Raw genomic sequence first — 230,686 nt, forward strand, 5'->3', positions numbered from 1 at the left:
CGACATCCCCGCTTTTTTCAAGGCTGATAAGAGTAAATATTGCGAACTAGTTCCTTTAGTGTAAGCAACGCGTTTTCCTTTCAGTTCTTTCACTGATTTAATATTTGAAGTAGCCGGAATCAAAATTCCCGTTCCTTTTTCCTTAGAGGCTCCAGCAGCAATGTACGTTAGTTTTACGCCTGAAGTTTGAGCAGTGATGGGCGGTGTATCACCTAAACGCGCATAATTGATACTGCCACTCTTTAAAGCTGTCATCAAAGCCGAACCATCTTGAAATTCTTTAAAAACAACTTGATAACCCTTGGCCTTCATTTTCTTTACTAAAACGCCTCGAGTTCTAGAAATATCGGCCGGATCGCCTTTTTGATACCCAACCACAATTTTTTTTCAAACTAGTATCACTACCGCTTACCTGTTGATGCCCGTAGTAAGCCACACCAATCCCAATTAGGACTACAAACAGTAAAATAAATCTTTTCCACTTCTTCTTCATTGATTTCCTCCAACCATGGTTGCCAGCAACTCATCTCGAAGTTTTGGCCGAACAACTTTACCGGTTGTGTTCCGCGGAAATTTGTCTACAAAAAGGATTTTAGTTGGCCGTTCAAATTTGGCTAATTTATGTTCGGTATAATTTAAGACCTCTTCTTTTACTAACCGTTTGCTACTTTTGGGCTCCTTCAAAACAATAACCGCGGTAACTTCTTCACCATACAAGTCATCTGGCAAGCCAATCACAGCCACTTGTTCAACAAATGGTAATTCATTTAAAACATTTTCAACCTTCGCCGGTGCCACCTTTTCACCACCACGACTAATCATTTCTTTTCGACGGCCCTTTACAAATAAATACCCGTCTTCATCAAGATAGCCTAAATCACCAGTTAAAAACCAACCATTAGTGAAGGAATCTGCATGAGGTTCTAAATAGTCTGCGATGACATGATCACCACGAACGGCAATTTCACCGACCACATTAGCTTCATCCGTCAATTTACCGTCCGCCACCAGTTTTAGTTCAGTAGCAAATGGTTTCCCCGCCGACCCAATTTTAGGCGCTTCAATTGGATTGATCGTACATTGGCTCGCCGTTTCTATCATCCCATAGCCTTCCAATATTTGCGTATTAAATTGCTTCTCAAAATCCGTCAACTTTTTTAAAGGGAGCGCAAAAGATGAACTCCGTAAAAAACGTAGATGAATTTGACTTTTGTATTCTTGATACTGAGCAATCGCATTTTCGTTCAAAAGCAAGATTGAAATAATTGTTGGCACAACTGATACCCAAGTGACCCTACCAATTGCCACTTGCTGCCAAAAATGACTGGCACTAAATTTCTTGGCAATCACCACTTTACCGCCGGACAACCGCATCTGAAACAAGGTCATCACTTGCGCATTAACATGAAACATTGGCATTAGAATCAAGGCAGTATCATTAGCAGTCATCTGATGACTATCACGATCGTGAATGGCGCCATTATAGAGTAATTCTTGGGTAAGTCCGACACTCTTAGGTTTACCCGTTGTTCCTGAAGTATGCAAAATCATGGCTAAATCAGTTTCCTTTATCGGCACTTGAATTGCCTGATTTCGTACTTGCAGTAACTGATCGTTTACCAAGAATGTAATTTCCTCGATCGTATTTAAAGCAATATACTCTTTTTTTATTTCCAAGTCCTGACTTAAATCACTCACAAACTTATTTTGGACAAAAATCGCTGAATATTGATTTGTGGCAATTTGCCTTCTTAGTTCATCTCCAGGGGTCGTATCGGCAATCGGCATGGCAATGGCTCCCAATTCCCAGATAGTTTGCATCAAAGCTGGATAAAAAATCGAATTTTCTAGGGCAATCAACACCCGATCGCCATTACCAATCTTGTTTTCAATCAATCGTTGTTTCAAACGTGCGACGTCTTCTTCCACTTGACCACGGGTCACCCAGTCACCAGTTTCTGCGTCTTGAAAAATCGGTTTAATCTGATCTTGCATCAACTCACTTTTAAGTGCTGAAATTAATTTTGTCATCCGATCGCTTCCTTTTCTTATTTTGTTTCGTTTAAGTTAATTACCTTTTCAGATTGCCGCTTGACTTTGCTAACAGTTTTAGAAACTGGTTTGCGACACCAATTCGGTCGTCCTATTAAAAATCCAAACGGTGGTACTTTGTAACAAAAATACGCAATTAGAAATGAGCACCCAACTACAAAAATGTAACCGAGGGGCAAAGCCAATAACATTGCCCAAGTTGGAATAAATGAAAGTTTTGCCAACCAATTATCTAAAATTAAAATTGGAATTGTTTGTGATAAGTAGATTCCGAAAGATACCTTAGATCCTGTGGCAACAAATTTTTCGATCAAAGGATTCAATCCGTGCGTACGTTTATAGGCGTAACGTTTCCCTAGATAGAAAACAAATGCCACCATTACCAGCGCGTAAATCATGATGTAAGGCTGGTGCACAATTTGAATGCTTGAATAAGGTAATTTCAAAAGGTAAGTATTGCCATAATACAAGCCGACGGTCCCCAACGCTAAGATCCCAGCACTAATTCCGATAGCTTTGGCATGCGTCATAATAAAACTTGTAACTTTTTGATAATGAATTGCCGCATAGGCTCCGGCCATGAAATAAACTTGGTACACAAGAATATTCATCCCGTATGACCGAAAGATGTACCACCAGGAATCCGTATTAACATGGGGCAACCAATATTTGATGGCAATTAGCAACATCAATTGCGCCAAAATACTAACTAGCATCATAAACTCGTGATTCTTGGGAAATCGTTTAAACAGCGCTACGATCAACGGAAAGATAAGATACAATTGAAAAATCACAAATACATAGTATAAATAAAAATTACTCCCGTGGGTCACACCATAAACAAAATCTGACCAGAATTTCTGTCCATTTAGTGCCGTCCCGGTAATCAAGCTGGTCGCCACTAACAAAATTGCGTTCCATGCCAAGTAAGGAATTCCAGTACTCTTGTATCGCTTTTTCCAGAAGGTTCCCCAATGATGTTCCCGATTATAGTAGTTTAAAAATAAAACAAGTCCCGTCATGAACATAAAACCCATTCGGGTAAAATGCAGTGACAAGTGAGTTGCGTGTAAGAAATTTTTGCTTACACTGTCTGCCATTGCCATTGAAAATGCTGTCGTTGTATGATTTAAAAGCACTCCAAAGATAAATATTACGCGCATCAGGTCAACCTCAAATAAGTAAGGCCTCCCGTGCCTCGTTTTCTTATTTTCAGCCATTAATTGTCTCCTCATCCATAATGTCATGTAATACTCTTTCAGCAGCTACAGCCACCTTAGTCGGATCGTCTTTACTAACACCGGCTTCTTCGTAACGATTAGTTCCATTTCGAATGACCACCACCCGATCAGCCATGCGCACCGCCTCATTTACGTCATGGGTAACTAAAACAGTTGTCAATTTCTGTTCCTGACAGATTTTTAAAATTAAATCCTGCATTTGGCGTCGGGTCAAAGCATCCAAAGCGCCTAAAGGTTCGTCTAACAAAAGAAGTTGTGGATGAGCCATTAATGCTCGGGCTAAGGCGACCCGTTGCTTTTGTCCACCAGACAGTTGCCTAGGATATTGACTAGCCAACGTTTCTAGACCAACTAGTTCTAACATTTTAGCAGCTTCTGTTTGTTGCTCTTTTTGATTACTTTGAAAAGATACATTTTCTAAAACAGTCATCCAAGGTAACAGGCGATCATTTTGAAACATGACTCGGATCACAGGGTTGTCATTGGCAAATTTAATTTCCCCAGCACTAGGCTGTTCTAACCCAGCAATTAAACGAAGTAACGTACTTTTTCCACCACCACTCATTCCTACTAAAGCGAGGAACTCCTGATCAGCAATCGTTAAATCAATATCATGTAAAATTTGTTTAGAACCATAGCTTTTTTGAACATCAGTAATTTCAACAAACTGTTTAGTCATTCATTTCTCTTCCTTTAGCATTGCGCCAATCCAGCATGTAGCTTTCCAAACCTTTGGCAATCAAATCTGATAGTTTTCCTAACAAAGCATAAATAAAAATGCATAATAGGATCGTTTTCATATCCATAAACTCTTCGGCGTTAGTTGACATGTATCCAATTCCTGAATCCGATGCAATCGTTTCAGCCACAATTAAAGTTGTCCACATAACACCAAGTGCATATCGAACACCCATTAAAATGGTGGGCATTGCACCAGGCAAGATGATTTTTTTGAGTAATTGGAAGCGAGATAATCCATACGATTTTCCCATCTCAATTAGTTCAGGATCAACTGATCGAATGCCATGCAATGTATTAATATAAATCGGGAACATAACTCCGATAGCAACTAATGAGATTTTTGCTGACTCACCAATGCCAATCACAATAATCACCAACGGAATCAAGGACAGATGCGGAATATTTCGTAACATTTGAACCGTCGTGTCCGTTAAACTTCGAGAAATTTTTGACACACCATTAATAAATCCTAAGAGAAATCCTGCTGTACCACCAATTGCAAAGCCCACTATGGCTCGATACAAACTAATGCTGATATTTTTTTGTAGTTCTCCCGTTTGGCTAAGCGCAATGCCATCTTGAATGACGGCAACAGGAGATGGCAAGGTATCACTTGATAGCCAACCTATCGAACTAGCTAATTGCCAAATTCCAATTAAACCAACAGGAATCAACCATGGCAAAAATTGTTGCCAAGGAAATTTTCTTTTCTTTTTCTCTATTAGTAATGGTTGCGTTTTTGAAATACTTTCCATGTGCACATCAGCTTCTTTCTTTTTTGTGTTCTTATGCAATGAATTAAGCTTACTGACTATTTATGCATTTTTTGGGGTGATAAAAGTTGTCATTTTGTGAAACTTTTATCACCAATAATCAAGCAAATCTTAAGATTCATAGACAAAAAAAGAAGCAAATCATGCTTTGCAACAGGGTTTCTGGCCTTATTTCAAAGTAAAGATTTGCTTCACAATCTGTTCAAACACATAAAATGAAAATTAAATTTTTTGAATATATTAACTAATTCGCGATATTAACTAATTACATTTATTTAAAACTATCTAATCGTTTTACATTATCTTGATTATTCTTCTGTCCAGCGTTTTGCCAGCTCATGATCTTCTAGCGATCTTTGTTGCCGTTTAAGAAAATCGGCCGCAATTTGTTTTTCTTCGTCAGTCTCTGGAACAACTTCTGGTAAACGATAATCCTTTTTCAACACAATATAGGTAAAAAATGCATAAGCAATCAGCTCATGGCTTGAATTGTAGGCTCTGCCAAACACTTCAGCGACCCGCTCATCGGTTCCGGAAACGGTCGACACAATCGTAATCGTATCGCCTAGTTTCCCAGGTCGCAGAAATCTAACCTTATCCACACTGCCAGTTACGGCATTTTCATTCGTTAACTTCCGGATTGCATTGGCAAAGTTCAGATCCATTTCTGCAACCGTCTTGCCACCAAATAAAATTCCTAAATAGTTTAAGTCTTTTTTAGTTACCAAAAATTTATTTTCATACCGTGTTTCACTAGTTTTCATCAAGTTTACCACCTTGTTTAAGTCTGAATCTCATTGTAAAGCAATGGATAGTAGCTTGTCCAACACACTTATTGGCAAAATAAAAAGATTGATTCAAGCAGGATTTTTAGTCATGACTAAAAATCGAACTCGTTTCAATCCTTTAAAATACTAGTCTTTAAATCGGTTAATTAAATCAACAAAGGTGTCCATCGCGCTTTGCAAAAACTTAATTGTGCCTTCATTTGTAATCTTCAAGTTATCATCAAGAATATTTGTGACATTTCCTAAATAAACCTCTGGTTGTTGAACAACTGGCATATTCAAGAATACTAATGATTGCCGCAAGTGATGGTTCGCACCAAAGCCACTGATGGCACCAGGGGAAACACTCAAAATAATAGCTGGTTTTTTATCCCAAACACTGGCACCATAAGGTCGTGAGCCAACATCGATGGCGTTTTTCAAAACACCGGGAACGGAACGGTTGTACTCTGGTGTTGCAAAAATCACAGCATCAACCGTCTGCATTTCTTCACGGAATTTCTTCCAGCTTTCGGGTACACGGTTTTCATCATCAAAATCTTGGTTATAAAGATCAAGATCCCCAATATTAATTTGTTTTACGACATAATCCTTTGGTAACAATGCCGCCGTTTGCTCGGCAACTGCTCTGGTGTATGACCCTTTTCTTAAACTTCCAACAATTAATCCAACTGTAGTTGACATATATAAATACCTCACTTTTCATTTACTATTAGTAAGTATACAATCATCAGATTTAAAACGCCACTATTTATACTCTGCCTATTTCAAAAAATGCCTTCATTTAAAAAAACTAGCTTTTGTTAGTCCTTTCCTTTGCACAATTATAACGGTCGTGCTAGCTTTAAGGTAAATTTCTTATCTATAAAATAAATCATTTAAGGAGCTGGTATCTATGTTCGATGTTTTATTTATTGGTAGTGGTCAAGGAGCCTGGAACGGCGCCATTCCTATGAGTCAGGCCGGTTTAAAAGTTGCCGTAATTGAAGAAGGCTTGTTTGGCGGAGTTTGTACCAATCGTGGTTGTAATGCAAAAATCGCATTGGATAAGCCCGTTGAGTTGGTTCAGACCATTGAACAGTTACAAGGACGCGGATTTGACAGTGTTCCGAAGATTAACTGGCCAGATTTAATGGCCCATAAACATGAAGTGATTGGCAAACTAGCCGAAAGTAATAAACAAAAATTAATTGATGGTGGCGTAAAAGTCATTGTGGGCCACGGCACCTTAGTGGATGCCAATACGGTTCAAGTTGGCGAGTCGACCTACCAATCCAAAAAGATTGTGTTAGTTTTAGGCCAGCATTCCCACCGGTTGGATATCCCTGGCAAAGAATATTTACATGACAGCACCGATTTCTTGTCGATTCCTCAGATGCCAAACCGGCTCACTATTATTGGCGCTGGTTACGTCGGAATGGAATTTGCTTCGATTGCCAACGCAGTGGGAGCTTCGGTAAACGTCATCTTAAACAGTCATACACCGTTGCGCAGTTTCTACCAGCCGTATGTCCAGCGTCTTGTGAAAAGTCTTAGAGCGCGCGGCGTTAAGTTCTTTTATGACCAAGAAATTACTAAGGTGGTCAAAACAGAAACCGGTTTGCGTTTACAAGGACCTGATCAGTTCGAACTAACCAGTGATTACATTGTGGATGCAAGCGGTCGAATTCCAAGCTTGACAAATAGTGGTTTGGAAAAATTAGGCATTGCTACAAATAAAAATGGTATTGAAGTCGATGATCACTTACAAACCAACATTCCCGGAATTTATGCAACGGGTGATGTGGTAGACAAAACGCAACCGAAAATCACCCCAACAGCCATTTTTGAATCCCAGTATTTAGCGCAATTATTTACTGGTAAAAGCACTGCTGCCATTAGCTATCCCACCATTGCAACCACGGTCTTCTCTACGCCCCGAATTTCACAAGCTGGTGTTAATCCTGATGTGGCGGCTAAATCGCCTGATAAGTACACCATCGAACATTTTGAGTACGCCGATGATTGGTTCAAACAAGTACAAAATGAAATTGACGGTGGGCTGACCTTAGTGTTTGATCAAGAACACATTCTGGTGGGTGCCGTTGAATATAGTAATGAAGCGGTTGATGCAATTAATGGCTTGTTAGATATTATTGAATTGCGGCTGACTCATGAACAGGTCCAACGATTCATTTACACATTTCCAAGTATTCAGCATAGTTATTTCCGGAAAATTTAATTTGAAACTAAAATGCGTCACAAGCCTAAATCTAGCTTGTGACGCATTTTTATTCTATAGATCTACAGGTTTAAAGTACAAAGTCTCACCTAATTACCTGGTACAAAGGGATTAACAACAATGCTATTAGTTTAGATGACGTCTTCCAGCAAATTCGGACCGGAACGTAGTGCGACTTCTTGCGGCTATCCTTGCCACAAGAACTCGCACCCCGTTCCAGGCCAATTAAGCCGGAGAACGGCAATTAATCTGATTTTGGTAGAGTAAACTGCTTTATAACAGTAACTGAAATCATTTTTGTACTTTCAACCTTTAGCTATAGATCTAACTCCAAAACTGCATTAAATACTTCTTGCGGTAAATCACTAGTATTTTTAGCAGATTTACGTTTGTTAACTCCCTGACGGTGAAGCAATGCCTGTTTCTTAGCAGCGCCCTTTTTCCCACCAGAAGTGGCACCTTTTCTTAGCGGTGGAATGTCAACTCTGGCAACGGCCTTACCTTCCACCACCGCCTGCACAGGGGTAGGATAAAGGCGTCGTGGTACCGCAACCTTTAATTTCTTAACCAATTCCTGAGTTAGTTTATCAGCGTCCTGACGGTGAACTACAAAAGATAAAGCATCAACGGTCGCATAGTTAATATCAACTTCAACTTTGACCAGATCAGCAACCTCATAGTCGAGCGCCGTCGTATCCAAAGTGGCATACCCGTGTGACACGGATTTTAACTGATTGAAAAACTCATAAGCCACTTCCGAAGTCGGCATTTTATACGTTAAGACAATCAAATCTGCCTGATTATCCATGTCTAATAACGTACTTTTGTGCTTTTCCGCCAGTTTCATAACTTCGCTCAATAAGTCATTCGGCGTGGTGATCTCCGCCTTAACAAATGGTTCTTCGACATAGGAAATTTTTGAGAATTCTGGAAAATTAATTGGATTGTTCACAATCATCGGTTCTGTTTTCCCGTTTAAATACACATGATAGGTAACGTTTGGTGCAGTCGTGAGAACCTCCAAACCATATTCATCCTGCAAACGTTCACGAATAATCTGCAAATGCAGCATCCCTAGAAAGCCACAGCGAAATCCAGCCCCAAGTGCTTCCGAGTTTTCAAGTGTGTAGTGAAACGAAGAATCATTTAAAGATAACTTTTCAATTGCTAATTTCAATTCATTATAATTATTGTCTTTCGGATAGAAACCGGCAAATACCATCGATTTAGCCGGTTCATAGCCAGCCAGTGGTTGTTTAGTTGTATTGGTAACCGAAGTCATGGTATCTCCAACTCGGACTAATTGTGGATCTTTCAAACCCGTGACCACGTAACCAACATCCCCCGCGTTTAACTCATCAATAGGTGTCATATTTGGCGCAAAGTAGCCCAGTGAATTAGCAGAAACCTTTGTTTGTTTGGCCATTAATAACAAGTCGTCATCTGCTTTTATCGAGCCATCAATCAACCGGACATACGCGATAATCCCCTTAAAAGCATCATACATATAGTCGAATACCAGCGCTTTTAGCGGTGCATGCTTGTCTCCGGTTGGTGCCGGGATCGTGGTTCGAATGGCCTCTAAAACTTCGTGAACGCCCATCCCCGTCTTAGCAGAGATTTTCAGCATGTCTAAATTTTCAAAACTGGAATCCAATTTTTGAATTTGAGCTTCCGTTCTTGGCACATCTGCAGCGTCACTATCAACCTTGTTAATCACTGGAATAATCACTAAATGATTCTGTTTGGCAAGTCGTAAATTGGCTACCGTTTGCGCCTGGACACCCTGAGTGGCATCAACCAACAGAATGGCACCATCACTCGCTGCTAAGCTTTTGGAAACTTCATAAGAAAAATCCACATGTCCGGGGGTATCAATAAAGTTATATTCATACGTTTGCCCATCATCAGCTTCATAATGATTCCGCACTGTTCTCGATTTGACGGTAATTCCATGAGCCTGTTCAACTTCCATGTCATCCAATAACTGGGCCTTTGTGTCCCGCTCACTAACGGTATGGGTTTGTTCCATGATGCGATCGGCCAAGGTCGACTTACCGTGATCAATATGGGCAATGATTGAGAAGTTCCGAATGTTTGCTTGCTTCATTTTTTATTTATCTACTTTCTTTTTTAATTGCTGATCGGTATAAACTGATTTGTCGTCTGCTTAATTATTTACATTTTACTAGCTTGTTTTTCTTCTTTAACATACTGTCTCGCTTGATTAATCGTTTCAACGGCCTCCGGAGATTGATAGATATTTAATTTGTAATCAATTTCCTTTAAATTTTCGGTTAATTGTTGCTGCTTGGCCAAAACTTTCGCTCGTTGCGCCGAAAGTAATTTGATCCTTTTCCCAATTGTCGCCGATCCGGCCATCACGTAATCCACATACTGACGAATATCACTAATTTTCATATCCGTATTTTTAAGGCAACAAATCGTATGAATGATGCTCAGATCGGATTCCGTAAACGTTCGATAACCCGCCTCGTTTCGCATCACAAAGGGCAACAAGCCTTGTTTATCATAAAAACGGAGTGTGTAAATCGACAAGCCTGTCTTTTGGGCAACCTCTTTAATCGTATAAGTCATATTTTATCTCTTTTCGTAAATTAAGTCTTGCCCTAGAGTTATGTCGAGGGTTTATGGTTATCATCATAAACAATAACTAACAAACATTCAACTACATGGAGGTAATTATGAAAAAAACTGTTTTAGTAACTGGTGGTAATGGCTTTTTGAGCATGCAACTGATTTTGGAGCTTTTAAAACAAGGATACACGGTCCGAACTACTTTACGATTGCTTCAAAAAAAATCTGGTGTCTTGGCGACCCTCAAGGCCAATCATGCAGTCAATCTTGGAAACTTAAATTTCGTCGTCGCTGATTTAACCAGTGATACTGGTTGGCAAGATGCCATGCAGGGAATGACCTACGTTTTAAGTGTCGCTGCACCCATGTTTTCAACCGATAAAGCTCATATAAATGATGCCAAGGATGGTATTTTACGCATTCTTAAACAGGCCCAATTAGCTCAGGTAAAACGCGTGGTGATGACCGCCAATTTTGGCGCCATCGGTTTTAGTAATAAGGATAAACATTCGGTAACGACCGAAACAGACTGGACTAATTTTGATGAAAAAGGTTTCTCTTTATATGAAAAATCAAAAGCAATCGCCGAAAAAGCTGCCTGGCAATTTATGGATAAATCATCCAGCAATTTAGAATTTACCACTATTAATCCAGTGGCAATTCTTGGGACCTCCCTCAACGAACATGTTTCTGGGAGCTTTGGGTTAATCAAAAGTTTGATTGACGGCTCGCTCAAAATGATTCCTAATATTCCCTTAAACGTGGTCGATGTGCGTGACGTCGTTGATTTACACATTCGGGCCATGACAAATCCAAAGGCGAATGGCGAGCGTTTCATTGCCAGTGAGGATGGTCAAATTTCACTGCCAGAAATTGCTGCCTTAATCAGGAAAGCTCGTCCTCAGCTTAGTGATCAAATTCCGACAAAAATTATGCCAAACTGGATAATGCGAGTTGGTGCTCCGTTTAGTAAGCAAGCTCAAGAAGGTAAGTTACTCTTGGATATCAACCGCAACGTTAGCAATCAAAAGGCTAAACAGGTGTTGGGATGGCAACCGCTGAGTAACAATGAAGAAACTGTTCTGGGTGCCGTTGATTCTTTGGTTAAATATGATCTGCTGAAAAAATAAGCATAAGGAGTCAATCTACTGCACACGTAGATTGACTTTTTTGTTTTATTTTTTTGGATTAATCCTTATGTTGATCAAAGAATCCCGAAGCTAATGAAATTAAAAATTGATCAACTATTTATGCGTATTTAAAATTAGAGAAATTAATAAGCAGTTTTTTATAAGTATGATGTGTATAGATTGAAAATACACAAGTATGTATTATATAATTTAAGGAGTGCTTTAGATTGCCCATAAAAACTAGAAAATTTGAGAATATCTTACGCAAAAATGGCTTTGAAGCTATTCGTCAAACAGGTTCTCATCGAACTTATTACAACCCTGATACGCACAAGCAACTGGTCGTTCCAATTCATGCCCGAGAAATACCAAAAGGACTCTTGAATAAAATGATGAAACAGGCCGGTCTAAAATAAAAATTTGTCGGTTTAGTCCACAGCCAACCACTAGAAAGGAACTATTATGAAAAAAGCCAACATCGTGACATATCCAGCATTAATCACACCAGATGAACACAACACTTATGATATTGAATTCGTGGATATTCCAGAAGCCTTGTCATTTGGAAATTCGATTAACGATGCCGTCATTCATGGTCAAGAAGCACTTGGCCTAGCTTTATACAGTCGCAAGCCATTACCTGCGGCAACTGCCATTGAGAATATTAACAAAGAAGATAACCAGATGATTGTCATTGTCTCCGTTGATTTGAACATTATTAAATCACAGGTTAAAGAACCAACTATCCATAAAAATGTAACTGTACCCGCAGATCTAGCAGAGCAAGCCCAACAACAGGGCATTAATTTTTCGGCAACTTTGTCAGATGCACTTAGAGAAAAACTTGATATTTAACTTCAATATTTAGAAAGGATCGATATTTATGTCTGTTAAAAATAGAGAATATATTTATCCAGTAATTATTACACCAGAATCATCCGAACCACATACATTTACAGTTGAAATTCCGGATATTGATGGCATGACAGAAGGAAACAGTGTGAGCGACGCATTAGATATGGCGGTTGATTATGTTGGCGCGTACAGTCTAGATAATGAATTACCACCATCGAATACTAATTTACCCAAACAACATGGAAATCAAATTATTTCGCTCATTCAAGTTCACCCTGATGAATATCGGCGGAAACATGACAACAAAGTTATCAAAAAAACATTATCCATTCCAAACTATCTAAACGAACTAGGGAAAGAACAAAACATCAATTTTTCAGAAGTCCTCACTGAATCACTCAAAGAAAGACTTAAAATCTAAATAACTGTTTTGTTTCCTTCAACTTTCAGATAATCCAACAGTAAAATGCATTTCAAACTATCAAAACAGTTTGAAATGCATTTTTGATTTAATCCTAATTCAGTTCTTTACTTTCTTTGCAAATGCAATTCCGCCAATTGGTCATAATGGTTTACTCCTATCAATTTCAACCGTGTAGCGTAGTCCCCGTCAGGAAAAAGACGAATCCCTCTCCCTAATAAAACAGGGGCAATTTGAATCCACCACTCATCAATCAAATCTTCGGCCACCAAATCGGTAACAATCTGACCACCACCCACGATCCAAATATTACCGCCAGGCTGTTTCAGTAGTTGTTGAACCAAATTTACAGGTGCAACGGATTTATAAATGGCATCCTCTTCTTTCCCCTGTCGAGTTCTTGAAAGAACATAATTAGTTTTATCCGGAAAAAGTGGCTCATCATGCATTGCCTTTTTCGTTACTTCATAAGTCTTCCGTCCCATAATCGTGGTATCAACTTGGTTTAAAAATTGATCGGTATTAGCTTTGTCGCCACCAGCAGTATCAAACAACCATTGCAAATCATGTTGTGGGGTTGCTAAATAACCATCTAAAGATATGGCACCATAAAATTGAACTTTTCGCATTAACGCATTACTCCTTTTTTACTAATTCCATGTTTCCAATTTTAAAAGATCTCATAGTCACTTTCATCTTTATTGTTTAAAATTTTATGAACGAAAAGATTACTTACATTTTCCTGATGAACAAATCTTTTTATTTAGCACGTGCTAAATACGTGTTAATATAATATTATGCAAGTATGTTTTAAAAAGTAGAAACCACTAGATAATATTTGGAAACAAGCAGGTCTCAAATAAGGCCAGAGTTATATTGAAGGGAGTAATGTTTATTATGAAATATCTGTATTTTGCCGTACTCAGCGCTACTGAAGACAAAACCAAAATGGAAGTCTCTTTTCCTGACTTAAGACCCCACGCAGCAACATTTGGTAACGATTTACCTGACGCTTTGCATATGGCACATGATGCTCTGGAAGGATATTTACTCACTGCAGAGGATTTTAAAGAAAAATTACCTACCCCGACTTCCTATGAAAATTTATCTATTAGCAAAGGGGAGTTACTGGTTCCTATTGAAGTAGATACAACACTGGCTCGTGAACGTGAACAAAACCAAATAGTAAAAAAGACATTGACGATTCCCAAATACCTAAATGACTTAGGAAATGCAAATAAAATCAATTTTTCAGCTACATTAACTAATGCATTAAAAGAAAAACTTGATGTTTAAAATTTAAATTCACTCATCAATAGACATTCGAGCTGGAATTGCTTGTGCAAAACTATTAGTCCATAAAAAAATCGCTCATTCGTTTTGAATGGGTGATTTTATGTTTCCTAAACCATTTAGTTTTTAACCTGCAAATTGATTTTCCACATATTCATGATAGATTGGTAATTTATCAATCAATTCATGATGCGTCCCATGACCACTCACTTTACCATCTTCAATAAAGTAAATTTGGTTGGCATTTACAATTGTGCTCAAACGATGGGCACTGACCAAGGTGGTCCGATTGTGCATCAATTTTTCCAATGCTTTTTGAACCATCTTTTCTGATTCTGAATCCAAACTTGCAGTTGCTTCATCAAGAATTAAAATCTTCGGATCACGGAGAAATGCGCGTGCAATGGCAATTCTTTGCCGTTGACCACCAGATAATTTCACACCTCGTTCGCCAACCGTTGTATCAAGTCCATCATCCATTTTTTCGACAAATTCCTTTGCATAAGCCATTTCCAGCACATGCCAAAGCTGTTCATCAGAATACTCTTTCTTCAAACCATAGGTCAAGTTGTAACGAATTGTGCCACTCATTACAGCGGCTTCTTGCCCAACAATACCAATCTGTTGACGCCAATTCGTTAAGTTCAAGTCTTCAATGTTGGTATTGCCAATCGTAATTTTACCACTAGTTGGTTTGTAGTAACGTTCTAACAAACTAAAGATAGTTGTTTTCCCACCGCCGGAAGGGCCAGCAAATGCGATCACTGTATTTGGCTTTGCAGTAAAGGAAACATCCTGCAAAATTGGTTTGCCATCTTCATACGAAAAGTCAACATGTTTAACTGCCAAGGTTTGTCCTTGCGCAACAACTGTTTTCCCTTGATCCTGAACTTCTTCATCGACAGAAAGGAGTTCTTGAATCCGAGCGGTTGAGCCACTCGCTTTTGCCATTGCTGTGAAGAACTGACCCAGCATAGTGAATGGCCCAATCATTTGAACAAGATACATCAAAAATGAAATCAATGTTCCAAAGGTCATTGACCCATTAGCTACTCGACTTGCGCCATAAATTAACATCCCGATCATCATCCCCATCATGACCATCTGCATAACGGGTCCGGCAACAGAATCATAAACTGCTTCTTTAAGGCCAATTTGATAAAGTTTGTTAATGTCTTCATGACCAGATTTGCGTTCCGCATCCTCGGCAGTAGAAGATTTCACTAACCGGATTTCACCTAATGTTTCGCTGGCTTCACCATTAAATTTTGCCAAGGCGTCTTGACGCGTATGCGCAATTTTACGTGATAATGAAGTGATGGGGATAATACATAAGGTAACTAATGGCACACTGATAAACATCAACAAGGTCATTTTCCAATCCATCGACAACATAAATGCCAGTGCTCCAACCAACTGAAGAATTGAAGTTACCATTGAAGGCATTGAATTGGCAAGTAAATCTTTCACTTGCGAAGTATCGTTAACCAGTCGCGAAGTGATTTCACCAGATTTAGTATCATCAAAATAACTAACTGGTAACCGCAAAATTTTATCCCAAAGGAATTTACGCAACTTACTGACCACATCTTCACCAAAAAATCCCAATGCAGATCCTGATGCTGCATTAACTATGGCGCCAACAACAAATAGCCCAATAACCAAAACCACAAGCTTAACATCGACAGTATGACCCAACTGGTTGACCAACTTTTGAGCAACCTTGGGCACAATTAAGTTGGCACCAGTGGCAATTAACCCTAACAACAGCCCCACAGTAAGCAACCAAAAATGAGGCTTTACTTTTCCGATTAACCGAGCAAAATCTTTAAAACTAAATTTTTGTTGCTTAAATTGTGGAGCCTGTTGCCCACTTTGTACTTCTTGTCTATTTTGCATGTTTCTTTATCTCCAATTATTTATAATTATGTTATTTACGAAAATTGAAACCGTTGGGAACCCCACCGAAATTTGGAGAATTAAATCTCCCATCAGCAGAATTGCCTTTCCAACCTCGTGGTCCATCCCATTTTGGTGATTTTTTTTCTAAATCTGCATTGAGTTTCGTTAGGATTTCAGTAAGTTGCTTTTGTTCCTCATCGGATAAAGCATCGAACATTGAATCCGATAAATCATCGTTAAACTGACGGGCTTTGGTGATTGCCTGACGTCCTTGTTCAGTCAAAGAGATGAATGTGACCCGTTTATCATCAGGGGACTCCGTTTTTTTAACTAAACCGTTATCCTCAAGTTTTCCAACCAAAACACTGGCGGAGCTTGGCCGAATATCTAACTCTTCAACAATTTGTGAATTCGTCAATGAGTCTTTATCAAATAACAAACGGAGGACACGTTGCTGGCCACGCTCATTACCACGCACATCATTTTCACTTTGCGTGCTTTTGATTGCTGCAAAAACAAATGCTTTCTGTTGAAATAACTTGCCGAATTGATTCATAGGTTCTTTAATATCATTTGTCATAATTGAATTCCTCTTTTTTTCTTTTTTTAGTTAGTTAGTTTCTAAATACTTTAACTAACAAAAATGATTATAAAACGTTAGTTAGTTAAAGTCAACGTAAAACTAACTATTTTTTAAATAAAAAAAAGAGTTTCTAAAATTGAACCAAAAGTTCAACCTTAAAAACTCGCTTACTGTTTATTTTTTTATTTAATAACCTTAGCTACTGCCTCATTGACACTAGCCTTTTGTGCTTCAATCAAGTCGACGCGACCTTCAATCACTTTGGTATCCATTGTGATTTCCCGTGTTAGGCCTGGTGTATTCAGCTTAGGTTCAAAGAATGCTTTGAACTCTGCCAGTCGTTCTGGGGTTCGGAAAATTCCTGCGATTACGGTGATATATGTGGTAAATTCCATATCACCACCAACCGTATCTTCTAACCATTGCCAATCATTACGAATCCAGTCCCAAGCTGCTTGTTGGCCCTTTTCGTTAGCCAACACACCGCGGAACCAAGCCCGTAAATCTTGTGGTTTAATCGTATCTGTGTCTTCAAATTTCTCGATCAACCGGGCAATTAGATCAGCATCCGGCGTACTCGTCAATGCGGAGCAAATGTCTTCTTTGTAATTGCCATCAGCTGTTTGATGATGAGCAGCAAATAATTTATCAAATAGTGCGGTACTACCGAAATTTTTAACTTCATTTCTTAAAATAAATACCCGTGTATCAGCTGGTAAAGTCTCTAATTTGTCTGCATTAGCTGTGAAGATCTTATGAGCTGCTGCAATTGCATCAGCATTTTTTGCGTACAAAGCTGCACTCAAGACATATGGCCGCGTCAATTGATCATCATTTGATTCCCCTGCTTTTGGCGTCCATCCCAAACGAGCAACTTGCGCTTTACTTAACTGGTTATATAAAGTTTGTAATTGCGCTTCTTCATCAGAATTTGGTGTGACAAATTTCTTCAGATTATTGGCGACAACATATAAAGCTGCATTGACAACGTTTGAAGTGCTATCCGCAAAGTCCTTCAACAATGGCACAACTTCAGCATAAGAGATTTGGCGACCCTCCGCCAACAAGCGCAAGTCCTGTAAAACTTGTAATTGGGAAATAGAGTCCAATGACTTCACATTATCCAAAATGTCTTTTAATAATTCACGATCATATTTAACGATGAAATGTGAGTCATTGCCCACATTCAAACGGAACGGTTTGCCATTAGCTTTCCGTAATTTAGCATAGTCACCCAGCGTGATGCTCCTTTCAGACATAATAGTTGGGGCAACGTCGTAATTACTATTCAAAGGAATCTGCCATTGACGGCCAACTTCTTTACCTTTACCACTAAAGAATTGTTTTTGTGACAAAGTAAGTTTGCCATCAACTACTGCCGCAGTTACCACTGGATATCCAGGTTGTTCCAACCATGAATTCATGATTGCGCCAATATCGAGATCGGAAGCAGTTCCTAAAGCAGCCCATAAATCTGCACCGGTAGCATTGCCATACTTATGGGTAGCAAAGTACTTCTTTAAACCAGCCCGTAAGGCGTCATCGCCAAGTAACGCGCGGACCATGACTAACATCCGTGAACCCTTAGCATAAACGATAGCACCATCGAACAACGAGTCAATTTCTGCTGGATTTTCCACCTGCACATGAACAGACTGCACACCATCAATAGCATCCCGTTGTAAGGCTGATGGCGCTTCTGAAGTTTGGAACATTTCCCAAATATGCCAGTCAGGTTCAAGCGCATCAATGGCCACATATTCCATCATATTGGCAAAACTTTCGTTTAACCAGAGATCATCCCACCACTTCATTGTGACAAGATCACCGAACCACTGGTGAGCCAACTCATGTGCAATTACGGTTGCCACAAGTTGTTTGGTTTCAAGAGCCGTGTTGTCAGGATCGAGGACTAAGTATGCTTCACGATAAGTGACAAGCCCCCAGTTTTCCATTGCGCCAGCCGAGAAATCTGGTAAGGCCAGCTGCCATGAATGTGGCAATGGATACGGTGTTTGGTAAAAGTCTTCATAGAATTCAATTGAACGTTTAGCAATGTCCAGAGGAAAATCGAGTTCGTTAGCCTTATGGGCCTTCGTTGCAAACACACCAACTTTTACACCACTCTTCGTCGTTGTCTGCTTACTTTGGAGATCACCAAATGCAAAGGCAACCAAATAAGTAGACATCCGCACGGTCGTATCAAAGTAATGCACGCCATCTTCAGTGCGCACTTCTGGCATATTACTGATAATTGTTTCCCCAGGTTGTTCATCAAACTTAATTGATAAAGCAAATGTCGCCTTTGCTTCCGGCTCATCCACACAAGGGAATGCTTGCCGAGCAAAGTTCGTTTCAAACTGAGTCCCAATAATTTGTTTTTTGACACCACCGACTTCGTAATATGAAGGATAAATTCCCATCATACTGTCAGTGAGTTTTGCCGTATAAGTAATTGCAATTGTAGTTTCGCCAGTTTTTGGTAAATCAATTTGAATCGCATCAGTATCGTTATCAGTGGTAAATGGCACGTCATTCCCATCAGCTTGCACAGAAGCCACGACCAATCCGTTTTGGTGAATGGCAATTTCTTGGGCCTTCGCCTCACCGGTAATGGTTGTTTGGCCGTTAAAACGTTTTGTTTCGCGATTGATATCTAAGTAGACATCATAGTGACTTGGTTGAAATTTCTCATAGAAACGTTTGAATTCTGTCATGAAATTCTCCTTATTTTTTTAGAATACTGCCATTATACGACTTTTAGAGGGAAAAGCCTATATTGGAATCCTCTAGATAAATGTCCTAATCACTTGTTTTGCAAACGAGCAACCAAGAAATCATGGAAACTTATTCGATCTGCTTCACTTAAATGCCCAAAAGAATTCCCTACCATCTTTGTAGGAAATTCCAAAGGTTGTGAGTTTGTGTCAATCCAGGACGGCTTTTTAAGCCCTGTTTGTTGCCAGTCTGTTATTTTAAAGTAATTTTGTCTAATTTGCTGAGATTTATTTTTAAATTGAGAAGTAATTTTAAACGCTAATACAAAATCATCCTTAATTTTGACAATTAAAATTGGTCGGCGTTTCCCCTGGTCAATATTAATATAACGAACAAATGCAGTTGCAACATCATTAATCTTCACGCAACCATTCCTCAACTTCCTTAGCATTTGTCGTCTTCTTGTGTAGCATTGCATCAGACATTTCGCCAATTTCATGATCAATTTGTTGCATATAATCTCCCTTTAACCTTTGATATTCAGCATAATCTTGGGCACTTATCACAAATAAATCCTGATTGGGTCCTTCACCTTTGTTAGGTAAAGTTACCCGAATCGGAGAATTATTGTTGGCCACCTGTTTCAATAACTTTGATTGTTGTTTCCGAAAATTTGATGGTGTGTACGTTGGTGTCAACTTATTTTTCGTATCCATGATTTCATCTCCTAGTATTTGTACATTATTATACCTAAATTTTGTACATAATACCAACAAACCAATTTAACCAATTAATTTTAAATACGCATAAAATCTAAATTTACATGATTAAATAGACTTAACTTGCATAAAACCAGTTAATAAAAGCCCTCAAAACCGAATCTTATCGAATTTGAGGACTTTTTTGAATTATCTTATAAGCGTGCATAGACATCGCGGGCTATCATCAATTCTTCGTTGGTAGGAACAACCATCGTCTTTACCCTTGCATCCGAAGCACTGATATCACGTTCTTTGTCGCCAGACTCATTTTTAGCTTGATCAATTGTCGCTCCCACATAGCTGAAAGAAGCCATAATTTGAGCTCGCATTTCAAAGCTATTCTCTCCGACACCGCCGGTAAAAATCAATGCATCAACCCCATTCATCAAAGCAATATAACTACCCACAAATTTAATCACTCGATTGGCATACATATCAAGCGCCAACTGAGCTCTTGGTTGAGTTGTTGCTAATTTTTTTAATTCTCGTTGGTCATCAGAAAGACCTGAAACACCCAATAATCCAGATTTATTATTTAAAATATTTAACATCTCATCTGAATCTTTCAGTTTTAATTTTTGGGCAAGATACAACACCAGTGACGCATCAATTTGGCCGCTACGCGTATTCATCATCACGCCATCAAGCGGTGTGAATCCCATTGATGTATCCAGCGACTTTCCATGACTAACCGCAGTGATACTCGAGCCTGCCCCTAAATGCATGACAATTAATCGTAAATCTTTTAGGGGTCGCTTCAAAAATTTGGCTGTCCGTTTAGACACATAGCGGACACTGGTTCCATGGGCGCCGTACTTACGAGCCCCATATTTTTTGTAATAGTCATAAGGAATGCCATACAAATAGTTTTCTGCAGACATAGTTTGATGAAATGCAGAATCAAAAACGGCCACCAGGGTCGTCCACGGCATCAATTGCCTAAAAAGTTCAATCCCACCCACTTCACGATGATTATGGAGGGGCGCGAAAACGCCCAAATCATCAATCTGCTGCAAAACATCTTTCGTAATCACTACAGATTCTTTGTACACTTCGCCACCGGCAACCACACGATGGCCAATTCCCACAATTTCATGCAGATGCTCAACCAATTTTAGTCTTTTCAATTCATCCATTAACACCATAATGGCATCTTTAAGACTTAATTCTTTGTCAAAACTCTTATTTCGTTGTTGATCTCCAAATTTAACCGTAATTTCAGCCTTAGAGTTATCAAAAAAATCAACTAATCCTGACGCAATCTGCTTTTCATCAGGCATTTCAAATAAACGCCATTTTAAAGTAGAGCTACCCAAATTTACCGACAAAATTTTGGCCATGTTTCCACCCCTCGTGTTAATTATTTACTTTGTATATTAAGCTAATTACAAAGAATAATCACGAAGGAGGCTCACTAAATTTTAGGTTAACAGCATTCTAAAATTTACTTAAAAAATTATTTCAATAAGTTAATCCAGTATCGTTTTAATTGATAGCCAGTTGCCTTCTCAACCAAAGTATTTTCATAAACACCGCCAGCAGATTCAATAATTTTTTGACTCGCTACATTCCAGTCTTCAGCAGTAATCAACACCTTCTCAATCTGTCGTTGCCGAAATAAGTTTAAAGCTTGCTGCATCATTTCATTGGCAATCCCTTGTTTGCGGTAATCAGGTGCCACACCATAACCAATATTGCCACCAAAATTCAACAAATAATCATTTAATTCCCAGCGACAAGAAATACCACCTTTAATAATATTATCTTCAATATAAAAATACTTGGTAGCAGGAACTCTTGGTGGCTCTGGATGACTACTGTTTATTCCGAGTTGCGTTATAAATTCTACAAAACTAGTTTTTAAAGGTTGCGAAACCGATACCTGGGTCGGTTCATTTTGCCAGGCAACAAGCCACTTTTGATAAATTTCTTCATCCTCAAGGGTTAACTCCCTTATCTTAGGCATTTTGGATACCTTCTTTCAGGCTAATCGTTTAGATCGATTAACTTATGAATATCTTTAGCATTCTTTAATTTTGCGCGGTACTGATCGTGAGTCGTTGGATCCACAAAATTAGTTCCCGGCGTAAAGTGAATTGTTTCCGTACCAGCTTCCACAGAGGTTTTGTAATACCACTTTTTGAATCTTAAGAAATCTAATTGATCCTGCATTTCTTGGACTTTTCCTTCTAAAACACTCTCTTCTTTGTCTAAATAATCATAGCGTTCTTGCAAAGTTCCATCACCTTGTAAACACAGATTAATAAATTTACTAATGTCTTTGATCGGAACGCCACTTTTTTTCAAACAATTAATAACTTTTAGAAAATTAAAATCATTATCTTTAAATTTACGTCGTCCAGCAGCATCGCGATCAACGAAAGGTAACAATCCTTTTTTATCATAATACCGTAGCGTTGAGGTATTGGTCCCCATTTTTTCTGCAACTTCACCAATTGAATAATTCATTTTATTATCTCCATTTGTTGTTTGACTTAAACCCGGGTCCAAGTCGTATGATAACAAAGAATCAAGTAAATATAAATATGAGGAGGAAATAATTCATGAAAAGATTAACCGGAAAAGTCGCCATTATTACGGGTGCTAGTTCTGGATTCGGCCGTGGAACCGCTCTTGCCTTTGCAGCTGAAGGTTGTAACTTGGTTCTCACTGCCCGTAGAAAGCAAAGATTGCGAGAAGTAGTTACCCAATGTGAAAAATTAGGAGTCGAAGCAATATATTTTGCGGACGATGCTCAAGAAGAAAACACCGCCCTTGAAACAGTCAAATTGGCTATTAAGACCTTTGGAAAAATCGATATTTTGATCAATAATGCAGGGATTGGTCGAACACTTTCCCTAACTGACACATCGATGTCTGATTATGATTTGATCATGAATACAAATGTGCGCAGCGCTTTTGCGTTTACAAAGGCTGCTGTTCCAAATATGCTTGAAAGACACGACGGACAAATTATTTTAGTTTCGTCAGTAACAGGAATTGTTGGCCATGCAAACGAAACAGCTTATACAGCCAGCAAATTTGCTTTACGTGGATTGGGTCAAGCTCTAGACAAAGAATTGCTTGATCAAGGCATTCGCACCTGTGTTTTCTGTCCACATGCAGGAGCAACTGAATTTAAAGTTGGCCATGGACGAACCACGGAAGGCGTTGCAGCATCGGGCTTCTTAACACCAAAAGATGTTGGTCAGGCTCTTTTAAGTGTCTGTGTACAGCCTAAGAATTCTCGTATCGTTGAATTACGATTGGCTTCCAATAACGTTAAGTACTAACCTAAAAAATAAGACTCAAAAAGAAGTTTCTAACATTTCTTTTTGAGTCTTATTTTTTAGATTATTGGGAAAGTTTCCTATTATGAATAGGAATTCCAACTACAAAGATTTAATTTTACGAGCAGGAACACCCCCGACCAAAGCATTATCGGCAACGTCTTTGGTTACAACTGCCCCGGCAGCGATCACCACATTATTACCAATCGTGACCCCGGGCATAATCGAGACTTTGCCACCGATCCAAACATCATTGCCAATTGTAACTGGGGATGCTTGGGCCAAATACTTTCTTCGCCCTTCTGCAGTCATCGGATGATTTACCGTATAAATATCAACGTTCGGCCCAATCATGACATGACTCCCAATGTTGACCGGTGCGATGTCTAAAATCGTTAAATTATAATTACTTAAAAAATCTTCGCCAACATGAATGTTCTTTCCATAATCACAATTAAATGTTGCTTGAACTGAAACTCGTTCACCAGTGGAACCAAATATTTCTTTGATTTTTTGCGTTTGAGCTGTCGGATCAGTCGCAGAAATTTCATTAAACTCCTGACACAATTTAGCAGCTCGTGCTTTTCGCTTCGCAACCTCTTCATCTAAAAAGTAATATTCTTCACCAGCTGTTAATTTTTCTAACTCAGTCATTCTTATCACCTCAAGGTTCAGATTACCACTTAAACTAGGGTTCAAGTCCAGAGTTTAGTGCTAGCTTTTTGATTCGTTGCTCAATTTCATCACAGACATCCCTAAAAACCTGCAAAACTTCAGCTTCTGTCCCGTGTGCTTGGGCTGGATCTGGTAACGGCCAATGTAACTTTTTTACGGTAGCAGGGGTTACCGGACAGCGATCACGGGCATCACCACACAGTGTTACCACCAAATCACTACTATTCAGATAATTTGAATCAATTAACTTTGACTTATTTTTAGAAATATCAATCCCTTTTTCTGCCATCACTTTGACAGCTTTCGCATTTAACCCATGGGATTCAATCCCCGCACTAGCTACTCGCCATTGATCACCAAGAATTTTTTTGGCAAAGCCTTCCGACATTTGGCTTCGACAGGAATTACCTGTACAAAAAAAATAAATTTGCTTCATATTTAAAACCCTCCATAGATGTTTACCATAAGAATCACAATTCTTCTACCTGCAGCAACTTCCTACCCAGTCCAAACCAGTATACAAATATTTCAGTTAATCGCAAAACAAAAATTGGTAAAAATACCAACAAAATCTTTACCTTTTCCAGTATAGTTAGTACACTAACTATATGTAAAGGAGTTTACTTATATGAACAATACTGGATACTTACTAATGAATATTTCAAAAAAGTTAAAATATAATTTGAATAGCGCATTAGCTGACTTGGATATTACTGCTCAACAATGGTCAATTATTCAACAGTTACACCATTTTAATGACGCAAAACTTCAAGTAACTGCTAACCAATTAGCCACCATTCTTGATATGGATAAACCGACAATATCCGCGATCATCAAGCGTCTTACCATTAAAAAAATTATTTACAAAAAAAAAAATAATCAAGACAGTCGTGCGTTTGATCTATCTCTAAGCCAAAAAGGTACTGAAATATACACAAAAGCCGTTATCATTAGTGACAAAGTTTTAACCCAATTTATGAAACAACTTACACAAGCTGAAAAACACGATTTAAATCAGATCCTACAGAAACTTAATCGAGAGAAATAAACATAATGGAAAAAATATTAGTCCTTGGTGGAACCGGAAATATCGGCTTTCCACTAATCAAAGAACTTTCAAAAAATAACAACGTTGAAATTATTGCCGGCGTTCATCACCCGGAAACCGAAACAAGCCAATTTGAAAATATGCAAAATGTTACGGCGGTTAAGTTTGATTTCTTGGATTCAACCACATTTGCCAATGCATTAGCAGCCGTTGATCGTGTCTTTTTTGTGCGCCCACCACAACTATCAAAACCCAAGGAGGACATGTTTCCATTCTTAGATCAGGTTAAAGCACATAAAGTTAAGCAACTCGTTTTTGTATCGTTAATTGGGGTTGAAAAAAATCCAATGACTCCTCATCACAAAATTGAGAAACGCATTCTTGAATTGAAAATTCCACACACATTTATTCGGCCAAGCTTTTTCATGCAGAATTTAAATACAACCCATTTAGCCGATATCCGTGATCATCATACATTATACATTCCAGCCGGTCATTCGAAGACTAGTTTTATCGACACACGAGATATTGCAGCGGTCGGAGCTAAATGTTTGTTATCTGATAAATATCTTAATCAGGATCTTGAAATCACCGGAGACAAGGCCTTGTCATATGATGAAATAGCTGTCATTATGTCAAAAATTCTCAAAACAACTATTACATATAGTAAACCTAGCTTATTAGCATTCCGGAAAACCATGTTAGCTCGAGGGGTAAAAAAAGACTATGTTAACGTCATGGTGATGCTTTATCTAATCACTCAGCTTGGTAATACCAACAAAACAACTTCGACCATTGAAAAAGTTCTGGGCCGAAAAGCTACCTCCTTTGAACAGTATGTTAAGGATTATCAAGATGTATTCTTAAAAATTAATCATTAAGCTACTCTAAGACCTCCAGATGCATCAAAAGAAACCAATTCAAATGTGTATTACTGCACATTTGAGTTGGTTTCTTTTTTAAACTACTTTATTTTTTTATTTGGTCCAGGGATTTCATTTACTAATCCTCTTCTGACTTAGATTCATCGCCATACTTAAAGTCCTGCAATTGCATAGCAACCGCTTTGTTTGGATAAGCATTCAAGGTAAACCAAGCCCCAGCACCTCCGGCTGTCATCATCACCGGAATTTGGCAACCATCATAATAATGATAACGCACATATTCATACGTACCATCGCCAGCTGTCTGATGTGCGCCCCGAACATCAAGCCACTTAATATTTTGAATTTTGAGATACGTAAGCTTAACGTCGCTAATCTTTGATTCTGGTTGACTATCAACTTTTTTATCAGAGGTATCATAATAATACCAAGTTCCTTGATACGCGTTTGGCCAACGTTGTGGGGAAACCTTCACAGAACTGCTAACATCCGTATTTAATGAAGCATCCGTCAATACTGCTGGCCTTGTTCCTGTAACAATTCCAGCAAATCCGGCTTGAAGATCTCCATTTTGAGTATCTTGAACTTCTAAAGTATTGCCATTAGTTGTTTGCGTCATCAAAACAACTGGTCGTTTATTGTGAATACAGAATAAATAACTGGTTGGAAAATTAGTTCCCGGTTTACCACCCGTTGCCACTGCGACAATTTGAAATTCATTTCCATTTTCTCCATTTGTAGACCAGGTTAGATTAATTTTGCGACTTCCCCATTTAACCTTGCCATCTAATTGACCATTCTTAATTACATCAGGAAATACATACCCTAAATGATTGGGTTTCTCACCATTATATGTTCCCTTATAGGTTTGGCCCATTTCTGATTGCCATGTCTGCATAAATTTGGCAAGCTTTTGTTCCTTAGTCTTATTCCAAATTGTTGTAGATACCGGTTTAGATTGTGCAACAACTTTTTTCTCACTGCTACTACTTTCACTGACCTGTGAACTCACTTTATTAGTCTTTTTCGTTACCACCGATGACCGAGACTCCTTGGAACTCGGCTTGCGTGAGTGGCTAGCTGCATTCGTTGAACAGCCACCCAATAGCAAAACGCCAATTAACATACTCCACCATATTTTTTTCATACCTTTTTGAATGAACCTGTTTTTCATTCTGCCAAATTCATTCATCCTCCTATTCTTTTGATGATTTCTTGCCTACTACTTTAATGATTCGAAACTCACGTGGTATAAAAATTATGTAATGAACTGATACCGTATAAATTATAGCATAAAAAAGCCCTTACATAGTAAGGACTCTAAGGCTTTATCTATTTGATTCAATCTTGTTGAACGTTTTTACCCCAGTGGCGAACCAGATAAATCAGAGTCGCTACAATTAAGACTGCCGCGCCCACAAATACCGAAATTCTGGTATCAGGGTTAACAAACATAAAGGCCACAATGACGGTTAACATCACCAGCGCAAAGTAATTTGAATATGGGTAAAATGGTAGTTTAAACGGATGCGTCATCATGATTTCAGAATTGTTTTTTCTAAATCGAAGTTCTGCCAAAAGAATCACGAACCAGGGCACCATTCCAGGCAAAACTGAGGAACTGAAAACAACCACAAACAGATTTGAAGTCGACTTACTGTAGATTGTGGCCACTGTATCAATAACAAACCCAATCAATATCCCGCCCGAAATGCCGAGAATGGCTATATTAGGCACAATTCGTTTCGATAACTTTCCAAAAAAACTTGGGGCATCCCCTTCATGCGCCAGTTTAAAAAGCATCCGACTAGATGAATAAATCCCAGAATTGGCTCCCGATAAAGCAGCCGTTAAGACAACAAAATTAATTACCGAGGCCGCCGAAGTGATTCCCACTTTGGCAAACGTAGAGACAAAAGGTGACCCCACTGAACTAAGCTGATTCCAAGGATAAATGGTCACAATCACGAAAATTGCCCCAACATAAAAAATTAAAATTCGCCATAACACGGATTTGACCGATTTCACAATGGCCTCTTGCGGGTTGGCAACTTCTCCCGCCGAAATTCCCAGCAATTCGATGCCTTGATAGGAACCCACAATGATTGACATGGAAAAGAAAAAGCCTTTAAATCCGCCCGTAAAAAAACCGCCATGGCTCCAAAGATTACTAAAACCAACGGGATGACCGCCGTTTCCAAAGCCAAAGAAAATGATCATAAAACCTAACAGAATCATCATAATGATTGTAATCACTTTGATCATCGCAAACCAAAACTCCAGCGACCCATATGCCTTGGCACTAGCCAGGTTGGCAAGAACCAGAAATAAGATTATGCATATTCCCGCTATAAACGGGTTAATTTTTGGCCACCAATACTTAAGATACTCAGTTGCAGCCACAACTTCTGACATTCCCACCACTATGTATTCAAAAACATTGGCCCACTTAGCGAGGTACCCCGCAATGGGATGGACATACTCAGTCGCATAATCGGCAAACGAACCCGTCCCAGGATTAACATAAACCATTTCACCAAGCGCTCGCATGACAATGTACAAAATCAAGCCTACAAACATGTAAGCTAAAAGAACTGATGGCCCGGTCCATTTAATTGTTGAGGCGGATCCCATAAACAGCCCAACACCGATCGCGCCTCCCAATGAGATCATTTCCATCTGGCCAGCCGTCATTGAACGCTGTAACTTTGGTGCTTGATTTGCTTTTTGTTTCATAATTTCCTCCAAAGTTAAAAAGTGGTTTTAGCCTATGTAAATTTAACTAATCCGCTTATTCAATAACGCTAATATTAATATAGTAAGATATAATCTAGTTTCAATCAAACTGAATTGGTCTTTTAAAATCAAAAAAAGCCCTTCAAAAAGAAGGACTTCTCATACACTCCAATTCTATTTTCAACATGCGGCCAACTTTTTATTTCTTTTCGTCAACCAATACAGTTCCTTGATCTGGATTATGATCACCCGCACCCACAATTTCGTGGGGAACGTACAACTCTTCCAAATAGTTAATATCATCTTGGGTAAGATGAATCGACAAGGCTTTAACTGCATCATCCAAATGGTTAGCCTTGGTAGAACCAACGATTGGCGCCGTAACCCCTTTTGCCCATTGCCAAGCTAAGGCAATTTGGCTCATCGAAACGCCGTACTTTTTTGCCAGTTCATCCACACGCTTAACAATTCCTAAATCTTCACTTTCAGCACGATCATATTTGCCCATCGCGACTCGGTCCGTTTGACTACGCAACGTGTTTACTTGCCATTCACGATGACTTAAGTGCCCAGCAGCTAACGGACTGTACGGCATAAGGGAAACACCCCATTGCTTACAAATCGGAATTAATTCTCGTTCATCTTCGCGATATAACAAATTATAGTGATTCTCCATTGTCTGAAATTGAGCCCAGCCATGATCTTTAGCAACTTGCTGCATGTTATGAAACTGATAACCATACATTGCCGAAGCACCAATTGCCCGTACTTTACCAGATTGAATTAAATCATTGAGTGCCGACATTGTTTCTTCAATTGGGGTGTCATAATCGAACCGATGAATAATATACAAATCTAAATAATCGGTTCCTAATCGCTTTAAAGAGCCCTCAACTTCACGATGAATGGCCTCATTAGAAAGCCGACCAGGATTGAAATAAACTTTCGAAGCCAAAACAACTTTGTCACGGGCCACTTGATTTTCTTTTAATGCCCTACCTAAATATTCTTCGCTCGTTCCTTTTGAATAAACATTAGCCGTATCAAAAAAATTGATTCCTAGGTTTAAGGCATGTTTGATAATCTTTTCACTGTCTGGATAGTCAAGACTCCAATCGTGCATGGTTCCAGGCTTGCCAAAACTCATCGCTCCGATACATATCTTGGAAACCTGAATATCCGTTTTTCCTAGTTTTGCGTACTGCATATCCGTATTCGCCATTCTAAATTCTCCAATCTAGTTTTTATCCAACTTAACCACTTTTAAATTCTGGTCAATCAATGCTAATAAAGCGTTTTCTTAGTTTCACAGTAGATTCTACTCCTTGAAGTACACTTCAAGTCAAGTAATCCACAATTATAAAAAAATTACCTCGAAAGTTTCACAGTAACTTTCGGGGTATAGGTATTTTTTTATAAAATTTTAAAAGCAGTAACTCACTTATAAATCAGCAATGAATTACCAAGGTAACTTTCCGTCTTCTTCAGTAAATGTGCCATTAAGATCATTTTTAGGATCACTCGCAAGTTCAACTGCGCGTTTGGCACCTTGCTCTACACCCTGAGCGCCATTAGCCTGGAACGCCTTTTTATTAATTAAATCAGTCGCTGTCATCCCAGGATTAATTGAATTTATCGTCACATTTGTATCCTTTAATTCTTTGCTGTACGCAATTGTCATAGAATTAACGGCTGTTTTTGAAGCTGGATAAGCAAACGCATCAAATTTGTATAACATCGAGGATGGATCCGAAGCCAGTGTGAGAGAACCCATGTCACTGGCCACGTTGATGATTTTACCAAACGGAGCCTTTTTTAATAAAGGCAGCGCAGCATTTGTCATTGCAACTGTCCCAAAAAAGTTAGTATCAAAAACTTTGTGTAAGGCGGCCGAAGTTGTTTCACTTGGCTTACTTTGAGGACCACCAAGCCCCGCATTATTAATTAAAATATTTAAATAACCGTATTTTTGATCAATCGTTTTGATTGCCAGATCAATACTTTCTTGTGAGGTGACATCACAATTAACCAAATCAGCATCAACACCCTGATCTTTTAAATCAGCGATTGCTTTTTTCCCTAATTTCATATCGTAGGCGCCAATAAAAATATGTTGCCCACGTTTGCCTAATTGCTTCGCATATTCAAATCCTAATCCACGTTCTGCACCTGTAATTAAAGTGATAATTTGTGTTTGACTACTCATAAACATTTGCCTCCAAATTTAATTTATTATTCAAAGTCCTTATTCCAACTTTATTTTAAGTGTCTGGCTATTCTTTGTTAATTTAATTGTGAAACATTTGTCTTTCCTATGTTACATAAGAATTTTAAATTAATTGTTCTTCATTTGAATCAAAAAAATGACCGCAAATTCTTTACAAGTTCACCAAAAAATTTGAGTCATTTATTAAGATTCAGGGAAAACGCCTTAATCATTGAATTTATCACCAAAAACTAATCGTAAAATTTGTGATCCTGTCACGTCTTCTCTCCGATAGCGTTTTTGAAAAATATTATTACCATTCCTCCGCGCCACTGCAAAAATCGATGCAATGTAGAGACTGGCATCGATTTTTGGTAGTACCCCAGTATCAATAGCCGTTTGAAATAACTGCACAACAGGATTTTTCGGATCATTTAACCCATCACCATCAAAATCTGGCAAAAACTTAATTTGCTCAATAATCCCCAAACTGTCTGGATTGGCCACGGCAAATTCAGTTAACACTTGGACATAATGAATTAATCGTGTTTTCACTGACAATTCAGTATCGATGACACCTGCTTCAACAATCAATTTTTCTAATTTTTGTTGTTCACGATTAAACACGGCCATTAATAAAGCCTGTTTACTGGCAAAATATGTGTACAAAGAAGATTGCCCAATCCCAACCCTTTTTGCCACTTTTGTTGTGGACACTGCGGCCGCTCCTTCGTGAGTGATGATAGCCGCTGTTTCTGCTAATATTTGTTGTCGCTTATTTTCGTTTTTAATTTTCATATGTTTAGCATACACGAAAAAAATTGCGTGTTCAATCTTGACAACCGATAAATCTATCGGTTATAATCTTCTTTGTTATAAACGATAAATCTATCGGTAAAGGAGATCTTTCATTTTGAAAATTACACTTTTAGGTTCTGTCGGAAATATTAATCAGTACACAATTCCTGTCTTAGTCAATGCAGGGCATGCTGTCACCGTTATCACGCATTCTGAGAAGCGAACAGCTGCAATTAAAGCATTAGGCGCCATTCCGGCCGTTGGTTCAATGACTGATGAAGCATTTTTAACCTCACAATTCACTGACGCAGATGCTATTTATTTAATGCTGAGTGGTGGAGCTAACAACGACGCCTTGCAGGCTGCAAAGACCCAAGGACAAATATTTTACAATGCGGTCAAGACAGCCAACGTCAAGAATATTGTTGATCTCAGTAGTATCGGTGCCGATTCGACTTATGAAAAAGTTGGCGCCCTATCTTACTACCATTTTATTGAAGATGCTTTGAATCAATTAACAGATGTCAACATTGCCTTCCTTCGTCCAGTCGGTTTTTATTCTAATTTATACAGTAATATTGCAACAATTAGACAGGATCAGCAAATTGTTTCCACAGTTCCAATTAATATCAAACGTGTTTTTGCTGCTCCAAAGGATATTGCGACCAAAATAGTCGCTTTGTTACAAGCAACACCCAAAGGTCACACCATTAATTATGTTATCAGTGATGAAATTACCGGCCAACAGATGCTATCAACATTTCGGGATGTTCTCAATATGCCCCAGCTAAAATACGTTACAATCAGTGATGAACAATTACAAGCGGGAATGATCAAACAGGGCGTCCCAAAAAATGTTGCTGAAGCACTGACAATCATGAATCGTGCCCAACGAAATCCCGAAAAATTCTATACCGATTTGCGTGCCCACCAACCTGAATTCGGACAAGTTAAATTTACAGATTTTGCAAAAGAATTTGCGGATGTTTACAACGGTACGGCACAGGGAAAATCAAATACATTGGCAGATCATTAATAGTTGTTACACACATTGCTTGTCTTCCACAGACAATCGTTTAATCTTTCATGACTTAAAACCTTTTATAAAGGAATGAAAAAATTCGTTTTCACAACTTATTTGTAATATTCTCTCCAGATAAAATAGTATTTTTAGTAATTTTAAATTTAAATTCTTAACGTAAGGAACATAAAAGTTTAAAATAAACCTGTTACTATTTTTAAATGGAGGGAAAAATTGTGTTAGAAAAAACAGTTTATAAGAAATTATTGAGTCATGCGTTTGATTTTCCAGTGACCGTAAAGTATTGGGATGGCAAATCCGAAACTTATGGTGAAGGTACGCCTCAAGCTGAAATTGACATTAACAAAGAACTTTCAATGAAGGAAGTTGCTAAACATGCAACTTTAACTTTGGGTGAAGCTTATATGAATGGTGACATTGATATTAAAGGCTCAATCCAACAGGTTGTTGCTTCAGCCTACCGCCAATCTGGCAGTTTTATGCACGATAAGAGCTTTCTGAAGTTTATCCCCAAACAAGGACATTCAGAAAAAGAAAACACAAAAGATATTCAGAGCCATTATGATATCGGTAATGATTTCTATAAATTATGGCTAGACCCAACCCTAACCTATTCATGCGCCTACTTTGAACACGACGATGATACCTTAGAGCAAGCACAGTTAAAAAAAATTAACCACATTTTGAAAAAGTTAAAACCAGAACGTGGTAAAACTTTACTTGATATTGGTTCTGGTTGGGGAACCCTCCTCTACATTGCGGCCGAAGATTATGGCCTTCATGCTACTGGTGTCACGCTTAGCGAGGAACAATATAAATATACGAAGGACCAAATCCAAAAACGCGGTCTGGAAGATTTAGTTGATGTTAAATTAGAAGACTACCGTGAAACCACCGGCCAGTTCGACTACATCACCAGTGTCGGGATGTTCGAACATGTTGGCAAAGATAACCTCCCTGGCTACTTTAAAAAAGTTAACGAGCTCTTAAAACCAGGTGCTCGTGCTCTGATTCATGGCATTACTGGCCAACATAATGGTGCCGGAGTTGATCCATGGTTAACCAAGTATATTTTCCCTGGCGGCTACATTCCCAGTGTTTCTAAAAATCTTGATTACATGATTGAAGCAAATCTTCAAATTGATGATTTGGAACCCCTTCGTCGTCATTATCAAAAGACCCTTGAAATTTGGGATCACAACTTTAACGGGGTCCGTGATCAGGTCCGTGATATGTTTGACGAACGTTTCTGCCGGATGTGGGACCTTTATCTCCAAGCTGCTGCTGCTTCATTTGAAGCTGGTAACATTGATGTGATGCAGTTCTTACTAACCAAAGCCCCAAGTGGTGAAGGTTTGCCAATGACCCGTGATTATATGTACACAGAAAAATAATTAGCTACAAAAAGAAGCAGAATAATTCTATTCTGCTTCTTTTTTCGTGGTTATCTTTTAGCTAACCTTGTTTACTAATTTCGATTAAATTTTATAGGTTTTAACACATATATCAAAAAGATTGCTAACATCAATAAAAAGCCACTTAATACTCCATCAATCCGGTCATTTCTTTCTGAAGTTTGTGGTAAAACACTAGATTTAGATACCGTCCGCGAATTATTAGTAACCACTGAACTCTGTGGTTGACTATTACTGCTGCTTACTGTTTTGATTGAATTTGCATTACTTGTATTTCGGTCATTTTCTTTAGTAGCCTGCACGTTCTTAGATTGTGCTTGCGTACCGGATATTTTACTAGTTTCCTTATATGCAGTTGTCCTTTTTGCACTAATTTCATAAGGTACAGAGGACATTTTGCTGGATCTTTGGCTGGAACTATTTTCACTTGAATTCATCGTTATATGTGGCCTGCTGGTTTCGAATGGTACAGATTGCGCTCCAGACGTTAAACTAGATTCCTCACTGGAATCAAGCTCGGCACTATTCCCATTAGCATTCGTACTAGCATTCGCAACCCCTACAGAACCACCTACTCCAATTAAACATACCAATGTGGCAAAGATTAAAGAATTTTTCTTGATTTTTCGCATAACAAACTCCCCCAAAATTTATTGGAATCAACACCAATTCAGATGGCAATTTCACCTACATGTTAACACTAATTCAATTAAGCATCCGTTCAATTTTAAATCAACTAGAGATTCATTGGATGCTCGAACTTGACATTATTCCAAAAAAGATATTTAATGGACAAGTCCACTAGTTTTGAAAACATAACTATTTAACTCAAAAAATTGGAGGAAAACTCATGGAACTATTTGAATTTAGTAAATACATTTCGTCAGTTTATCGACAATCTAAAAATGACTTCAAACAAAAAATTACCGAACTAGATGTCCGAGCCACTCAAAGCGATTTACTGATGTTTATTCATGATCATCCCGGCTTGACCCAACGTCAAATTGCCGGTGACATGACGCTTGATGCAAGCTTAGTAACTAAAGATATCAAATTACTAATCGATAAAGGTTGGGTACAAAGAAAAGTTGATGCCAACGACCGGCGAGCTCGCGTAATCACGTTGACTGAAACTGGCGCAGAATTGGCTCAACAATTACAAAAGACAATGGGCGATTGGTGGGCTGATTTATTTCAACGGAATCCAGAAATTGATAGTGACGTCTTAGGCCATCAATTGGTGTTAGTTCGGAAAGCATTGGAGGAAAAACAAAATGAATAAAGAATGGGGAATTACAGGAATCATAAAACATTTTGCCTGCTTAATATTTGGCATTGGCCTAATGTCTGCAAGTGTAGCATTATCTAAAATTGCGTTGTTGGGAACATCACCAATATCCAGTATTCCAAACGTGCTCAGTGAATTAACTTCACTGACAATTGGGCAATGGACAATCTTATTCATGATTATTTTAATCGGGCTGGAATGGGTCGCCTTACGAAAAGATTTTGGATGGCAAAACGTTATCCAGATAATTCCGTCCTTGTTTTTTGGAGTAATGATCGATTGGTTTGTAAAGTTTTTCAGTTTTATTAAACTACCAAACTACGGGGCTCAACTTATACTCACCCTCATCAGCATTTTATTGCTGGCCTTCGGTGTTTATTTCGAGGTTAATTCTCGCACACTAACAATGGCTGGTGAAGGAATCAGCGTTGCATTTGCACTTGCCAAGAAAACACCATTTACCCAGATGAAAGTTCGCGTTGATCTTACAATGGTAATTGTGGCACTTGTTCTCAGTCTTGTTTTTACTCACCAATTAATTGGTATCCGCGAAGGAACTGTGTTGTCAGCGCTTCTTGCGGGTCGAATTGTTGGTCTGATTGAGGCACATTTCCCTAAAATGACAGCCTGGGTACGCGGCACAGATGAACACCATAATCCGAAAACTGAACAAGCCTACCAAAACTAATCACTAGTAAGCAAAAAACGACCTGCAAGTTATTCTTGCGGGTCATTTTTTACATTCTACCTACTCAATGGAAATTCCTTATCCAAATTAAGCTAGACACACCATTGAACAGTATTATTAAATTTATTTGAGTCAATAACTCACATTCACAAATTCAAGTAACTTAATGATTAGTAGCCGCATTCGCAATTTTTGCGAAGCCATTTTGCAGATCCTGATTGCGTGAACTAGTAAAGTTATGAACATCACTATCAGTATCCTGTGAAACCAAAACATCCGGTTCATCATTATGAAAGACATACAGATAGGCAATCGTTTGTTCTTCACCATCTTTTTCATGGTCATAAACGGCCGCCGCCACAACTTGATATTTATCATCCGTATTCGCTTTTGACGTCCATTTTAGCGTGACTTCATTATTATCAACGGTCACTTCACTTTTGTAGCTACCATTTTTAATGTCCTCTGGGAAACTGACGCCATCATCATCCACGCTTTGGCCATCATAAGTTCCGATATAAGATTGGTTCATTGTATCTTGCCAGGAGGACATAAATGAAGACAAATCAGCTGTCTTAGCGGTTGACCAAAGAGCGGCTTTAGTTGGTGCCTCACTGGTGGCTTTACTAGTGGATTTTGTTGCCGCCTGGCTATTAGCTGTTTGACTATTAGCTTTCTTCTTGGGAGCTGCTGTAGCCGTTACATTACTCTTTTGACTTTGACGATAGAAATAATATCCCCCACCGGCCGCAATCACTACAACCGCGATCACAATGGCAATTATGATTCCGTTACGCCTTGACGATGCCGGCTTATTTGCAGTTTGTGTTGCCCGCGTGGCAGAGAATTGTTCAGATGAAATGGGACGTTGATTTGCGATTGGCGTTTTTCTAGTTGCGGTAGGCGTTACTTCTAGTCGGGTGCCACAGTTTTTACAAAATACCGCATGTTCATCATTTTTAGTTCCACAATTTGGACAAAACATAAGTTTTCCTCCAATTCTTAATCGCGTTATCCAATTTATTTGGCAACCGCATAAATTTGCTGTGCCAGCTTAGCAATTTGAGCATCACTCCAGCCATCCGTCATGATCGTTAGTGCAAACTGATGGCGACTGACAACAATCGCAGTATCATTATTAGCTGCGCCATTAATCCCAATTTTATGGGCTACTGTAACTGGCAACGTTCCAATCTTATCGTGCTTCCAATTAGTCTGTTCAAGCCACGTTGACGCCTTTTGTTTTTGCTGCCAAACCGCTATGATTACGCGATTCACTTGCATAGCGTTCATCGTTTTACTGTATGTTTTACTACCAATTGTGGACTGTAAATATTGTTTGAAATCTTGTTCATTGGCATGTGCCACATGATACAGTAATTGATTGCTGGCCTGATTATCGGACTGCTCAATAGCACGTTGCGTTAAATCCATAACCGTATATGATTTTCCTTGGTGATTTTCATTTTGAAGTGTACCCGTTCCACCGCTAATCATGGCATTCGGCAATGCGTTTGCTGCATCTGCATATGTAAATTTAGTCGTCCAACTGATTTTGCCAGTCACAATGGCATGTTGAACGTAAGCAACCACTGGCAGTTTAGCAACACTTGCGGCATAGAACATTCGATCACCGTTAATTGTAGCCGTTTTACCCGTTTTCAAATCAGTATAAACAACACCCACATTCTTCTGATTACGATATTGATTCAAAACGGACTGAACGGCTTGAGCACGATGATTTCCCGCAGTTTGCGTTGATTTAGATTTAATCGGATTCGTTTTTTTACTAGAAGTTGCTGAAGACTGCTTAGTTGTTGACTTTTTCCGGACAGTTTTTACCGCTGGCACTGCATCAGATTGGTGTCGTTGATATCCGTTATACACTCCTACCATGGCAACAAGAAAAATCACTCCAATTATTGACACTTTTTTCCAATTCATTAACTAATTACCATCCGATCAAAAATAAAATATCTGTGCTAAAACATTGATGAAAATTGACTGATTAAGCTTTGACCGAAAATTGAAATCAGGATAATTAAAGCTAACTCAAGAGCAATCATAGCGACCACAGTGAGATAAACACTATCAAACCCGATGCGCTGCTTTGGCACAATGATCGATTGCATAAAACCAATCACAAAAATGCTAGCTCCGAGCATAATCACTATCATAGATAATAACTGTACCAAACCACCCATTAAACTAAAAATCATGAAACAAAATACTAAAATTATGTTTAAATTGCATCGATGCATGAGATCAGTTGTGTATTCAAGATAACTAATTGTTTCGTGTTGAGCCCACTTACGAAACAAAAATCCAACCAGCCCAAAGGCTAACATACCAATCATTAATAGTAAGAAAAATTTAAAATAAACAATTATTGCATTAGACTGAACCGCGCTATTAACTGAATCGGTTGTACTATCATCGCCACCCAATAGGCTAGAAATAGAACTACCGGCATTTTCCACGGTACTGACACCAGCTTGGGCGGCACGGCCAACCGCAATACTTCCCATCAAAGCCCACAATGCCATCGAAATAACACCAAACCATTGGTTAAATTGTTTAGCAACAATCTGAGATGGCTTTTTCCAGGAATCAACTAAATAGTTCCAATAACCACGGCTAGATTGCTTAAATTGAGCCATCTGTTCTGCTCGAATTCGTGCTTGTACTTGCCGTTGTCGTTCCATTTCGGCCTTCATTTCTGGATCATCCTGGGGCTGAGAATCAGCTTTTGGTTGGTCCTCTGGTTGTTCTTTGGCACCAGTTAAATCTGTAGGGTCAGTAGTTTGATCCTTAAGTGGCTTTCCACATGTCGTACAGAATTTGGCACCAACGGAATTGGTTGCACCACAGTTTGGACAAGTTTGCATAATTAAGTCTCCTTCAATTGATCATTCATATGATCAATAATCATTTTTTATGGCTGTTTGTATGAGGTCAATTTTTCCATTCGGTTAACGGCCTAACTAAGTTTTATGAATCAGGATTATTCATCCCTAATCTCAGATAAAATGTAGCCTCATATCAGCATACCTAATTCTATTATAATAATTTGCATGTCATAATATGTCGTTTTTGATTATTAAATTAAAAAAGTTTTGAAAAGTTTTTTCTAAATGATCCTAAACATTTTGTTCAAATGGTTGACAGATTCTTGCTAATTATTGCGTACAAAGGTGTCAATTAACGCATACACCTTCGTTGGATTCTCAAAAAATGCAATATGTCCAGCATTCGGAATGGTTTCAAATCTTGCATTGGGAAGAGCGTCTGCCACTTTTTTTCCTTCCACGGGTTGATTTAAACCATCGTACTCACCCGTTAAGACAAGCACTGGAATTGTAACTTTATTGGCATCCGTAATCAGATCAAAGTCTTGAAGCGAGTTTGTAATGGCAGCTTGTTGCGTGCCGGTCAGCACAGCTTTTGATGCAATCTTCTTATCAAAACTAGCAATTTTTTCAGCCGTAGTTTGTGGTGCAAAAATCTTTTGCATCATTGTTTGAGCCATTTGTGCTTTAGAAAGGCCGTTTAGCTGTCCCTCTTTGGCTACTTTTTCTGTGGAAGAAGTTGTTCCGCCACCCTTGGTACCAATCAAGACGATCTTTGAAAAAAGATTCGGATACTTTTCTGCCGTCTTAAGCGCAATGTACGATCCCATCGAGAAACCAACGACAATTGGTTTTCCCAAATTATAGTTAGCAATAATTTCAGCGAGGTCGTCGACATGATCATCCAGAGTAAAAGATTTAGGTTTATCACTTTCTCCATGACCACGCGCATCATAACTGACCACATGATAAGCATCCCTATAATGTTCAAACATGGGATCCATATTTTCTTTTGAATACCCACGCCCGTGAAGAAAGATCATGGTTTGCCCACTTCCGGCTTCTTTCACAGTAATATTAATGCCATTGATTTTTTTTACTTCTTCATGTGCTTTCATTGGATTCACCTTTCACAAATCATTTAACGTAGTAACTATCTCGTTACCGCCTCATAACATATCTTATTTTAGATCATTCAAGGACTGTAAACACCAAAAAATCCCTCGATTTTATTTTGGAATGAAATAAAATTGAAGGACTTCCAGTAAAAGTATTAAGATTATTCAACTACCAAGACACTATCTTCTAACAATCAGCCAATTAATCCTGATTATAAGCCTAAAAATTACGGAAAATTGGTTGCCATTCGTTAATTGTATAGGAATCTACCAGCCCTTGTATCCAGTATGGATCTTCTTTAATCACATCCATTAAAGATTCCTCATTATCCGCTACCATAACCAGCATAGCTTCTTTTCTATCTTCTGTTCCTGTTTCAAGTGGTCCTGAGACAATCAGATCCCCCTTTTTTAGATGCGCCATTAAATATTCAGCATGTGGCATCAAAAATTTCTTCCATCCTTCAAGATCTGTATGCACATACTTAACCACGAAAAATTTCTTGCCATCTTTCGTAGCTTTTTTAGCCATTTCAGCTTGTACTTTTTGTAACTGTTCTTTTGTATATTCCATGTCGTACCTCCGTAATTTCTGAATTAATGCTAATATATTTGTACGATTTAGTTTAACGGATCGTGTAATTCATTTCACTAAAAATGAATTACACAAAAACACCCTAAAGCCAGCTCAAAACAACTAACTCTAAGATGTCTTATTTTTGTTAATTTATCAATACACTATCAATCGGATACTGCTTCTAGCTGCTTCAAAATTATTCCGGCAACCTTTTCTGGTCGATCTATCCATGGCATATGTCCTGCTCCTTGTATTTCATGCAACTTTCCCTGTGGTGAAGCTTGTGCAATTTTTTCTCCTAATGCAGGCTTCTCGAAAGTATCATTACTTCCCCATAGCAAGGTCATCGGAACCTTCATAGTAGCAAGTTGTTCAGCAGTAATTCCGTTATGCTTCTTGGGATCATTCATAGCCTGCAGTAAACTGATTGTGGATAAACTGTAGTTTGGCAACTGATCAAAAGCAAAGGTAGCTTCAGCAAATGAATGTGGCAATCTTGCGACAGCATCCGGATCCGTCCCCATCACTTTCTGATTACGTAAGGCATGGTCGGCATCTTTAGGAACAACGATTTTTCCTGCCACTTTTGATACACCTGGTAATGCCATCGCTTTCAAAAATCCTGGTGTCTTTTCCATTAAAATACGACCAGGATTACCAGTAGTAATCACTTGTGTAACCCGCTCTGGATGAGCCAACGCATACCAAGTACTCCAATGAGCGCCCATTGAGTGCGAAAGGATTGGTACTCGTTTCAAATTCAATTGGTCCAAGACACTTGTAAATAATTTAATGGCAAAATCATGCACATCCACTTGATTGTGATCAAAGCCATCACTTAGCCCACCACCTGGTCGAGCCATTATGTAAAACTTATAGCCAGGTAGTTTATCAAGGAGCGGGATCCATGGATATGGGTCGCCAGTGTTCCCAGGAACTATTAAAACTGGCTTTCCTTCACCAACCGTGAGAACCCGAACCTGAAGCCCCTGAAATGTTAACCAGTGACTTTCACCCGTCAGCCCGTAATCTTTAAGTAAATTTGTTTCTGCTGCTCCAGCTTGATTAAAAACTTTACTTTCATGATCCAGAATTGGTTGTGTCATGTTAATAACCCCCATTTATTTATTTACAAATTTCGCATAGTCTTTTCCTAATTCAAAATGAATAACCTGCTCAATTTTAAATTAGATAGTAGAAATACCTTCTACATTTGCCAAAGAATCGTAAACTATAACCTTACAGTATTATTATACATTAGAAAACTAATTTCAAATAAAAGAACCTACTCCTGTTTTCTTTGTTTTCGATGAAATTCGAAAATCACTACCACTAATCTACAATTCCCCTAATAAGTCATCCATTGATTCAACGCCACCGTAAAGATCAAAAGACTGATTGAACGCCCTAGCATCAGCAATTGACAGCACCACCATATTTGCCACGTCAGCCCGCGAAACAACATCATTATTTCCCGTTTTGTGAAATGACCCTTTGCCAGTTAGAGACCCATCAGACAAAATTGGTGGACGCACGACCGTATAGATTAATCCACTGTGCTTAAGCTCTTTTTCCGCATAATATTTAGCAATGTAATATTCAGGAATATCATAAATGTTCCACGTTGCCCGGTCCGCTGCACCAGCGGCCGAAACCATCAAGTAGCGTTTGATGCCAACTCTTTTGGCTGCATCCATCAACTTAACCGCACCATCTAAATCCAACCACTCAGCTTGCTCTGGATGAGATTGACTAGCACCTGCCGCAAAGATAACCACATCAACATTGCCCAGTTTACTAGCAATTTCAGCCACATTTTCTTTTATCAAATCAAATTTACGAACACTTACATCTAATTTGGATAACTTTATATTACCGTTTCCGCTATGGTTTCCTACGATAACGTTCTTGTTTTCGTTTACTAATTGTTTTACAATTTGAAAACCCGTTCTTCCTGTTCCACCTATTACTAAAACTGTCATAATTAGTCTCCTATTTTTCAAAAAATGTTGGCGAATCAATTTCGTCATCAATCACACTCAAGGCATCCCTCAATTGGTCCATATCAGCTAAAATTTTGTTTTTCTGTCGTAAAAGTAACTCTTGTCTTTTAATACGAGCGCTTTTGTCTTGATCTGAAATACAAACATATTGCGCTAACGTTCCTAACGTTAACCCACTAGCATGTAACTTCTTCAATTTCTTTAACCACACAACGTCTTCTTCACTAAATTCTCGTTGTTGCTGTTGATTGCGTTGCACCGAACATAGCAACCCCAAATCATCATAATATCGAATAGTAGAAATCGGTGTACCGGTTAATTTGGCAATTTCAGATATCTTCACGATAAACGCCCTCCTTGACTAAATATTTTACTACCTCAAGTATACTTGAGCACAAGTACTTTTTTAATGCCATTAGTTAGTTGTCAAATAATTATTTTTAATTTAGTTTTAAGTCGCTTGTATCACTCATTAACTCCGATATATTCCTGTTTTCATATCTATGCATTTAAACAAAAATTTTATTCACTAAATTTCGGCGACAATCTGGCACCCAATGGCAACACATTGGTGTACTTTAGGAATGATTTAAGTTATACTATATCTAGTAAGGGGGTCTATAATTATGAACACAAAATCTAAAGATACCCGCCTCAGTATTCGTATCGAACCGGAACTTAAATCTGCCGGACAAGATGTTGCAAAAGATATGGGGATGGATTTAACAACTGCTGTTAAAATGTTTATTACTGCTATGGTCAAAGAACAACGTTTACCTTTTGAACCAACCAGTCTTCCGGTAGAAACATTACAAGCTTTACGTGAATCTGAACACCATAATGATTATAAAACCTATAGTAGCGCAAAAGAAATGTGGTCCGATTTAAATGTATAAAGCAAATCCTTTACCCACATTCAGGCGGGATGTCAAACATCTGGTAAAAAAACACTATCCAATTGAAGATTTAAAACATGTTGTTGATCTACTTTTAGAAGGTACCCATCAAGATGAACTACGCCTTAAATTTGACGATCATCAGCTGGTATCTAACAGTGCATGGAAAGGTCATCGTGAGTTACACATCAATAAAAGCTACAACAATAATTGGTTACTAATTTATCGTATTGACAAAGAAGACCTAGTTCTCGAATTAGTTCGGTCAGGATCGCATAAAGATTTACTTGGTAAATAATCAGAAACTCAATATGCTAACATGCAAGTGTCACTAATAGTCGGCTCCTTTCTGAATTCTTACCATCCTCATGGCAATATTTTAACCACATTGTAAAAATATCAAATAGCCTGTTAATCAAGTTTAGTTAATGATTAACAGGCTATTTATTGTCTTATTAAGACAAATTATTTTTATCGAAAATTAAATCATTCGCAAAGATTGTTTGGAAACTGGCGCTGGAAACTCTAAGTCGATTTCTTTCATTTCTTCAGCAGACAATGTAATGCTACCAGCCTCAATGTTTTGTTTCATATGATCAATATTACTTGTTTGGGGAATCGCCAGGATATCTTTAGCTTGAATTGTCCATGCAAGTAAAATTTGCATGGCCGTTACCTGGTGATTATGGGAGATTTGTTGAATAATGGCATTCTGCGTAAGTTCTTGTCCACGGGAATCACCCTGATCAATTGGCGCATAAGCGATCAATGGCAATTGATGGTCACGTTGCCATGGTAATAAGTCATACTCAATCCCGCGATTAGCAAGATTGTACAAGTCTTCATTGGCAAAAACTTGATCACCTTGTGGCAAATTATAAAGGCCTTCCAAATCTGCCGTATCAAAATTTGAAACACCCCAATGCCGAATTTTACCTTCTTTTTGCAGTTCAATTAGCCCAGCAACTGTCTCTGATAACAGCACTGGACCTCGCCAATGAAGCAAATACAGGTCGAGATAATCTGTTTTTAGCCGTTTGAGACTACTACTTAATGCCTGTTTCATTTTCTCTTTAGTCGCATTTTGTGGATAAAATTTACTGATCAAAAAAACTTTTTGCCGATCAACTTCCTGTAAAACATCACCCACTAATTTTTCTGCATTTCCTGCACCATACATTTCGGCAGTATCAATAACTGTAGCGCCGTGGTTTAGTCCATAAAGAATGGTCGCTTTCTCCTGCGCATAAGTTTGTGGATTATCACCCATGTGCCAAGTACCAATGCCAATTGCGGGTAAATTAACACCTTTAAAATTTAATTGTTTCATATCGTATAATCCCCCTTTGACCACTTCATTTTACGCTCTCCAATCGTTCGTTCAAAACTTTTACTACCGTAACGTTTCATAAATAAAATTTGTGCCTCAAAGTTCTTCAATTTTATAATTCTAGCTCGATTGACTTCCCTAATTTCTGTAGTCTACAATGAAGTTATGAAAAAAGACGCTATCTTACGCTATGCATGCGCATGGCAAACAAAATGGAAAATCCAGTTTAATAAACTAAATTTGTTAAGCATAATTTTAAACTGGAGGATTAATAATGGGATATTTATATTTAGGAATTGCGGTAATTGGCGAACTTTTAGGCACAAACTTATTGAAGGCTTCAAATGGATTTACAAGAATTGGCTTTTCAATTGGCTCGCTACTTGCCTACGCCTTGTGCTTTTACTTCTTATCAATCGCGATGAGAACAATCAACCTCAGCATTGCTTATGCAATATGGGCAGGGGTTGGAATTGTCGCTACGACGGTTCTTTCTGTGCTGATTTGGCATGAACAAATCAATCTAACTATTATTCTAGGGATAATTTTAATCGTAGTTGGCTCAATTTTGTTAAATCTACATGTTGAGTAACACAAACTAGATTAACCCAGATAATTTCATACTAAAATCTAACCACCCACATCCTTGGGTGGTTTTTCAAATACTGACCAAACAATAACTTCTTCAAAATAGCCACAAGGCTTACCTCAGACCAGTGGATTCACCCGATACCAACCCAGTTTTATCCCCGACGTTGATAAACCAAAACTGTTAACGGCATAAATATTAAAACAGTGATACCATCTTAAGCTAGAATTTCAGAAGCTGTTTGCCAATCAGTATTTAAAACAGTTTAAAAAATAGCTATCATTCACACTTTAATTTGCAAATGATAGTTTTAAATTGAAACGGCTCTTGATATTTACTTATAAGTTATAAAACTGGCTTGTGTTCCACTTTATAAAATAATCTAATCTGATCAGCAAGATAAAAAGACACGACCGCATAACGATCAATGGCTTCGATGTTTGTTAACGAACGATTTTTAATGGTTAGCCCTTTCGTCCTTATTAGTTCTAAACTCTCTTTTCATTTTCAAACTCTTTAAGGTAGCTGCACTCCTTGGACGCCAACTTCATAGGTCCATTTTTTAATGGCACCCATATCATTTGAACGGTAATAATCCGCAATTAATTCGTTCCACTTTTCCCAATGATTGAGCGGGATATTAATAAGGCCCACCCCATTATCAATCATCAATTTATTAGCAACTAACGTGGCTGTCCTTTTATTGCCATCCCAAAAAATCTGGTTTCGCATGCTATGATACATTAGAGTCATAGCTTTGTCAGTTATACTAATAGCAGAATTAGCCAATAATTCAGTTAAAAACTTTTGCTCTTTTTTTTCGTTTACCGGATCTGGCACAAAATCTTCATCACTTCCAATTTGTACCAAACCGCCACCAGTACGTAACTCTCCCGGTGCCAATGAGTCTTGTGCCGCGACAACTGCATTAATTTTTTTCATATAATTTAATGTTAGCGCTTCTTTTTGTGGTTGCACAACCATTTCCCAGCCACGCTTCAAGTTCACAATTGTATTCATATCCTTTACACTGACACCAGAAACACCCATCCCATCCATAATTGTCTGAGTTTGAGGCAAAGTCGTACTAACCCCTTCAAATCGGGAATTGGTGTGCACTAACCTTGTGAAATTTTTTTTTGCAAATCTAATATTTTGTTCACGAGTTAAACTGTATTTATCAGCGTATTGCATAGCTTTTAGGGCTCCCATCGTTTTGTGACAACTCGAACTTGAGTTTTCTTTAACCACATTATACAACAAAGCCTATTGGACTATTGTTAAACATCTACTTTACATTGTATCTATTCACTAAAAAAATCTAAAAAAAAGACGTTTTAGCGTCTTATATTTCTTCATTTAATGTGTAACACATTGTCATGACATAATTCTAAATTGATATATCCACTTAACTGTAACCCTTAATTTGCCGTAGCCTATCAACTTATTTATCAAGACTATCATTGTAGCTACTTTCTGGCTTGATTGCATCTAGGTATGTTCGAATCTTAGCCTTTTGCGATTGCGTACTGTAATAATCATTTTTAAGTCTGGTTAACGTGACCGTTTTGGTTCTAAAATAGCCATCCGCAACTGATTTACGTGGTATCCATTCTTTATAAGTTACGATATTACCATTTGTTTTGTAGTAAATAAAGCTAGTTGGATCGCCATTAGCTGTCATATAACTATAGCCATCAACTTTACTACCATGACCGTCATAATTGGTTCCATACCACATTGTTCCATCAACGTACTCTTTAAACCACTTTGGATCTGTCATCAAGGACACAAGTACACCAATTGTTTTATCATTGATTTTTGACGTTGTAACCGAGCTATTACTTGCACTTGACTCAGTCGAACTAACTTGCGTACCACCTGCAATTTTGGCAAAGTTTGATTTAACGGCTGTATTTTGAGTTTCTCCTAAATCAGGAGTTCCATCTCTACTCTGATCTACCAACACAACGGGCTCACCATCATGAAAGGCAAAAAAGTATGTAATATGATTTGGTAGTGGCGGCTCTGTCCCATTGTAATTGTATATGGCAACCACGTTATATGAATTACTCCCTTTGCCGTTCTTACTCCAGCCAATTGAAGTTTTTGCACCATTCACGGTTACCTTGGTCAAATTATCAGGATAAACAGTTCCTACTGAAGTTTTTATCGAATGCTCACCGTCATACTTAACATAACTTTGTTTCATTGTTGGTGCCCATTTATCAATGAACGTTTTTAGTTGTGCATCTTTCGTACTATCCCATAAAGTATCTGCTTGTTTTTGGCTTGAAGAGCTAGTCACTTTACTTGAAGCTTCCTTACTGGTATTACGCTTACTACTGTTACTTTTTACCGAACTAGAAGTCGTTTTTTGACTTGCTACCTTACTTGTTTTGGCCTGCGTTCCACATCCGGTTAAGATTAACGCTCCAGCAACTAATGCCGTTGCCAATTTAATTTTGTTATTTTTCATAATATTTCTTCCTATTCCCTATTTACTGCTAATATCTTTCATGCCAGTCATTTTTATTCGTATGCCCGGAATTTATTTTCTATACTCCATGAAACAGCTTCTTCTGCACATTTAAACAATATCGAATCAAAAATGTAGAAATAAACAAAATAAACCCCCGCCAAGACTTATCCTGACAGAGGTTTATTAAAGAAAATGATGGGAAACCAGATTATTCTAATAATGAAGAAACATTATTTTATTGATGTTTCTCTTCCATAACACACTGGTTTTTATTCCCATTCTACCGTTGCCGGGGGCTTGCTCGTGATGTCATACACGATTCGATTAACATGATCAACTTCGTTTACAATGCGCACAGAAATCTTCTGAAGCACATCCCACGGAATGCGGGCAAAGTCTGCCGTCATCCCATCAACGGAATTAACCGCCCGAATTCCAACCGTATAATCATATGTCCGGCCATCACCCATGACACCAACACTCTTAATGCCAGGCAAAACAGTAAAGTACTGCCAGATATCACGATCTAAGCCAGCTTTTTTAATTTCATCACGCAAAATCCAATCACTATCGCGTACAATGTTTAATTTATCTTCAGTAATTTCACCAAGAACTCGAATTCCCAAACCAGGACCTGGGAATGGTTGTCGCCAAACTAAATCGGAAGGCATCCCTAGTTTCTCGCCTAAATCACGTGCTTCATCTTTAAATAAAGTCCGTAACGGTTCGATCAACGTAAAATGCATGTCCTTTGGTAAACCACCCACGTTATGATGAGATTTAATCGTTTGCGCTGTATCAGTTCCACTTTCAATCACATCAGTATACAAAGTGCCTTGTGCTAAGAAATCAATGCCATGTAATTTTTGAGCTTCATCATTAAATACTTGAATAAACTCATTGCCGATAATCTTGCGTTTCTTTTCAGGATCAGAAACACCGACCAATTTGTCCATGAATCGTTTTTGAGCATCCACTTTAACAACGTTCAGACCAAACTTACCTTCAAGACTGTCCATTACTTGTTTAGCTTCGCCCTTACGCAACAGACCGTGGTCAACAAAAATACTGGTTAATTGATTTCCAATGGCTTTATGCAATAAAACACCAACAACACTGGAATCCACTCCACCAGAAAGACCAAGTAAGACTTTACGATCGCCAACTTCTTCACGAATCTTTTTGATTTGCAAGTCAATGAAATCATCCATCGACCAGTTTGCACTCGCTTCACAGACATCAAATGCAAAATGTTTCAGAATCTCATTTCCATACTGGGTATTACGAACCTCAGCATGAAATTGAATTCCGTAAAATTTACGTTTTGGATCTTCAATTGAAGCAATGGGACAGTTCTTGCTGGTTGCCACAGAAGTAAAACCTTCGGGCACCTGTTTAACTAAATCACCATGACTCATCCAGACTGTTTGATGACTTGGTAAGCCTTTAAACAAAGGTGTTTGTGCATCTGTCACATCAATATCAGCATGACCGTATTCACGATTATCTGCTGATTCAACTTTTCCACCTAAGTTATAGGCCATCAACTGCATCCCATAACAGATTCCTAAAATTGGAATGCCCAACTTATAAATTTCTGGATCAACCCGAAAAGCATCCTCATCATAGACACTGTTGGGTCCACCAGAAAACACGATTCCTTTCGGATTGAGTTTTCGAATTTCATCTGCTGAAATCTTGTGTGACATCAATTCCGAATAAACGCCAAATTCGCGAATTCTTCGTGTGATTAGTTGGTTATACTGACTTCCAAAATCCAAAACAATGATTTTATCAAATTGCGATAAATCTACATTCGCCAAGCCTTTCACCTCATTAATATTAGTTTGAGTAATAAAAACATTCTGGTTTAATTCTATCTATTATAAAGCTTAAAGTAAAGCCAGTTTGAAACATGATTTGTCCCAAACTGGCTTATTTAATATAATTATCAAGTTAAACTTAGTATTTTCGTAAATACACCTTATCCATGGCGTGGTGTTCAATCTTATGCAAAATCAAATTGGCTCGGGAACGGGTTGGTAAAATAAACTCATTCAAGTTAGGCAAATCAACAGTTTTCCAAACCTTTTTGGCTTCCGCAAAGGCTTTTTCACGTGGCCATTGAGCGTATTCGTAATAGTAATCGTCTGGATTATGAAAGGCCGTATCTAGCAAAATACCAAAGCGTTCTAAAAACCACTTCTCAATCAATTCAGGATCTGCATCAACATATACAGACCAATCGAAAAAGTCACTAATGTAAATGTTTTGATTGGAAGGTAACTGTAAAACGTTAATTCCTTCAACAATCAAAATGTCAGGATTATTAACCGTTTCAAACTGATCGGGCAAAACATCATAGCTTTGATGCGAATACAGTGGTACCTGGATCTTTTTTTGACCATTTTTAACCGAACCCATAAAATCCAGAAGGCTTTCCATATCATAGCTTTCTGGAAACCCTTTGCGAGCTAAAATACCTCTTTTTTCAAGTTCCGCGTTTGAATACAAAAAGCCATCGGTTGTAATTAGTTGTGACTTTAATTTAGGAAAGAAATTTGTCAGTAGGACCTGTAGCAATCTGGCGGTCGTACTTTTACCAACTGCCACACTACCGGAAATGCCAATCACAAACGGCACCTTTTTTTCTGGCAAACTCAAAAAATTTGTTTTTGTAGCTTGCCAGTCTTGAAAACTGCAAAATTTCTTAATCAGCAGGTGAACAAGCGGGACATAGATATCCTGAACATCCTGTAAGGAAATTCGGTCATTTAAGGCCTTGATTGCCTTTAATTGTTGCCCAGATAATGGCAATTTGGCTTCTGGAGCAAGCTTTTTCCAATCATCCTTTAAAAATCGATAGTAACTACGATCTTCTTCTACCATTTCATTTCTCCACTAAAACTTAATCCAGTTTATACAAACTTGAATCAATCCGATCCAACAAGCGTGACATTTTTTCAGTCGCAACAATTGTCAACCGGTGCATGGCTCGCGAACAAATTGTATAAAGTAACTGACGTTCATCTTCATCGTGATACATAGCATCGGAAGCATCCCAGACAATCACATCATCAAATTCAAGTCCCTTGGCCAAGTATGAAGGAACAACCACAACCCCTTCGGCAAGCCGTTGGTTCTCTGTTTTAATTAACGTCACGCGTTCGCCCTGGTTACGCAGGCCCTCGGTAATCTTTTGACACTCGGCCACAGATTTACCAATGATTGCCGTAGATTCGCCATCTTTTTGATTTTGGGACATTTGCGCTTGGACGCGTTTGACAGCCAAATCAAAACTAGGTTTCACGCTGACAACTGGCAAGTCGCCTTCTCGATGAAAGGCCTCAATCGCCTCACCATTTTTCAAAATTTCTTTTGTAAAATCGGTAATTTGCTGTGTAGATCGATAAGATTTTTCAAGTTGAATAACTCGCGTCTTCTCTTTATCAAACATAGTGGATAACTCAGCCAACAACGTAGAGGTACTTTCGTTACTATAAATGGACTGATTCAAATCACCCAATAAAGTAAACTTAGCGCGTGGATAATTGTACTTTAGGTAAGCTAATTGAAAGGCTGTGTAATCTTGAATTTCATCAATAAAGACATAGCGCATATCCCGTTCGCCCTTTTTCCCAACAATTAAATCATAGAGGTACAGGTAGGCAGAAGTATTATTCAAAGAGATCGCATGGTTCTTCAAACTGGCGACAACCTCTTCCACATAGGTCTGCCAATCAGCCTGTGTTAAACCAGCCTTCTCCAAATTAATCAAATGTGGCACACTTCTTAAAAAGTGGACATACTGTGCATTGATGTTTAGGAACCGATTATGCACAATCGCGTTTCTTACAGGTTGCAGAGCTTGAATAACCAGTTTACGTGCCAAAAATTTAAATTCTTTGTCACTATCATCAAACTCTTTAGGTTCACCACCGTAAAGTTTCTCAAGATCTTCATGGTTCAACGATTGAACAGCTTGTTCGGCCCATTTAGAGCGAACTTCACTACCAATTCGTGAATTCAACGATTTTAGCAACGCTTCTTTCGTCGCATCCAACCGATTCCCCAAACGATAGTTTTCATTATAACCGTAATAGATTCCTTGAATTTTTTCCTGACTGGCAAATGGCTTGTCATGGAACATCAAATTACGGAACTTCATATCAGCCGAGCCGAGATGTTCAGCATATTTAGTCACAGCATCAAAATAAACCAAACTATTTTCTAAGGTTCGAATCTTTTTGGAAACTGAATCTGTCCGACTCTCAAAACGTTGTTGCAACGTTTCGACTTCCATATTAGGAATGCGACGTTTGGTAAATTGATAGTAGGTCATTTGAACCATGTTATGTTCGCCAAGTTCGGGTAACACTTGATCGACGTAATCATTAAAAATTTGGTTTGGCGAAAACATGATTACTTGACTAGCCGTTAAATTTCCCCGATAACGATACAAAAGATAGGCCACTCGCTGCAAAATTGCGGCCGTTTTACCAGATCCGGCAGCTCCTTGCACAAACAAAAGATCCGAATGCGTATCCCGAATAATCTTGTTTTGTTCTTTTTGAATGGTTGAAACAATACTCTTCATCTTAGTATCAGAAGAGTTTCCAAGTGCCTTAAGCAGCATTTGATCGCCAATGGTTTCATTCGTATCAAACACCGTGACGATTTTGCCGTCTTCAATGGTAAATTGACGTTTAAGCTTTACGTCAACTTCTTGTGTGCCATCGGGCGTTTCGTAGGAAACATTTCCTAATTCGCCATCATAATAAACGCTTGAAATTGGTGCCCGCCAATCATAAATCAGAAAATGATCTGGCGTATCTGAAAATGATCCGAGCCCAATATAGATAGTCTCGTCACTTTTTTCACCGGCCTCATGAAAATCAATGCGCGCAAAATAAGGCCGTTTTTCAAGTCGTTTTAAGACGTTTAATTGTTGACTTGCGTGTTGCCAACTATTTTGACGCTCTGATAGTAATTGTTGCTGCTGACGGACCGAAATCGCCGTATCCATCATTCCAGAATATGTGCTTGTATTTATACGAACTTCATTTGAAAAATTCTTATCAATAGATTTAGAGTCTGTTTCTGCTTTTTTAGCGTCTTTACTGGATTTTGCAATTGCCTCTTGAACCTTGGTGATCACACCATCGAGATGCTTTTGTTCATACTTTTGAATTGAATCTGTCATGAAACCCCTCCAAATTGCTTGTTGTGACGATAAGTGACACAAAAATCGGAAACTTCATGCGCGTAAACTTGCCGCAAAAAATTCTAATAAATTAAGTAAATATGATACCACTCTTTTGCCGACAACTCAACGATTGTCCTTCCTATACTATAAGGAGATTTCCATTCCTAATGAATTGCAGAGAAAGAATTTGAGTTCGCCGCCCCATTCATCAATTCGATACTGTCTTTATATTTAATCCTAAAACTTGAAAGTGTACAGCTCCACTTAATTATCCAGTACAAAAAGTTTAAAAAAATCAAATTAGTTAGGATGTCGTCTTCCAGAAAATTTTGGTTGTAACGTAGTAGGCACGACTGCTTTCAGACTGATTCAAAATTATATTTAACGAAAAGTTTATTATGACAACGTTCATACGAGCTATCTAAAGACAACAGCTTCCCTAGTTCGGAGGCGTTTTGGCCTCAGGGGTGAAATTTATCTTAGCGATTTTCGCTTAGATAAAGGTCGAGTTTGAAGACAAGTGATTTTCTTGGCTTCAAATCGTGCCACCCCGTTCCAGGCCAGGTGAGCCGGAGAACGGCAATTAACCTGATTTTGCTGGACTAAACCGTTTAATAATAATAATTGGAGCATTTTTCCATCTTTAGTTAATTTATTTGCAAACTTTTTCAACATTTTTAGCAAAATTACTTGTACTATTTTGATTCCCTATTTATGATGGTGCGGGAGGAACTTATTATGAATCAAGTCTCATTACTTATTATGTTATTTGCAGCGCTAATCACACCCATGTTGATGGCGCGTTTTAAAATCAACTTTTTACCAACGGCCGTTGTTGAGATTATCCTTGGTATCATTCTAGGACCAAGTTTGCTTAACATTGTCCATCCGACCGCCATTTTAAAACAACTGTCCGACATCGGTGTGATTATCCTCTTATTTTTAAGTGGGATGGAAATCAACTTCGATTTATTTAAGAAACCCCAAACAGAGCTTTCGCCACTTGCTAAAAAGAATGCGGCCCAGGATTCAAAATGGTCACCGGTTGTATTGGCCTGTCTGTCCTACCTGACCGTAATTGTTATCTCATTAGGTCTGGCTGGAATCTTTAAATGGGCCCATCTTTTTTCTGATTTTTGGTTGGCAGCTATTTTATTTGCAACTATTTCCCTTGGGATTGTGATTGCTACTTTAAAGGAAAACGAATTACTAAGTAAAGCTTTTGGACAAACAGTGCTCCTAATTGCCGTTTTAGGTGAAGTGGTGCCCATGCTAGGCTTAACTTTTTATGCTTCATTCTTTGGTAGTGGCAGTAAAAGTCTTTGGTTACTGCTTTTAATTATTGTCGTAGCCGTTTTCCTCCTTCGCCGCTTTAAATTATTCTTTAACTTCTTTGAACAAATTAATAAATCAACCACGCAACTTGATATCCGGTTGGCGTTCTTTCTAATTGTCGCAATGGTCACCGTTGCTTCTTCAGTCGGTGCAGAAAATATTTTGGGTGCCTTCATCGCCGGAATCATCCTCAAACTTTTACGACCCAGTGAAAGCACTAAGGATAAACTAGATTCCATTGGTTATGGCTTCTTCATCCCAATTTTCTTCATGATGAGTGGTATTGGTCTGAATTTGCGAACCCTATTAAGTGATCCACAGGCTGTGACTTTGATTCCTTTATTTTTTATTGCTTATATTATTGCCAAACTGGCTGTCTATCCAATCTTAAAATTACGCTTTAAAAACATGAATGCCATTGCCGGAACCAGTTTATCAACTGCCACCATTACGATGGTTGTGGCCATTTTGCAGGTTGCTAAAAACATGCATACCATCAATAGTCACCAATCTGGCGCCTTTTTACTGGCCGCCATTTTGACTTGTATCGTAGCACCTCTGATTTTTAACAAGGCCTATAAACCGGAACCGGAAGATCTCAAGAAACAAATCGTCCATTTCATTGGTACAAATATTTTCACCGTGCCTGTTGCTCAGCAGCTCACTCAAGGTTGGTATGATATTCAGATGTACACTGATAATGAAAAGAATTTTCACACCTATAATAGTGAAGTCCAAACCCACCTGGTGGCCAATCTGGACGCTGATGAGTTAATTAAACAGGGCGTGTTTGATACTGACATTTTGGTTGTGGGTCATTTCCGCGCGCAAGAAAATTATGAATTAGCAAAGGCGGCTAAAGCTTACGGAGTGCGCCGTGTCATTGTGCGTTTTGAAGATCGTAATATTCTGAGCGCCCATGAAAAAGAATTGCAAGAGCTCGGAATTGAGGTTTACAACACGCCTGCTGTAAACATTGCCATGCTCCGAGGACTGATTGAAACACCGTCAACCTTGCTTCTCTTGAATGATACTAAAAACGCAATTTTTGAAGTTCAAGTTCGTAACCGTAAATACACAGGGACTGAAATCAAAAATCTACCGTTTATTAATAAAATTACAATCAGTCAAATCTTTCGTAACCGCCACGTAATCCGACCAGCCGGTTCGACCCAACTAGAATTAAATGATCGCATTATTTTTACTGGCAACAAAGAAGATACAGAAGAAATTCGTCAAGAACTCGGTAAACTAAACTAATTTTCCAAAACAAGTAATTCGTTGGTTGATAACCGATGGATTACTTGTTTTTTGTAAGCGATATCTTTTAATTTAGATTAATTAAAACCAAAATAAGGCTACAACTACAGTCATGGCCTGTGATACAATAACTTTCGGACATTAAACGGAAAGGAGTAATTTTATGAAAACATTTGAAGTTTATTTTGTGTGTCACGGGCAAACCTTTTTCAACCGATATAATCGGATGCAAGGTTGGTCTGATTCGCCCCTAACTAAAAAGGGCTGGCACGATGCAGAAGTTGCAGGTCAACGCTTAGCAAATGTTCCGTTCACCGCTGCCTACTCTAGTGATACCACGCGCGCGTTTAATACCGCCAACACCATCGTCCATAGTAATAAATCGCCGGGACTCACTGTCAAACAATTAGCAGAGTTTCGAGAAGAATTCTATGGTTATTTTGAAGGTGCTGACTCCGCGCAAACTTGGTTCCAAGTTTTGCAGCCCATTAGTTCCGTACGCACCTTTCACGAATTTTTGATTGATCATGATATTAGTGAATCAAAAAACGCCGTTAAAGCTGCTGATCCTTTTCATGAGGCCGAAGATCATCAAGATTTTTGGCAACGGTTAGATAAGGGTTTTAATTACCTAATTGATCACAGTCAAGACCGCGATAAAATTTTGGTTGTCTCGCATGGCACCACAATTCGCAGTATTGTGGGCCGCTACGCACCGGACATGGATATTACAACCAGTCCCAGTAACGGCAGCGTTACAAAATTAACCATTCAGGATTCTCAAATTTCTGTTAATTACTTTAATCAGATAGATAAACTAATTAATTAAAATAGGAGAATTTAAAAATGAAAGACTCACCCTTAGATACCAATAAGCATTACATAAGCTGGCCCGTGGTTGCTTTAATGGATTTTGTAACTGTCATTGGTTTTGATGATTTAATCTACAATTTCCATAATCAAGGTTTAGCGATTGTTACCACTTGGATCATCATGTTGATCCTCTTCGTTTGGCCTTACGAAATGATGGTCGGCCAGTTAGGTTCCACTTTTCAAAACGAAGGTGGCGGTTTATCATCATGGATTCGTTCCACCAACGGCGATTTAGCTGGTTACATGGTGGCTTTCCTGTACTGGATTGCCGGTCTTCCTTACGTCGTTGATGTCGCCAATTCGGTGGTTGTGTCCATCAGTTGGTTGGTTAAAGGAAATGGTGATCTCAATAAATACATGTCGACTTTCATGTTTGCCATTTTCACGGCCATTATTTTTATCGGCTTTATCTGGTTCCAGCATTTATTCAAGAATAGATCCCTAGAAATTATGAGTACTGTCGGTGGCGCCGCCATGTTTATCATGACAATCCTGTTTGTGGTTATGACCGTGGCCGCTTTAATGCATGGCCGCCACATCGAAACGCAACCATTTAACTTACAGGCCTTTATTCCAAAAATCGATGGTCATTTCTTATCTACGTTTGGTTTGTTAATTTTTGCCATTAATGGTGCCGAATTAGCCGGCCCTTACGTTAAAGAAATGAAACATGGTAATCGCGATTTTCCTAAAGCGATGATGATGCTCTTAGTAATGACCGGTTTTCTAACCGTCTTTGGCTCATTCTCACTGGGTGCCTTCTTTAACGCTCATCATCTGCCTTATGACTTAAAAATGAATGGTTCCTACTATGCCTTTCAAGCGCTTGGCAAACAATTCGGCATGGGTAACACCTTGATGTACATCTTTGCCGTTGCCCAATTCGTTTATATGTGTGCGCAACTGGCTGTTATTTTGGATGCCAGCACCCGAATCTTTATTTCAGATGTTTCTAAAAAGTATCTGCCAAAACGCCTCACAAAATTAAACAGTGATGGTTTGCCAATTAATGGGTACTGGCTGACAACTGCCATCGTTTCGCTGGTATTGTTCTTAAGTAACTGGCTTCCAAGTATCAATGATATGTTCAACTGGTTATTAAATATCAACGGAATTGTGTCCCCATTTGTCACAAGTTTCGTGTTCTATGCCTTCATGCGGATTCGCGCAAAAAGCAAAGATTATCCGTCAGAATACAAGTTTATTAAAAGTGATCGCTTTGCTTGGTTAGTCGGACTTTGGTGTTTATTGATTACGTTGATCTTCTCAATTATGGGAATTCGACCAACTGATGCCAACCCTGGTACCGTGCTCTACACCAAAGAATTAACTTTAAACATTGTGATTCCACTTATCTTTATTGCGCTTTCTGCGGTCTTGCCTTACATGGCAAAAATTGGCCGTGAGCATCTCACCAAACAAGCTTGGCAGTCAACACCTTTAGCTTTAATCGTATTTGCAATTGCCGGCTACATGCTTACCCAACATTTGACTGGGGCTGGAATTGCCACAATGATTCTTAGCTGGGCTTTAGATGTGCTCTTGTTTATCATTATTTGTCAAATTACCTTTAAACTAATTACCCGTAATCATTCGGTGAATAACTAAAAACTCAATTTGTTTTAGGTATCACAAAAGAGACCAAGCAAACCTATAATCTTAGGTAAGCTTGATCTCTTTTTTTATTCTGGCATTAAAGCCTGCACGTCTTTAATTTTAGCTTTTAAATGTTGCATAGATTGATCTAATTGGGCTGCCTTCACCTCTGACTGACCTAGCTGTTTTTGTAAAATAGATAATCGTTCGGCCACCGTTTCATCACCCTGCTGATAAATCTCAAGAAAATGTTTTATTTGGCCGAGCGTCATGCCACATTCTTTCACACATAAAATAAAATCAATCCGTTTGAGATCGGCTGATTGAAAATTGCGAATCCCGTTTACTCGTTTTATTGGCCCTAACAAATTTTCTCGTTCATAATACCGAAGCGTTGCTGTAGAAATATGAAACTGTTTTGCTACTGCATCAATTTTCAAGATCTTCACCTCTTGACTTGAAGTATACTTCAAGGAGTAGTATTTAAATAGAGGGTAACGCTAAGAAACCTCAATTTTATTAAGCAGGTGAAACTAATGAAAACTTTATACCTTGTTCGTCATGGTGAAACACTTTTTAATGTGGAACATAAAATTCAGGGCTGGTGTGATTCACCGCTGACCCAAAATGGCATTAACCAAGCAACCCAATTAGGTGAATTCTTTAAAAAGATCCACCTTGATCACGCTTATAGTTCAACTTCAGAACGTTGTTGTGATACAACAGAATTGATCTTACAAAATTGCATGCCCTACACGCGCTTAAAAGATCTGAAAGAACAAAATTTTGGTGCCTTTGAAGGAGAAAGTGAAGATCTAAATCCTCAAACTCCAAAAGATTACGAAACATTTTTCTTGCCTTATGGTGGTGAATCATCAAATACCGTTGGAAAACGAATGCTTACGTGTCTCACCTCAATTATGACAAAACCAGATAATGGCCAAGTGTTGGCCGTTTCTCATAGTGGCGCCTGTTTTAATTTTTTACGCATGCTACAGGATCCCACAGAAGAACTGCAAAAAGGCTTTTCCAACGGAACCATTTTTGTTTATCACTTTGACCAAAATCAGTTTCAATTGGCAAAGGTAATTCGAAATTTTAAATAAATCTATCTAATTATTACAAATAATCATGCGGTAATCAACATAATTTCGTTAGGCTAAACTGCTTAATGGCAGCACCTGAAGTCATTTTTGTACTTTCAACCTTTAAAATTAAAATAAGATCATTTCACAAATGCTTTTTTGGCATCCAGAAATGATCTTATTTTTTCGTAAATAGAAATCACGAGGCAAATATTTCTATTTTAATCCAGCCACATCGCGCTGTTTACGATTTGCCTCTTGTGTTACATAATGAAGAACCGTTTTGTATTCTTTACGTGTAGCATCTTTTGAAAAAGTTCCAAAATTACGATCATACTTTTGCATGATTTTTTCAGCATTTTCTTTATCAGTCATCTAACAGTTTCTCCAATTTTGGTTCATTGTACGTCTCGGGTAAAACCAGTCGTACATTTATTACATCGTCAATACCATCTATACAATTATTAATTCCATCGCGTATCTTTGAAAAAGGTACGAATATGATTTTTTTCAGCATCCAGTAATCCAACTGATGTATAAAAAACCTTTGTTGCGTCCTCATCATCCGTAATCAAAACTGTCTGACCAACAGGGTAGGCTCGCGCTAATTTAGTTATTAAGTTGCTTCCAATCCCTTGCCGTTGATAATCAGGCAATACTAAAACATCTTGAATAAACAAAATAGTTTGCTTATCTGTTATTCCTCTTGATAAACCCACTAGCTTTTCATTCGACCATGCAGTGATAGCTACCGAATTTTGAAATGCACTTTCTAAATTTTCTTTGTTTTGTGTATATGCAACCCAACCAACGGCAGCATATAAACTAACTAATTGATCTTGATTTGGTATTTGTTTTGAGTATTTAATCATAATGATGCCTGCACTTTCTTTGATCACAATAACAAAGCAATTATTTAGTGCAGTAAAACTCACAATCCAATTTTAGCCATTTGATTTCCTCACAACTCTTTTAACTAGCCAATTTAAACATATTTTCAGTTTCTAAACAGTATGAATTTTGATTAACGTGATTTTTGATTTATTTACCCTTCGCTAATGACCAACAAGGACTTAATAGCAGTTCGTTTGTCCATTGCTTCATAAGCATCTTCAATATGATCCAAATCAAATCGTTTTGTGAATACTTTTCCAGGATTAATCTTGCCAGCCAAAACAGCATCCAATAAAATTTCTTTATCATACGTTGTCACAGCTGCAATTCCACCACGTAAACCAATATTCCGGAAGAAAAGATTATTCGTATTCATATCTGCTTTTTGAGGAATCCCCACTCGACCAACAACTGCACCGGGACGACCAACCTTTACAGCCGTATCAACGGATTGTTCCATGCCCACACACTCAAGCACAGCATCTGCACCGGTACCAGTTAATTCCATCACGTGTTTTACAGCTTCATCCCCACGTTCTGGAACAATATCGGTTGCGCCAAACTCAAGTGCCAACTTTTGCCGATCTTCGTGCCGACTCATCGCAATGATACGTTTGGCACCACGTAGTTTAGAAGCAATGACGCCGCACAAACCAACCGCACCATCACCCATCACAACTACTGTATCGCCTTTTTTAACTTCAGCAGTTGCGGCTGCATGATAGCCAGTTGCCATGACATCTGACAAGGTTAAAAGTGAATTTAATTGTGCATCAGAATAATCCTTGGGGTTGACCAGGAATCTTTACTAATCCCCAGTTAGCGTTTGTATATCGTAAATATTCAGCTTGATAGCCACCCTTAGTCCCAGATACCGGATTCAAACAATCACCATCAAAACCTGCTAAACATGCAGCACAATGACCACATCCATGGGTAAATGGTGCGACAACAAAGTCTCCGGGTTTGATATCCGTAACTTCAGACCCAACTTCTTCTACAACCCCGATTGCTTCATGACCAACTGTGACGTTCGTGTCTCGTTTTGAAATGCCACGATACCACCATAAATCAGACCCACACACGCAGGCTCTCACAATTTTAATCAGTGTATCAGTTGGTTTTTCAATTTGTGGCTTTTCTACTTCATGAACTTCCATTTTTCCTGGTCCCATAAATACTGCTGCTTTCATAAAGACATCTCCCAAATAAATTTTAAGTCCTTTACCTAACATTCTACAGTATTTATCATAAACCTTAAAGTTCACTTCACGGCAAGTACTTTTTTAGTTTTTTGATATCAAAAATGGCCATTACGTTTGCTTTTTCAATCGAAAGCACGTAATGACCATTTTAATTTTCTATAGTTTGAATAGTTTTTCTGCTGTTCCATGGGCAAACTGTTCACGTTGCTCGTCACTAAGATCAGCTTCAGTAATGAACTTCTTAACGCTATCTTTTCGTTCAATATAAGGATAATCCTCTGAATACATTAAGTGATCGGCACCCATTTCGGTAAGAACCATCTGCAATTGAGGATCCGTGAACATGCCAGATGGGGTGACATACACGTTCCGTTTATAGTAATACTCAAATGAATGAGGCAAATCAAGACCTGAGAATGGCAAAAACTCCGATAGTCGTTCCAAGAACATTGGGACAAATTCACCCCAGTGACCGGAAACTAATTTAAGGTTTGGATACTTTTCCATTAAGCCCGAAATAATTAAACGAACCATCTGAACACCTTGCTCCATGTGCCAGCCCCATGCAGCACCGCCCATAAACGTAGCCAATGCTGGTGAATAAGCCTTACTGTCATATAAAATGGCCTTCTGCTCATCTTTAATAACCCCAGGGTGCAAATACAAAGGCACATCCAACTTAGCAGCCATGGCAAAGATTGGTTCGAATTTCGGATCATCTAGGAATTGCCCATCAATCGTACCACTAATGATAGCTCCCTTTAATCCAAGCGTTTTAACCGCTCTTTCGAGTTCCTTCGCAGCCTCTTCTGGTTTGTTAACCGGTAAGGCAGCTAGACCAGCCAAGCGATCTGAACGTGCAGAAACGGCTTCTGCCAACGTATCATTCTGGGCACGACAAGCATCAACAATATATTCATCAGGTAATACTTGTGGCGAATTACCAGCATCAGAAATTACCTGCATATCGATTCCATACTTATCCATATATTCAATCCGTTTATCGAAATTAGTTAAAGTCTTCCCCAAAATTTCTTGGTGAGGATTATTGTTTTTCACTTTAGAATAGGCGTTAAACTGCTTAATGTTTGCTGGTGTATCAAAATGCTCTTCAACGGTAATAATTTTCATAATTTTTCTCCTTAATTTTCATCTGAATTATCATGGATATGACTCATTGTTCGTAAGGCATTAACAAAACTTTTTTGATCGAAATTTGAATCTTGTGCTTTGATACCTGTGATTAACTTAGCTTCTTCAGCATCAAGAATCTGCAGGATTTGTGGATAAACTGTTGTCCCCTTGTCAGTTAAAACAAGTTGATAAGCCCGTTTGTCTTGCGGATGCGGATGACGTTTTACAAAACCTTGCGTAATCAATTGTTTAACTGCTCTAGTGACATTACTTGGATCAATAAATTCAGTTTCTCCCAACTTTTTTTGGGTAAGACCAGGGTTATCATGAATTTTTAAAATATAAAAATACTGACTGGCGCTCAATCCAATTTCTGCAAGCTGCTGATCAAGACTCTGACTGACTTGCCGACTAGCAATCATTAACCATTTGTGAATCGAATTATCGCGAGACTCTGTCAAAACTATCACCTCTTGATTTCATATTATATGTCTATATAGTTGCGTACGCAACTAATTTGCCCTCAAAAAAATTGCTAAGATTCAGTTCTCTCAACAAAACCAACCTTAGCAACTTTTTTTATATTACTCATTTTTAGCGAAATATGTTTTCAAGAAATCAGCAACCCCGTCATGATTATTATCCAAAACAGTCACATGATTGGCAGTCTTTTTGGCTTCCGGTGTCCCGTTTGCCATTGACACCCCAACACCGGCACTAGCCAACATTTCCAAATCATTTTCGGCATCCCCGAACGTCATCAAATTTTCTCTCGTCCAGCCCAAATGGTCCAATAACACATCCAGAGCTGAGCCCTTATCAATTCCGGGCTTTAAGAATTCGAGAATCATTGGCTGCGAACGCACAATGTGAAACTCCTTGCTTAATTGCGCTGGCATTTCGGCCACAATTTTATCTAACGTTGCCGGTTCGGTACAGATAACTGCCTTGCTGTAGTCGACATCCGGAATTTTAGCGAAGGGCACGTGCAAAAAGTGCATATTGCCCCCCAACCGTTTTTCATAGCCCGAAAGTGGTAAGTCGTTGATTGGATAAACGCCGTTAAAATCAAGAATATCTAACGGATAGTTATGTGCCTCACAGAACTCATGTAAATGCGTAAAGTGATCCCGTTTCATTCCTTTTTCCATCAATGGTTTTTTATCCACATTATGAATTACGAGCGACCCGTTAAAATTAACAGAATAATCTTTTTCGTTCATTAGCCCTAATTGTTTAAGCCAATCCCAAATTGCATTAATCGGGCGACCTGTACATAATACAACGGCTTTACCTGCCTTATGTAGCTTTTTTAATGCCGCAGTGTTAGCTTCACTAATCTTTTTGTCCGAATTAAGTAATGTATTATCTAAATCTAGTGCTATCATTTTGATCAAAATTCAGTACCTCCACCTTTGTTGCCTTTAATTAGAATTTTTTCTTAAGTTTTCTGAAATAGTTTGAAAGATTTCTAAAGTTCTCAAATTTCATCAGAGAAAGCCTTTACATTAATTGTCAACTGTTCCATCATATACCTGTACCCAATAAATTGAAAAGAGGCAATATGAATGATTACAATTAAAAACAGTAAACTAGAAGTTGAAATTGATCAACTTGGTGCGCAAATCACTCATGTGACAGATGTTAAAGGACAGTTTGATTACATTTGGAATGGAAAAGCATGGAAACGTCATGCCCCGATTCTTTTCCCATCAATTGGGAGATCAAATGATGATCACTATGTGGTTGATGGTCAAACTTATCCAATGCCTCAACACGGTTTCGCCCGTGATTTACAATGGGAGAATGTTCGTAAAGCCGACGATCAAGTTTTGCTTCAATTAAAAGCTAGTCCGAAAACTAAGGAATATTATCCATTTGATTTCACTTTACAAGTTGATTATAAACTAGTTGGCAAACAATGACAAACAAACAATGCCATAGTATGTGTCAAGTTTTCCTAGGTGCCTTATAATCAACCAAATATTTATACACAATAATTAGTTTGAAAATATTTTTGCCATTGCTCCGATAGGGCTACTTGTTGGGGCATCAACTGGTATTTTACCTGAAAGAACTCCAATATGCTTAGAATGGTGCTTGTTGCTCAGCTGAGCTGGACTCAACGTCTTCAATGATTCCGTAGCGATCTCAATCGTTAGCTCTTGTAACTTTCTTAAACCACCACGTAAGTATTTATCTAGCTTACCGTTTACCCGAGCTTCAATTAATTTCAACATAGCCTCAAGGCCCTTTTCGGACCATACTTTGCCTTGCTTTTTCATTCGATACGTGTACGCTCTGTGTGAGCTTTCAACGGATCCCAATTTGCCGACCCTCATGAAGCCACGATCGTGTGGAGACTTTATAAACTGCCAATTTCTTGCCAAATATTGTCTTAGGACCCTTAGGCTCTCAAGTTCCTTATCAGTTTTAATTTGCGACTCAAATGTATCTAAAATAACGTTTAACTGATTCTGATCATACAGGCTAACGCTCTTAACGGCCTTATCAACCAATGGATTAAATAAACCAAAGGTTTGTTTAATCTTTTTGACAAAGTGATACCGATCGATAGTAAATTCAACTCTTTGAGCACTCGGAACTATTTCTCGCATACTTTTCGGGTTATACCCTGGGCCACCATCACTTGCTGTAAACACGGTCATTTCACTGATTTTATAATACTTCTCAATGTAGTCAGTTACTCGTTTTTGAACCTTTTTTTGATTGATACCAACAAACTCAACTTTGTTTGATCTTGTTCCATCTAATCCTGATTCAAAAACAATGTAATGGTGGACGTCTTGTCTTCGTCGATTAATTTTGTGTATCTCAAAGGCATCGCCTTCAACCACTAAGTTTTCAACTTTTCGTTTCTTAACTAGTTTCTCTTCGGACGATTTTTCTTCTGTCTTCACGGTATCTGCCATGTCTCTGATAATTCGGTCTACTGACCAGGCACTAATATCCGTCTGACTTGCCAGATTGATCATTGCGGCCGTATTTCTCATCGTTGTCGTTTGCCCAATTTTGGCAACGACACTTTTAAAATAAGGTGAAATTCTTTTTCTTTCTTCCAACTGAAGTTGTTCATCCAACGGGAAGTAATAACTTCCATTGGGTCGAAGATAACATCTTCTTTCAAAATTCACGGCGCCAAACATAAACTCAATTGTTCTGGCCTGTCGATTAATGAATGTATTTTCTGCCGGAATTGATGGAACGAGTGTTTCATCTAATTGCCTCAGATATTCAGCTACAACCAGCTGGAATGACTTCCTAAGATGAAGAATTACCTGCTCCTCTAAATCAAATAAACTGTCTAAATTTCCCAATGATTCAATAAAATCTGCTAAAATATACATGAAAGACCTGTATCCTTTCCTTTAATCTTCGTCGATTAAAAGGCTACAGGTCTTTTTCTATATATTCAACTCAAAATGAATATTCCTAGAATTTTATTGACCATCTAGGAAAACCTTACACTAACATGCCATATGCCTTGGGATCTCATCCTGGCCTTAACATCCCTATCGATGATGACGGTGTTTTTGAAGACTATCGCTTAACATTCGGTCCTCATCCAAAGGAAATTCAAAAATTAGGCATTAATCCAGCACCTTTCCGTGATGGCACAAAGGCTCCATTTGAAGCTCTTGATGGTAATGTTTTGAAATTAGATCATAGCACATTTGATGATGGTTTAATTATCCTGGATGCCAAAAAGATTGAAACAGTCACGGTTAGCTCCGATCAGACTGCCCATCAAATTAAATTAAACATCAAGCATTTCCCATACGTCACGCTTTGGACCATGGAAAATGCCACTGAACCTTATCTTTGCATTGAACCCTTTGCTGGTTTGCCAGATCAAGCTAGTGATCATCCAACTGATTGGGCTAACAAAAAGGGTAATAATTTTGCTGAACCAGGCGAAACCCAATCCTTTGAATATGGAATTGAATTTTCATAAACCGATTTTTACTAATTAAAAATGTTAAAATGAGAACAGTGCAAAATTGCACTGTTCTTTTATCTTATTAATTATCGAGAGTGTTTTTACTCTTATATGGTAAAAACGCGTTCAAAAGGCAACTTTTGAACCCTCTCAGAATGGAAGGATTCTTATCAAAAAATTTACCGTTTATCTCGTTCGTCATGGTGAAACTTATCTTAATAAATATGACCGGATGCAAGGCTGGGCCGATGCACCACTCACACCACAGGGCATTCAAGATGCTCATGATGCAGCTAAAAAATTGCAGGGAATCCACTTTACACAGGCTTTCTCTAGTGACCTCACCCGTGCAGTTGATACCGCCCACTTCATTTTAGAAGATACTAAAAACACTGATTTACCTGTAACGCAATTAACTAATTTGCGGGAAGCTTTCTTTGGTTACTTTGAAGGTGCTAATGGTCCTGAAACCTGGGATACAATCTGTCGCCCACTTGGATACGATGGTGTCGACTCCTTTTTAGAAGATCATTCTTTTTATGAAGCCCGTGATGCAATGCACAATGCCGATCCTTTTAAAGACGCTGAAGATAGTCAAACCTTTAAGAAGAGAATTCTTGCCGGGATCGACCAACTTGTCAAAAACGCCAACAATGGCGATACTTTACTCGTTGTTTCCCATAGTGATGCGATGAGAAGCCTCATTCAATTACTGGATCCAACCATCGATGTCCATTTACCAATTAAAAATGGCAGTGTTAATATTTTAGAATTTACCGATGCGACGGCTAAAGTGACAACTTATAATGAATAACTAAAGCTTGAAGGCACAAAAATAACTTCAGTTACTGTTATAAAGCATTTTAGTCCACCAAAGTTAGGTTAATTGTCGTTTTCCGGCTCACTTGGCCTGGAACGGGGTGGGTACGATTTGAAGCCAAGCAGTTCACTTGTCTTCAAAATCGACCTTTATCTAAGCGGAAAACCGCTAAGATAAATTTCACCCCTGAGGCCAAAACGCCTCCAAACTGGTAAAGCTTTGTACTTTCAACCTTTAGTGAATAAGCTTATCAGCAAGCAGTTTATTTCTGTTTTGCCTCCCAGCATGAGAAAATGAAGTAACTCAAGAAAGCAGGTGGCAAAATGAGTGATAAAAAACAAACTGACATGCCAGCATGTTTAATTGAACCTACTGGTAAAGATAAAATTACACAAGATAAGTTAAATCGAATTCACGATGAGTTGGTTAATCGTCAACTTGTCGAATTAGGAATTACCCCTCGTAAATTAGATAAAATAAAGTAATCAAAAAATGGTGCTACCTTTAATAGGTAGCACCATTTTTTATCTTCAACTATTACGCTTTGGTAATTGGAAACTCAGCAATTTGTTCTTTGATCTTTGATTGCTGTAATGTTTCTACGGTATCAATTTCATTTTTTTCTTCTGTTGATAATGTTTTCTTTTCTGTGTCAGCCATTTCGATCTACCTCTTTATTTTTGAATTGGCTTAATGTCGATTAATTTGCCTTTGACACCAGGTAAGATTCCCTGTGCAATCTTGTCAGTTCTAACGGCATGCGCCATCTGGAACTTATTTTTTTTGACAATCATTTTATTGGTTGTTTTAAAACCTGCTGGTAATGGTTGATTGGTTCCTTCCAATACCATGACAATTGCTTTAAAACCACTATTATCCACCTTGCATGGACTGTAATGTAACGTGTCACTGTACATTTCAAATACTGTGCCACGTGGTACAAAGAAGAGTCTAGCATTTTCTTCAGCATTGTACTCATAATCATGAATGTCTTGGCGTTTACCTAAGACCATTACAACATCGGTGAAAGTAATATTAACTTCACTCCCCTGATGAAATTCAATTGCTGAAAACGAAGTGCTCTGCCCCATACAAGGACCTGCTGAAATTGGCATTCCAGCATAAACATCAGTCGCAATTTGTTGAATTGTAGCATCATCTTCAATTGCCTTATCATCTGGAATATAATCGTTATGATCACTTGGAATCTTGATTTGAGAATCCATGTAATCTGTTACTTTACTTAGATCATACTGCTTATAGACTAGGCCATAATTGGCAAATGCATCACTATTAATATCATAAATAGTTTTATCTGGATTGGCCTTTTTAATTGCATCAAAATTACTCATAAATTATCTCCATTTTTAGAAAAAGAGTTGCACCAACTTGGCACAACTCTTAAGGTTAAAAGCAATTATTTTTGAACTTTGTCGAACCATGAAGTTGCTGTATCAGCTAAGACTTTGTTCAAATCTTCAATGTTCTTACGGCCTTGTGTTTGTAACCACTTATGACCGGCTTCTTCGCTTTCACCAGCAAATGGTTCAACTGAATGACGCCATGTTGCACGGCCACAAAGGACACCGTTAAATGTTGAGCCTGCTTCTTTAGCAAACTTCAATTCTGCTTGGAATAATTCAGCTGAAACACCAGCACTCAAGAAGATGAATGGTAAGTCAGTTGCATCGCTTTGTTCCTTATAGTACTTAGCAGCATCTGCTTTACTATAAACAACATCAGAACTGTCTTTAGCAAATCCTTCAACGTATGCTTGGTTAACTGGAACTTCAAGCTTCAAGACATCAACACCATATTGTGGCTTTGAAAATTCTTTAGTCATTTCAATAACCTTATGTGGCTTTACTTTAGCGAATTCCTTGCCAGTTGCATCGTCGTTGTTAGCATCATATGATACTAATTCCAAGAATAATGGCATATCTTCGCCTTTGCATTCACTGCCTAAACGTTCGATAAAGACTTGTTTGCGATGATTAATATCTCCGCCTTCATCTGGATCGTAGTAAAGCAAGAACTTGATGGCATCAGCGCCTTGTTCCTTCAAACGACGAACTGACCAGTCATCCAAAATGTCTGGGAAACGGCCAGGCTCAGTAGCGTCATAACCAGTGCGTTCGTATGCAAGCAATAAGCCAGCACCATCTGCACGAGCCTTTGAAGCTGGAAGTCCGTATTGAGGATCCAACAAAATACCTGTTGCATATTGTGTTAATTCACTTGATACAGCAACTTTAAAGTCTTCGATTTCTTTTTGTGATGCTTCTTTGCCACTTGCAGCACCAATCATTTTTTTGAGTGAGCCACGTTGGTCAATTGCTAAAGCATCAATAACGCCATCTTTATTAGATAAAGCTTTGATTCCTTTTTCCTTGCCTGGTGTTAATTTCAACATAAAATAATTACCCCTTTTTTGTTTTTTCATGATTACTTATGAATTATTTAACGGTTTCATTATAGGTCGCTTGTTACATTTTTTCAATAAGACAGCATTTCAAGTATGTGTCAAGTTTTAGTAGGTTGTACTTCTAATTAGATTTTATTTAAGCTTTTACCTGCTTTTTGTTCCGTTCCGGCGCTGATGTGGGGCCGTGTGGGTCGCTTGCGAGCTAACTTCTGTCCCTCATCAGGCCAGAAGTGGATCTCTCCAGTCTTCCCATGTCTCTAAGCGATAAATCGCCAAGTGACATCGACACACTCTTTCATCAACGCCTCCACTACACCTATTATTCAGGTTTTACGAAATAATCTTCACCAAATTACCCATAGCACTACTGGTTGCTGCATCTAGGTGAAGACTACCATGCTTGATTCCTTGATGTTGCGTAAAGGGTTGCTTAAGAAAATGACTTGCAGATATGTTAACTGGTTTGACGTTTATTGGTGAGGCGGCGGGGACATTTAACATTGCCGCTTCCAGTTGACCATTAATTTCACTCGTAATCACATTGACCATTGCTTTTAAGCCAGGTATACTCCAAGAACGACCTTGATGCTTTAATCGGTACGTAAAACGACGATGGTTACTTTCACAACCACCCAAGCACACATTTTCAGCCGTTAAGCTGCGCTCAACAGCTGGTTTTAAGTAATTCCAATTACGCTTCAAATAACGCCGTAAAAGTTGAATTGACTCAAGACTATCTGTATCGCTAGCTATTGATTCACAAGTATCAAGAATAACCTGAATTTGGTCACTATCCCAATTATGAACAGCCTGAAATAACATATTTTGTAGTTTCTTAGGCATCATGCTTAATCGCTTACGAATTTTTCGATTCAAGTGATAACAATCTAAAAAATGTTCATGTTTTTTTGCCCCAATTGCTAATTCATCAAAGCAGGATGGTTCATAACCACTGCCATTATCGCTACCGGTGATCACCGTAGTGTGTTGTAAATCATAGTTTTGACTTAAATAATCTTGTGCTTGCTTAAAAACTACTCGGCGGTTTAATCCTGTAAACACATGCCGGTTTAGCGTCTGTCGGCGCTGGCCATTTTGGGTAATGCCTTCCGTTAATTGAAGTCGGTGCACGAAGATATTCTTATGGTGGTGTTTAGCCTTTATGGCGACACAAAAGGCATCACCTTCTAGATATAAATAAGGAACTTGACGTTTCTTTGCTACAGTTACTAACGTGGTTTCTTCACGCTGCTTTTCACATTGCGTACCTGCTGTTTGATAAAGTTGACCAACTTTCTGATGACTGATAGAAAGTGGGGTTAAAAGGTTAACAGCCAAAGCTGTTGTCCGTAAAACACTATGTGAAGCTAGCTTGGCAACCTTTTCGACCATTAAGGGTGAAAATCTACTTCGTGGAATTAACTGCAAATAACGATCTAAAGGAAATACATATTTTTTATCAGTTAGTTTCACTAACCGGCGTTTGAAAGTCACGGCCCCACACATAAAATTCAAAGTTCTTTCGCGCTTGCCCACAATTTCTTGGTATTCTGTTTTGCCAATTAGAAGATCATCAAGATCTTCTAACGCCTGGCCTAAGGCAGTGGCAATCAACGTCTGACACTGCATCATTAAATTTTGTTCCGCATCAAATAAATTATTACTATCCTTTAAAACTGTCATGATTTCTGTTAATATTTGAGACATGAAGACCGTTACCTCCTAATTTTTGGCTGCTATACCTAATTAGAAGATTAACGGTCTTCTCTTGTTTTGAAAAGACTTTTTTTCACTTTCCTACTAAAACTTTACACTAACGCATTTCAAAAAAATGATTGCTCTTACTGAGACTAATGCTCAAAAGTTATTCACCTTTTGAAAGCACTCTCTAGTCGTGATAAACGCCTTCAGCCCATTTTTCATTTTCTTCATCAAAGAAGTGTGGGTTATCTTTTTGATCTGGGTTTGGTTTCGCAATATGGTCGATTTTATCGATAATCTTCTTGTTTTCTGGTGTTTCTTTATATTCAGAGTTCAAGAATACCGAAATAATATCTTCACAAAGATGTTCACCAACTGTTGCGCCACCAAAACCAATGATATTAGCATTCAATTCTTCTTTAGCATAACGTGCAGTAAGCAAGTTAGGTGTTAAAGCAGCACGGATTCCTTCGTTTTTGTTGGCTGCAGTATTGATACCAATCCCAGTACCACAAAGAACAACACCCAAATCAGCCCGGCCATCAGCAACATCTTCAGCAACTCGTTTGCCATAAATTGGGTAATGGGTCCGAGTTGTATCGTAAGTTCCTTCATCGATAACCGTGTATCCTTCGGACTTCAAGAAATTTGAAAGCTTAATTTTAACATCTGTAACAATATGGTCATTACCAATAGAAATAATCATGTGATTTTCCTCCTCAAAATTAATGTTTATTTTCGGGACGGATGTCCATCTGAACTACGCTGCTAAAGCATCTAGTTAGACTGGCTCCTCCTCGTATTTTATGTTTACTTGTTTTTAAAACGGTTTCAATTTTTGATATGACATTCTGTTCACTTTAATCTAGAACTGCTCGGTGAATAAACGTCCTTCTTCACACACTTTAGATCGGCTTCAAAGAGCATTTGCCTCCGCTGAGTTACACATAACGAACGATCCTAAAACCCGGATCATTCGCCATGCTAGACTCTGCTCAGCAAATAACCGCTCTTTTCAGCACACTTTAGATCATCTTATTCAGCATATCCAAACGAACTTGATGACGACCGCCAGCATACTCTGTATCCAAATAATATTGAACAATGTTATATGCTAACTTCTCACCAACAACGCCACTACCAAGTGAAATCGCCTTTGCACCATTATGCATCGCTGTCATATGTGCTGTATTCTCTTCAACCACATTAGCAGTAACCATTCCTTTAACCTTGTTACTTGCCATGGCAGAACCTACACCATATTCATCAAACATAACCGCTTTGTCAGCATTACCATTTAAAACTTCTTTGGTAACAGCAAGTGAAGAATCTACGAAGTCTTCTGCAGGCTTTTCACTAACATCAATTACTTCGTAGCTGTGATCCAACAAATACTTCTTAACTTGTTCCTTTAAATTAAATCCTTTTTTGTCTGAACCAATTACGACTTTCATGCAAATCTCTCCTTTTGTTTTTGTTTTAAGCAAGCTTGCAAATGTTTTTATTTGTTTGTTTGTGTTTACTAACAATCTATCATATTTTTTTTTAATAGTCAATCATAAATCAATCAAATACTATTGAATGTTCTTCATAAATTCTTATGTTTTTACTATATATAGAAACATTTCTGCAAGAAAACTCTAAATTTAGTTTTGAGTCTTCTGTTTGAATTAAACTAATAAAAGAAAATTTCAAAAATAGTCTTGATAAATGAAAGCGCTTTGCTATCATTAGCTTGTAAACAGAAACGCATCAATAAATGAATTATTTTGTTTATAAATGTTAGTTTCTTATTTTATTTTAAATCAATGGATAAGGAGGTGAACAAATATGGCCGCAGACATTTTATTAACTAGAATTGATAATCGATTGGTTCATGGACAAGTTGGAGTTACTTGGACCCGTGCCTTGAATGCAAACTTAATTTTGGTTGCCAATGACTTAGCCGCAAAAGATCCTTTACAGCAAAAGCTGATGTCCACAACAGCCGATTCATCTGGTGCCGATATTCGTTTCTTCACTCTTGAAAAAACGATTGACATCATTGATAGGGCTGCTGATCGACAAAAGATTTTCATTGTCGTTAAAACACCTGCAGACGCAAGAACTTTAGTAGAAGGAAATGTACCTATTAAAGCGATTAACGTTGGAAACATGCATTTTGCTCAGGGCAAAACGGAAATCACAAAGAAAGTTTATGTTGATGCCAAAGATAAAGAAGATCTTCTCTATCTTGCAGGTACAGGAGTCAAAATTTATATACAGGATTATCCTGGTGATAAAGAATCTGAAGTAAATGACCAGTTATTGAAGAATGTCTGATTATTGATCCTTGGATTTTTCACAGTTGTTTATATTTTATTTTGGAGGTGAAGCATAATGTCTATTACTATGGGACAAGGTATTTTAATTGCAATTTGGGCCATGATCGCCGGACTAGATTGTTGGTTACAAGCTTTCTTTATTTTTAGACCTATTATTGTTTGTACAATTACAGGACTAATCTTGGGTGACCTACAGTTAGGTGTTATTGCTGGAGGACTTACTGAACTTGCATTTGCAGGTTTAACTCTAGCCGGCGGTACACAACCACCTAACACAGTGCTTTGTGGGATTATGACAGTTGTTATTGCTAAAGCAAACGGAACTGCCCCTGCAACAGCGATTGGTCTTTCATTACCATTTGCTATGTTAATGCAATACATTTTGTTACTGTTCTACTCATCATTCTCTTTATTCATGAGTAAATTTGATAAATATGCAGCAGAAGGTAACGCTAAAGCATTTAAGCGCTTAAACTTCGTTCCGCTCACAATTGTTACATTGTCATTCGGAATTGTTGCTTTCTTAAGTGCTTATGCTGCTCAAGGTCCAATGCACACTTTGTTACATCAATGCCACAATGGCTAACGCACGGCTTTGAAATAGCCGGTAGCATTCTTCCAGCTGTTGGTTTTGCGATGTTACTTAAAGTAATGTTGAAGCCACAATATTTCCCTTATCTACTACTTGGATTTGTTATGTCAAGTATGATTCCATTCTCAAATGTTCTCCCTGTAGCTTTGGTTGGTGCAGTGTTTGCAATGATCGAGTACTTCAGAACTAGTGAGACTAATGAATTAAGAACTGAAATTAAAGGCTTAAAGGATTCATCTAATAGCGGAGGAGGTTATAACGATGGCATCTAATAATACTGTAGAAAAAAAGAATACTGGAAAAAGAAAAAGTCTTTTTACTAATCATGAAATATCGATGTTAGGTATTCGTTCTAACCTCGTTCAAGCTTCGTTTAGTTATGAACGAATGCATGCGCCAGGTTGGACATGGGCTCAATTACCCTACTGGGAGAAAATTTATAAAGGTGATAAGGATGGATTAAAACGTGTTATGACAGATAACATGGAATTCATTAATAGTTCACCACCCTTGTATCCTATCCTAATGGGCTTGCTTCTCACAATGGAAGAAGATCACGTTGATCCTACTACTATTAAAGGTTTAAAGAATGCCTTATTTGGTCCTATGGCAGGTATCGGTGATGCTATTTTCTGGTTTACCATTATGCCTATTGTTGGTGGTATTTCTGCTTCGATTGCCAAAAATGGTAATGTTTTCGGACCAATCTTGTTCTTCCTTGTTTATTTGTTCCTTTTCTGGTCAAGAATACCTTTAGCACATTTAGGCTATAACTTAGGTACAAGAGCTATCGATGTTATTGAAGACAATTCTAAGGTTATTTCACATGTTGCTTCAATTCTTGGCCTAACAGTTATTGGTGGTTTGATTGCTTCTTACGTCACCATGAAATTAACCATTACGATTGGTGCAGGTGGTAATTCTGCCATTAGTTTACAGAAAGATCTTTTTGATAAGATCTTCCCAAACATCCTCCCATTTGCCTTTGTATTCTTCCTATACTGGTTATTAAAGAAGAATATTAATCCTCTTTGGTTAATTGTAATTACTTTTGTTCTCGCAATTGGAATGTCCTTTATTGGTTGGATGTAAAAGATTATTAAGTTGGAGGTTTTTAAATGAACGACAAAATTAACGTTATTGTAAGTGGCCATGGAAAATTTGCTACAGGAATGCAAGGTGCCCTTCACCTATTGACCAAAATTCCAGATACCTTCCAGTTTGTGGATTTTGAAGAGGGTTTGTCAGATGATGACTTAAGAAAGAAATTTCAAGCTATTCTGAATGAGCATGCAGGAGAACAAATCTTGTTCTTTACTGACCTTCTGGGTGGTACACCCTACAAAGTTGCAGCAGAATTTGCAGTTAAAAGCGATAATACTGAATTAGTTGCTGGTTGTAATCTTGGTTCTTTGCTTGAAACAATTTACATGCAATTTGATTCAGCTAGTGCTTTAGCAGATGCACTTGTTACATACACAAAGAGTGGTATTGACAAGTTTAGTATGGATACTGCCACTACTAGTGACAACAACACTAATGACTTTGCAGATGGCATTTAAAAATCTTTATCCCAAATAATTTCTACAACGTGTTAAAAAATAAAAACTTCGATCATTCACAGTATGAGCTTACCGCGATGTTCGAAGTTTTTTTGTATCTCTTTTTTATAACCATTCGTAGTATCATACCTCAAAACTAAAGTTAAATACCCCTTTCTCTTTCACCACTAAATTCGCCACAAAAAATACTTGTGCGTCTTCAAAACAGCATCAGTCACTCATTTCCTGTGGTCATTTAGTTTTAATATGGACAGAGGTACATAGGATCTCAGTCAATAGCCCTTGACTACATTAATCTATTTAAAGGTTCTAGCAATCGAGTAGGAGGTAGTTGATTAATTCAACTACCGACCGCTCACACCACCGTACGTACGGATCCGTATACGGCGGTTCAGTAATTTAAGCATTCTGAATAGACTGGAGGGTCTTGGTTAGGTTCATCAAACCAAGACCCTCCAGTTTTTCATTTGTCAGGATATACAATACTGTTTTGCTATGTGCCGTACGCCAGTACCCCTTACGGGTATTAGCTGACTTAATCGCATCGCTATTGGATAGCCCTAATCGTTTCAAGTTAGTTATCTTCGTTTTGATTTTCTTCCACTGTTTCCAAATATACTGACGAATCCGAGACCTTAACCACTGGTCCAACGCGTGAGTGAAACTCGTCATTTTACCAACAGAAAAATGCTGTAACCATCCGAGCATCTTTTGACGAATTTCAACGAACATTTTGACCGTTGATACTCCTCGGCTACGCTTAGTAATATGCTTAAGTTCTTGCCTAATTCTCATCTTGGATTCTGTTGCCGGTCGCGCATAGGCGCCACCACGTCCAACTCCCAACGAGAAGCCTAAGAACTTTAGCCGTAAAGGAGAACCAACTCGCGTCTTCTTTTGGTTGACCGTTACTTTCAACCGACTTTCCAGAAAATTCGAAATACTCTTGAGGACTCGCTGTCCGGCTCGCTGGCTTTTAACGTAAATGTTACAGTCATCGGCATACCGGACGAATTTATGTCCTCGCTTCGTCAATTCTTTATCAAGCTCGTTCAAGTATTCTTCAATAAACTTAATCAGTAAATCATGGTTCACAGTATCAAAGTACGCTTTTAGGTCTAGGTCAACCACTTGGTGATATATCCTCCATTGTAAAATGAAGTAACCTGTTTAATGGCCTGCTGCGCACTCCTTCCAGGACGAAAACCAAAACTACTATTCGAGAACACTTGCTCAAACACTGGGCTCATAACTTGGGCTACCGCCTGTTGGACCATACGGTCAACAACTGTCGGAATTCCTAATTTACGGGTACCTCCGTTGGGCTTGGGAATCTCTACTCGTTTAACCGGCGCTGGTTTATAAGTGCCATTTACTAGTTGTTCAAGTAGCTCTTTCCGGTGTTCTTTCAGGTATGGCAAAAGGTCTTTAACGGTCATGCCGTCTAAACCAGCTGCTCCTTTATTCTTGGTCACCCGTTGATAGGCTAAATTCAGATTATTTCGGGCTAAAATCAAGTCTTGAAACTTAATGCCACTCATGCTTGTATTTTCACCAGAGGCAGTGCTACGCGCCCCGATATGCGCTTGGCCTTCCAGGCCTGCCATCCATCGGTGGTCAGCTATTTGTTCTGTCTTCTGCGATTTTCGCACTGCTTCCACCTCCAATATCAATTACGAGTTATTACTGTTCAGTCCTTCGTTCACTTCGTGGACTACTATGACCTCGGCTGACTCCTGCATTACTCAACATTCCATCACTGAAGTGCTTGTCTCTGTGGAACATAACGTTCCTCTTGTCGGAAACGTGTAATACAGGTCTCCCCGGGTAAGAACGCTAACTTTCGTACCATCTCACCGTTGGCTTTACCGTCATGACTTCGAGTAGTATCGGACTTCAGTTTGTTGAGCAACCTTATCCTGTCATTTCGGCCTTGTAGCCACTTCTTGTTCATCGGTGCAGTACTTTGCCTGCGGCTTCCTTCAGATTCCACTTCACAATGGACACCCTTGCCATTGGCTCATGGTTCCGACTACTACGGCCCATAGCGGACTTTCACCGCCTAGTTGTCCATGCCGGGCGTACTCAAAAAAATAGTTAACAGTCTATTAAGACTGCTAACTATTAACAACTAATTTTAATTATTTCTTTTTGCTTTTCGGATTCAAAACTGTTTTAACATTCGGTATTTTTGTACTCTTAATATGTCGCATTTCAAATTTACTGCCATCAATAATCAGATTTACCTTTCGATCTTCTAATTCTAAGTTGAAGTTTCCAACGGATAATTTATTAACATCAATTTCACCAGTTTTAGAAGCTTTATTTTGTACCATATTTTCTAAGGAGAAGAATTCAGATTCTACAGCCCTTTTGGGTGCTAAATTCAGTTTAGATTTTTTCTTTTTAAATGAGCCTTCAAGAATTCCAAATTTATATCCTTTATTTTTCTCACCTTTTAAAGGGATCATTGTATACTCATATTGAAACGTTCCATTCGCATTTAAATTGACTATATTGTTAATACCACCATTATGTTCAATCTCATTGTAAAAGCTTCCTACAAAATAATATCTGACTTTATTAATCAAAATTGAAATAATAAGTAACGCAATAATAAAAATCATAGCCCATATTATAAAATCTTTCGAGTGTTTAAATAATTATGTGTAAATGATTCATTGAAAAAGGGAAGCCTCTCCCTTATGATAGTTAGCGTCTAAACAAACATCACAGGAGGCTTCCCCATGAATCAGTTTACCAAAGAAATCGTCACAGCACTAGCGCAGCGTCAGGATCTAGATATTATTTTCAAAGATCAACTAGAAACGGCCGTTAATGAGCTATTACAAAATGAACTTTCTGCATTTTTAGGTTATGAGCCCTATGATAGGAATGGCTTCAATTCAGGAAATTCTCGTAATGGCCACTACACGAGAACCTTTAATACAAAATATGGCGAATTGAATCTTACGATTCCCCGTGATCGAAACGGAGAATTTGTTAACCACACATTACCAGCCTATCAACGACGAACAGACCAGTTAGAACAAACCATCATTCAGCTTTATCAAAAGGGAATTACCACTCATGAGATCGCCGATCTGATGGAAAAAATGTATGGTTCCTATTACACGCCACAGACAGTTTCCAATCTAACTAAGGTAGTTAACGAACAAGTTGAAGCTTTCAAGAATCGAACGTTATCAGAACGGTACGCTGTCGTTTATTTAGATGCCACATATCTTCCCTTGCGACGTGACACAGTTGCCAAAGAAGCAGTTCATATTGCGATTGGCATTCAACCTAATGGTCATAAGGAAGTGCTGTCTTACAAGATAGCTCCGACAGAATCTAGTTCTGTGTGGTCTGAAGTATTAGCTGATTTGAAGGATCGTGGCGTACAACAAACCTTACTTTTTGTGGCCGATGGATTGGTTGGCCTCGAAACTGCCGTTGGTAAATATTATCCAAACGCCGTTATTCAGCAATGCCTAGTTCATGTAAGTCGTAATATTTCGCATCATGTACGGGTTCATGACCGTAAAGCTGTGTTAAATGATTTTAAGTTAATTCATCAAGCAACCAATAAACGAATGGCTGAGCACAGCTTAGCCAACTTTGTTGACCATTGGCGCAAAAGATATCCCAAAGTTACGCAAGCTTTATTAAAGAACCAGAAATTACTGGTATTTTTTAATTTTCCACCGGCTATCCGGTCTAGTATTTATAGTACCAATCTTATCGAATCATTTAACAAAAAATTTAAGCGACAAACAAAGAAACGTGAACAATTTCCCAACGAAGAATCTTTGGAAAGAACCTTAATGACTGTAATTCTTGATTACAATGACAAATTTGGGCGACGAACACATAAAGGGTTCAACCTAGTTCAAGACACTTTAGAATCAATGTTTTAGTTCAAAAGTGAGAGGTTTTTTCATTTACACATAAAATTTGACACTCTCAATCTTTCATTATTCTTCCTCCACATATCTAATATATTGTTGTAAACGTCGCATATTGATCAAGTACTAGCTTATTAACTTTAGAATCTGTGATCAATCCATCAATCTGATTTAATGAATAAAAATCATAAAAATCAGGAGCATTTAGCTTTGAGTGATCCGCGACAATAAAACGTTGCTTTGAATGATCTAGCGCAGCCGTCTGAGTTTGCCCTTCTTCAGGGTTTGCATTCATTAATTTATCATTCATTATGCCATTTACACTTACAAATGCTTTCGACATATTCAGCCGAGCCAAAAATTCATTAGTTAGCGCCCCAACTAATGCACCGCTTCTAGGCCTGTAAGTACCACCAATAAGAGTTAAGTCATAATCTTTATTAGTGGCTAAAAATGCTTGAAATATCGGAATACTATTGGTTACCACTCTCAAATGATCAAGGGTTAAATAATTGACTATAAACTCATTTGTTGACCCAGGTCCGATAAACACCGTTTCTCCAGGTTCAATCATACTCGCAACTTTTTTAGCTATTTCTTTTTTTAAGGCCACATTCACATTACGTTTTTGCAAATAACTCAACTCGTCAGTAGAAATCTCTTTTAATCGCTGAGCTCCTCCATGAACTCTCCTAATCTTATCATTATCTGCCAATTCGTCTAAATCTCTTCTGATTGTCATACTCGATACTTTCAAGCTATCAACTAAATCGTGTACTGTCACTGATCCTCTTTGATTTATCATGTCTAATACTTTACTTAATCGTTCATTTTTTAACAATTTTATCACCTTTTTATGTTCGTTTTTGTTTGCTTATGTTCATTAAACATTAAAAAGGAAGCAAAGTCAATAGTCTAAAAAGCCTTTTACTACAGCTAATTTAACAAATTATGTATGTTCAATTTATATGAACAAACTTTATCTATTTCAATTAATAGAGCATTTATATTGTTTGTTTTGTTAACCACCATATTGCCTGCAATTAACTCTAAATAAAATTTATTTTTTTCATGCTTTTCTCCACTTAAATAAAAAAATATCAATAAATTCTTCACATTTACTATTTTTATCAGTAAAGATCTTCCTTAGTTGGCAAACCCATGTCACCAATATTCGTAAATTTAGGATGTACTTTACAGCGATATTGAAATGGCGTTGAATTTAAATATTTTTTAAACAATCGAAAAAGTGAAGTAACATTTTTATATCCAATTAATTCGCAAATATCAGAACTGGACAAATCAGTTTTAATTATTAAATTTTCTGCCACCGATAATCTTCGCCGATCGACTAGCTCTTGAAAATTTTTACCAGTAGCATGCTTCAACTTATTACTTAAATAATTCCCATTATATCCAAAATGATGACTGGCAGTAGCAAGGCTAGTAGTCGCATAATTAGCATTAACATAACGAATAATTGGTAACACCCCTTCCATATCACTATCACTAAAATTAATTTCACTTTTTACAATCGCCGTTTTAAGTTCAATTATAAGTGCTGACATCAGTAATTCCATTGATTGATTACGCTGTGGTGAGGCGTTTTTTGTAAGTCCCTTTTCAATCAACGCATCAATCAAACTAAGTGCTATATCATTTGGCAAGAGATCAAATAATATGAAATTATTATGTAGTGAATTCTTATTTGCAATATTATAAATTAAACGGGAAACAATATTGAGCGATTCAGGAATTAGATGAAATAGTGCCGAAATATCTGCATCACTTTTAATCAAAATATTAACTAAAATATCATCACGCCCAGTATAATCAATTCGTTGAACAATATCTTTATCAAGCAAAAGCAAATTACCTTGGCGAAGCACAATCTTTTCATCATTAATATATTGTATACAGCTACCAGCATACATATAGTTTAATTCCATAAAACTATGTGTATGCGCAGGAACATATGAGAAACGATTACTTTTGGTGACCGCAATACTACCTTTTTTAAAAAAGTCCCATGCTGGCATCCGAGGAATCGGATTGTTTATAAAATCAAGATCCATGTAATTATAATTTTCGCCATTAGTTAGTTGACTTTTTTCGACATTATTAAGTGCAAAGAGCGTATGATCTAGTCTAATTGTCGACATAGTAATGCCTTCTTTCAGAAATAATTAGTTTAAGTATACGATTTCTATCTGTGAATATGCAATAAAAATAGTGTGTATACGATATTGTAAGCGTTTCATTTCATTGCTACTATAAGGGCATTAAAGAAGGAGGAGTTATTTATGAAAGAAGTTTCTAGTTTTAAAAAATATCAGCCACTTGCCATTGCAGCAGGTATTGGTTCTATTCTAGGTTCAGGTATTATTGTTGGTTTATCAGCAACTATCACCGTTTGGCAACGTGGGTTAGGTCTCACTAATGGCCAAGTCGGCATCATTTCAGGGGCCTTAACATTTGCAATTGCTGCTGGATCTTTGCTATCTGGTCAAATCACGAAACGAATCGGCCTTATTCGTTCCTTTAATTGGTTAAATCTGTTTTACGCGATTGGCGCTTTGATTTGTGTATTTTCCGAAAGCTACACGTTATTGTTAGCTGGCGTTATCATCACCAGATTTGCATCAGGCGCAGATTTGCCAATCAGTCTTACAGTAATTTCACATGATTCCCCTGACAAAAATACTTCTGCACGTTTAGTTTCTTCAACACAAATTTTTTGGCAGGTTGGTGTCCTAAGTTCTTATATTGCCGCCTTTGTTGTTTCAAAAATTGCTGGTGCAACTGGTGCACGTATTGTTTTTTCAATTTTGGCAGCAGTTGCAATAATTGCTTGGCTCTGGCGAACAACTTCATCTAAATTTCGAGCTTTCCATGAAGAAGGAGAAAAACGACATCTGAACTCAGAGACAAGAAAAGAACAAGAAACCCATATTACTGTTAAAAGTGTATTCACTGGTGAAGGTGCTGGTAAATACATTGGTTTCTTTACTTGTATCATGGTGTTCTACCTTGCTTGGAACCTTCTTGCAAATACCTTTGGTCAATTTCAGACTTTTACATTAGTTCAAGCACATGCAAGCCAAAGTTTTGCTACAGGTGCGGGAATCGTACTTAATATAGTTGGACTAATCACTACAACTATTTTCGCTTCCCTATCTGGTGGTAAATTGCGTAACAAGCTTTTCGTTATTGCTCAATTAATTCAGATATTCTCAATGCTAGGATTAGCATTAAGCAGTCACGCTTTATGGCCAATTGTTATTGCAATTGGCTGCTATAACATTGGAAACAACCTTGCTGGTGAAGCAATGTACAAAGTTTGGACTCAAGAATCTTTTCCAGTCGAAATTCGTGCTTCGGTTCAAGGCTTCATTAATGGTTTTTCTCGGTTATGTTGTGGTTTGTTTGCGCTAATCACTCCTGCACTGGTTATCCCATCCGCAATTCGTACCACCATGTTTGGCTTTGCTATCTTGCTTACAATTGGATTTATTGGCGGTCTAACAATGATGGCATTACAGAAAAAGTACAACGTTCGAAAATTCGACTAAGAAAGGAATAAACATAATGGCATTTACATTTCAAATTAATAATAATGTTGAATTTACTCATGATGAAAAGTTGCTAAAAAAGGCTAAGGCGTTCAAGCCTGTCTTACAACATACCACCATTACATCTCATAAAATCGTTAAAGTCACTAAAAATGCGGATGAGTTAGGAGGCTATGGTGTAATCCCAATAGCCAAATTTAATACATCTAGTAAACCTTTAAAGAAGGGTGAATCAATTATTTTGGATTTTGGAGATCACCATGTTGGTCATTTCTCCATCCATATTGATTCCGTTGGCTCACCAATGGACGCTCCGTTAACTTTACGCATTAAGTTTGCTGAAATGCCAATTGAATTAACCCAAAACAGTACAGATTATAAAGGTTGGTTAAGCAGTTCTTGGATTCAGGAAGAATTAATTCACTTAGATGTACTACCATTTGAACTAAAGTTACCAAGACGATACAGTTTTCGTTACGTTGAATTAACTGTTGTAGATACCTCACCAAAATGGCAGGCAGTTTTCAGTGCACCAAAACTCGAAACAGAAACATCTGTTAATACAAAAAATTTAAAATCAGTAAAAATTACTGATCCTCAACTTAAAAAAATTTATAATGTCGGATTAAAAACCTTACAAGACTGCATGCAAACAGTATTTGAGGATGGTCCTAAACGTGATCGACGCCTATGGATTGGGGATTTACGTTTACAAGCTTTAGCTGACTACGCTACTTTTAAAGATACGACATTAGTTAAACGCTGCCTATATCTGTTTGGTGCAATGGCCTCAAAAGATGGTAGAATCCCAGCGAACGTTTTCACAAGGCCCGAAAATACTCCTGATGATACATTCCTGTTTGATTATAGTTTATTCTTCATTTCAATTTTGAATGATCTAATGGATTTTGAGCCAGATTACAAAGTATTAAATGATCTTTATCCCGTTGCCAAAAAGCAAATTGATTTTGCATTAACAAAAGTAAGTCCTTATGGAGAACTAAAATTAGATGATAATTATCCAGTTTTTATCGACTGGTCAAACGATTTTGACAAAACAACAGCAGGCCAAGCAATCTTGATTTACGTTTTAAAACAGTTTATTAATTTAACCAATCAAATTGGTGATGATTCCACAAAATATCAAAGTGCACTTGATGTTATCAGTGCATTTGCAAAACATGATTTATTCAATCAAGATGCAAAATTATTTATTTCTGGCCCAAAACAAGAATTTAACATTGCTAGCCAAGTTTGGATGGTACTAGCACAAGTTATGAGTGAAAAAGAAAACAAAGTCATCATGCAAACTACCGTTTCTAAACTGTTTCCAGTTAAGAATATAGCAACGCCGTATATGTACCATCACATTGTCGAAGCATTATTTGTCAGCGGCTTAAAGGACCAAGGCACCAAGTTACTGAAACAATATTGGGGAAAAATGATTTCTTTGGGAGCAGACACTTTTTGGGAATCCTTTGATCCTGATAAACCTAATTACTCTCCATACGGTAGTACCTTATTAAATAGCTATTGTCATGCCTGGAGTTGCACACCGGTATATTTAATACAACGATATTTACTAGCGGAGGAATAATATGGTAACCTCAGCAAAAAAACTAACCCGTGATAATGTACTATTAATTATAGTAGCAGGCATTGCATCCTATCTTGATGCAGCTCTTTTAGTTAGCCTTGGTGTAGCATTACCCATCTGGTTGAAGACAATGCAACTAAATAGTTGGGAAATTGGCTTTATCAGTACTTTACTTACTTTATCTGTTGCTGCAGGTTCATTTATTGGTGGCTGGTTATCAGATAAATTTGGTCGAATTACAGTTTTCAATTTTGATATATTTTTCGTAGCAGTTGGTGCATTAATTATTGCAACTGCAACTCGGTTTGCTGTTTTACTTATCGGAGTTACTATCGCAGGTTTGGCCTCTGGTGCAGATTTGCCAACCTCTTTAGCTGTAATTTCTGAACGTATGTCAAAAAAAGCGTATGGTCGTGCAATTTCCTCCACCCAAATCTTTTGGACAATGGGAATTCTCTTATCTCAATTTATCGGCTTCATCACTGCCAGTGCTAAACAAGGAAGTGTGCTTATATTATTCAGTTGGATTGCATTGGTCGCTTTTATTGATTGGTGTGTACGTGTTTTTTCTCATAAAATAAAAAACATAGAAGCAGTCACAGTTGATCCGAACCCCACTACAAAAAAAACATTGTTAAAAAAACAAAGTCTTAAATCAATGCTTGGTCAACGCACCACTCTTTTACCATTATTTCTATTAACTGTGTTTTATTTATTTTGGAACTTACCCGCCAATACCTGGGGCTCATTTGTAAATTACTTTTTAGTTACCATAGATAATCAAAGTCAAGCCTTTTCTACTGCCATTGCAATTGCTGCAAACCTCTTTTGTTTATTATTGAATGTACTTTATGTTAAAGTTGCAGACACTAAATACCGGTACAAGGTGATGTATGTTGGAATTGCAGTAGCATTTATTTCATTCGTTGTTGCTGGTACATTTAGCGCTTATTGGCAAGCATTTACGGTTGCATATATCTGTTATTCTGGCAGCACTGTGCTTTGTGGTGAGGCTCTATATAAAATCTGGAATCAATCATTTTATCCAATATCAGTTCGTGCAACAATGACAGGATTCTCGTATGGAATTGTTCGTGCATTTACTGCGCTATTTTCACTAATTACACCAACACTAATGGGCTATTCACCTAAGTTACTATTATGGCTTTTGGTAGGATGTACATTAATCTTTGGTATTACAGCAATCGTTATTGTCCACCTCTTAAAACGATTTAATATTCAAGATGCCGGATCGATAAATTAGCACTATCTATCACCCATTACATGATCAAAAAAACACATTCACTCAAAGTGAATGTGTTTTTTGTTAGTTACAGTTATCTAGAATTCTGATTCAATCTACTATGTTCATCCATCAATAAAACTAAATAAATCCTAGTTCTCGTTAAACCATTCAATTAACTGATCAAGGTTATTCATTTCCCGATACTGCAATTTATCAGCCAGTCTTAACAACTTTCTATCGAAAACAAGCTTGGTAAATTCTTCGGCATTTTTAACTTCCCACATCGTTTTTAATTGTTTATTATGTGCTTGAACAGATTTTAAGCTTTTCTCATTACTAACCCAAACATGTACCCCATATAGCACGTTTAGACTGTGTTCAGGCAGTGTTTGTGCTAATGCATCTCTTTGATAAAGAACCTTGTTAGCCTCTTTAGACGCGTAATGATACACGTAGCTGCGCTCTTTAATTTGTGTGGTTGCAATCAAATGCTTATACATAATTTCATGCCTCCAATTACTTTGCCTACCCGTTAGCCTTCAGTCATATTATGGCAGGAAGCGGTTTCTATTGTCAATAAATGCAACTTTAATTTCTCACTTAACTAAAAAAGCACGTTAATCATTGTTTCAAGCTATTGCCTGAATCTACTGATTAATGTGCCATTCATTTCCAATCTTTATGCTTGGTAGCGTGATTTGCCATCCAAGTACGTTTCTTCAAGGTCCATATCATGATCCCAAATCAGGAAATCAGCATCACGGCCAGGAAGAATGCTTCCACACTGATCACCAATGTGGCTGCTAACGGCTGCTGTCTTGCTGGCCATTTGAACTGCTTGTTCTGGAGTGGAAATATTCCAATCCACAACATTCTTAACGGCTTCTTTCAACTGAAGAATGCTGCCAGCTAAACTACCACCGTCTTTCAAACGTGCCATCCCATCAGCCACATACACTGGAAATTCACCAAGAACATGATGTCCATCACAAATCAATTCATCGATAACATTATGCATACTCATTGCTGCACCAACCATCCCTGGTTTACGGTGATTCAAACCACTCATCCCATTAAACGTATGTGTAAAGACTGTAGCACCAGTCTCCACCGCATCACGTGCTTGTTCAAACGTGGCATCACTGTGCCCTAGCGCAACACTTACGCCCATTCGACTGACTGCTTTGGTGAACTCAACCACTCCGTCACGCTCAGGAGCAATCGCAATCTTCTTTATCAGGCCTTTTGCCGATTTTTGCCATCGTTCAAAAGTTTCAACACTTGGATCACCAAAATATTTAGGATTTTGTGCACCCTTGTGTTCCACCGTAAAGAAAGGCCCTTCAAAGTAAATCCCCTGAATTTTAGCACCAGTTGCCTTCCTGTAATTAGCACCAATCGTCTGACAAACAGCATCTAATTGATCAGCCGAAGCTGTTAAAGTCGTTGGTAACCAAGAAGTTACACCGGCCTGCAACAGCCCTTCAGACATTTCCTGGATTTTATCCCAATCATTATCCATAACATCATGACCTAAAAGTCCATGAATATGGGTATCGACTAGGCCTGGTGATACGTAACGCCCAGAATAATCCACAATTTTACCAGTTGGTTTCACACTTGTATAAGTACCAAATTTACCATCGTCCGTAATTTCTAAATAACCGCCATTTTCCGTTGTATTATCAAGAAAAAATTTATCAGCATGAATATAATAGCTCATTATGATTTTCCTCCCCTAATCCAACGAATGAATCGTGACGCCTTTAACAACCCGGTTAACGGTTCCAGTAGCCGAAGGGGTGTCTGGTGTGTTTCCTACTTTGACAGAAGTCATCAAGGCCAGTGTCTGAGCAAACATAATGTCTGGAAATGCCATGTAGCCATCAGGAAGCTGATCATTACCGTTAGTAAATGTAAATCCTTGGCCATCAAAATTCTGTTTGCTTGGCACACCAATCCCAAACACAACCGGAGCAATGTGATCGCCCTGCACTTCATTCAAAATGTCCACATCGTACTGACGAGTATAGGCATCATTACTAATGAAATCGAAGACAAGTGCCTTGTCATTTACAAAAGATTTAGGTCCGTGCCGGAATCCCATTGAAGAATCAAACATGGTGGCCTTTTGACCAGCAGTTAATTCCAACACTTTTAATTGGGCTTCACGAGTGAGCCCAGTTAAACCACCTGAACCTAAATAGATAATGCGCTCAAAGTCTGTATCGACAACCTTTTTAACTTCTGCTTCACGGTCGATAACTTCAGAACCCATCTTCGTAATCTGATCTACATAAATCGCTTTTTGATGATCCGTATGTTTTGCGTCAAAAACAAACAATGAAGTTAACATCATGCAGCTAAAGCTCCCAGTCATCGCAAAGCCTTTATCGTTGGAACGAGCTGGCTGCAACAGAACCAAGTTATTGGCATCATCTTCAGCATGTTTAGCTAATTTGCCTTCCGGAGCACAAGTAATGGTTAACTGCCAGAGATGCTTAACTAATTTTTCTGCTAAATCAACGGTTGCAACACTTTCGGGACTATTACCACTCCGCGCAAAGGAAACTAATAAAGTGGGCGTATCAGCTTCTAGATAATCATGCGGAGTCGACACAATCTTAGTTGTATCAATTGCTTCAAAACGGAACTGGTGGCGATTACCATTAGCCTGCAAATAAGGAACCAATGTATCTCCAACGTATGCTGAAGACCCAGCACCAACGAAAACAACCCGAACTGCCTCTTTTGTCTGGCTAGCAATTCCATCTAAGAATTTAGAAATTTCAGTTTTACTATTCTGATAGTTATCCCAAGCTTCATGCCAAAGTTCGGGTTGTTGTTGAATCTCACGTGTCGTGATGATTGCACCCATTTTTTTTAATTCTGCATCATTTTTCGAAAACATTTTTATGAATCCCCTTTCAATTTCACCTACACCAAAAAAATTAAATTTTAGTGTTCTTATACCGAATATTGTAAACATACTGGTCACTACGCGTACTGCTTAAAGTAAATTCAATAATTTCATTTTGTTGATTAAAAGTTGTTCGTTTTAGCATGAGACCTGGTGATCCCTGCGCAACTTGTAAAACATCGGCATCCTTGTCGCTAATTCTGCCTGCCGACAACGCTTCATCCGCAATTCGAAATTCTTCGCCAAAATCTTCCGCAAATACTGCGTATAAAGAACGATGTTTAACTTCCAACTCGACTGCAGATAGGCCTTCAAATTTCGAAAAAGGCAGGTAAGTTCGATCAATCATAACTGGTACTTTATCTGCCGACCGTAAGCGCTTTAATTTAATGATCCTATCGCCCTCGTTAATGTTTAATTTGTTGGCAAAATACTTATTGGCAGGGCGAACAGAATATTCCATAATCTTTGTTTCAGGCTTTCGGCCTAAAGCAATCATCTGTTTGGTAAAACTGTGTTCATTTCCCAAAGTAGCTGGATTGTCTGTTGCATTGGCCACAAATGTGCCTTTACCATGCTGTCGATAGATAAGTCCTAAGATTTCCAACTCATTCAGAGCCTGACGAACGGTGTTACGACTCACTGAATATTTACGCATAATTTCACGTTCAGACGGCAACTTATCATCGGCCTTATAATCATTTTTAATTTTAACTTTGATGGTATCCATCAACTGCTCGTATAATGGTTCTTTTTTATCATACTTAATTGTCATATTAGTTTTTTCTCCTGTACATAATAAAAGATCTGAGTGTGAACTTATCATACCAGACCTTTCATTTTTATTAATAATTCTAACAGTAAAAATTCGAAATATACACAATATGATAAAAATATCTTATTTAATTTTTACACATGCTTATACAGCTTTTCCTAGAATACCGAGTGCTGAAAGAGCAACCGCAACAATGATTACAATGAAGATTGCACGTGTTGAAGTCATGTGTTTCTTTCCTAACATCCAGTAAATGCCACCCACAATCAATGCTGGGATAAGCTTTGGCATGATCATATCAATCTGTTCTTGGAAGTTAACTGCCATTTTACCCAAATGAGCTACATAGATAACTTGAGTGTTAACCATGGTTGCAGCTAAAGCACCAACGACGTATACACCAAGTAAAGTTGCGGCGTCTGTCAAAGCGCTTAACTGACCCTGCATAGAAGTAACCAAATTTACACCTTGTTTATAGGCAAATTTTAGTTGAATCCAACGGAACCACATAATCACAAAGTCAACTGCCATCCATAAGAAAGCACCTAAAGCATTTCCGTTAACAGCCATGTTAGCAGCAATCGCACCCATGATTGCAGGTACCAGTGCGGCAAAGAGTGAATCACCAATTGCGGCGAAAGGCCCCATTAATCCTGCCTTAATACCAGCAACGGTCTCTAGTGACTTAACACCTTCTTTTTCCTCAATTGCTAAATCAATTCCTTGAATAATGGTATTGAAAAAGTTACTTGTATTGAAAAATTGGTTTTGCATCTTCATGATGCTCTTTAATTCAGGGGTATGGTCGCCATACATTTTTCGTAGTTGTGGCATCATGATATAAAGATAGCCAGAGCCTTGCATCCGTTCGTAGTTCCAACCCCACTGGTTAAACACTAAACTTCGAAAATTAATCTGGCGAAAATCTTTCGCCGTTAATTTATACGTAATTTTATTTGTTGATTTAGATTTCGTCTCCATGAATTTCACCATCCTGTTCTTCGGAGTCTTCTGATTCACTTGATTTTTCAACAGCTACAACGGCGCTCTTTTCAGTTGAGCGTTTATATTCAAGCAAGGCAAATGCAAATCCAATTAAAGCAATTGCTAACATTGGTAAGCTTGCAAATTTTGTCGTGAATTTTGTATCAATTCCGGCAACCGTTGTTTCTAAGATCCCAATGTTTCCGTAAACAGTTGAGAACAAGGCAGTAATGATAAATCCTAAAATCAAGTATGGGAAATGTTTCTTAACTGGTAAGTAGCGAAGCAAAATTGCAAATCCAACGGCTGGTAATAAAGCTCCGGCTGTTGCTAGTCCGTTACTTAACCATGCTAAGTTTTCGTTCATATATGAAACGGCAGTTCGAACAAATGGACCGCCAAATGCAAGTGCTAAGAATACTGGAATTCCATGAGATAGTGTCCATGGTAAAACACCATAAAGATAATTTCGTTCAATTCCTTTATAATTTTCTTGATCAATCATCTTGTCAACCCGATGCTGGAAGAACGTGTTTGCAAAACGTGCAACGATATCTGTTTGAATCATCAAACTCGCAACTGGTACACCTAATGCAGCAACAGCAACTTCAGGCTTCATGCCAGCGCCAATTGCAAAAGCAGTTGCCATAACAGTCCCTGAGTTCGCGTCGATCTTAGAAGCACCACCAAAGGTACCAACTCCAAGAACAGTCAACTGTAAACTACCACCAATAATCAATCCAGTTTTGATATCGCCCATGACTAGACCAGCAATTAATCCGGCCCAGACAGGTTGACTTAAACTAGATTGAATAGTTAATTCATCCATGATTTGATACATGGAATAACAAGTCAAAACGATAACCTGCCATATAGCAATCAATCCCATAATTAAAACCTCCCCTATTTCTTCGGTTTAAACTTTTTCAAAATTTCCATAAAGTCTTGCGCATTATCGCCAGGAACCATTTGTGAAGTTACCTTAATTCCTTTTTCATGAAGACCATTAAAGGCATCAACGTCGGCTTGAACCACATTAATTGAATTCGTTAATTGCGTAGTGTCATCTGTTTGTGACATGTTACCGACATTAATCGTGTCTAATTTGACGCCGTCATTCACTAAATCAAGAAGAATGCTCGGCCGTTTGACAACAATAAATACTTTTTGAGAATCATAACCGCCACGTTTAATATGTTCGGCAGCTGTTTTTTCAGGTAACACACTCAAATCAACTCCTGTTGGTCGAGCCAACTTTAATCCCGATTTTTCAATGTCACTTGCAGCAACCTTGTCATCGATAACCATAATACGTGAGGCGCCTAATTTTGTTGTCCATAGGTTTGCAACTTGACCATGAATCAATCTTCCATCAATTCGTACTGCTATAATTGCCATTATTCACCACTCCCGTAAATTAATAAGAAAAATAATTGCAGATATTTTAACTAATCCAGGTGCGCACCCGATTAATTTTAACTGGTACCAACCACCTATAATAATAAAGCGTTTTCATAAAAAGTCAATAAAAACTTTTATTTTTTTACTAAACTTTTGCTTCTAGCAAAATGGTCTCTAATCCTTTCAGCGGATAATCAATCGTACCAATTCCATGAGTATCCCATGAGCATTGCACTGAAATGTCTTTTAAATCTGAACCAATTCTTGCGTGCAATATCCAATGCGTATATTGGTATTGATCACTAAAATGAAATTTAATTTTTGGCTGATCATCAATTGTGAAATTGGAGAAGTAGGCTTTAAATCCAATTGTTTGTTCTGTCACGAGTTTGACTCCCGGCATCTCAACCACAAATGCAACCTGAGAATGCTTTTGTAGATACCGTTTGAAGAGAATCTCTTTGATGGAATAATATTGTGACTCCCAGCCATATTTTGGATCAGAGTCCATTGGTAAAATAAAAGTATGCTCGTTCACAACCGTCATAACTGGGCCTAAACATTTATGATATTCGTTATAAGCGTTTGAAATAATCGTCACCTTAGCGTTTTGATCATAAGTTAACTGTAAATAGTTCCCAGTGTGCTGTAGCATTGTCACGCGCGGATTTTCAATACCATTCACAGTCTGCCCATCGGCCTGCTCAAATGATTGGTAGCCAGTTCTTACCTGATGCCATTTTCCGTTTGAAACACCTAGTAATGTATTCGCTAAATGCCGCTCCAAGATAATTTCAACGCTTTGGCCATCCAAAAAGACTGTATTGTCACTGATTAGCTGCGTAATTTGTGTATTTGTTAAGTTCCGCAAGAACTGACCACTAATGGCCAAGGTCTGATCATGATACTGTGTTTTATGACTATATGGCTTTGGTAAACAGGCAATTCCAAGGCTCCCAAATAAAGATAGCCAATTCGTTTCAGTTGGTAATAATTCGGCCGGATCTCTTCCTTGAGTTGTGTGAATTGTTTGCGCAGAATCTTGATCTACCAATACTTTGACTCCATCCAGGTGGCCAAGATCTAACCTAGTACTTCTCTCACTCATGTGATTTAACCATGTTTTTGACTCCGCCAACAGTTCTGCATAGTGATACGTCGGGTCAATCCCATTGCCCATCATGTCAAACAAATTCAGCATAATTCCTGAAGCACCAATTAAGACCGTACTTTCTAATTGAAATTGGGTAAACCGATTCGATTTCACGAACGGTGAATACATGTAATTTTCTAATTCTGGATTAAATTCTGCAGAGTTCCCATCAGCCACATATGCTGCTGTTGTGCGCGTATACGCCTCAAAATCACGACTATACTTGAGTGATGAGACTTCGTTGTAAGCTGGTAAATGAGGGCGGTTCAAGCGCGGATGCTTACCTGAAAGTTCAGTGAACAGTTCTGACCAGTCGCGTCCTTCTACTGCGTGCCAATTAGGGAACGAGCTCATTAATCCAAGTTTTGTATGTGGTGACACTTCCGCAACTCCGTCGGCAATTTTTTTAGCAACGTCGATCATTTCTTGTCTCGCCACGGCTAAATAAACCAATCGTTCTGGCGTTGGTTCCCCAGATTGAAGCATTGCTGCAGCAAATTTTTCACGACTTAATTCTTTGCCCAATTTTTGGTTGTAAATTGCCATATGATGATCACAAAAACAACCAAGTTTCAGTGGTGTATGATTGTAATGCCGAAAATCGTCTTCCAACCATAACTTTTTGGGATGAATGCTGGCAAACTGCCGATAACAATTAACGATGTATTTCTGCCAAACAGGATCCGCCGGACAGGCAATCGATTCGGCCTGCCGTCCTTGATAATCTACCATGGTTTTAAATCCGAGTTTAGGATTAATCTTGCGACCTCGATCGCTATGCATCAGCGTCGTCCACGGATTCAAACTGGTCGTGACACCCATTTCTTTCAGTGCTTTTCCAACTGGTTGAATAGCATCCAACCACACTTGAATCTGGTCACTCGTTTGATGGCTTTGATTTAGCTCCTCGGAATTAATAAAAAAAGTCACATCATCAATGCGACCTTTTTTACAAAATTCCAGCAATTGCGTTTCTTTTTTGGCATCCCAATTTTCTGGATCCAAAGTAAAGCGAAGCGAATAACTATAATTTGCTGTCATTTGTCTATCCTCATTTATTCATTTAGTTTTGCATTAACATCAATCACACCGGCCTTGGCCTCATCCATCATGGTAGTCTTACTAAATTCGTCGCCCATCATGATTTGGTTACCATAATTAATAACCATGGGTAGGTTCAGGCCACTCACTACTTGAAGATCTGGATGAGCAGCGATTAAGCGAACCACAACATTAGAAGGGGTGCCACCCAATAAATCCACAATGACAACGACTGGTTCGTGATTGGGATTGTCCGAAATAAATTTTTCTGCAGCTGCCTGAAGATCTTCAGGCCCTTGGTTTGGTTGTAAACCAACGGCCGCTGTATCTTTAATTGGTCCCATGATCATCTCTGCACTTTTCAACGCCTCAGTTGCCATATTGCCGTGGCTCATCAATAATAGTTTCATAATTATTGCATCTCCTAATAAGTTTAGTAAACTTTTTAATTTTTACAGTTCTTATTTTACACGTATTATATTATTTGTAAGCCCTTTCATTGGTGAACTTGATAAAACTTTTAAACACTCATATAATTGAAGGCATTAACGAAATGAGATGATTTTATCGCAACTATCAATGATATCGCACGCTTAGCCGGTGTTTCAAAGTCAACTGTTTCTCGAGTGCTCAATGGCGACGATACTTTGTCAGTCAGCCAGAGTACGGAAAAAAACATTTTTGAAGCTGCTGAACAGCTTTCATACGATAAATATAAAACTAAACATAAAACTAACGGGACAATTGCCGTGGTCCTTTCTTATAAAGAATCCGAAGAACTGGATGATGCGTATTTCATGTCTCTTCGCTTGGCTGTTAACAACCACTTGACCGATAGCAATTATCGATTTAAAAATTTCTTTCAGACTGATTATGAACGGAATGAATTGGCCAAACAATCTTATATTGGGATTGTAGCGGTCGGCTTTTTTGATAAGGAAACCATTTTGAAGTTACGTGCCTTACACAAACCAATTGTGTTCGTTAATACGGACACCCTCTTGGATAATGTTGACTGTGTAGTGACTGACTTCACCTCATCAGTCGCCAGAACAACCAATCATCTCTTGCAGGCTGGCATTAAAGACATTGGAATTTTAACTGCAAAACAACACCATCACCACCTGATTACCCTTGAAAATGATCCACAGGGGTTTCTAGCCAAAACTTTTCTGCAGTGTAAGAAAACCTTCAACCCAGATTACTTCTTCGTGGCGGAGGACTATACAGCCGCTGCAGGCTATCAAGAAATGAATAAAATTATTGACAAACTAGGTGCTAAGCTTCCTAAAGCATTTTTAATTGGTTCCGACTCAATCGCAATCGGTGCGATGCGAGCGCTGACTGAACATAAAATAGCTATTCCACAACAAATATCGGTCATTGGGTTTAACGATATTACGTCAGCCCAATATATCACCCCCAGCTTAAGTACCGTGCACGTTTCCCGAAATGCAATGGCCAGAGCTGCCTTTGAACTTTTAAATGAACAGTTTCAGAAACGTAACATGGTCCCACGAAAAATAACGATCGGGACTTCTTTGATTATTCGCGATAGCAGCGTTTAAAATGAGGTCTAGAAATAAAAAAATAGCAATGAAATCTATTTTAGATTTCATTGCTATTTTTGAATTTATAGAACTGTTAGTCCTTCTTCAGTTGCACGTTTTTTGTAAGTTTCAATCTCATCTTCACTTGCACGTACAAAATGTTGCGGGGTAATCTCTACCATTTGACGCTTTTTATCATCAAATTCTGGAGAAGAATCATAAACAACCTGGCGACGATTACGTTCAAACTCTGGATCGGGCTGTGGTACAGCCGAAACTAAGCTCTTCGTATAAAGGTGTAAAGGATGATTATAAACTTCTTCAGCCGGACCAATTTCAAGAATCTTGCCATAATGCATAACACCGATTCGATCACTGATATATTTTACCATTGATAAATCATGTGCAATGAATAGGTAAGTTAATCCCGTTTTTTCTTGAAGATCCTTCAACAAGTTAACAACTTGAGCCTGAATGGAAACATCCAACGCAGAAATTGGTTCGTCAGCAATAATAAAGTCAGGTTGAACGGCTAAAGCTCGCGCAATCCCAATTCGTTGTCGCTGACCACCAGAGAACTCAACTGGATAGCGACTAGAGTGATCACGATTCAACCCAACCGTTTCAAGTAAGTCTTCTACTTGATTTGTCCGGTCTTGATCATTCTTGGCCAAATGATGAATATCTATGCCTTCAGCCACAATATCCTTGACTTTCATCCGTGGATTTAAAGAAGCATATGGATCTTGGAAGATCATCTGCATTTCACGTCTAAACTTCATCATATCGCTTTTACTCTTTAGAGAGGCTACATCACGGCCATTAAAAATCACTTGGCCATCAGTAGGATCAAGTAAACGAATAATTGCTCGTCCAGTCGTTGTCTTCCCTGAACCAGACTCACCAACTAAACCAAAGGTCTCACCCTTATAGATGTCAAAGGAAACATCATCGACGGCACGTACTTCATCTTTTTTTCCAACGTTAAAATATTGTTTTAAATGTTTTACTTCTAGAATCTTTTCTCGTGTATCCATGATTAGCCTCCTTTACTCACCAATTGCATCGTCATTGTCCGCACCGAAGCTTGTCTTCCCAGTTGAATGGATATGACCAAGATTGATCGTACCCTTCTTCAAGCGCTCAGCATAAACTTCTTGACGATGTTTAATTGCGTCTGGAGGATCTACATGTGGTGCATCCGGATGCAAAAGCCAAGTTGCAGCATAATGCGTATCAGATACTTTGAAAAATGGTGGTTCTTTTTGTTCATCAATCTTCATTGCATAAGGATTCCGAGCAGCAAATGGATCACCAGTTGGTGGATCCAATAAGTCTGGTGGCGTTCCTGGAATGGATTCCAATTTACCCTTTCGCGTATCAAGGGTAGGCATTGAGTTCAAAAGTCCCCATGTATACGGATGTTGAGGATTATAGAAAATTTCATCAACTGTTCCATATTCAACAATTTTACCAGCATACATAACCGCAACTCGGTCAGCCATCCCAGCAACAACTCCCAAATCATGGGTAATAAAGATAATTGAAGTTGAAATTTTTTCTTGTAATTCCTTCATCAAATCAAGAATTTGTGCTTGGATAGTTACATCCAAAGCAGTTGTTGGTTCATCAGCAATTAAAATCTCTGGATAACAAACTAATGCAATGGCAATCACAATTCGTTGCCGCATCCCGCCTGAAAATTGATGAGGATAATCATTAATTCGTTCTTCAGCATTGGTAATGCCAACTAACTTGAGCATTTCTAGCGCCTGTTTATTAGCTTTTTCACGACTGTAGCCCTTATGAATTTGTAAAGGTTCAGCAATTTGTCGACCAATTCGCATAGTTGGATCTAAAGACGTCATTGGATCCTGGAAAATTTCTGCAATATCTTTACCACGCATATTTTCGAGTTCCTTTTCGGACATCTCGAGAACATTTTTACCGTGATATTTTACTGTTCCTTCCACAACTTCAGCATTATTTGCCAATAAACCCATAATGGTTTTAGTTGTGACAGTTTTCCCAGATCCAGACTCACCAACGATGGCTAACGTTTCTCCCTTTTTCAAATGGAAAGAAACATCGCGAATCGCCTTAACCGTACCAGCATAGGTATGGAAGTCAATGGTTAAGTTTTTTACTTCTAGAATATTTTCATCTGCATTTTCCATTGTAACTTCCTCCTATCTGCGGGCTGTTCGCGGATCAAACGCATCACGTAAACCATCAGCCAAAATATTAAACGCAATCATAATAACGGATAACACAATTGCAGGGTACCACATTTGATATGGTAAAAATTGGAAGTTCTTTTGCCCATCACTAATCAATGTTCCTAGCGAAGCAGTTGGAGCTTGAATCCCAATTCCGATATAACTTAAGAAAGCTTCGAAAAAAATAGCGGATGGAATTGTGAACATCGTTTGAATAATGATGACACTTGATAAGTTAGGTAACAAATGTTTGATCGCAATTTTAAAGGTTGATTCACCCAACGTCCTCGCCGCTAACACATACTCTTGCGACTTCAACTGCAAGGTTTGCGCTCGCGTCAGCCGGGCCATCGTGGTCCACCCATTAAAGGCAATCGCCAAAATAATTGGCAACATACCGCCCTTTAAAACAAGCATGAATAACACCATGATAACGATGTTAGGGACGGATGAAATAACTTCAATTATCCGTTGCATGACAATATCAGTTATACCACCCTTCCAGGCCGAAACAATCCCGTACCCGACCCCGACAATCAAATCAATCAAAGTGGCAAAAAGACCAATTAATAAGGAAACTAAAGTTCCTCGTAAAATTCGTTGTGCCAATGAACGACCTAAGTAATCAGTTCCTAATGTGTAGTGAACTTTGCTTGGAACATGATTTTGTTTGTAAGCATCTACTCGTTTACCAGCAACTACAGATGTTCCGTTCAACCCGTTGATATTTACACCGGGAATCTTAGGAGGCAAGTTTGCGTAGTTTGGATTAGATTCATTTGGATGAGAAGCTGTAATTGGTGATGTAAAAGCAACCACAAAGATTATAGCCAAGATCCATAAAGCAATGAAAGAAGCCTTATTTTGTTTTAACCGACGCCAAGCATCCTGAACAAATGTCCGGGAAGGGGCGACAATTTTTTCATCATCTAGTTCATCTTTTTTAGATACCGGCTCAAACGCATCCGGTGCTAAATTCATTTTTTCTTCCATTTATTTACCCCTCATTCCCAGAAATTCGGATTCGTGGATCAATAATTCCGTATACAATATCAGTCAAAAGCAAGATTGCACAAAGTAATGCGGAGTATAACATGGTAACTCCCATGATGGTTGGGTAATCATTAACCAAGATAGATTTTACAAATTGTTCCCCAATACCTGGTACAGAGAAAATGTTTTCAACAACCATTGATCCAGTCATAATTGCTGCTGCTAAAGGACCAATAACCGTAACTAACGGAATTAAACTATTTCGTAAAGCATGATGCCAAACGATTCCAGTTCGGCTTAGCCCTTTTGCCTTTGCCAGCTCAATATAGTCGCTTCCCAAAACATCGACCATTTCCGTCCGGACAAACCGCGAAGTTTCCGCGAACGGTGAAGCTGCCAACGCCAAGGTTGGTAACACTGTGTACGAGAATCCACCCCAATCAGCAATTGGGAACCATTGAAGCTTCAGACCCAAATAATACTGAAGCAAAATGGCAAGCACAAAACTAGGAATTGAAATTCCTAAAATTGAAATAAACGTTGAAGCACCATCAATCCATGTGTTTTTACGAATGGCACTTAAAGATCCAACGATGATTCCAAAGAAGACACCCACAATGATTGCCTGAGCACCTAATTGTAACGAAGGACCAATTCGGCTTGAGATCAGGTAAGAAACTGGCTGATCACTAAATTGATATGATAACCCAAAGTTTCCATGTGCTGCATCCACAATATAACTTATATATTGCTGCCAAACCGGTTTGTTCAATCCATAATGCTCATAAATTATTTTGATCTGCTGTGGTGATAATTTTGCCTGATTATTCAATGGTGTTCCTGGCATCAACTTCATTAAGAAGAAGGTGATACTTGCAATCAGAAACAGCGTTAAGAACAGGTAAAAGATTCGCTTTAACAAATATTTTGCCATTTATATTCCTCCCAATCTTTCTTCCAAGCCAGCTTTGGCTCTATAACAAAGGGGGTAAGAGTCAGCAGTTACGCGGGGCCCTTACCCTCCTGTCCAAAGTTAACGCCTATTTATAAAAATTATTTTGTTAAATACAAACCTTTATAGTCAAAGTTGACACCAGCAGTGTTATAAACAACACCCTTCAACTTAGAACTCCAAAGTTGTGATTGTGCTTGCTGGAAGACAGGTGCAATTCCTTGGTCATTCATCAAAATCTTTTCAGCTTGTACCATATCGTCCCAACGTTTTTCAGGATTTGTAGCATCAGTTGTATTAGAAGCCTTGATTAATGCATCATACTGCTTATTGCTGAATCCACCATTATTCTGAGCATTTCCGCTTACAAATAATTGTAAGAATGAAATTGGATCAGAGAAGTCGGCGCCCCATGCAGAAAGAACAACATCGAACTTACCATCTGATGAATCTGACAAACGTGTCTTAAATGGTACGTTTTGCAAGTTGACCTTCACATTTGGTAGCTTTTCAATTTGTGACTGTAAGAATTCAGTGATTTGCTTTGTTGAAGCTGTATCATCACCAAGAAGTGTAAATGTTAAGTTTGATTTGCCTTCTTCTTTAAGTCCTTCAGCCATTAACTTCTTAGCTTCCGTCAAGTTTTGTGTAACAGCAGGCTTAACTTCAGCTTCAGTTGCAAAGTCTGTACCAGTCTTAGGATTGCTTGCTAAACCAGATGAAACGAGTCCCTTTGGATTGGTTGAACCATCGGCAAGAACTTTACCAGTTAATTGGTTTCGGTTGATTGACATTGAGATAGCTTTTCGAATCTTAGCGTTACGGAATACTTTTTCTTTCTTCATATTATATTGAAGATAGAACATTGATGATTGTTTCCGTAAAACGTAATCCTTGTTGTTCTTGTATTGGGCAACTTGGTTACCAGTAATGTTGGCAACATCAAGTTTTTTACTATTATACAAGTTCAAACCAGTACTTGCATCTTTGACAACCTGATAATTAATGGTATCCATCTTCACATTCTTTTTATCCCAATAATTATTATTTTTCTCAAGTTTCCAATTTAAGTTTGTGCCAGTCCAACCAACTTGTTTGTATGGACCATCGTAAACTAATTTATCAGAAGCTGTTCCGTACTTAGAACCATACTTTTCAACAGCTTTTTGATTCTGTGGATAGAATGTTGGGAAGCCCATCAATAGCTTGAAGTAGGCAATTGGTCGATCTAGCGTAACAACTAATTTATACTTGCCGTCAGCCTTAACGCCTAACTGCTTGTAGTTCACTTTACCAGACGAGATCTTGTCGGCATTCTTAATTCCGGAGAACAAGTATGCGTATTCAGAAGCTGTCTTAGGATTTACTGTCCGTTGCCAACCATAAACAAAATCTTTTGCGGTAACAGGATCGCCATTACTCCACTTAGCATTCTTACGAAGTGTAAAGGTCCAAGTCTTACCATCTTTAGATTCCTTCGTGTTGGTTGCAAGAGCATTAGTAACCTTGCTCTTTTTACCTAGTCGGTAAAGACCTTCTTGGGTATTTCCTAACTGTGTAAATCCAACTACATCGGTAACCTTCGATTGATCCATTGTCGAAATTTCAGCACTTTCTTCAAAGTTAACTGTTTTTTTCGACGAACTGCTGTTTTTGGATCCACAGGCAGCCAAAACTAATGTTGAAGCTAGCGCGACGGCTCCAACCTTTACTGCTGATCTAACATTCATAATTATTTATCCAACCCCTTCGTGAAATCTTAACGAATTTCATCAATATGTACTTTCTTAACAAAAGTTGTTCTTATTATATATTAGAAGAAGATTAAATTCAATCGTTCTCTCTAATTTTGTTACCGATAAGAACCATATTAATCAAATTACATACACAATGATCCAGCACCATTGCTGCATGTATCCGATTTATGTTACATTTTAAAAAATGCTCATTTTTGCTCATGAAATTATTTAAAATTAGCCCATAAAGCGGTGGTATCCGTTACGAATTCTTAGAAAGATCACATTTGTGAAAAGAATAAGGGAAAAGAGTCCTAAAACTCTTTCCCCTTATAATATTGTAAATTTATTTTGCCAAGTAAAGACCTGAGTAATCAAAGTTAATACCAGAAGTATTGTAAACTTCACCCTTTACCTTTGAGTTCCAAAGTTGTGATTGGGCTTGTTGATAGATTGGTACGATCCCTTGTTCGTTCATAAGAATCTTTTCAGCCTTAACCAAGTCAGACCAACGTTTTTCTTTGTTGTTAGCATCAGTCGTGTTAGAAGCCTTGATCAAATTGTCATACTCTTTATTGCTCCATGAACCATTATTGTTTGATCCACCGGTTACAAAGAGCTGCAAGAATGAGATTGGATCAGCAAAGTCAGCACCCCATCCGGTAACAACTGCATCGAACTTACCATCTGTTGAGTTTGACAAACGGGTTTTGAATGGAATGTTTTGAACATTCACTTTAACGTTACTGCCCAATTTTTCAATCTGGGACTGCAAGAATTCATTTGTTGACTTACCAGCTGGTGTATCATCAGCCATCAACGTGAATTCAAGCTTAGACATTCCCTCTTCTTTTAAGCCTTCCTGCAATAACTTCTTAGCTTCAGGTAAGTTTTGCGTAACGGCTGACTTAACTTCTGCTTCTTTAGCAAAGTCCTCACCAGTCTTAGGATTCTCTGCTAATCCAGATGAAACATAACCCAGTGGATTTTGAGAGCCATCAGCAAGAACCTTACCTGTCAATTGGCTACGATCAATAGACATTGAAATTGCTTGACGAATCTTCTTGTTCTTAAAGTACTTGTCTTTCTTTTCATTCAATTGAAGATAGAAGGTTGAAGCTTCCTTACGTAACTTGTAGTCTTTGTTGTTTTTGTATTGCGCAACTTGGCTACCAGTAATTGTCGTAACATCAAGCTTCTTACTATTGTATAGGTTCAAAGCTGTTGATGAATCTTTGACAACCTGATACTTAATTGTGTCCATCTTCACGTTCTTTTTATTCCAGTAGCTGTCATTTTTTTCAAGCTTCCAGTTTAAGTTAGTTCCAGTCCAGCCAACAGATTTGTAAGGACCATTGTAAACTAATTTATCTGAAGCTGTTCCGTATTTAGAACCATACTTTTCAACAGCGTTTTGGTTTTGTGGGAAGAAGATTGCAAATCCCATTAACAACTTAAAGTAAGGAACGGGACGATCCAAAGTAACAGTTAATTTGTAATCACCATCAGCCTTAATGCCTAAAGTTTTGTAATTGGCTTTACCGGCCATGATTTTATCTGCATTTTTAATTCCTGAGAAGAGGTATGCATATTCAGACGCCGTCTTGGGATTAACCGTGCGTTGCCAAGAATAAACAAAATCTTTAGCGGTTACTTTATCCCCGTTACTCCACTTAGCTCCTTTACGAAGCGTAAAGGTATATGTTTTCTCATCTTTGGAAACTTTAGTCTTAGTGGCTAAAGCATTATGAACAGAACTGTTTTTACCTAAACGATAAAGACCTTCTTCAGTATTAGCTAACTGTGTTAAGCCAATCGTGTCAGTAACTTTAGAAGTATCCATGGTAGGAATTTCAGACGCTACCATAAAACTAACAGACTTTTTGTTTGACGAGGTACTATCACTTTTTGACCCACATGCAGCTAGGACAAATGTTGAAGCCAATGCAACGGCTCCTAACTTTACTACTGATTTCACATTCATAAACGACATCTCCCCTTAATTTGTTAAGTAATTTTTAATTACTTGATGTTTGTGCATTTCACGAATTGTTATTATTGTACATTAAAAACAAATTAAATGCAACACAATAAATTAATTTGTTTTTAATTCTTTATATTTTTAATTCGTAATTTTACTGCATACATCCCACTATATCAGTGCACAGCCATTTTATGTTAAACGCCTTAATTATTTAATTTTTTACTCATTTAACTAACGATAAAGATTTAAAGGTTGAAAGGGCAAAATTGCATCCAATTGCTTGATAAAAACGTTCATGGTAACAAAACCAGATTAAAAATGCCGTCTTCCGGCAAATCTGGGCCGGAACGTAGTGGGCACGACTTAGAGCCGAAGTACACGTCTCTAAGCTCGGCCTTTATCTAAACGAAAACCGTTAAGATAAATGACACTACTGGGCCCATTTGCTTCCAGACTTAATCAGGTATTAAAACTAATTATATTTAGCACAAAAGTTGTTATGGAAGCAGTCATTGAGCTATCTGCAGACAACGACTTCTTCAGTTCGAAGGCGTTTTGGCCTCAGGGGTAAAATTTATCTTAGCGACTTTTGCTTAGATAAAGATCGAGTTTGAAGACAAGTAACCTGTTTGGCTTCAAATCGTGCCCGCCATTACACGTAACGGTGTCGATTCTTGTGGCAAAGATAGCCGCAAGAACTCGCACCCCGTTCCAGGCCAAGGGAACCGTAGAACGGTAAATTAACCTAAATTTAACATCGGTAGTCCAAGCCTTTTTCGTACTTTCTGCCTTTGAATAAAGATTTTTATCGACAAAAAAACGTTGAAAGTATTAAACTTTCAACGTTTTTAAAGATTGTCGATTTTGACTACTTTTTAATATAAAGTTTTGAGTAATCAAAGTTGTTGCCAGCAGTGTTATAGATAACACCTTTGACTTTGCTGCTCCACAATTGTGAATTAGCCTGTTGATAAAGCGGTACGATCGCTTGATCATTCATCAAGACTTTTTCAGCCTGAACCAAATCACTCCAACGCTTGTCAGGATTTGTGGCATCAGTCGTATTCGAAGCTTTGATCAACTTATCGTATTGTTTATTACTCCAGTCACCATTATTCTGTGCGTTGCCAGTTACAAACAACTGCAAGAATGAAATTGGATCAGAAAAATCAGCGCCCCATCCAGTAACAACGGCATCAAATTTACCATCACTAGAATCACTTAAACGAGTCTTAAATGGAATGTTTTGAACAGTGACTTTAACATTGCTACCTAATTTTTCGATTTGTGATTGTAAGAATTCGTTAGTAGATTTACCAGCATCCGTATCATCAGCCATTAAAGTAAACTTCAGATTGGACATGCCTTCTTCTTTCAAGCCTTCCTTCAATAATTTCTTAGCTTGAGTAAGGTTTTGAGTAACAGCTGGTTTGACTTCGGCTTCTTTAGCAAAGTCTTGACCAGTCTTAGGATTCTTAGCTAATCCTGTTGAAACATAGCCTAAAGGATTCTGTGAACCATCAGCAAGAACTTTTCCAGTTAACTGTTTACGATCAATGGCCATTGAGATCGCTTGACGGATCTTCTTGTTCTTGAAGTACTTATCCTTCTTTTCGTTCAATTGAAGATAGAAGGTCGAAGCTTCCTTACGCAAAACGTAATTCTTGTTGTTCTTGTATTGTGCAACTTGATCTCCAGTAATTGTTGTGACATCCAACTTCTTACTATTATATAGGTTCAAAGCCGTTGATGTATCCTTAACAACTTGATAGTTGAGGGTGTCCATCTTCACGTTCTTTTTGTTCCAGTACTCTGGGTTTTTAACAAGTTTCCATTTCAAGTTCGTACCAGTCCAGCCAACCTGTTTGTAAGGACCATCGTAAACTAATTTATTAGAAGCTGTTCCGTATTTAGATCCGTATTTTTCAACAACTTTTTGGTCTTGTGGGAAGAAGATACAGAATCCCATTAATAACTTAAAGTATGGAATTGGTCGATCCAACGTAACAGTAAGCTTATATTTGCCATCAGCTTTAATTCCTAACTGTTTGTAATTAACCTTGTTAGCTGCAATTTTATCAGCATTCTTAATTCCAGAAAATAGATAAGCATATTCAGAAGCCGTCTTGGGATTTACTGTGCGTTGCCAAGAATAAACGAAATCTTGGGCAGTAACCGGATCCCCATTACTCCATTTTGCGTTCTTACGAAGTGTGAAAGTCCATGTCTTACCATCTTTAGATTCTTTTGTTTTGGTTGCCAAGGCATTATGTACAGAACTATTTTTGCCTAACCGATAAATACCTTCTTCAGAGTTTGACAACTGAGTCATGCCAACAACATCAGTTACTTTTGATGTATCCATCGTTGGAATCTCGGAAGACTCCATAAAGTTTACTGATTTGTCACTTGACGAACTACTACTCTTTGACCCACATGCGGCCAATACAAATGTGGAAGCTAAAGCAACCGCACCTAACTTAATTACTGATTTTGCTTTCATCCAATTCGACTTTCTTTCTAGCATTTTTTTGCTTTTTTACTACCGTTTTTCAAAAGCGACTTTATTATAGGTTAAACGAATATTAAATACAACAGAATTTACTAATTTAATTTTAACCATTACTTATGTGTTTCTTATTAAAGCCTTTCCATCACCTGAAATAAAGACATATCATTATTAATGTTACAAAGATTACATTTAATGTGGCTCTCATTAATCATTTAATAAGTAATTTCTTTCTCTGCTGACTTAGTTTTGATTATCAAGGTTGCTATTGCTTAAGCACACCGCGTCGCTATGCTATACTGAAGGCATTAAAGAATTCGAGGTGTCCTTATGACAGAAAAAGTCATTATTGCAGGTTTAGAGTTGCCTAACCAAGACATGGATTATGCCATGCAAGAGTTAGCAGCCTTAGTTGAAGCAAATAATATGGAAGCAGCCGAAACTGTTATTCAAAAATTAGACCGTCCCAACGCCGCTACTTACTTTGGTAGTGGTAAGGTGGTTGAGCTTCATGAACTCGGCGAAAGCATCAATGTTCACACCCTTGTTGTAAATGCTGAACTTTCACCAAGCCAAATTAGAAACTTAGAAAAAGAATCAAAACTGGATGTGATTGACCGAACTGGTTTAATTCTAGAAATCTTTGCTAATCGCGCTAAATCCAGAGAAGCAAAGCTCCAAGTTGAAATTGCCAAGTTAAATTATCAAATGCCTAGATTACGAACCAGTTCTTCACAACGCCTTGATCAACAGTCAGCGGGTGACGCAGGTGGTGGGTATACCAACCGTGGTGCTGGTGAAACCAAGCTGGAAATGAATCGGCGCACAATTCAACAAAGAATTAATAATTTGAATCATGAGTTAAAAGAAAATGACCACCTCTAGTGCCGTTCAAAGACAAAAACGTGACCAGACAGGTCTTCCTAGTGTCGCTCTAGTAGGTTATACAAATGCTGGTAAATCAACAACGATGAACGGTCTTGTTCGGTTGTATGGTGAAAGTGACGAAAAACAAGTATTCGAAAAAAACATGTTGTTTGCTACATTAGATACAAGTGTTCGAAAACTAACTTTTCCTGATCAAAAACAGCTCTTGCTAAGCGATACGGTTGGTTTTGTCAGTAACTTGCCTCATCAACTTATTAAGGCCTTCCGTTCCACTTTGGCAGAAGCGGCCCAGGCTGATCTTTTAGTTCAAGTAGTGGATGTTTCTGATCCTCACTTTCGCGAAATGATTCAAACAACCAACGAAACCTTACAAGAAGTCGGTGTTACTAAGGCCCCAATGATCGTGGCTTTCAACAAAGCTGACGTGGCTGATGTCGAATTTCCAACTCTTGAGGGCAATGAAGAAATCACTTATTCTGCTAAAGACAAAAAGTCACTCATCCTCTTAACCAATATGATTAAGCAAAAAGTCTTTACAGGCTATCGAGAAGCCACCTTCCTGATCCCGTTTGATCAGGGACAAATTGTCGACTATCTTAATCAACATACCAATGTATTAAAAACCGACTACAAAGAAACCGGTACAGAAATTGTAACCGAGCTAAGTAGTGATGATTATCAACGTTTCCATAAATATCTTGTAGAACCAGTTGAAGATTAAAAATAAATTTTCATAATTACAGACTCACAAAAAAATCGTTACCTGCCTTTATAGGAAGATAACGATTTTTATTTTGCCAACAGATTACTTTTTAACAGTTAAGTTCTTGTAATCGTAATAGATTCCTGCCGAATTATGCACCAAACCTTTGACATTTTGATTCCAAAGTTGGGCCTGGGTACTTTGATAAATTGGGGCTACCCCCTGATCCTGCATTAAAATCTTTTCGGCCTGCACCATATCTGCAAACCGTTTTTCAGGATTAGTTGCATCAGTCGTATCGGCTTTGTTAATTGCCTTATCATAATCAGCATTCTTCCAACCGCCATTATTCTGGGCATTTCCAGAAGTTAAAATTTGAAGAAACGAGATTGGATCAGAAAAATCGGCTGCCCATCCAGATAAAGCCACATCAAATTTTTTATTTTTCTCATCAGTTAAAAATGACTTGTAAGGAATATTTGTTAATGTAATCTTTACCCCTGGTAACTTTTCCCAATCCGATTGAAGAAACTCTGAGGCTTTTTTACCCACATCACTATCGTTATTTAATAAATTTAAGGTTAGGGTCTTTTTACCCTCTTCTTTTAAACCTTCCGCCATTAATTTTTTAGCTTTTGGCAAATTATAAGAAACAGCTGAAGGTACCTCTGCCTGTGCCGAGAAATCTTGACCAGTTTTAGGATTTTTCATTAAACCGCTTGAAACGAAGCCTTTTGCAGATTCAGATCCGTCTGCAAGGACCTTTCCTGTTAATTGATCTCGATTTATTGATAATGAAAGTGCTTGACGAATTTTTTTATTTTTTAAACTCGAGTTCTTAGTTTGATTGAATTCTACGTAAGATGTCTGGGCAAGTTTTCGACTCACAAAGTTCTTGTTTGTCTTATATTGCGCTACCTGACTTCCAGTTAGGGTTGTTTCATCCAGTTTTTTACTATTATATAAATTCAATCCGGTTGTTGAATCCTTAATGGTCTGAAAATTCATTTGACTAAGTTTCACATGACTTTTATCCCAATAATTAGGATTTTTAACCATCTTCCAACTCAGATTGCTTCCTGTCCATCCCTTTTGCACAAACGGTCCGTTATAAACCATATCTTTTGAAGTTGATCCGTACTTACTACCGTATTTTTCAACCACCTTTTGATTTTGTGGGAAGAAACTAGGAAAACCCATCAATAATTTAAAATAAGGGATTGGCGTATCTAAAGTCACAGTTAGTTTGTATTTACCGTTCGCCTTAATCCCCAGAGTTTTTACCGGTGCTTTCCCAGATGAAATTTTATCAGCATTATGAATCCCCGAGTACAAGTACGCAAACTCAGAGGCTGTTTTAGGATTGACCGTTCGTTGCCAAGCATACACAAAATCTTGAGCAGTCACTTTGTCTCCGTTACTCCACTTGGCATTTTTTCTCAGCGTAAATACATACTTCTTACCATCTTTTGACTCCGTTGAATGAGTTGCAATACCAGGTAAAATTTTACTGTTGTTACCGATTCGATATAATCCTTCATTAGAATTCGATATCTGCGTTAAACTCGTATCATCAATTGCTGTGGATGAATCCAGACTCGTGATTTCAGTTCCTGTGGACATATTCACAATTTCTTTTTGACTTTCCTTTTTATTGCCACATCCTGCTAACGTTACGGCAATTAATGCTCCAATTACTGAAATTTTTAAATTTTTATGATTTTTCATGGCTTTTCTCCCTTGTTATTCTTAACAAGAGTTATTATATACATCTTTATTGAATATATCAACATATATTTGAATGTTTATTCATAATTGCCAAGTTTTACGTTATTATATTCATTTTAGATTTCACTTAGTCGTTTATTTTCCAAATGATTCCGCCAAATAAATTAATCAGTTTGATACTGGGGAGTATTCAACATAATCTTTGTTTGAATTTAAAATTACTCGCTTAACTGTGTTAAATGCTAACTGTCGAAAGCGTTTACTAGTTGTTCCTATCATATATTTACGTTACAATATTACATAAATTAATTTTGGGGAGGTATTCTTAATGAATAATGAAAAAGACGAGGTTACACTGAATCGCTCACTGGGACTCTGGTCCGCACTGGCACTCGTCATTGGGACCATTATTGGCTCTGGAATCTTTGTCCGCCAAGCAGCCGTTTTGGATGACGCTGGTTCCACCACTAATGCCATGTTAGCCTGGCTTGCAGGTGGCATCATTACCTTAACCGCTGGTCTCACCATTGCTGAAATTGCCTCCCAAATGCCAAAAACTGGCGGTCTTTACTACTATATGGAAAAAATCTACGGCAAAGTTTGGGGATTTTTAGCCGGTTGGATGCAAATCATCATCTACGGTCCCGCAATGATTGCTTCTCTTGCTGCCTACCTCGGAATTTTATTGGTTGATTTTTTCAATATGCCGCATTCGTGGACCGTTCCGATTGCCCTTATTACCGTTGTCCTCGTTGCTTGTTTAAACTTATTATCTAACCGGTATGGCGCAAGTTTTGCCATCATAACAACCATCTGTAAACTGGTTCCGGTCATTGCTTTAATCGGATTTGGCCTCTTCTTTGGTAAAGAAAATGCCTTTTCGCAAAGCTTTACCACTGTCCATCAATCTGCTGGTAACTTTGGAGTAGCAATCCTAGCCACCCTATTTGCCTTTGATGGTTGGATTTTAGTAGCCAATCTTGGTGATGAAATTAAAAATCCTGAAAAACGGCTTCCACAAGCAATTACGTTCGGAATCTCCTTAGTGCTGGTAATTTATATGTTAGTCACTTTTGGTGTTTTCCGGAGTATGCCTGCTGAATTAATTCATAAACTTGGCATCGGTGCCATCCCTTATATGGCTGATAAAGATTTCGGGACCATCGGCGGTAAAATTCTAAGTATTGGCATTATCATTTCAATTGTTGGCTGCATGAATGGTAAAATCATGACGTTCCCACGAATCATGTATGCCATGGCACGTGATCACGAGCTCCCGTTTGCCAAACAGCTTTCTTATTTAAATCGTAAAACGCAAACTCCTGTTGTTTCTGTCATCACAACCGTTACAATCTCAGCAATTATGATTCTGTTTTTTAATGCCGATCGGCTTTCAGAGCTATGTATTTTCACTGTCTATTGTTTCTACGTAATGACCTTCGTTGGTGCATTTATCCTACGTAAACGAGAACCGCACTTGAAACGGCCGTTTAGTACCCCATTATTTCCAATCACCCCAATCATTGCCATTTTGGGATCCCTTTTCGTCATTGTGAGCGAAATCCAATCTGATTTGGTTGGCGTTGCTTTTTCCTTTATTTTTGTTTTGCTTGGCTTTCCAGTGTACTATTATTGTAGACATCATTACAAAAACGAAAATTAGGATGGGGAGATTTAGCTTTGATTAAAACCTATGCAACTGATCAGCAACATAAATTTGATTTAACGCTTATTCAAGATTGCAGTGACGACGATAAAAAGCAACTAGTTGAAGACTTTAATTTGCCTTCACTAATTTTGGAGTACGTGGATGACAAAGACGAACCTGCCCGAATCGAAATTGATGATGACAATCAGTATGCACTCCTGGTTTTCTGGGCTCCTTTAAAGGGCAGTGCACATTCTGAACCAATATCTGTTATTTTCTTCAACAAAAAACTATTCATTTTTTCGAGTACTGAAATGCGTTTCGTCAATGACACCATTGCTGATCTACGTACCAAAAGCTTTGATAAACGAATGGCTTTTGTTTTAGATTTGCTTCTGCCAATCATCCGTAAATATATTGGCCGCGTCACTAAACTGGAATATCGGGCTGACCAAATTCAAAGTAATCTAACTGCTAAAAGTCGTATGAAACATTTGAACGAACTTACATTGATTAACCAAGACGCTATTTACTTACGTTCGGCAATTCAAGAAAACTCAGACTGCTTTTCTGACATTAAATCTATTTCAAAAGACACAAACGTATCTTTTGACAAAACTTGTAATCGTAAGCTTCACAATATTCAATTGGAAACTAACCAAGCTAGTCGGATGATCGGTTTAATTTCAGAAAGTGTCGACCAATTAAGCAGTACCTATGATCGTTTAATCAATAATAATTTAAACGATATTATGCGTTTTCTCACAATCTGGTCTCTCTTGTTAGCTGTACCACCAATTGTTAGTGGCTTTTATGGCATGAATATGCATCTGCCATTGGTAACCGGATCACTGTCATGGGTAGCCTCCTTAGTGCTTACTGGCATTTTGATGTTGGCTTTGCTTATCTATTTACATAACCACCATTCAGTTTAATCGGCACAATTCTAAACACTTTACTGGTTAAAGTGTTTTTTGTTACAAAAATCTGCGCAAAAAAAATCCACCAGAAATCAAGTTAATTTCTGGTGGATTATTTTGATACTCATCTAACAGCCTTCATTTAGGGGTTGGCTAATTATTTCGACAAGCTGTTAGATGTGACTTGAACTTTAGACCAGTTTGTTTGCAAACCGTTTGCAACAGTTGAATTTCCTGTAAGATAGAAATTCTTTACTCGATTATTAACAGGATACCAATTTAAAACAGTGTTTTCTGGAACATATGCTGCTTCCTTGTTCATATATTCCTGCCATTTTTTAAAGGCTTTTACACGATAATTAGTATTAAACGCCTTTTGAGAATCGATATTATTCAAAAGTTTAGTATTTTCTTTCGTGACAAACCGACCCATATTATATGGCGCATTTTCATTAAATAAATCAGCTGGAGATGGCTCACTTGAAAGTGACCATGCAGCTTCAAACATATCAATGTCACTTGAGTTTGCTTGAACTTTTTCATAGAAATTATTCATATCCAATAAACGACCATTTGTTAATTTTACACGTAATCCAATTTTCTTCCATTGTTGAATATAATTTTGAACAATAGCTTGAGTATTGGCATTACCTTCCATCTCAGCAAGATGAATGGTTAACTTTTTTCCTTTAGGATCTGTACGATAACCATCTTTTCCTTTTTTATAACCTGCCTTGTTTAAAAGTGCATTAGCTTTTTTGAGATTTAGTGGGAATCCCTTAGCAGATTTGTCATGATATTGAGAAAATACAGGTGGAATTAAAGTTGTCAAACGTGAACCTAAACCATTGTTAAACTTCTTTTCAACTGCATCAATATTCATAGCATAAGCAATCGCCTTACGTAAACTAGGATTTGCCATTTTAGAATTCTTATTCATGACGTTTTTTCCGGTCTTAGCATCATACTTTCCTAAATTGAAGCCAAGATAGTCATAGGCTAAAGCATTTTTACCAGTCATAGTATAACCAGAAACCTGTTTGATTTTTTTATACTGAGAACTCGGTACACCACCAATTGCAAGGTCATACTTGTGTGCCTTTATAGCTGCAGCAATAGAATCTGCTGAAACAACCTGAACAGTAATTTTTTTAAGTTTAGGAGTTCCACCGTAATAGTATTTGTTTCGAGTAAATTCAACTGACTCTCCTGAAACAACTTTGGACATCTTATATGGTCCATAGAATAACGGATGTTTACGTACTTGGGGTGAACTAGCTAATTTACTAAAGGAAATATTTTTAATGTAGTGATATGGTTCAGCATTTTCCCAAATATATCCATTTCCACTAGTTTTCATCCCAGGCTTCATTTGCTTAAAATGAATGACAACAGTATGCTTGTTTTTAATTTGAACCCCAGATATATCCTTTGCTTTCCCACTATGATAGGCCTGGATTCCAACAATATTTTGAATACTGCCAGTGTAATATTCAGATTGCGTTGCCTTATTAGCAAGCACTTTGTACGCATAGGCCACATCTTGAGCTACTAATGACTTACCATCTGACCATTTAACCTTAGGATTAATTTTGATCGTCGCAGTTTTTGCTTTTTGGTTTAAACTTAAATCTGCCGCTCCACCTTTAATATATTTAAAATTTTTATCATATTTAAACAATGCTTCATTTCCAAACTGCATTACATCTGTATCTTCAGCATTGCTTGTCAACGCATCGTCCCAAATCCCCTTAAAGGCAGATGAATTAACTTCTGCAACTTTTAGTGTACCTCCGCTGATGGCCTTTTTTTTGGAGCTGTAAGAAGTAGGCAATGTTGGTTTAGTTGTCTTAGTAGAAGCCGATTTACTGTTTCCGCAACCGGCTAATGTCATAACTGCCAAAACTGACACGATTCCAATTGTCCATTTTGATTTACTCATAAAAATCTCCCCTTTATGTACTTTCATTTTTTAAAATTTTACATCATCACATACCTTCGAACTTTATTTTAATGTGGCATCCCTTCTCTCACATGTTACAATGCTTAGCCTCGACGTTGTTGTGCATCACCGGCACGTCTTAATGCTTGCCCAACATAACTAATACTCAATGTCAAAACTAAAATTACAATAGCAGCTGGCAACCAAACCCACGCCTTGCTGCCAATGACATCTGGATCCTGTGCGTAACTAATTAAAGTTCCTAAACTTGGTGTACTATCAGGTAATCCAAAACCTAAGAAACTTAACCCAGTTTCAATTCCGATATTACCTGCGAAACTTAATGTCGTATCAACAATAATAATTGAACTTAAATTCGGTAAAACCTCTCGAAACAAAATCATAAAATCACTGGTACCAGAAGTTCTTGAAGCAGCAACATAATCTTTTTCAGATTCCGATAAGGCTTTACTCCGAATTAAACGTGCTGTACTTAACCACATAAAGCAAGACATGATAATGATGAAAGTTCCAGCATTATATTTAGGAATAATTGTAACCAACACAATAATGATCATAATTTCCGGTAAAATATTAATGAAATCATAAATCCGCATCATGCCATTATCTAACCAGCCACCATAAAATCCTGAAATCATCCCATATACAATTCCAAAAATTGAAGAAATTATTGTAACTGCAAAACCAATCGTAATTGAATTTCGAGCTCCAATAACCAGCATCTTGAATCCATCACGGCCACCTTCATCTGCACCAAGTATAAAACCATCCTGACCAGGTTTATCATACTGGGCAAAGATATTAACATTCGTAACTTTCTCCAGATTTAGGCTGGCAGCATAGATGAAAATTCCTAAAATCAGCACGATCGTGAAAATTAATGAGGCCATTGCAACGCGGTCATGGCGAAACTCTTGCCAAATCACCTTCATAGTCGAGGGAGTTTTGACGGTTTTCTCTTTTTCTGATGAATTTGTCATACTGACTCCCTCCTATTTAATCCGAATTCGTGGATCAACAACGCTCATAATAATATCCGATAATAAAGTTCCAAATAATGCTAGAATCCCGTAAATCATAACCAATGCGGTAATGACTGAGAAATCACGATTACTAATGGAATTAAGGAATAATTGGCCCATCCCGGGATATGTAAAGATCTGTTCAACAAAGACTGATCCGCCTAATAATCCTGTAATTGAATAACCCATAAAAGCCGCAATTGGCAATAATGAATTTCTCAAGATGTGTCGTGAAAATACCTTTCTTTCTGGTACTCCCTTTGCTCGAGCAGTTGCCACCATGTCTTGATGTTTTTGATCCACAATTTCACTTCGTAGATATTGAACCGTACTAGTTGTGGATAGCAGTGCTGTAAGTACCCCTGGAAGAATCATGTGATAAAGCCTACTCCAAGTGTTCCCCCAAAAGCCGTTTGCACTGAGAGAAACTGATCCCCCGCTAGGGAACCATCCTAAAACATAACCAAATAACCAAAGTCCAATAACCAAGAAAACAAATAGCGGAATGGCATACGTCACATAATTAAAAAACATAATGCCGCGATCAAGATTTGTGTCCTCGTAACGACCTGCTAGTAATCCTAAAGGAATTGCAATGAGATAAGTAAGAATCACCGTGAATAGTGAAAGCCACAAAGTGTTGATTGCCCGGCCACCAATAACTGCCATCACCGGTTCTTTAAACTGATAGCTTGTTCCAAAATTGCCATGGAACATATTCACAACCCAATGAATATACTGTGTATACCAAGGATCATACAAACCAGCTTGTACTTTTAGGGCATGTAACTGAGAAGCATCTGTCTGTGGGGTAATTGATCCGGTAAAGGGATCACCTGGCATGAACTTAGCTAGGATGAATACCAACAAACTTAAAATAATAATTTGCGGAATCATAATAACCACCCGACGTAAAATAGTTTTCCACATAAGCTCACTCCCCCTTCACTTGATCTTCCGGAAGTGCCACTGAATGTGTTTCCGAAACTTTTTGTAATGGTAAAACACGACCATTTTTATCGTAATAACGGCTTTGTTCCGTATCAAATATCTTTTCAACTTCTTTTCGATGCTTACGTTGTGCATCTCGTTGATCAACATTCACATCCGGAATTGCCGCCAAAAGTCGTTTGGTATAGATATGTTGTGGATGATTATAAATATCGTCCCGCGTTCCCAATTCAACAAATCGTCCGCGATGCATGATGGCCATGCTGTCACACATGTGGCGAACAACGCCCAAATCATGAGAAATAAAAAGATAACTAATATTGAATTGGCTTTGAATTTCTTGCATGTAATTCAGCACCTGAGCCTGAACGGAAAGATCCAAAGCCGAAACTGGTTCGTCAGCAATCACCAGTTTAGGATTCGTACTAATCGCCCTAGCAACTCCAATTCGTTGTCGTTGGCCACCCGAAAATTCAAAGGGATATTTGAACAAATCATCTTCGCCTAGACCAACAGTGTCTAATAATTCTCGAACTCGGTGTTTTTCTTCTGTATCACTAAGCTTTTCAAAATTTCGCAGTGGTTCGGCAATAATATCGTAAATTCTTTTTTTGGGATTCAAACTTGATAACGAATCTTGAAAAATCATTTGAACATCCCGATTATAATCAATGGCCTTTCGTTCTTTTTTTGTAGAAACGTCATGCCCATCAAATAAGATTTTTCCGGATGTAATTTTTTCCAGTCCGATTATTGAACGCCCAATCGTTGTTTTCCCAGAACCTGTTTCTCCGATCAGTCCGTATGTTTGACCCGGTTCAATTTCAAAACTCACGCCATCCACGGCATACACATAATCATGAATTCGGTTAAAGAAGCCCGAACGAATTGGGTAATGAACCTGTAAATCCTTAATTTCAACTAAACTCATTTACACGGCCTCCCCGTTTTCAAATTTAAACGTCTGATAACAGGTACATAAAACATAGTGGCCTTCTTCAGGTTCATGCATAGTTGGTGTTTTTTCATGGGCACTCTCAGGAATCCATGGAATTCTTGGTGCAAATCGACAGCCATCATGGGGCATTTTTGCTAGAGAAGGAACAGCTCCCTCAATTGCGTAAAGTCGATCACCCTCGTGTTCTGCTTGCGGAATCGATTTTAATAATGAACGTGTATACGGATGTAGCGGATGATTAAAAATTTGAAAAACAGTGCCGCGTTCAACAACTTGCCCTGCGTACATCACAACCACTTCATCTGCTGTGTCAGCAACTACTCCAAGGTCATGCGTAATTAAAATGATTCCGGCATGATTTTGAGCTTGAATGCTACGCAATAAATCCAAGATTTGAGCCTGAATTGTTACATCCAAGGCGGTTGTGGGTTCATCTGCAATAATAAGTTCAGGCTTACAAGCGATGGCGATGGCAATAATAATCCGTTGCCGCATCCCACCAGATAATTCATGTGGAAATTGACGTGCGACCCGTTCTGGATTTTCCAATCCGACTTGATCTAATAATTTCAATACTATTTTATGTTTCTTGGTAGCAGAATAATCTGTGTGATAATCCAAAACCTCACGAACTTGATCTTCAACCCTCATCAATGGGTTTAAGGCCGCTAATGGATCTTGGAAAATCATTCCCATGTCACTCCCACGTAACTGATCAAATTTTTCTGGTGATGCACCAACTAACTCTTGATCTTGGAATTTAATGTTTCCGGTTATTTTAGTCCGCTTTAAATCGTGTAACCCAATAATGCTTTTCGCTAATGTTGTTTTCCCACAACCAGATTCACCGACAATTGCCAGAATCTCATCTTTATGTATTTTTAATGAAACATCATCCACCGCGTCAAAATATTCTGTTCCGCGCTTAAAAGCGGTGTGCAGATGATTAATCGTTAAAAGTTCTTCTCCCATATTGAATAACTCCTTTGTTCCGACGTTTTATTAAAAAACGATTAAGAAAATTAAGATTTAATAATAGTATAATCTTAGCTCATTAAAATGCAACCTTTTTTTATGTTAGTAAGGCAATAAAAGCTGCCTAGAAACCGTGTCCATTCGCGCAAAGACTAATTTTTTGAAAAATAAAAAAAGATTCATAATGTATTCACATTACAAATCTTTTTATCATAATCTATTATTTTTTATTTTTAAGCCAATCGTTTTTCCAAATAATGCGACAAAATTGAAAGCATATAACATACTACAAAATACATAACGGCTAAAGCCACAAACATCGGTAAAATATAATTACTGTTTTGGCCGTAAATAATTTGAGCATGATACATTAAGTCTGGTAACACAATAATTGTGGCCAAAGACGTATCCTTAATCAGTGAAATGAATTGACTCACAATGGTTGGAATCATCTTTTTTTGTGCTTGTGGTAACACGATATGCCACATTGCTTGCCAATAAGTAAGGCCATTGGCACGAGCCCCTTCCATTTGGCCAGGATCAACCGCGCCAATTCCACTACGGATTATTTCTGCCAACATGGCCGATTCAAAAATCGTCATCGCCAAAATTGAAGACCAGATTGGATTCAAACGAATTCCAATATTAGGAAGACCAAAGTAAGTGAAGAAAATAATTAACAACAATGGTAAATTACGAATTAAATCAATTACAAATCCGACAATCGCCGATAAATATTTTACATTAATATAGCGGATCAAACCTAAAATGGCGCCTAGAATATAACTGAACACAATTGAAACTGCTGAAACTTCCAGCGTAATCCATAATCCTTCAAGCAGATAATGAATATTTACCCAAGAATAAGCATTAATAAAGTTTTGCAATTTTCTTCACCTCCTAGTCTAATCGTTTTTCAAGATATCGCATATAATAACTTAATGGCATTGTAATTACCAAATATAAAATTCCAACTACAAAATAAGAATTCAGGGTATCAAAAGTCGTTGAAGCAATTGTGTTTCCTTGATACATCAAATCAAATCCTGCCACGAAGGCCAATACAGAGGAATTTTTTACTAAGTTAATAAATTGATTACCTAGAGGTGGAATCACAATCTTAAAGGCTTGTGGCAAGACAACATAGCGCATTGCTTGTGAAAATGTCATCCCGTTTGCCCGAGCCCCTTCCATTTGCCCAGGATCCACTGACTGAATTCCAGAACGAACTGTTTCTGCGATAAACGCCGACGTATAGATTGTCAGACCAATTGTTCCGGCAGTAAATCCATTTACCTTCACAAAGAACATTGGTACGACAACATAAAAGAACATGGTAATTACTAGCAAAGGAATATTTCGGAAAATTTCAATATAAACTCGCGCAATAATTCTAAGAAATTTGTTAGGAACCACTTCAAAAATGGCAAAAAGTGAACCAATAATCAGGCTGAAGAACAATGCCAAAATACTACATAACAACGTTTGACCTAGACCATAAAGGAGGTCTTGCCAATGATTCGCGACAATACTAATCATTTCTCTGCCTCCTTATAGTTAAATCCAGCAATGTTACCGAACCACTTTTTAACAATCCGATCATACTCACCATTTTCTCGTAACTGTTGGAGAGCTTGATTAATTTTATTTACAAAGGGCTTTTGTCCTTTATTAACGGCAATTCCATAGGGTTCTTTAGTGAAAGTACCACCCACAACTTGGTAGCCTGGATTTTGAGCAGCCATTCCTAAAAGGATCCCGTTATCAGTTGTAAGTGCCTCACCTTGTCCAGACTTCAAAGCCTGGAGAGCTTGTGCATAGTCCTGTAATTCCAAGACTTTAGCCTTGGGGGCGACTTTTTGGAAATTTGCAACCGAGTTAGCACCTGTAACGGCTAAAACCTGGGTCCCTTTTTTGTCTAAATCTTTAACATTTTTGATTGGACTACCCTTTTTGACCATTAATGATTGGCCGGCATTGAAATAATGATCGGAAAAATCAACCGCTTTTTCACGTGCCGGAGTAATCGTCATTGTCGCAATAATGGCATCAATATTGCCATTTTTTAACAACGGAATTCGAGTTTGACTAGAAACTTGAATAAAACTAGCTTTTCCGCTTGGGCCCAACATTTGTTTGGTAATTGCTCTAGCCATATCGACATCAAAGCCTTTAATTTTTGAATCCTTAACGTCCATCAAACCAAATAACTTGGTGTCAGCCTTTACACCCCAAACAATTGTGTTATTGCTTTCTGCAGTTTTTAAAACACTTTCATTTGACGTTGCCGCCTTTGAGCCACAACTACTGAGGATCATGACCAGTGCACATAATGAGGTCAGCAATCCTAAATATCGAATTATTTTTTTCATGCGGATCCCCCTTTAGTGCTTAATAATTTTGCTAAGAAATTGGCGTGCCCGCTCATTTGAAGGCTGCCCGTCAAAGAATTTTTCTTTTGTATCATCTTCCAAGATATGTCCATCAGCCATGAAAACAACCCGATCACCCACTTCACGTGCGAAGCCCATTTCATGAGTAACTACCAACATAGTCATGCTGGAATCTCGAGCAATATCTTTCATAACGTTCAAAACATCATCAATCATTTCCGGATCAAGTGCACTTGTTGGTTCATCAAATAAAATACACTTAGGTTCCATTGCTAAACTACGGGCAATGGCGATTCGTTGAGCCTGGCCACCGGAAAGTTGAGCGGGATAACTTTCTGCCTTGTCAGCTAACCCAACTTTGTCCAAAAGTTGCATTGCCAATTTCTTATTTTTATCCTCATCCCGTTTTAAAACAATCCGAGGAGCTAACATAATATTTTCTAAAACTGTTTTATTTTGATATAAATTAAAATGCTGGAACACCATCCCAACATTTTTACGGATTTTATTCATGTCCGTTTTCTTATCAGCCAAATCGAATCCATCAACAATCAGTTGCCCTTTGTTGATTCGCTCTAATCCATTTACTGTCCGAATAAGAGTACTTTTACCAGAACCAGATGGACCAATTAAAACAACGGTTTCTCCAGCTTCGATTGTCAGATTAACATTGTATAGTGCATGAAATTTTCCATAATACTTTTCAACATCGTGAAATTCGATCATTGACATATAAATTTCCCCTTTTTCTTCAATATACGACAATTATTTACAAAAGTAAAAATGACTGCATACGACTGTCGTGGCCGCTAAAGCTACTGGGATAACCGAATTTGAAATCTCGTTAGCATTTATTCCCAGTAAAAAAATAAATGTTCATCTTCTATTATATCAATTTTTAGGGTAGAAAAAAGAGCTTGCCAAAATTTTTTATGATTTTGATAGGCTCATTTTAATTCTTATAATTTTATAACTCATTTTATTAGACTATTTTTAAGATGTTTTATGATCATTTTTAACAACTAAATCCTTAAACAAAATCTGATTTAGTATGTTCTCCGTCTGGTTTGCGTAGCCTCGTCCTCACGTTTTTTATAAGCCATCTGAATTTTTGCTTCATAAGGAGCCTCTTCAGACATTAAACTAGAACGCCCTGCAAATTTACGCGGGCCACCAATTAAAACAGCTTGTGCCAAATATAATTCATACTGCTTTTTAGCACTGAAGTAATCAGATAATCCGACACTGGCTACCCGGCCAATTCGCATCAAATTCATCTGGTTCATTCCGGCATAGATATTTGCTTCACTATTTTCTTCTCGAAGCTCAAAATACGGAAATGGCATTCCTTCACCAATCGCATTCATTTCAGTTTCATTGGAACTTTGTAAATGGTCCAAAATTTCATCATCCGAAAGGCCACTATAATCTGCCACAACAAAATTATTTCGAATCATTTGATCCGCAAGAACTTGAATATTATGTGTTTCGCGTTGATTCGATTTAATGGTGGCTGGCAAGATCGAATTCTTTTCAAAAATTCCTGTCGAAGGGACAACAGATTGACGACCGCGATTGCCACGGCTACGCAATCTTTCGTTTTCTTCTGCTTCGCGTGGCTTTCCACCCAACAACTTCTCTATTTTGGGTGAAATATCAAAGGGCGCCTTCTTGGTCGTGAAATAATAATAAATATTCATGATCAAAAAATAGAGGAAAATTAGGAAAACGGCAATGAACCCTAGGCCTCGCACCCAACGACCATTTTCGAAGAAACGGTAGGCCAAATATAGCATATAAAAATTCCCGATAAATCCGATGACTGTATAAATGCGATTTTTAAGTTTTAGGTTGATATTGATATAGCCTAAATAATGGTTGATCATATCGATGATTGAAAACAAGTCTGATCACTCCTCCTCTCTACTCACCCGTATTATCCTGGGTAGTTGTTGCTGTACTGCTAGATGCTGTTGGACTAGAAGCTTTAGTGGTCGTTGAACTAGCCGCACTAGAAGATGTTGATGTTGCGCTCGAACTATTTGCTCTTGGCGTTGATGAATTATTGTTAGAAACAGCCTTGCTACTTGTAGAAGCAGAAGAAGTATTATCTGCACTACTTTGCGTATCACTGCTAGATGAACTACTCTCATCCGAAGATACACTGGAACTGTCATCACTGGAACTGTCATCACTGGAACTGTCATCACTGGAACTGCTACTATTCTCTTTTTTGCTACTATCGTCCGAACTCTCTTTTTTTGAAGAGGAATTGGTAGAATCCGATTTTCGATTTTCTGATTCAATCTGTGCACTTGTAGATCCACCATCCGTTGTGCCAGTCACTTTATTTACCACCACGTTTGTGGCACTTAAAGCAATTAAAATACTCACAATGGCAAACGGCGTGATAAAAGGTGGTGTTCGATAGGCCATAACATTTCTCCTCCCATTTATTTCTTAGTTATTTAAATTTTAACAAATTAAACCTCGCTTGCATCTAAAAAATTAAAATCATAGTAATTCTTTACAATATATTATTTGAATATTAAAGATAAAAAAAGTCCTCAAGTTAATAGTTCCGTCAACCTGATGAACTTATGCCTGTTGCTTTTGTGCACAATCTGCACATAACCCATATAGCTCAAACCGATGGCCAGAAATCTGATAGCCTGGCAATTGTCGTTCAAAGAAATCTAATGGACACATTTCAATTTCTTCTACTTTGCCACAGTTTGTACAAATAAAATGATGGTGGTGCTGTTGAGTCACATCACACTGATACTTAACTTGAGCATGTTCACCTTGAATAATTTGTTCTACCAACCCAATGGATTCAAATTCCTTTAAGTTACGATAAACCGTATTATGACTCATTTTTGGATAGTACGTTCGCATTTGTTCATCAACTTCGGTCACATCAATATATTTATTTTCATGTTGCGTCATGATTTGAATCAACGTTTGCCGCTGCTGGGTTATTTTTAAGTTGTTTTGTTTTAAGATTTCAATTGCAGCCGTTAATTTAGTATCCATATTTATTCCTCTAATCCTAAATAGTAATAATTACTCTTTATGAAAGTTTAGCATATTTAATGCAAACTTGATAGATTATTGTTTGGCTACGGTTGCTTGTAATTTCCCGATAATCCTGTCTATTTGTTTCTGAGCTTCTTGCCACTGATCATTTAAAATAACGTGAGCTTTTCCTCGAAGCTCTACAGGTAATTGAAGATCGCGTTGATATTCCTCACTTGCAAGCCGCTGTTCAACCATTTTGGTATCATCCCCACGTTTATGCAGCCGTTTAGCTAAACTTCCTTGTTCTGACACGGTCATATACAAAACAACCACCTGCGTACCCAATTTTTCCACGTAAGTAATGGCCCCTTTTGTATCTAACACGATGCTTGCCAGGGCATTGCGTTGCCATTCTCGTTCCAATCCTTCATATGAAGAACCATAATGATACCCAGCATAAACCACGTTCTCAAGATAATGATTATCAAAAAAACTTTTATCCGTTTCAAAATAATAATCTTTTCCAGAAACCTCATCTTTACGAGCTGGACGCGTTGTATGGGTTATCACCTTTGGAATTCGATAATAAGTTTTTAAATAGTCACTTACAGTTGTTTTACCGGTTCCGGTGGCCCCAGTAATGACAATGATTTTATTCATCAGTTTTTCACTCCATAGTTATATCATTTGTCTTTTATTGTAACATGCTGTAGAATAAAAAAATAAAGTTAGATGTAAGCGATTTCTAAAATTTTCTGAAATCTTTTCAACTTAATAAAATAAAACGTGTTTAAAAGCTGTTTCTTGGAGTGATCACTTAGATAACCAAACAATTCTCAACTGAATTATTAGAGTTTCTAAGCTGACTTCGCCAGATAAGTGACTTTTTTGACACAAAAAGAAGGAGGGTCAACATTATGACCTTTGAAAAATATAGCCACAACTGGTTCAGCATTGCTCTTGATACGGAAAAACAAGTTTTTATCGCAAACGACAAAGCTGACCCAACTTTCGAAGCCACTGGAATCACCATTGAATCAGCCGTTCAAAATTTAAAAACAATTATGGCCATTCAAGGCAATTTACAGGATGCTTAATCTATTAATCGAGTAGGAGGTAGTTGATTAATTCAACTACCGACCTCTCACACCACCGTACGTACGGATCCGTATACGGCGGTTCAGTAATTTAAGCACTTTGAATGAACTGGAGTGTCTTGGTTAGATTCATTAATCCAAGGCGTTCCAGTTTTTCATTTGTTAAGGTATATAACAAGGTTTTACTATGCGCTGTACGCCAGTAACCCTTACGGGTATTGGCAGACTTAACCGCATCACTTGTAGATAATCCTAATCGTTTCAAGTTATTTATCTTTGTCTTGGTCTTCTTCCACTGTTTCCAGATATACTGCCGTATACGAGACCTTAACCATTTGTCCAATGTCTGAATAAAAGTAGTCATCTTTCCAACAGAAAAATATTGGATCCAGCCGCGCATCTTTTGCTGAATTTCTTGAAATATCTTGTCAGTTGACACCCCACGATTGCGCTTAGTAATTTGCTTAAGCGCTTGCTTAATTCTAAGCTTGGGTTCTTTGGCTGGTCGTACATAAGCACCACCATGTCCGACTCCCAATGAAAATCCTAAGAATTTTAGTCGTAGAGGTGATCCAACCTGTGTCTTCTTTTGATTGACCGTTACTTTTAGTCGACCTTCCAGAAAATTAGAGATACTTTCAAGAACTCGTTGCCCAGCTCGCTGACTTTTAACGTAAATATTACAGTCATCCGCATATCGGACAAATTTATGGCCTCGTTTTGTCAATTCTTTATCAAGTTCGTTCAAATAAATGTTGGCTAACAATGGTGAAAGTGGACCTCCTTGGGGAGTTCCTTTTTCACTGCTTTCAAATAAGCCATGATTCATGACCCCACTGGTTAAAAATCGACGAATCAATTTTGTTAACCATGGATCATTCACGTATTGTTCAATGAACTTAATTAATAAATCGTGGTTCACAGTATCAAAGTACGCTTTTAGGTCTAGGTCAACCACTCGGTGAAATCCTTCGTTATAAAATGAAACGACCTGTTTAATGGCTTGTTGGGCACTTCTTCCTGGACGAAAACCAAAACTACTCTCTGAGAACGCTTGCTCAAACACTGGGCTCATAACTTGGGCTACCACCTGTTGGACCATACGGTCAACAACTGTCGGAATTCCTAATTTACGGGTACCTCCGTTGGGCTTGGGAATCTCTACTCGTTTAACCGGCGCTGGTTTATATGTGCCATTTGCTAGTTGTTCAAGTAGCTCTTTCCGGTGTTCTTTCAGGTATGGCAAAAGGTCTTCAACGGTCATGCCGTCTAAACCAGCTGCTCCTTTATTCTTGGTCACCCGTTGATAGGCTAAATTCAGATTATTTCGGGCTAAAACCAAGTCTTGAAACTTAATGCCACTCATTCTTGTATTTTCACCAGAGGCAGTGCTACGCGCCCCGATATGCTCTTGGTCTTCCAGACCTGCCATCCATCGGTGGTCAGCTATTTGTTCTGTTTTCTGCGATTTTCGCACTGCTTCCACCTCCAATATCAATTACGAGTTATTACTGTTCGGTCCTTCGTTCACTTCGTGGACTACTATGACCTCGGCTGACTCCTGCATTACTCAACATTCCATCACTGAAGTGCTTGTCTTTGTGGAACATAACGTTCCTCTTGTCGGAAACGTGTAATACAGGTCTCCCCGGGTAAGAACGCTAACTTTCGTACCATCTCACCGTTGGCTTTACCGTCATGACTTCGAGTAGTATCGGACTTCAGTTTGTTAGGCAACCTTATCCAGTCATTTCGGCCTTGTAGCCACTTCTTGTTCATCGGTGCAGTACTTCGCCTGCGGCTTCCTTCGGATTCCACTTCACAGTGGACACCCTTGCCATTGGCTCATGGTTCCGACTACTACGGCCCATAACGGACTTTCACCGCCTAGTTAGCGCCCATGCCGGGCGCACCAAAATCTTTTTCAGTGGATAATAAAGAATTATCACTAACACAAACGTTGTAATGGAGTTAACAATGGTCGCGGGTTCACTCGCAAGTGCGCCAACTACTGCCGCATGTAATTGCATCCCCTCATATGCCACGCCCTCAATAACCGAGTTTCCAAATGACGTAAAAAGTTTTGTAAATCCCGCAGCAAATGCCACAACCGCGATATGCCATTTTTGCGTATCATCACGCCTAAACAAACGGAACACAAGTGTTACCACTGCAGCCACAATGATCACTTCAATAATTGTTAGATACGCGGTGCTTGCGTACCCATGCGTAACATCAAATAATCCTAAACCAATTGCTCCAGCCAACGAACCATATCCGAATCCCAAAAACATAATTGCTAATGCGGTTAAAGCATTTCCAAAATGAACAAATGGACGGCCAATCATGGCTGGAATTGGAATTTGAAATACAGAAATGCCAATAAAAATAATTGCGGCAAATAATGCCGTCTCAACAATTTTTCGTAATTGATTATTATGCATAATACTAACTCCCCTTGTATGCTAATATTTTTGGAAAAACCGTTTGTAACCGGACTCCCATCCGTGAATCTCGTGAAGTGCGCTTGATCGTATCAACAACCGCTTCAGTTGTCCACTGATTGGCAAGTGTTAAAGCCGTCTCAAACGATTCTTTATTTAAAATAAACCCAAATACCAAACTTGAAAAAAGATCCCCGGTTCCAAAATAATCCCCGGTAATTTTCTTTGAAGATACATATTTGATCTTTTGATGACTCATAAAAACAGTCCCAATTTGGTCATCACATTCAATTCCAGTGATTGCCAACTTTATAACTTCAGACTTTTGGGTTAATTCATTCAAAATATCGGTTAAATTTGCTTTGGTCAGTTGTTCAGGAATTTGACGATGAAGTAATAAACAGGCTTCCGTAAGATTGGGCAAAAACACATCTGCTTTTTGACTCAACTGTAGATAATCTTCTACAACTTCTGTTGGCATTCTGGAATACAACTTTCCATGATCAGCAAAAGCTGGATCTAACACCAGCAAACTAGGCAAATTTATCCTTAACAAGTTGTCTACTTCATGATAGACCTGATTGCTATTGCCAAGATAGCCAATCAAAAAATTATTAAAATGAACGGCAGCTTTCTCCCAGTGCTGATAAAATTTTGGAATTGCTGCTTCCATGGACACAGTGGCCGGTTGTCCATAGCCACCAGTGTGCGTGGATAACAAAACTGAGGGAAGAATCGCTGGTTGCTCGTCAAATAGGGTCACGATTGGAACAGCAATACTCATAGAAACCGAACCGACCGTAGACAAATCTTCAATTAATAACGTTTTATTTGCCAATTCAGCTATCCCCCATCCATATCTTCACCTATACTTTAATTTTTCTCATTATACCATGAAGACGAGTGGTGACTGGTGAAATTCAATTTTTAAACTGCACTAAGAAATTAAGTTTTCAGGGACTAAACCGTATTTTTTAGATTTACTTTTTCTGCTAGGCAGTAGGACAACTCCACAAGTCAGCAGTAAATATTTAAACAAGGTTCCCGGCAGGATGCGATCCGCCTCCACCTCGCTACTTCTCTCTGTCTTCTTCCCACTGGGCAGTAGGACAACTCCGAAAAACAGTTAGGAAAATATAAGCACGCTTACACTACTCCACGCGTTGGTGATTTTCGTCCCGAAAATCTTTATGTTCCGTACGTTGTCGATTCTTGTGGCTTAAGATCGCCGCAAGAACTCGCAGCGGGATTGCGATCCCGCCTCCATCGCGCTGCTCCTCTCTGCTTTTTTCTGCTAGGCAGTAGGACAACTCCACAAGTCAGCTGTAAATATTTAAGCAAGGTTCCCGGCAGGATGCGATCCCGCCTCCACCTTGCTACTTCTCTCTGTCTTCTTCCCACTGGGCAGTAGGACAACTCCGAAAAACAGTTAGGAAAATATAAGCACGCTTACAGCGGGATTGCGATCCCGCCTCCATCGCGCTTATATTTTCCTAACTATCGTTTTTCTCCGTTCACTTTTCTTTTTCTCATTGACTTTTAATATTTTTCTGGATATAGTCTAATAAACTGGTTACAGTTTGATTTTTCTAAATTTAGGAAGTGTTGTGTATGTCATTACGCGGACGTATTTTCCGCAAAGAAAGTCGCGATCGGTACATTGAACGCGATAATCGCTTTGAAAAAACTATGAACGGGTGAGATTTAATTGCCCTTGGCATCGGTGCCGTTATTGGTACTGGAATCTTTATTTTACCCGGCACGGTTGCTGCAACTAAAGCTGGTCCTGCTATTATTCTTTCCTTTGTGGTTGCTGCCATCGTTTGTTCCGTTGCTGCCATGTGTTACGCAGAATTTTCTTCGGCGTTGCCAGTTGCCGGCAGTGCCTATTCGTATGGAAACGTCGTGTTTGGTGAAATTGTTGGTTGGATCCTAGGTTGGGCTCTCATTTTGGAGTACGTCCTGGCCGTGGCCGCCGTTTCTACTGGTTGGTCGGCTTACTTCAGTTCATTTATATCTGGATTTGGTTTACATATTCCTAAAGCTTTATCTGGTCCATTTGACCCTGCCCATGGCACTTACATCAACATTGTGGCCGTTCTCATCGTTTGTTTAATCGCTTTGTTTCTATCTAAAGGATTAAAATCTTCCCTTCGGATTAATAACATTATGGTGATTGTCAAACTAGTAATCATTGTCCTATTCCTCTTGGTTGGTGCCTTTTATGTAAAGCCATCCAACTGGCATCCCTTTATGCCGTTCGGTGTCAAAGGCATGTTCCAAGGTGCTTCGACCGTTTTCTTCGCTTACCTTGGTTTTGATGCCGTTTCATCATCGGCAGCTGAAGTAAAAGATCCCGATCGCAATATGCCATTTGGAATTATTGGCACATTAATTATCGCAACTGTTCTCTATATTGGCGTTTCCATCGTCCTTACCGGGATGATTTCATACACAAAGCTAAACGTTGCAGATCCCGTCGCCTTTGCCTTACAAGCCGTTAATCAAAATTGGTTGGCCGGCCTTTTATCCTTGGGTGCATTGGCCGGGATGACCACTATGATGGTAACGATGATCTTTAGTAGTTCACGATTAGTTTATTCAACGGGTCGTGACGGATTGCTTCCCAAGACCCTTGGTAAAGTCAGTGCTAATCATTCACCGCTGCATGCCATGACCGTTGTCACAATTGTCATTGCCATTCTTGGTGGTTTGGTCCCATTAGATCAGCTAACTAACCTTGTAAATATTGGAACGTTAATCGCTTTTGCCGTTGTTTCATTTGGGATTATTCCGCTTCGTAAACGAAAAGACATTCCCAATCATGGCTTTAAAGTGCCATTCTATCCTGTGCTCCCCATCATTTCTGGACTCATGTGTATTTTCTTGATGACTACCTTGTCCAAAGAAACATGGATTGCCTCTCTAATCTGGTTTGCCTTAGGTCTATTGATCTACTTTACTTACGGAATTAATCATAGTCAGTTGGCCCAAAAAGATAATTCAGAAAAATAAATTAGATCATTAAAAATTAATTAGTAAAATCACCTCCGAATAGTTGCAGAATGGCGTATAATTGGTGCCATACAACTTTTCGGAGGTTTTTTATATTATGAAAAATAATCAATTTGCTATTGAGCCAGTGGACCGAGCCACGGAGCTTAAAGAATTACTTGCTTCTCACTTTATTGATGACACAATCGATCAATTAAACGATCCATTAGCTGTTTGGCAGGAGCTTTTACACAAAACAACTCTTGAAGCAAAAAACGAAACGGTATTCAAACAAAAATTAAATAATTATTTAGCTACCCCAGAAACAACTTTGGGAGACTTCTTAGATTCCCACCAACCACTTACAAACGACATTTTCTATCGCGTCGCTTTGCAACTACTTGAATTTGATGTCGGCAACGATTTTAAACTTGAAGATCCAATTCAAGCAATGAAACAAATCAAGCTACCAATTGTTGGCGAGCCAATCAAAACCAAGGCAGACTTGTTACATGCTTGGTATTTACTGCTTTGTACCCACACCAAAAATGGCCAAACTTATTTAGATAAGCTTGCTCAAGCTGGTTACTTTGTTCCTTTCTATGAAAAAACGACCGAACCATTATTTTTTAATGGCAAGGCTCAGGCTGTCTTTGACCCCCATCAATTAATCCGTGATGTTGTTTACGTTGAAGCCCCTTTAGATACTGATGAAGACGGTAAACGTGATCTCTTAAAAGTGGAAATCTTACGTCCTAAACAAACGCAAGATGGCTATCGGGCTCCCGTTTTATATACGGCTAGTCCTTATAATCAGGGAATTAACGATGAAGCTGGTGATGCGGCCATGCATAATGTTGATGTCCCTTTGGCGGCTAAAGAACCTAACCACCTTACTTACAAAGATATTCATTATCAAGAGACACCCAAAGAATTACCTGCCAAACGCAAAATTGCCGGTGAACAACAAGAAGCCGACGAAACGTTTGCGATGGAGGCTCCTTATACTTTAAACGATTACTTCCTAACTCGCGGTTTTGCAGTCGTTTATGCAGCAGGCATTGGCACCAAAGATTCTGATGGCATTCGCGCCACCGGTGCTGTATCTGAAACCGTTTCAACCATTGCTGTTATTGAATGGTTAGCCGGTAATCGCACAGCATTCACTAATAAAACCGATAATATCGAAATCAAGGCTTGGTGGTCCACCGGTAAAATTGCCATGACTGGTCGTTCTTATTTAGGAACTTTGGCTGTGGCAGCTGCAACAACTGGCGTCAGTGGACTAAAGACCGTGGTTTCTGAAGCAGCCATTTCAAGTTGGTATGACTATTATCGTGATGGTGGCTTAGTTGCTGCGCCTGACACATTCCAAGGTGAAGATATGGATGTGCTCGCAACCGAAGTATTCAGTCGTATGCAAAAACCAGGCGATTACTTAAAGATCAAAGATTTCTTTGATCAAGTCTTACAAACCATGGCCAAAGATCAAGATCGTCAAACTGGAAACTACAGCCATTACTGGGACGAGCGTAATTATGTAAACAACGTTAAAAACATTAAGGCTGATATGATTATGGTGCATGGTTTAAATGATTGGAACGTTAAACCACGTAACGTGGGCAATCTTTGGAACGCCTTACGAGATGCGCCAATTACTAAGAAATTGATTTTGCACCAAGGTCAACATATTTATATCAATGCTTTCCGTTCCTTGGACTTCACTGACATGATGAATCTTTGGTTTAGTCATGAACTCTTTGGCCTAGATAATCATGCGGAAGATTTATTGCCCGATGTTTTAATTCAAGACAATGTGCAACCAGAAACTTGGACAAGCTATGCAGATTGGCAAGCACCAACCGATAAAAAACAAGCTTTCAATTTTGAAGCCAAAGAATTGGTACCGGAAACCGTTCCAGTTCGCACAGCTGCAGCTTCGTTTAGCGATCATCTCGATCCCGAAATATTTGATTTCTATAAAAAGCATCTAAACGTTTGGGAACGTGATTTACTTACCACCAATCACGACACCAAGGGTGAAAATCAGTTGCGGGATAACCGATTGATTTTCAAAACCAGTCGGTATGATGAGGACACCTACATTGATGGTTCCGTTCAACTAAAGATTCGGGTGGCGGTTAACGAACCATTTGGCATGTTAAGTTTTCAACTGGTTGATTACGGTGATGCTAAACGATTGACGGTTAGCCCAACCATCTTGGCATCTAAATCGTTAAGTGGTGCCTACGATTGGCGGCGTGATAATCTTCGTGAATTTACTTTGCAAAAAGAGGCCACTCCTTGGAAGATGATTACAAAAGGTCATATTAATCTTCAGAATCGTCACAATGCTTACCAAGTGGACGAATTAAAGGCAAATGATTTTTACGATCTGACAGTTGAGTTGCAACCAGCCTTCTACCACCTGTTGGCCGGTCATCAGCTTGGTCTAGTTGTTTACGCAACTGACTTTGCCACAACTGTCCGTGGTAACCAAGAATTACAATACTCGTTACAAATTAATCAGTGTAAAATAACTTTACCAATCAAATAGATAAAAAAGCGCTCGGAATATTAATTTCCGAACGCTTTTTTTATTGGCCGCACATGCACAATTTCCCCACTCGAAATCTTTAGCTGTTCTTGATCCGTTTGGAGAATTAATCTCCCCTGTTCATCAATGGTGTTAACCACACCACTGACCGTCCTGTTTTGAAATTGGACCTGAACTTGCTTGCCAATTACAGATGATAGTTGTCGATACTGATCCATAAAATCGGCACTTTGATACGTTTTTAAATATTCAAAAAAGCTGGTTACAAAATCCGCCACAAAATCTGTTTGATCAGGAATGATTGGCTCTTTGCTTAATGAAGTAGCAATTTGTTGAATGGCATCCGGAAAAGACTTTGTGTACAAATTTACACCAATCCCAATAACCACCCCAGATAACTGATTAGTCATGGGATCCGTTATTGCTTCGGCCAAAATACCCCCAACTTTTCGGTTGTTCCAAATTAAATCATTGACCCATTTAATCTGGAGTTTAACGGGAAAATGTTTTTGAATTGCTTCTACACTCGCCACGGCTGTCATCGTCGTCAGTAATCCGGGATTAAAAGTTTCACCGACTACCGGAATTAAGAAACTAATATATAACCCACTATCTTCTGGAGAATAAAAATCTCGATTTAGGCGTCCATACCCGGCCGTTTGATGATTTGCCATAAAAACTTGCGGTTGGGTAATACGCAAAAGATTTCGACCCACACGTTTGGCCTCGGCATTCGTTGAATCGATCTGATCAAACGTATGAATTTCTATCTTGAAACCTGCCGATAAGATTTTTTCTTGAAGCTTTTTAAGATTAAATTTGATCGTAAAAACTTCCCCTACTATTTTCTCTAATCTTACCAATTAGTCATGGGAAGGACAAGTTATCAAAATTTGTGTAAAGTAACATTTACTTAATAACTTTCTGCCTTCAATCTATTGCATCTCAGGACTTTCCTTTGGTATACTTTCCTAACTAAAGGTTGAAAGTACAAAATCACATTCAATTGCTTGATACAAAAACGTTCATGGTAACAAAATTAGATTAAAATACCATCTTTCAGCAAATCTGGGCCGGAACGTAGTGCGACTTCTTGCGGCTAATTTTGCCACAAGAATCGACAGCGTATGGAACTATAGCGGGTTTTCGGTACGAAAACCGACCTTTACGCGTAATAGTGGGCACGACTTAGAGCCGAAATACCCGTCTCTAAGCTCGGCCTTTATCTAAACGAAAACCGTTAAGATAAACGGACTAACATTAGTGGTGAATCATAATTCGACGAAATTATGATTCACCACTTTTTCATTCTGTTAAAGTGGTAATGAAGTTGACATGTCGAAGTGTCATTTGGCGCATCATACGATGACGTCGCAAGATAAATTGGCAACTTCATTTGGTTCACCAATAAGCTCGCTCGAAGTCCGTTGGCTACTAAAAGTCGTGTATTGAAAATTGAGATGAGTGAATCGATGAATACAACTTTGATAAGGTGGTGTTTAAATATGATTGATATCGAAATCATATTTGGCATAGATGTAAGTAAACATAGTTCAAATGTAGCAATTTTAGCCGATGACAGTGTCATTAAAGAATTCAAGATAACTAACGATCGTATAGGTTATGAAACCCTTGATGACGCTCTTAATAGCTTTAAGTCACCCAAGGTAATTTTTGAATCTTCTGGCATCTATTCACGAAGTATTCGTGCCTTTTTACAGAGAAAAAATTGGATTTATACCGAGATTAATCCTTTGGCGGCCAAGAAAGATATGGATGGTTTTCGTCACAATAAGAATGATCAGCTGGACGCAGTAGCATTAGCCACTGCAATGGCACACTATCATTATCAATCGACGTTCAGAGAAGCAGGCGTCTATGAAGAACTGCATGATTTAGAGCGAACCTATCAAGAGTTCAACGAAGATCTCGTGCGAGCCAAGAATCGATTGCATAAGAACCTGCAGCTCACTTTTCCTGAAGTTGAACAATTTATAAGTACAACAGATGGTACTTTATATTGGCACGTTGTACAGCAGTTTCCGCATCCAACTTTCGTATTAGAAACTAAACTATCAGAATTAGCGCAACTAATTTTAAAAGCGACACTCAAGAACATGAGTGAAAAACGAGCGCTTGGCTTAGCCGAGCACCTTAAAGAATTAGCAAACAAATCCGCTCCGGCGGTTAGTAGCGATGCGTGTGCGGTTAGCTCTGTCGTTTACCTAGCTGGTGAAGTAGAGCGTCTCAATGATAAAAAAGACGAAATTATTAGAGAAATGTCCCAAATTTCAGTATCACTCAATGAGATTCCTATCCTGCAATCAATTCCAGGATTTGGCATTAAAACAGCGGTTTGCCTTCTAGCCGAACTTGGCGATATTAGTCGATTCCATAGTTCTAATGCCATTAATGCATATATCGGAATTGACTTAATTCAATATCAATCTGGAGACTACGAAATGGGACAGCACATCCGAAAACGTGGAAATTCATACGCTCGAAAAATATTGTTCAAAGCTGTTTTGAATATGGTGTGTGCTGCTAAATATCATCCCTCCAACGTCAGTATTCTTTATCAACGCAAAAAGCAATCTTCCAGTGAAACCCACACTAAGAAGATTGCCATAGCAGCGATGGGACGGCTCATTAGAACCATCTACCACCTAATTAAGAATAATGAATTGTATGATTCCAGAAAGTGCCTACCACAACACTAATACACAATTCATCTAAACTGATTATAGCACCTCAAAAAATTTAAATACCTGAGGTGTTTTTTGGCGTAGCCTAAATATTAATTTCTCAGTCCAAAAGTAGCAATCTTAAGCTAAGAATAAATAAATAGTTAACAGAGTTACTGATATCAAAGGTTTCTCTTGACTAATGGTAGAAAATGACACTACTGGGCCCATTTGCTTCCAGACTGAATCAGGTATTAAAACTAATTATATCTAACACAAAAGTTGTTATAGAAACAGTCATTGAGCTATCTAAAGACAACGACTTCCCTAGTTCGGAGGCGTTTTGGCCTCAGGGGTGAAATTTATCTTAGCGATTTTTGCTTAGATAAAGGTCGAATTTGAAGACAAATGATCTGCTTGGCTTCAAATCGTGCCCACCCCGTTCCAGGCCAAGTGAGCCGTAGAACGACAATTAACCTAATTTTTGTGGATTAAGCCGTTTAATAGCAGTAACTGAAGTCATTTTTGTACTTTCAACCTTTAGTTCCTACTATTAAAATTTCTGAAAGAAGGCTCACCTATGAATTATCAACAACTTGCACTTATTTTTATTCTTAGTTTCGCTTACATTACTATGAACACCATTCGGACCCTTTTAGAAATGAAGGGGTATAAACTCTTGGCTTCCTTACTTTCAATTGTTGAAATTGTCACTTATGTGGTGGGCCTAAGTTTAGTATTAAGCAAACTCAATAACGTTTGGAATATTGCTGCCTACGCACTTGGCTATGGCGCCGGGATTTACTTTGGAACCTGGTTGGAAGACCGACTCCGCCTTGGTTTATTAAATGTAAATGTCATCTTACCTAAAACCGATGAAAGTAAACAATTTGCTGAAACTATTCGCGAAGAAGGCTACGGGGTAACCGTCAAAAACGCTCAAGGACGCGAAGGTGCCCGTTTGGAGTTTGAAATTTTAACTCCTCGAAAACGAGAACAACATCTCTATAGTTTTATTGAAGCTAATAATCCAGACGCCTTCATTATTTCCTACGAACCTAAATTTATTAAAGGTGGTTTCTGGCGCAAAAAATTACGAAAACGGGTCCAAAATCAGAACCGAAACATTGAGTAGTTGGCTTACTTTTGCTAGAATAAGGTTTAACTAAAACGAAATAGGGTGATCTGGTGAAACAAGGAACAAAGATTTTAACGTTGAACAATGGATACCATTTATGGTCTCACACAGATGGCGAAGATAGTCAGATTCATTTGTTGGCCTTACATGGTGGCCCTGGTGGTACCCATGAATATTGGGAAAATTTTCACGATGAGCTTAAGAAACAAGGCTTAAATGTGCAGGTTCATTACTATGACCAATTAGGATCATGGTATTCTGACCAACCTGATTATTCTGATCCAAAGATTGCGGCTAAGTATTTAACTTATGATTATTTCTTGGGTGAAGTTGAAGAAGTTCGTCAAAAATTAGGAATCGACCACTTCTACTTAATTGGTCAGTCTTGGGGCGGTGCTTTAACCATGCTCTATGCTTTGAAATATGGCAGCCACTTGAAGGGTGCCATTATTTCTAGCATGGTTGATAATATTGATGAGTACTTGGAACATCAAGATGCAATTCGTGATGAAGCTCTCTCACCTAAAGATGCACAGTTCATGCGGGATTGTGAAAAGAATGGTGACTGGCATAACGACCGCTATCAAGAACTCGTTGAAGTTTTAAATGAGGGCTATGTTGATCGTAAACAGCCACCAGCAATCTCTCACTTAGTTGACACAATGGCTGTCCCCGTTTACAACGCTTTCCAAGGTGACAATGAATTTGTTGTCACTGGCAAACTAAAAGAATGGGATATCCGCGATCAAATTCACAAGATCAAGGTCCCAACGCTGTTAACTTTTGGTGAGCATGAAACAATGCCACTAAAATCAGCCCAACGGATGGCACAAACCATTCCAAATTCACGATTGGTCACAACACCAAATGGTGGTCACCACCATATGATTGATAACGCCCCTGTTTATTTCAAACACTTGGCTGATTATCTGCGTGATGTGGAAAGTGGTAAATTCTAGAACACGTTTCAGGAATAAATTTGAGAGTCACAAAAAACCTGCAATTTTTTTGCAGGCTTTTTGTTTACTTATCAATTCGTAATTTTTCAACGTTTAATTCTTTATCAATCCAATCGGTATAAAACCCATCTTCATGACTGACAACAATCAAATTACCCTTAAATCTTTGCAGTGCTTCACTCAGTGCTGCCTTAGTTTCGTCATCCAAATGGTTCGTTGGTTCATCCATAATCAAGAAGTTTGATTCAACTAATTCCAATAAACAAATTTTAACTTTAGTTTGTTCACCACCGCTTAAAATGCTCATGGATTTCTGTGTATCTGCCGCGTTTATTCCACACTTCGCTAATTTTGTACGAATAGTTCGGGGCTGCATATCCGGATACACATTTTGAATCGTTTGTAATGGCGTTAATTCAGGACGATCCCAAACTAATTCCTGGCTAAAATAGTTAACCTTTGCAGATGGCGAGAAAACTGTCGTACCACTCAAAGCGGGAATCTTCCCCAAAATTGATTTAATTAAGGTTGATTTCCCAGCCCCATTAAATCCTGAGAAGGCAATTTTTTCTCCCGCTGTCAAACTAAACGTTACCGGTTCCAACAACTGTCTTTTACCATAACCCACTGCCAACTTTTTAACAGTCACTGAATTTTGCGAACCCGTTTCTAAATAAGGAAAATCAAAGTGAGAAAGTAAATTTTCACTTGGTGGATCCACCCGATCAATATGTGACAACATCTTTTCTCGCGATTTTGCCATCGTTGAATGTGAGCCAGCCTTGTTTTTTCGAATAAACTTCTCAGCTTTTTCAATCACAACCTGTTGTTTTTCAAAGGCTTTTAATTGAGCTTCTTTACGAGCCTCTTTTTGTCTCATCGCTGATTTAAAATTACCCCGATACTTTGTAATTTTTCCGAAAGCCACATCACAAATACAATTGGTAACTTCTTGTAAGAAATCATAATCATGAGAAATGACCACAAAAGCCCCGGTAAAATTAGTTAAATAGTTTTCCAACCACTCGATGTGAGCCGTATCCAAGTAGTTAGTCGGTTCATCCAAAAGTAAAACGTCGGGATTTTGGAGAAGGAGTTTTGCCAAAATGATTTTTGACCGTTGTCCACCACTCATTTCACTAACAATATGGTCTCTGCCAATATCATCTAACCCTAAACCGCTCATCACACGCGCAATTTCCGTATCAATTTCATAAAAATTGTTTGCTTCCAGAGTTTCCTGAATCCGACCCGCTTTCTCAAGTAACTCATCATCCAAGTTTTCAGCATATTCGGCATAATCTTTATCCATGCGATCCTTCAACTCAAACAAATGCGCATAGGCCGTTGTTAAAAATTGATAAAGCGTATCGCCCGCCGGAATGTCTGCGTACTGATCCAAATACCCATAAGTCACTTTATTCTGCCATTTAATCGAACCTTCATCAGACAAAATGGCTCCTGTTAATATCTTGATTAACGTACTTTTTCCAGCACCATTTTGGCCAACAATCCCCATATGATCTTGTTTATTGAGGTCAAAACTAGCGTCGTCGTACAATTTTTTATCTGCAAATCCGTGTGATAAGTTTTCAACTGCTAATATACTCATAATTCTCACTTTCTATCCGTTCCATAAATATCCATCATCAACCGTATCACAAACGCCTAAACAGCGTCAACTGCGGCCCATTCACAAATGGGAAATATGCTATACTATTGTTAATTATACTCAGTAAGGAAGTTTTCTATTATGAATGTTCGTGAAATTGATCATCTTGTTCTAACCGTTGCCGATATCGAAAAGAGCCTTCGCTTTTATCACGAAGTCTTTGACATGCCAATCCTGACATTCGATGACGATCGCAAAGCAGTTCTCTGTGGCAAACAAAAAATTAATTTTCAACTCAGCAACCACCCGCACAATCCGGTAGCTACTTACCCGACGCCAGGATCCGCTGATCTTTGCATCGTTGTGAAAGATAAAATGCCTGAAGTAATCAATCATCTTAAAAGTTACTACGTTGATATCATTGAAGGCCCCGTTCAAAAAACTGGTGCACATGGGAAACTGACGTCAGTGTATGTCCGTGACCCAGATGGAAATTTAATTGAGATCAGCAATTACTAATTTAGTTTTTCAATAATAAAAAGTTTTTGGCTTAAAATAAGTCAAAAACTTTTTTAGTATTATTTTCTTACTTGTCCATTCCCACGCACAACATATTTAGTCGATGTGATTTCGTTTAAGCCCATTGGTCCACGCGCATGTAACTTTTGGGTACTAATCCCAATTTCAGCTCCGAATCCAAATTCAACGCCATCCGTAAACCGCGTTGACGCATTTACATAAACAACGGCGGCATCGATTTCTTTGGTAAACCGCTCGCTATGCGCATAATTATTCGTAATAATTGCTTCACTGTGTTTCGTATTATAACGATTAATATGGGCAATTGCTTGATCTAAATTGTCCACCACTTTTATTGCCATGATATAGTCGTTGTATTCTGTTCCCCAATCCGCTTCGGTTGCTAAACTAATTTCTGGTAAAATTGCTTTAGCGCGTTCGTCTCCACGTAAATCAACATTAAAGGGTTTCAAAGCCTTGGCAACCATAGGCAATAATTTAGCCGCAACTGCTTGGTTGACAACTAGCTTCTCCATAGCGTTGCAGACTGATGGTCGTTGCGTTTTGGCATTAACGACGATATCGGTGGCCATTTGTAAATCAGCCCCCTCATCAACATAAACATGACAATTTCCGGCGCCAGTTTCAATTACAGGGACTTTGGCTTTTTCCACAACCATCTTGATAAACTTCGCACTCCCACGCGGAATTAAAACGTCTAAATAATCGGTTAATTGCATCAAAGCGGTGGCCGTTTCATGGGAAGTATCGGTAATTAATTGGATGCTATCTACCGCAACTTTTTCCGCCTGCAATGCCTGACGTAAAGCAGCAACTAAGGCTTGATTAGAACTAATGGCCTCTTTGCCACCTCTTAAAATAACGGCATTCCCGGATTTAAAAGTTAATCCGGCAGCATCTACCGTTACATTTGGTCGTGCTTCATAAATCATGCCAATCACGCCTAAAGGTACTCGGACCTGAGAAATTTCCAACCCTGCTTCGGTCGTCCAACCTTTCAATACTTCGCCAATTGGATCCGCTAAATCGGCAACCTGTTCCAATCCAGCTGCCATACTATTGACACGAGCATCGTCCAATTGCAAACGATCCAACATCACCTTACGCACACCATTTTTCTCAGCATTTTGCATGTCAATTGCGTTGGCCTTTAGAATTTCGGGAGTGGCCTGCCGAACTTGGTTGGCCATTGTTTTTAAAACCCGATTTTTCTTCACGGTTGATAATTGAGAGAGTCTTTGTTCTGCAGCTTGAGCTCGTTTACCCATTTCCGTCAAAGTCATCATACTAATCCTTCTTTCGTAACCGTTTGTTCTGGGGCGAAAAGGGTTCCCACCGGTTCACCAGCCAAAATATTATAAATGATCCTGGGATTCTCACCATTGGCCAAAACCATTTTTTGATTATTACTCAAAATTCGTTTTGCCGCCTTTAATTTGGTTACCATCCCACCAGTCCCAAACTTGGTTCCACGACCACCAGCGGATTGAATAATCGTACTGTCAATGCTCGTCACGGTATGGTACAACTCTGCGTTGGGATCCGTTAACGGATTACTAGAATAAAAACCATCAATGTCGGATAACATAATCAACAAATCAGCATCAATTAAATCAGCCACAACTGCAGATAATTGATCGTTGTCGCCAAATTTTGTTTTATGATCTAATTCATCAACAGAAACCGTATCATTTTCATTCACAATTGGAATTACATTTAACTTCAACAATTCTTGGAAAGCATTAAAAACATTCTTTTTGCTCTGAGGATAAACCAGCACATCACGCGTCAATAACATCTGCGCAACGGATTTACCATAATTTTGAAATTCACGCTCGTATATACCCAGTAATTCTCCTTGGCCGACTGAGGCCACAGCCTGTTGCGCTGGAATTGTTTCCGGACGCTTGGTCAATCCAAGTTTGCCCATTCCGACACCAATTGCTCCCGAAGAAACTAAGACAACTTCTTTACCCTGATTTTTTAAATCACTGAGGACAAAAGCTAGGCGTTCAATTGCCCGTAAATTTAATTGACTTGTATTTTGATACAATAAGGAACTTGTCCCAATTTTAATCACGATCCGTTTTGCTTCTAAATTTCTTTTATTCATGCTGCCACCATTTTCATTTAATAAATTTCATATCAGAATGTTCTACACGCGTACTATCATACCGGAATTTGTGGGTTTGTCCAAATATTCGTCCTTTATCACCCAACTTCATTTTTGGATACAAAAAAATTGGCTACTTGAAAAGTAAGCCAATTTTTTATTTATTCAGATATTATTTTAAAATTTTAGCATCAAAATCTGGTTTCAATAGGTACTTGGCATCAAATTCAGGATCCTGAGAAGTTAAAATCTTGGGACCATCATTTGTCACTACCAACGTATGCTCATACTGACAACTTAAGCTACCATCCATGGTTGTCACTGTCCAACCATCAGGAGCAGAAGTATCACAACGCCAATCGCCCGTGTTAACCATGGGTTCAATGGTAATGGTCATTCCAGCCTTTAAACGAAGACCATGACCAGCATCCCCATATCCAGGTACCATGGGATCTTCATGCATTGTTGGCTGAATACCATGACCAACGAACTCACGAACATCACCAAAGCCATTTTCATCTTCAATATAATGTTGCATCACATGACCAATATCACCAATGCGGTTACCAGGAACAGCAGCATCAATGCCAAGGTACAATGCTTTCTTTGTGACATCCATCAATTTTTTGACTTCATCACTCACATTCCCCACGGCATATGCCCAGCATGAATCTGACATGTAACCATCAACACTGACCACAGTATCAACCTTAACCAAGTCGCCATCTTTTATGAGCAAGTCCTTGCGAGGAAAACCATGACAAACTTCGTTATTAACGCTCACACAAGTTGCATATTTATAACCTTCAAAGCCTTTTTCTTCGGCTTTCGCATTATTTTCTGCAAGGTAACGAACGGCAAACTTCTCGATATCCCAACTGGAAATGCCTGGTTTGACAATATCCCGTAACCCAATATGCATGCCAGCGAGCACGGCGCCAGACTTTTGCATACCTTGTATTTCACGTTCTGATTTTAATGTAATCATTTCTATATCTCCCAATTTTTTAGTTCCACAATTCTATCTTAGCACAAGTCACTCAGTTGGTTTAGTTGCAATTAATCATCTGTAACCATTGTTTTCCAATCAGGCGCCCAAACAAGTCCCATCGATTTATATCCAGCGTGCACGCCTAAAAATGGGCCAATTTTTCCTGCTTCAATTTTTGCATGTGGATAAGCTGAACTCAGTTCGTCACACCACTGCTTATTTAATTCAGAATTGTCAGCGTCCAACACACTAATTCGCACATTATCAGTCTGATTTTGCATATCAGAATCTAATCGTACTTTAGCTTTTTTAAAGGCTCGGTTCATTCGATGGGCATTGGTTACTAATTCCAAACGGCCCGCCTCATTAAAGGTCAAAATCGTTCTCGTACTAAGGATTGCACCGATAAAAGGAGAACGACTCATAATTCGACCTGTATTAGATAACGCACGCATATTGTAGACGATTAACAAAAAATGAGTCGCTTTCTGTAATTCAGTTACTTTGCTCAAAATGTCATGAATTGAATAATCTTGAGAAACTAACTTAGCGGCGAGTAAAGCCAAGTTTCCTTCTGCTGCACCGGCAAGTTTGGAATCAACCGTATACACATCCAAATCCTTCACGGATGGCGCAAAAGCTGCCAGGTTTGAGATAAATCCACTTAATCCACCTGAAATTCCAAAACAAATTGCAGCCTGATAGCCTTCACTGGCTAATTTCGTGAAAACACTTTGCATTTCGCTCATTGCCACCTGTGAAGCAGTTGGCACAGTTTTGTCATTTCTGAGTCGTTCATAGAATTCGGTTGAAGTTAAATCAACCCCCTCACGATACAAATGATTACCAAATAGAATCGGTTGATTAATAACAACCAAATGATATTGTTTTACCAATTCGTCAGGAATATATGCGGAACTATCGATCACAATCGCTGTTTTCATCTTGTCACCTTGTCTCCACTTTGGAATCCAGATACTTTGCTAATTTATCTTTTGGGTAATACCCTGTCACTTTTTCAACTGCTTTTCCATCTCGAAATAAAACAAGTGCAGGAATACTCATAATTTTATACTGCTCCGCAATTTCCTGTTGATGATCAACATTTAGCTTAGCAAATTTAATTTTTCCTTCGTAATCAGTTTCAAGCTGATCTAAAACAGGTTCTAACATCTTGCAAGGCCCACACCAAGGAGCCCAAAAATCGACAAGTGTGAGTCCATTTTCAGTTTCTTTATCAATATTATAGCTTGTGATGGTAACAGCCATATTACGTTCCTCCGTTTTTAAAACTTACGTGTGAATTATAGCATATTAAGCAAAACAAGTTGATAGTTATGAACCCATAAGTGCAATGCAAATTCATAACTAGCTTACCGGGTTAACTTACACAAAAGCGCAGCTATTCTAATTTCAGTGCGTTTTTCGAACGCGTAAGAAATGAATAATCAAAGTAGCTACTACTGCTAATAATACAATTAATGCGAATAGCCCAGACGGAATTTCCCAATCAATCATTGGAATAGACACAAATAATTTCACACCAATAATTGCGATCAACACATAAGCCATTGTTTCCAGTTCCGGAATCTTGCGCATCATCTTCATAATCACTTCAGCAATTCCCCGCATACATAAAATTCCAATCATCCCCCCAATAAGGACAACAACTGGATTTGATGAAATCGCCAGAGATGCTAAAACAGAATCTACAGAAAAAATAATATCCATCATTTCAATTTGGATTACGACTGACCAAAATAAGGATAAATGGCCACGTTTTTTTACGGTTTTTTTTATTGTTTTATTTGTTTTACTCTTTTTGGGCACGAAGTAGCGATAAACCATATAAAATAAATACAGTGCACCAATGATTTTAATTTCCCAAAGGTGAATCAGATAAGTTCCAATTCCAATTACCAAAAATCGAAAAATATATGCTCCCCAAATACCATAAAATAAAGATTTTTCACGTTCTTTAACAGTTGGTAACGTCTGAGTTTGTGCAGCTAAAACCACAGCATTATCAACGGATAGCAAGCACTCAATCATGATTAACGATAAAATAATCATCCAATCACTGCTGGATGTTAAAACATTTTCCCAGTTATGGGGGTCAAAAAAAGGACCATATAATTTTGAAATTAATTGCACATCGCTGCACTCCTTTCATGAGTAGAATCATACCACATCAATTAATATTCTTTCAAAAAACAAATTGTTTATTTTTACTGCATAGACGGCGACGTTTTAATGAACTAAAATTAAGTTAATTTAAAGATTTTAGAATTTTCTACTTAGATAAGGATAATAATCATGATTACTGAAAAAGAAATCAACCAAAAAAATACTTGGGTTACCGTTAGCAATCCTACGCAAACAGAGAAAAAAGAACTCGTTGAACACTACCAAGTTACTGAAGAAATGCTTGGATACGCTGTCGATCCTAATGAAAGAGCCCGAATTGAAACGGACCGCGATGCTAATATCTTCTTAATCATTTTTGATGCACTTTCTGATGACGACTCAGCTAATGGTAGCACCGCTCCTGTTAGCATCATGTTAGCAAACGACTATGTGTTGACATTCACGCGCACTTCCACAGAATTCGTCAACACTGTTTTTGCTCGTCATTTAAATAATGCATTGGTCTACAGCAAAACAGATGTTGAACCACTAACCATTATTTTTCGCACCCTTTACGAACTTTCAGTTCAGTATTTTGATGCCATAAACAACATCAATCGTCAACGCCAACAAATCCAAAAAACGATGACCCATCATATTTCTCGAAAATCAATTTCCAATATGCTGAGTTTAGAAACTAGCTTAGTTTATTATTTAACATCTCTAAGATCTAACAATGCTTTTTTAACCAGTATGAATCGCATGCAGGACATTCAAATGACTGCGGGCCAACATGAACAATTAGAAGACGTCATTGTTGAATCGCAACAAGGTGAAGAAATGGCCCAACTAGCAACCGATATTATCGAACGTGTGGCAAACGCTAACTCTAATATCCTCGATAGTGATTTAAATAATACAATGAAATTCTTAACTGTCTTTTCAATTGTATTAGCTGTCCCCTCAATTGTGTTCGGATTCTTCGGACAAAATGTGATCGTTCCTTTCGCCCATTCAGTAATGGGTTGGGAGATTACCATCTTAATCACATTTATATTGATCTTAATCGTCCTCTTAATTCTCAATTTTAATAATTTTTTCAAGAAATAGTGTTGTTAATTAAAAAAGAAGAACCAGAACTACGTATTTTCTTTTATAGAGCAAATAATCACTCGTTTTTGTATCAAACAAACATGCTGTCTATGTTAAACTCAGAATAGTAAATATGTAATACATAAGGAATGAAAACTATAATGACAAAAACGAAAAAGCTTAAAATTACTAGTTTGATTAGTTGGGCCATTATCTTAATTGGCTTAATTATCTTGCTTCCTAATTCGTTGACTTGGAATAATCGTTACAGCCAACAATTGCCCGCTGACACAAGTACTAGTCGTCAAGCACCTGAAGCAACCATTGTGTACACAAACCCTAATGGCGCCCTAAGTAGCAAGCAAAAAAAAGCCATTCAAGGTTCTGAAGAAAAACTAAACGCAAATAAAAAATTTCTTGGTGTTCAAGCTATCGAATCTGGTAATGACTCAAATGCTGCTCACCGTTTAGACTCCCAGGATAAATCAACTGAATTAACCGTTCTCCGCTTTAAAAAGAACCAAAATCAGTTTCATATTCTGATCCCTCAAATTTATAGTTTGGTACACACAAAGGGGATAACCACTTATGTAACCGGAAATGATGTCCTTCAAGTGGCCCGAGCACAGGCCATTCAAACGGCTACCAAAATTATGATTGGTATTTGTAGTGTTTTGTTTGTGGTTGCCATCGGAATTATTTTTAGATCCATTTTGGCACCATTAATCGCTTTGTTACTCTCTGGGATCACCTACTTAGCTAGTCTTTCCATTGCAACAAGTGCTGCTCACTTTTTAAATAGCCCTTATACTGCCCAAACTGACCTCGTTTTGGCAATCATTAGTTTTGGCATTTTTCCAATTGTGATAGCCATTTTTTACCGTTTCTATAGTAATCATTTTGATGATCTACAGGCAGTCAATGATTTTTACAAGACTTCCTGGCTACCATCCTTAATTACTGTCATTCCGCTGATCATTACCGGATCAGCTTTACTTCTGGCCAGAAATGAACTTCTTCGGTCCTTGTGGGTTGTAGCTGTAACACTGATTTTGGGTTGGCTCGTTTTTTACACTTTAATGCCAGCTTTAATAAGTTTTATTGATGATTTATTCTTCTGGCCGGGGTCAGCACGGAAATTTTCATCATCGATTAGTTTTTGGCACTTTAATACTACTGTAGGAAATAAATATCCTATTATAACCATGGTGGGCATCTTCATCATCATTGGCTCAGGACTACTTATAAAATCGAAACCTCTTAATTGGTCAGTTGCTAAAGACACACCATTTTCTAGCCAAGCTAAAATTGGAGCAAACGTCATTACCAGTCATTATGCGACTGGCAGGGTTGCACCAATTACCATTTCATTAACTGATAAAACGGCGGTAACCAACACTCAAGATCTGGCAATAATCAACCAGCTTACTCAAAAACTAAAATCAGTTTCAAACGTTGCGGCCGTTTATTCTGTTGCACAACCCGCTGGAACGCCGCTTTCAAATTTATATGTCAATCAACAACTGCAAACCATTACCAATCAACTTGCAGCTGCCAATCTTAATTTGACTGAAACTCAAAATTCACTTAAAACTTCAGAAAAAAAATTAAAAAATTTGAAACTTAGTTCAACACTAAAAGACCTATCAGCAAGTATCAAAAATTTAAACGCCATCGGCTCACAAAGTTCACAAGTAGCTTCACAGGCTGATAATCTAACCTCTGATATTGCAACCATTGAGGAACAACAAGTTTCAATTGATAACCTTCTTAACTCTCGTAGTTTGACGCAAGGTTCAAAAGCTATGCGCCAAGTTTTAACTTCCTTAAAAGCTCATAATCGAAACCTATTAAGTGATCTTAAAACATTGCACCATAACGTTAAGGTGGTTAGTTCGAACAATGCTGTTATTGCAGAAAATATTAGTCAAGTAGAAGAAGATCAACAAACTGTTAGCGATGATTTCAAAGATGCTAATGCGGCCATTCAAAGCACCAAAACTGCTTTAACAAAAGATAGCAAAAACGTAACCATTGCCCAACAGAACTTAGCTACTGATCGTAATTATTTGAATGAATTAAGTAAGTCTGGAATTGTTAGCACCCTATATATGACAGGTGCCGACTTAAAAACAGCGCCCATAAAAAACGCGTTAAATCAATTCAATCAAGCTAAAAATAAGACAACGACAATTTCGATTATCCTAAATAAGAACCCTTCTTCTACTGCTGGAATGGCTACTTTGAAACAACTAGACACAACTACTCGATCAACATTACAGGGAACATCTTTAGCAAAAAGTAAGGTGACCTATGCTGGTGAAACAGTTTTAGTTACCAACCAAAAGCAAGCCTTCAAACACGATGTCACCCACTTATTACCTTGGTTGCTAGGTTTTCTGATTCTTTATCTATTTGTTATGTCGCGTTCTTTATTTGCCATTTACGCCAGTGTCACCTTATTTGCTGCTTACTGGCTTGGTTATCGACTAATCAATCTTCTATCAGCAAGTCTTTTGAAGGAATCAATGCTAGCAGATGTTCCTATGGTCTCTGGAATTCTTTTCATTTGTGTTAATTTAGCCCTAATAATTCCGATTATTTTACAAACTGCACGTTCTTCAACATCCCAATATTTAAACGCAATTAGCAGTTTTGACAAAGTCCTTGGTCTGATTGGCATCTTGAGTTTAATTCCGTTATTGGCGCTTGGCTTTACCCAGTTACTTTCGTTTATTCAAATTGCCTTAGTATTTTTGATTGCTGAAATCATTTGGGCATTTGTATTCCCGCTAGGAATTTCCTCCGCCCTACATATAACCTATGACGAAATCTAAATAAACCGTATAAAAAAGGCACCTCAAACAGAAAAAATTCTGTTAGAGGTGTCTTTTGTGTTACTAATCTAAAGGTTAAAAGTACAAAAATAACTTCAGTTACTGATATTAAACGGTTTAGTCCATCAAAATTAGGTTAATTGACGTTCTACGGCTCACTTGGCCTGGAACGGGGTGGGCACGATTTGAAGCCAAGCAGATCACTTGGCTTCAAATTCGACCTTTATCTAAGCGAAAATCGCTAAGATAAATTTCACCCCTGAGGCCAAAACGCCTCCGAACTGGGAAAGTCGTTGTCTTTAGATAACTCGATGACTGCTTCCATAACAATTTTTATGCAAAATGTAATTAATTTTAATACCTGATTCAGCCTGGAAGTAAATGGGTCCAGTAGTGCCATTTATCTTAACGGTTTTCGTTTAGATAAAGGCCGAGCTTAGAGACGGGTATTTCGGCTCTAAGTCGTGCCCACTATTACGCATAAAGGTCGGTTTTCGTACCGAAAACCCGCTATGCTCCATACGCTGTCGATTCTTGTGGCAAAGTTAGCCGCAAGAAGTCGCACTACGTTCCGGCCCGAATTGCTGTAAGACGGCAATTCAATCTAGTTTTGTTTCCATGAATGTTTTTGTATCAAGCAATTGGATGCGATTTTGTACTTTCAACCTTTAGTTACTAATTTATTTACTTACGGACACGACTTTTTCGGCTGACTTTTATCCGCATCACCCACGTTGTGATCGGAATCGTTAAAATAACCCCAATAAACGAAATCAAAATCATCAAGAGTTCTGACACAAAGATTTTATTATTTAAAAGTTCTCCAAACGTATAACTTAAACGTTCAAACCAAATGAACAGCCCTAAAAAGCCACCAAAGAAGCCAAAAAACAACGTATTAAAGGTTGTCCCAATAATTTGCTTGCCAATCCCCATTCCATCTTTAAAGAGTTGTTGAGCCGCTATATCAGGATTCTGAGTTAGAATTTCTCCTAATCCTGCTGAAATCGCCATTGCGGCTTCAGCTATAGCTCCCAAACTACTCAAAATTGTGGTTGCAATGCTAACGTCCAAGAATTTGATGCCAACTAATAACGACAGTCCTTCCAAATCTTCGGTATTTTCATTTCCAAAACCTTGAACAGTAGCCCAATGTTCAACCGGAATGATAAGGATCACAATCACAACCATCACCAACATTGATCCATAAAATGCTGTTTCTGTTGTAACCGGGTCATCATCTCCCAAATAAATCGTTACCGCCAAAATAATTGTTGCATTTAACAACGTAACGCCGATAATTGGAAAATCTAATCCGATTAAAACCACCGTCATAAAAATAACAGAAAAGTTGATTGCTAAACTTAAAAATGATTTTAAACCTTGTTTACCACCAACAAGCAACATAAGTATAAACAAAATGAGGATCAAAACTGAAATAGTATTCAAGCCCGATCACCTCTTTTTAGAATGCTGCTGGCAAACCAACTAGCAGCTGGAATTGCCAAAACAATCCCAATGCCACTTACCAAGCTTTGAACCATCCCTAACGACATATTCATCGTAAAAGAATACGCCCAACTATTTCCATTTCTCAAATATAGAACCATCATGCCAAACGTGTCAGCCATAAAAATCAAAAATAAAACATTGATTAATGGTCCCATGATTGACTTACCAATTTCACGGCCTGAACGGAACAATTGCCATCGCGTTAAGTTTGGTGTCTCACGATGAAGCGCAAATAAACTAGAAATAATATCTGTTGATTCATCCATAACAGCCCCAAGGGACCCTAGAATTGTTTCAGCCAAAAAAACCGTTTCCGGATTTTGTGTCACATATTCCATCGTTTCAAAATGGAGTCCCTGTTCATGGGTGACGGCAAAAACAATCAGGGTGATTACCACTGATCCGACTGTCCCTAATATTGTAGCTCCAAAGGTCACAAGCATTTGTTTAGTTTTACCGAGCACCAAAAATAGTGTGAGGCCCGCAAATACAAATGCTAAAACACTAAAAATAGTTAAAACATTGGTTGCTTGCAGATACACATCTAACTTAATGGCCAAAAAGAACAAAACACCGTTTAATAGCACACTCATCAAAGCCATAAACCCACTGAATTTCATCGTTAACAGCAAGAGACTAATTGCTAACCAACTTAGAAACACAATGACGGTATCACGTTTCATATCTGTAATCGTTCCTTGAAGCTGTTTTTTGGAACCCCTTTGAAGATGCAAAAATACTTGCTGATTTTTCCGATACGGTTGATCCATTGCGTTGGATGCCGAAAATGTATTTTGTACTCGCAATACTTTGCCACGATTTTTTCCATTCAAAATACGAACGGTAAGAATTTGCTGTTGTTCAAAATCATGATTGTGAAAATTATCCACTTGAGAAATACGCTTCTGATCTGTAACATGAGTCACTTGCGCAACTGGTGCTTTATACAACAATGCGTCGTGTTGCGTCAGAAAACATAAAACTCCACCAAGGATTAAAACTAATAGGATCGTGATCCAGCTCACTTGATGTTTGGGTTTAATTTTACTCACAATATATTCATCTCAATTCACTTTTAATTAATTTACTCATTTCTCTAAAACTCTTTAACCATCTTATGATGTGGGATTCCCGCCTCCATAATTTTATCACCAACGACTGTATAACCATTATTTAAATAGAATTTTTGCGCTTGGTCTTGAGCAAATAACCAAACCGCCTTGCTTTGACTGCCTTTAGCATCCTTTTCAATTGCTTGAAGAATCTGTGAAGACAGTCCTTGATGCCGAAATGCTTTTATTGTACAAACTCGTTGCACTAAAGTTCCTTCATCTGTTCGCATCACTCTGGCTGTCGTCACGGGTGCTTGATTCACATATCCTACATAGTAGCGGCAACGACTTTCATTTTCATCTTGTTCAATTGAAGGATCAATATTTTGTTCTTCAATAAATACAGATTTTCTTATTTCCATACCATCTTCATAAACAGTCCCGTTGTTTCCATATGCTGACTTAATTTTCATATAATCACCTATTCATAGTTTCCTTTTTATTTTGAATTATAATCCTTTTTCCCCTTGCACAGGCAAACTGAACTTAAATTTAAGAATTTGCTTAATAAAGTTATGTTAAAATGTACTCTATATTTGTATTTATGAATTAGTACAAAACTTAAAACAAAAATTTACACGGGAAGGTCAGCAATTTAATTATGAAACGGTTTATCGCAAGAATTAACACCCGAATGGGATTCTTCTTTTTATTAGTATTTCTTTTTTGGTTGAAAACACTTCTTGCTTATTTCGCCGATTTTTCTCTAGGCGTTACAGGCATTTATCAATGGTTTATCCTTTTAATTAATCCATTGGCAACCACCTTTTTATTGTTTGGACTGGCGCTTTACGTCAAAAAGGCCAAAATCTTTTACCCCTTGATCTTATTAATTGATTTTGGTAATACGCTATTGCTTTATTTAAACGTTATTTACTATCGTGAATTCACCGATTTTATGACAATCAATACAATGCTAGGGTATTCCAAAGTCAATCAAGGATTAAGCGGTAGCTCCCTCGCCTTAACTGAGCCTCATGATTTACTGTTTTGGCTAGATATCGTCATCATTTTAGTCTTAATGCTGATGCGCAAAATTAAAATGGACCAAAATCCACTCCCAAAAAGAATTGGTTTCCAAGTGACATCACTTTCTGCCTTACTTTTCGGATTTAATTTATTATTTGCTGAAATCGACCGTCCACAACTGATTACGAGAACTTTTGACAGATCTTACATCGTTAAATATTTGGGGATTGACACTTTTACAGTCTACGATGGTGCCAAAACTGAACAAACAAGTAAAATGCGTTCCAGTGCAACCAAGAGTGAATTAAAGAACGTTGAAAAATATGTGCATGGCCATTATGCCAAACCTAATAAAAAATATTATGGTGAGGCCAAAGGCAAAAATATCATCATAATTCATCTCGAAAGTTTCCAACAATTTTTAATTGATGACAAAATTGAGGGCCAAACTGTCACACCATTTTTAAATAGTCTCTATCACAGCAAGAGTACCTACTCGTTTTCTAATTTCTTTAACCAAGTTGGCCAAGGAAAAACAAGTGATGCTGAAAACATGCTGGAAACTGGAACATTTGGATTACCCCAGGGTTCGTTGTTTGCCCAACTTGGTAGCGATCAGACGTTCCAAGCAGCTCCAGCCATCTTAAAACAGAAACAAGGCTATTCATCCGCCGTTTTCCATGGTAATGTGGCTAGCTTCTGGAACCGTAATAATGTTTACAAAAATATGGGTTACCAATATTTCTTCTCTGCCAGTTATTATGATACTTCAGGTGATAAGGCAACTGGTTATGGTCTCAAAGATAAGCTTTTATTTAAGGACTCAATTAAGTACTTACAGACTTTGCAACAACCATTTTATGCCAAGTACATCACCGTTTCTAACCATTTTCCTTTTGATTTAGATAAGGAAGATTCTAATTTTAAAGTACCAAATACCGGAAACACTTCGGTTAATAATTATTTCCGAACTGCTAATTACCTTGATCAATCAGTCAAAGAATTCTTTGCTTTTCTAAAGAAATCAGGGCTTTATGATAACTCTGTGATTGTTTTATACGGAGATCATTATGGAATTTCTGATTCTGCAAATAAAGATTTGGCTAAGACATTTAGTCAGGATCCTAGCCATTTTTCTTCATATGGTAATGACCCTGCTGATAATTGGGACGACTGGGATGACACCCAACTGCAAAGAGTTCCGTTTATGATCCACGTTCCCGGAGCTAAAAACGGTGGAATTCAGAAACAGTATGGTGGCGAAATTGATGTGCTACCAACCTTACTTCATTTGGTAGGCATTAATTCAAAACCTTACATGCAGTTTGGGACGGATCTTTTCTCTTCTCAGCATGATCAAGTGGTGGCTTTCCGAAATCAAGATTTCATTACGCCAAATTATTCTTCAGTCGGTGGGACCATTTATAACAATGCAACTGGCCAAATTGTAACGCCAACTGGGGCCCTGAAAAAACAAATTACCAAAGATCAAAAAGCGGCGACAACGCAACTTACTATGTCTGACTCTTTAAACGAGAAGAACTTGCTTCGTTTCTATACACCTAAAGGTTTCAAGAAGGTTAATTCTGCAAATTATAATTATTCAGACGGTCTGCAGAAAGAGCTCGCTATTCAAAAGAAATTAGGGTTGAAATCAACCTCAATGTACTCTAAGAACCGCGATCGTTCACTTGAAGATCTGTATAAGACAGATGCTCCTGAAGCAACTCATTCAAAATCGAAGAGTAATCGAATCGAAATCACAAATCCAGACTCTACTTCTGGTAACTAAATTAAATCGAAATATCTAATAAAAAATTCTAGTTTTTCAGGCGATTATCGCTTAAAAAACTAGAATTTTTATTTTGTCTATAATTCCATGGATGTACTATGCAAGGGACCTCGTCGATCTGGATAAAGTTCCTTCATAATTGCACTCACTGCCATTGGTCCTTCCGCAAAAGCTGTCGCAATCAAATCTAGCTTGCCATCATAATCCACGCCATCCCCAATTGCATAAACTAACGGAACATTAGTTTTCATTTGGCGATCGACCGTAAACATGCGGTGTTGTTGTTCGGGCTGGATATCCCATTGCCGAATGGTTTTATTATTCGAAATAAACCCATAATTCACAACTACATCATCCACTTGTTTTTGGAGAAGGTGCTCCCCTTTGACCTCTTTCATCGTTAATAACAACTGATCATCAGCTAATTCAATTTGTTTTAATAAATAAGGCGTTAATAGTTCAACAGTGGACTGTTCTAGAAGCTTGACACTATGTTCCATCCCGCGGAATTGACTGCGTCTGTGCATCAAATAAACGTGTTTAGCAACCTTTTCAAGCATCAAAGCAGTATCGATAGCTGAATCTCCGCCACCCGCAATCAAGACGGTCTTATCCCGAAAGCGTTCTGGATCAGGAATTGTGTAAAAAACGTGCTTATTTTCTAGCTTGTCTGCACCTTCTACCGCTAACCGTCGCGGACTAAAGGCACCCACACCGGTTGCCACAATTACCGCTTTTGATTGATAGTTACCCCGATTAGTCGTAATTTCAAAGTCACTTTTCTGCTGACTTAAATTAGTGACTATCTCGTTTAAACGAATATCAATTGGTAACTGTTCTACTTGTTTTTGAAGGTGATCAATGAGATCAGTAGCCTTTATTCCCATAAATCCCGCCACATCATGAATATATTTTTCAGGATAAAGTGCACTGACCTGGCCACCTAATTGCGAAAGGCTTTCGATAATTTGAACTTTGGCTCCGCGTAACCCACTATAAAAGCCAGCAAACATCCCAGCTGGGCCACCACCGATAATTGTAATGTCATAAATTTCAGACACGTTTATCCTTCTTTCTTTTTTGAAGATAACTGTTTAATTTGGTAATAAGTAAATGCCCCAAATATGCCTAGGATTGGTGCAATTAGATAGATAAAAAAGTACTTAAACAAAGAACCAATCATGCTAAAAAGAAAATCATCACTTCCGTGCGTACTCCAGGCTGGTGCGTACTGAATTTGAGCAAAACTTTCGCCATTCTTTTCAAAAGACCTACGCACAAAACTTTTGTTCTTTTGATTTTGTTTACCCTTCTTTAATTTTACCTGACTGAAATAAAAAGCCCAAGGGTAAAAAAAGATTAAATTAAACAGATTTACCCAATCCCAAATTACTATTTCATTTTGAAAACCATTGGTATTTTTTAAATGAGAGAACAAAAAAATGATAACGAAATACAATAGCCCAATTAAATATGCTTTTAAATATAGTTTTATTAACTTTTTCAAAAAAGCACTCTCTTTTCTTTTGGGCTAAGTCCTTATTCACCTATTGTACCTTTATACTCATCTATCAATCGGATAATATTGCTCAAAAAAGTCATTTATCATATCTTTATGTTGTTGGTTCACTATTTTAATTTGCAAAATTTTATCTCTTGAAAAGAAACGTAAATCTAATGTTTCTGAACTATCAATAGAATACTCCTGTTTACCGGATTTCAAACCCACTTCAAATAACGATGTGACAGTCTGGGCAGTATCACCATTAGGATAAGAGTCAAAGTATTTTGAATACATTCCTAATAACTTTGAAGGTTGTATATTCAAACCAGTTTCTTCTTTAAATTCTCTCTTTAAAGCTCCATAAGCAGATTCTCCTACCTCCAGCGCCCCACCAGGTAATCCCCATTTATTTTCATCACTACGTTTTTGTAATAGAATCGCATTTGCATTGTCACTTAAAATTCCTGCAGAAAAGTTTAATATAATTTTCTGATGTCCAACTTTACTTCTAATCCACTTAATATAACTTGCCATAGTAATCCCTCTTTAGTTAAGAATATAAAACTCTTCAAAATCACTCAATACCTATTTAGTGCAATGGAGGTTTTAGCGCAAGAGTGTGAAAATGTAACTTAGCGATTTTTGCTTAGTTACATGGGAGACTGACAAGATCCACTTTTTTCTCTCAGAAAAAAGTTAGCTTGGCAGCGAACCTCACACGGCCCAAGCGCTAAAACCGGAATGAAACGATTTATTATCCGTTTCAACAATTGTATTTATCACCATTGTTTCGTATGATTAAACTAATAACAATAAAATTTGGGAGGCTTCTCATGGCAACACGTAAAATGATCTTAGATTTAGATACTGGTATTGATGATGCAATGGCCATCGCCTATGCAGTAGCAGCTCCAGATGTTGATTTAATCGGAATCATCGCCTCATACGGAAATGTTTTAACACCATTATCCGCTCAGAATAGTTTGAAAATTCTTGAATTGTTAGGGCATTCAGATGTCCCAGTTTACCTTGGTGAATCTCATTCCTCAACGACTACTCATTTTGATGTTATGCCGATTAGTGCCCAAATTCACGGTAAAAACGGTATTGGCGAAGTCCCATTGCCAACCCCAAAACGCGAACCAGAAACTGAATCTGCGGTAGATTTTTTAATTCAATCAGCCCATAGTTATGGTAAAGATTTAACCGTCGTGCCAACTGGTCCCCTAACTAATTTAGCAAAAGCTTTAAAACTTGCTCCCCAGATTCAAGACGAAATCGGTAATGTCACTCTCATGGGTGGCGCATTAACCGTTCCCGGAAATGTTTCTCCCGTTGCAGAGGCTAACATTAATCAGGATCCACATGCTGCTGATCAAGTCTTTGAAAGCCACCTCAATATTACCATGGTTGGCTTAGACGTCACCTTACGAACCCTGCTAACGAAAAATGAAACTGCCCAGTGGCGGTCATTAAAAACTGAAGCTGGTAAAAAGTTTGCAGACATTGTTGACTATTATATCGATGTTTACAAGATCACCAGCCCGCATTTACATGGCTGTGCACTTCATGATCCATTGGCAGTTGGCGTCGCATTAGACCCATCTTTAGTTTCAACTCTGGATCTTAACATGTTCGTGGATACAACAAAAGAAATGTGGGGCCGAACCATTGGCGATCCCGCACGCCTTACAGATAAGAATCCAAATGTTACCGTTGCGTTAACGGTTGATCAAGATAAATATTTAGCACGCTTTATGGATTATCTTACTAAACTTTTTGCTGAAAACTAAATTTAACTATTTTCGGGCTCTTGTAAATAAACCAAAATTTGGTTTTGTTTGCAAGGGCTATTTTTGATGAACAGACCGTTGACCACAATTATTTTGAGAACGCTATGGTAAACTAGAAATAGATTAATTTTTAGGAGTGAACATTATGGAAGTTGTGATTCTAGTTTTAATTCTTGTGGTTGCTGTGCTCATTTCCAATGTAATTGCCAGCAAAGTTACACAAGTTCCACTGGCTTTTATCGAAATTGCAATGGGCCTATTAATGGCCTTTGTGGTTCCTTTTTATCGCCATTACACAATGAATCCTGAACTTTTTATGTTAGCCGTTTTGGCGCCATTGATGTTCTACGAAGGTCTAAATACCAATATGCGAGCCTTACGTCGTTCTATGTCAACAACCTTCTCGCTGGCCGTCGGGTTAGCACTCGTCACAATCAGTATTGTCGGGGTAGTGGCCCATTTAGCACTCAGTGAACTAGTCTTACCCTTGGCGTTTGCACTAGCTGCCATTATTACCCCAACCGATGCCGTTGCCGTTTCTTCTGTCACTGCAAACATTGCAATGCCTGAACAGGCTATGGAAACTTTAAAAAACGAATCTCTTTTTAATGATGCATCTGGAATCGTGATCTTCGACTTAGCTTTACAAGCATTTACCACAGGAAAGTTTTCTTTTACATATGGCTTTTTTGATTTCTTATATGTCTTTATCGGTGGGCTTTTCTTGGGCCTTGTTCTTGGAAGCTTATTAGTTTCTTTACGAACATTTTTAATTAATCATCGAATGGATAATTCTTCAGTCATTGTAACGCTTGGTATATTAACACCATTTTTGGTCTACTTTGTTGCCGAAGCCATTCACGTTTCTGGAATCTTAGCAGTTGTGGCCGCTGGGCTGGTCCATGGTGTCCAGCAAGGCCGTTTACGCCTAACCTCCACCAAACTTCAAGTCGTTGGAAATACCACTTGGGAAGTCCTTGCCGACAATTTAAATGGTTTTGTGTTTGTTTTACTTGGTGTTTCGCTGCCAACCGTTATTTCTGACATTTCCTATCGAAATAACATGTTTTTGTTGTTTTTAACCGGATTAGCAGCCTTACTTTATGTCATCATGACTGTCTTACGTTACCTATGGGTTCGCTTCGGCTTAGCGACGGTTCGGGTTCGTCCTGCGTACAAGAATACCAACTCTTGGATTATCGCGCTTAGCGGCATTCACGGAACCATTACATTAGCGATGGCCTTCTCGTTACCATTAACCTTTCACGGGGTGACATTTCCTTATCGAAATGACATTTTATACATTGCAGCCGTGGTAATCGTTTTGAGTATGTTAGTTCCAACGATTATCTTGCCCATTTTGCTTCCAAAACAAAAACAGCCTTTCTCACAAGCAGACGTCAAGAGAACTCGTAAACAAATGATCAATTACACCATTAAAAAGATCAAAGATTTAAACCAAAACCCACTAGAAACTCAGGCCGTAATTGCAACGATTCATAGCCAAAATCGGCCCGAAGTTGTTAAGAACAGACGAATTTTAAAACAGCTGTTTGCTCAGACCCGGGATGTGGAGAATGAAGTTCTCACTGATATGGTTGCGAATGGTGACATTACCGAAAAAGATCGACGTCTCTATCAACGCACAATGTTTACCCGAGATTTTCATTTAGATAATAGTCTTCTTCGCAGTATCTGGCTTCAAATTTCTTATCGTTTTGTTTATACCATCAAACGAATTACTCATGGTAAAAAGCTTAAAAATCGTCAGCAACAATTTGCCCATAATCCAGCATTATCCAAAAAGTTTAAGAGTAGACGTGAACTTCTTGCCCAAATTGAGGACGAAACCTCTCAAGAAATTTTTAAATACCTACGAAGCCCTAAAGTTAACAAGGAAAGTAAAACTGACATCTCAATTGTGCAACGTTATTATCGAGAACGTCAGCGCCGCTATCAAAATAATAGTGACAGCAATGAGATTCAAGAAGAACTATTTATTAATGCATTTCAATTTGAATATAACTTCGTTCAAAATCAGTTGAGTGAAAACAAAATTACCAGGGAACTTGCGAGTGCTCTGTATGAGCAGATTTCAAATGATGAACTTGTTTATATGCAAAATGATGAACTTTATGATTAAAATACAAATAGGATTGAAACTAAGAATACGTACAAGTCTTCTAGTTTCAATCCTATTTTAATTATCTATTTAACATATTGAGCTAAGAACTTTTCCACTGTTTTAGTGTACAGTTTTGGCTGTGTCGCCATCGATTTTGCGTGAGCTGCACCCTTTACAATCAAAAGTTGTTTTGGCCCCTTATCCGCCCGATATAATGGATAAACCATCCTTGTCGGCACAAACTTATCCTTACTTCCATGAATAAACAGCATCGGTCGATGATTTTTAGCCACCTGCTTTAATGCACTCGCCTCTTTAAAGTTATAGCCAGCGCGTAACTGCGTAATGCCACTAACAGATGGGACGAGCGGCCAGTATGGCAAATGGTACATCGTTTTGGCCTCATACGTAATTTCGTCATTAACTGACGTGTATCCGCAATCTTCAACATACGCTTTTAATTGCTTAGGAACATTCTTCTCACCACTTACCATCATCGTTGTGGCGCCACCCATACTGACTCCATACATGACAAGTTGTTGATTCTGGCCATTGCGCTTAAGTAACAGGTTCATCCATTTTATGTAATCTAGTCGATCAGGCCAACCGAAACCAATATAATTTCCTTGACTATCCCCCTGACCACGATCATCTGGGACTAAAACGTTATAGCCCATCTTATGAAACATGGCCGCTGAAGCACCCATTTTTGTTTTGTCATCCATAAAGCCATGGGCAATCACCGCCGTTTTGGTACTTTTACGGGCCGCCGGAATGTAATAAGCATCAAGTTTTAAATTGTCCGTTGCAGAATTTTCATGCCAAACTTGTTTATGAACCCTTTGATACCAACTCTTCTGCTGATACAGTGGATCACTTTTCTTCAAAGTCGTTGTACTACTCAAAAAATCTTTATGCCCAGGAACTACAGCCACATGATAAAAATACGAAGCCGCCCCAATATCGATCACCACTAAAGCAGCAATTATAATTAAAAACCATTTCCAAAACTTTTTCACTAATCTCATCCCTCACACTTAGATTTGAAAAGTATAACGCTTTTCTTTACATTCTTCTGCAATTCCTTAATTTACATAAAATATCTAACTCTGTGATCTACGCTAATCATTATGAGGCTCCTATTTTACCCATCTTGAACGTTTTTTTATCCAGGTGTGACACATATAAAGAACTGTCTCACCTAAAAAAGACAAAATTCACCACTCAATTCACTTAACGGCGCGTGGTTATGCTAAAATTGACATAACAGAAAGGGAGTAATCATATGTTTTCTGAAAGACTTCGTGCACTCCGTCATGGCCAAAACATCACTTTGGAACAATTGGCAGCGGATTTAAATAAACAATATCCCGGATCTGATGAACGGGCAAATACTTCTTCTCAAATCGGCAACTGGGAACGTGGCGTTCGAACGCCTTCTTATATTGAGATCCGGAAATTAGCCGAATATTTTGATGTCACCATGGATTATTTGAGTGGAAAATCTGACCACGATGAATATGACCTTGGAAAACTATTCTTATCTGGTAAACAACTTTCCTTCAACCATAAGCTTCTTACTAGTGAAGACCGTTATGGTTTATTTCAATTAATTGAAGGTTACTTGCATGGTAAGAAGCGTCGTACAATTCACGACGAAAACGATCAACAAGAAGAATTAGACTTAGGTCTAGACGACAATAAAAAATAAGCTTACCCCGCGGTCGAAAAAATCAGAATGGATTGATAGTTTGAATTCTAAAAAATTAAAAAAGCTCCGGCATCAAGCCAGGATTGGCAAGAAACAAGAGCAAGAACCAGATTATATTCAACAAATAAAAAAATTTGATGACTTATTTCAAGAATTTCCCCAAGTTACTTTTTTAACCCATAACGTTTTGGAGAGTGATCGCTTAATTTCACAGAATTTACTTCCGCAATCATTGCCTTTACTGCAAATTCCAGATGATTTTCAAGACACAATTTTTCAAACCATTCTGAAAAAATATCCAATGGGTGATTCTACCGGTGATAAATTGTGGAATAAGTACTCAGCAGCTTTACCAAAACTAGATAAGTTGTTGCGAACATATCGCGATTATTTAGAAGATCGTTATGGTATGTGGGCTTACATTTCCGCACCCTTTATTAAAGATCTAGCACAGTTTCTCAATGGTGCCCCAACTCTTGAAGTGATGGCCGGCAATGGCACGATATCTGCAGGCTTACAAGAACTAAAACAGCCAGTTTTTGCGACTGACAGCAAAGGTTGGATTGCAGAAAATGAAACTGGAAAACACTCGGCCACAAAAATTGAAAAGCTTGATGCTTTAGCAGCCTGGAAAAAATATCAAGATCAAGTTAAGTTTGTCATTATGTCCTGGTCACCTGATGGGATTCCAATTGATTGGCAACTGTTGCAAGAAATGCGCCAAACTAACCCTGACGTCATCCTCATATGTATCGGTGAAAAACTAGGTAGTTCTGGTAGCAAGCCATTTTGGCAAGGGGCACACTATGTTAAGCCAAAGGCTACTGAAACACTGAATCACCATTTTTCTCATTTTGATTTAGTTCATGATCAAGTCTACTTAATCCAATAAAAGGGCGTAAAAAAAGGCTGAGACTAATGTCTCAACCTTTTTTGAACGGTACTTGATTTCTCAAATAGATCTCGCACGGTTCACACATGTTCAATCAGATACGCCACACAATCCGGTGGAAGAAAAGTATCCCGTTCCAAGCAAACCACTAGCCACTCGTAAGTGAAATAACCGAAGTTATCTGGTTTTTACTCGACTCATCGCATAAATTTATAATACCACAGTTTATCGTTTTTGCAAACACAATCATATGTAACATATGTGTCAAGTTTTAGTAGGTAGTGTCTCTAATTAGATTTTATTTATGTTTTTAACTACTTTTTGTTTCGTTCCGGCGTTGATGCGGGGCCGTGTGGGTCGCTTACGAGCTAACTTCTTGCCCTTCAGGCCAAAAGTGGATCTCTCCAGTCTCCCATGTCTCTAAGCGATAAATCGCTAAGTGACATCGACACACTCTTTCACCAACGCCTCCACTCCACTTGTTATTCAAATCCTATGAAATAGCCTTCACCAAATTACCCATAGCACTGCTAGTTGCTGCGTCTAATGAAATACTGCCGTGCCTAATTCCTTGATGTTGCGTAAAAGGCTGTTTAAGAAAATAACTAGCGGCCACTTTAACTGGCATGATGCTTATTGGCAAGGTATTGGGCATCTTTATCATTGCTGTTTCTAATTGCCCGTTAATTTCACTGGTAATCACCGCAATCATCGCCTTCAATCCAGCTTTACTCCAAGAGCGACCTTGATGTTTTAACCGATAGGTAAAGCGTCGATGATTACTTTCACAGCCACCTAAACACACGGTTTCGGTAGCTAAGCTTCGCTTGTCAGCTGGCTTTAAATAATTCCAGTTACGTTTCAAGTAACTCCGTAAAAGCTGAATTGCTTCCAGACTATCCGCATCATTGGCTTGGAACTCACACGTATCAAGGACAATTTGAACTTGATCATTATCCCAATTATGCACACCCTGAAATAGTTTACTTTGCAGAATTTTAGGCATCTTGCTTAATCGACTACGAATTTTTCGGTTCAAGTGATAACGATCTAAAAAGTGCTCATGTTTTTTGGCCCCAACCGCTAATTCATCAAAGCAGGATGGTTCATAGCCACTCCCATTATCGCTACCGGTAATCATTGTAGTTGCTCGTAAATCATAATTCTGATCGAGATAATCTTGTACTTGATTAAAAACTGCTTGCCGGTTTAATCCCGTAAATACATGTCGGTTTAACGTCTGTCGGCGCTGGCCATTTTGGCTAATACCTTCCGTTAGTTGCAGTCGATGAATAAAGACATTTTTATGGTGTTGCTTAGCCTTTAAGGCCACACAAAAGGCATCGCCTTCCAAATACAGATAAGGAACTCGCCGTTTCTTTTCGATGTTCACTAATGTGGTTTCTTCACGCTGCTTTTCACATTGCGTACCGGCTGCTTGATAAAGTTGACCAACTTTTTGATGACTGATAGAAAGTGGGGTTAAAAGGTTAACAGCCAAAGCTGTTGTCCGTAAAACACTATGTGAAGCTAGCTTGGCAACCTTTTCGACCATTAAGGGTGAAAATCTACTTCGTGGAATTAACTGCAAATAACGATCCAAAGGAAAGACATACTTTTTATCAGCTAGCTTCACTAACCGGCGTTTGAAAGTTACGGCCCCACACATGAAATTCAAAGTTCTTTCGCGTTTACCGACAATTTCTTGGTATTTTGTTTCACCAATTAAAAGATCATCCAACTCTTCTAGTGCTTGACCTAAAGCAGTGGCAATCAACGCTTGACACCGAATCATTAAATCTTGTTCCGCATTAAATAAACTATTACTATCCTTTAAAACTGTCATGATTTCTGTTAAGATTTGAGACATGAAGACCGTTACCTCCTAATTTTTGGCTACCAACCTAATTAGAAGATTAACGGTCTTCTCGTGTTTTGAAAAGGCTTTTTTTCACTTTCCTACTAAAACTTTACACTAACATATGTAACACAATGAAATGCCAAATTTAACGCCTATCAAGAAAACTATTCATGACTTTGAATAATTTTTTGTCCAATTTTTTCTACCTCACTGTGTGAATAGTATTTACTAATTTAATTTTTCTAATGACACATTATGTCATCTAGTATTGATATAATCGCTGTATGTTAAAACAGGTTTTACAATTATATTTGGAGGAGTGAAAAATGAGAATTAAACAACTCGTTATAGATACGGTTATTGCAGGAGTGGGAATCTTGTTATTAGCTGGATGTTCAACTAGTTCCAGTAGTAGCAAAAAAAATAGAGTATCTATTACACAGCAAGGTTCATTTGTTCCAAACAAGTTTGCCATAGCAAAAGCAATCAATTCAAACAAGACATACGTCTGGTATATGGCAGAGCAGACTTTATATGACGCTAACAAGCTAAATTCTAAGTATATTATAGATGAAATATTAGTTTCCAAGAATGGAAAATTAACTGATTATTCGTATGTACCATATACTGATGGTATGAATGAAAGCCCCAACGGTGATCCAAAACTTAAGGGCACAGTTCGTACAATTAAAGATGTGGCAAAGAAAAGTGATGCACAAGTTATTGCAATGGCAAAAAGCGATTATCAATCTAATCGAAGTGCTTTAGCAAAAGCCAAAATAAAGGTGCCCTCCACACCAGTGGTAACTAATTTTCAAGAAGGTATAGATGGTAATGACCTAGAAATTACATTTAGTAACCTGCTTGATGGTAGTGACGGCCGTAGTGATGAGCTTAACTCAGATGGATACCGGGGTATCTGGGAAGGCGACAGATGTGGATATGATGGTAATCCATATCATTCTCCCAAGATTGACGGTACATACTTTGGTGGCCTGTATGATGATGATCAGGGTGCTTTTGTAACCAAGGTTAATAAGGATACAAAAATTACAATTGATCCAAAGGGAACAAAAAATGTTAATTATGCTGAATATTAGTTTTGCTATGCAAAGACTATTAAAAAGATACAAAGGGTTATTCGTAGGTTCGTAATAGCTCTTTTTTTGTACCCTTTCATTATCATGCAAGGGAAATGTGACACATAGCATCATTAATAAAGATAATTATAAAATAGTTGAAATTTAATGAACAAAAACTGCGTTGAATTGGGGAGAGTGTCAAATTTTATGTGTAAATGAAAAAGCCTCTCACTTTTGAACTAAAACATTGATTCTAAAGTGTCTTGAACTAGGTTGAACCCTTTATGTGTTCGTCGCCCAAATTTGTCATTGTAATCAAGAATTACAGTCATTAAGGTTCTTTCCAAAGATTCTTCGTTGGGAAATTGTTCACGTTTCTTTGTTTGTCGCTTAAATTTTTTGTTAAATGATTCGATAAGATTGGTACTATAAATACTAGACCGGATAGCCGGTGGAAAATTAAAAAATACCAGTAATTTCTGGTTCTTTAATAAAGCTTGCGTAACTTTGGGATATCTTTTGCGCCAATGGTCAACAAAGTTGGCTAAGCTGTGCTCAGCCATTCGTTTATTGGTTGCTTGATGAATTAACTTAAAATCATTTAACACAGCTTTACGGTCATGAACCCGTACATGATGCGAAATATTACGACTTACATGAACTAGGCATTGCTGAATAACGGCGTTTGGATAATATTTACCAACGGCAGTTTCGAGGCCAACCAATCCATCGGCCACAAAAAGTAAGGTTTGTTGTACGCCACGATCCTTCAAATCAGCTAATACTTCAGACCACACAGAACTAGATTCTGTCGGAGCTATCTTGTAAGACAGCACTTCCTTATGACCATTAGGTTGAATGCCAATCGCAATATGAACTGCTTCTTTGGCAACTGTGTCACGTCGCAAGGGAAGATATGTGGCATCTAAATAAACGACAGCGTACCGTTCTGATAACGTTCGATTCTTGAAAGCTTCAACTTGTTCGTTAACTACCTTAGTTAGATTGGAAACTGTCTGTGGCGTGTAATAGGAACCATACATTTTTTCCATCAGATCGGCGATCTCATGAGTGGTAATTCCCTTTTGATAAAGCTGAATGATGGTTTGTTCTAACTGGTCTGTTCGTCGTTGATAGGCTGGTAATGTGTGGTTAACAAATTCTCCGTTTCGATCACGGGGAATCGTAAGATTCAATTCGCCATATTTTGTATTAAAGGTTCTCGTGTAGTGGCCATTACGAGAATTTCCTGAATTGAAGCCATTCCTATCATAGGGCTCATAACCTAAAAATGCAGAAAGTTCATTTTGTAATAGCTCATTAACGGCCGTTTCTAGTTGATCTTTGAAAATAATATCTAGATCCTGACGCTGCGCTAGTGCTGTGACGATTTCTTTGGTAAACTGATTCATGGGGAAGCCTCCTGTGATGTTTGTTTAGACGCTAACTATCATAAGGGAGAGGCTTCCCTTTTTCAATGAATCATTTACACATAATTATTTAAACACTCGAATTGGGTACGCCGACATAGTTTATATATTTTTATTTCACTGATAAATTATTTTACGAGTAAGTTGGATAGCTTTTCGTTTTTTTACGTAGTCTTGCCGACTTAAATCCAAATGTTTGCTGAATTTCAAAGTGTCCAACTACTCCAGTAAGCATAGTGCCTTTTAAATATTGATAGATGTCATCTGTAATTATTATTAAGAACTCTTCTATTGGTAAATTAATACATTAAGTATACTTACGTTTAATTATCGTAACTAACCGTAAGAGACTAACTTTAATTAGCCACACATATAACTAACCAAACATTATCTTCCAAACACAACCCTAGTCTTTTACGCATTTTCATTATATGATTAAGGTAGCTTTTTACGGGAATGGAGTTCCATCATGTTAAATGAAGTCATTAATTTCTTATTACACCCATTGGCTTATATCGTACCAATAGCCGATAGATTAAACGGTTGGATTTATTTATTCTTATTTATTTGGATTTTTTTGGAAACAGCTTTTGTCATTTTTTCATTTTTACCAGGACAATCAGTACTGTTCTTAACCAGCACCATTGCTGCTAGTCCGCACTCATACTTAAATGTTGTGTGGTTATTCATTGTCTTTTTAGCCGCCGCGACCATTGGTGCCGACATAAAGTATCATCAGGGCGCAACCTTAAATGAACGTTCCAAATTATCACGAGAAATTCAGTCGTCAGATCAAATGGAAAAGACTCAGCAATATTTTGATCGAAATGAAAAGAGCTCATTATTGTTGTCTCGTTTCATTCCATTCATTGGCTTGTTTGTACCCATCATCGCAGGTAATTCTGATATGAGTCTCCGAAAATTCAACAAACTAAATTTTCTTGGCGCTTTAATCTGGGTTGGTGCTTGCTGTTTAGCTGGATTTTATTTAGGATCAACGCCATTTGTCCAAAAATATTTCAGCCTCATTTTCTTATTATTAGCAATTTTGCCAGGTTTAGTCAAAAAAATATTCCAACTACTCTTTCAAAAATAGATTGGCTTAGTGTTTTGCCTGATAAATCTCCCAACTATGCCAAGCAACCAGAATCACCACATAAAAAACCGTTACACTGATAATTTTAGGCCAACTCAAAAAAACAATTCTTGTAAATAAGTATCCGATAAGACGATATAAAATTAAAAGGAGAAAAAGGCTCAGAATGCTGATTCCGGCATCTTAATACCATTTTCTTTTTTTGTTTAAAAATACGCGAATTTTATTTTTCATGACTTAACTCCTAATGAATTACAACCTTTGTCCCCTCTTGAACATTGTTATACAACCATTTAGCATCTGGAACAGCTAACCTTATACAACCGTGCGAATTAGCCTCTTTACCAAGCCTTTTGGCCTCTTTCACAATAAACTGCCCCTTCGCATTAGTTGGAACTGTGTGAAATAGGTAAACGCCATGATCCTTCCACGAAACATAATACTTAGCACCTTCCTTTGACTTCGCATTATAAAAGAAGGTCCCCCGTTCAGCCTGAATATGATAAGTCCCAGTTGGTGTCGGGGAACTCTTGGAACCTGTAGACGCATACATAGTATATAAACGGGTTTTATTATTAAAAATATAAACTCGTTGTTTGGCAATCGATACTTTTATCCAGACGTTTTTATATTTCTTTAAGTCTGGATAATCTTTAGTTTCAGATGACTTTTTCCAATTAACGGCCCGCATATAAGCTGGTCGTTTCTGTTTCTTTTTCGCCTTTGATTTCGAATTTGTTTTCTTTTCCTTTGGCAAATTAGAAACAGAAACTTGATTAGAATTCTGTTGTTTCGTATTAGTGGCTGCTGGATGGAATCGCAAACTGATTAAAAAAACAGCGAGAAACAGCACCGCAGCCATGGATAACATTTTAACTAAACGACTCATAGACACCTTTACTCCTGTTTTGTTTTATCTGGCTCTAATTTTTCAAATTGTAACTTCATCCAGTCCGAAATATTTTTATAAACATCTGCATCCCCGGCCAAAAAATCATCCACTGTTCCCATTAAATCAATTCTTAAATGAGAAGCATTAATATCTTCTGCTTCAAAAATTGCATAAAGTTGAAGATCATATTCCGTATCAGCATTTGTTAATTGCTCTATTTTATTTGGATAATTGTAGGGTAAATTAATAATGTTCGTTTGAAACTTACACAAAACATCCTTTTTAATTGTAACCGTGGCTTCCACTGCAGTCGGTTTCTTTAGGCTCTTTTGTAAATAACTAAAAACCGGAGTTAAAGCATTATTAGGATCTTTTTTTAGTTTTGTACTGGTAATCTTAAATGTTTCTCTTTCAATCTTTTCGCCTGTAATACTTTCAAGTAAATCACTTGAGTTAATTTTCAATTTGACCACCGTCCTAATATTGGTTAAAGCTTACTTACATAGTGTAACATCTCAATAAAAAGTTACAACTACATTTATATTTCAACAAGAAAAAACGCCAAACTAATCGAAATTAGCCTGACGCCTTAAAATTACTGGCGGTATTTGTATCGCCATCATCCATAACTACATTGTAACCGTATTCTTTCTAAAAGTATAACAATTAGTTCTAGTTAATGTATTTTTGCTCACTCTTAACTTTTACCTTCCGTTCCGGGGAATTTTTTTCGCTGAGCCTTAGGACAATTCCACAAATCAGAGCCATGAAAATAAACAAGGTTACTACTACTCCGGATTATTGATGATTTTCGTGCCAAAAATCTTCTTTCCTTCGGTCGTTGTCGATTCTTGTGGCACAGTTCTGCCGCAAGAACTCGCAGCGGGATACGATCCCGCTTCCACCTCGCACCACTTTTTTATTTCCTGTAGATTCTAGGACAGCTCGGTAAACCAGAGATATAAATATAGACACGACTACAATGGGATTGCGATCCCGCCTCCGTCGCATCACCGTTCTGCAATTTTCCGCTGAGCCTTAGGACAATTCCACAAATCAGGGTCATGAAAATAGACAAGGTTACCAGCGGGATACGATCCCGCTTCCACCTCGCCTATTTTCATGGCCCTTAACGATTTGTTCCATTCACTTTGAACTAAAACACTTACATTTCTCTCAAAAAATGATATAGTATTCATAGGAACCCATACGAAATGGAAGGTGAGCAACATGTTACAACAATATAAAAACATTTTAGCTCCAATTGATGGCTCAAAGGTTACAGATACCGTTTTAAAAAAGGCAATTGAAGTTGCCAAACGGAATGACACCCATCTTGATATTCTAAATGTTCTTGAAGTTAACCAATTTAGTGACACATATGGGGGCGCCGTTAGTGGCGACGTTATCTATAAACTATCAGAAGATGTCCAAAAACGTTTAGCGGAACTGAAGAAACAAGCTGAAGATGCTGGCGTAAAAGACGTAAGTGTCCATGTTCGTTTTGGTAACCCCAAACCAGTCATTGCAACTGAGTTTCCAAAGGATCACCATAATGAATTAATTATGATTGGTTCAACCGGATTAAATGCCTTAGAACGTTTGATGGTTGGCTCCGTAGCTACTTATGTCAGTCGAAATGCCGTTTGCGATGTTTTAGTTGTAAAACCTGAAAAAGAAATTAAATAACTTTAGAATTACAAAACTAAAGGGCCAACAAACAATGGTTTGCATGGCCCTTTTGTATTGGGGTGATTTTTATGAAATGGACTTATACTCGCATCCTACCAGATAATTTTCAACAAACTTCCTTACGACAGCTTCTTCAAAAAAATTGGGCCCTTTCCAAAAAGGAAGTTCATTTTTTGCGTACGGAAAAAACCGTCTTGGTGAATCATCATTATCAACCTATGAACACCATTTTGGTCCCAAATGATCAAATTGAACTGACCTTCGACTCACATAACTTTTCAACCCCCACTCCGAGCTTCTTACCGGATAGTACTGCGAATTTGCAAATTTTGTTTGAAACGAATGACCTTATCATTGCCAACAAAGCTGCGGGAGTAAAAACTCATTCCAATCAACCTAATGAAACTGGCAGTTTAATGAACCACCTCGCTGCTTATTTACAAAATAAAGATGGCCATCCTTATAATGTTCACCGTTTGGACCAACAAACGAGTGGTGCCATTCTAGTAGTAAAAAATCCCGTTTTAATTCCTATTTATAATCGTTTCATTAAAACCAAAGTGGTGCAGCGAACCTATTTGGCCGTTGTCCAAGGTAAATTTCAGCACGCACATGGCACAATTTCACTACCGATTGGTGAAACACTATACGACAAACGGCAACGCGTGGTGAATGGCACACAAGCTGCCATGGCCGTCACCAAATTTAAAGTTCTTAAAGAATCAGATCACCAATCCTTGCTAGAAATTCAATTACAAACGGGTCGTACCCATCAAATTCGGGTCCATTTTGCGAGTTTAGGACACCCTGTGATTGGCGATCCGTTGTATAATCCTCAATATCACCCGGGAGAACGACTAGCTTTACATTCTTGGAAAATTGGCTTTCCACTGCCATTCTCGAATCAAACCAAATGTGTAACTGCACCGATTCCGGATTATTTTCACTTTTAAACTTTAGTTTTATAGAAAGAAGATTATCATTTTGCAAAACAACGAAACGTTACATTTACTTACGCACCACCGTTCCATTCGCCATTTCAAAAATCAACCAGTACCCCAAGATACTATCCAGGCCCTATTAAATGCCGCCCAGCGCACTTCTTCAAGTATGTTTATGCAACAGTTTAGCGTAATCAGTGTGACTGATCCCGAGCTGAAGAAACAACTCGCTGAAATCACCACTTACCCATTCACAAAAAGTAGTGGCCATCTGTTTATTATGATCGCTGACCAACATCGAAACGAATTTATTGGTCAAGAGGCAAAAGTTAGTACACAGCTTCTTCATGATGGTGATCGAAGCTTGGCTGCTTTTGACGACGCGGCGCTTGCTGGTCAAAGCATTGTGACCGCTGCTGAAAGTATGGGTCTCGGAGCAGTCATTTTAGGTAGCATTCTAAATGATGCCCAACAAGTTATTGATCTCCTCCATTTGCCAAAATTAACCTTTCCTGTATTTGGAATCGCCATTGGATATCCCGATGAAAAACCGGATTTGAAACCACGGCTGCCATTAAAGACCGTTCATTTTGAAAACTATTATCAAGAACCTGATCAAAAGTTACTAGACGATTATGATCAAACCATCCATGATTACTATGCCCAGCGTGGATCTAACAATCGTTCCGAAACTTACCGGCATCACATTTTGCATGACATGCAGGTTAGTCCTAAAAAGCGATTCCAAATATTGGCCGTTTTAAAAAAACAAGGATTTTTTGAGAATTAATTAGATTCACTCAAAAAAGGACGAAAATCAAAATTGATTTTCGCCCTTTTGTTGTCCAAATTATTTTTATGCTTTTCTATAATTTTGAATAGCCTTAAAATTATTTATTTCAAGTCTTTCCAAGTCCAATCTCTAATTTCTGGAAGGTCATCACCATGATCACGAATATATTGATAATGTTCGGCCAATTTATTATCCATCTTCTGAATAAATTCAGCTCCACTTTCAGCATATTTTGGAACTGCCATAATGGCTTCTTTTGATAAGTCGAAACGGTCGAGCTGGTTAACTACTCGCATATCAAATGGCGTGGTAATATCACCATTCTCCCGATAACCATGCACATGAACATTATGGTTATGACGATCAAAGAAGATAGATTTGACAAGATCTTCGTAACCATGAAAAGCAAAGATTATTGGGGTATCTTTTGTAAAGTAGTGATCAAATTCTTCATCAGACAATCCACGTGGATTAACCTTTGGACTTTGCAATTTCAATAAGTCGATAACATTGATAAAGCGAATCTTTAGATCAGGAAAATGATCGTGCAAGATATCAATGGCAGCCAAGCTCTCCAGATTTGGTTCAGTTCCAGCTGCAGCAAAAATAATATCTGGTTTAGCATTCTGATCGGTACTTGCCCAATCAATAATGCCAAGTCCATTTTTCGCTAATACTTCAGCTTCCTCAATTGAATAGAATTGGGGACGTAATTGCTTTGAAGTAACCAAAATATTAATCTTTTCCCGATCATTCATAATTAGTGGACTGACCGCCAGTAACGAGTTAGCGTCAGCAGGTAAATACTCACGCACAAATTCTGGTTTCTTTTCAGCCATATGCGTCAAAATACCGGGATCTTGATGCGTATAGCCATTATGGTCTTGTTGGAAACTAGTCGAAGTTGAAACCACATTTAAAGATGGATAATCTTTTCGCCATTTTAACTCACTTGCTTTACGTAACCATTTGAAATGCTGGGTCAGCATGGAATCCACTACCCGTAAGAAGGCTTCATAACTTGTGAAGATCCCGTGACGGCCAGTCAATGTGTAGGCTTCAAGCCATCCTTCAGCCTGATGCTCTGAAAGCTGGGCATCCAAAATTCGACCAGCGGGAGCTAAATCTTCGTCCCAATCCTTTTTAATGGGATCAATCCACTGTCGGTTAGTCGTTTCAAATAATCCGTATAGCCGGTTCGACATTGTTTCATCCGGACCAAACATCCGAAAGTTATCTGGATTTAATTTAATGACATCCCGTAGATAATCAGACCAAATGATCATATCCTGTTTGACAGATTGTCCACGTTTACTAGTATCAACCGCATAATCACGAAAATCAGGTAGGCGTAAATCTTTAGGATTAATGCCGCCATTCGTAATCGGATTAGCTGCCATTCTTTTATTGCCTTTAGGAGCAATGGCGGCAATCTCCGGTTTGAGTTTACCATTTTCATCAAATAATTCTTCTGGTTTATAAGACTTCATCCAATCGACAAGGGCATCTGCATGTTGCATGTCTCCTTGATCGACAGGAATTGGAATTTGATGCGCACGGAATGTTCCTTCAACCACTTTACCATCCCATGTTTTTGGACCAGTCCAGCCCTTTGGTGAACGGAAAACAATCAATGGCCAACTTGGAAGACTAGGATCATTATTTTCACGGGCATTCTTTTGAATCGCTTGAATTTGTTCAATCGCAGTATCCATTGCCTTAGCCATCTGGGGATCCATCTTTTCGGCGTCGTTACCTTCAACAAAGATTGGATTCCAATTTAAGCCTTCAAAATACTGTCTGATTCTATCATCTGACATCCGACTAAATAAAGTTGGATTACTCAGTTTATAGCCATTGATATCAAGGATTGGCAAAACTGCCCCATCATTAATTGGATTAATAAACTTGTTGGATTGCCAAGATGTTGCGAGTGGACCTGTTTCAGCTTCTCCATCACCAACGACAACCGCTGCAATTTGATCAGGATTATCCAAAATAGCACCTGTTCCATGCGAAAGGGAATAGCCAAGCTCGCCACCCTCATGAATTGATCCAGGAGTCACTGGAGCAGCATGTGATGCCACACCACCAGGCCAAGAGAACTGTTTAAATAGTTTCTGCATTCCTGATTCATCCTGAGTAATTTCTGGATAAACTTCGGTATAACTGCCGTCCAAATAAGAATTTGAAACCATAACTTGGCCACCATGACCAGGACCTTCAATGTAAAACATATTGACGTTATATTTATTAATAACTCGATTTAAATGAGCATAAATGTAATTTTGACCAGGAATTGTTCCCCAATGTCCAATTGGATGGACCTTTACATCATCGTTTTTCAATGGACGTTTTAATAATGGGTTATCTTTTAAATAAAGTTGCCCAACTGACAGGTAATTTGCTGCCCGCCAAAATTTATCAAGATTTTCAAAATAGGTTTTTGATGAATAATCAGTTGCCATTGTATTGCTCCCTTCAAGCATTTAGCTTCTTAGCTTTGTTACCGAATACACCATAATAACCCGATATTTTGTCATGGTCAACTAATTTGAAAATTGATACGGTCCAATTTAATTAGAACAAATTAATTGCTAAATAATTACAATTTTTCTCCTATTACATTCACTGATAGCCCGCTACATCATGCAACCCACAAAAAAAAGCAGTTAGCTATATTTTAGTTAACTACTTCCTCTTACTATTTTAATTCGACCACCGCATTATATTTCATATACTTGTAATGAAGCCGCATGTTAGATAGCTCAAATGGTGTGCCATCATCCAAAAAGAAGATTCCAGACATGACCCCCACTGGTTCTTGGGGCGTCAAATTTAAAAGCTCTTGGTCTTCCTTTGTCGAAGGCTGAGCTTCAATCGATAAAAAGGATTTTGTGACCGTCTGATTCTTTTTATCTTCCAGATAATTAAAAATTGATTTTGATACAATTGTACGTGATAACTCTGGCACAATTTTAATTGGAATATAGCCCGTTTCAATCATCACTGGCTGATCATCCAACAATCGCAGTCGCCGAATCTGATAAACGAAATCTTCTGCTTCAAGGAATAAATCCGTCTGCATTTCTTTTGTTGCTGGAATTACAGAAAAATCTAACACTTTAATTCCCGGTTTTCGTCCGTCAGCGCGCATACTATCTGTCACGCCCAAGTTAGAACCTTCATAGGTAAACAGCGAACGATTTTTTAAGTATAGTGGATTCACAAAAGTCCCAGAACCGCGTTTCTTAAACACAATTCCTTCGTCTGCTAATACACTCAACGCGCGTTTAATCGAGCTGCGACTTACCCCATATTGACTAGTCAACATTCGTTCGTCTGGCAATTTTTTAGCAGGGAATTCATTATTGAAGATTCGTTTTTCCAAATCTTTTAAAATCGTTTTATACAACAAATCAGCCAATTTATTCCCACCTTTCAGTCATGCCATTAATTTATACCTTAAATTATAGCATATCCCAATAGTGTTAGTGTAAGGTTTTCCTAGATGGTCAATAAAATTCTAGGAATATTCATTTTGAGTTGAATATATAGAAAAAGACCTGTAGCCTTTTAATCGACGAAGATTAAAGGAAAGGATACAGGTCTTTCATGTATATTTTAGCAGATTTTATTGAATCATTGGGAAATTTAGACAGTTTATTTGATTTAGAGGAGCAGGTAATTCTTCATCTTAGGAAGTCATTCCAGCTGGTTGTAGCTGAATATCTGAGGCAATTAGATGAAACACTCGTTCCATCAATTCCGGCAGAAAATACATTCATTAATCGACAGGCCAGAACAATTGAGTTTATGTTTGGCGCCGTGAATTTTGAAAGAAGATGTTATCTTCGACCCAATGGAAGTTATTACTTCCCGTTGGATGAACAACTTCAGTTGGAAGAAAGAAAAAGAATTTCACCTTATTTTAAAAGTGTCGTTGCCAAAATTGGGCAAACGACAACGATGAGAAATACGGCCGCAATGATCAATCTGGCAAGTCAGACGGATATTAGTGCCTGGTCAGTAGACCGAATTATCAGAGACATGGCAGATACCGTGAAGACAGAAGAAAAATCGTCCGAAGAGAAACTAGTTAAGAAACGAAAAGTTGAAAACTTAGTGGTTGAAGGCGATGCCTTTGAGATACACAAAATTAATCGACGAAGACAAGACGTCCACCATTACATTGTTTTTGAATCAGGATTAGATGGAACAAGATCAAACAAAGTTGAGTTTGTTGGTATCAATCAAAAAAAGGTTCAAAAACGAGTAACTGACTACATTGAGAAGTATTATAAAATCAGTGAAATGACCGTGTTTACAGCAAGTGATGGTGGCCCAGGGTATAACCCGAAAAGTATGCGAGAAATAGTTCCGAGTGCTCAAAGAGTTGAATTTACTATCGATCGGTATCACTTTGTCAAAAAGATTAAACAAACCTTTGGTTTATTTAATCCATTGGTTGATAAGGCCGTTAAGAGCGTTAGCCTGTATGATCAGAATCAGTTAAACGTTATTTTAGATACATTTGAGTCGCAAATTAAAACTGATAAGGAACTTGAGAGCCTAAGGGTCCTAAGACAATATTTGGCAAGAAATTGGCAGTTTATAAAGTCTCCACACGATCGTGGCTTCATGAGGGTCGGCAAATTGGGATCCGTTGAAAGCTCACACAGAGCGTACACGTATCGAATGAAAAAGCAAGGCAAAGTATGGTCCGAAAAGGGCCTTGAGGCTATGTTGAAATTAATTGAAGCTCGGGTAAACGGTAAGCTAGATAAATACTTACGTGGTGGTTTAAGAAAGTTACAAGAGCTAACGATTGAGATCGCTACGGAATCATTGAAGACGTTGAGTTCAGCTCAGCTGAGCAACAAGCACCATTCTAAGCATATTGGAGTTCTTTCAAGTAAAATACCAGTTGATGCCCCAACAAGTAGCCCTATCGGAGCAATGGCAAAAATATTTTCAAACTAATTATTGTGTATAAATATTTGGTTGATTATAAGGCACCTAGGAAAACTTGACACATACCCAATAGTTGCGGTTTTTCTTTTTAGAATCTACTTATGCTAAAATGAACTTTAGGAAGGTGAACAACATTTCTAAAAAAAATAAGAAAAATAAAATTGATAAAACCTTAGTCGAAAAAATTCTTGATAAAGCTAATATGAAGTATGAGCAATTTATTTTCCCCACAAAACAGGAAGGTGATGTTGAACAGCTTCAAGTTGACCACCTTGATGAAGATGAACACCATATTTATAAAACACTGGCACTAACTGGTAATAAAACTGGTCCGCTTGTTGGTGTATTGCCAATTGATGAACATTTAAGTTATAAAAAATTAGCAAAAGCTTCTGGCAATAAAAAAGTTGGCATGATTCCACTAAAAGAACTTGTCAAAACCACGGGCTATGAGCATGGTGCCAACACCCCAATCGGAATTTATGAAACCAAGCATTTTCCAATCTATATTGCTGATATTGCTCAAAAACAGGGTGAAATCATTGTTTCGTCAGGAAAAATTGGTCGCTCAGTCAAAATTGATGCTCAAGACCTTAAAAAATTAGTTCACGGAACCTTTGTGGATTTAACGGAATAATCTAAAATAGCCAAAAATTAATTTGCTCCATAAGACCTCAGACATGATTATTTAAAATAGTATTCAAAAAAACGAGTGTGACATCAGAATTAAATCTGAGCTGCACTTGTTTTAATATTCTAAACTATTTTATTTCTCATGTTCCAAAAGTAATTGCCAATCAGCCAAAACGTGTTCTTCTGAATAGCGATCACCAATCTCATAAGCCTTGTCACTATATTTAGCAAGCAAATCTGGGTCACTCAATAAATCAATTACAGCCCGGCTAAAGAGAAAAACATCCTCGTCGCCCTCCGCAATCAAACGGCCATTTTGCTTATCGTCAATAATTTCACTTGGGCCATAATGGCTTGCATAGGCAACTGCTGGTAACCCATGAGCCATTGCCTCCACCATCGCAAGTGGCATTGCATCCGATCGGCTAGCACTAACAAACAAACCTGCTTGGTTATATACAGTCGTCAAATCATACACGAACCCTTTAAAATGAACCAACTGATCGACCTTTAAATCCTGCGCCAACTTTTTAAGGCCATTGACATCTTCTGCACTGCCATAACCATATATGTCTAGCGTTACGCTAGGAATTTTTTGACTAATAATCTGAACAGCTCGAATCAAACGATCAACCTGTTTGTCTGGTGTTAACCGCCCAACGAATAACAACCGGTCCTGAACACGATTGCGATACAACACATGCGGTTCATTCCGAGTACTATTAAGAACTACTGCTCCCGGAATAACATAAATTGGGGTTTGCGGATGATTCAAGTGTTTACTCAAATCACGTTTTTGCGCTTGAGTCATGACAATAATACCATCCAATTCATCGATACGAGGGCCAAAAACGGTCGCATAGGCTGGATCGAACGCACTATGCACCTGATCATGAGGATCCACACCATGCACAATTGGCAACGAAACATATTTGTGGGCCAGTGTAACCATGTTCATCATTGGTGTATTAGTCTGAGCTGGACGATCCGCAATAAACGTTTGATGACTGCCATCTCGCCGATTTAATTCATCCAAGAAGAAGGTAAATAGCTCGTCCAAATTATCGAAATTGTAGTCCTCACCTTTATAATCGATTAACTTCAACAAAGAATTTACGGGGTTTCCGTTCACATCATTCATGTAATATGATTCATACACCCGTTTGCCCTCAGGAGTAAATATAAATTCGGCAACTGGAGCTCCAGTTGGCGTAAAGTACTTGTCCATTGACTTAAATCCACGCCAATCATAAAACTCGGTTTTGGCAATATTCATGTAGGCATCAAAGTAATTTACATAGGCGACTTGACCATAAGTGCCATCAGCAAAATGAACATCGGCAACCACCCGATCACCATCTGTGACACGACTAAAATCAGCTCCTTGATCAATCTCGTAAGCCTTTGGCAAGTTTAAATCGATGGTCTTAAGAACTTTAGGCGTTTCAATGTGTTCAGCATGCTGGAAATAGTCGAACATATTAACCATATCATCGTCTTCTACACCCAATGTTTTCATATTACGATGGAGTTCTTGATTATAATCACGGGTCACAATTTTAGCTGGGACATGGTTATTCTTAAGTAGTTTAATGCGATTAATTTCAGTATATTCAAGGCCGGAGTTTAAGCCCATCAAATACTCATTTAAAAAGTAAATCATCTACTTCACCGTCCCTTTCGCTTGGTTTTGATCGAAAAATTGGTTAGCATTATCAACTAATTGTTGCCAAGCCTTCCAAATAGCTTTTTCACTATACCGTTCACGACTCACATAAGCATGGTCACTATATTCTTGTAACTTCTTTTGGTCGCCCAAAAGCTCAATTAAAGCTTTGGCGAAGCTCTTATAATCGCCTTGCTTAACCAATGTGCCACTATAGCCATCTTCAATAATATCAGATGGTCCATAAGGAATGTCGTAAGCGACAACTGGTAATCCATGTGATTGCGCCTCTAAAACAGCCAACGCAAAACCTTCAACGTTACTAGTCAATGTTGAAACCTGCGCATGATCCATAACATCACCAATATTTGGTGTATACCCTTTAAATTTCACAACTGTTTTAAGTTTCAAATCTGTTACTTGTTGTTTTAATTGTTTATCCGTTTTACCATCGCCATACCCCCAAAAATCAAGCGTGGTTTGTGGTAATTGTTTGTGCACAATTGCAAAAGCCTTGATCAAATGATCGAGCCGTTTTTCTGGGAACAAGCGGGCAACCACAATAATTTTTCCAGGTGTGCGATCACTAAACGCTACTTTTGGTTTTTCCATCAACTCATTGGTCACAATGCCAACCGGAATGGTGTAAATTGGCGTTTGCTTGGCATCAAAACGTAATTTGGCATCTTTGGTTTGGCGCTCTGTAGAATCAATAACCGCATTCCAATCAGCAAAATTATTTAAGGAAAACTCAAAATTATTGTTCAAAACAGGATCCATCGGGTCATTGGCATGAGCTGTGTGCGCATTATGCAAAAACAAAGCCTTATAAGCTGGTGTTTTCATATGTAATAAAGCCCATTCAGTTTCTACTGCACGATCAGAAATGAAGACATTTCTGCCGTTATCCACTTTGTTTAACTGATCAAAGAAGAACCGTTGTAACCCTCTTAAACCAGTAAATTCATAATTTTGTCCATGAAAATCTACTACCCGCAATAAGGAATTAACAATCTTTCCCTGCCCATCTTTGAAATAAAAGGATTCATAAACTAACTTACCTTCTGGAGAAAAAATTTGTTCATTGCTGACACCACCTTGAGGATTATGAATTTCAGCAATTGACAAAAAACCTCGATGGTCATAGCGCTCACGGCGTAACAAGTTGCCTGCGTAATCATAATAATTTACTGCTTGAACTTGGGAGTCATGCTCGCCCCAGACCTCAATTCGAACCGCTAAACGGTTCTTCAAATCTTTCGCCACATAATGATCTTTTTCAGCCTTTAATTTACAACCATGTGGTAATTTAATGTCACGCGGTGTCACCTTTTTGAACTTAAAATCGCCAGACCCCTGCAAGAACTCAAATAAGTTCACATGATTTTTTTCAGCGATTCCTGCAACTTTAAGATTATGATGCAAATCAACTTCAAAGTTACGCGTCACAATTTTATTAGCAACACCATAATTATTAAACAAATTCACCCGTTTTATTTGGGCATGTTCAATTCCAGATTTATTTAAAGGAATGGTTGTATTTAAAAAATAATACATAAAATCCCACCTTTTTTTCAAATTTAAGTAACTGATTCAATTATAACAGAAAGCGTTCTCTACCGATATAATTCAAAAAAATAAGTATGTGTCAAGTTTTAGTAGGTAGTGTCTCTAATTAGATTTTATTTATGTTTTTAACTACTTTTTGTTTCGTTCCGGCGTTGATGCGGGGCCGTGTGGGTCGCTTACGAGCTAACTTCTTGCCCTTCAGGCCAAAAGTGGATCTCTCCAGTCTCCCATGTCTCTAAGCGATAAATCGCTAAGTGACATCGACACACTCTTTCACCAACGCCTCCACTCCACTTGTTATTCAAATCCTATGAAATAGCCTTCACCAAATTACCCATAGCACTGCTAGTTGCTGCGTCTAATGAAATACTGCCGTGCCTAATTCCTTGATGTTGCGTAAAAGGCTGTTTAAGAAAATAACTAGCGGCCACTTTAACTGGCATGATGCTTATTGGCAAGGTATTGGGCATCTTTATCATTGCTGTTTCTAATTGCCCGTTAATTTCACTGGTAATCACCGCAATCATCGCCTTCAATCCAGCTTTACTCCAAGAGCGACCTTGATGTTTTAACCGATAGGTAAAGCGTCGATGATTACTTTCACAGCCACCTAAACACACGGTTTCGGTAGCTAAGCTTCGCTTGTCAGCTGGCTTTAAATAATTCCAGTTACGTTTCAAGTAACTCCGTAAAAGCTGAATTGCTTCCAGACTATCCGCATCATTGGCTTGGAACTCACACGTATCAAGGACAATTTGAACTTGATCATTATCCCAATTATGCACACCCTGAAATAGTTTACTTTGCAGAATTTTAGGCATCTTGCTTAATCGACTACGAATTTTTCGGTTCAAGTGATAACGATCTAAAAAGTGCTCATGTTTTTTGGCCCCAACCGCTAATTCATCAAAGCAGGATGGTTCATAGCCACTCCCATTATCGCTACCGGTAATCATTGTAGTTGCTCGTAAATCATAATTCTGATCGAGATAATCTTGTACTTGATTAAAAACTGCTTGCCGGTTTAATCCCGTAAATACATGTCGGTTTAACGTCTGTCGGCGCTGGCCATTTTGGCTAATACCTTCCGTTAGTTGCAGTCGATGAATAAAGACATTTTTATGGTGTTGCTTAGCCTTTAAGGCCACACAAAAGGCATCGCCTTCCAAATACAGATAAGGAACTCGCCGTTTCTTTTCGATGTTCACTAATGTGGTTTCTTCACGCTGCTTTTCACATTGCGTACCGGCTGCTTGATAAAGTTGACCAACTTTTTGATGACTGATAGAAAGTGGGGTTAAAAGGTTAACAGCCAAAGCTGTTGTCCGTAAAACACTATGTGAAGCTAGCTTGGCAACCTTTTCGACCATTAAGGGTGAAAATCTACTTCGTGGAATTAACTGCAAATAACGATCCAAAGGAAAGACATACTTTTTATCAGCTAGCTTCACTAACCGGCGTTTGAAAGTTACGGCCCCACACATGAAATTCAAAGTTCTTTCGCGTTTACCGACAATTTCTTGGTATTTTGTTTCACCAATTAAAAGATCATCCAACTCTTCTAGTGCTTGACCTAAAGCAGTGGCAATCAACGCTTGACACCGAATCATTAAATCTTGTTCCGCATTAAATAAACTATTACTATCCTTTAAAACTGTCATGATTTCTGTTAAGATTTGAGACATGAAGACCGTTACCTCCTAATTTTTGGCTACCAACCTAATTAGAAGATTAACGGTCTTCTCGTGTTTTGAAAAGGCTTTTTTTCACTTTCCTACTAAAACTTTACACTAACAAAAAATAACGCAACTGTTATTCCAAAAATTTTAAAAACAACAGTTACGCTATTTGATTCAACAAATTTATTTAGAAATCCAAACCTTCATGACGTAGTTTTGGTAGACGTTTTGCGACCGTCTTGATATTCAAAAGATCCCAATCCTCTAAGTTATGTGAAATGGAATTTTTACCCCAAGATCCACAGCCTAAAGTCAAAGAAGGAGTCACATTATTATATTTATAACCAATTGCTCCTTGTGAAGTTGGTGTGTTAATTAAGATTCGGCAAGCATCCATCTCTAATGCAAATCGATTAATCAATGCATCATCTTTGGTATGCAAACCAACTGTATGACCTAATCCACCAAGGTTTAATCCTCGTTTCATTAAATGAACAGCGTCGTCTTGATCTTTTGCCTTTACCATTGTTAAAACAGGTGATAATTTTTCGTGAGAAAGAATATATTCTCCGCCAAGTCCATTCATTTCAGCAACTAAGAATTTTGCATCCTTAGGGCAATCTTCAATACCAGCCCATTGTGCAATGCTGTAAGCGGATTGACCAGCTACTTTAAGATTAACTGATTCCTTTTCCCGATTCATTACGGTTGACTCAAAGTTTTCCATATCAGCATCTTTTACGAAGTAAGCACCACGTTCTTTTAAACCACTTTTAACATCAGCATAGATTTCAGCATCCACGACCATGTTAGATTCAGAAGCACAGATCATCCCATTATCAAATGCTTTTGATAAGACAATATCATCTAATGATTGTTTTAAGTCAGCAGTTTTTTCGACGTAAACAGGTACATTACCGGGTCCAACACCAAGGGCAGGTTTCCCAGTTGAATAAGCAGACTTAACCATGCCTGCACCACCAGTAGCCACAACCGTTGCGACCCCATCATGATTCATCAGGTCAGTAGTTGCATCCATGCTAGGTTTAGTGATCCATTGAACACTATTCTCAGGAGCACCAGCTTTTACAGCTGCTTCTGCAATAACTCGTCCAGTTTCAACACATGTTTTTTGTGCAAATGGGTGAAAAGCGAAAACGATTGGGTTTCGGGTTTTAATTGCTAATAAAGCGTTATGAAAAACGGTTGAGCTTGGGTTCGTTACTGGGGTTGCACTAGCAATGACACCGACTGGTTCAGCAACTTTCATGATGCCAGTTTCTTTGTCATCACTAATAATTCCAACTGTCTTATCATTTTTAATTGAATTATAAATATCTTTTGTAGCAAATTGATTTTTAATAACTTTATCTTCATACACACCACGACCAGTTTCATCCACTGCCATCTTGGCTAACTTTTGACGAGCATGATATCCAGCTTCTGCCATTGCGTGCACAATTTTGTCAATCTGCTCCTGATCCATGACACTGAGACGATCTAAAGCAATATGAGCTTTTTTAACAAGATCATTGACCATTAATTGTGGTTCATCAACATCCTTCTTATTATCCAAATCTTTAATCATATTATTATTATTCTTCCTCTCAGAATGAGTATGTTATTCTCTTCACAAGTTTCATTGTAGCTTTCAAATATCTGTTTGTAAATGCGTACTGTTTACATAGTATGTGTCAAGTTTTAGTAGGTTGTACTTCTAATTAGATTTTATTTAAGCTTTTACCTGCTTTTTGTTCCGTTCCGGCGCTGATGTGGGGCCGTGTGGGTCGCTTGCGAGCTAACTTCTGTCCCTCATCAGGCCAGAAGTGGATCTCTCCAGTCTTCCCATGTCTCTAAGCGATAAATCGCCAAGTGACATCGACACACTCTTTCATCAACGCCTCCACTACACCTATTATTCAGGTTTTACGAAATAATCTTCACCAAATTACCCATAGCACTACTGGTTGCTGCATCTAGGTGAAGACTACCATGCTTGATTCCTTGATGTTGCGTAAAGGGTTGCTTAAGAAAATGACTTGCAGATATGTTAACTGGTTTGACGTTTATTGGTGAGGCGGCGGGGACATTTAACATTGCCGCTTCCAGTTGACCATTAATTTCACTCGTAATCACATTGACCATTGCTTTTAAGCCAGGTATACTCCAAGAACGACCTTGATGCTTTAATCGGTACGTAAAACGACGATGGTTACTTTCACAACCACCCAAGCACACATTTTCAGCAGTTAAGCTGCGCTCAACAGCTGGTTTTAAGTAATTCCAATTACGCTTCAAATAACGCCGTAAAAGTTGAATTGACTCAAGACTATCTGTATCGCTAGCTATTGATTCACAAGTATCAAGAATAACCTGAATTTGGTCACTATCCCAATTATGAACAGCCTGAAATAACATATTTTGTAGTTTCTTAGGCATCATGCTTAATCGCTTACGAATTTTTCGATTCAAGTGATAACAATCTAAAAAATGTTCATGTTTTTTTGCCCCAATTGCTAATTCATCAAAGCAGGATGGTTCATAACCACTGCCATTATCGCTACCGGTGATCACCGTAGTGTGTTGTAAATCATAGTTTTGACTTAAATAATCTTGTGCTTGCTTAAAAACTACTCGGCGGTTTAATCCTGTAAACACATGCCGGTTTAGCGTCTGTCGGCGCTGGCCATTTTGGGTAATGCCTTCCGTTAATTGAAGTCGGTGCACGAAGATATTCTTATGGTGGTGTTTAGCCTTTATGGCGACACAAAAGGCATCACCTTCTAGATATAAATAAGGAACTTGACGTTTCTTTGCTACAGTTACTAACGTGGTTTCTTCACGCTGCTTTTCACATTGCGTACCTGCTGTTTGATAAAGTTGACCAACTTTCTGATGACTGATAGAAAGTGGGGTTAAAAGGTTAACAGCCAAAGCTGTTGTCCGTAAAACACTATGTGAAGCTAGCTTGGCAACCTTTTCGACCATTAAGGGTGAAAATCTACTTCGTGGAATTAACTGCAAATAACGATCTAAAGGAAATACATATTTTTTATCAGTTAGTTTCACTAACCGGCGTTTGAAAGTCACGGCCCCACACATAAAATTCAAAGTTCTTTCGCGCTTGCCCACAATTTCTTGGTATTCTGTTTCGCCAATTAGAAGATCATCAAGATCTTCTAACGCCTGGCCTAAGGCAGTGGCAATCAACGTCTGACACTGCATCATTAAATTTTGTTCCGCATCAAATAAATTATTACTATCCTTTAAAACTGTCATGATTTCTGTTAATATTTGAGACATGAAGACCGTTACCTCCTAATTTTTGGCTGCTATACCTAATTAGAAGATTAACGGTCTTCTCTTGTTTTGAAAAGACTTTTTTTCACTTTCCTACTAAAACTTTACACTAACGTTTACATAACCTAAAATTGATAGGTACCATTGTTTATCACGGCTTGCTTGATGTTTTTCCTTGTGAAAAATCTGAAACTACACAAATCCTTTCACAAAGAGCACTTGTGAAAATAAGCACAAAAAGTAATCGCTTTCTTCACAAACTATTTCACAATTGGTTGAGTTACGCTTCTTGTGGGACCTATCTAATTATTAAATGGTCCGTTCCAGTTTCTGAAGCGTAATTCAGTAAAAATTTATTTTATTTGAAAAAGTTGATGCTAAGCTTAGACCGTTTTTGTTCAGTTTTTTAAGCACAGTCATCAAAGCAAAAAGACAACTATAAGTATGGTCCAAAGTAGAATGACAATTCCACTTTTGTCGCACTTATAATTGCCCATTATCATTTTGTTCACTTTATTTTTTATTCAAAGTAGTTGGTGTATGCTCTTCCGATCTTTGTAATAAACGAATCAACTCACTCGTTTGTACCTGGTCCACAATCATGTTTGATGTGACTTGCATCAATTGTTCTGCTAAGTTCTTGGCCATCGTAGTTGTGTGTTCCAAACCAATTCTTGCAATTTTTTGATTTACAATATCGATAAACCGATCGTATGCCTGTTTTGGATAATCCGTTGCTGTAATTCGATCAATTCCCGAACGGATCACATTAATCGGATATGCTTGTTTCAATAACGTGATCAATAAAATATCTGCAACCTGCATGACCTGGTACTTCTTTTTTGTGGGAGCAACCACAGCCTTTTGTTTTACATAGTTATTAATCATTGTGGGGGTCACTGGATCCATTCCCAGCGGACCTGTATAGCCACTTAAAAGAGCCACAACTTGATCCATATACAAATCAAAATTTGGCAACTCATCCCAATGAGGTAACTTAACCTCTCTCACTGTTTTCAACCACCGATTATATGTTTCCAATTCATTCATTTCATTCACCTCGTCCATAGATGTTACCGTTAGTATATCACTATCAGCTAGTTTTTATAACTAGATTGCCCATTATCAGCATAATTTCATGACGTAACTAGTAGAAATGTGCTATTCTTAAAAAAATACTAATGAATAGAGGCACTTTATTTTGTTTGAACTTACGAAAAAACGACGTGTGAGTGATGAAGTCAAAGAAATCATTCCCCAGCCTGTAATTGATGGCCTTTGGAAAACTTTAAAACAAATGCAGGCTGATGATTTAGTGGTTTCACCAGTTATTGCTTTTGTTTTCAGTGATGATTACACAGAAGACACCATTTATGTAATGGGGTTACAGAACTCTGGAGATGTTGCTAAAGAATATGATCTTGCTTACAGTGGCAAAAAGGATTTCTTAGGCAATGGAACCATTGTTATTGTAAAAGATAAGCCCAAAACTATCAGTATGAGCATTAGCGCAGTTAATAACCAAACAAAGGAGTAGCAAACAGTTTTGAAAAGTTTTAAAAAGGTATTTTCAATTTTAATGATCGGCTTAGTAGCCACTAGTCTGACTGCTTGTAGTTCAGGGAACACTTCAAAATCCAGTCAGCAAAGTTCTTCAAGTGAGAAAAAGGTCTCTTCAGCGAAAAAAGCTGTAAAGAAAACGGCCACTTTATCTGACCAAACTTTCAAAACTCCCCAGGGTACATTTTTGATCACCGAGAATCATGTGACCGCTTCAGCTACAAAGAACAAACAAGTATTAATTCTGAAGTACACATTTACAAATACCAGCAAATCTCAATTAGTTCCTTCAGATTATTGGTATAAATATGTTAAGGCAACTCAAATCGTTAATGGCAGCACTAAGACCCTTGAACAGGGGTCGCTTCCCTTTTCCACAGCTGCAACAACAGATGATAACTTAGAGAATTCATCGGTTAGCGAAATCAAACCTAATCACCATATCAATGCTGAAGGTTCATGGCAACTTGATAAAAACGGTGCCCCAGTTAAAGTCAGTTTTTACGATACTCACAAACAATTAGTTGGCACTCGCCAATACGATACAAATTAAATGTATGTAAACAAGTCTTGGTTCAGGTTGCGTATTAATCTGGGCCAGGACTTTTTAGCACGGTTCAGAATCGCAAAAGAGTCATAATAAGCACGACTACTGCGGGAATTCTCCCCGCTTTCGTCGCGCTTATTATGACTCTTTTTAACGCTCTTCTTCACCCACTGCTTCTATGGCATATCATTTCCAGCTGCGTAGTAAATGTCGTACCATTCTTGTCCTGTCATTTCGACATCACTACCTGCCAATGATTCCTTAATATGTTGTGGATTCATTGAACCCACTAATACTTGGAATTTAGCCGGATGACGCAAAATCCATGCTGTTGCAATGGCGTTTTTGGTCACTCCATACTGATCAGCTAATGCCTGCATCTTTTTATTTAATTCAGGGAACTTAGGGTTATCAATAAATGGACCATTGAAATTACCCCATTGATAAGGTGACCAAGCTTGAATCACAATGTCATGAATTCGAGAATATTCAATGAATTGACCATCATGATCTATGCTATGGGCATCTTGCATATTCGTATGCATCCCAAAGTCAATCATATTACTGTGCATAATTCCAAATTGCAATTGATTAAACATCAACTTCTGTGAAACTGCTCCTTGTAACATGTCAAATTGCATTGGATTGAAATTAGAAACACCAAAATGACGAACTTTGCCTGCTGTTTGCAATTCATCAAAAGCTTCTGCCACTTCATTCAGTTCCATCAAAGGATCTGGACGATGAAGTAATACAGAATCCAAATAATCTAACTTTAAACTCTGTAATTCATGATTAACTGCATCAATAATATGTTGTTTAGAGAAATCATACCGATTTCCGTAAGGTTTACCTGACCCATCATCATTGCTGTTACGAATTCCCACTTTAGATTGAATCCATAAGTCATCTCGGCTCACTGATGATTTGTCCAAGACTTTTTGAAACACAAGATCTGATTTCCCACCACCATAAATATCAGCAGTATCAATAAAGTTCACGCCATTATCAACAGCTGTTTCAATTACTTTAGTTGCAGCATCTGTATCCAACGCATCCATTCGCATAATTCCTAATGCCACGTTAGAAACTTTTTTGCCACCAATTGTAATTTGTTTCAAAAATATCACTCCTATAAATAAATTTATAACCATTCATCTATCAGCTTACCACCTTTCAATCTAAAACAGAATTAATTTGTTATCGGTTGCATAGACTTGACTGTTTTAATGCATTTGATTTATTAAATACCTGATCTAATCTTTTTACTGTATGTATCAAACTCACTTCTAAAAACAGCTTTTAATTTATTCACTTTACCGATATCATTAGGGGAAAAAGAATCATTAGAATTGCTACCATACGCAATTCTAACAAAAATAAAATTCAAAAATATTAGGTGAAAAGTAATCGCAGATTTTATAATCAAGTTAGCCACCTTGTAAAAGTGGTCAAATAAAGACACCAAGACGAAAAATCAGGTATCATTGAAGTTCCTACACAAACAATGAAAGAGGTTTTCGTCTTGGCGCAAGAACAGCTTACCATATCTCACTTAAAGGGTCATCATTTAGCACAGATTGAACGAGGAAAAATTGCCGGACTACTTGCTGCAGGTAAATCTGCTCGTCAAATTGCGGCCGAAATTGGCGTTTGTCATCAAACTATCAACAATGAGCTCAAACGCGGCTGTATTCAACAGGTAAAGAAAGTTAATGGTAAAGAACAGTATTTTAATGTCTATGCACCTGATACAGCTCAAATTCATTATCAAACAAATCGTCAACGCTGTCATCGGCCTTTAAATTTCAAATCCATTACTAACTTTCTAGCCTACTTTGATGACCATTTCCATCAAGATCATTGGTCACCTGATGCCGCAGTTGGCTTCGCCCACAAACACCGTTTGTTCAAGCGTACAGAGATGGTCTGCACTAAGACCCTCTATAACTATATCGATGCGCAATTATTAGAAATTCGCAATCTTGATTTACTTGAGAAAACCAAGCGGCGTACGAAACATCACTGGTCGCATAAACATCGACGTTTAATTGGTAAAAGTATCGAGGAACGGCCTGAATGTGTCGATAAGCGCAGTGAATTTGGCCACTTTGAAATTGATACCGTGGTTGGTAAACGTAGTGGTCATGAGTGTGTGCTATTGACCTTCACTGAACGTAAAACCCGTTTTGACTTTATTCGTTTGATTGAAGGCAAAGATGCTGACTCAGTAGCCTATGCCATTAAAGGGATTTGTGCTGAGTTTGGTGATCTGATCAAATCTGTTACTGCTGACAATGGAACGGAGTTCACAGCCTTGGAGGAAGCTTTTACTGGCGTTGCCGATATTTATTATGCCCATCCATATAGTTCTTCTGAACGAGGAACCAATGAAACTCATAACCGCATGATTAGGCGTTATTTACCTAAGGGGTATTCACTAGATACAGTCAGTCCTAAGACTGTTGCTATCGTTGAAGACCGTCTCAACCAACTACCACGACGTATCTTAAAGTACCAAGCACCTGAAAAAGCTTTTCAGATTGAAGCAGCGCGTGCTCGCAGAGCTCACATTGCTTAACTATTTGTTCTAAGCTTCAATAGATATTCTGATATGTGCCCCGCAACTTCGCCTGCGGGGTGGCTAACTTGTTCTTGCAATTTACGGGTGAAAAGTAATGAAAAATCTGCAAACAAAAAATTATGAATTGCATTTTCCTGTTCAATCAGATGTTGATATCCTATTCCGATACCGGAGTAATATCGAAATTGCCCATAGTGAAGGCCGAATTCCTGATAAAAGCCGACAAGAAACTGCCAAATTTTTAACCCAATTATTGAGCAAAATTGATGCAGGCATTGTCAATTATTGGTTAATTTCTGATCATACGAAAAACCATTTGGGCGGTATTTCTATCTGGGGATTCAATCAAGAAAAAACAGAAGCTGAAGTAGGCTACGATATCTTACCTAAATTTCAAGGAAAAGGTGTGATAAGTGAAGTTTTTCCTGAAATTGAACAGTATGCTTTCACTGTTTTAAAATTACAAAAATTAAGCGTCTATACGAGCAAGATCGATATTCTTTCACAACACATTCTACGAAAAAACCATTATCGTTTAATCGAACATTGGATAGAAAAAAATTTAAAAGGTGAGCCAACCGATATGTTTCACTTTGCCAAAACAATCGAAGAATATCAAAAATAAACCAAGATCTAAAAAAGTCATGACAAAATTTGCCATGACTTTTTTAATATCTATTCAATTTTAGTTAATTGGAATTTGCTTGCCACTCTCTAATTTACTTTCACTCTTTGGCAAAGTAATTTTCAAAACCCCACCATCGTATGAAGCGCTGATCTTATCACGATCGATATCTGGTAGATAGAACTGACGTGACGTATTACTGAAACTACGTTCTTGACGAATCAAATTACCCTTTTCGTCTTTCTTTTCCTTGTTAACGTTATGCTTGCCTTCAATTGTCAGTGTATCGTTGTCGTAATTCAAAGAAATGTTTTCTTTTTTAAGACCTGGTAGTTCTGCGGAAACTTCATAATCTTTTTCGTTTTCACGGATGTCTGTCTTCATCGAGCTACCCTGGGTCATTGACTTGAAGAAATTCTTCCCAAAATTATCATAAAAATCAAATGGTGCAAAATCATCAAAATCTGTATTTCTTAACTCGTTAGCCATAATTCAAGACTCCTTTTAATATTATTTTTTGTACCTCATTTCTTGGTACATTTATATAGTATGACCTTCTGGGAATGAATGCAAGAATTTAGCACTCTTTATTGAAGAGTGCTAAACTGCAGTCTTAAAAAGCCTTTATATCAACGTTTTATTTCATGAGTTTTTAAACCCTGTAAAATAAAAAAACATCTTTAGGTTGAATTTTCACTCAACTTAAAGATGCTATTGTTAATCATTTATTTTTTAGTAAGTAACCATTTTATGAGTCTCATTAGGTTTGTCTTGAACCTTCAAGTCCAAAGCGTCGCCTAAAACGTGTAATGCTTTTTCTCGAGTTTTTACTTGGTCCATGTCGAAGATAATTGATTCAATGGCACCACCAACGAAGTCAAAACGTTCAAAGAAAATATATGGATTCTCATTATCACGTTGATGAAATTCATCTTCGATTTTTTCATAGAATCCTTCGCTCCACAAACGGTCTTTCAAATCAGGAAAATCATTTCGAGTAACAAAACCCTTTTCCTCGATCATATCAGCTGCTTGTTTCACATCTTCTTTGTCGAAGTCGATTTTTGCAATCTGTTCGGCGTCTGTTTCAACTTTAACTTTGTCATCTTTTGCCATTTTTGAGATCTCCTTAATTATTTTTACAACCTCATCTTAGCACCACTTTTAAAAATGGTTAAGTGAAACCCCTTTATTTTTAATTTCGTGAGGTGGCTAAATGCAGGCGGTGTCGTAATCCAAAGGCCTTATCAATCTCTGTCACAATTAAAACTATAATCCCGGCAATCACTGGTATTATCCAAAGCGATGCGTCTAAGCTTGCAGTACTAAAGATTTCCTGCATAAATGGTAAATAGGTAATTCCAGCCTGCAATATCAGTAAGATCCCGATTATGACAAAGGCCATCTTATTACGCAAAACATCTTTGGAAAGAGCCGGTTTAGGTGTCCGGATATTAAAGAGATAAAATATTTTTCCAAACACAATTACATTTAAGGTTACGGTACTTGCCACTGTAGAACTAAAGCCTTGCATTGTTAGCCAGTTGAAAGCCCCGATACCAAGACCAGCAATCAAAATTGCCACGTACACAATTTGCCAAACATCTTTTCGATTCAAGAAGGATTGATTACTCTTCCGCGGCATTCGCTTCATAATCCCTTCTTCAGCCGGTTCAAACAGGAAGGCAAATTGAATTGTAACGGCAGAAACCATGTTAATCCATAGTAACTGCGTTGGAACTAATGGTAATTCTTGCTGGAACATAATAGAAATTAGGACGATTAGCCCTTCAGCAAAACTAGTTGGTAATAAGAAACGAATCGTTTTCTTGATATTATCATAAACATGACGCCCCTCTTTAATGGCGGTCGTCAATGTCGCAAAGTTATCATCCGCTAAAACCATATCAGCAGCTTCTTTTGCAACATCAGTTCCCTTAATTCCCATCGCAATCCCAATGTCAGCTTTTTTCAAAGCGGGCGCATCATTAACCCCATCACCAGTCATTGCCGTTACCAATCCATTAGCCTGATAAGCTTCTACAATTCGTAGCTTATTCATCGGCGTGGTTCGCGCAAAGACGTTATAATCTTGGATAACTTCTTTCAATTTTTCATCTGAAAGTTCATCAATTTCAGCACCAGTGATTGCGGCAATATTTCCATCCAAACCAAGCTTTTTAGCAATGGCAGACGCAGTTTCAGGGTGATCACCCGTAATCATTTTGACTTTGATTCCGGCTTCACGCATTTCTTTCAATGCCACAATAGTTTCTTCTCTAGGCGGATCAATAATCCCAGCAATCCCTAGAAAATGCACCCCTTCAGCCATTATTTCTGGCGTCAGTTCATGCACATCATTGGAGACTTTACGATAACCTAGGGCTACCACTCGTTCGCCATCCCTTGCCAATTGGGACACTCGGTTTGTCCAATCAGGAATATCAAAACTACTATCCGCTTGTTTGGCCATTGTGAAAATTTTATCAGGCGAGCCCTTTACCAAAATAACCCGTTGTCCATCTGAATCTTCATCCAGTTTGGCAATGTATCGGTATTCTGAATCAAATGGAATTTTGTCTATTTCCACTAAATCGGGCTCATTTTTTTCAAATACTTTATGATACAGGGTTAAAAATGCACCATCTGTAGGTTCACCATTAATTTCCCACTTACCATCTTCCTCAATAAGACGGGTATCATTAGCTTCATGGCCAGCAACCATTAAACGATCAAGATCTTCGTCATGGCCCACAGAAATTGGTTGTCCATTCATCGTGATATGACCAGTTGGTGTATACCCAGTTCCAGTCACTTCATATCTACCATTTTGAGTAATCAGCGTGTCAATTGTCATTTCGTTTTTCGTTAATGTTCCGGTTTTATCAGTATTAATTACATCAACTGAACCAAGTGTTTCCACAGCCGGCAGGGTTTTGACAATTGCATTTTGTTTCGTCATCTTTTGAACGCCCATTGCCAAGACCACCGAAGTACTAGCTGGTAAACCTTCTGGAAGCGATCCAACCACCATTGTGATTACAGCGACCATCAACGCGGAAACCGAATAAACTCGTGTAATCAGGCCATAAATAGCCAATAAGACGGCTACAGCCACAATCGCATAAGAAATATATTTACCTAACCCATTAATTTCTTGCATCAGTGGGGTCGTTTTGGTTTTCACACTCTCCATGCTGGCGTTGATTTTACCAATTTCACTGTTTGCACCAGTTGCAGTTACAATTCCAAGCCCACTACCATTTGTAACGGCAGTTGAGGCATAAGCCATATTTAAACGATCCCCTAAAGGTGTCTTTGGGTCAGTTAGCGGCTCGTCATTTTTTAAAACAGAATCAGTTTCTCCAGTTAAAGAAGATTCCTGAATTTTTAAATTATCAGCAGTTAAGATTCGAAGATCAGCCGGCACGTTATCACCGGCCTCAAGAAAAACTAAGTCACCCACAACTAAGTTTTCGGCTTCAATATCATCTCGTTTGCCATCTCTAATCACCGTTGCAGAAACTTGCAGCATCTGTTTAATATTGTCAATGGCGTCAGAAGCCTTGCTCTCTTGAAAATATCCAATCAGTGCATTCACAATTACAACCAATCCAATTACAATTGAATCTGAATATTCTCGTAATATAAAAGTCGCAACCGCGGCCACAATAAGAATATAGGTAATACTGTTATTGAACTGTTTGAAAAAGCGGACCCACTTACTTTGCTTCTTTTGGACCAACGAGTTGGGCCCATCTTGTTCCAATCGTTCCTGGGCTTTCTCACTTGTTAGACCCTGATCAAGCGAAATATGATCCTGGGCCAAGAGTTGATCCGTTGTCTGAGTTATAAACGCGTGAGGAGGTTTACTCTTTTCAATTTCCCCACCATAGTCAGTGCTATCAGAAGCAGAACCTTTTGTCATAATTTAAATTTCCTCCTATTATTTCGAATTATCTTTTGTAAGTAGTATCATATCCAATTATGAGCTGAAAGTCAAAGAATACTTATCAGTTTTATAAGAAGAACGAAAATATTCATAGAATTTTCATATCTATTTTTCATAATCATTGCAAATTAACTGATATCATTGACTAATTTAAAAGATTTTTACCATGAGACGCGCTATAATATAAAGATAATGTAATTACAAAAGAAATGGGGAATGGTCCTTGGACAGCGGTCAGATAATCAGCGATACTATTATTATTTTGATTACCTTCATCATGGCATATTTTTTTGTCGCTGCTGAATTTGCACTTGTCGAAAGCCGATTAAGTGCCTTGGAAGAAGCAAAAGAAACAGCAGTTGGTGGACGGCTCAAAAAGATTAATCGAGCAATCCACATGGTTTCGAATTTAAATGAGTACCTTTCTACCACACAGGTTGGAACCTCAGTCTGCGGGATTATCCTAGGTTGGATTGGTGAGTCATACGTCGAATATTTTATTATTAAGTTTTTCGGTTCTACACATTTAATTAATCAGGCTTCACTTCATGCTATTGGTGCAATTATTGGGGTCCTTCTTTTAACTTATTTAGAAGTTGTCATCACAGAAATCGTTCCAAAGAATATTAGTATTGATATTCCCTTAAAAGTTTTAATGAGACTTGTAAATCCATTGCACTGGTTTCATACCATATTCTATCCATTTGTCTGGCTACTAAATACTTCAGCCAACGGGATTGTTAAATTAATGGGTATGGAACCTGCTGAAGAAAATAATGAAGTTCTCTCTCAGGCTGAAATTCTGAGCTTATCTAAAAATTCAGTTACTGGTGGTGAACTAGACCAGAATGATTACGTCTACATGCAACGAGCATTCGATTTTAATGATAAAGTGGCTAAAGACATTATGATTGATCGTACGCAATTGGTTGTTTTAAACGTCGATGTAACGGTGGATGAAGCTTTACGAGTTTATTTACAGAAGCGGTTTAGCCGTTTTCCGGTTGTTGCAAATAATGATAAAGATAAAATTTTAGGTTATGTTTACAATTACGATCTCGTTCGTCAAAGTCGTGTGGACGGCAAGGTTAAAGTCAGCAAGCTCCTCAGAAACATCATTACCGTGCCGGAAACTGTGCTTATCCAGGATGTCCTCCAAAGAATGCTAAAAAAGCAGACCCCCATTTCAGTTGTCGTTGATGAATATGGTGGTACTAGTGGCATTATCACAGATAAAGATATCTACGAAGAGGTCTTTGGTACCATTAGTGATGAGGTCGACGATGTTTCTGGCGACTATATTCATAAAGAATCCGATGGGTCTTACCGAGTTAGCGGTAAAACTACAATGTATGATTTTGAGCGCTACTTTGGCATTGATGTTCCTGGATTTGAAGGTGAAGACGTCGTAACCATTGGCGGATACGTCATTGATCACCATCCAAATATCCAAGTTCATGACCAGGTTCGAATTGATCGCTACAACTTTGAAGTATTAGATAACGAAAATGCCCATATTGATTGGTTCCACGTCACAAGTATTTCAGATAATGAATTCAAGAAATTAAAAGAAGATGCGGAAACCAAACGTTTAAACGCGAATGGCTAAAGTATATGAAAAGAGTAGACTGTGAATGAAAATTCAATCTACTCTTTTTTTAAACCAATTTTTTCTTCTGAGGACGGCTCGACAAAGCAGAAGTCAAAATATAACTATCCTTCCCGCGGGATTGCGATTCCGTTTACTTGTGGGCCCATCTCTTTTCTGCTTTTTTGAGGACGGCTCGACAAAGCAAAAGTCAAAATATAACTATCCTTCCCGCGGGATGCGATCCCGCTCCAGGACAGTTATATTTTGACTTTTAACGCTTTGTCTCGCCCACTAATCTAAGAACCTTCTCTTCAAATACTTGGGCAATCCATCATCTTCACTTGTTTCTGTCACTACATCCGCCTGGGTCTTTATCTCATCCGCACTATTGCCCATCGCAACGCCCGTCCCCACAGCCTTCAACATACCTAAATCATTTTTATCATTTCCAAACGCAATCGTATGGTCCACCGGAATGCCATACTGGTTTGTAATTGCTCTTACCGCGCTGGCCTTGTCAATTCGTTTTGGAATCAACTCAATATTATCCGAGCTTGAAGACGAAACATTCAACACATCTGCTTCCAATAACTTTTTCCGAGCAATGGCTAATTTATCCAATTGACCCTGAGCAATCACAATACCATTAATAATTTGGTCACTTACTTCATTCAAATGATCACGATCATGCACATCCTCAAACTTACCGGCCCCATCCTGCATAACCCGCATTCTGGCTAGCCGACTTAAATCCCACGGCTTATTTTTTGTGTAGAACGTTCGATCCGTACTAAAAAAGTTAGTCGACAATCCTAATTCCATTGTGACATCATAAACAGTACTAATCGCCTTCCAGCCCAAATGATCCTGATGTAAATGATGTCCTTTTTGATAAACGGAACCATTTGAGGCAATTATTTCGACTTTGGGATTAATTCGCTTTTGAATCACCTGTGCCAAGGACAACATCCGCCCGGTAGCAATATAAAAAATAAATCCTTTTTGTTGCAACTGTTCAATTACTTTTTTGGTCATCAAGGAAACGTTTTGATTGTGTGAAATTAACGTCCCGTCAATGTCCATAAATATAATATAGGGTTCCAAAATAATGACCTCAATTCTTTTTCAATTTAATGCGCTATAGGTTTAGTTTACTACTTTATTAAAACGGTTTCATAATTTTAAGAAAACTATTTTCATAAAAATTTAAGTGGTACAATGTCATTAAAGTTCTCCAATAAAAATAATCGTATTCAAGGGGGTCCCATTATGTCAATTATTAATATTTTATACATTTCTATTGCTGGAAATACACGCTCTTTTACGCAGGATCTTCAAGACTATGCCAAAAAACAACATTCTAAGGATGCTACTAATCCCCTTATCACTTTAAAAGAAATCTCCGAAGAAACAGATTTTGAGACCGAACGCCATCCGTATTTTGCCTTTGTACCGACTTATCTTGACGGTGGCAATGGCGTCGATAACGGCGTCAAAGAACTTATGACGAATGTTTTAGGCGAATATATCGCTTATAAGAACAACCGTAAGTTATGCCTTGGTGTCATTGGAAGCGGTAATCGAAATTTCGGTTTACAATATTGTTTAACTGCCAAACGCTACGCCCGCGATTATGGATTTGATTATTTAGATAACTACGAATTACGTGGTAACTCCACTGATTGCAAACGAATATACGAAACTTTGAAGAAAAACAACGTCTTGAAAAAAGCTCCTGAAGAAGTTTAATTAAAAATAATACAAATAATGCCTGATTCAAAAAATGAATCAGGCATTATTTCGTATTTATATTACCAAGTAATCGTGTCTGGATCTGTAGCTAAACCTGCAAGTCCACGTAAACCATCAATCTTCTTCATGTCGGCATCATCAATTTCAAAATCAAATAACTTTGTATTTTCAATGATCCGTTCATTATGCACAGACTTTGGTAATGGTAAGAATCCATGTTGTAAAGACCAACGCAAAACGACTTGAGCAACTGTCTTATGATACTTTTCACTCATTGTCTTTAATTCAGAAACGCCAAAGATCTTTCCAGTACCTAGTGGACTATATGCCTCAGACAAAATATTATGATCATCATCATACTTCACAACTTCTGGCTGTAAATCACTTGGGTTAAGGAAAATTTGGTTAACCTGAGGAACAACTGTAGCTGTTTTTAATAGGGCATCTAAATGCTTAGGACGGAAATTTGAAACACCGATTGCACGAATTTTGCCAGCTTTTTGCGCTTCTTCCATTGCGCGCCAAGTATCAGCATTTGTTTGTTCCCATGTATCCCGATAAGCAATTGGATTTAGCCAATGGATCAAGAACATATCAAGATAATCTAATCCTAAATTAGTCAAAGATTTATCAACGGCCCTCTTTGTATTTTCATAGCCGTGATCCTTACCATCTAGTTTAGAAGTTACCCAAAGCTGATCCCGAGCAACACCACTGTCCTTAATTCCTTTGCCAACACTTTGTTCGTTTCCGTAAGCAAAGGCAGTATCAATATGACGATAACCAGCTGCTAAAGCCTCTTCAACTGACTTCTCCGCAACATCACCATCTGGCGTTTGCCAAGTTCCAAAACCCACAATGGGAATCTTTGTTCCATTATTTAATTCATAAGTATCTGTTAACTTTGTTAATTTTGCCAAAATATACCCTCCTGTCAAGTAATAGTTTTATTATAGAGCAAATTTGTAAGCGTTAAAAATATTTGGCATCTTTCTGAAAAATATTCTATGATAAACGAAGTGCCTTACAAAAATAGTTAACAGTTTAAACCGCTCTAATTAACGGATATCGTAGGATAATAATTATACATACTGATTCCTAAAGGTTGAAAGCACGAAAATGACTTCAGTTACTGATATTAAACGATTTAGTTCACCAAAATTAGGTTAATTACCGTTCTACGGCTCACTTGGCCTGGAATGGGGTGCGATTTTATAATTTCAACCTTTATCTGATTTAAAAAAGGAAGTCCCATTGTGGATAAACACGCAGATTTTAAGAAACGACTCTTTTTCTTTGTTATTTCCATCATTTTAAATTCATTTTCAAATGCCTTAACTGTCGCTAGCCACTGTGGTAGTGCACTTTGGACAGCCTCATCTGTTAATTTAAGTAGTTGGCTGAATTTCCCCTTATCAAATGTTTTATTTGTGGAGGGACTCGCTGTAATCTTGGCCAATGCTTTGTTACTCCAACATTTTGATTGGCACCGAATGCTCGGCAATTTAGTGTTTATGATCCCCTTTTCCTATTTAGTGGGAACAATTAGCACTAATTTGGATGCGCATGGGTTCTTAACTCTTCCCTTATGGATTCGTATTTTAGCCGACGCTCTCGGCATCGTAGGCATCGGGATCGCTGTATCAATCTATCAACGGGCAAATATTGTTTTACATCCCAATGATGACCTTACATACATTGTGCGCTTTAGATTTATGCACGGCCGGGCAGCTAAAGCCCAGTGGATCAGCTACATCCCTGCCATTTCAATCATTTTACTGACATTTATAATGACTCATCAAATTCACGCTGTCGGTCTCGGAACAGTGTTAGCATTTATTTTACAAGGGGCTGTTACAGGGTGGGCCGACCAACATGTTTTTACAACGCTTAAACATCATTTAAATGTTTAAGTAAATTTAATAGGAAGAAAAACTGGACTGTGCTATCATTTTTTATATAGGTTATACGTTAAATAAAGATACGGGAGGATTTATCATGGTGAGATCGCGGATACTGCAGTTACAAAAGGGTGGCAACTTTAGAGAACTTGGTGGCTACGAAACAATTGCTGGCAAAACAATTAAATGGCATAAAATTATTCGTTCTGGAAAGCTCGCAGATTTAACAGATGCAGATATCGCTTATTTAAACGACTACGGTCTAAAATATGATGTAGATTTCCGTTCTCCAGAGGAAAAAGCAACCTCACCAGATCGGATCCCTGACCAGGCAAAATATTTATTCATTCCCGTTTTTTCCACGGATGAAACGCAAAACTCCAAGCAAACAGAACGTTTGCAACGAAAAATGGATACTGATCCTACAACTGGCCGTCTCCAAATGCAACATGCTTACAAAGATATCATCACGAACCCGCATTCACAAAAGGCCTATCGAAGTTTTTTCGATGTTCTTCTCGAAAATGATGGTGAAAAAAGTACCTTATTATTCCACTGTACTGCAGGAAAAGACCGAACCGGGATGGGAGCAGTCTTCTTTTTAAACGCATTAGGTGTAAATGAAGACACAATTAAAGCTGATTATCTTTTAACAAACAAGGTCATCCAGCAACAACAAATAATGCTCACAAAAACTTTAAAGCTCCAGGGTGCCTCATCGGCGTTTATTCAAAGTATGCGCGACCTGCAAAGTGTTCAAATTTCATTTTATAACACTGCAATGGATCAAATTGAAAAAACATCTGGTGATATGGCCGCATACCTTCATGAATACTTACACCTCTCAGACTCTGATATTCAGGATTTACGTCATATTTATCTAGAATAATGTTTAAAACTAATTAAGGATGGTGATTTGATGAAGAGAAAAAATTTAATCGGCTTCGGGCTTGTTGCACCTTTAGCATTAGGAATTACTGGAATTACCGCAGCTAGTGCCAGGCTATACGATTATGCGTTTCGCCGAGTGGATTACGTCCCCGAAACTTCGGCCGATAAACAAAAATATGCCGATGAATACTATAATTATGTCAATTGGTTTCATAACATTCCCACTCATCACTGGACGCTACATGCTGATGATTTGGAAAATCGCGTAGAAGCTACGTTTATTCCAGCCGCCAAACTGGATTCAAAAAAAACGGTCATCATTGCTCACGGATATAAAGGCAACGGTGAGACCATGTCTAATTACGCCAAAATGTTTTATGACATGGGATACAACGTTCTGTTGCCTGATGATCGTGCCCATGGCAGGAGTTCCGGCGACTATATTAATTTCGGTTGGATCGACCGCCTAGACTTTGTCGATTGGGCCAACTCTGTAGTTAGTCGAATTGGCGCGGATTCACAAATTATTATGTTTGGCGTCAGCATGGGTGGCGCAACAATTCAAATGACTAGTGGTGAAAATTTACCACCTCAAGTCAAGCTTATGATCTCTGATTGTGGTTATTCAAGTTTACGAGATGAACTTTCTTATCTATTAAAAGAACAATTTAATTTACCGAGCAAAATTTTTGTTCCTCTGATTAATGCAATTAATCATCATCGGATGGGCTTTTCCATTGACGATGTTTCATCTATACGGCAGTTACGTAAAAATACCAGACCATTTTTATTTATCCATGGTGAAAAAGATATTTACGTTCCCACCTACATGGTCGACGAAAGTTTCGAGGCTTGCCCTGATCCTAAAGAAATTTGGATTGTTCCAAATGCTTCCCATGCTGAAAGCTTCTGGATAAATCCCCAAGCCTACCAAACCAAAATTCAACAGTTTATTGATAAATATTCAAAGTAAACCATAGCAAATTTTATTGGTGTCACACAAAAGCTTCCCAGAAACTGGATTAAACCAGTTTCTGGGAAGCCTTTATTTTCTTATTCAAAATATCTAAGCATCATGCAAAATATTTAACATCTGTGCAAACGAAACGCGGCGGGTTTCTCTTGGAATAAAACTCCGAATTTCATCTTCATTAAATCCAACTTGTAATTTATTATGTGTAAAAATAATTGGTTTTTTAATTAGACTAGGATAATTTACTAACAATCTATGCAGCTCACTAATCGTCAATGAATCAATATACTCGCGACCAAATTTTTTAAAAATCTTTGATCTCTCAGAAATGATTTCTTCGGCACCATACTCAGTGAGTGATAAAACCTTTTTTAAGGTGTCCAAGGTAATCGCCGTTGAAACAACGTTAACTTTATCATAAGTCAACTCTTGAGTATCTAACCAGTGACATGCGCGTCGTGCTGAACCACAACTTGGTCCCCATAAAACTGTTATCTTATCCATAAGCAAAGTTCTCCTTTGTTTTTTCTTATCATCTCTATAAGGACAACTATAAACTAAACAATTAGTTTTGTCTATGCTTTTTTATAAAAAAGTTCATTTTTTGTTAGCCCTTTCATTTTATGGAATGCTCACCCCTTAGCACGTAGGCTGTTTACGCCATTCGAACCTAAAGTTTAAAGCTTGGCGAATTGATAAATAATTGGAGTTAATAAACCTTTAAATCTTTCGTCACAAAAAATTCATATATCCAAGGTACTATATAAATATAGATAAAAGCCAATCAACTTTATCTATATGAAATTAGCATACTCCTCCAAAGTTACTATATTTCATTGTTTTTCATGATAACAACCTACTCCCCTATATAAAAGAACCCAGCCATTCGTGGTTGGGTTTCTTTTTTTGCTTTCATTGCTATTTAATCACTAAATAAGGTAGTATGGAAATAATAAAAAACATGGGGAAGTGTTAAGTGTGCGGACAAAATATTGGTCAGATTTCATCCTTGCCATTATCGTCATCATCGCTTGCGTGGTAGGCTGGTTTACAGGTTACTTCCAAAATGGGAGTAACTATTCATCCATTGAAAAAACATTAATTCTTATCTTGGCATTTAGTGTTTTATTCAGATTACGAATGGACATGAAAGGTGCTAACCGCTGGGAAGCTGTTTCAGCTGCATTCCTCGGCGTGGCATTTCTACTTGCCGTAGTTTTATTAGCATTTCTATAAACAATAAAAAAGTTTGACACAGGATATCTGTTGTCAAACTTTTTTCTGTTCTGTATAAAGCTCTTTTAATTGATTTAAATCTTCGTCAGACAAATTCATCGCTTCATGAAGATAATTAGTTATCCCCTGGTATGAAGTTTCAATTGCCTGTTCAGCCAAATGAAGGCTTTGCAGATTCACATTTCTAGCCTGGTTCATGCGGTCAAGTGCCGTATTTTTTGTAGCTGTAGCTGATTTTAATGACGGCATTTTTCCAAAGAGAACTTGATTTGAAAGTAAATAATCATTTTCAATTGTTTCTTGAGGAACCCCAAGGGCACTTAAAACTAAAAACGCCGCAATTCCCGTTCGATCCTTACCCGCTGAACAGTGGAAGACAACTGATTCATCTGGTTGATCATTTTTTAGCAAAACCTGGAATAATTTTTTAAACGCCGTCTGAGCATGGTTATCAAGAACCATCAGTTGATATGGATCCGAAAGCATGCTTGGTTCGTGCGTTTCTTTATGGAACAGGTGTTTCAGCCATCGTTTAATACTTGATGGTTGCTGAGTTGTAAATGGATAAACTGAAGCCGTTACCTGCACCATTTCTGGAATATGAGGATCGGGATTTCGTGAAATCTCATAATCCGAACGCAAATCAACGTCATAACGTAACCCATAATCACTAAGATAATGTTTGTCCTCTTTTGTGAGCACTGACAAATACCCTGACCGCAAAAGCTTTTGCCACTTAATCGTCTTTCCATCTTTCGTTGAATAACCACCCAACTCGCGAAAATTCAATCCCGATTTGATCGGTAAAACTCGCTGTTTTTCCATGATTAGCCTCTTTATTCTAAGTAAATCGCTTTTAAATCATCTAAATCAGCCTTGGAAAGTTTCATTGCCTGTTTAAAGTAAGTTTCATAATCGCCATAATTATCCAAAATAGCCTGTCTGGCGATGTCTAAAGTATCTCCTTGCACCTGAAAAACCGAATTCATTTTATTAACAAAGTTTTCAGCTTTGTCATTTTTCAGTTGTTTTCGTAAACTGTCTTGATCCATTGTACTGTAAACAACGTTCGTTAAAATGTAATCCTGTTTAATCAGCGGGTAATCGACTCCCAACGCAGTTAAAATTAAGAATCCCGCAACTCCAGTACGATCTTTTCCGGCTGCACAATGAAAAAGCAACGACTTTTTTGAATCTGAATTAGCTAGCATATCTTGAAACATCATTCGAAATGCTAACTGACTTTGCGGATTCATAATCATCAAAGCATAGGGATGAGAATAGTCGCTTGTCGTTGAGTCATTTGGCAATTCAGGTAGGTCAGAAGTTTCACTTTTGGCAATTGGATAAACCGGATATGAACGATAAATTACGTCATTAGGTAAACGATCCTGTAGCCATCCAGCTTCTGAAGGAGAACGTAAATCGATATCATAGTGAAGACCGTAATCGTTCAAATTCTGCACAGCTTCATCCGTCAACCTACTTAGATCACCAGAACGTAAAAGCTTTTGCCATTTGATGGATTTTCCATCTTTGGTTGAATATCCGCCAAGTTCACGAAAATTCACACTGCCCTCAACGTTTAAAATTCGTTCTTTCTTCACTACCATCCCTCCCAAACTACTTCTAAGCTCATTATACCAAAAATGAATTACTTCGTTTAGAAATCCAATTCATGATTTATCGGATAACTTAATTTTTTACAAAATATAAAAGGCTTACATTTATGGCGTTTCACAAACAAAATTCGTTCACTTCCCATCTTCAAAGTGCTACACTACAGTCATTAAATAATGAAATGGGGACTAACTATCATGGCTATTAGTGCAGAAAAAATTTGGACAGATTTTGCAAAATCTCATCAGCTTACCAATAAGACTTTTCAAACGCGTTGGTTTGGTGAACAATCCAATTCAAAAGAGGTTAGTGAACTCACCGATAAAATTCTGGCTGGTGACAAAATTGCCACATCCAAACCACTTGCTTACTATTCTTCTAAAGACGAACCAATCCCCCAAGTAGGCGATTATGCCGTTCTTTTAAATGCCGACATGCATGCTGTGGGAATTATTGAAACAGTTGTTTCTGAATTGGTTCCATTTTTCCGTGTTTCAGCAGAACATGCTTACAATGAAGCTGAAGGTAAACGCACACTTGAAGATTGGCAAGAGCGTAGCAAAAATAAATTTGCAGCTCAAATGAACAAATATGATCGTCAGTTTTCCACAAATGATCCCGTCGTCTGTGAAGTTATTAAGCTTGTTTATCGAGTTTAGATTTATGATTATCATATGGCTTTACTTATAATATTCATGTATGTATAATACACATTATAGAAAATTTAGTTCCGACGAAAAGGAGAATGTGTATGAAAATTTATCCAGCTATTTTTTCGGGTCGAAATGGCTCTGTAGAATTACTAATCCCAGATTTCCCAGGAATGCTAATTGAGGGTGACACATTAGTTCAAGCAACTGAAAAGGCAGAAAAAGCAATTATGGCTCAAGACGAAATGCCCGAACCATCTGATATGAAACACACTCATTTAGTTGAGGGTGAAAATGTCATCATGATTCCAATTGAAGAACATGAAACAAAAAACACAAAACGAATTCGTCGCAATGTGACCATTCCTCAATACTTGAACGATTGGGCAAAACAAACTGGCATTAATGTTTCTCAGATTTTAACCGAAGCGCTTGACCAAAAATTCAAAACGACTGAATAAATTAGAAGAATCCCAAACTTTATCCGCACTTTAGCCGATAAAACTTGGGATTTTATTTTGCGCTCATTTTCCTTAGTACTCACCATTTCCTTCGTGGTAAAATAATGACAAAAGGAGATGGTTAACATGCCCTCTATTGAATCACACAACTGGAAAAGAAATGTCGGTTATTTTTTAGCTTCTCAAAACTTTTTCTTGTTCGGTTCTTCTTCCGTTTACTTCGCCATTCTTTGGTACATTGCCTTAAAAACATCTTCTGGAACCTGGATTATGCTGGCTACCATGGCGACAACATTACCACAAATTTTAATTTCACTATGGGCTGGTATTTGGTCTGATCAATACAGTCGCAAAAAACTGATTATTGCTTCCAGTTCGTTAGTCACTTTGTTAACCGTTGGAACAGCCATAATCTATTTTTTCTTTTCACGTGATCTTTGGCTGCTTCTTTTAATTGCCGCCATTCGTTCACTAGGTTCGGGCATTCAAACCCCAGCTGGTAATGCCTTGCTACCAGAAATAACGCCCAAAAAAGAGCTTTCCCGTATAAACGGCTTAAATCAGTTTATTAGTTCCATTCTCTTATTAATTTCCCCGATTCTAAGTGGTTTTATCTTAGGAAGGCTCGGCATTATGTTTGTCTTTGTGGTTGATTTAATCACTGCTACAACGGGAATCATTTTAATGTCGCGTGTCCAGGCTTCGCAACAAGATCAGCAACCTCACGAACAAGTTACGGGACTTTCGGGAATTAGAGATGGTTTACAGTACACCTTCTCACATCGTTACCTTCGTAATTTTATGCTATTCACGTTAATTGCCTTTATTTTGGTTGCCCCATCTTCACAATTATCCACATTATTCGTTAAACGAACATTTGGATCCGCAGTTTGGCGATTGACGCTAAACGAGTTGCTTTGGACAATGGGAGCCCTGTTAGGAAGTTTCTACATTACAATGCAAAAACGCCTCCCTCACAAAATCAAATTAATTGCTGTTGGTTTTGTCGGATCGGGAATTAGTTTTGCCGTCATGGGATTGCCTGAACCCTTTTGGGTCTACCTACTCTTCATGTTTTTCTCAGGAATTTGCATGCCAATTATTCAAGCGACATCAAACATCTTAATTCAAGAAAATGTCGCTAAGGAAAAGATGGGCCGTGTTTTTTCCATTTTGCAAATTGTATCAACTGGAATTTATCCAATTGCCATGCTCGTTTATGGACCGCTGGCTGATCAAGTTTCCATTCGTTACATTTTAATTGTAACTGGTGTCTTGCTAATTTTGGTTGGCTGCATATTTCAGCAAAGATTAACGCGACTCTCTGGGTATTTAAAGGATCTGAACTGAGCTTGCTAAAACAGATGAATCCAGTAATTAAGCTATCACTTTTCCTTAGGGTCCGAAACGTGTTTAAAAAGACACTAACTTTCGTGTCGATGTCGATTGTACTAAGCCGAAAATCAGCAAGTACAAGTCGCAGCTTCCTCCGCTTGCCATGTTCTTGCGGTCTGGGTCTCGGCCACAAGAATGGTCAACGTCCGAAGCATGAAAGATTTTCGGAACGAAAATCATCTACTTTTGTGGAGTAGTAGCTACGATAGTCAAACGATTCCAAGATCGAATCATTCGGTTAACCAGATCATCTTTTTTTAGATCCGAAACGTGCAAAAAAAGGACAGCTCTCTCCGCTTGCCATGTTTCTTGCGGTCCGGTTTTCGGCCACAAGAATGGCCAACGTCCGAAGCATAAAAGATTTTCGGAACGAAAATCATCTACTTTTGCGGAGTAGTAGCTACGTTAACCAAACGATTCCAAGATCGAATCATTCGGTTAACTAGATCATCTTTTTTAGATCCGAAACGTGCAAAAAAGGGCAGCTCTCTCCGCTTGCCATGTTTCTTGCGGTCCGGTTTTCGGCCACAAGAATGGCCAACGTCCGAAGCATAAAAGATTTTCGGAACGAAAATCATCTACTTTTGCGGAGTAGTAGCTACGGTAGTCAAACGATTCCTAACCCGAATCATTTAACTATCTAAGCTAATGCTCAAGAGCTAACCGTCCTTTTTAAGCACTCTATTTTATTCCCACCCGATTAAAAATATAATCCACATTCTTTAGATGATACCGGTAATCAAAGGCATCATCTATTTCTTTTTTAGTGAGGTGTTTTTGAATCACTGGATCATTTTCAACCAATGGCTTAAATTGAATTTCTTCATCCCATGCTTTGGCCGTTAACGGCTGAATCCGATCATACGCATCTTCACGTGACATCCCCGCATCAATTAGCTTCAGTAACACGCGTTGGCTGTAAATCAAACCAAAACTACGTCCCATATTAGCCTTCATATGTTCTGGAAATACCGTTAATTCACCAATAATTTTATTCATCCGCGTTAAAATATAATCTACTAAAATTGTCGTATCCGGTAAAATAATTCGTTCAGCAGATGAATGCGAAATATCACGTTCATGCCATAAATTCACGTCTTCATAAGCCGTTTGCACATGCCCACGAATTACCCGCGCTAATCCCGAAACGTTTTCTGAACCGATGGGATTACGTTTATGGGGCATTGCTGAAGATCCCTTTTGACCAGGTGCAAAATGTTCTTCAACTTCACGCACCTCTGATTTTTGCAAACCACGAATCTCGGTGGCAAACTCCTCAACGCTGGTCGCAATTAAAGCAAGCGTGGCAATATATTCCGCATGTAAATCACGTGGCAAAATTTGCGTCGAAATCTCTTGTGCATTCAATCCTAAATCTTCACATACAAATTCTTCCACTTCAGGGGGAACATTCGCAAATGTTCCCACGGCGCCACTAATTTTTCCGGCTTCAACGCCCTTAGCTGCATGTTCAAACCGTTCAATATCTCGATTGATTTCTGAATACCAACGCGCCAATTTCAAACCAAACGTCATTGGTTCCGCATGCACACCATGCGTTCTACCCATCATCACCGTATATTTATACTTTTTTGCTTGGCTGGCTAACGTTTGTTTGAAAGTTTTCAGATCACGACGAATAATCTCATTGGCCTGCTTTAAACGATAACCTTGCGCAGTATCCACAACATCAGTACTTGTTAACCCATAATGGACCCACTTTTTTTCAGCACCTAAAGATTCTGAAACGTCGCGGGTAAAAGCAATGACATCGTGATGCGTCACAACTTCAATTTCTGCGATACGGGTTTCATCAAATTTCGCATTTTTCTGAATTTTGGCCACATCATCAGCAGAAATTTTTCCTAGTTTTCCCCACGCCTTAACTGCCGAAATTTCAACTTTTAGCCATGATGCATATTGATTATGTAAACTCCAAACATTACCCATTTCTTCACGCGTATATCTTTCTAACATTCGTATTCCTCACATTTCTTTAATCAGAACAATTCCAGCTAATATCCGTATAATACTATATCATATAAATATCGCATATTCCATTATTATTAGTTAATAATCATCTTTTTACAAAAGATAATGTTATTAAACACAAACTTTACTTTAAATATATTATTTTATTGTTCGTTTTTTACTTGCATTTTTTGAAAAGCCTTGTTACACTTGTCTAGTTGCGTAAATCAAATTATTCGGGGGTCTTTAAATGTCATCAATAGTAGTTGTAGGTAGTCAATGGGGCGATGAAGGAAAAGGTAAAATCACCGACTTTCTAGGTCGTAAGGCTGCTTTAACCGTTCGTTTCTCTGGCGGAGATAATGCCGGACATTCAATCGTCTTTCAAGGCAAAAAATTCGCATTACAACTTATTCCATCTGGAATTTTTAATCAGGATGGTTTGAGTGTCATCGGAAACGGGGTTGTGGTTAATCCAAAATCGTTACACAACGAATTGCACTACTTAGAAAGCAATGGGATTCCCACAAATAATCTGAGGATTTCCGACCGGGCTCAAGTAATTCTTCCTTATCACATTCGTTTGGATGAGTTACAGGAACAATCCAAAGCAGCTGGTAAAATTGGCACCACGCACAAAGGAATCGGCCCTGCTTATATGGATAAGGCTGAACGAATCGGAATTCGAATCTGTGATTTGTTAGACCGCGAAACCTTTGAAGAAAAATTAAGAACAAATTTAAAAGCGAAGAACTTATTATTTACTAAATTATATGAAACAGAACCATTGAAGTTCGAAGATATTTTTGAAAGCTACTATCAATATGGTCAAGAAATCAAAGATCAAGTTACAGACACATCAGTCCTTATAAATGATGCACTCGATGATAACAAAAGAGTTTTGTTTGAAGGCTCTCAGGGTGTCATGTTAGATTTTGATCATGGGACTTACCCTTATGTGACCTCTTCTAACCCGATTGCCGGTGGCGCCGCAGTTGGTGCTGGTGTTGGCCCTCAACGAATCAACCAAGTGGTCGGCGCTTGTAAAGCTTACACATCCAGAGTTGGTGATGGCCCATTTCCTACTGAACAACTTAACCAGATTGGTGATTTCATCCGTGAAGCCGGCCATGAATATGGAACGGTAACCGGCCGTCCTCGTCGAATCGGTTGGTTAGATACCGTTGTGTTACGTCATGCCAAGCGCGTTAGTGGCCTATCAAGTCTTTGTTTAAACTGTTTAGATGTTTTAACCGGTTTATCAACCATCAAAATTTGTACCGCCTATAAGTTAGACGGCAAAACCATTTATCACTATCCAGCGGCTGAAAAAGCAATTGAAAACTGTGAACCAATTTATGAAGAATTACCTGGATGGAACGAAGATATTACCTCATGTAAAACTTTAGATGCCCTACCTGAAAATGCGCGGAACTACCTGAAACGAGTTTCCGAATTAGTTGGAATTCCTCTTTCCACATTTTCAGTAGGCCCAGATCGTGAACAAACCAACGTTTTAACTGACAGTTGGAATGCTTAATCATTAAAAGAAGGGACACAAAATTATGAGAGTTTTTGATTATCAAGATGTTCAACTAATTCCTAACAAATGTATTATTGAGAGTCGCTCAGAAGCAGATACTACCGTCAAACTAGGAAAGTACACGTTTAAAGTTCCGGTTGTCCCTGCCAACATGGCAACGGTTATCAATGAAGATTTGTCAGTGTGGTTAGCTAAAAACGGTTATTTCTACGTCATGCACCGTTTCGAACCTGAAACCCGCCTGGCATTCATTAAAAAAATGCATGAACAAAAATTAATTGCTTCAATTAGCGTTGGGGTAAAAAAAGAAGAATTTGATTTTATTGCTCAACTGGCTGAACAAAAAGCTAATCCTGAGTTCATCACCATTGACATCGCCCATGGCCATGCCAACAGCGTGATTCGTATGATTAAGCACATCAAATCCTTGCTTCCCGAAACCTTTTTGATTGCGGGAAACGTTGGTACCCCTGAAGCAGTTCGTGAGCTTGAAAATGCTGGTGCTGATGCCACAAAAGTCGGAATTGGCCCTGGAAAAGCTTGCATTACTAAGTTAAAAACTGGCTTTGGAACTGGTGGTTGGCAGTTAGCTGCCATTCGTTGGTGTGCCAAGGCTGCAAGCAAGCCAATCATTGCTGATGGTGGAATCCGAACTAACGGTGACATCGCCAAGTCAGTCCGTTTTGGCGCCACAATGGTCATGATTGGCTCTCTAATGGCGGGACATAAAGAATCACCTGGCAACATGATTACAATTGATGGAAAAAATTATAAACAATATTACGGCTCAGCTTCAGAAACTCAAAAGGGACAGCATAAAAACGTTGAAGGTCGCCAAATGTTAGTTCCCTATCGTGGTCACATCCAAGATACGTTAGAAGAAATTCACCAGGATTTACAATCCGCTATTTCTTATGCGGGTGGCCGTTCACTGGCATCAATCCGCAAAGTTGATTACGTGATTCTGAATGGCGTAAATGATTTTAATTAAAGGTTGAAAGTACAAAATCACATTCAATTGCTTGATACAAAAACGTTCGTGGTAACAAAATTAGATTAAAATACCGTCTTTCAGCAAATCTGGTCCGGAACGTAGTGCGAGTTCTTGCGGCTAATTTTGCCACAAGAACTCGCACCCCGTTCCAGGCCAAGTGAGCCACAGAACGACAATTAACCTAATTTTTGTGGGCTAAGCCGTTTAATAGCAGTAACTGAAGTCATTTTTGTACTTTCAACCTTTAGATTTTAATTAAAAGAGTTAAAAAAGACAGAAACATCACTCAGCACCTCATAAAATTAAATGACTTGTTACTCCTACTCCAGAGAATAACCAGTTGCTTAATTTTAGATGTTAATGATGTTCCTGTCTTTTTCTACAATCAAATTTATTTTGTTACCATAATTTTGCTGCCAAATTCCTGCAAGAGTTTCAATAATTCGGTAACTTTATCTTCGCCCATTTTAGCAACCCAACCTTCGAAAACCTTGTGAACTTCTTGATCAATTTGATCTTCCACTTCAGCACCACGATCCGTTAAGCGTAAATATAATTTTCGTTGATCTTTAGGTTCTGGTGTCTGGGAAATATATTCGAGCTGCAGCAAGGATTTGATTTGACGAGCAATTGCACTTCTTGTCACCTTTCGTTGCTCAGCAATCCCCATTTGGGTAACATCATCGTGATAACGAACGTTGCGAAGAATTAAAAATTGTTCAAAAGAAATATGATATTGCTTAGTTGGCTCAGAAAGGACTTGTTCTAAAAACTTCAGCGTTGACATATAAATTTCAACTGAACCTTCAAATAGTTCTTCGTTATTTTTTTTCATTACTAGCAACTCCTCCAAGATGTGAATTCTTTCAACCATAATTTAAAGTAATCACGTTTTAAACAAAAAAATGATACCAACAACCCTATAATTCCTATTGCAATCATTTCCAAAGCCTTTTTAATCTTTGCTGCCAATCTTTGGTTGTGTCCTCTAGATTGCCGTACTTTAATTCCTGACTAGTTGCATTAATTACGCCACCAATCATGATGACCAGTGCCGAAAACTCTAACCAGAACATTAACGCAATAAAAGTTCCAAGAGTTTTATAACTGTTTACAGAACGGGCAAAGAAACGAAGATACGCAGTAAAAAACTGAGAAACCCCCATCAAACCAATGGTGGCTGCCGCCGATCCTACGATAACACTGCCGTAGCGGATTCTGGCATTAGGAACTACATAATATAAAATAGTTAAACTAAAAAATATAATAATTAAAGCTGAGGGCAATTTAACACTCCCAACAATTTGAAACAAACTGTGGGGTAGTTTGAGAATTGGCGTTAGATAGGCCACAATTGTTTGACCAAAACTGTAAAAAAACATCATCAACCCAATCAACCCCACAAAGAAAATGGTGAAAAGAAAGCCAACAATTCGATTAATAATGGGATTTTGAAACTTTGCAACCCCATAAGCGCGATTAATTGATCGCTGAAAAGCGGATACAGCCTGGCTTGATGACCATAACATTAAAATGGCACCAACTGACAATACCTCGCCGTTTCCTTTTTCCAAAAAATCTTTCACAATGGGTTGGCTAATTTGATAAATTGTACTCGGGACAACTGTTTCAATATATTCAAGAACCGTTCCCACATTGATGTGGAATAACGGCAACAGGTTCCCAACAAAAATAATTGCGGGGAACATTGCTAATAATGTGTAAAAGGCAAGAACAACGGCATTATTTGCCGCGTCAGCACGATTAAATCGAATCATGAATCCTTGCCAATAAGTTCGACACTTATGACCAAACGTCTTCCAAGTCATGTTATATACCTCGTTTTTATTCAACTTTATTAGTATACAACAGTTTATCAATTTAACCCTTTTTTTCTGAATTTTTAAGCAAAGTTGCTAATAATATTCCAACAATTGCAACTAAAAAGAATGTGAAAAATACAGCTCTGTAACCCATTTGAGAAGCTACTTCTACATGTTCTCCTTTGGCAATATGGTTGTTAGTAACCACAGTTAAAATGATTGTGGCGCAGGCAACTCCTAGTGAGCCTAAAATTTGGCGAACCGTTGTAATAACTGCGGTTCCGTGGGCAATCAGGTTGTCTGGCAATGAATTCGCACCCATGGTCACGGCTGGCATCATCACAAATGCGTTACCGCCTTCGATTAACATTCCTAAAACAATCATTCCACCTAAACTAATCGAGCTCGAGAACACAAATAAAATTCCCCATCCCAATGTGATCATACTCATACCGATCAGCAAAACGCTTTTAAACCCGATCCGATCCGCAAGTCTTCCGGCAATCGGATTTAAAATACTTAAAAAGATTGCCCCTGGAACCAGCGCCATTCCAGATACAAATGGCGACAGATGAAGGACCTCTTGATAATAGAGTGGAAAAATGATAGTTGTGACAATTAAGGCAATATAAGAAACCCCAGTTAAAAGGACTGCCAAATCAAAGTTAAAACTTTTAAGGACGCGTAATTCCAACATTGGCGTTTTTTGGTGAAATTGACGAAAAACAAAATAACCCACAGCAACAACACTGACAATTAATAAGATCAGCTGTTGTGACCAGTTTACCTGAGGTTTACCAATCTGATTAATAACATATAAAATTCCAATAAATCCTAACGAACTGAGTACCGAAATGTAATCTAACTTAGTTCGCTTCAATTCCATCACATCAGAAATGTATTTGAAGGAAAGTAACCAAACGATCGTAATAATGATGGCAAAAACAACAAATAACCCCTGCCAAGAAGTAAATCTTAAAACAATTCCGGAAATGATTGGCCCAACTGCCAGCGCTGATCCCATCACGAGGCCAACAACGCCCATTGTGACCCCACGCGATTCTTCTGGCGTAATGGTCAACATAACACTTTGGTAGGATGGAAATAAGATTCCTACCGCCATTGCTTCCAGAATCCGACCTAACAGCATCACCGGAAAATTGGGAGCAAGCAAGATAATTAATGTTCCCACATCAAACAAGAGCAACACTGCTTGAAAAAGATGCTTAAATGACACATTACTGAGCAGCCACGGACTAATTGGCATCATAATACACATTACCAACATAAATCCCGTGGTGAGCCACTGAATCGTGGTTGCGGAAACTCCAAAGTAACGCATCAGGGTTGGGTAAGCTGTAGACAATGACGATTGACTAATTGACATTGTAAATGTCCCTGCCAACAAAATTCCCACAAACCAATTATGCAGACTTCGATTCCCACTAAATATATCTGTTTTACTATTCATAATGCTCTCTCCTGCCTAAATTAGAATCATTTTAAATCGATTTAATTGTATTTCATATTTGGTTTGGTGTAAACTAATTTCTGAAAATAAGAAAAATCCATTTTCATTTTGTTGTTTCAAGTTGATGTCATTTAAAAAAAGTGATTAAATGAATTTGATGTTCACTAAAAAGAAAGAAGGCCAACTTATGGATAATGATGAAGTCGCTGAAGCACTCCAAGAACTACAAAAAAAGCATATCCGCATTACGCCCCAACGACAGACCATTTTGACTTATTTGGTTACTCATCATAACCATCCAACTGTTGAAACCATCTATGAAGATTTAAATCAGGAATCGCCTAATCTGAGCTTGGCAACCACCTACAATACGTTAAAGTTACTCGTGGACCTCGGCCTTGTTATTGAACTGGCTAATGGTGAAGACGGTGTCCATTATGATTATTTCAATAAACCGCACTATCATATAATTTGTACAAATTGCGGAAAGATCACTGACGTATTCTATGATGGCTTTGCCAAAGACGCTCACCGAATGGAAACAGAAGCAGCCAAGCAAACTGGTTATCAAGTTTCCGGTAATCTTTTTGAAATTTACGGATTGTGTCCTGAGTGCCAAGCTAAATTAAAAACAAAATAACTAAAAAGAGCCATCCAAATTCAACGAGATTTTGATTCTCGCGACTTGGATGACTCTTTTTGATTCAATCAATCTTATTGCTTAGTTAAATCATTAATTGTCGAAATTCCCAAATTATCTAACACGATTGGTAATGTCGAAATGATTTTTGGACAAGTCAGTGGATCGTCATAGTTAGCCGCTCCGACTTCAATCGCATTGGCGCCCGCCATCAGTAATTCAACTGCATCCTCTGCAGTATAAACACCACCAACTCCAATAATTGGCAACGTCACATGCTTTCTCACCTCTGCAACCATTCGGATGGCCACCGTTTTAAGTGCATGTCCGGATAACCCACCTGTCCGATTGGCTAAAACAGGTTTACCCGTTTTTAAATCAATCCGCATCCCCAAAATCGCATTGATCATGGTAATTCCGTCTGCACCGCCCGCCTGAGCAGCTTCCGCAATTTCACCAATGTCAGTCACATTCGGCGAAAGTTTCACATACAAGGGAACTTTCGAAACTGATTTGCATTGTTCAGTGATTTTTTTAACCACGTCTGGATCAACTCCGAACGCCATGCCCCCGTTAGCCACATTGGGACAGGAAACATTTAACTCAATCGCATGAACGTTTGGTGCTTGGCTCATTTGACCAACCAAATCGCGATATTCTTCAATTGAATCTCCAGCCACACTGCCAATAATCGGTAGTTCTGGAAAATGTTCAGCCAACCACGGTAATCTTTCGGCCATCACAACATCAATCCCCGGATTTTTTAGTCCAACTGAATTCAAATGACTGCCAACTGTTGTGGTGAATTGAGGTGCAGCATTTCCTGCTCGTGGTTTCGGGGTTGTTGTTTTGATAACCATTGACCCTAGTAGATTCAAGTCGTACCGTTTGGCAAAACCATCCCCATAACCAAATGTACCACTGGCTGGAATGATGGGATTCTTTAAATCTAACCCTGGTAACTGTACTGCTAATCGATTCATATGCATATACCTCTTCCTTTTAGCTATTTTGCGTAGAATCGATCCAAAGAAAAAGGAATCCAAAAACAAACATAACGTTTGCTTCAGATTCCAAAATGGTTTTATTTAGGTAGCCTAAAAAGGCCCTTCTATTAATCGATGACACAACCATTTTGTTTTCTCTGAAACAATTAAACGGTGTTCTCTTAAATTATTCACAATTCACAGACTTGGTACTGCCTATGAATTAATACTTAGTGTAAAGATGTTCTTAGGTGCTGTCAAGGTTCAATAAATTAAAATTTGAAATTAAACACAGTTTTCCACTGAGCTTCAGGACGATTCCATAAAACAAAACCAGCATATAACTATCCTTACCGCCTTGATTTTTATTTTTTCAGGACGGTTCGACAAGTCAAAAAGGGATAGATAAGCATGACTCCCGCGGGATTGCAATCCCGCATTATTCCATTTATAAATGATGATTTTCGTCCCGAAAATCTTCCATAATTCACTCATTGTCGATTCTTGTGGCAAATCCATCCGCAAGAACTCGCATCCGTCACGTCTGTGAATTATTTTTTGGCGGAGCTCTAAGACGGTTCCATAAACCAAAACCAGCATATAACTATCCTTACCGCGGGGAATTCTCCCCGCTTTCAGGACAGTTATATGCTGGTTTTTAACGGTTTATTCCACCCACTATTTTATTGACTGGGCCGCCGTCATTATTGCTACCTTATAAACATCTTCATCACTAGCACCACGTGACAAATCTGACACCGGTGCATTCAATCCCTGCAAAATTGGTCCAATCGCTTCGAAATGGCCTAAACGTTGGGCAATCTTATAGCCAATATTTCCCGATTGCAATTCTGGGAAGACAAATACCGTTGCGTGACCTGCCACCTTAGAATCTGGTGCCTTGCTTGCCCCCACATCTGGTACAAACGCCGCATCAAATTGCAGTTCGCCATCAATTTCTACTCCAGGAGCTTTCTCTTGAGCTAACTTAGTTGCCTCTTGGACCTTGGTAACCACATCGCTCTTTGCAGATCCCTTTGTCGAAAAGCTCAACATTGCAACTTTGGGTTCAATATCAAAGACCTTGGCTGTTTCTGCACTTTCAACCGCAATCTCTGCCAACGTTGCCGCATCTGGATCAATATTGATCGCCGTATCCGCAAAGATATAACGCTCATTGTTACGTTGCATCACAAATGCCCCACTAATCCGCTTGACACCGGGTTTAGTTTTAATAATTTGGAGGGCCGGACGAACCGTGTCTCCCGTTGGATGCACGGCTCCGGATACCATGGCGTCAGCTTTTTTCAAATAAACTAACATCGTTCCAAAGTAATTGACGTCTTCTAACATCTTTTTGACTTCTTCAACGGTATTTTTACCCTTGCGCCGATCAACTAAAGCATCTGTCATTGCTTGTTTGTCAGCTTCTGGATATGTATCAGGATTAATAATTTCAATTCCATCTAAACTGATATCGTCTTTTTCGGCGCGCTTTTCAATCTCAGTCTGCTTGCCTAATAGTATAGGCTTAGCCAAACCATCTTGTACTAACCTTGATGCGGCCGTAAAAATCCGCGGCTCTTCACCTTCTGGAAAAACCACCGTTTTATTTTGTCCCTTAATTTTTGCCTTTAAACTATCAAATAAATCCATCGTGAAATCCTCCTCACAAAAGTTTAGTGTTTTAACAGTTTGCTTAATTTGTTCTTTTTTTAAATTTTTCAACTTCACGCGCAATCGCCAATTCTTCGTTAGTTGGCACAACCAATACTTTGGCTTTAGAATCAGCTGTACTGATATCACGCAATTCACCTTGCACTTGATTTTTCTCATTATCAATTTTAAGACCAAAGTAATCTAATTCGTCTACAATCATTTTTCGAACCAACATCCCATTTTCACCAATGCCAGCAGTGAACACTAAAACGTCAATTCCGTGCATTTCGGCAATATACGCGCCAATGTACTTCACAATATTATTCACAAAAATTTCTATGGCTAATTCAGCCCGCCGACTCTTATGTCTTGCCTCAAGGACATCTCGCATATCAGAAGAGATTCCTGAAATTCCTAGCAAGCCTGATTTAGTGTTTAAAATCTTAATCATTTCGGAAAAATCTGTAATGTTTAGTTTTTCCATCAGATAATTCACTAAAGAAACATCAATATCTCCAGAACGAGTTGCCATTGTGATCCCAGAAAGTGGCGTAAATCCCATTGAAGTATCATATGACTGGCCATTTAAAATAGCATCAACTGAAGACCCAGCACCTAAATGCAGTGTAATCATTTTTAAAGAGCTTAGTGGTTTTCCAAGTAACTTGGCCGCCTCTAAGGCAACTGATTGATGGCTCGTCCCATGAGCGCCATATTTACGAGCACCATATTTTTCATAATATTCGTAAGGAATACTATATAAATAATTCTTAGGAGGTAATGTTTCATGGAAAGAAGTATCAAACACGGCAACACTAGTAACATTAGGGAGCACCTTTTGCATGGCCCGAATTCCAATAACGTTCGCCGGATTATGTAAGGGGGCTAATTCTGACAAACTCTCAATTTGTTGAATCACCTTGTCTGTAATGAGAACAGACCCTTTAAAAAGCTCACCTCCAGCTACAACCCGATGGCCACCCCCAGTAATCTCGTCATAACTTTTGATAATTTTTAAGTCAATGAGGGCGTCCAACACAATGTTAATTGCTACTTCGTGATTTTTAACTGGTTTTTCAATCCGAATATTTTGTTGGTCCCCATAAATAATTGTAAATGTGGAACCATCAATTCCGATTCGATTCACCTGTCCACTTGCCAAAACCTTTTCACTTGGCATTTCGAACAGTTTAAATTTCAACGACGAACTTCCAGCATTAATTGAAATTGTTTTTTCCATAATTTTACTCCACTCACACTCTCTAAATATTTACTAATCAAGGTTACTCATCCATCTAAAACTACTCTAACGCCCCTAGTATAAATTCACAATAACCTACTGACATAAATTATACCTTATTGTAATTAATATGAAAATGAAATGACCATTTTGTATGTGTCAAGTTTTCCTAGGTGCCTTATAATCAACCAAATATTTATACACAATAATTAGTTTGAAAATATTTTTGCCATTGCTCCGATAGGGCTACTTGTTGGGGCATCAACTGGTATTTTACCTGAAAGAACTCCAATATGCTTAGAATGGTGCTTGTTGCTCAGCTGAGCTGAACTCAACGTCTTCAATGATTCCGTAGCGATCTCAATCGTTAGCTCTTGTAACTTTCTTAAACCACCACGTAAGTATTTATCTAGCTTACCGTTTACCCGAGCTTCAATTAATTTCAACATAGCCTCAAGGCCCTTTTCGGACCATACTTTGCCTTGCTTTTTCATTCGATACGTGTACGCTCTGTGTGAGCTTTCAACGGATCCCAATTTGCCGACCCTCATGAAGCCACGATCGTGTGGAGACTTTATAAACTGCCAATTTCTTGCCAAATATTGTCTTAGGACCCTTAGGCTCTCAAGTTCCTTATCAGTTTTAATTTGCGACTCAAATGTATCTAAAATAACGTTTAACTGATTCTGATCATACAGGCTAACGCTCTTAACGGCCTTATCAACCAATGGATTAAATAAACCAAAGGTTTGTTTAATCTTTTTGACAAAGTGATACCGATCGATAGTAAATTCAACTCTTTGAGCACTCGGAACTATTTCTCGCATACTTTTCGGGTTATACCCTGGGCCACCATCACTTGCTGTAAACACGGTCATTTCACTGATTTTATAATACTTCTCAATGTAGTCAGTTACTCGTTTTTGAACCTTTTTTTGATTGATACCAACAAACTCAACTTTGTTTGATCTTGTTCCATCTAATCCTGATTCAAAAACAATGTAATGGTGGACGTCTTGTCTTCGTCGATTAATTTTGTGTATCTCAAAGGCATCGCCTTCAACCACTAAGTTTTCAACTTTTCGTTTCTTAACTAGTTTCTCTTCGGACGATTTTTCTTCTGTCTTCACGGTATCTGCCATGTCTCTGATAATTCGGTCTACTGACCAGGCACTAATATCCGTCTGACTTGCCAGATTGATCATTGCGGCCGTATTTCTCATCGTTGTCGTTTGCCCAATTTTGGCAACGACACTTTTAAAATAAGGTGAAATTCTTTTTCTTTCTTCCAACTGAAGTTGTTCATCCAACGGGAAGTAATAACTTCCATTGGGTCGAAGATAACATCTTCTTTCAAAATTCACGGCGCCAAACATAAACTCAATTGTTCTGGCCTGTCGATTAATGAATGTATTTTCTGCCGGAATTGATGGAACGAGTGTTTCATCTAATTGCCTCAGATATTCAGCTACAACCAGCTGGAATGACTTCCTAAGATGAAGAATTACCTGCTCCTCTAAATCAAATAAACTGTCTAAATTTCCCAATGATTCAATAAAATCTGCTAAAATATACATGAAAGACCTGTATCCTTTCCTTTAATCTTCGTCGATTAAAAGGCTACAGGTCTTTTTCTATATATTCAACTCAAAATGAATATTCCTAGAATTTTATTGACCATCTAGGAAAACCTTACACTAACACTTAATCTCTTCGTAACAATCCGTTAACGCAACTGTTAACTAATTCTTTATTTACCTTACAATAAAAAAGCTACAGAACCAATGTAACTGTCACTCTTACATTAGCCTGTAACTCACATTTCTTTATTTTAATTAAGCATACTGATCCAATACTTTTTGGATCTGTTCTTTTGAATGGTAGCCTACCAATGTATCCACTACGGCTCCATCTTTTTTAACCATAAGTGTAGGAATACTCATGATTCCAAAATTCTGGGCAGTTTTAGGATTGGCATCCACATCCATCTTTGAAAACTGAACTTTATCAGTCATTTCACCTTCAAGTTGTTCAACAACTGGTGATTGCATCCGACAAGGCCCACACCAAGTTGCCCAAAAGTCAGTTAATGTCACACCCTGACCTGTTTTTTCTTTAAAATTATCATCCGTAATTGCTTCTACCATTTGATACCCTTCTTTCTCATATTAACTAATCACAGTTTATCAAATAACTATTTAATTGCCAAAGATTTTGCTTACAAAAAATTAGTTACTTGAATTGAACAACCGTTGCACCATTACCACCAGCATTTGGTGCCGCATATTCAAAATGCTTAACCTGTCGATTTCCTTGTAAATATTGCGTAATTCCTTTACGTAAAGCTCCGGTACCTTTTCCGTGAACAATGGTTACCATTGGATAGCCAGCAAGTAACGCCGAATCAATGTAGCGATCCACTTCTGTCATAGCTTCTTCGTAGCGTTTGCCACGCAAATCAAGCGTTGGCTTAACGGATGAGCTAGTGCGATGAATAGTTGTGCGATTTCTTTGAGGCTGCCCTTTTTCAGGCGCTAATTTTTCAATTTCATCTGTGGGCACTTTCATCTTAATAATGCCCATTTGGACTTCCCAGTGTTTTTTATCTGTCTGCCGTAGCAATGACCCTCGTTGTCCATAACTTGTCACCATCACGTCATCATTTGGCTTTAAGGCCTGTTTTGCTTTTGCTCGTTGCAAAACACGATTCTTTTTCAAATTTGGTGCCTGATGGAGAGCATTTAACTCACTCTTAGAATCAATGAGTTTGTTTTCCTTAATTGCTACGCCACCTTGCATTTCCATTTTACGAAGGCGTTTAATAATGACATCCGTCTTTTCTTCGGTATCTTCAACTAATTTGTTAGCCTCTAATTTGGCTTTTTCTAAATACTGATCTTTTGAATTACGTAATTTTTGATATTCGTTGGCTAAATCCTTATGCAAGGTTGTGGCTTCATCTACTTCAACCTTCAATTTAGCTGACCGATCATCTGCCTCTTTTTGCCGACTAGATAAATCAGAGATCATCGCACTTAAATCCTGACTATCTTGGTCGATCAAAGATCTAGCCTGGGTAATTATCCCCGACTCAAGTCCTAGACGTGTGGCAATATCAAATGCATTACTACTTCCCGGAATTCCAACTAATAGTTTATAAGTCGGTTCCAAAGACTGTGTGTCGAATTCCATGCTTGCGTTCATAGTTTCAGGGCGATTATAACCATACGCTTTTAGCTCAGGATAATGCGTTGTTGCCATTACGTAACTCCCAGAGCTTCCAACTCGATCTAGAATAGCAATCGCTAATGCAGCCCCTTCTTTAGGATCTGTTCCACCACCAAGCTCATCAAACAAAACTAAACTATGATCATCAACCTTCTTTAATATTTTTACAATATTGTCCATGTGAGAAGAAAAAGTACTCAAGTTTTGTTCAATTGATTGTTCATCGCCAATATCGGCAAATATTTCTGTAAAAATTCCCATTTGGCTATTTTCAGCTACTGGAATAAATAGACCGGACTGAGCCATTAACTGTAGTAAACCAAACGTCTTCAAAGTAATTGTTTTACCACCGGTATTAGGACCAGTAATAATCAACGCTTTATAATCCTCACCAAGGTCAATGTCATTTGGAACAATCTTTTTAGCACTAATTAAAGGATGACGGGCCTGCCTGAAATGGACTTGATTTTGATCTGATATTGTTGGCTCGGTTGCCTTAATCTCAGCAGCATAGCGGGCTTTGGCATTGATAAAATCGAGGTGACCTAAAATTGTCGCATTATTCAGCAAATCTTCTCGATATGGAATTAATAATTCCGATAACTCAGTTAAAATGCGTTCTTCTTCATTTTTCTCTTCAACTTGATTTTGACGTAAACGATTATTAAGCTCCATAACCGCTTGGGGTTCAATGTACATTGTTTGTCCCGAAGCACTTTGATCATGGACCACGCCCCCAAAATGACTACGATACTGAGCCATTACAGGAATAACATAACGGCCATCACGCATGGTTATAATCGAATCACTTAAATACTTAGCATCCTTCCCTCGCGTGTAACCATCCATCTTAGCTCTAATTTCTGATTCAGTTGTTGTGATTCGGTTCCGAATCCCAAACAATTTATCGGATGCTTCATTGGTGATGTGACCATCGCCTTCAATGGATTTCATTAAACGTTTGGAGATCTCTGGTAAAGACTGTAACTTGTTAACGGTTGTATATAAAGTTCTGAAGTCAATCTTTTCTTCCTGAAGTTTCTGAAAGAAGTTTAAAACATCCTGTGTGGTTCGTAACATTTTTGTTACTTGTGACAACTCGAGACCACTTAAAGTTGCGCCAATTTCAAGCCGTTTCATTTGTGGCGAAATATTATCGAGTTTGGCAATTGGAATGCCACCCTTTAGCCGATAGGCATCTGCACCATCTAGAGTTTCGGTCAGCGCAAATTGAATCTTATCTCTATCCACCATTGGCCCTAGATCAGCTAGTTCTTGCTGCCCATTTTGAGAAGTCAAATAAGGTTTTAATTTATCTTTTACTTTCTGATACTCTAATGTTTTAAAAATTTTCTTATTCATCATTTAAAGTCCTTTATTCGTTTAATCATATTCTACCGCTTTTTCTTCAGTTTTAATATTATCGAGTCATTCAAAAGCTTGTCAAACAAAAAACGACCAGATCTGAATAATGAGTCACTCAGATTTGATCGTTTACTTATTTCACAAATGGTAATTAGTCTTCGTCATTGTCACCTAAAAAGGTGTTCAAGACTTCTTCAGCCATTTTCCATTCATCGTCTGATTCAATTTCGTTTAGCTGGCCTTCATCTGCGTTGCCATCAGCATCAGGAACATATGAATATGCCTGAATGTCCACTTCCGCATCATCCTCTGCGTCAGATGGATATAAGAACATATATGACTTACCATAATCTTCTGAATCAAATGTAAATAAAACGTTGTAAAGTTCTTCATTTCCGTGTTCATCAACGAGTGTAATTTGTTGTTCTTTGTCTTCTTCGCTCATTAGAAATCCTCACTTCAATTTATTTAATAGTTTACCCTGGCGGTTTAAGTAGTTTTCAAGAATCAAACTAGCTGCCAACTTATCAATAACTTTTTTGCGCTTCTTTCGAGATGTATCAGCCTGTTCAATTAACATACGTTGTGCCTCAACCGTCGTTAACCGCTCATCTTCATAGTCAACTGACAAATTAAAAGTATCAATCATCAGTTGCCCATAAGCCTTTGCTGCATCAACCCGAGGACCAGAAGTATTATTCATATTCTTAGGCAATCCGACCACAAAACCAGCCACCTCATATTGAGCGACTAGTTCTTTCATGCGATCCAAACCGAACTCTTTTTGTGCTTCATTGATTGGAACAATTTCCACGCCTTGTGAAGTCCAACCTAACGCATCACTAACGGCAATCCCGACTGTTTTAGAACCAACATCCAATCCCATTAATCTCATTTGATAGGACCTGCTGACTGGCCGGATTTGTTCAAATCGTTCCGATCCTTTGAAAGATAGCTACGTACTAATTCTTCAATAATTTCATCCCGTTGATGTTTACGAATTAAATTGCGCGCATCATTTAATCTTGGAATATATGCTGGGTCTCCCGAGAGTAAATAGCCAACAATTTGGTCAATCGGATTGTATCCCTTTTCTTCCAAAGCATCATAAACAGTTTTCAACGTTTCATGTAAGTCATTAGGTGCATCGTTACTAAAATCGAAAAACATTGTTTTATCTAATTTACTCATCGAAAGCACCTCCTGTATCGTTATCAAGGTAATTTTACATGATACCCCACAAAAGTACAAACAATGCAGTCCAATGTAATCAATCCGTAATACGTTATTATTCAAGCTGAAACATTTGACTATTTTTCCGTCAACCACGTAATTCCATTTGCCAATGCTTGTTCGAGTCCAGCTGGTTTACTACCACCAGCTTGTGCCAAATTAGGACGGCCGCCACCGCCTCCATTTATTTCTTTGGCAATCGCTTTAATTAAATCACCAGCCTTCAATCCAGCCTTAACTTTGGCGTCTGAAACGGCAACCAATAAATTAGCCTTTTCACCAACAGCAGCTCCGAGGATTAAAACATCTGAGACTTTTCGTTGCTTCCAATCATCCGCCAAATCTCGTAATTGGGACATGCCAGTAACCTTTACAACACTTGCGACTACTGAGTATTGACCGGCCTGTTGGACATTATCAAAGATGCCAGCTGCTTCTTGTTTAGCCATTTTGTTTTCAAGATTTGTAACTTTTTGAGTAAGTGTTTTAACCGTTTCTTGTAATTGAGCCACCTTTTGTGGTGTATCTTTTACTTGCACAGCCTTTACTTGCTTAGCTGTTTGAGTTAAAAGTTCGTCATGACTCAACAAGTATTCATATGCTTCAGCTGAAGTCACAGCCTCAATCCGCCGAACACCAGCCCCAACACCAGACTCAGAAACAATCTTAAACAAACCTAGCTCGTTTGTATTTTTAACGTGATCACCACCACAAAATTCAACAGAGTAGTCGCCAACACTGACCACACGAACTTTTTTCCCATACTTTTCGCTAAATAAAGCAATGGCTCCCAACTTTTTAGCAGATTCAATATCAGTTTCCACAGTTTTAACCGGAATCTCAGCAAAGATTTTTTGGTTAACAATGCTTTCCACTTTTTGTAAATCTTCTTGGGTAACTTGTCCAAAGTGTGTAAAATCAAAACGAAGATAATCAGGTTCAACTAAAGAGCCAGCCTGTTTAGTATGTTCTCCAAAAACATCTCGTAAAGCTTGATCGAGCAAATGAGTTCCCGTATGATTCTTTTCAACTTTACTGTGGAAATGACGGTCCACACTTAACGAATAGGCTTGTTCAGTTTGCAAAGGTTCAAGAACTTTAACAGTATGCAGATTTTGACCATTAGGGGCATGCTGAACGTCCTCTACTTCGGCTACGACATTACCATCTTCATCTGTAATTGTTCCCTTATCGGCAACTTGGCCACCCATTTCGGCATAAAACGGCGTTACATCAAAAATTAATTGCGCCTCACCCTTTTTGGCATCCGTTACAAGTTGATCATTTTGAATAATATTCTTCAAAACTGCATGATCTGCAGTTAATTCTGTATATCCAACATAGCGACTTGGAGTTTGAATTCCCGTGAGTAACCCAGACTGAACACCCATAGAAGTTTGATTTCCTCGTGCTGCCCGAGCCCGTTGCTTTTGTTGCTGCATTTCAGTTTCAAAACCTTTTTTATCAACCTCTAAGCCTTCGTCATGTGCGTACTCAGTAGTTAAATCTAAAGGAAAACCATACGTATCAAATAGCTTGAACGCGTCAGAGCCACTGATTTCTTTTTCGTTATTTTCTTTATTTTTTTTGATGATTTGATCAAGCAACTGGACACCATCATTAAGTGTTTCGTTAAAACGACTCTCTTCTGATGACACAACCTCGGCAATGTAGTCACTTTGTTCCAAGACTTCTGGATAATAGGACTGCATAATTTTGCCGACAACAGGTACTAGCTTGAACAAGAAGCTTTCTTTAATCCCAAGTTTTTGACCGTACATAACCGCTCGCCGAATTAAGCGACGAATCACATAGCCACGACCCTCATTTGAAGGCAGTGCGCCATCACCAATTGCAAACGTAATGGCCCGGGCATGATCTGCAATAACCTTAAAAGCCACGTCTTGTTCCTTATCATCATTGTATTTTTTACCACTAAATTTTTCTGTTTCATGGATCAATGGTAAAAATAAATCAGTTTCAAAATTAGTAGGTGCATTTTGAAAAATCGAAACTACCCGTTCAAGTCCCATCCCCGTATCAATATTTTTATGTGGCAATGGCTCATATGAACCATCTGGCTTATGATTGAATTGTGAGAAAACAATATTCCAAATCTCTAAGTAGCGTTCATTTTCCCCACCAGGATAGTTTTCTGGATCGTCCTCAGCTAAGTTATTGAAAGATTCACCACGGTCATAAAAGATTTCGGAATCTGGACCACTTGGGCCCTCACCAATATCCCAAAAGTTATCTTCTACTGGAATAATATGATCTGCTGAAACACCTACTGATTCCCAATAATGTTTTGCATCCGTATCCTTTGGATAAACCGTAATAAACAATTTTTCTGGATCCATTGCAAACCAATCTGGACTTGTCAGCAATTCCCACGCCCACGTGATTGCTTCTTCTTTAAAATAATCACCTACTGAGAAATTACCGAGCATTTCAAATAAAGTATGGTGGCGTGCGGTATGGCCGACATTTTCGATATCGTTTGTTCGAATACTTTTTTGCGAACTAGTTAGCCGGGGAACATCAGGCACAACACTACCATCAAAATATTTTTTCATTGTGGCTACCCCAGAATTAATCCACAATAATGTGGGATCATCGTGGGGTACTAATGGTGCACTTGGTTCTACGATATGGCCTTTAGACTTAAAAAAGTCTAAAAACATTTTTCTGACTTCACTACTTGATTTTCTCTCCATGATCTTCTCCTCTTCTAATTGCACAAAAAGACCGTTGCTAGTAAAGACGCTTATGCGCGGTACCACTTTACTTGCAACGATCTTACTCGTTAACCTCTTGACCTCTTTAACGCAGAGTCGCGAAACATCTCCAAGGTAGCATCAAAACCCTAAACTCGTTTTTCACAGCATCCAAAACGTTTCTGAAAGTTTATTCGTTTTAATATGTCCTCAATCAAAATTATTATATTGCAAAAAATATTACCTTGTCAATCTTCGTCATGATTTCTTTTAGCTCTGTGTTGTTTAATTCTTTGACGTTTAGTCCGCAAAAATTCAGTATGCTGTGCCTTACGTCGATCTTTTTGATCTTTAATTTCAATTGCTTTTCTAATTTGACGTTTATATCCAGGCTTGACCTTACGTTTCTTCTTCTTAACCATTCCGACCATCGTTGGGTCCAATTTGTGGTGATCTCTGACCCGATTGGTTCGTCGATTACGATCATACGAGTCTACAACCTCACCGTTTTTAATCGCTTTTGGTTGGAACTTCACACCCAATTTTTCAATCTCGGAAACTTTTTCCTCTTCACCTGGTTCATACAGTGTGATGGCTGTTCCGGACATGCCATTTCGGCCAGTTCGACCAACTCGATGAATAAAGAAATCAAGATCATCTGGAATACCATCATTGATGACCATTGAAACACCTTCAATATCGATGCCTCGGGATGCCAAATCAGTTGCCACAACAAATTGAAAATCAAGATTATGAATTTCCTTCATAACTCGTTTTCGTTCCCGTGGTTGCACGCCACCATGAACTTTAGCTACCTTCAATCCTTGCCGCTTTAAATAATCCGTTAACTCATCAGCCCGTTCCTTGGTATTACAGAAAATCAAAACTAAGTAAGGCTCACCAATTGTTAATAACTGATGAATGACATTATTTTTACCTTTACTTTTCGTTGAAATTAACCAGTTATCAATTGTGGGACTAATGATACTTTCAACTGGAATTTCTGATATAACTGGATTTGACATATACTTCTTTAAAAAGGCATTTAAAGACTTCGGAATCGTTGCAGAGAAAACCATCATTTGTAAACTTTTGGGCAAACTTGCAGCAATTTTATCTACTTCATTTAAAAATCCCATGTCAAGCGTCATGTCGGCTTCATCCACAACAAATTTAGAAGCTTGATGAACATCTAAAGCCTGGCTATGAATCAAGTCCCAAATTCTTCCTGGAGTCCCGATAACAATCTCTGGTTGGCGATGTTTCAATTTATCCATCTGACGCTTCTTGTCTGTTCCACCAACATAATTACCAATCTCAATGTGAACTTCGTCAGAGTCTACTAATTGACGAGCTGCCGCATTAATTTGATACGCAAGTTCTCTACTAGGGGTTGTAATTACGACCTGAACCTGTTTTTTTGATTGATCAATTTGGTTAATCAATGGTAACAAAAAGGTATGGGTTTTTCCACTACCTGTCTGTGACTGACCAACCACACTTTTACCAGCTAAAATCACCGGAATCAATTTTTCTTGAACTGGAGTTGGTTGGGTAAAATTAATTTTATCCAAAGCACTCATCAAAAATGGTTGTAAATTAAATTTTGAAAAACCGTTTTTCATTAATTACTCCTTCTTGCTTTTCTTATAAGCCGTTGCGATCGCCGCTAATTCATTTTGAATCGTTTGAACTTCATCAAGATCCTTAGCTTTCGCACCACTGGCTAAAGCATGTCCACCACCATCGTGTTTCTTAGCTAATTCGTTAATTGTTGGACCTTTAGAACGTAATCGGACGCGATAAGTCCCATCCCTTTGAACCACAAAAATTGCCCAACAAACAACCGATTCAATTTTACCAGGTAGGGGCACGACCCCAGCAGTTCCGGCGTCTTTTAAATCAAATTGATCCAAAACTTCACTAGTTAAACAAACGGTTGCTGCGCCATCTTCCGTGATCGTCAAATTTTGATACACATATGCAGATAAGTGAGCGACAGATAATGGGATACTATCTAATTTTTGATTTACTGCTGTAACATCAAAACCAGTTGCCATTAAAGAAGCTGCCACACGCATTGTGTGCGGTGTAGTTGCTGAATACAAGAATCTACCTGTATCACCAATAATCCCAGCATATAATGCCTTTGCAGCTTTGGCATTTAAAGTCAGCTCATGTTTAAACTGATGATAAAGATC

The 230,686-nt window shown here is 38.2% G+C and carries 213 protein-coding genes and 5 pseudogenes (2 of these 218 only partly in view); 73 read left to right on the forward strand and 145 right to left on the reverse strand.

From position 1 onward, the window contains the following. The 7 genes and pseudogenes from ADU73_RS01700 to ADU73_RS01730 form a co-directional block, all read right to left on the reverse strand. Window positions 1-493: pseudogene (locus ADU73_RS01700) on the reverse strand (aliphatic sulfonate ABC transporter substrate-binding protein); it reaches 483 nt to the left of the window's first position. Continuing rightward, window positions 490-2,031, reverse strand: a complete 1,542-nt coding sequence (locus ADU73_RS01705) for an AMP-binding protein (RefSeq protein ID WP_062913118.1) — start codon at window positions 2,029-2,031, stop codon at window positions 490-492. The pseudogene ADU73_RS01700 and the gene ADU73_RS01705 overlap by 4 nt, the downstream one beginning before the upstream one ends. Before the next feature lie 17 nt (window positions 2,032-2,048). Beyond that, entirely contained in the window at window positions 2,049-3,272 is a 1,224-nt protein-coding gene (locus ADU73_RS01710; protein ID WP_056985962.1) for an acyltransferase, read from the reverse strand. After that, on the reverse strand, window positions 3,265-3,972 hold the full coding sequence (locus ADU73_RS01715; RefSeq protein ID WP_046872552.1) for an ABC transporter ATP-binding protein: 708 nt from the start codon (window positions 3,970-3,972) through the stop codon (window positions 3,265-3,267). The genes ADU73_RS01710 and ADU73_RS01715 overlap by 8 nt, the downstream gene beginning before the upstream one ends. Beyond that, entirely contained in the window at window positions 3,965-4,789 is an 825-nt protein-coding gene (locus tag ADU73_RS01720) for an ABC transporter permease subunit (RefSeq protein WP_046872551.1), read from the reverse strand. The genes ADU73_RS01715 and ADU73_RS01720 overlap by 8 nt, the downstream gene beginning before the upstream one ends. 326 nt (window positions 4,790-5,115) lie before the next feature. After that, the gene (locus ADU73_RS01725; RefSeq protein WP_046872550.1) at window positions 5,116-5,571 is read right to left on the reverse strand and encodes an acyl-CoA thioesterase; all 456 of its coding nucleotides are present in this window, start codon (window positions 5,569-5,571) and stop codon (window positions 5,116-5,118) included. 150 nt (window positions 5,572-5,721) lie between these two features. Beyond that, window positions 5,722-6,279, reverse strand: coding sequence for an NADPH-dependent FMN reductase (locus tag ADU73_RS01730; protein WP_046872549.1), 558 nt, complete (start codon window positions 6,277-6,279; stop codon window positions 5,722-5,724). Between the two features lie 211 nt (window positions 6,280-6,490). Between ADU73_RS01730 and ADU73_RS01735 the strand changes: the two genes are divergently transcribed. After that, entirely contained in the window at window positions 6,491-7,816 is a 1,326-nt protein-coding gene (locus ADU73_RS01735) for a dihydrolipoyl dehydrogenase family protein (protein WP_046872548.1), read from the forward strand. A 316-nt stretch (window positions 7,817-8,132) separates the two neighbouring features. Here the strand turns inward: ADU73_RS01735 and lepA are convergent, their stop codons facing one another. Further along, the gene (gene lepA, locus ADU73_RS01740; protein ID WP_046872547.1) at window positions 8,133-9,926 is read right to left on the reverse strand and encodes a translation elongation factor 4; all 1,794 of its coding nucleotides are present in this window, start codon (window positions 9,924-9,926) and stop codon (window positions 8,133-8,135) included. A gap of 68 nt (window positions 9,927-9,994) precedes the next feature. Continuing rightward, complete coding sequence (locus tag ADU73_RS01745) at window positions 9,995-10,414, reverse strand: MerR family transcriptional regulator (RefSeq protein WP_046872546.1); 420 nt, start codon at window positions 10,412-10,414, stop codon at window positions 9,995-9,997. Between the two features lie 107 nt (window positions 10,415-10,521). Here ADU73_RS01745 and ADU73_RS01750 point away from each other — a divergent pair, with 107 nt between their 5' ends. From ADU73_RS01750 to ADU73_RS01765, 4 genes are all read left to right on the forward strand, one after another. Then, on the forward strand, window positions 10,522-11,544 hold the full coding sequence (locus ADU73_RS01750; RefSeq protein WP_046872545.1) for an NAD-dependent epimerase/dehydratase family protein: 1,023 nt from the start codon (window positions 10,522-10,524) through the stop codon (window positions 11,542-11,544). A 227-nt stretch (window positions 11,545-11,771) separates the two neighbouring features. Next, window positions 11,772-11,960 (forward strand): type II toxin-antitoxin system HicA family toxin, encoded by a 189-nt coding sequence (locus ADU73_RS01755; RefSeq protein ID WP_046872544.1) that lies wholly within the window; start codon window positions 11,772-11,774, stop codon window positions 11,958-11,960. Window positions 11,961-12,006: 46 nt separating this feature from the next. After that, window positions 12,007-12,399: a type II toxin-antitoxin system HicB family antitoxin gene (locus tag ADU73_RS01760; protein WP_046872543.1), complete on the forward strand. Its 393-nt coding sequence runs from the start codon at window positions 12,007-12,009 to the stop codon at window positions 12,397-12,399. A 28-nt stretch (window positions 12,400-12,427) separates the two neighbouring features. Then, the gene (locus tag ADU73_RS01765; RefSeq protein WP_052694581.1) at window positions 12,428-12,820 is read left to right on the forward strand and encodes a toxin-antitoxin system, antitoxin component, HicB family protein; all 393 of its coding nucleotides are present in this window, start codon (window positions 12,428-12,430) and stop codon (window positions 12,818-12,820) included. Window positions 12,821-12,927: 107 nt separating this feature from the next. Here ADU73_RS01765 and ADU73_RS01770 read toward each other — a convergent pair whose 3' ends face one another. After that, window positions 12,928-13,449, reverse strand: a complete 522-nt coding sequence (locus ADU73_RS01770) for a dihydrofolate reductase family protein (protein ID WP_046872542.1) — start codon at window positions 13,447-13,449, stop codon at window positions 12,928-12,930. A gap of 247 nt (window positions 13,450-13,696) precedes the next feature. On the opposite strand from ADU73_RS01770, the gene ADU73_RS01775 reads away from it, so the two are divergent. Further along, complete coding sequence (locus ADU73_RS01775; protein ID WP_338045681.1) at window positions 13,697-14,116, forward strand: type II toxin-antitoxin system HicB family antitoxin; 420 nt, start codon at window positions 13,697-13,699, stop codon at window positions 14,114-14,116. A 123-nt stretch (window positions 14,117-14,239) separates the two neighbouring features. On the opposite strand, the gene ADU73_RS01780 is transcribed toward ADU73_RS01775, so the two are convergent. From ADU73_RS01780 to ADU73_RS01815, 8 genes are all read right to left on the reverse strand, one after another. Continuing rightward, on the reverse strand, window positions 14,240-16,012 hold the full coding sequence (locus ADU73_RS01780) for an ABC transporter ATP-binding protein (RefSeq protein ID WP_046872271.1): 1,773 nt from the start codon (window positions 16,010-16,012) through the stop codon (window positions 14,240-14,242). Between the two features lie 31 nt (window positions 16,013-16,043). Further along, complete coding sequence (locus ADU73_RS01785; protein ID WP_052694553.1) at window positions 16,044-16,595, reverse strand: MarR family winged helix-turn-helix transcriptional regulator; 552 nt, start codon at window positions 16,593-16,595, stop codon at window positions 16,044-16,046. Between the two features lie 185 nt (window positions 16,596-16,780). Then, window positions 16,781-19,315, reverse strand: a complete 2,535-nt coding sequence (locus ADU73_RS01790) for a M1 family metallopeptidase (RefSeq protein ID WP_046872270.1) — start codon at window positions 19,313-19,315, stop codon at window positions 16,781-16,783. An 89-nt stretch (window positions 19,316-19,404) separates the two neighbouring features. Further along, complete coding sequence (locus ADU73_RS01795) at window positions 19,405-19,740, reverse strand: hypothetical protein (protein ID WP_046872275.1); 336 nt, start codon at window positions 19,738-19,740, stop codon at window positions 19,405-19,407. Next, window positions 19,730-20,032, reverse strand: a complete 303-nt coding sequence (locus ADU73_RS01800) for a hypothetical protein (RefSeq protein ID WP_046872269.1) — start codon at window positions 20,030-20,032, stop codon at window positions 19,730-19,732. The genes ADU73_RS01795 and ADU73_RS01800 overlap by 11 nt, the downstream gene beginning before the upstream one ends. A 197-nt stretch (window positions 20,033-20,229) precedes the next feature. Beyond that, a complete protein-coding gene (locus tag ADU73_RS01805; RefSeq protein ID WP_046872268.1) occupies window positions 20,230-21,417 on the reverse strand; it encodes an acetate/propionate family kinase in 1,188 nt (395 codons plus the stop codon). A gap of 116 nt (window positions 21,418-21,533) precedes the next feature. Further along, window positions 21,534-22,043 (reverse strand): GNAT family N-acetyltransferase, encoded by a 510-nt coding sequence (locus ADU73_RS01810; RefSeq protein ID WP_046872267.1) that lies wholly within the window; start codon window positions 22,041-22,043, stop codon window positions 21,534-21,536. Between the two features lie 20 nt (window positions 22,044-22,063). Then, window positions 22,064-22,546: a MerR family transcriptional regulator gene (locus ADU73_RS01815; RefSeq protein ID WP_046872266.1), complete on the reverse strand. Its 483-nt coding sequence runs from the start codon at window positions 22,544-22,546 to the stop codon at window positions 22,064-22,066. Between the two features lie 95 nt (window positions 22,547-22,641). Here ADU73_RS01815 and ADU73_RS01820 point away from each other — a divergent pair, with 95 nt between their 5' ends. Further along, window positions 22,642-23,370 (forward strand): SDR family oxidoreductase, encoded by a 729-nt coding sequence (locus ADU73_RS01820; protein ID WP_062913119.1) that lies wholly within the window; start codon window positions 22,642-22,644, stop codon window positions 23,368-23,370. 99 nt (window positions 23,371-23,469) lie between these two features. On the opposite strand, the gene ADU73_RS01825 is transcribed toward ADU73_RS01820, so the two are convergent. Together ADU73_RS01825 and arsC are read right to left on the reverse strand one after the other, a co-directional pair. Then, window positions 23,470-24,021: a sugar O-acetyltransferase gene (locus ADU73_RS01825; protein ID WP_046872264.1), complete on the reverse strand. Its 552-nt coding sequence runs from the start codon at window positions 24,019-24,021 to the stop codon at window positions 23,470-23,472. 34 nt (window positions 24,022-24,055) lie between these two features. Further along, window positions 24,056-24,478: an arsenate reductase (thioredoxin) gene (gene arsC, locus ADU73_RS01830; protein ID WP_062913120.1), complete on the reverse strand. Its 423-nt coding sequence runs from the start codon at window positions 24,476-24,478 to the stop codon at window positions 24,056-24,058. Window positions 24,479-24,670: 192 nt separating this feature from the next. Here arsC and ADU73_RS01835 point away from each other — a divergent pair, with 192 nt between their 5' ends. Next, complete coding sequence (locus ADU73_RS01835; protein ID WP_046872262.1) at window positions 24,671-25,090, forward strand: MarR family winged helix-turn-helix transcriptional regulator; 420 nt, start codon at window positions 24,671-24,673, stop codon at window positions 25,088-25,090. Window positions 25,091-25,095: 5 nt separating this feature from the next. Next, a complete protein-coding gene (locus ADU73_RS01840; RefSeq protein WP_046872261.1) occupies window positions 25,096-25,971 on the forward strand; it encodes an SDR family oxidoreductase in 876 nt (291 codons plus the stop codon). A gap of 121 nt (window positions 25,972-26,092) precedes the next feature. Here the strand turns inward: ADU73_RS01840 and ADU73_RS01845 are convergent, their stop codons facing one another. The 5 genes from ADU73_RS01845 to ADU73_RS01865 form a co-directional block, all read right to left on the reverse strand. Next, window positions 26,093-27,121: a DUF4767 domain-containing protein gene (locus ADU73_RS01845; RefSeq protein WP_056985967.1), complete on the reverse strand. Its 1,029-nt coding sequence runs from the start codon at window positions 27,119-27,121 to the stop codon at window positions 26,093-26,095. Between the two features lie 194 nt (window positions 27,122-27,315). Next, a complete protein-coding gene (locus ADU73_RS01850) occupies window positions 27,316-28,710 on the reverse strand; it encodes an amino acid permease (protein ID WP_046872260.1) in 1,395 nt (464 codons plus the stop codon). A gap of 199 nt (window positions 28,711-28,909) precedes the next feature. Further along, window positions 28,910-29,917 carry an aldo/keto reductase gene (locus ADU73_RS01855; RefSeq protein ID WP_046872274.1) on the reverse strand — a complete coding sequence of 336 codons (1,008 nt, stop codon included), beginning with the start codon at window positions 29,915-29,917 and terminating at the stop codon, window positions 28,910-28,912. Window positions 29,918-30,169: 252 nt separating this feature from the next. Next, window positions 30,170-30,916, reverse strand: a complete 747-nt coding sequence (locus ADU73_RS01860) for an SDR family NAD(P)-dependent oxidoreductase (RefSeq protein ID WP_046872259.1) — start codon at window positions 30,914-30,916, stop codon at window positions 30,170-30,172. Window positions 30,917-31,141: 225 nt separating this feature from the next. After that, on the reverse strand, window positions 31,142-31,714 hold the full coding sequence (locus ADU73_RS01865) for a TetR/AcrR family transcriptional regulator (RefSeq protein ID WP_062913121.1): 573 nt from the start codon (window positions 31,712-31,714) through the stop codon (window positions 31,142-31,144). Between the two features lie 115 nt (window positions 31,715-31,829). Between ADU73_RS01865 and ADU73_RS01870 the strand changes: the two genes are divergently transcribed. Then, on the forward strand, window positions 31,830-32,750 hold the full coding sequence (locus tag ADU73_RS01870) for an NmrA family NAD(P)-binding protein (protein ID WP_046872257.1): 921 nt from the start codon (window positions 31,830-31,832) through the stop codon (window positions 32,748-32,750). Between the two features lie 221 nt (window positions 32,751-32,971). Further along, window positions 32,972-34,150 (forward strand): SAM-dependent methyltransferase, encoded by a 1,179-nt coding sequence (locus ADU73_RS01875; protein ID WP_062913122.1) that lies wholly within the window; start codon window positions 32,972-32,974, stop codon window positions 34,148-34,150. Window positions 34,151-34,224: 74 nt separating this feature from the next. Here ADU73_RS01875 and ADU73_RS01880 read toward each other — a convergent pair whose 3' ends face one another. Then, the gene (locus tag ADU73_RS01880; protein WP_046872255.1) at window positions 34,225-34,803 is read right to left on the reverse strand and encodes a hypothetical protein; all 579 of its coding nucleotides are present in this window, start codon (window positions 34,801-34,803) and stop codon (window positions 34,225-34,227) included. Between the two features lie 218 nt (window positions 34,804-35,021). Here ADU73_RS01880 and ADU73_RS01885 point away from each other — a divergent pair, with 218 nt between their 5' ends. Next, complete coding sequence (locus ADU73_RS01885) at window positions 35,022-35,453, forward strand: MarR family winged helix-turn-helix transcriptional regulator (RefSeq protein ID WP_046872254.1); 432 nt, start codon at window positions 35,022-35,024, stop codon at window positions 35,451-35,453. Further along, the gene (locus ADU73_RS01890) at window positions 35,446-36,147 is read left to right on the forward strand and encodes a YczE/YyaS/YitT family protein (protein WP_100077837.1); all 702 of its coding nucleotides are present in this window, start codon (window positions 35,446-35,448) and stop codon (window positions 36,145-36,147) included. The genes ADU73_RS01885 and ADU73_RS01890 overlap by 8 nt, the downstream gene beginning before the upstream one ends. 163 nt (window positions 36,148-36,310) lie before the next feature. Here the strand turns inward: ADU73_RS01890 and ADU73_RS01895 are convergent, their stop codons facing one another. The 8 genes from ADU73_RS01895 to ADU73_RS01930 form a co-directional block, all read right to left on the reverse strand. Beyond that, window positions 36,311-37,132 (reverse strand): zinc ribbon domain-containing protein, encoded by an 822-nt coding sequence (locus ADU73_RS01895; RefSeq protein WP_046872253.1) that lies wholly within the window; start codon window positions 37,130-37,132, stop codon window positions 36,311-36,313. 35 nt (window positions 37,133-37,167) lie between these two features. Next, on the reverse strand, window positions 37,168-38,091 hold the full coding sequence (locus ADU73_RS01900) for a serine hydrolase (protein WP_046872252.1): 924 nt from the start codon (window positions 38,089-38,091) through the stop codon (window positions 37,168-37,170). A gap of 38 nt (window positions 38,092-38,129) precedes the next feature. Continuing rightward, on the reverse strand, window positions 38,130-39,035 hold the full coding sequence (locus ADU73_RS01905) for a zinc ribbon domain-containing protein (RefSeq protein ID WP_062904573.1): 906 nt from the start codon (window positions 39,033-39,035) through the stop codon (window positions 38,130-38,132). Between the two features lie 287 nt (window positions 39,036-39,322). After that, on the reverse strand, window positions 39,323-40,114 hold the full coding sequence (locus tag ADU73_RS01910; protein ID WP_062913123.1) for an alpha/beta fold hydrolase: 792 nt from the start codon (window positions 40,112-40,114) through the stop codon (window positions 39,323-39,325). 220 nt (window positions 40,115-40,334) lie between these two features. Further along, complete coding sequence (locus ADU73_RS01915) at window positions 40,335-40,688, reverse strand: YciI family protein (protein WP_197706750.1); 354 nt, start codon at window positions 40,686-40,688, stop codon at window positions 40,335-40,337. Window positions 40,689-40,855: 167 nt separating this feature from the next. Continuing rightward, complete coding sequence (locus tag ADU73_RS01920) at window positions 40,856-41,797, reverse strand: alpha/beta fold hydrolase (RefSeq protein WP_046872249.1); 942 nt, start codon at window positions 41,795-41,797, stop codon at window positions 40,856-40,858. Between the two features lie 231 nt (window positions 41,798-42,028). After that, on the reverse strand, window positions 42,029-42,673 hold the full coding sequence (locus tag ADU73_RS01925; protein WP_046872248.1) for an SDR family oxidoreductase: 645 nt from the start codon (window positions 42,671-42,673) through the stop codon (window positions 42,029-42,031). A gap of 10 nt (window positions 42,674-42,683) precedes the next feature. Beyond that, window positions 42,684-43,037, reverse strand: a complete 354-nt coding sequence (locus tag ADU73_RS01930) for a MerR family transcriptional regulator (protein WP_046872247.1) — start codon at window positions 43,035-43,037, stop codon at window positions 42,684-42,686. Window positions 43,038-43,320: 283 nt separating this feature from the next. Between ADU73_RS01930 and ADU73_RS01935 the strand changes: the two genes are divergently transcribed. Both ADU73_RS01935 and ADU73_RS01940 read left to right on the forward strand, forming a co-directional pair. After that, window positions 43,321-43,590, forward strand: coding sequence for a type II toxin-antitoxin system RelB/DinJ family antitoxin (locus tag ADU73_RS01935; RefSeq protein ID WP_046872246.1), 270 nt, complete (start codon window positions 43,321-43,323; stop codon window positions 43,588-43,590). Then, window positions 43,583-43,888, forward strand: coding sequence for a type II toxin-antitoxin system YafQ family toxin (locus ADU73_RS01940; RefSeq protein WP_046872245.1), 306 nt, complete (start codon window positions 43,583-43,585; stop codon window positions 43,886-43,888). The genes ADU73_RS01935 and ADU73_RS01940 overlap by 8 nt, the downstream gene beginning before the upstream one ends. 183 nt (window positions 43,889-44,071) lie before the next feature. On the opposite strand, the gene ADU73_RS01945 is transcribed toward ADU73_RS01940, so the two are convergent. Beyond that, complete coding sequence (locus ADU73_RS01945) at window positions 44,072-44,920, reverse strand: aldo/keto reductase (RefSeq protein WP_046872244.1); 849 nt, start codon at window positions 44,918-44,920, stop codon at window positions 44,072-44,074. 274 nt (window positions 44,921-45,194) lie between these two features. Here ADU73_RS01945 and ADU73_RS01950 point away from each other — a divergent pair, with 274 nt between their 5' ends. Next, a complete protein-coding gene (locus ADU73_RS01950) occupies window positions 45,195-45,512 on the forward strand; it encodes a DMT family transporter (RefSeq protein ID WP_046872243.1) in 318 nt (105 codons plus the stop codon). Window positions 45,513-46,025: 513 nt separating this feature from the next. Here the strand turns inward: ADU73_RS01950 and ADU73_RS01955 are convergent. From ADU73_RS01955 to helD, 5 genes are all read right to left on the reverse strand, one after another. After that, window positions 46,026-46,703: a Fic family protein gene (locus ADU73_RS01955; protein ID WP_046872242.1), complete on the reverse strand. Its 678-nt coding sequence runs from the start codon at window positions 46,701-46,703 to the stop codon at window positions 46,026-46,028. Window positions 46,704-46,953: 250 nt separating this feature from the next. Continuing rightward, a complete protein-coding gene (locus tag ADU73_RS10310) occupies window positions 46,954-47,988 on the reverse strand; it encodes an Lreu_0056 family protein (protein ID WP_046872241.1) in 1,035 nt (344 codons plus the stop codon). Between the two features lie 272 nt (window positions 47,989-48,260). After that, entirely contained in the window at window positions 48,261-49,814 is a 1,554-nt protein-coding gene (guaA, locus tag ADU73_RS01965) for a glutamine-hydrolyzing GMP synthase (protein ID WP_056986278.1), read from the reverse strand. A gap of 139 nt (window positions 49,815-49,953) precedes the next feature. Further along, the gene (gene coaA, locus ADU73_RS01970) at window positions 49,954-50,880 is read right to left on the reverse strand and encodes a type I pantothenate kinase (RefSeq protein ID WP_046872239.1); all 927 of its coding nucleotides are present in this window, start codon (window positions 50,878-50,880) and stop codon (window positions 49,954-49,956) included. Between the two features lie 19 nt (window positions 50,881-50,899). Further along, window positions 50,900-53,194, reverse strand: coding sequence for an RNA polymerase recycling motor HelD (helD, locus tag ADU73_RS01975; protein WP_062913124.1), 2,295 nt, complete (start codon window positions 53,192-53,194; stop codon window positions 50,900-50,902). Between the two features lie 741 nt (window positions 53,195-53,935). Here helD and ADU73_RS01985 point away from each other — a divergent pair. The 3 genes from ADU73_RS01985 (at window position 53,936) to ADU73_RS01995 (ending at window position 58,273) form a co-directional block, all read left to right on the forward strand. Then, window positions 53,936-55,792 carry a cation:proton antiporter family protein gene (locus tag ADU73_RS01985; RefSeq protein WP_062913125.1) on the forward strand — a complete coding sequence of 619 codons (1,857 nt, stop codon included), beginning with the start codon at window positions 53,936-53,938 and terminating at the stop codon, window positions 55,790-55,792. Window positions 55,793-55,955: 163 nt separating this feature from the next. After that, window positions 55,956-56,621, forward strand: coding sequence for a histidine phosphatase family protein (locus tag ADU73_RS01990; RefSeq protein ID WP_062913126.1), 666 nt, complete (start codon window positions 55,956-55,958; stop codon window positions 56,619-56,621). A 17-nt stretch (window positions 56,622-56,638) separates the two neighbouring features. Beyond that, on the forward strand, window positions 56,639-58,273 hold the full coding sequence (locus ADU73_RS01995) for an APC family permease (protein WP_062913127.1): 1,635 nt from the start codon (window positions 56,639-56,641) through the stop codon (window positions 58,271-58,273). Window positions 58,274-58,347: 74 nt separating this feature from the next. Here the strand turns inward: ADU73_RS01995 and ADU73_RS02000 are convergent, their stop codons facing one another. Next, window positions 58,348-58,701, reverse strand: coding sequence for a MerR family transcriptional regulator (locus ADU73_RS02000; protein WP_046872353.1), 354 nt, complete (start codon window positions 58,699-58,701; stop codon window positions 58,348-58,350). Window positions 58,702-58,797: 96 nt separating this feature from the next. On the opposite strand from ADU73_RS02000, the gene ADU73_RS02005 reads away from it, so the two are divergent. Beyond that, window positions 58,798-59,367: a histidine phosphatase family protein gene (locus tag ADU73_RS02005; RefSeq protein ID WP_046872352.1), complete on the forward strand. Its 570-nt coding sequence runs from the start codon at window positions 58,798-58,800 to the stop codon at window positions 59,365-59,367. 195 nt (window positions 59,368-59,562) lie between these two features. Here the strand turns inward: ADU73_RS02005 and ADU73_RS10560 are convergent, their stop codons facing one another. The 6 genes and pseudogenes from ADU73_RS10560 to ADU73_RS02030 all read right to left on the reverse strand — a co-directional run bounded on the left by ADU73_RS10560 (window position 59,563) and on the right by ADU73_RS02030 (window position 63,967). Further along, entirely contained in the window at window positions 59,563-59,721 is a 159-nt protein-coding gene (locus ADU73_RS10560) for a hypothetical protein (RefSeq protein ID WP_100077841.1), read from the reverse strand. A gap of 89 nt (window positions 59,722-59,810) precedes the next feature. After that, entirely contained in the window at window positions 59,811-60,218 is a 408-nt protein-coding gene (locus ADU73_RS02010; protein ID WP_046872360.1) for a GNAT family N-acetyltransferase, read from the reverse strand. A 173-nt stretch (window positions 60,219-60,391) separates the two neighbouring features. Beyond that, window positions 60,392-61,433 (reverse strand): annotated as a pseudogene (locus ADU73_RS02015) (zinc-dependent alcohol dehydrogenase family protein). Window positions 61,434-61,601: 168 nt separating this feature from the next. Further along, the gene (locus tag ADU73_RS02020) at window positions 61,602-62,576 is read right to left on the reverse strand and encodes an amidohydrolase family protein (protein ID WP_056986217.1); all 975 of its coding nucleotides are present in this window, start codon (window positions 62,574-62,576) and stop codon (window positions 61,602-61,604) included. 11 nt (window positions 62,577-62,587) lie between these two features. After that, a complete protein-coding gene (locus ADU73_RS02025) occupies window positions 62,588-63,040 on the reverse strand; it encodes a MarR family winged helix-turn-helix transcriptional regulator (protein WP_052694561.1) in 453 nt (150 codons plus the stop codon). 123 nt (window positions 63,041-63,163) lie between these two features. After that, on the reverse strand, window positions 63,164-63,967 hold the full coding sequence (locus ADU73_RS02030) for a Cof-type HAD-IIB family hydrolase (RefSeq protein WP_046872358.1): 804 nt from the start codon (window positions 63,965-63,967) through the stop codon (window positions 63,164-63,166). Window positions 63,968-64,147: 180 nt separating this feature from the next. Between ADU73_RS02030 and ADU73_RS02035 the strand changes: the two genes are divergently transcribed. Then, window positions 64,148-64,504, forward strand: a complete 357-nt coding sequence (locus ADU73_RS02035) for an aldose epimerase family protein (protein WP_062913128.1) — start codon at window positions 64,148-64,150, stop codon at window positions 64,502-64,504. A 75-nt stretch (window positions 64,505-64,579) separates the two neighbouring features. Here ADU73_RS02035 and ADU73_RS02040 read toward each other — a convergent pair whose 3' ends face one another. Next, window positions 64,580-65,947 carry an ISLre2 family transposase gene (locus ADU73_RS02040; RefSeq protein WP_062913107.1) on the reverse strand — a complete coding sequence of 456 codons (1,368 nt, stop codon included), beginning with the start codon at window positions 65,945-65,947 and terminating at the stop codon, window positions 64,580-64,582. A gap of 125 nt (window positions 65,948-66,072) precedes the next feature. On the opposite strand from ADU73_RS02040, the gene ADU73_RS02045 reads away from it, so the two are divergent. From ADU73_RS02045 to ADU73_RS10470, 3 genes are all read left to right on the forward strand, one after another. Further along, window positions 66,073-66,555 carry an aldose epimerase family protein gene (locus ADU73_RS02045; RefSeq protein WP_193394631.1) on the forward strand — a complete coding sequence of 161 codons (483 nt, stop codon included), beginning with the start codon at window positions 66,073-66,075 and terminating at the stop codon, window positions 66,553-66,555. A 154-nt stretch (window positions 66,556-66,709) separates the two neighbouring features. After that, window positions 66,710-67,354 carry a histidine phosphatase family protein gene (locus tag ADU73_RS02050; protein WP_046872348.1) on the forward strand — a complete coding sequence of 215 codons (645 nt, stop codon included), beginning with the start codon at window positions 66,710-66,712 and terminating at the stop codon, window positions 67,352-67,354. Window positions 67,355-67,683: 329 nt separating this feature from the next. Beyond that, the gene (locus ADU73_RS10470) at window positions 67,684-67,845 is read left to right on the forward strand and encodes a hypothetical protein (protein WP_155387004.1); all 162 of its coding nucleotides are present in this window, start codon (window positions 67,684-67,686) and stop codon (window positions 67,843-67,845) included. 52 nt (window positions 67,846-67,897) lie between these two features. Here the strand turns inward: ADU73_RS10470 and ADU73_RS10650 are convergent, their stop codons facing one another. The 6 genes from ADU73_RS10650 to lacA form a co-directional block, all read right to left on the reverse strand. After that, window positions 67,898-68,020 carry a hypothetical protein gene (locus tag ADU73_RS10650; protein ID WP_257722206.1) on the reverse strand — a complete coding sequence of 41 codons (123 nt, stop codon included), beginning with the start codon at window positions 68,018-68,020 and terminating at the stop codon, window positions 67,898-67,900. A 14-nt stretch (window positions 68,021-68,034) separates the two neighbouring features. Further along, window positions 68,035-68,712 carry a DUF4867 family protein gene (locus ADU73_RS02055; protein WP_046872347.1) on the reverse strand — a complete coding sequence of 226 codons (678 nt, stop codon included), beginning with the start codon at window positions 68,710-68,712 and terminating at the stop codon, window positions 68,035-68,037. Window positions 68,713-68,777: 65 nt separating this feature from the next. Then, entirely contained in the window at window positions 68,778-69,773 is a 996-nt protein-coding gene (gene lacD / locus ADU73_RS02060) for a tagatose-bisphosphate aldolase (protein ID WP_046872346.1), read from the reverse strand. Between the two features lie 342 nt (window positions 69,774-70,115). Then, window positions 70,116-71,492, reverse strand: coding sequence for an ISLre2 family transposase (locus tag ADU73_RS02065; RefSeq protein WP_062913129.1), 1,377 nt, complete (start codon window positions 71,490-71,492; stop codon window positions 70,116-70,118). Window positions 71,493-71,673: 181 nt separating this feature from the next. Further along, window positions 71,674-72,192, reverse strand: coding sequence for a galactose-6-phosphate isomerase subunit LacB (gene lacB, locus ADU73_RS02070; protein WP_046872345.1), 519 nt, complete (start codon window positions 72,190-72,192; stop codon window positions 71,674-71,676). A 319-nt stretch (window positions 72,193-72,511) separates the two neighbouring features. Further along, entirely contained in the window at window positions 72,512-72,940 is a 429-nt protein-coding gene (gene lacA, locus ADU73_RS02075; protein WP_046872344.1) for a galactose-6-phosphate isomerase subunit LacA, read from the reverse strand. Window positions 72,941-73,316: 376 nt separating this feature from the next. Between lacA and agaB the strand changes: the two genes are divergently transcribed. The 4 genes and pseudogenes from agaB (at window position 73,317) to ADU73_RS02095 (ending at window position 75,964) form a co-directional block, all read left to right on the forward strand. After that, window positions 73,317-73,808, forward strand: a complete 492-nt coding sequence (agaB, locus tag ADU73_RS02080) for a PTS galactosamine transporter subunit IIB (protein WP_046872343.1) — start codon at window positions 73,317-73,319, stop codon at window positions 73,806-73,808. A 102-nt stretch (window positions 73,809-73,910) separates the two neighbouring features. Next, window positions 73,911-74,674 (forward strand): annotated as a pseudogene (gene agaC, locus ADU73_RS02085) (PTS galactosamine transporter subunit IIC). Then, on the forward strand, window positions 74,664-75,494 hold the full coding sequence (gene agaD, locus ADU73_RS02090; RefSeq protein ID WP_046872341.1) for a PTS galactosamine transporter subunit IID: 831 nt from the start codon (window positions 74,664-74,666) through the stop codon (window positions 75,492-75,494). The pseudogene agaC and the gene agaD overlap by 11 nt, the downstream one beginning before the upstream one ends. A 26-nt stretch (window positions 75,495-75,520) precedes the next feature. Continuing rightward, window positions 75,521-75,964 carry a PTS sugar transporter subunit IIA gene (locus ADU73_RS02095; protein ID WP_046872340.1) on the forward strand — a complete coding sequence of 148 codons (444 nt, stop codon included), beginning with the start codon at window positions 75,521-75,523 and terminating at the stop codon, window positions 75,962-75,964. A gap of 399 nt (window positions 75,965-76,363) precedes the next feature. On the opposite strand, the pseudogene ADU73_RS02100 reads toward ADU73_RS02095, so the two are convergent. The 3 genes and pseudogenes from ADU73_RS02100 to ADU73_RS02110 all read right to left on the reverse strand — a co-directional run bounded on the left by ADU73_RS02100 (window position 76,364) and on the right by ADU73_RS02110 (window position 78,591). Next, a pseudogene (locus ADU73_RS02100) lies at window positions 76,364-77,571 on the reverse strand (group II intron reverse transcriptase/maturase). Between the two features lie 149 nt (window positions 77,572-77,720). After that, a complete protein-coding gene (locus ADU73_RS02105; protein WP_062904570.1) occupies window positions 77,721-77,918 on the reverse strand; it encodes a hypothetical protein in 198 nt (65 codons plus the stop codon). Window positions 77,919-78,105: 187 nt separating this feature from the next. Continuing rightward, window positions 78,106-78,591, reverse strand: coding sequence for a hypothetical protein (locus tag ADU73_RS02110; protein WP_062913130.1), 486 nt, complete (start codon window positions 78,589-78,591; stop codon window positions 78,106-78,108). Window positions 78,592-78,711: 120 nt separating this feature from the next. Between ADU73_RS02110 and ADU73_RS02115 the strand changes: the two genes are divergently transcribed. Further along, a complete protein-coding gene (locus ADU73_RS02115) occupies window positions 78,712-79,884 on the forward strand; it encodes an IS256 family transposase (RefSeq protein ID WP_010620873.1) in 1,173 nt (390 codons plus the stop codon). A 76-nt stretch (window positions 79,885-79,960) separates the two neighbouring features. Here ADU73_RS02115 and ADU73_RS02120 read toward each other — a convergent pair whose 3' ends face one another. Together ADU73_RS02120 and ADU73_RS02125 are read right to left on the reverse strand one after the other, a co-directional pair. Further along, window positions 79,961-80,722 carry a DeoR/GlpR family DNA-binding transcription regulator gene (locus tag ADU73_RS02120; RefSeq protein WP_226996042.1) on the reverse strand — a complete coding sequence of 254 codons (762 nt, stop codon included), beginning with the start codon at window positions 80,720-80,722 and terminating at the stop codon, window positions 79,961-79,963. A gap of 280 nt (window positions 80,723-81,002) precedes the next feature. Then, entirely contained in the window at window positions 81,003-82,034 is a 1,032-nt protein-coding gene (locus tag ADU73_RS02125) for an AraC family transcriptional regulator (protein WP_062913131.1), read from the reverse strand. Window positions 82,035-82,175: 141 nt separating this feature from the next. Here ADU73_RS02125 and ADU73_RS02130 point away from each other — a divergent pair, with 141 nt between their 5' ends. From ADU73_RS02130 to ADU73_RS02140, 3 genes are read left to right on the forward strand one after another with little or no spacing between them, the layout of a single operon-like run. Further along, window positions 82,176-83,444, forward strand: coding sequence for an MFS transporter (locus ADU73_RS02130; RefSeq protein WP_062913132.1), 1,269 nt, complete (start codon window positions 82,176-82,178; stop codon window positions 83,442-83,444). Between the two features lie 16 nt (window positions 83,445-83,460). After that, window positions 83,461-85,041: an alpha-L-rhamnosidase-related protein gene (locus tag ADU73_RS02135; protein WP_046870882.1), complete on the forward strand. Its 1,581-nt coding sequence runs from the start codon at window positions 83,461-83,463 to the stop codon at window positions 85,039-85,041. A 1-nt stretch (window position 85,042) separates the two neighbouring features. Next, complete coding sequence (locus ADU73_RS02140; protein WP_046870881.1) at window positions 85,043-86,305, forward strand: MFS transporter; 1,263 nt, start codon at window positions 85,043-85,045, stop codon at window positions 86,303-86,305. A gap of 131 nt (window positions 86,306-86,436) precedes the next feature. Here ADU73_RS02140 and ADU73_RS02145 read toward each other — a convergent pair whose 3' ends face one another. From ADU73_RS02145 to ADU73_RS02185, 9 genes are all read right to left on the reverse strand, one after another. Then, window positions 86,437-86,787: a hypothetical protein gene (locus tag ADU73_RS02145; protein ID WP_062913133.1), complete on the reverse strand. Its 351-nt coding sequence runs from the start codon at window positions 86,785-86,787 to the stop codon at window positions 86,437-86,439. Between the two features lie 179 nt (window positions 86,788-86,966). Then, window positions 86,967-88,010, reverse strand: coding sequence for an N-acetylglucosamine-6-phosphate deacetylase (locus ADU73_RS02150; RefSeq protein ID WP_056986112.1), 1,044 nt, complete (start codon window positions 88,008-88,010; stop codon window positions 86,967-86,969). 15 nt (window positions 88,011-88,025) lie between these two features. Continuing rightward, entirely contained in the window at window positions 88,026-89,198 is a 1,173-nt protein-coding gene (locus ADU73_RS02155) for an SIS domain-containing protein (protein ID WP_046870879.1), read from the reverse strand. A gap of 40 nt (window positions 89,199-89,238) precedes the next feature. Beyond that, window positions 89,239-89,982: a GntR family transcriptional regulator gene (locus ADU73_RS02160; protein ID WP_046870878.1), complete on the reverse strand. Its 744-nt coding sequence runs from the start codon at window positions 89,980-89,982 to the stop codon at window positions 89,239-89,241. 144 nt (window positions 89,983-90,126) lie between these two features. After that, window positions 90,127-90,963, reverse strand: a complete 837-nt coding sequence (locus tag ADU73_RS02165) for a PTS system mannose/fructose/sorbose family transporter subunit IID (RefSeq protein WP_046870877.1) — start codon at window positions 90,961-90,963, stop codon at window positions 90,127-90,129. Next, the gene (locus ADU73_RS02170) at window positions 90,947-91,855 is read right to left on the reverse strand and encodes a PTS mannose/fructose/sorbose/N-acetylgalactosamine transporter subunit IIC (RefSeq protein WP_062913134.1); all 909 of its coding nucleotides are present in this window, start codon (window positions 91,853-91,855) and stop codon (window positions 90,947-90,949) included. Before ADU73_RS02170 ends, ADU73_RS02165 begins: the two co-directional genes overlap by 17 nt. 14 nt (window positions 91,856-91,869) lie before the next feature. Then, a complete protein-coding gene (locus ADU73_RS02175; RefSeq protein ID WP_046870875.1) occupies window positions 91,870-92,364 on the reverse strand; it encodes a PTS sugar transporter subunit IIB in 495 nt (164 codons plus the stop codon). A 148-nt stretch (window positions 92,365-92,512) separates the two neighbouring features. After that, window positions 92,513-94,561, reverse strand: a complete 2,049-nt coding sequence (locus ADU73_RS02180; RefSeq protein ID WP_062913135.1) for a hypothetical protein — start codon at window positions 94,559-94,561, stop codon at window positions 92,513-92,515. A gap of 14 nt (window positions 94,562-94,575) precedes the next feature. Next, complete coding sequence (locus tag ADU73_RS02185) at window positions 94,576-94,971, reverse strand: PTS sugar transporter subunit IIA (protein WP_046870873.1); 396 nt, start codon at window positions 94,969-94,971, stop codon at window positions 94,576-94,578. Window positions 94,972-95,145: 174 nt separating this feature from the next. Here ADU73_RS02185 and ADU73_RS02190 point away from each other — a divergent pair, with 174 nt between their 5' ends. Next, complete coding sequence (locus tag ADU73_RS02190; RefSeq protein ID WP_226996050.1) at window positions 95,146-96,129, forward strand: LacI family DNA-binding transcriptional regulator; 984 nt, start codon at window positions 95,146-95,148, stop codon at window positions 96,127-96,129. 65 nt (window positions 96,130-96,194) lie between these two features. Here the strand turns inward: ADU73_RS02190 and ADU73_RS02195 are convergent, their stop codons facing one another. From ADU73_RS02195 to ADU73_RS02225, 7 genes are all read right to left on the reverse strand, one after another. Continuing rightward, window positions 96,195-97,148 carry an ABC transporter ATP-binding protein gene (locus ADU73_RS02195; RefSeq protein WP_046870871.1) on the reverse strand — a complete coding sequence of 318 codons (954 nt, stop codon included), beginning with the start codon at window positions 97,146-97,148 and terminating at the stop codon, window positions 96,195-96,197. 12 nt (window positions 97,149-97,160) lie between these two features. After that, window positions 97,161-98,288 (reverse strand): ABC transporter ATP-binding protein, encoded by a 1,128-nt coding sequence (locus ADU73_RS02200; protein WP_046870870.1) that lies wholly within the window; start codon window positions 98,286-98,288, stop codon window positions 97,161-97,163. 12 nt (window positions 98,289-98,300) lie between these two features. Next, the gene (locus tag ADU73_RS02205) at window positions 98,301-99,323 is read right to left on the reverse strand and encodes an ABC transporter permease (RefSeq protein ID WP_046870869.1); all 1,023 of its coding nucleotides are present in this window, start codon (window positions 99,321-99,323) and stop codon (window positions 98,301-98,303) included. 4 nt (window positions 99,324-99,327) lie between these two features. Continuing rightward, window positions 99,328-100,257, reverse strand: coding sequence for an oligopeptide ABC transporter permease (gene opp3b, locus ADU73_RS02210; protein ID WP_046870868.1), 930 nt, complete (start codon window positions 100,255-100,257; stop codon window positions 99,328-99,330). Window positions 100,258-100,376: 119 nt separating this feature from the next. Further along, on the reverse strand, window positions 100,377-102,005 hold the full coding sequence (locus tag ADU73_RS02215) for a peptide ABC transporter substrate-binding protein (RefSeq protein ID WP_046870867.1): 1,629 nt from the start codon (window positions 102,003-102,005) through the stop codon (window positions 100,377-100,379). A gap of 352 nt (window positions 102,006-102,357) precedes the next feature. Then, window positions 102,358-103,995 (reverse strand): peptide ABC transporter substrate-binding protein, encoded by a 1,638-nt coding sequence (locus ADU73_RS02220; RefSeq protein ID WP_046870866.1) that lies wholly within the window; start codon window positions 103,993-103,995, stop codon window positions 102,358-102,360. Window positions 103,996-104,863: 868 nt separating this feature from the next. Next, a complete protein-coding gene (locus ADU73_RS02225) occupies window positions 104,864-106,498 on the reverse strand; it encodes a peptide ABC transporter substrate-binding protein (RefSeq protein ID WP_046870865.1) in 1,635 nt (544 codons plus the stop codon). A 336-nt stretch (window positions 106,499-106,834) separates the two neighbouring features. Here ADU73_RS02225 and hflX point away from each other — a divergent pair. Continuing rightward, window positions 106,835-108,113: pseudogene (gene hflX, locus ADU73_RS02230) on the forward strand (GTPase HflX). An 84-nt stretch (window positions 108,114-108,197) separates the two neighbouring features. Here hflX and ADU73_RS02235 read toward each other — a convergent pair. Then, window positions 108,198-109,823 (reverse strand): peptide ABC transporter substrate-binding protein, encoded by a 1,626-nt coding sequence (locus tag ADU73_RS02235; RefSeq protein ID WP_046871452.1) that lies wholly within the window; start codon window positions 109,821-109,823, stop codon window positions 108,198-108,200. Between the two features lie 328 nt (window positions 109,824-110,151). On the opposite strand from ADU73_RS02235, the gene ADU73_RS02240 reads away from it, so the two are divergent. Together ADU73_RS02240 and ADU73_RS02245 are read left to right on the forward strand one after the other, a co-directional pair. Continuing rightward, window positions 110,152-111,486 (forward strand): APC family permease, encoded by a 1,335-nt coding sequence (locus ADU73_RS02240; RefSeq protein WP_046871451.1) that lies wholly within the window; start codon window positions 110,152-110,154, stop codon window positions 111,484-111,486. A gap of 17 nt (window positions 111,487-111,503) precedes the next feature. Beyond that, window positions 111,504-112,406 (forward strand): magnesium transporter CorA family protein, encoded by a 903-nt coding sequence (locus ADU73_RS02245; protein WP_046871450.1) that lies wholly within the window; start codon window positions 111,504-111,506, stop codon window positions 112,404-112,406. Window positions 112,407-112,548: 142 nt separating this feature from the next. Here ADU73_RS02245 and ADU73_RS02250 read toward each other — a convergent pair whose 3' ends face one another. The 13 genes from ADU73_RS02250 to ADU73_RS02310 form a co-directional block, all read right to left on the reverse strand. Next, window positions 112,549-114,333 carry an oligopeptide ABC transporter substrate-binding protein gene (locus ADU73_RS02250; protein ID WP_062913136.1) on the reverse strand — a complete coding sequence of 595 codons (1,785 nt, stop codon included), beginning with the start codon at window positions 114,331-114,333 and terminating at the stop codon, window positions 112,549-112,551. 104 nt (window positions 114,334-114,437) lie between these two features. Further along, window positions 114,438-115,334, reverse strand: coding sequence for an ABC transporter permease (locus tag ADU73_RS02255; protein ID WP_046871448.1), 897 nt, complete (start codon window positions 115,332-115,334; stop codon window positions 114,438-114,440). A gap of 12 nt (window positions 115,335-115,346) precedes the next feature. Further along, a complete protein-coding gene (gene opp4B / locus ADU73_RS02260; RefSeq protein WP_046871447.1) occupies window positions 115,347-116,306 on the reverse strand; it encodes an oligopeptide ABC transporter permease in 960 nt (319 codons plus the stop codon). A gap of 4 nt (window positions 116,307-116,310) precedes the next feature. Then, a complete protein-coding gene (locus tag ADU73_RS02265; protein ID WP_046871446.1) occupies window positions 116,311-117,258 on the reverse strand; it encodes an ATP-binding cassette domain-containing protein in 948 nt (315 codons plus the stop codon). Further along, window positions 117,259-118,257: an ABC transporter ATP-binding protein gene (locus ADU73_RS02270; RefSeq protein WP_046871445.1), complete on the reverse strand. Its 999-nt coding sequence runs from the start codon at window positions 118,255-118,257 to the stop codon at window positions 117,259-117,261. 236 nt (window positions 118,258-118,493) lie between these two features. Continuing rightward, window positions 118,494-119,147 carry an amino acid ABC transporter permease gene (locus ADU73_RS02275; protein ID WP_046871444.1) on the reverse strand — a complete coding sequence of 218 codons (654 nt, stop codon included), beginning with the start codon at window positions 119,145-119,147 and terminating at the stop codon, window positions 118,494-118,496. 13 nt (window positions 119,148-119,160) lie between these two features. Then, on the reverse strand, window positions 119,161-119,799 hold the full coding sequence (locus ADU73_RS02280) for an amino acid ABC transporter permease (protein ID WP_046871443.1): 639 nt from the start codon (window positions 119,797-119,799) through the stop codon (window positions 119,161-119,163). Next, complete coding sequence (locus ADU73_RS02285) at window positions 119,796-120,632, reverse strand: transporter substrate-binding domain-containing protein (protein WP_046871442.1); 837 nt, start codon at window positions 120,630-120,632, stop codon at window positions 119,796-119,798. The genes ADU73_RS02280 and ADU73_RS02285 overlap by 4 nt, the downstream gene beginning before the upstream one ends. 12 nt (window positions 120,633-120,644) lie before the next feature. Continuing rightward, entirely contained in the window at window positions 120,645-121,385 is a 741-nt protein-coding gene (locus ADU73_RS02290) for an amino acid ABC transporter ATP-binding protein (protein ID WP_046871441.1), read from the reverse strand. A 314-nt stretch (window positions 121,386-121,699) separates the two neighbouring features. Continuing rightward, complete coding sequence (locus ADU73_RS02295; RefSeq protein ID WP_046871440.1) at window positions 121,700-122,557, reverse strand: DUF6681 family protein; 858 nt, start codon at window positions 122,555-122,557, stop codon at window positions 121,700-121,702. 19 nt (window positions 122,558-122,576) lie between these two features. After that, entirely contained in the window at window positions 122,577-123,089 is a 513-nt protein-coding gene (locus ADU73_RS02300) for a hypothetical protein (protein WP_062913137.1), read from the reverse strand. Window positions 123,090-123,251: 162 nt separating this feature from the next. After that, window positions 123,252-123,689: a Fur family transcriptional regulator gene (locus ADU73_RS02305; RefSeq protein ID WP_046871438.1), complete on the reverse strand. Its 438-nt coding sequence runs from the start codon at window positions 123,687-123,689 to the stop codon at window positions 123,252-123,254. 75 nt (window positions 123,690-123,764) lie between these two features. Further along, window positions 123,765-124,334, reverse strand: coding sequence for a nucleoside/nucleotide kinase family protein (locus tag ADU73_RS02310; protein ID WP_046871437.1), 570 nt, complete (start codon window positions 124,332-124,334; stop codon window positions 123,765-123,767). Window positions 124,335-124,591: 257 nt separating this feature from the next. On the opposite strand from ADU73_RS02310, the gene ADU73_RS02315 reads away from it, so the two are divergent. Continuing rightward, window positions 124,592-124,771 carry a hypothetical protein gene (locus ADU73_RS02315; protein ID WP_046871436.1) on the forward strand — a complete coding sequence of 60 codons (180 nt, stop codon included), beginning with the start codon at window positions 124,592-124,594 and terminating at the stop codon, window positions 124,769-124,771. 91 nt (window positions 124,772-124,862) lie between these two features. Here the strand turns inward: ADU73_RS02315 and ltrA are convergent, their stop codons facing one another. The 4 genes from ltrA to ADU73_RS02335 all read right to left on the reverse strand — a co-directional run bounded on the left by ltrA (window position 124,863) and on the right by ADU73_RS02335 (window position 128,053). Then, the gene (gene ltrA / locus ADU73_RS02320; RefSeq protein ID WP_062913138.1) at window positions 124,863-126,248 is read right to left on the reverse strand and encodes a group II intron reverse transcriptase/maturase; all 1,386 of its coding nucleotides are present in this window, start codon (window positions 126,246-126,248) and stop codon (window positions 124,863-124,865) included. Window positions 126,249-126,352: 104 nt separating this feature from the next. After that, window positions 126,353-126,550 carry a hypothetical protein gene (locus tag ADU73_RS02325; RefSeq protein WP_046870766.1) on the reverse strand — a complete coding sequence of 66 codons (198 nt, stop codon included), beginning with the start codon at window positions 126,548-126,550 and terminating at the stop codon, window positions 126,353-126,355. Between the two features lie 101 nt (window positions 126,551-126,651). Next, window positions 126,652-127,215 carry an ECF transporter S component gene (locus tag ADU73_RS02330; RefSeq protein WP_046872505.1) on the reverse strand — a complete coding sequence of 188 codons (564 nt, stop codon included), beginning with the start codon at window positions 127,213-127,215 and terminating at the stop codon, window positions 126,652-126,654. Window positions 127,216-127,219: 4 nt separating this feature from the next. Continuing rightward, entirely contained in the window at window positions 127,220-128,053 is an 834-nt protein-coding gene (locus ADU73_RS02335; RefSeq protein WP_052694576.1) for a PfkB family carbohydrate kinase, read from the reverse strand. 869 nt (window positions 128,054-128,922) lie between these two features. Between ADU73_RS02335 and ADU73_RS02340 the strand changes: the two genes are divergently transcribed. Continuing rightward, on the forward strand, window positions 128,923-130,230 hold the full coding sequence (locus ADU73_RS02340; RefSeq protein WP_226996051.1) for an APC family permease: 1,308 nt from the start codon (window positions 128,923-128,925) through the stop codon (window positions 130,228-130,230). Between the two features lie 97 nt (window positions 130,231-130,327). Continuing rightward, the gene (locus ADU73_RS02345; protein ID WP_062913139.1) at window positions 130,328-132,766 is read left to right on the forward strand and encodes a Xaa-Pro dipeptidyl-peptidase; all 2,439 of its coding nucleotides are present in this window, start codon (window positions 130,328-130,330) and stop codon (window positions 132,764-132,766) included. Between the two features lie 20 nt (window positions 132,767-132,786). On the opposite strand, the gene ADU73_RS02350 is transcribed toward ADU73_RS02345, so the two are convergent. Further along, the gene (locus tag ADU73_RS02350; protein ID WP_052694575.1) at window positions 132,787-133,629 is read right to left on the reverse strand and encodes a biotin--[acetyl-CoA-carboxylase] ligase; all 843 of its coding nucleotides are present in this window, start codon (window positions 133,627-133,629) and stop codon (window positions 132,787-132,789) included. A 642-nt stretch (window positions 133,630-134,271) separates the two neighbouring features. Between ADU73_RS02350 and ADU73_RS02355 the strand changes: the two genes are divergently transcribed. The 3 genes from ADU73_RS02355 to ADU73_RS02365 all read left to right on the forward strand — a co-directional run bounded on the left by ADU73_RS02355 (window position 134,272) and on the right by ADU73_RS02365 (window position 137,547). Then, window positions 134,272-135,486, forward strand: a complete 1,215-nt coding sequence (locus ADU73_RS02355) for an IS110 family RNA-guided transposase (RefSeq protein WP_100077853.1) — start codon at window positions 134,272-134,274, stop codon at window positions 135,484-135,486. Window positions 135,487-136,030: 544 nt separating this feature from the next. Next, complete coding sequence (locus ADU73_RS02360) at window positions 136,031-136,585, forward strand: DUF2179 domain-containing protein (protein ID WP_046872562.1); 555 nt, start codon at window positions 136,031-136,033, stop codon at window positions 136,583-136,585. 53 nt (window positions 136,586-136,638) lie between these two features. Then, a complete protein-coding gene (locus tag ADU73_RS02365; RefSeq protein WP_046872561.1) occupies window positions 136,639-137,547 on the forward strand; it encodes a proline-specific peptidase family protein in 909 nt (302 codons plus the stop codon). Window positions 137,548-137,611: 64 nt separating this feature from the next. Here ADU73_RS02365 and ADU73_RS02370 read toward each other — a convergent pair whose 3' ends face one another. Further along, a complete protein-coding gene (locus tag ADU73_RS02370; protein ID WP_046872560.1) occupies window positions 137,612-139,159 on the reverse strand; it encodes an ABC-F family ATP-binding cassette domain-containing protein in 1,548 nt (515 codons plus the stop codon). Between the two features lie 141 nt (window positions 139,160-139,300). Between ADU73_RS02370 and ADU73_RS02375 the strand changes: the two genes are divergently transcribed. Beyond that, complete coding sequence (locus tag ADU73_RS02375; RefSeq protein WP_046872559.1) at window positions 139,301-139,678, forward strand: VOC family protein; 378 nt, start codon at window positions 139,301-139,303, stop codon at window positions 139,676-139,678. A gap of 59 nt (window positions 139,679-139,737) precedes the next feature. Here ADU73_RS02375 and ADU73_RS02380 read toward each other — a convergent pair whose 3' ends face one another. From ADU73_RS02380 to ADU73_RS02405, 6 genes are all read right to left on the reverse strand, one after another. Continuing rightward, window positions 139,738-140,985 carry a glutamate-5-semialdehyde dehydrogenase gene (locus tag ADU73_RS02380; RefSeq protein ID WP_046872217.1) on the reverse strand — a complete coding sequence of 416 codons (1,248 nt, stop codon included), beginning with the start codon at window positions 140,983-140,985 and terminating at the stop codon, window positions 139,738-139,740. After that, window positions 140,982-141,812: a glutamate 5-kinase gene (gene proB, locus ADU73_RS02385; RefSeq protein ID WP_046872218.1), complete on the reverse strand. Its 831-nt coding sequence runs from the start codon at window positions 141,810-141,812 to the stop codon at window positions 140,982-140,984. Before proB ends, ADU73_RS02380 begins: the two co-directional genes overlap by 4 nt. Before the next feature lie 172 nt (window positions 141,813-141,984). After that, window positions 141,985-142,800: a type I methionyl aminopeptidase gene (map, locus tag ADU73_RS02390; protein ID WP_046870732.1), complete on the reverse strand. Its 816-nt coding sequence runs from the start codon at window positions 142,798-142,800 to the stop codon at window positions 141,985-141,987. 71 nt (window positions 142,801-142,871) lie between these two features. Further along, the gene (locus tag ADU73_RS02395) at window positions 142,872-143,747 is read right to left on the reverse strand and encodes a DegV family protein (protein WP_046870733.1); all 876 of its coding nucleotides are present in this window, start codon (window positions 143,745-143,747) and stop codon (window positions 142,872-142,874) included. 4 nt (window positions 143,748-143,751) lie between these two features. Further along, window positions 143,752-144,072, reverse strand: a complete 321-nt coding sequence (gene trxA, locus ADU73_RS02400) for a thioredoxin (RefSeq protein WP_046870734.1) — start codon at window positions 144,070-144,072, stop codon at window positions 143,752-143,754. 144 nt (window positions 144,073-144,216) lie between these two features. Further along, a complete protein-coding gene (locus ADU73_RS02405) occupies window positions 144,217-144,957 on the reverse strand; it encodes a TerC family protein (protein WP_062913140.1) in 741 nt (246 codons plus the stop codon). Window positions 144,958-145,119: 162 nt separating this feature from the next. Here ADU73_RS02405 and ADU73_RS02410 point away from each other — a divergent pair, with 162 nt between their 5' ends. Both ADU73_RS02410 and ADU73_RS02415 read left to right on the forward strand, forming a co-directional pair. Then, a complete protein-coding gene (locus ADU73_RS02410) occupies window positions 145,120-146,040 on the forward strand; it encodes a magnesium transporter CorA family protein (RefSeq protein ID WP_062904067.1) in 921 nt (306 codons plus the stop codon). A gap of 143 nt (window positions 146,041-146,183) precedes the next feature. Then, complete coding sequence (locus ADU73_RS02415; protein WP_046870736.1) at window positions 146,184-148,859, forward strand: MMPL family transporter; 2,676 nt, start codon at window positions 146,184-146,186, stop codon at window positions 148,857-148,859. A gap of 684 nt (window positions 148,860-149,543) precedes the next feature. On the opposite strand, the gene ADU73_RS02420 is transcribed toward ADU73_RS02415, so the two are convergent. From ADU73_RS02420 to ADU73_RS02430, 3 genes are read right to left on the reverse strand one after another with little or no spacing between them, the layout of a single operon-like run. Then, window positions 149,544-150,308 (reverse strand): YibE/F family protein, encoded by a 765-nt coding sequence (locus ADU73_RS02420; RefSeq protein ID WP_046870737.1) that lies wholly within the window; start codon window positions 150,306-150,308, stop codon window positions 149,544-149,546. Then, the gene (locus ADU73_RS02425) at window positions 150,305-151,423 is read right to left on the reverse strand and encodes a YibE/F family protein (RefSeq protein ID WP_100077854.1); all 1,119 of its coding nucleotides are present in this window, start codon (window positions 151,421-151,423) and stop codon (window positions 150,305-150,307) included. The genes ADU73_RS02420 and ADU73_RS02425 overlap by 4 nt, the downstream gene beginning before the upstream one ends. A gap of 44 nt (window positions 151,424-151,467) precedes the next feature. Next, entirely contained in the window at window positions 151,468-151,896 is a 429-nt protein-coding gene (locus tag ADU73_RS02430; protein WP_046870739.1) for a GNAT family N-acetyltransferase, read from the reverse strand. A 188-nt stretch (window positions 151,897-152,084) separates the two neighbouring features. Between ADU73_RS02430 and ADU73_RS02435 the strand changes: the two genes are divergently transcribed. Further along, window positions 152,085-154,244, forward strand: a complete 2,160-nt coding sequence (locus ADU73_RS02435) for an LTA synthase family protein (protein WP_046870740.1) — start codon at window positions 152,085-152,087, stop codon at window positions 154,242-154,244. A gap of 77 nt (window positions 154,245-154,321) precedes the next feature. Here ADU73_RS02435 and ADU73_RS02440 read toward each other — a convergent pair whose 3' ends face one another. Genes ADU73_RS02440 through ADU73_RS02450 form a run of 3 tightly spaced genes read right to left on the reverse strand, consistent with a single transcriptional unit; the run spans window position 154,322 to window position 156,282 of the window. Further along, on the reverse strand, window positions 154,322-155,305 hold the full coding sequence (locus tag ADU73_RS02440; RefSeq protein ID WP_046870741.1) for an NAD(P)/FAD-dependent oxidoreductase: 984 nt from the start codon (window positions 155,303-155,305) through the stop codon (window positions 154,322-154,324). 2 nt (window positions 155,306-155,307) lie between these two features. Then, on the reverse strand, window positions 155,308-155,751 hold the full coding sequence (locus ADU73_RS02445) for a hypothetical protein (RefSeq protein ID WP_046870742.1): 444 nt from the start codon (window positions 155,749-155,751) through the stop codon (window positions 155,308-155,310). 57 nt (window positions 155,752-155,808) lie between these two features. After that, window positions 155,809-156,282 (reverse strand): NUDIX hydrolase, encoded by a 474-nt coding sequence (locus ADU73_RS02450; protein ID WP_046870743.1) that lies wholly within the window; start codon window positions 156,280-156,282, stop codon window positions 155,809-155,811. Between the two features lie 299 nt (window positions 156,283-156,581). Here ADU73_RS02450 and ADU73_RS02455 point away from each other — a divergent pair, with 299 nt between their 5' ends. Beyond that, entirely contained in the window at window positions 156,582-157,541 is a 960-nt protein-coding gene (locus ADU73_RS02455) for a nucleoside hydrolase (RefSeq protein WP_046870744.1), read from the forward strand. A 145-nt stretch (window positions 157,542-157,686) separates the two neighbouring features. Beyond that, window positions 157,687-159,684 carry a cation:proton antiporter gene (locus ADU73_RS02460; protein ID WP_062913141.1) on the forward strand — a complete coding sequence of 666 codons (1,998 nt, stop codon included), beginning with the start codon at window positions 157,687-157,689 and terminating at the stop codon, window positions 159,682-159,684. Window positions 159,685-159,749: 65 nt separating this feature from the next. Here the strand turns inward: ADU73_RS02460 and ADU73_RS02465 are convergent, their stop codons facing one another. Continuing rightward, complete coding sequence (locus tag ADU73_RS02465) at window positions 159,750-160,685, reverse strand: alpha/beta hydrolase (protein ID WP_046870746.1); 936 nt, start codon at window positions 160,683-160,685, stop codon at window positions 159,750-159,752. A gap of 266 nt (window positions 160,686-160,951) precedes the next feature. Here ADU73_RS02465 and ADU73_RS02470 point away from each other — a divergent pair, with 266 nt between their 5' ends. Further along, window positions 160,952-161,377 carry a helix-turn-helix domain-containing protein gene (locus tag ADU73_RS02470; RefSeq protein ID WP_062913142.1) on the forward strand — a complete coding sequence of 142 codons (426 nt, stop codon included), beginning with the start codon at window positions 160,952-160,954 and terminating at the stop codon, window positions 161,375-161,377. A gap of 40 nt (window positions 161,378-161,417) precedes the next feature. Next, window positions 161,418-162,269 carry a hypothetical protein gene (locus tag ADU73_RS02475; RefSeq protein WP_046870748.1) on the forward strand — a complete coding sequence of 284 codons (852 nt, stop codon included), beginning with the start codon at window positions 161,418-161,420 and terminating at the stop codon, window positions 162,267-162,269. 493 nt (window positions 162,270-162,762) lie between these two features. Here the strand turns inward: ADU73_RS02475 and ADU73_RS02480 are convergent, their stop codons facing one another. Beyond that, on the reverse strand, window positions 162,763-164,139 hold the full coding sequence (locus ADU73_RS02480) for an ISLre2 family transposase (RefSeq protein ID WP_062913143.1): 1,377 nt from the start codon (window positions 164,137-164,139) through the stop codon (window positions 162,763-162,765). 317 nt (window positions 164,140-164,456) lie between these two features. On the opposite strand from ADU73_RS02480, the gene ADU73_RS02485 reads away from it, so the two are divergent. Then, on the forward strand, window positions 164,457-165,230 hold the full coding sequence (locus ADU73_RS02485; protein WP_046870749.1) for a hypothetical protein: 774 nt from the start codon (window positions 164,457-164,459) through the stop codon (window positions 165,228-165,230). A gap of 221 nt (window positions 165,231-165,451) precedes the next feature. On the opposite strand, the gene ADU73_RS02490 is transcribed toward ADU73_RS02485, so the two are convergent. Next, window positions 165,452-166,624, reverse strand: a complete 1,173-nt coding sequence (locus ADU73_RS02490; RefSeq protein ID WP_010620873.1) for an IS256 family transposase — start codon at window positions 166,622-166,624, stop codon at window positions 165,452-165,454. A gap of 487 nt (window positions 166,625-167,111) precedes the next feature. Between ADU73_RS02490 and ADU73_RS02495 the strand changes: the two genes are divergently transcribed. Then, window positions 167,112-167,738 carry a DedA family protein gene (locus tag ADU73_RS02495; RefSeq protein WP_062913144.1) on the forward strand — a complete coding sequence of 209 codons (627 nt, stop codon included), beginning with the start codon at window positions 167,112-167,114 and terminating at the stop codon, window positions 167,736-167,738. A gap of 244 nt (window positions 167,739-167,982) precedes the next feature. Here the strand turns inward: ADU73_RS02495 and ADU73_RS02500 are convergent, their stop codons facing one another. Beyond that, the gene (locus ADU73_RS02500; protein WP_046870751.1) at window positions 167,983-168,627 is read right to left on the reverse strand and encodes a L,D-transpeptidase; all 645 of its coding nucleotides are present in this window, start codon (window positions 168,625-168,627) and stop codon (window positions 167,983-167,985) included. An 8-nt stretch (window positions 168,628-168,635) separates the two neighbouring features. Further along, window positions 168,636-169,094: a hypothetical protein gene (locus ADU73_RS02505; protein WP_046870752.1), complete on the reverse strand. Its 459-nt coding sequence runs from the start codon at window positions 169,092-169,094 to the stop codon at window positions 168,636-168,638. 766 nt (window positions 169,095-169,860) lie between these two features. Here ADU73_RS02505 and ADU73_RS02515 point away from each other — a divergent pair. The 3 genes from ADU73_RS02515 to ADU73_RS02525 all read left to right on the forward strand — a co-directional run bounded on the left by ADU73_RS02515 (window position 169,861) and on the right by ADU73_RS02525 (window position 172,053). Then, window positions 169,861-170,319, forward strand: a complete 459-nt coding sequence (locus tag ADU73_RS02515) for a universal stress protein (RefSeq protein WP_046870754.1) — start codon at window positions 169,861-169,863, stop codon at window positions 170,317-170,319. 71 nt (window positions 170,320-170,390) lie between these two features. Then, window positions 170,391-171,275 (forward strand): RluA family pseudouridine synthase, encoded by an 885-nt coding sequence (locus ADU73_RS02520; RefSeq protein ID WP_046870755.1) that lies wholly within the window; start codon window positions 170,391-170,393, stop codon window positions 171,273-171,275. A 31-nt stretch (window positions 171,276-171,306) separates the two neighbouring features. Further along, window positions 171,307-172,053, forward strand: a complete 747-nt coding sequence (locus tag ADU73_RS02525) for an NADPH-dependent oxidoreductase (RefSeq protein ID WP_062904063.1) — start codon at window positions 171,307-171,309, stop codon at window positions 172,051-172,053. Window positions 172,054-172,157: 104 nt separating this feature from the next. Here ADU73_RS02525 and ADU73_RS02530 read toward each other — a convergent pair whose 3' ends face one another. Further along, window positions 172,158-174,524 carry a phosphoketolase family protein gene (locus ADU73_RS02530; RefSeq protein WP_056986599.1) on the reverse strand — a complete coding sequence of 789 codons (2,367 nt, stop codon included), beginning with the start codon at window positions 174,522-174,524 and terminating at the stop codon, window positions 172,158-172,160. Window positions 174,525-174,760: 236 nt separating this feature from the next. Next, window positions 174,761-175,483 carry a GntR family transcriptional regulator gene (locus tag ADU73_RS02535; protein WP_046872328.1) on the reverse strand — a complete coding sequence of 241 codons (723 nt, stop codon included), beginning with the start codon at window positions 175,481-175,483 and terminating at the stop codon, window positions 174,761-174,763. A 188-nt stretch (window positions 175,484-175,671) separates the two neighbouring features. Between ADU73_RS02535 and ADU73_RS02540 the strand changes: the two genes are divergently transcribed. Both ADU73_RS02540 and ybaK read left to right on the forward strand, forming a co-directional pair. Further along, window positions 175,672-177,039: an ISLre2 family transposase gene (locus ADU73_RS02540; RefSeq protein ID WP_062913145.1), complete on the forward strand. Its 1,368-nt coding sequence runs from the start codon at window positions 175,672-175,674 to the stop codon at window positions 177,037-177,039. 124 nt (window positions 177,040-177,163) lie between these two features. After that, window positions 177,164-177,667, forward strand: a complete 504-nt coding sequence (gene ybaK, locus ADU73_RS02545; RefSeq protein WP_080945589.1) for a Cys-tRNA(Pro) deacylase — start codon at window positions 177,164-177,166, stop codon at window positions 177,665-177,667. Window positions 177,668-177,796: 129 nt separating this feature from the next. Here ybaK and asp1 read toward each other — a convergent pair whose 3' ends face one another. The 6 genes from asp1 to ADU73_RS02575 all read right to left on the reverse strand — a co-directional run bounded on the left by asp1 (window position 177,797) and on the right by ADU73_RS02575 (window position 186,927). Further along, entirely contained in the window at window positions 177,797-179,326 is a 1,530-nt protein-coding gene (gene asp1 / locus ADU73_RS02550) for an accessory Sec system glycosyltransferase Asp1 (RefSeq protein WP_046872418.1), read from the reverse strand. Next, window positions 179,327-180,886, reverse strand: a complete 1,560-nt coding sequence (locus ADU73_RS02555; protein WP_046872419.1) for a glycosyltransferase family 4 protein — start codon at window positions 180,884-180,886, stop codon at window positions 179,327-179,329. Between the two features lie 320 nt (window positions 180,887-181,206). Further along, complete coding sequence (locus ADU73_RS02560; RefSeq protein ID WP_062913143.1) at window positions 181,207-182,583, reverse strand: ISLre2 family transposase; 1,377 nt, start codon at window positions 182,581-182,583, stop codon at window positions 181,207-181,209. A gap of 181 nt (window positions 182,584-182,764) precedes the next feature. Then, on the reverse strand, window positions 182,765-184,165 hold the full coding sequence (locus ADU73_RS02565; RefSeq protein ID WP_062913146.1) for an aldehyde dehydrogenase family protein: 1,401 nt from the start codon (window positions 184,163-184,165) through the stop codon (window positions 182,765-182,767). A gap of 338 nt (window positions 184,166-184,503) precedes the next feature. After that, a complete protein-coding gene (locus ADU73_RS02570; protein WP_056986623.1) occupies window positions 184,504-185,880 on the reverse strand; it encodes an ISLre2 family transposase in 1,377 nt (458 codons plus the stop codon). A 510-nt stretch (window positions 185,881-186,390) separates the two neighbouring features. Beyond that, window positions 186,391-186,927 (reverse strand): DUF1836 domain-containing protein, encoded by a 537-nt coding sequence (locus tag ADU73_RS02575; RefSeq protein WP_046872420.1) that lies wholly within the window; start codon window positions 186,925-186,927, stop codon window positions 186,391-186,393. A 151-nt stretch (window positions 186,928-187,078) separates the two neighbouring features. On the opposite strand from ADU73_RS02575, the gene ADU73_RS02580 reads away from it, so the two are divergent. Further along, complete coding sequence (locus ADU73_RS02580) at window positions 187,079-187,414, forward strand: hypothetical protein (RefSeq protein WP_046872421.1); 336 nt, start codon at window positions 187,079-187,081, stop codon at window positions 187,412-187,414. 9 nt (window positions 187,415-187,423) lie between these two features. Further along, a complete protein-coding gene (locus tag ADU73_RS02585; RefSeq protein ID WP_046872422.1) occupies window positions 187,424-187,990 on the forward strand; it encodes a DUF5067 domain-containing protein in 567 nt (188 codons plus the stop codon). Between the two features lie 170 nt (window positions 187,991-188,160). Here the strand turns inward: ADU73_RS02585 and ADU73_RS02590 are convergent, their stop codons facing one another. Further along, window positions 188,161-189,105 (reverse strand): aldo/keto reductase, encoded by a 945-nt coding sequence (locus ADU73_RS02590; RefSeq protein ID WP_062913147.1) that lies wholly within the window; start codon window positions 189,103-189,105, stop codon window positions 188,161-188,163. A gap of 386 nt (window positions 189,106-189,491) precedes the next feature. Here ADU73_RS02590 and ADU73_RS02600 point away from each other — a divergent pair, with 386 nt between their 5' ends. Further along, window positions 189,492-190,565, forward strand: coding sequence for an IS30 family transposase (locus ADU73_RS02600; protein ID WP_062913148.1), 1,074 nt, complete (start codon window positions 189,492-189,494; stop codon window positions 190,563-190,565). Between the two features lie 97 nt (window positions 190,566-190,662). After that, window positions 190,663-191,193 (forward strand): GNAT family N-acetyltransferase, encoded by a 531-nt coding sequence (locus ADU73_RS02605; protein WP_052694569.1) that lies wholly within the window; start codon window positions 190,663-190,665, stop codon window positions 191,191-191,193. A gap of 60 nt (window positions 191,194-191,253) precedes the next feature. On the opposite strand, the gene ADU73_RS02610 is transcribed toward ADU73_RS02605, so the two are convergent. From ADU73_RS02610 to ADU73_RS02620, 3 genes are all read right to left on the reverse strand, one after another. Continuing rightward, window positions 191,254-191,682, reverse strand: a complete 429-nt coding sequence (locus ADU73_RS02610; protein ID WP_046872426.1) for an Hsp20/alpha crystallin family protein — start codon at window positions 191,680-191,682, stop codon at window positions 191,254-191,256. A 243-nt stretch (window positions 191,683-191,925) separates the two neighbouring features. Continuing rightward, a complete protein-coding gene (locus tag ADU73_RS02615) occupies window positions 191,926-192,309 on the reverse strand; it encodes a hypothetical protein (RefSeq protein ID WP_056986457.1) in 384 nt (127 codons plus the stop codon). Window positions 192,310-192,388: 79 nt separating this feature from the next. Continuing rightward, window positions 192,389-195,121, reverse strand: coding sequence for an HAD-IC family P-type ATPase (locus ADU73_RS02620; protein ID WP_046872428.1), 2,733 nt, complete (start codon window positions 195,119-195,121; stop codon window positions 192,389-192,391). A 247-nt stretch (window positions 195,122-195,368) separates the two neighbouring features. On the opposite strand from ADU73_RS02620, the gene ADU73_RS02625 reads away from it, so the two are divergent. Next, the gene (locus ADU73_RS02625) at window positions 195,369-196,754 is read left to right on the forward strand and encodes a hemolysin family protein (RefSeq protein ID WP_046872429.1); all 1,386 of its coding nucleotides are present in this window, start codon (window positions 195,369-195,371) and stop codon (window positions 196,752-196,754) included. Between the two features lie 273 nt (window positions 196,755-197,027). Here the strand turns inward: ADU73_RS02625 and ADU73_RS02630 are convergent, their stop codons facing one another. Then, window positions 197,028-197,840, reverse strand: coding sequence for a Cof-type HAD-IIB family hydrolase (locus tag ADU73_RS02630; RefSeq protein WP_046872430.1), 813 nt, complete (start codon window positions 197,838-197,840; stop codon window positions 197,028-197,030). Window positions 197,841-198,005: 165 nt separating this feature from the next. Here ADU73_RS02630 and nrdI point away from each other — a divergent pair, with 165 nt between their 5' ends. Beyond that, window positions 198,006-198,485 carry a class Ib ribonucleoside-diphosphate reductase assembly flavoprotein NrdI gene (nrdI, locus tag ADU73_RS02635; RefSeq protein WP_062913149.1) on the forward strand — a complete coding sequence of 160 codons (480 nt, stop codon included), beginning with the start codon at window positions 198,006-198,008 and terminating at the stop codon, window positions 198,483-198,485. 62 nt (window positions 198,486-198,547) lie between these two features. Here the strand turns inward: nrdI and ADU73_RS02640 are convergent, their stop codons facing one another. Beyond that, window positions 198,548-199,408, reverse strand: coding sequence for an aldo/keto reductase (locus tag ADU73_RS02640; RefSeq protein ID WP_062913150.1), 861 nt, complete (start codon window positions 199,406-199,408; stop codon window positions 198,548-198,550). A gap of 336 nt (window positions 199,409-199,744) precedes the next feature. On the opposite strand from ADU73_RS02640, the gene ADU73_RS02645 reads away from it, so the two are divergent. The 3 genes from ADU73_RS02645 to ADU73_RS02655 all read left to right on the forward strand — a co-directional run bounded on the left by ADU73_RS02645 (window position 199,745) and on the right by ADU73_RS02655 (window position 202,253). Next, complete coding sequence (locus tag ADU73_RS02645) at window positions 199,745-200,401, forward strand: YczE/YyaS/YitT family protein (RefSeq protein ID WP_046872433.1); 657 nt, start codon at window positions 199,745-199,747, stop codon at window positions 200,399-200,401. Window positions 200,402-200,486: 85 nt separating this feature from the next. Beyond that, window positions 200,487-201,278 (forward strand): tyrosine-protein phosphatase, encoded by a 792-nt coding sequence (locus ADU73_RS02650; protein ID WP_046872434.1) that lies wholly within the window; start codon window positions 200,487-200,489, stop codon window positions 201,276-201,278. Between the two features lie 30 nt (window positions 201,279-201,308). Further along, a complete protein-coding gene (locus ADU73_RS02655) occupies window positions 201,309-202,253 on the forward strand; it encodes an alpha/beta hydrolase (RefSeq protein ID WP_046872435.1) in 945 nt (314 codons plus the stop codon). Between the two features lie 93 nt (window positions 202,254-202,346). Here the strand turns inward: ADU73_RS02655 and spx are convergent, their stop codons facing one another. After that, entirely contained in the window at window positions 202,347-202,757 is a 411-nt protein-coding gene (gene spx / locus ADU73_RS02660) for a transcriptional regulator Spx (protein WP_046872436.1), read from the reverse strand. A 474-nt stretch (window positions 202,758-203,231) separates the two neighbouring features. Here spx and ADU73_RS02665 point away from each other — a divergent pair, with 474 nt between their 5' ends. Next, window positions 203,232-203,489, forward strand: coding sequence for a hypothetical protein (locus ADU73_RS02665; RefSeq protein WP_046872437.1), 258 nt, complete (start codon window positions 203,232-203,234; stop codon window positions 203,487-203,489). A gap of 33 nt (window positions 203,490-203,522) precedes the next feature. Here ADU73_RS02665 and ADU73_RS02670 read toward each other — a convergent pair whose 3' ends face one another. Together ADU73_RS02670 and ADU73_RS02675 are read right to left on the reverse strand one after the other, a co-directional pair. Next, window positions 203,523-204,314: a tyrosine-protein phosphatase gene (locus ADU73_RS02670; protein WP_046870641.1), complete on the reverse strand. Its 792-nt coding sequence runs from the start codon at window positions 204,312-204,314 to the stop codon at window positions 203,523-203,525. An 11-nt stretch (window positions 204,315-204,325) separates the two neighbouring features. After that, the gene (locus tag ADU73_RS02675; protein ID WP_046870642.1) at window positions 204,326-205,096 is read right to left on the reverse strand and encodes a tyrosine-protein phosphatase; all 771 of its coding nucleotides are present in this window, start codon (window positions 205,094-205,096) and stop codon (window positions 204,326-204,328) included. A 210-nt stretch (window positions 205,097-205,306) separates the two neighbouring features. Here ADU73_RS02675 and ADU73_RS02680 point away from each other — a divergent pair, with 210 nt between their 5' ends. The 3 genes from ADU73_RS02680 (at window position 205,307) to ADU73_RS02690 (ending at window position 207,570) form a co-directional block, all read left to right on the forward strand. Continuing rightward, window positions 205,307-205,768, forward strand: coding sequence for an ASCH domain-containing protein (locus ADU73_RS02680; protein WP_062913151.1), 462 nt, complete (start codon window positions 205,307-205,309; stop codon window positions 205,766-205,768). A 92-nt stretch (window positions 205,769-205,860) separates the two neighbouring features. Further along, a complete protein-coding gene (locus ADU73_RS02685; protein WP_052694445.1) occupies window positions 205,861-206,220 on the forward strand; it encodes a type II toxin-antitoxin system HicB family antitoxin in 360 nt (119 codons plus the stop codon). A 126-nt stretch (window positions 206,221-206,346) separates the two neighbouring features. Next, complete coding sequence (locus ADU73_RS02690) at window positions 206,347-207,570, forward strand: MFS transporter (RefSeq protein WP_371861605.1); 1,224 nt, start codon at window positions 206,347-206,349, stop codon at window positions 207,568-207,570. A gap of 726 nt (window positions 207,571-208,296) precedes the next feature. On the opposite strand, the gene purB is transcribed toward ADU73_RS02690, so the two are convergent. After that, the gene (gene purB / locus ADU73_RS02695; RefSeq protein WP_046870646.1) at window positions 208,297-209,592 is read right to left on the reverse strand and encodes an adenylosuccinate lyase; all 1,296 of its coding nucleotides are present in this window, start codon (window positions 209,590-209,592) and stop codon (window positions 208,297-208,299) included. Window positions 209,593-209,836: 244 nt separating this feature from the next. Here purB and ADU73_RS02700 point away from each other — a divergent pair, with 244 nt between their 5' ends. Together ADU73_RS02700 and ADU73_RS02705 are read left to right on the forward strand one after the other, a co-directional pair. Continuing rightward, window positions 209,837-211,126 (forward strand): adenylosuccinate synthase, encoded by a 1,290-nt coding sequence (locus tag ADU73_RS02700; protein ID WP_046870647.1) that lies wholly within the window; start codon window positions 209,837-209,839, stop codon window positions 211,124-211,126. Between the two features lie 25 nt (window positions 211,127-211,151). After that, window positions 211,152-212,120: a GMP reductase gene (locus ADU73_RS02705; RefSeq protein ID WP_056986257.1), complete on the forward strand. Its 969-nt coding sequence runs from the start codon at window positions 211,152-211,154 to the stop codon at window positions 212,118-212,120. Window positions 212,121-212,514: 394 nt separating this feature from the next. Here the strand turns inward: ADU73_RS02705 and ADU73_RS02710 are convergent, their stop codons facing one another. The 3 genes from ADU73_RS02710 to ADU73_RS02720 all read right to left on the reverse strand — a co-directional run bounded on the left by ADU73_RS02710 (window position 212,515) and on the right by ADU73_RS02720 (window position 215,417). Further along, a complete protein-coding gene (locus tag ADU73_RS02710; protein ID WP_046870648.1) occupies window positions 212,515-212,958 on the reverse strand; it encodes a MarR family winged helix-turn-helix transcriptional regulator in 444 nt (147 codons plus the stop codon). A 103-nt stretch (window positions 212,959-213,061) separates the two neighbouring features. Further along, window positions 213,062-213,952 carry a YihY/virulence factor BrkB family protein gene (locus tag ADU73_RS02715; protein WP_062913152.1) on the reverse strand — a complete coding sequence of 297 codons (891 nt, stop codon included), beginning with the start codon at window positions 213,950-213,952 and terminating at the stop codon, window positions 213,062-213,064. Window positions 213,953-214,004: 52 nt separating this feature from the next. Continuing rightward, complete coding sequence (locus ADU73_RS02720) at window positions 214,005-215,417, reverse strand: MDR family MFS transporter (protein WP_056986259.1); 1,413 nt, start codon at window positions 215,415-215,417, stop codon at window positions 214,005-214,007. A gap of 187 nt (window positions 215,418-215,604) precedes the next feature. On the opposite strand from ADU73_RS02720, the gene ADU73_RS02725 reads away from it, so the two are divergent. Beyond that, window positions 215,605-216,057: a Fur family transcriptional regulator gene (locus tag ADU73_RS02725; RefSeq protein ID WP_046870691.1), complete on the forward strand. Its 453-nt coding sequence runs from the start codon at window positions 215,605-215,607 to the stop codon at window positions 216,055-216,057. Between the two features lie 74 nt (window positions 216,058-216,131). Here the strand turns inward: ADU73_RS02725 and ADU73_RS02730 are convergent, their stop codons facing one another. The 12 genes from ADU73_RS02730 to ADU73_RS02785 form a co-directional block, all read right to left on the reverse strand. Further along, window positions 216,132-217,040, reverse strand: a complete 909-nt coding sequence (locus ADU73_RS02730; protein WP_046870692.1) for a dihydroorotate dehydrogenase — start codon at window positions 217,038-217,040, stop codon at window positions 216,132-216,134. Window positions 217,041-217,721: 681 nt separating this feature from the next. Continuing rightward, a complete protein-coding gene (gene pta, locus ADU73_RS02735) occupies window positions 217,722-218,699 on the reverse strand; it encodes a phosphate acetyltransferase (protein ID WP_062913450.1) in 978 nt (325 codons plus the stop codon). A 43-nt stretch (window positions 218,700-218,742) separates the two neighbouring features. Beyond that, window positions 218,743-219,942, reverse strand: a complete 1,200-nt coding sequence (locus tag ADU73_RS02740) for an acetate/propionate family kinase (RefSeq protein ID WP_062913153.1) — start codon at window positions 219,940-219,942, stop codon at window positions 218,743-218,745. 209 nt (window positions 219,943-220,151) lie between these two features. Beyond that, complete coding sequence (locus ADU73_RS02745; protein WP_046872291.1) at window positions 220,152-221,519, reverse strand: ISLre2 family transposase; 1,368 nt, start codon at window positions 221,517-221,519, stop codon at window positions 220,152-220,154. A 258-nt stretch (window positions 221,520-221,777) separates the two neighbouring features. Continuing rightward, on the reverse strand, window positions 221,778-222,089 hold the full coding sequence (gene trxA, locus ADU73_RS02750; protein ID WP_046872068.1) for a thioredoxin: 312 nt from the start codon (window positions 222,087-222,089) through the stop codon (window positions 221,778-221,780). An 85-nt stretch (window positions 222,090-222,174) separates the two neighbouring features. Continuing rightward, window positions 222,175-224,532, reverse strand: coding sequence for an endonuclease MutS2 (locus ADU73_RS02755; RefSeq protein WP_046872074.1), 2,358 nt, complete (start codon window positions 224,530-224,532; stop codon window positions 222,175-222,177). A 154-nt stretch (window positions 224,533-224,686) separates the two neighbouring features. Beyond that, on the reverse strand, window positions 224,687-224,980 hold the full coding sequence (locus ADU73_RS02760; RefSeq protein ID WP_056986408.1) for a DUF1292 domain-containing protein: 294 nt from the start codon (window positions 224,978-224,980) through the stop codon (window positions 224,687-224,689). 9 nt (window positions 224,981-224,989) lie between these two features. Beyond that, the gene (gene ruvX, locus ADU73_RS02765) at window positions 224,990-225,430 is read right to left on the reverse strand and encodes a Holliday junction resolvase RuvX (RefSeq protein WP_062913154.1); all 441 of its coding nucleotides are present in this window, start codon (window positions 225,428-225,430) and stop codon (window positions 224,990-224,992) included. Continuing rightward, window positions 225,427-225,726 carry an IreB family regulatory phosphoprotein gene (locus ADU73_RS02770; protein ID WP_056986406.1) on the reverse strand — a complete coding sequence of 100 codons (300 nt, stop codon included), beginning with the start codon at window positions 225,724-225,726 and terminating at the stop codon, window positions 225,427-225,429. Before ADU73_RS02770 ends, ruvX begins: the two co-directional genes overlap by 4 nt. A gap of 119 nt (window positions 225,727-225,845) precedes the next feature. Continuing rightward, window positions 225,846-228,485, reverse strand: a complete 2,640-nt coding sequence (gene alaS, locus ADU73_RS02775; RefSeq protein ID WP_046872064.1) for an alanine--tRNA ligase — start codon at window positions 228,483-228,485, stop codon at window positions 225,846-225,848. 248 nt (window positions 228,486-228,733) lie between these two features. Further along, a complete protein-coding gene (locus ADU73_RS02780; protein ID WP_062913155.1) occupies window positions 228,734-230,110 on the reverse strand; it encodes a DEAD/DEAH box helicase in 1,377 nt (458 codons plus the stop codon). Between the two features lie 3 nt (window positions 230,111-230,113). Beyond that, window positions 230,114-230,686, reverse strand: the 3' portion of a protein-coding gene (locus ADU73_RS02785) for a DHH family phosphoesterase (protein WP_046872062.1). 390 nt of this gene lie beyond the right edge of the window; only the last 573 of its 963 coding nucleotides appear in the window; its start codon lies off the right edge, out of view — the gene reads right to left on this strand; it ends in the stop codon at window positions 230,114-230,116.

Source organism: Pediococcus damnosus (genome assembly GCF_001611155.1).
Lineage (GTDB): Bacteria > Bacillota > Bacilli > Lactobacillales > Lactobacillaceae > Pediococcus > Pediococcus damnosus.

Bases quoted from the DNA above. Each gene is read 5' to 3' on its own strand.
- ADU73_RS01945 (WP_046872244.1), bottom strand. From the start codon at position 44,920: ATGAAACAATTAAATTTTAAAGGTGTTAATTTACCCGCAATTGGCATT.
- ADU73_RS02305 (WP_046871438.1), bottom strand. From the start codon at position 123,689: ATGGATACTAAATTAACGGCTGCAATTGAAATCTTAAAACAAAACAAC.
- ADU73_RS01910 (WP_062913123.1), bottom strand. From the start codon at position 40,114: ATGAAAGCACATGAAGAAGTAAAAAAAATCAATGGCATTAATATTACT.
- ADU73_RS02690 (WP_371861605.1), top strand. From the start codon at position 206,347: ATGCCCTCTATTGAATCACACAACTGGAAAAGAAATGTCGGTTATTTT.
- ADU73_RS02480 (WP_062913143.1), bottom strand. From the start codon at position 164,139: ATGTCTCAAATCTTAACAGAAATCATGACAGTTTTAAAGGATAGTAAT.
- ADU73_RS10650 (WP_257722206.1), bottom strand. From the start codon at position 68,020: ATGGCTGACACAGAAAAGAAAACATTATCAACAGAAGAAAAAAATGAA.
- ADU73_RS02410 (WP_062904067.1), top strand. From the start codon at position 145,120: ATGATTACTGAAAAAGAAATCAACCAAAAAAATACTTGGGTTACCGTT.
- ADU73_RS02370 (WP_046872560.1), bottom strand. From the start codon at position 139,159: ATGAGTATATTAGCAGTTGAAAACTTATCACACGGATTTGCAGATAAA.
- coaA (WP_046872239.1), bottom strand. From the start codon at position 50,880: ATGGTAGAAGAAGATCGTAGTTACTATCGATTTTTAAAGGATGATTGG.
- ADU73_RS02010 (WP_046872360.1), bottom strand. From the start codon at position 60,218: ATGATTAAATACTCAAAACAAATACCAAATCAAGATCAATTAGTTAGT.
- ADU73_RS02250 (WP_062913136.1), bottom strand. From the start codon at position 114,333: ATGAGTAAATCAAAATGGACAATTGGAATCGTGTCAGTTTTGGCAGTT.
- ADU73_RS02435 (WP_046870740.1), top strand. From the start codon at position 152,085: ATGAAACGGTTTATCGCAAGAATTAACACCCGAATGGGATTCTTCTTT.
- ruvX (WP_062913154.1), bottom strand. From the start codon at position 225,430: ATGAGATTAATGGGATTGGATGTTGGTTCTAAAACAGTCGGGATTGCC.
- ADU73_RS02380 (WP_046872217.1), bottom strand. From the start codon at position 140,985: ATGATGACTTTGACGGAAATGGGTAAACGAGCTCAAGCTGCAGAACAA.
- ADU73_RS02415 (WP_046870736.1), top strand. From the start codon at position 146,184: ATGACAAAAACGAAAAAGCTTAAAATTACTAGTTTGATTAGTTGGGCC.
- ADU73_RS02355 (WP_100077853.1), top strand. From the start codon at position 134,272: ATGATTGATATCGAAATCATATTTGGCATAGATGTAAGTAAACATAGT.
- ADU73_RS02345 (WP_062913139.1), top strand. From the start codon at position 130,328: ATGAAAAATAATCAATTTGCTATTGAGCCAGTGGACCGAGCCACGGAG.
- spx (WP_046872436.1), bottom strand. From the start codon at position 202,757: ATGGATAAGATAACAGTTTTATGGGGACCAAGTTGTGGTTCAGCACGA.
- ADU73_RS02570 (WP_056986623.1), bottom strand. From the start codon at position 185,880: ATGTCTCAAATATTAACAGAAATCATGACAGTTTTAAAGGATAGTAAT.
- ADU73_RS02240 (WP_046871451.1), top strand. From the start codon at position 110,152: ATGAATAATGAAAAAGACGAGGTTACACTGAATCGCTCACTGGGACTC.
- ADU73_RS01940 (WP_046872245.1), top strand. From the start codon at position 43,583: ATGTATAAAGCAAATCCTTTACCCACATTCAGGCGGGATGTCAAACAT.
- ADU73_RS02375 (WP_046872559.1), top strand. From the start codon at position 139,301: ATGAATGTTCGTGAAATTGATCATCTTGTTCTAACCGTTGCCGATATC.
- ADU73_RS01760 (WP_046872543.1), top strand. From the start codon at position 12,007: ATGAAAAAAGCCAACATCGTGACATATCCAGCATTAATCACACCAGAT.
- ADU73_RS02220 (WP_046870866.1), bottom strand. From the start codon at position 103,995: ATGAATGTGAAATCAGTAGTAAAGTTAGGAGCCGTTGCATTGGCTTCA.
- ADU73_RS02530 (WP_056986599.1), bottom strand. From the start codon at position 174,524: ATGGCAACTGATTATTCATCAAAAACCTATTTTGAAAATCTTGATAAA.
- alaS (WP_046872064.1), bottom strand. From the start codon at position 228,485: ATGGAGAGAAAATCAAGTAGTGAAGTCAGAAAAATGTTTTTAGACTTT.
- ADU73_RS10560 (WP_100077841.1), bottom strand. From the start codon at position 59,721: ATGACTGATAAAGAAAATGCTGAAAAAATCATGCAAAAGTATGATCGT.
- ADU73_RS01995 (WP_062913127.1), top strand. From the start codon at position 56,639: ATGAAAGACTCACCCTTAGATACCAATAAGCATTACATAAGCTGGCCC.
- nrdI (WP_062913149.1), top strand. From the start codon at position 198,006: ATGTCAATTATTAATATTTTATACATTTCTATTGCTGGAAATACACGC.
- ADU73_RS02055 (WP_046872347.1), bottom strand. From the start codon at position 68,712: ATGAGTAATTTTGATGCAATTAAAAAGGCCAATCCAGATAAAACTATT.
- ADU73_RS02155 (WP_046870879.1), bottom strand. From the start codon at position 89,198: ATGTTTTCGAAAAATGATGCAGAATTAAAAAAAATGGGTGCAATCATC.
- ADU73_RS01900 (WP_046872252.1), bottom strand. From the start codon at position 38,091: ATGAATTGGAAAAAAGTGTCAATAATTGGAGTGATTTTTCTTGTTGCC.
- ADU73_RS02180 (WP_062913135.1), bottom strand. From the start codon at position 94,561: ATGACAGCAAATTATAGTTATTCGCTTCGCTTTACTTTGGATCCAGAA.
- ADU73_RS02560 (WP_062913143.1), bottom strand. From the start codon at position 182,583: ATGTCTCAAATCTTAACAGAAATCATGACAGTTTTAAAGGATAGTAAT.
- ADU73_RS01990 (WP_062913126.1), top strand. From the start codon at position 55,956: ATGAAAACATTTGAAGTTTATTTTGTGTGTCACGGGCAAACCTTTTTC.
- ADU73_RS02650 (WP_046872434.1), top strand. From the start codon at position 200,487: ATGGTGAGATCGCGGATACTGCAGTTACAAAAGGGTGGCAACTTTAGA.
- ADU73_RS02020 (WP_056986217.1), bottom strand. From the start codon at position 62,576: ATGAAAATTATTACCGTTGAAGAGCATTTTGATACACCAGCAAACATT.
- opp4B (WP_046871447.1), bottom strand. From the start codon at position 116,306: ATGTGGAAAACTATTTTACGTCGGGTGGTTATTATGATTCCGCAAATT.
- ADU73_RS02455 (WP_046870744.1), top strand. From the start codon at position 156,582: ATGGCAACACGTAAAATGATCTTAGATTTAGATACTGGTATTGATGAT.
- ADU73_RS02555 (WP_046872419.1), bottom strand. From the start codon at position 180,886: ATGTATTATTTTTTAAATACAACCATTCCTTTAAATAAATCTGGAATT.
- ADU73_RS01785 (WP_052694553.1), bottom strand. From the start codon at position 16,595: ATGACAAATGATATTAAAGAACCTATGAATCAATTCGGCAAGTTATTT.
- ADU73_RS02135 (WP_046870882.1), top strand. From the start codon at position 83,461: ATGGCATTTACATTTCAAATTAATAATAATGTTGAATTTACTCATGAT.
- ADU73_RS02395 (WP_046870733.1), bottom strand. From the start codon at position 143,747: ATGAAAACAGCGATTGTGATCGATAGTTCCGCATATATTCCTGACGAA.
- ADU73_RS02185 (WP_046870873.1), bottom strand. From the start codon at position 94,971: ATGAAACTATTATTGATGAGCCACGGCAATATGGCAACTGAGGCGTTG.
- ADU73_RS01780 (WP_046872271.1), bottom strand. From the start codon at position 16,012: ATGCAAAATAGACAAGAAGTACAAAGTGGGCAACAGGCTCCACAATTT.
- ADU73_RS01810 (WP_046872267.1), bottom strand. From the start codon at position 22,043: ATGCCTAAGATAAGGGAGTTAACCCTTGAGGATGAAGAAATTTATCAA.
- ADU73_RS01885 (WP_046872254.1), top strand. From the start codon at position 35,022: ATGGAACTATTTGAATTTAGTAAATACATTTCGTCAGTTTATCGACAA.
- ADU73_RS02565 (WP_062913146.1), bottom strand. From the start codon at position 184,165: ATGATTAAAGATTTGGATAATAAGAAGGATGTTGATGAACCACAATTA.
- ADU73_RS02600 (WP_062913148.1), top strand. From the start codon at position 189,492: ATGAAAGAGGTTTTCGTCTTGGCGCAAGAACAGCTTACCATATCTCAC.
- ADU73_RS02200 (WP_046870870.1), bottom strand. From the start codon at position 98,288: ATGGAAAATGCAGATGAAAATATTCTAGAAGTAAAAAACTTAACCATT.
- ADU73_RS01805 (WP_046872268.1), bottom strand. From the start codon at position 21,417: ATGGCCAAAATTTTGTCGGTAAATTTGGGTAGCTCTACTTTAAAATGG.
- ADU73_RS02715 (WP_062913152.1), bottom strand. From the start codon at position 213,952: ATGACTTGGAAGACGTTTGGTCATAAGTGTCGAACTTATTGGCAAGGA.
- ADU73_RS02500 (WP_046870751.1), bottom strand. From the start codon at position 168,627: ATGAGTCGTTTAGTTAAAATGTTATCCATGGCTGCGGTGCTGTTTCTC.
- ADU73_RS01705 (WP_062913118.1), bottom strand. From the start codon at position 2,031: ATGACAAAATTAATTTCAGCACTTAAAAGTGAGTTGATGCAAGATCAG.
- ADU73_RS02285 (WP_046871442.1), bottom strand. From the start codon at position 120,632: ATGAAAAAAATAATTCGATATTTAGGATTGCTGACCTCATTATGTGCA.
- ADU73_RS01735 (WP_046872548.1), top strand. From the start codon at position 6,491: ATGTTCGATGTTTTATTTATTGGTAGTGGTCAAGGAGCCTGGAACGGC.
- ADU73_RS02680 (WP_062913151.1), top strand. From the start codon at position 205,307: ATGGCTATTAGTGCAGAAAAAATTTGGACAGATTTTGCAAAATCTCAT.
- ADU73_RS02740 (WP_062913153.1), bottom strand. From the start codon at position 219,942: ATGGAAAAAACAATTTCAATTAATGCTGGAAGTTCGTCGTTGAAATTT.
- ADU73_RS02215 (WP_046870867.1), bottom strand. From the start codon at position 102,005: ATGAATGTTAGATCAGCAGTAAAGGTTGGAGCCGTCGCGCTAGCTTCA.
- ADU73_RS02470 (WP_062913142.1), top strand. From the start codon at position 160,952: ATGTTTTCTGAAAGACTTCGTGCACTCCGTCATGGCCAAAACATCACT.
- ADU73_RS02235 (WP_046871452.1), bottom strand. From the start codon at position 109,823: ATGAAAAATCATAAAAATTTAAAAATTTCAGTAATTGGAGCATTAATT.
- ADU73_RS02005 (WP_046872352.1), top strand. From the start codon at position 58,798: ATGAAAACTTTATACCTTGTTCGTCATGGTGAAACACTTTTTAATGTG.
- lacD (WP_046872346.1), bottom strand. From the start codon at position 69,773: ATGTTGAAATTAACACCAGGCAAGGAAAAAGGAATCAAAGCTTTATCT.
- ADU73_RS02725 (WP_046870691.1), top strand. From the start codon at position 215,605: ATGGATAATGATGAAGTCGCTGAAGCACTCCAAGAACTACAAAAAAAG.
- ADU73_RS02110 (WP_062913130.1), bottom strand. From the start codon at position 78,591: ATGATTTTTATTATTGCGTTACTTATTATTTCAATTTTGATTAATAAA.
- arsC (WP_062913120.1), bottom strand. From the start codon at position 24,478: ATGAAGCAAATTTATTTTTTTTGTACAGGTAATTCCTGTCGAAGCCAA.
- agaD (WP_046872341.1), top strand. From the start codon at position 74,664: ATGGCATCTAATAATACTGTAGAAAAAAAGAATACTGGAAAAAGAAAA.
- ADU73_RS01920 (WP_046872249.1), bottom strand. From the start codon at position 41,797: ATGACACAACCAATTCTGGATCATGAAAGTAAAGTTTTTAATCAAGCT.
- ADU73_RS02360 (WP_046872562.1), top strand. From the start codon at position 136,031: ATGAATTATCAACAACTTGCACTTATTTTTATTCTTAGTTTCGCTTAC.
- ADU73_RS02225 (WP_046870865.1), bottom strand. From the start codon at position 106,498: ATGAAAGCAAAATCAGTAATTAAGTTAGGTGCGGTTGCTTTAGCTTCC.
- ADU73_RS02125 (WP_062913131.1), bottom strand. From the start codon at position 82,034: ATGTCGACAATTAGACTAGATCATACGCTCTTTGCACTTAATAATGTC.
- ADU73_RS01925 (WP_046872248.1), bottom strand. From the start codon at position 42,673: ATGACAGTTTTAGTAATAGGTGGAACAGGAAGAACGGGTTTTCAAATT.
- ADU73_RS02540 (WP_062913145.1), top strand. From the start codon at position 175,672: ATGTATATTTTAGCAGATTTTATTGAATCATTGGGAAATTTAGACAGT.
- ADU73_RS02150 (WP_056986112.1), bottom strand. From the start codon at position 88,010: ATGAGCTATTATATTCATGCTGATAAATTTTTTCTTGATAATACAACG.
- ADU73_RS02610 (WP_046872426.1), bottom strand. From the start codon at position 191,682: ATGGCTAACGAGTTAAGAAATACAGATTTTGATGATTTTGCACCATTT.
- lacB (WP_046872345.1), bottom strand. From the start codon at position 72,192: ATGATTATTTCTATTGGTAATGACCATATTGTTACAGATGTTAAAATT.
- ADU73_RS02615 (WP_056986457.1), bottom strand. From the start codon at position 192,309: ATGGCAAAAGATGACAAAGTTAAAGTTGAAACAGACGCCGAACAGATT.
- ADU73_RS02170 (WP_062913134.1), bottom strand. From the start codon at position 91,855: ATGGGATTGATTGCTATATGGCAGGTTATCGTTTTGACTTGTTATTCC.
- ADU73_RS02655 (WP_046872435.1), top strand. From the start codon at position 201,309: ATGAAGAGAAAAAATTTAATCGGCTTCGGGCTTGTTGCACCTTTAGCA.
- ADU73_RS02035 (WP_062913128.1), top strand. From the start codon at position 64,148: ATGATTACAATTAAAAACAGTAAACTAGAAGTTGAAATTGATCAACTT.
- ADU73_RS01835 (WP_046872262.1), top strand. From the start codon at position 24,671: ATGAACAATACTGGATACTTACTAATGAATATTTCAAAAAAGTTAAAA.
- ADU73_RS02670 (WP_046870641.1), bottom strand. From the start codon at position 204,314: ATGGAAAAACAGCGAGTTTTACCGATCAAATCGGGATTGAATTTTCGC.
- ADU73_RS01715 (WP_046872552.1), bottom strand. From the start codon at position 3,972: ATGACTAAACAGTTTGTTGAAATTACTGATGTTCAAAAAAGCTATGGT.
- ADU73_RS02030 (WP_046872358.1), bottom strand. From the start codon at position 63,967: ATGATAGCACTAGATTTAGATAATACATTACTTAATTCGGACAAAAAG.
- ADU73_RS01770 (WP_046872542.1), bottom strand. From the start codon at position 13,449: ATGCGAAAAGTTCAATTTTATGGTGCCATATCTTTAGATGGTTATTTA.
- ADU73_RS02290 (WP_046871441.1), bottom strand. From the start codon at position 121,385: ATGTCAATGATCGAATTTCACGATGTTGAAAAGTATTATGGAAAATTT.
- ADU73_RS01730 (WP_046872549.1), bottom strand. From the start codon at position 6,279: ATGTCAACTACAGTTGGATTAATTGTTGGAAGTTTAAGAAAAGGGTCA.
- ADU73_RS01745 (WP_046872546.1), bottom strand. From the start codon at position 10,414: ATGACTTATACGATTAAAGAGGTTGCCCAAAAGACAGGCTTGTCGATT.
- ADU73_RS01985 (WP_062913125.1), top strand. From the start codon at position 53,936: ATGAATCAAGTCTCATTACTTATTATGTTATTTGCAGCGCTAATCACA.
- ADU73_RS02515 (WP_046870754.1), top strand. From the start codon at position 169,861: ATGTTACAACAATATAAAAACATTTTAGCTCCAATTGATGGCTCAAAG.
- ADU73_RS01790 (WP_046872270.1), bottom strand. From the start codon at position 19,315: ATGACAGAATTCAAACGTTTCTATGAGAAATTTCAACCAAGTCACTAT.
- purB (WP_046870646.1), bottom strand. From the start codon at position 209,592: ATGTTAGAAAGATATACGCGTGAAGAAATGGGTAATGTTTGGAGTTTA.
- ADU73_RS02770 (WP_056986406.1), bottom strand. From the start codon at position 225,726: ATGAGTAAATTAGATAAAACAATGTTTTTCGATTTTAGTAACGATGCA.
- ADU73_RS02755 (WP_046872074.1), bottom strand. From the start codon at position 224,532: ATGAATAAGAAAATTTTTAAAACATTAGAGTATCAGAAAGTAAAAGAT.
- ADU73_RS01815 (WP_046872266.1), bottom strand. From the start codon at position 22,546: ATGAATTATTCAATTGGTGAAGTTGCAGAAAAAATGGGGACCAATACC.
- ADU73_RS10470 (WP_155387004.1), top strand. From the start codon at position 67,684: ATGAGTGATAAAAAACAAACTGACATGCCAGCATGTTTAATTGAACCT.
- ADU73_RS01915 (WP_197706750.1), bottom strand. From the start codon at position 40,688: ATGGAATATACAAAAGAACAGTTACAAAAAGTACAAGCTGAAATGGCT.
- ADU73_RS02575 (WP_046872420.1), bottom strand. From the start codon at position 186,927: ATGAATGAATTGGAAACATATAATCGGTGGTTGAAAACAGTGAGAGAG.
- ADU73_RS02300 (WP_062913137.1), bottom strand. From the start codon at position 123,089: ATGGCCTATCGAACACCACCTTTTATCACGCCGTTTGCCATTGTGAGT.
- ADU73_RS02720 (WP_056986259.1), bottom strand. From the start codon at position 215,417: ATGAATAGTAAAACAGATATATTTAGTGGGAATCGAAGTCTGCATAAT.
- ADU73_RS02605 (WP_052694569.1), top strand. From the start codon at position 190,663: ATGAAAAATCTGCAAACAAAAAATTATGAATTGCATTTTCCTGTTCAA.
- asp1 (WP_046872418.1), bottom strand. From the start codon at position 179,326: ATGATTTACTTTTTAAATGAGTATTTGATGGGCTTAAACTCCGGCCTT.
- ADU73_RS02115 (WP_010620873.1), top strand. From the start codon at position 78,712: ATGAATCAGTTTACCAAAGAAATCGTCACAGCACTAGCGCAGCGTCAG.
- ADU73_RS01865 (WP_062913121.1), bottom strand. From the start codon at position 31,714: ATGAAAATTAAAAACGAAAATAAGCGACAACAAATATTAGCAGAAACA.
- ADU73_RS02485 (WP_046870749.1), top strand. From the start codon at position 164,457: ATGAGAATTAAACAACTCGTTATAGATACGGTTATTGCAGGAGTGGGA.
- ADU73_RS02495 (WP_062913144.1), top strand. From the start codon at position 167,112: ATGTTAAATGAAGTCATTAATTTCTTATTACACCCATTGGCTTATATC.
- ADU73_RS02040 (WP_062913107.1), bottom strand. From the start codon at position 65,947: ATGTATATTTTAGCAGATTTTATTGAATCATTGGGAAATTTAGACAGT.
- ADU73_RS02325 (WP_046870766.1), bottom strand. From the start codon at position 126,550: ATGAACAAGAAGTGGCTACAAGGCCGAAATGACTGGATAAGGTTGCCT.
- ADU73_RS01905 (WP_062904573.1), bottom strand. From the start codon at position 39,035: ATGCAAACTTGTCCAAACTGTGGTGCAACCAATTCCGTTGGTGCCAAA.
- ADU73_RS02490 (WP_010620873.1), bottom strand. From the start codon at position 166,624: ATGAATCAGTTTACCAAAGAAATCGTCACAGCACTAGCGCAGCGTCAG.
- ADU73_RS02160 (WP_046870878.1), bottom strand. From the start codon at position 89,982: ATGACAATTAAGTATGATAAAAAAGAACCATTATACGAGCAGTTGATG.
- pta (WP_062913450.1), bottom strand. From the start codon at position 218,699: ATGGATTTATTTGATAGTTTAAAGGCAAAAATTAAGGGACAAAATAAA.
- ADU73_RS02140 (WP_046870881.1), top strand. From the start codon at position 85,043: ATGGTAACCTCAGCAAAAAAACTAACCCGTGATAATGTACTATTAATT.
- ADU73_RS02450 (WP_046870743.1), bottom strand. From the start codon at position 156,282: ATGGCAAGTTATATTAAGTGGATTAGAAGTAAAGTTGGACATCAGAAA.
- ADU73_RS02310 (WP_046871437.1), bottom strand. From the start codon at position 124,334: ATGAATAAAATCATTGTCATTACTGGGGCCACCGGAACCGGTAAAACA.
- ADU73_RS02705 (WP_056986257.1), top strand. From the start codon at position 211,152: ATGAGAGTTTTTGATTATCAAGATGTTCAACTAATTCCTAACAAATGT.
- trxA (WP_046870734.1), bottom strand. From the start codon at position 144,072: ATGGCTGTTACCATCACAAGCTATAATATTGATAAAGAAACTGAAAAT.
- map (WP_046870732.1), bottom strand. From the start codon at position 142,800: ATGATTACATTAAAATCAGAACGTGAAATACAAGGTATGCAAAAGTCT.
- ADU73_RS01955 (WP_046872242.1), bottom strand. From the start codon at position 46,703: ATGCAATACGCTGATAAATACAGTTTAACTCGTGAACAAAATATTAGA.
- trxA (WP_046872068.1), bottom strand. From the start codon at position 222,089: ATGGTAGAAGCAATTACGGATGATAATTTTAAAGAAAAAACAGGTCAG.
- ADU73_RS02255 (WP_046871448.1), bottom strand. From the start codon at position 115,334: ATGACAAATTCATCAGAAAAAGAGAAAACCGTCAAAACTCCCTCGACT.
- ADU73_RS01720 (WP_046872551.1), bottom strand. From the start codon at position 4,789: ATGGAAAGTATTTCAAAAACGCAACCATTACTAATAGAGAAAAAGAAA.
- ADU73_RS02065 (WP_062913129.1), bottom strand. From the start codon at position 71,492: ATGTCTCAAATATTAACAGAAATCATGACAGTTTTAAAGGATAGTAAT.
- ADU73_RS01860 (WP_046872259.1), bottom strand. From the start codon at position 30,916: ATGAGTAGTCAAACACAAATTATCACTTTAATTACAGGTGCAGAACGT.
- ADU73_RS02165 (WP_046870877.1), bottom strand. From the start codon at position 90,963: ATGGAGACGAAATCTAAATCAACAAATAAAATTACGTATAAATTAACG.
- ADU73_RS01800 (WP_046872269.1), bottom strand. From the start codon at position 20,032: ATGGATACGAAAAATAAGTTGACACCAACGTACACACCATCAAATTTT.
- ADU73_RS01840 (WP_046872261.1), top strand. From the start codon at position 25,096: ATGGAAAAAATATTAGTCCTTGGTGGAACCGGAAATATCGGCTTTCCA.
- ADU73_RS01765 (WP_052694581.1), top strand. From the start codon at position 12,428: ATGTCTGTTAAAAATAGAGAATATATTTATCCAGTAATTATTACACCA.
- opp3b (WP_046870868.1), bottom strand. From the start codon at position 100,257: ATGGCAAAATATTTGTTAAAGCGAATCTTTTACCTGTTCTTAACGCTG.
- ADU73_RS02460 (WP_062913141.1), top strand. From the start codon at position 157,687: ATGGAAGTTGTGATTCTAGTTTTAATTCTTGTGGTTGCTGTGCTCATT.
- ADU73_RS02130 (WP_062913132.1), top strand. From the start codon at position 82,176: ATGAAAGAAGTTTCTAGTTTTAAAAAATATCAGCCACTTGCCATTGCA.
- ADU73_RS02205 (WP_046870869.1), bottom strand. From the start codon at position 99,323: ATGGAAGAAAAAATGAATTTAGCACCGGATGCGTTTGAGCCGGTATCT.
- ADU73_RS02145 (WP_062913133.1), bottom strand. From the start codon at position 86,787: ATGTATAAGCATTTGATTGCAACCACACAAATTAAAGAGCGCAGCTAC.
- ADU73_RS01750 (WP_046872545.1), top strand. From the start codon at position 10,522: ATGAAAAAAACTGTTTTAGTAACTGGTGGTAATGGCTTTTTGAGCATG.
- ADU73_RS02105 (WP_062904570.1), bottom strand. From the start codon at position 77,918: ATGAACAAGAAGTGGCTACAAGGCCGAAATGACAGGATAAGGTTGCTC.
- ADU73_RS02270 (WP_046871445.1), bottom strand. From the start codon at position 118,257: ATGGGAGAAGAACTTTTAACGATTAATCATCTGCACACCGCTTTTAAG.
- lacA (WP_046872344.1), bottom strand. From the start codon at position 72,940: ATGAAAGTCGTAATTGGTTCAGACAAAAAAGGATTTAATTTAAAGGAA.
- ADU73_RS02280 (WP_046871443.1), bottom strand. From the start codon at position 119,799: ATGATTAGTATTGTCGCGAATCATTGGCAAGACCTCCTTTATGGTCTA.
- ADU73_RS02620 (WP_046872428.1), bottom strand. From the start codon at position 195,121: ATGACAAAAGGTTCTGCTTCTGATAGCACTGACTATGGTGGGGAAATT.
- ADU73_RS01850 (WP_046872260.1), bottom strand. From the start codon at position 28,710: ATGAAACAAAAAGCAAATCAAGCACCAAAGTTACAGCGTTCAATGACG.
- ADU73_RS02760 (WP_056986408.1), bottom strand. From the start codon at position 224,980: ATGAGCGAAGAAGACAAAGAACAACAAATTACACTCGTTGATGAACAC.
- ADU73_RS01710 (WP_056985962.1), bottom strand. From the start codon at position 3,272: ATGGCTGAAAATAAGAAAACGAGGCACGGGAGGCCTTACTTATTTGAG.
- ADU73_RS02175 (WP_046870875.1), bottom strand. From the start codon at position 92,364: ATGGCAATTATAGCAGTACGAATTGATGGAAGATTGATTCATGGTCAA.
- ADU73_RS01825 (WP_046872264.1), bottom strand. From the start codon at position 24,021: ATGACTGAGTTAGAAAAATTAACAGCTGGTGAAGAATATTACTTTTTA.
- ADU73_RS01950 (WP_046872243.1), top strand. From the start codon at position 45,195: ATGGGATATTTATATTTAGGAATTGCGGTAATTGGCGAACTTTTAGGC.
- ADU73_RS02730 (WP_046870692.1), bottom strand. From the start codon at position 217,040: ATGAATCGATTAGCAGTACAGTTACCAGGGTTAGATTTAAAGAATCCC.
- ADU73_RS02265 (WP_046871446.1), bottom strand. From the start codon at position 117,258: ATGAGTTTAGTTGAAATTAAGGATTTACAGGTTCATTACCCAATTCGT.
- ADU73_RS02195 (WP_046870871.1), bottom strand. From the start codon at position 97,148: ATGGATACACGAGAAAAGATTCTAGAAGTAAAACATTTAAAACAATAT.
- ADU73_RS02095 (WP_046872340.1), top strand. From the start codon at position 75,521: ATGAACGACAAAATTAACGTTATTGTAAGTGGCCATGGAAAATTTGCT.
- ADU73_RS02045 (WP_193394631.1), top strand. From the start codon at position 66,073: ATGCCATATGCCTTGGGATCTCATCCTGGCCTTAACATCCCTATCGAT.
- ADU73_RS02330 (WP_046872505.1), bottom strand. From the start codon at position 127,215: ATGCATAATAATCAATTACGAAAAATTGTTGAGACGGCATTATTTGCC.
- ADU73_RS02520 (WP_046870755.1), top strand. From the start codon at position 170,391: ATGAAATGGACTTATACTCGCATCCTACCAGATAATTTTCAACAAACT.
- ADU73_RS02700 (WP_046870647.1), top strand. From the start codon at position 209,837: ATGTCATCAATAGTAGTTGTAGGTAGTCAATGGGGCGATGAAGGAAAA.
- proB (WP_046872218.1), bottom strand. From the start codon at position 141,812: ATGAATAAAAGAAATTTAGAAGCAAAACGGATCGTGATTAAAATTGGG.
- ADU73_RS01890 (WP_100077837.1), top strand. From the start codon at position 35,446: ATGAATAAAGAATGGGGAATTACAGGAATCATAAAACATTTTGCCTGC.
- agaB (WP_046872343.1), top strand. From the start codon at position 73,317: ATGGCCGCAGACATTTTATTAACTAGAATTGATAATCGATTGGTTCAT.
- ADU73_RS10310 (WP_046872241.1), bottom strand. From the start codon at position 47,988: ATGAAAAATAACAAAATTAAATTGGCAACGGCATTAGTTGCTGGAGCG.
- lepA (WP_046872547.1), bottom strand. From the start codon at position 9,926: ATGAAGCAAGCAAACATTCGGAACTTCTCAATCATTGCCCATATTGAT.
- ADU73_RS01935 (WP_046872246.1), top strand. From the start codon at position 43,321: ATGAACACAAAATCTAAAGATACCCGCCTCAGTATTCGTATCGAACCG.
- ADU73_RS01880 (WP_046872255.1), bottom strand. From the start codon at position 34,803: ATGCGAAAAATCAAGAAAAATTCTTTAATCTTTGCCACATTGGTATGT.
- ADU73_RS02430 (WP_046870739.1), bottom strand. From the start codon at position 151,896: ATGAAAATTAAGTCAGCATATGGAAACAACGGGACTGTTTATGAAGAT.
- ADU73_RS01845 (WP_056985967.1), bottom strand. From the start codon at position 27,121: ATGAAAAAAATATGGTGGAGTATGTTAATTGGCGTTTTGCTATTGGGT.
- ADU73_RS02315 (WP_046871436.1), top strand. From the start codon at position 124,592: ATGACCTTTGAAAAATATAGCCACAACTGGTTCAGCATTGCTCTTGAT.
- ADU73_RS01895 (WP_046872253.1), bottom strand. From the start codon at position 37,132: ATGTTTTGTCCAAATTGTGGAACTAAAAATGATGAACATGCGGTATTT.
- ADU73_RS02685 (WP_052694445.1), top strand. From the start codon at position 205,861: ATGAAAATTTATCCAGCTATTTTTTCGGGTCGAAATGGCTCTGTAGAA.
- ADU73_RS02780 (WP_062913155.1), bottom strand. From the start codon at position 230,110: ATGAAAAACGGTTTTTCAAAATTTAATTTACAACCATTTTTGATGAGT.
- ADU73_RS01855 (WP_046872274.1), bottom strand. From the start codon at position 29,917: ATGCAGTACGCAAAACTAGGAAAAACGGATATTCAGGTTTCCAAGATA.
- ADU73_RS01820 (WP_062913119.1), top strand. From the start codon at position 22,642: ATGAAAAGATTAACCGGAAAAGTCGCCATTATTACGGGTGCTAGTTCT.
- ADU73_RS02710 (WP_046870648.1), bottom strand. From the start codon at position 212,958: ATGAAAAAAAATAACGAAGAACTATTTGAAGGTTCAGTTGAAATTTAT.
- ADU73_RS02745 (WP_046872291.1), bottom strand. From the start codon at position 221,519: ATGTATATTTTAGCAGATTTTATTGAATCATTGGGAAATTTAGACAGT.
- helD (WP_062913124.1), bottom strand. From the start codon at position 53,194: ATGACAGATTCAATTCAAAAGTATGAACAAAAGCATCTCGATGGTGTG.
- ADU73_RS01725 (WP_046872550.1), bottom strand. From the start codon at position 5,571: ATGAAAACTAGTGAAACACGGTATGAAAATAAATTTTTGGTAACTAAA.